216 protein-coding genes, 3 tRNA genes, 1 other RNA gene and 3 pseudogenes (2 of these 223 cut by a window edge) are annotated in these 223578 nt (G+C 69.0%); 123 read left to right on the top strand and 100 right to left on the bottom strand.

Going from position 1 to position 223578, the window contains the following annotated elements:
- On the top strand, positions 1-287 hold the 3' portion of the coding sequence (locus IPJ61_RS16335) for a Gfo/Idh/MocA family protein (RefSeq protein WP_297109999.1). It extends 760 nt beyond the left edge of the window; 287 of the gene's 1047 nt are visible here — the last part of the coding sequence; its start codon lies off the left edge, out of view; its stop codon occupies positions 285-287.
- Between the two features lies 1 nt (position 288).
- On the opposite strand, the gene IPJ61_RS16330 is transcribed toward IPJ61_RS16335, so the two are convergent.
- The 8 genes from IPJ61_RS16330 to ffs form a co-directional block, all read right to left on the bottom strand.
- Positions 289-1101 carry an ABC transporter permease gene (locus IPJ61_RS16330; RefSeq protein WP_297109996.1) on the bottom strand — a complete coding sequence of 271 codons (813 nt, stop codon included), beginning with the start codon at positions 1099-1101 and terminating at the stop codon, positions 289-291.
- Entirely contained in the window at positions 1098-1925 is an 828-nt protein-coding gene (locus IPJ61_RS16325; RefSeq protein WP_297109991.1) for an ABC transporter permease, read from the bottom strand. The genes IPJ61_RS16330 and IPJ61_RS16325 overlap by 4 nt, the downstream gene beginning before the upstream one ends.
- Positions 1922-2848: an ABC transporter ATP-binding protein gene (locus IPJ61_RS16320; RefSeq protein ID WP_297109990.1), complete on the bottom strand. Its 927-nt coding sequence runs from the start codon at positions 2846-2848 to the stop codon at positions 1922-1924. Before IPJ61_RS16320 ends, IPJ61_RS16325 begins: the two co-directional genes overlap by 4 nt.
- A gap of 22 nt (positions 2849-2870) precedes the next feature.
- On the bottom strand, positions 2871-3284 hold the full coding sequence (locus IPJ61_RS16315) for a VOC family protein (RefSeq protein ID WP_297109987.1): 414 nt from the start codon (positions 3282-3284) through the stop codon (positions 2871-2873).
- Between the two features lie 113 nt (positions 3285-3397).
- Positions 3398-4006, bottom strand: coding sequence for a recombination mediator RecR (gene recR / locus IPJ61_RS16310; protein ID WP_297109985.1), 609 nt, complete (start codon positions 4004-4006; stop codon positions 3398-3400).
- Between the two features lie 8 nt (positions 4007-4014).
- Positions 4015-4329, bottom strand: coding sequence for a YbaB/EbfC family nucleoid-associated protein (locus tag IPJ61_RS16305; protein ID WP_297109982.1), 315 nt, complete (start codon positions 4327-4329; stop codon positions 4015-4017).
- A gap of 68 nt (positions 4330-4397) precedes the next feature.
- On the bottom strand, positions 4398-6518 hold the full coding sequence (locus IPJ61_RS16300; protein WP_297110980.1) for a DNA polymerase III subunit gamma and tau: 2121 nt from the start codon (positions 6516-6518) through the stop codon (positions 4398-4400).
- A 123-nt stretch (positions 6519-6641) separates the two neighbouring features.
- An RNA gene (gene ffs, locus IPJ61_RS16295) (signal recognition particle sRNA small type) lies at positions 6642-6738 on the bottom strand.
- Between the two features lie 51 nt (positions 6739-6789).
- Between ffs and IPJ61_RS16290 the strand changes: the two genes are divergently transcribed.
- The gene (locus IPJ61_RS16290) at positions 6790-7764 is read left to right on the top strand and encodes an asparaginase (RefSeq protein ID WP_297109979.1); all 975 of its coding nucleotides are present in this window, start codon (positions 6790-6792) and stop codon (positions 7762-7764) included.
- 66 nt (positions 7765-7830) lie between these two features.
- Positions 7831-7918, top strand: a tRNA-Ser gene (locus IPJ61_RS16285).
- 65 nt (positions 7919-7983) lie between these two features.
- On the opposite strand, the gene IPJ61_RS16280 is transcribed toward IPJ61_RS16285, so the two are convergent.
- The 5 genes from IPJ61_RS16280 to IPJ61_RS16260 are packed head-to-tail and all read right to left on the bottom strand — an operon-like array spanning position 7984 to position 10167.
- The gene (locus IPJ61_RS16280) at positions 7984-8292 is read right to left on the bottom strand and encodes a type II toxin-antitoxin system PemK/MazF family toxin (protein WP_297109976.1); all 309 of its coding nucleotides are present in this window, start codon (positions 8290-8292) and stop codon (positions 7984-7986) included.
- 2 nt (positions 8293-8294) lie between these two features.
- Positions 8295-8528 carry a ribbon-helix-helix domain-containing protein gene (locus IPJ61_RS16275; protein WP_297109973.1) on the bottom strand — a complete coding sequence of 78 codons (234 nt, stop codon included), beginning with the start codon at positions 8526-8528 and terminating at the stop codon, positions 8295-8297.
- Between the two features lie 51 nt (positions 8529-8579).
- Positions 8580-8948: a VanZ family protein gene (locus IPJ61_RS16270; RefSeq protein WP_297109970.1), complete on the bottom strand. Its 369-nt coding sequence runs from the start codon at positions 8946-8948 to the stop codon at positions 8580-8582.
- Positions 8948-9829 (bottom strand): HAAS signaling domain-containing protein, encoded by an 882-nt coding sequence (locus IPJ61_RS16265; RefSeq protein WP_297109967.1) that lies wholly within the window; start codon positions 9827-9829, stop codon positions 8948-8950. Before IPJ61_RS16265 ends, IPJ61_RS16270 begins: the two co-directional genes overlap by 1 nt.
- Positions 9826-10167, bottom strand: coding sequence for a PadR family transcriptional regulator (locus tag IPJ61_RS16260; protein ID WP_297109964.1), 342 nt, complete (start codon positions 10165-10167; stop codon positions 9826-9828). Before IPJ61_RS16260 ends, IPJ61_RS16265 begins: the two co-directional genes overlap by 4 nt.
- Positions 10168-10452: 285 nt before the next feature.
- On the opposite strand from IPJ61_RS16260, the gene IPJ61_RS16255 reads away from it, so the two are divergent.
- The 4 genes from IPJ61_RS16255 (at position 10453) to IPJ61_RS16240 (ending at position 13551) form a co-directional block, all read left to right on the top strand.
- Positions 10453-11349, top strand: coding sequence for an endonuclease domain-containing protein (locus tag IPJ61_RS16255; RefSeq protein ID WP_297109961.1), 897 nt, complete (start codon positions 10453-10455; stop codon positions 11347-11349).
- Between the two features lie 87 nt (positions 11350-11436).
- On the top strand, positions 11437-12036 hold the full coding sequence (locus tag IPJ61_RS16250) for an HAD family hydrolase (RefSeq protein ID WP_297109958.1): 600 nt from the start codon (positions 11437-11439) through the stop codon (positions 12034-12036).
- A gap of 43 nt (positions 12037-12079) precedes the next feature.
- On the top strand, positions 12080-12910 hold the full coding sequence (locus tag IPJ61_RS16245) for a siderophore-interacting protein (RefSeq protein ID WP_297109955.1): 831 nt from the start codon (positions 12080-12082) through the stop codon (positions 12908-12910).
- A 32-nt stretch (positions 12911-12942) separates the two neighbouring features.
- Positions 12943-13551 carry a 2'-5' RNA ligase family protein gene (locus IPJ61_RS16240; protein ID WP_297109952.1) on the top strand — a complete coding sequence of 203 codons (609 nt, stop codon included), beginning with the start codon at positions 12943-12945 and terminating at the stop codon, positions 13549-13551.
- A 1-nt stretch (position 13552) separates the two neighbouring features.
- Here the strand turns inward: IPJ61_RS16240 and IPJ61_RS16235 are convergent, their stop codons facing one another.
- On the bottom strand, positions 13553-14314 hold the full coding sequence (locus tag IPJ61_RS16235) for an adenosylcobinamide-GDP ribazoletransferase (protein ID WP_297109949.1): 762 nt from the start codon (positions 14312-14314) through the stop codon (positions 13553-13555).
- Positions 14311-14940, bottom strand: a complete 630-nt coding sequence (gene cobU, locus IPJ61_RS16230) for a bifunctional adenosylcobinamide kinase/adenosylcobinamide-phosphate guanylyltransferase (protein WP_297109946.1) — start codon at positions 14938-14940, stop codon at positions 14311-14313. Before cobU ends, IPJ61_RS16235 begins: the two co-directional genes overlap by 4 nt.
- A gap of 144 nt (positions 14941-15084) precedes the next feature.
- Here cobU and IPJ61_RS16225 point away from each other — a divergent pair, with 144 nt between their 5' ends.
- From IPJ61_RS16225 to IPJ61_RS16170, 12 genes are all read left to right on the top strand, one after another.
- A complete protein-coding gene (locus IPJ61_RS16225) occupies positions 15085-16077 on the top strand; it encodes a class I SAM-dependent methyltransferase (protein ID WP_297109942.1) in 993 nt (330 codons plus the stop codon).
- An 87-nt stretch (positions 16078-16164) separates the two neighbouring features.
- A complete protein-coding gene (locus IPJ61_RS16220; protein ID WP_297109939.1) occupies positions 16165-17478 on the top strand; it encodes a S1C family serine protease in 1314 nt (437 codons plus the stop codon).
- A 97-nt stretch (positions 17479-17575) separates the two neighbouring features.
- Positions 17576-18433, top strand: a complete 858-nt coding sequence (gene serB / locus IPJ61_RS16215; protein ID WP_297109936.1) for a phosphoserine phosphatase SerB — start codon at positions 17576-17578, stop codon at positions 18431-18433.
- 121 nt (positions 18434-18554) lie between these two features.
- A complete protein-coding gene (locus tag IPJ61_RS16210) occupies positions 18555-20069 on the top strand; it encodes an acetyl-CoA hydrolase/transferase family protein (protein ID WP_297109933.1) in 1515 nt (504 codons plus the stop codon).
- A 92-nt stretch (positions 20070-20161) separates the two neighbouring features.
- Positions 20162-20755: a MarC family protein gene (locus IPJ61_RS16205; protein ID WP_297109931.1), complete on the top strand. Its 594-nt coding sequence runs from the start codon at positions 20162-20164 to the stop codon at positions 20753-20755.
- Between the two features lie 280 nt (positions 20756-21035).
- Positions 21036-22355, top strand: coding sequence for an ABC transporter substrate-binding protein (locus tag IPJ61_RS16200; RefSeq protein ID WP_297109928.1), 1320 nt, complete (start codon positions 21036-21038; stop codon positions 22353-22355).
- Positions 22356-22423: 68 nt separating this feature from the next.
- The gene (locus IPJ61_RS16195) at positions 22424-23401 is read left to right on the top strand and encodes a carbohydrate ABC transporter permease (RefSeq protein ID WP_297109925.1); all 978 of its coding nucleotides are present in this window, start codon (positions 22424-22426) and stop codon (positions 23399-23401) included.
- Entirely contained in the window at positions 23398-24315 is a 918-nt protein-coding gene (locus IPJ61_RS16190) for a carbohydrate ABC transporter permease (protein ID WP_297109922.1), read from the top strand. Before IPJ61_RS16195 ends, IPJ61_RS16190 begins: the two co-directional genes overlap by 4 nt.
- Positions 24312-25709, top strand: coding sequence for a GH1 family beta-glucosidase (locus tag IPJ61_RS16185; protein ID WP_297109919.1), 1398 nt, complete (start codon positions 24312-24314; stop codon positions 25707-25709). The genes IPJ61_RS16190 and IPJ61_RS16185 overlap by 4 nt, the downstream gene beginning before the upstream one ends.
- Before the next feature lie 14 nt (positions 25710-25723).
- Complete coding sequence (locus IPJ61_RS16180; protein WP_297109916.1) at positions 25724-26731, top strand: LacI family DNA-binding transcriptional regulator; 1008 nt, start codon at positions 25724-25726, stop codon at positions 26729-26731.
- Positions 26732-26852: 121 nt separating this feature from the next.
- Entirely contained in the window at positions 26853-29687 is a 2835-nt protein-coding gene (locus IPJ61_RS16175) for a DUF2804 family protein (RefSeq protein ID WP_297109913.1), read from the top strand.
- A 46-nt stretch (positions 29688-29733) separates the two neighbouring features.
- Entirely contained in the window at positions 29734-30513 is a 780-nt protein-coding gene (locus IPJ61_RS16170) for a carbon-nitrogen hydrolase family protein (protein WP_297109910.1), read from the top strand.
- Positions 30514-30639: 126 nt separating this feature from the next.
- Here IPJ61_RS16170 and IPJ61_RS16165 read toward each other — a convergent pair whose 3' ends face one another.
- A complete protein-coding gene (locus IPJ61_RS16165) occupies positions 30640-31797 on the bottom strand; it encodes a pyridoxal phosphate-dependent aminotransferase (protein ID WP_297109907.1) in 1158 nt (385 codons plus the stop codon).
- A 33-nt stretch (positions 31798-31830) separates the two neighbouring features.
- Between IPJ61_RS16165 and IPJ61_RS16160 the strand changes: the two genes are divergently transcribed.
- On the top strand, positions 31831-33465 hold the full coding sequence (locus IPJ61_RS16160; RefSeq protein ID WP_297109904.1) for a class I SAM-dependent methyltransferase: 1635 nt from the start codon (positions 31831-31833) through the stop codon (positions 33463-33465).
- A 231-nt stretch (positions 33466-33696) separates the two neighbouring features.
- A complete protein-coding gene (locus tag IPJ61_RS16155; RefSeq protein ID WP_297109901.1) occupies positions 33697-34065 on the top strand; it encodes a GIY-YIG nuclease family protein in 369 nt (122 codons plus the stop codon).
- Positions 34066-34076: 11 nt separating this feature from the next.
- Here IPJ61_RS16155 and IPJ61_RS16150 read toward each other — a convergent pair whose 3' ends face one another.
- The 5 genes from IPJ61_RS16150 to IPJ61_RS16130 form a co-directional block, all read right to left on the bottom strand.
- Complete coding sequence (locus IPJ61_RS16150; protein WP_297109898.1) at positions 34077-35042, bottom strand: intradiol ring-cleavage dioxygenase; 966 nt, start codon at positions 35040-35042, stop codon at positions 34077-34079.
- Positions 35043-35136: 94 nt separating this feature from the next.
- Positions 35137-35397, bottom strand: a complete 261-nt coding sequence (locus IPJ61_RS16145) for a type II toxin-antitoxin system antitoxin (protein WP_297109895.1) — start codon at positions 35395-35397, stop codon at positions 35137-35139.
- A complete protein-coding gene (locus tag IPJ61_RS16140; protein ID WP_297109892.1) occupies positions 35397-36368 on the bottom strand; it encodes an SPFH domain-containing protein in 972 nt (323 codons plus the stop codon). The genes IPJ61_RS16145 and IPJ61_RS16140 overlap by 1 nt, the downstream gene beginning before the upstream one ends.
- A gap of 31 nt (positions 36369-36399) precedes the next feature.
- Positions 36400-36654, bottom strand: a complete 255-nt coding sequence (locus tag IPJ61_RS16135; RefSeq protein ID WP_297109889.1) for a helix-turn-helix domain-containing protein — start codon at positions 36652-36654, stop codon at positions 36400-36402.
- 1 nt (position 36655) lies between these two features.
- Positions 36656-37264, bottom strand: coding sequence for a DUF2975 domain-containing protein (locus IPJ61_RS16130; RefSeq protein ID WP_297109886.1), 609 nt, complete (start codon positions 37262-37264; stop codon positions 36656-36658).
- 114 nt (positions 37265-37378) lie between these two features.
- Here IPJ61_RS16130 and IPJ61_RS16125 point away from each other — a divergent pair, with 114 nt between their 5' ends.
- The 9 genes from IPJ61_RS16125 (at position 37379) to IPJ61_RS16085 (ending at position 45015) form a co-directional block, all read left to right on the top strand.
- The gene (locus tag IPJ61_RS16125) at positions 37379-38548 is read left to right on the top strand and encodes a M20 metallopeptidase family protein (RefSeq protein WP_297109883.1); all 1170 of its coding nucleotides are present in this window, start codon (positions 37379-37381) and stop codon (positions 38546-38548) included.
- A 77-nt stretch (positions 38549-38625) separates the two neighbouring features.
- Positions 38626-39603, top strand: a complete 978-nt coding sequence (locus IPJ61_RS16120; protein WP_297109880.1) for an ATP-dependent DNA ligase — start codon at positions 38626-38628, stop codon at positions 39601-39603.
- A 62-nt stretch (positions 39604-39665) separates the two neighbouring features.
- Positions 39666-40202: a DinB family protein gene (locus IPJ61_RS16115; protein ID WP_297109877.1), complete on the top strand. Its 537-nt coding sequence runs from the start codon at positions 39666-39668 to the stop codon at positions 40200-40202.
- Positions 40203-40259: 57 nt separating this feature from the next.
- Positions 40260-40835 carry a hypothetical protein gene (locus IPJ61_RS16110; protein WP_297109874.1) on the top strand — a complete coding sequence of 192 codons (576 nt, stop codon included), beginning with the start codon at positions 40260-40262 and terminating at the stop codon, positions 40833-40835.
- An 18-nt stretch (positions 40836-40853) separates the two neighbouring features.
- Positions 40854-41534, top strand: a complete 681-nt coding sequence (locus IPJ61_RS16105; RefSeq protein ID WP_297109871.1) for a type II toxin-antitoxin system PemK/MazF family toxin — start codon at positions 40854-40856, stop codon at positions 41532-41534.
- An 89-nt stretch (positions 41535-41623) separates the two neighbouring features.
- Complete coding sequence (locus IPJ61_RS16100; protein ID WP_297109868.1) at positions 41624-42634, top strand: methionine ABC transporter ATP-binding protein; 1011 nt, start codon at positions 41624-41626, stop codon at positions 42632-42634.
- Positions 42631-43320, top strand: a complete 690-nt coding sequence (locus tag IPJ61_RS16095; protein WP_297109866.1) for a methionine ABC transporter permease — start codon at positions 42631-42633, stop codon at positions 43318-43320. The genes IPJ61_RS16100 and IPJ61_RS16095 overlap by 4 nt, the downstream gene beginning before the upstream one ends.
- An 88-nt stretch (positions 43321-43408) precedes the next feature.
- The gene (locus IPJ61_RS16090) at positions 43409-44269 is read left to right on the top strand and encodes a MetQ/NlpA family ABC transporter substrate-binding protein (RefSeq protein WP_297109863.1); all 861 of its coding nucleotides are present in this window, start codon (positions 43409-43411) and stop codon (positions 44267-44269) included.
- Positions 44270-44358: 89 nt separating this feature from the next.
- A complete protein-coding gene (locus tag IPJ61_RS16085) occupies positions 44359-45015 on the top strand; it encodes an HAD family hydrolase (protein ID WP_297109860.1) in 657 nt (218 codons plus the stop codon).
- On the opposite strand, the gene IPJ61_RS16080 is transcribed toward IPJ61_RS16085, so the two are convergent.
- Positions 45012-46106, bottom strand: a complete 1095-nt coding sequence (locus tag IPJ61_RS16080; RefSeq protein WP_297109857.1) for a GNAT family N-acetyltransferase — start codon at positions 46104-46106, stop codon at positions 45012-45014. The genes IPJ61_RS16085 and IPJ61_RS16080 overlap by 4 nt on opposite strands.
- Positions 46107-46126: 20 nt before the next feature.
- Here IPJ61_RS16080 and IPJ61_RS16075 point away from each other — a divergent pair, with 20 nt between their 5' ends.
- The gene (locus tag IPJ61_RS16075; protein ID WP_297109854.1) at positions 46127-46993 is read left to right on the top strand and encodes an exodeoxyribonuclease III; all 867 of its coding nucleotides are present in this window, start codon (positions 46127-46129) and stop codon (positions 46991-46993) included.
- A gap of 24 nt (positions 46994-47017) precedes the next feature.
- On the opposite strand, the gene IPJ61_RS16070 is transcribed toward IPJ61_RS16075, so the two are convergent.
- The 3 genes and pseudogenes from IPJ61_RS16070 to IPJ61_RS16060 all read right to left on the bottom strand — a co-directional run bounded on the left by IPJ61_RS16070 (position 47018) and on the right by IPJ61_RS16060 (position 47937).
- A complete protein-coding gene (locus tag IPJ61_RS16070; RefSeq protein WP_297109851.1) occupies positions 47018-47380 on the bottom strand; it encodes a cytochrome b5 domain-containing protein in 363 nt (120 codons plus the stop codon).
- A gap of 53 nt (positions 47381-47433) precedes the next feature.
- A pseudogene (locus IPJ61_RS22310) lies at positions 47434-47808 on the bottom strand (DUF2231 domain-containing protein); the annotation flags it as partial.
- Positions 47809-47863: 55 nt separating this feature from the next.
- Positions 47864-47937 (bottom strand) — tRNA-Gly (locus tag IPJ61_RS16060).
- 59 nt (positions 47938-47996) lie between these two features.
- Between IPJ61_RS16060 and IPJ61_RS16055 the strand changes: the two genes are divergently transcribed.
- The 5 genes from IPJ61_RS16055 to ppgK all read left to right on the top strand — a co-directional run bounded on the left by IPJ61_RS16055 (position 47997) and on the right by ppgK (position 53437).
- Positions 47997-49949 carry an FAD-linked oxidase C-terminal domain-containing protein gene (locus IPJ61_RS16055; RefSeq protein ID WP_297109846.1) on the top strand — a complete coding sequence of 651 codons (1953 nt, stop codon included), beginning with the start codon at positions 47997-47999 and terminating at the stop codon, positions 49947-49949.
- A 62-nt stretch (positions 49950-50011) separates the two neighbouring features.
- Positions 50012-50659 (top strand): DUF1707 SHOCT-like domain-containing protein, encoded by a 648-nt coding sequence (locus tag IPJ61_RS16050; RefSeq protein WP_297109843.1) that lies wholly within the window; start codon positions 50012-50014, stop codon positions 50657-50659.
- Entirely contained in the window at positions 50656-51171 is a 516-nt protein-coding gene (locus IPJ61_RS16045) for a PH domain-containing protein (protein WP_297109840.1), read from the top strand. Before IPJ61_RS16050 ends, IPJ61_RS16045 begins: the two co-directional genes overlap by 4 nt.
- Positions 51171-52607, top strand: coding sequence for a PH domain-containing protein (locus IPJ61_RS16040; protein WP_297109837.1), 1437 nt, complete (start codon positions 51171-51173; stop codon positions 52605-52607). Before IPJ61_RS16045 ends, IPJ61_RS16040 begins: the two co-directional genes overlap by 1 nt.
- A 53-nt stretch (positions 52608-52660) precedes the next feature.
- Entirely contained in the window at positions 52661-53437 is a 777-nt protein-coding gene (gene ppgK, locus IPJ61_RS16035; protein WP_297109834.1) for a polyphosphate--glucose phosphotransferase, read from the top strand.
- A gap of 5 nt (positions 53438-53442) precedes the next feature.
- Here ppgK and argS read toward each other — a convergent pair whose 3' ends face one another.
- From argS to IPJ61_RS22305, 4 genes and pseudogenes are all read right to left on the bottom strand, one after another.
- A complete protein-coding gene (gene argS, locus IPJ61_RS16030) occupies positions 53443-55077 on the bottom strand; it encodes an arginine--tRNA ligase (protein WP_297109832.1) in 1635 nt (544 codons plus the stop codon).
- 42 nt (positions 55078-55119) lie between these two features.
- A complete protein-coding gene (locus tag IPJ61_RS16025; protein WP_297109829.1) occupies positions 55120-56709 on the bottom strand; it encodes a xylulokinase in 1590 nt (529 codons plus the stop codon).
- 135 nt (positions 56710-56844) lie between these two features.
- Entirely contained in the window at positions 56845-58137 is a 1293-nt protein-coding gene (locus tag IPJ61_RS16020) for an amylo-alpha-1,6-glucosidase (RefSeq protein ID WP_297109826.1), read from the bottom strand.
- A 91-nt stretch (positions 58138-58228) separates the two neighbouring features.
- Positions 58229-58750 (bottom strand): annotated as a pseudogene (locus IPJ61_RS22305) (glycogen debranching N-terminal domain-containing protein); the annotation flags it as partial.
- A 123-nt stretch (positions 58751-58873) separates the two neighbouring features.
- Between IPJ61_RS22305 and IPJ61_RS16010 the strand changes: the two are divergent.
- The 11 genes from IPJ61_RS16010 (at position 58874) to IPJ61_RS15960 (ending at position 68983) form a co-directional block, all read left to right on the top strand.
- Entirely contained in the window at positions 58874-59251 is a 378-nt protein-coding gene (locus IPJ61_RS16010) for a LacI family DNA-binding transcriptional regulator (RefSeq protein ID WP_297109820.1), read from the top strand.
- Positions 59161-59889 carry a substrate-binding domain-containing protein gene (locus tag IPJ61_RS16005; protein ID WP_297109817.1) on the top strand — a complete coding sequence of 243 codons (729 nt, stop codon included), beginning with the start codon at positions 59161-59163 and terminating at the stop codon, positions 59887-59889. Before IPJ61_RS16010 ends, IPJ61_RS16005 begins: the two co-directional genes overlap by 91 nt.
- Before the next feature lie 22 nt (positions 59890-59911).
- A complete protein-coding gene (locus tag IPJ61_RS16000) occupies positions 59912-60037 on the top strand; it encodes a hypothetical protein (RefSeq protein WP_297109813.1) in 126 nt (41 codons plus the stop codon).
- Positions 60010-61143 (top strand): sugar ABC transporter substrate-binding protein, encoded by a 1134-nt coding sequence (locus tag IPJ61_RS15995; protein ID WP_366505864.1) that lies wholly within the window; start codon positions 60010-60012, stop codon positions 61141-61143. The genes IPJ61_RS16000 and IPJ61_RS15995 overlap by 28 nt, the downstream gene beginning before the upstream one ends.
- A gap of 5 nt (positions 61144-61148) precedes the next feature.
- Positions 61149-62243 (top strand): carbohydrate ABC transporter permease, encoded by a 1095-nt coding sequence (locus IPJ61_RS15990; RefSeq protein WP_297109810.1) that lies wholly within the window; start codon positions 61149-61151, stop codon positions 62241-62243.
- On the top strand, positions 62240-63073 hold the full coding sequence (locus IPJ61_RS15985; RefSeq protein ID WP_297109806.1) for a carbohydrate ABC transporter permease: 834 nt from the start codon (positions 62240-62242) through the stop codon (positions 63071-63073). The genes IPJ61_RS15990 and IPJ61_RS15985 overlap by 4 nt, the downstream gene beginning before the upstream one ends.
- A gap of 286 nt (positions 63074-63359) precedes the next feature.
- The gene (locus IPJ61_RS15980; protein WP_297109804.1) at positions 63360-64649 is read left to right on the top strand and encodes an extracellular solute-binding protein; all 1290 of its coding nucleotides are present in this window, start codon (positions 63360-63362) and stop codon (positions 64647-64649) included.
- Positions 64650-64740: 91 nt separating this feature from the next.
- Positions 64741-65622: a carbohydrate ABC transporter permease gene (locus tag IPJ61_RS15975; RefSeq protein WP_297109801.1), complete on the top strand. Its 882-nt coding sequence runs from the start codon at positions 64741-64743 to the stop codon at positions 65620-65622.
- Positions 65619-66485 carry a carbohydrate ABC transporter permease gene (locus tag IPJ61_RS15970; protein ID WP_297109798.1) on the top strand — a complete coding sequence of 289 codons (867 nt, stop codon included), beginning with the start codon at positions 65619-65621 and terminating at the stop codon, positions 66483-66485. Before IPJ61_RS15975 ends, IPJ61_RS15970 begins: the two co-directional genes overlap by 4 nt.
- A 2-nt stretch (positions 66486-66487) precedes the next feature.
- On the top strand, positions 66488-67312 hold the full coding sequence (locus tag IPJ61_RS15965) for an IclR family transcriptional regulator (protein ID WP_297109795.1): 825 nt from the start codon (positions 66488-66490) through the stop codon (positions 67310-67312).
- 3 nt (positions 67313-67315) lie between these two features.
- On the top strand, positions 67316-68983 hold the full coding sequence (locus IPJ61_RS15960; protein ID WP_297109792.1) for a beta-N-acetylhexosaminidase: 1668 nt from the start codon (positions 67316-67318) through the stop codon (positions 68981-68983).
- 62 nt (positions 68984-69045) lie between these two features.
- Here IPJ61_RS15960 and IPJ61_RS15955 read toward each other — a convergent pair whose 3' ends face one another.
- The 3 genes from IPJ61_RS15955 to IPJ61_RS15945 are packed head-to-tail and all read right to left on the bottom strand — an operon-like array spanning position 69046 to position 72540.
- Entirely contained in the window at positions 69046-69708 is a 663-nt protein-coding gene (locus IPJ61_RS15955) for a SanA/YdcF family protein (RefSeq protein WP_297109789.1), read from the bottom strand.
- A gap of 14 nt (positions 69709-69722) precedes the next feature.
- A complete protein-coding gene (gene pgi / locus IPJ61_RS15950) occupies positions 69723-71396 on the bottom strand; it encodes a glucose-6-phosphate isomerase (protein ID WP_297109786.1) in 1674 nt (557 codons plus the stop codon).
- Positions 71397-71412: 16 nt separating this feature from the next.
- The gene (locus tag IPJ61_RS15945) at positions 71413-72540 is read right to left on the bottom strand and encodes an SH3 domain-containing protein (protein WP_297109782.1); all 1128 of its coding nucleotides are present in this window, start codon (positions 72538-72540) and stop codon (positions 71413-71415) included.
- 119 nt (positions 72541-72659) lie between these two features.
- Between IPJ61_RS15945 and IPJ61_RS15940 the strand changes: the two genes are divergently transcribed.
- The gene (locus IPJ61_RS15940; RefSeq protein ID WP_297109778.1) at positions 72660-73685 is read left to right on the top strand and encodes a hypothetical protein; all 1026 of its coding nucleotides are present in this window, start codon (positions 72660-72662) and stop codon (positions 73683-73685) included.
- Between the two features lie 11 nt (positions 73686-73696).
- Here the strand turns inward: IPJ61_RS15940 and IPJ61_RS15935 are convergent, their stop codons facing one another.
- From IPJ61_RS15935 to IPJ61_RS15925, 3 genes are all read right to left on the bottom strand, one after another.
- Positions 73697-74302: a beta/alpha barrel domain-containing protein gene (locus IPJ61_RS15935; protein ID WP_297109775.1), complete on the bottom strand. Its 606-nt coding sequence runs from the start codon at positions 74300-74302 to the stop codon at positions 73697-73699.
- A 40-nt stretch (positions 74303-74342) separates the two neighbouring features.
- Entirely contained in the window at positions 74343-75431 is a 1089-nt protein-coding gene (locus IPJ61_RS15930; RefSeq protein ID WP_297109773.1) for a Gfo/Idh/MocA family protein, read from the bottom strand.
- Positions 75432-75520: 89 nt separating this feature from the next.
- A tRNA-Leu gene (locus IPJ61_RS15925) sits at positions 75521-75603 on the bottom strand.
- Positions 75604-75699: 96 nt separating this feature from the next.
- Here IPJ61_RS15925 and IPJ61_RS15920 point away from each other — a divergent pair.
- The 7 genes and pseudogenes from IPJ61_RS15920 (at position 75700) to IPJ61_RS15890 (ending at position 84450) form a co-directional block, all read left to right on the top strand.
- Complete coding sequence (locus tag IPJ61_RS15920) at positions 75700-77601, top strand: glycosyltransferase (RefSeq protein ID WP_297109770.1); 1902 nt, start codon at positions 75700-75702, stop codon at positions 77599-77601.
- Positions 77602-77632: 31 nt separating this feature from the next.
- Entirely contained in the window at positions 77633-78223 is a 591-nt protein-coding gene (locus IPJ61_RS15915) for a histidine phosphatase family protein (RefSeq protein ID WP_297109768.1), read from the top strand.
- A gap of 131 nt (positions 78224-78354) precedes the next feature.
- Positions 78355-78777 (top strand): hypothetical protein, encoded by a 423-nt coding sequence (locus IPJ61_RS15910; protein WP_297109765.1) that lies wholly within the window; start codon positions 78355-78357, stop codon positions 78775-78777.
- A 1-nt stretch (position 78778) separates the two neighbouring features.
- Complete coding sequence (folP, locus tag IPJ61_RS15905) at positions 78779-79669, top strand: dihydropteroate synthase (RefSeq protein ID WP_297109762.1); 891 nt, start codon at positions 78779-78781, stop codon at positions 79667-79669.
- A gap of 203 nt (positions 79670-79872) precedes the next feature.
- On the top strand, positions 79873-81741 hold the full coding sequence (gene mutA, locus IPJ61_RS15900) for a methylmalonyl-CoA mutase small subunit (protein WP_297109759.1): 1869 nt from the start codon (positions 79873-79875) through the stop codon (positions 81739-81741).
- Between the two features lie 2 nt (positions 81742-81743).
- Positions 81744-83923: pseudogene (gene scpA, locus IPJ61_RS15895) on the top strand (methylmalonyl-CoA mutase).
- A gap of 122 nt (positions 83924-84045) precedes the next feature.
- On the top strand, positions 84046-84450 hold the full coding sequence (locus tag IPJ61_RS15890; RefSeq protein WP_297109756.1) for a helix-turn-helix domain-containing protein: 405 nt from the start codon (positions 84046-84048) through the stop codon (positions 84448-84450).
- Between the two features lie 316 nt (positions 84451-84766).
- Here the strand turns inward: IPJ61_RS15890 and IPJ61_RS15885 are convergent, their stop codons facing one another.
- Positions 84767-85453, bottom strand: coding sequence for a polysaccharide deacetylase family protein (locus tag IPJ61_RS15885; protein ID WP_297109753.1), 687 nt, complete (start codon positions 85451-85453; stop codon positions 84767-84769).
- Positions 85454-85545: 92 nt separating this feature from the next.
- On the opposite strand from IPJ61_RS15885, the gene meaB reads away from it, so the two are divergent.
- Both meaB and IPJ61_RS15875 read left to right on the top strand, forming a co-directional pair.
- Positions 85546-86565 carry a methylmalonyl Co-A mutase-associated GTPase MeaB gene (gene meaB / locus IPJ61_RS15880; protein ID WP_297109750.1) on the top strand — a complete coding sequence of 340 codons (1020 nt, stop codon included), beginning with the start codon at positions 85546-85548 and terminating at the stop codon, positions 86563-86565.
- Between the two features lie 8 nt (positions 86566-86573).
- A complete protein-coding gene (locus tag IPJ61_RS15875; RefSeq protein ID WP_297109746.1) occupies positions 86574-87932 on the top strand; it encodes a PqqD family peptide modification chaperone in 1359 nt (452 codons plus the stop codon).
- An 81-nt stretch (positions 87933-88013) separates the two neighbouring features.
- Here IPJ61_RS15875 and IPJ61_RS15870 read toward each other — a convergent pair whose 3' ends face one another.
- Together IPJ61_RS15870 and IPJ61_RS15865 are read right to left on the bottom strand one after the other, a co-directional pair.
- Positions 88014-89522: a tyrosine-protein kinase domain-containing protein gene (locus IPJ61_RS15870; protein WP_297109743.1), complete on the bottom strand. Its 1509-nt coding sequence runs from the start codon at positions 89520-89522 to the stop codon at positions 88014-88016.
- Between the two features lie 282 nt (positions 89523-89804).
- Complete coding sequence (locus tag IPJ61_RS15865) at positions 89805-90272, bottom strand: hypothetical protein (RefSeq protein WP_297109739.1); 468 nt, start codon at positions 90270-90272, stop codon at positions 89805-89807.
- 250 nt (positions 90273-90522) lie between these two features.
- Here IPJ61_RS15865 and IPJ61_RS15860 point away from each other — a divergent pair, with 250 nt between their 5' ends.
- The 3 genes from IPJ61_RS15860 to IPJ61_RS15850 are packed head-to-tail and all read left to right on the top strand — an operon-like array spanning position 90523 to position 93232.
- Positions 90523-91647, top strand: coding sequence for an acyltransferase family protein (locus IPJ61_RS15860; RefSeq protein WP_297109736.1), 1125 nt, complete (start codon positions 90523-90525; stop codon positions 91645-91647).
- 25 nt (positions 91648-91672) lie between these two features.
- On the top strand, positions 91673-92272 hold the full coding sequence (locus IPJ61_RS15855) for an arsenate reductase/protein-tyrosine-phosphatase family protein (RefSeq protein ID WP_297109734.1): 600 nt from the start codon (positions 91673-91675) through the stop codon (positions 92270-92272).
- Positions 92273-92284: 12 nt separating this feature from the next.
- Positions 92285-93232 carry a nucleotidyltransferase family protein gene (locus tag IPJ61_RS15850; RefSeq protein ID WP_297109731.1) on the top strand — a complete coding sequence of 316 codons (948 nt, stop codon included), beginning with the start codon at positions 92285-92287 and terminating at the stop codon, positions 93230-93232.
- Between the two features lie 5 nt (positions 93233-93237).
- Here the strand turns inward: IPJ61_RS15850 and IPJ61_RS15845 are convergent, their stop codons facing one another.
- The 4 genes from IPJ61_RS15845 to IPJ61_RS15830 are packed head-to-tail and all read right to left on the bottom strand — an operon-like array spanning position 93238 to position 97874.
- Positions 93238-94494 carry a nucleotide sugar dehydrogenase gene (locus IPJ61_RS15845; protein WP_297109728.1) on the bottom strand — a complete coding sequence of 419 codons (1257 nt, stop codon included), beginning with the start codon at positions 94492-94494 and terminating at the stop codon, positions 93238-93240.
- Between the two features lie 47 nt (positions 94495-94541).
- On the bottom strand, positions 94542-95600 hold the full coding sequence (locus tag IPJ61_RS15840; RefSeq protein WP_297109725.1) for a glycosyltransferase: 1059 nt from the start codon (positions 95598-95600) through the stop codon (positions 94542-94544).
- Positions 95601-95640: 40 nt separating this feature from the next.
- Positions 95641-96552 (bottom strand): glycosyltransferase family 2 protein, encoded by a 912-nt coding sequence (locus IPJ61_RS15835; protein WP_297109722.1) that lies wholly within the window; start codon positions 96550-96552, stop codon positions 95641-95643.
- Positions 96549-97874 (bottom strand): O-antigen ligase family protein, encoded by a 1326-nt coding sequence (locus tag IPJ61_RS15830; RefSeq protein WP_297109719.1) that lies wholly within the window; start codon positions 97872-97874, stop codon positions 96549-96551. The genes IPJ61_RS15835 and IPJ61_RS15830 overlap by 4 nt, the downstream gene beginning before the upstream one ends.
- A 348-nt stretch (positions 97875-98222) precedes the next feature.
- Here IPJ61_RS15830 and IPJ61_RS15825 point away from each other — a divergent pair, with 348 nt between their 5' ends.
- Positions 98223-99155 (top strand): nitroreductase family protein, encoded by a 933-nt coding sequence (locus tag IPJ61_RS15825; RefSeq protein ID WP_297109716.1) that lies wholly within the window; start codon positions 98223-98225, stop codon positions 99153-99155.
- Positions 99156-99159: 4 nt separating this feature from the next.
- Here IPJ61_RS15825 and IPJ61_RS15820 read toward each other — a convergent pair whose 3' ends face one another.
- From IPJ61_RS15820 to IPJ61_RS15810, 3 genes are all read right to left on the bottom strand, one after another.
- Positions 99160-100611: a lipopolysaccharide biosynthesis protein gene (locus IPJ61_RS15820; RefSeq protein ID WP_297109713.1), complete on the bottom strand. Its 1452-nt coding sequence runs from the start codon at positions 100609-100611 to the stop codon at positions 99160-99162.
- A gap of 22 nt (positions 100612-100633) precedes the next feature.
- Positions 100634-101761, bottom strand: coding sequence for a polysaccharide pyruvyl transferase family protein (locus IPJ61_RS15815; RefSeq protein WP_297109710.1), 1128 nt, complete (start codon positions 101759-101761; stop codon positions 100634-100636).
- 71 nt (positions 101762-101832) lie between these two features.
- The gene (locus IPJ61_RS15810; protein WP_297109707.1) at positions 101833-102966 is read right to left on the bottom strand and encodes a glycosyltransferase family 2 protein; all 1134 of its coding nucleotides are present in this window, start codon (positions 102964-102966) and stop codon (positions 101833-101835) included.
- A 738-nt stretch (positions 102967-103704) separates the two neighbouring features.
- On the opposite strand from IPJ61_RS15810, the gene IPJ61_RS15805 reads away from it, so the two are divergent.
- Positions 103705-105252, top strand: a complete 1548-nt coding sequence (locus tag IPJ61_RS15805) for a sugar transferase (RefSeq protein ID WP_297109703.1) — start codon at positions 103705-103707, stop codon at positions 105250-105252.
- Between the two features lie 21 nt (positions 105253-105273).
- Positions 105274-105813, top strand: a complete 540-nt coding sequence (locus IPJ61_RS15800; RefSeq protein ID WP_297109700.1) for a VanZ family protein — start codon at positions 105274-105276, stop codon at positions 105811-105813.
- On the opposite strand, the gene lepB is transcribed toward IPJ61_RS15800, so the two are convergent.
- Entirely contained in the window at positions 105696-106352 is a 657-nt protein-coding gene (lepB, locus tag IPJ61_RS15795; RefSeq protein ID WP_297109698.1) for a signal peptidase I, read from the bottom strand. The genes IPJ61_RS15800 and lepB overlap by 118 nt on opposite strands.
- Before the next feature lie 91 nt (positions 106353-106443).
- Between lepB and IPJ61_RS15790 the strand changes: the two genes are divergently transcribed.
- The 7 genes from IPJ61_RS15790 (at position 106444) to IPJ61_RS15760 (ending at position 114501) form a co-directional block, all read left to right on the top strand.
- Complete coding sequence (locus IPJ61_RS15790) at positions 106444-107148, top strand: FhaA domain-containing protein (RefSeq protein ID WP_297109695.1); 705 nt, start codon at positions 106444-106446, stop codon at positions 107146-107148.
- A 3-nt stretch (positions 107149-107151) separates the two neighbouring features.
- On the top strand, positions 107152-107619 hold the full coding sequence (locus IPJ61_RS15785) for an FHA domain-containing protein FhaB/FipA (RefSeq protein ID WP_297109692.1): 468 nt from the start codon (positions 107152-107154) through the stop codon (positions 107617-107619).
- Positions 107620-107622: 3 nt separating this feature from the next.
- Positions 107623-109035, top strand: coding sequence for a PP2C family protein-serine/threonine phosphatase (locus IPJ61_RS15780; protein WP_297109689.1), 1413 nt, complete (start codon positions 107623-107625; stop codon positions 109033-109035).
- The gene (locus IPJ61_RS15775) at positions 109035-110420 is read left to right on the top strand and encodes an FtsW/RodA/SpoVE family cell cycle protein (RefSeq protein ID WP_297109686.1); all 1386 of its coding nucleotides are present in this window, start codon (positions 109035-109037) and stop codon (positions 110418-110420) included. The genes IPJ61_RS15780 and IPJ61_RS15775 overlap by 1 nt, the downstream gene beginning before the upstream one ends.
- Positions 110417-111844 (top strand): peptidoglycan D,D-transpeptidase FtsI family protein, encoded by a 1428-nt coding sequence (locus tag IPJ61_RS15770; RefSeq protein WP_297109683.1) that lies wholly within the window; start codon positions 110417-110419, stop codon positions 111842-111844. Before IPJ61_RS15775 ends, IPJ61_RS15770 begins: the two co-directional genes overlap by 4 nt.
- Before the next feature lie 64 nt (positions 111845-111908).
- Positions 111909-113786 (top strand): Stk1 family PASTA domain-containing Ser/Thr kinase, encoded by a 1878-nt coding sequence (pknB, locus tag IPJ61_RS15765; protein WP_297109680.1) that lies wholly within the window; start codon positions 111909-111911, stop codon positions 113784-113786.
- Between the two features lie 67 nt (positions 113787-113853).
- Positions 113854-114501 carry an aminodeoxychorismate/anthranilate synthase component II gene (locus tag IPJ61_RS15760; protein WP_297109677.1) on the top strand — a complete coding sequence of 216 codons (648 nt, stop codon included), beginning with the start codon at positions 113854-113856 and terminating at the stop codon, positions 114499-114501.
- 42 nt (positions 114502-114543) lie between these two features.
- On the opposite strand, the gene IPJ61_RS15755 is transcribed toward IPJ61_RS15760, so the two are convergent.
- From IPJ61_RS15755 to IPJ61_RS15730, 6 genes are all read right to left on the bottom strand, one after another.
- Positions 114544-115416 (bottom strand): GDSL-type esterase/lipase family protein, encoded by an 873-nt coding sequence (locus tag IPJ61_RS15755; protein WP_297109674.1) that lies wholly within the window; start codon positions 115414-115416, stop codon positions 114544-114546.
- Positions 115413-116252 carry a carbohydrate ABC transporter permease gene (locus IPJ61_RS15750; RefSeq protein ID WP_297109671.1) on the bottom strand — a complete coding sequence of 280 codons (840 nt, stop codon included), beginning with the start codon at positions 116250-116252 and terminating at the stop codon, positions 115413-115415. Before IPJ61_RS15750 ends, IPJ61_RS15755 begins: the two co-directional genes overlap by 4 nt.
- Complete coding sequence (locus IPJ61_RS15745) at positions 116252-117112, bottom strand: carbohydrate ABC transporter permease (RefSeq protein ID WP_297109668.1); 861 nt, start codon at positions 117110-117112, stop codon at positions 116252-116254. Before IPJ61_RS15745 ends, IPJ61_RS15750 begins: the two co-directional genes overlap by 1 nt.
- Complete coding sequence (locus tag IPJ61_RS15740) at positions 117109-118479, bottom strand: ABC transporter substrate-binding protein (RefSeq protein WP_297109664.1); 1371 nt, start codon at positions 118477-118479, stop codon at positions 117109-117111. The genes IPJ61_RS15745 and IPJ61_RS15740 overlap by 4 nt, the downstream gene beginning before the upstream one ends.
- 151 nt (positions 118480-118630) lie before the next feature.
- A complete protein-coding gene (locus IPJ61_RS15735) occupies positions 118631-119653 on the bottom strand; it encodes a LacI family DNA-binding transcriptional regulator (protein WP_297109661.1) in 1023 nt (340 codons plus the stop codon).
- Between the two features lie 79 nt (positions 119654-119732).
- On the bottom strand, positions 119733-120512 hold the full coding sequence (locus tag IPJ61_RS15730; RefSeq protein WP_297110973.1) for a DUF881 domain-containing protein: 780 nt from the start codon (positions 120510-120512) through the stop codon (positions 119733-119735).
- Between the two features lie 87 nt (positions 120513-120599).
- Here IPJ61_RS15730 and IPJ61_RS15725 point away from each other — a divergent pair, with 87 nt between their 5' ends.
- Both IPJ61_RS15725 and IPJ61_RS15720 read left to right on the top strand, forming a co-directional pair.
- Positions 120600-120884 (top strand): cell division protein CrgA, encoded by a 285-nt coding sequence (locus IPJ61_RS15725; protein ID WP_297109659.1) that lies wholly within the window; start codon positions 120600-120602, stop codon positions 120882-120884.
- Entirely contained in the window at positions 120881-121534 is a 654-nt protein-coding gene (locus IPJ61_RS15720) for an HAD family hydrolase (protein ID WP_297109656.1), read from the top strand. The genes IPJ61_RS15725 and IPJ61_RS15720 overlap by 4 nt, the downstream gene beginning before the upstream one ends.
- A gap of 28 nt (positions 121535-121562) precedes the next feature.
- On the opposite strand, the gene rpsN is transcribed toward IPJ61_RS15720, so the two are convergent.
- Positions 121563-121865, bottom strand: coding sequence for a 30S ribosomal protein S14 (gene rpsN, locus IPJ61_RS15715; RefSeq protein ID WP_297109654.1), 303 nt, complete (start codon positions 121863-121865; stop codon positions 121563-121565).
- The gene (rpmB, locus tag IPJ61_RS15710) at positions 121865-122101 is read right to left on the bottom strand and encodes a 50S ribosomal protein L28 (protein ID WP_297109651.1); all 237 of its coding nucleotides are present in this window, start codon (positions 122099-122101) and stop codon (positions 121865-121867) included. The genes rpsN and rpmB overlap by 1 nt, the downstream gene beginning before the upstream one ends.
- Before the next feature lie 55 nt (positions 122102-122156).
- On the opposite strand from rpmB, the gene IPJ61_RS15705 reads away from it, so the two are divergent.
- From IPJ61_RS15705 to lysS, 7 genes are all read left to right on the top strand, one after another.
- The gene (locus tag IPJ61_RS15705) at positions 122157-122411 is read left to right on the top strand and encodes a type B 50S ribosomal protein L31 (RefSeq protein ID WP_297109649.1); all 255 of its coding nucleotides are present in this window, start codon (positions 122157-122159) and stop codon (positions 122409-122411) included.
- Positions 122408-122530, top strand: coding sequence for a type B 50S ribosomal protein L36 (gene ykgO / locus IPJ61_RS15700; RefSeq protein WP_297109646.1), 123 nt, complete (start codon positions 122408-122410; stop codon positions 122528-122530). Before IPJ61_RS15705 ends, ykgO begins: the two co-directional genes overlap by 4 nt.
- On the top strand, positions 122527-123636 hold the full coding sequence (locus IPJ61_RS15695; protein ID WP_297109644.1) for a CobW family GTP-binding protein: 1110 nt from the start codon (positions 122527-122529) through the stop codon (positions 123634-123636). The genes ykgO and IPJ61_RS15695 overlap by 4 nt, the downstream gene beginning before the upstream one ends.
- Position 123637: 1 nt before the next feature.
- On the top strand, positions 123638-123805 hold the full coding sequence (gene rpmF / locus IPJ61_RS15690; RefSeq protein ID WP_297109642.1) for a 50S ribosomal protein L32: 168 nt from the start codon (positions 123638-123640) through the stop codon (positions 123803-123805).
- Entirely contained in the window at positions 123771-124112 is a 342-nt protein-coding gene (locus IPJ61_RS15685) for an HU family DNA-binding protein (protein ID WP_297109640.1), read from the top strand. Before rpmF ends, IPJ61_RS15685 begins: the two co-directional genes overlap by 35 nt.
- 230 nt (positions 124113-124342) lie before the next feature.
- Entirely contained in the window at positions 124343-125107 is a 765-nt protein-coding gene (locus IPJ61_RS15680; RefSeq protein WP_297109637.1) for a hypothetical protein, read from the top strand.
- Between the two features lie 170 nt (positions 125108-125277).
- Entirely contained in the window at positions 125278-126792 is a 1515-nt protein-coding gene (gene lysS / locus IPJ61_RS15675) for a lysine--tRNA ligase (RefSeq protein ID WP_297109634.1), read from the top strand.
- On the opposite strand, the gene IPJ61_RS15670 is transcribed toward lysS, so the two are convergent.
- Positions 126765-127661, bottom strand: coding sequence for a DMT family transporter (locus IPJ61_RS15670; protein WP_297109632.1), 897 nt, complete (start codon positions 127659-127661; stop codon positions 126765-126767). The genes lysS and IPJ61_RS15670 overlap by 28 nt on opposite strands.
- Before the next feature lie 18 nt (positions 127662-127679).
- Between IPJ61_RS15670 and IPJ61_RS15665 the strand changes: the two genes are divergently transcribed.
- The 4 genes from IPJ61_RS15665 to IPJ61_RS15650 are packed head-to-tail and all read left to right on the top strand — an operon-like array spanning position 127680 to position 132902.
- Positions 127680-128552: a DUF4031 domain-containing protein gene (locus IPJ61_RS15665; protein ID WP_297109629.1), complete on the top strand. Its 873-nt coding sequence runs from the start codon at positions 127680-127682 to the stop codon at positions 128550-128552.
- Positions 128553-128584: 32 nt separating this feature from the next.
- Entirely contained in the window at positions 128585-129172 is a 588-nt protein-coding gene (locus IPJ61_RS15660; RefSeq protein WP_297109626.1) for a TetR/AcrR family transcriptional regulator, read from the top strand.
- Entirely contained in the window at positions 129169-130914 is a 1746-nt protein-coding gene (locus IPJ61_RS15655) for an ABC transporter ATP-binding protein (RefSeq protein WP_297109623.1), read from the top strand. Before IPJ61_RS15660 ends, IPJ61_RS15655 begins: the two co-directional genes overlap by 4 nt.
- A complete protein-coding gene (locus IPJ61_RS15650; RefSeq protein ID WP_297109619.1) occupies positions 130911-132902 on the top strand; it encodes an ABC transporter ATP-binding protein in 1992 nt (663 codons plus the stop codon). Before IPJ61_RS15655 ends, IPJ61_RS15650 begins: the two co-directional genes overlap by 4 nt.
- A gap of 33 nt (positions 132903-132935) precedes the next feature.
- Here the strand turns inward: IPJ61_RS15650 and IPJ61_RS15645 are convergent, their stop codons facing one another.
- Genes IPJ61_RS15645 through IPJ61_RS15635 form a run of 3 tightly spaced genes read right to left on the bottom strand, consistent with a single transcriptional unit; the run spans position 132936 to position 135098 of the window.
- Positions 132936-133499 (bottom strand): peptide-methionine (S)-S-oxide reductase, encoded by a 564-nt coding sequence (locus tag IPJ61_RS15645; RefSeq protein WP_297109617.1) that lies wholly within the window; start codon positions 133497-133499, stop codon positions 132936-132938.
- Positions 133486-134319: an SDR family oxidoreductase gene (locus tag IPJ61_RS15640; protein ID WP_297109614.1), complete on the bottom strand. Its 834-nt coding sequence runs from the start codon at positions 134317-134319 to the stop codon at positions 133486-133488. Before IPJ61_RS15640 ends, IPJ61_RS15645 begins: the two co-directional genes overlap by 14 nt.
- Complete coding sequence (locus tag IPJ61_RS15635; RefSeq protein WP_297109611.1) at positions 134316-135098, bottom strand: enoyl-CoA hydratase/isomerase family protein; 783 nt, start codon at positions 135096-135098, stop codon at positions 134316-134318. Before IPJ61_RS15635 ends, IPJ61_RS15640 begins: the two co-directional genes overlap by 4 nt.
- A gap of 79 nt (positions 135099-135177) precedes the next feature.
- Here IPJ61_RS15635 and IPJ61_RS15630 point away from each other — a divergent pair, with 79 nt between their 5' ends.
- Positions 135178-136257: a PPK2 family polyphosphate kinase gene (locus IPJ61_RS15630; protein ID WP_297109608.1), complete on the top strand. Its 1080-nt coding sequence runs from the start codon at positions 135178-135180 to the stop codon at positions 136255-136257.
- Here IPJ61_RS15630 and IPJ61_RS15625 read toward each other — a convergent pair.
- Entirely contained in the window at positions 136237-136590 is a 354-nt protein-coding gene (locus IPJ61_RS15625; protein WP_297109606.1) for a BlaI/MecI/CopY family transcriptional regulator, read from the bottom strand. The genes IPJ61_RS15630 and IPJ61_RS15625 overlap by 21 nt on opposite strands.
- Positions 136591-136669: 79 nt before the next feature.
- On the opposite strand from IPJ61_RS15625, the gene IPJ61_RS15620 reads away from it, so the two are divergent.
- The 4 genes from IPJ61_RS15620 (at position 136670) to cydC (ending at position 142594) form a co-directional block, all read left to right on the top strand.
- Positions 136670-138154 (top strand): cytochrome ubiquinol oxidase subunit I, encoded by a 1485-nt coding sequence (locus tag IPJ61_RS15620; RefSeq protein ID WP_297109603.1) that lies wholly within the window; start codon positions 136670-136672, stop codon positions 138152-138154.
- Positions 138155-138164: 10 nt separating this feature from the next.
- A complete protein-coding gene (cydB, locus tag IPJ61_RS15615) occupies positions 138165-139241 on the top strand; it encodes a cytochrome d ubiquinol oxidase subunit II (RefSeq protein WP_297109599.1) in 1077 nt (358 codons plus the stop codon).
- Between the two features lie 108 nt (positions 139242-139349).
- Positions 139350-141029: a thiol reductant ABC exporter subunit CydD gene (gene cydD, locus IPJ61_RS15610; protein WP_297109596.1), complete on the top strand. Its 1680-nt coding sequence runs from the start codon at positions 139350-139352 to the stop codon at positions 141027-141029.
- Complete coding sequence (gene cydC, locus IPJ61_RS15605; RefSeq protein WP_297109593.1) at positions 141026-142594, top strand: thiol reductant ABC exporter subunit CydC; 1569 nt, start codon at positions 141026-141028, stop codon at positions 142592-142594. Before cydD ends, cydC begins: the two co-directional genes overlap by 4 nt.
- Before the next feature lie 109 nt (positions 142595-142703).
- Here the strand turns inward: cydC and IPJ61_RS15600 are convergent, their stop codons facing one another.
- The 8 genes from IPJ61_RS15600 to IPJ61_RS15565 form a co-directional block, all read right to left on the bottom strand.
- A complete protein-coding gene (locus IPJ61_RS15600) occupies positions 142704-144032 on the bottom strand; it encodes a sn-glycerol-1-phosphate dehydrogenase (RefSeq protein WP_297109590.1) in 1329 nt (442 codons plus the stop codon).
- Positions 144025-144384 carry a PTS glucitol/sorbitol transporter subunit IIA gene (locus IPJ61_RS15595; RefSeq protein ID WP_297109587.1) on the bottom strand — a complete coding sequence of 120 codons (360 nt, stop codon included), beginning with the start codon at positions 144382-144384 and terminating at the stop codon, positions 144025-144027. Before IPJ61_RS15595 ends, IPJ61_RS15600 begins: the two co-directional genes overlap by 8 nt.
- A gap of 226 nt (positions 144385-144610) precedes the next feature.
- Positions 144611-145654 (bottom strand): PTS glucitol/sorbitol transporter subunit IIB, encoded by a 1044-nt coding sequence (gene srlE, locus IPJ61_RS15590; RefSeq protein WP_297109584.1) that lies wholly within the window; start codon positions 145652-145654, stop codon positions 144611-144613.
- Complete coding sequence (gene srlA / locus IPJ61_RS15585; RefSeq protein ID WP_297109581.1) at positions 145647-146198, bottom strand: PTS glucitol/sorbitol transporter subunit IIC; 552 nt, start codon at positions 146196-146198, stop codon at positions 145647-145649. Before srlA ends, srlE begins: the two co-directional genes overlap by 8 nt.
- Positions 146199-146231: 33 nt before the next feature.
- Complete coding sequence (locus IPJ61_RS15580; RefSeq protein WP_297109578.1) at positions 146232-146816, bottom strand: transcriptional regulator GutM; 585 nt, start codon at positions 146814-146816, stop codon at positions 146232-146234.
- Positions 146816-147112, bottom strand: coding sequence for a hypothetical protein (locus IPJ61_RS15575; protein ID WP_366505763.1), 297 nt, complete (start codon positions 147110-147112; stop codon positions 146816-146818). Before IPJ61_RS15575 ends, IPJ61_RS15580 begins: the two co-directional genes overlap by 1 nt.
- A 63-nt stretch (positions 147113-147175) precedes the next feature.
- On the bottom strand, positions 147176-148705 hold the full coding sequence (locus IPJ61_RS15570) for a BglG family transcription antiterminator (RefSeq protein WP_297109575.1): 1530 nt from the start codon (positions 148703-148705) through the stop codon (positions 147176-147178).
- Positions 148706-148741: 36 nt separating this feature from the next.
- Positions 148742-149812 (bottom strand): NAD(P)H-dependent glycerol-3-phosphate dehydrogenase, encoded by a 1071-nt coding sequence (locus tag IPJ61_RS15565; protein ID WP_297109571.1) that lies wholly within the window; start codon positions 149810-149812, stop codon positions 148742-148744.
- A gap of 192 nt (positions 149813-150004) precedes the next feature.
- On the opposite strand from IPJ61_RS15565, the gene IPJ61_RS15560 reads away from it, so the two are divergent.
- Together IPJ61_RS15560 and IPJ61_RS15555 are read left to right on the top strand one after the other, a co-directional pair.
- Positions 150005-150817, top strand: a complete 813-nt coding sequence (locus tag IPJ61_RS15560) for an HAD-IIA family hydrolase (protein WP_297109568.1) — start codon at positions 150005-150007, stop codon at positions 150815-150817.
- A 120-nt stretch (positions 150818-150937) separates the two neighbouring features.
- The gene (locus IPJ61_RS15555) at positions 150938-152392 is read left to right on the top strand and encodes an NAD-dependent succinate-semialdehyde dehydrogenase (RefSeq protein ID WP_297109564.1); all 1455 of its coding nucleotides are present in this window, start codon (positions 150938-150940) and stop codon (positions 152390-152392) included.
- Between the two features lie 51 nt (positions 152393-152443).
- On the opposite strand, the gene ptsP is transcribed toward IPJ61_RS15555, so the two are convergent.
- Positions 152444-154111, bottom strand: coding sequence for a phosphoenolpyruvate--protein phosphotransferase (ptsP, locus tag IPJ61_RS15550; RefSeq protein WP_297109561.1), 1668 nt, complete (start codon positions 154109-154111; stop codon positions 152444-152446).
- Complete coding sequence (locus IPJ61_RS15545; protein WP_297109558.1) at positions 154108-154383, bottom strand: HPr family phosphocarrier protein; 276 nt, start codon at positions 154381-154383, stop codon at positions 154108-154110. The genes ptsP and IPJ61_RS15545 overlap by 4 nt, the downstream gene beginning before the upstream one ends.
- A gap of 245 nt (positions 154384-154628) precedes the next feature.
- Here IPJ61_RS15545 and IPJ61_RS15540 point away from each other — a divergent pair, with 245 nt between their 5' ends.
- From IPJ61_RS15540 to IPJ61_RS15510, 7 genes are all read left to right on the top strand, one after another.
- Entirely contained in the window at positions 154629-154901 is a 273-nt protein-coding gene (locus IPJ61_RS15540; protein WP_297109555.1) for a CsbD family protein, read from the top strand.
- 42 nt (positions 154902-154943) lie between these two features.
- On the top strand, positions 154944-155204 hold the full coding sequence (locus IPJ61_RS15535) for a GlsB/YeaQ/YmgE family stress response membrane protein (RefSeq protein ID WP_297109551.1): 261 nt from the start codon (positions 154944-154946) through the stop codon (positions 155202-155204).
- A gap of 17 nt (positions 155205-155221) precedes the next feature.
- Entirely contained in the window at positions 155222-155749 is a 528-nt protein-coding gene (locus IPJ61_RS15530) for a MarR family winged helix-turn-helix transcriptional regulator (protein WP_297109548.1), read from the top strand.
- 268 nt (positions 155750-156017) lie between these two features.
- A complete protein-coding gene (gene sqr / locus IPJ61_RS15525; protein WP_297109545.1) occupies positions 156018-157325 on the top strand; it encodes a type III sulfide quinone reductase, selenoprotein subtype in 1308 nt (435 codons plus the stop codon).
- A gap of 10 nt (positions 157326-157335) precedes the next feature.
- On the top strand, positions 157336-157653 hold the full coding sequence (locus IPJ61_RS15520) for a TusE/DsrC/DsvC family sulfur relay protein (protein WP_297109543.1): 318 nt from the start codon (positions 157336-157338) through the stop codon (positions 157651-157653).
- Between the two features lie 12 nt (positions 157654-157665).
- Positions 157666-158268, top strand: coding sequence for a DsrE/DsrF/DrsH-like family protein (locus IPJ61_RS15515; protein WP_297109541.1), 603 nt, complete (start codon positions 157666-157668; stop codon positions 158266-158268).
- Positions 158269-158368: 100 nt separating this feature from the next.
- Positions 158369-159640, top strand: a complete 1272-nt coding sequence (locus IPJ61_RS15510; RefSeq protein ID WP_297109538.1) for a glycosyltransferase — start codon at positions 158369-158371, stop codon at positions 159638-159640.
- Positions 159641-159684: 44 nt separating this feature from the next.
- Here IPJ61_RS15510 and fumC read toward each other — a convergent pair whose 3' ends face one another.
- From fumC to IPJ61_RS15490, 4 genes are all read right to left on the bottom strand, one after another.
- A complete protein-coding gene (gene fumC / locus IPJ61_RS15505) occupies positions 159685-161076 on the bottom strand; it encodes a class II fumarate hydratase (protein ID WP_297109536.1) in 1392 nt (463 codons plus the stop codon).
- Positions 161077-161343: 267 nt separating this feature from the next.
- On the bottom strand, positions 161344-162489 hold the full coding sequence (locus IPJ61_RS15500; RefSeq protein ID WP_297109533.1) for a septal ring lytic transglycosylase RlpA family protein: 1146 nt from the start codon (positions 162487-162489) through the stop codon (positions 161344-161346).
- Positions 162490-162618: 129 nt separating this feature from the next.
- Positions 162619-162825, bottom strand: a complete 207-nt coding sequence (locus IPJ61_RS15495) for a heavy-metal-associated domain-containing protein (RefSeq protein WP_297109530.1) — start codon at positions 162823-162825, stop codon at positions 162619-162621.
- Between the two features lie 13 nt (positions 162826-162838).
- On the bottom strand, positions 162839-163150 hold the full coding sequence (locus IPJ61_RS15490) for a metal-sensitive transcriptional regulator (RefSeq protein WP_297109527.1): 312 nt from the start codon (positions 163148-163150) through the stop codon (positions 162839-162841).
- 286 nt (positions 163151-163436) lie between these two features.
- On the opposite strand from IPJ61_RS15490, the gene dnaB reads away from it, so the two are divergent.
- Complete coding sequence (dnaB, locus tag IPJ61_RS15485) at positions 163437-164795, top strand: replicative DNA helicase (RefSeq protein ID WP_297109523.1); 1359 nt, start codon at positions 163437-163439, stop codon at positions 164793-164795.
- Between the two features lie 157 nt (positions 164796-164952).
- Positions 164953-165474, top strand: coding sequence for a DUF6553 family protein (locus IPJ61_RS15480; protein WP_297109520.1), 522 nt, complete (start codon positions 164953-164955; stop codon positions 165472-165474).
- A gap of 32 nt (positions 165475-165506) precedes the next feature.
- Here the strand turns inward: IPJ61_RS15480 and IPJ61_RS15475 are convergent, their stop codons facing one another.
- A complete protein-coding gene (locus IPJ61_RS15475; RefSeq protein WP_297109516.1) occupies positions 165507-166724 on the bottom strand; it encodes an L-lactate MFS transporter in 1218 nt (405 codons plus the stop codon).
- A gap of 62 nt (positions 166725-166786) precedes the next feature.
- Here IPJ61_RS15475 and IPJ61_RS15470 point away from each other — a divergent pair, with 62 nt between their 5' ends.
- From IPJ61_RS15470 to ald, 3 genes are all read left to right on the top strand, one after another.
- Complete coding sequence (locus tag IPJ61_RS15470; protein ID WP_297109513.1) at positions 166787-167767, top strand: ADP-ribosylglycohydrolase family protein; 981 nt, start codon at positions 166787-166789, stop codon at positions 167765-167767.
- 78 nt (positions 167768-167845) lie between these two features.
- Positions 167846-168754, top strand: coding sequence for a PfkB family carbohydrate kinase (locus IPJ61_RS15465; protein WP_297109510.1), 909 nt, complete (start codon positions 167846-167848; stop codon positions 168752-168754).
- Positions 168755-168862: 108 nt separating this feature from the next.
- The gene (gene ald, locus IPJ61_RS15460) at positions 168863-169981 is read left to right on the top strand and encodes an alanine dehydrogenase (RefSeq protein ID WP_297109507.1); all 1119 of its coding nucleotides are present in this window, start codon (positions 168863-168865) and stop codon (positions 169979-169981) included.
- On the opposite strand, the gene IPJ61_RS15455 is transcribed toward ald, so the two are convergent.
- The 3 genes from IPJ61_RS15455 to IPJ61_RS15445 are packed head-to-tail and all read right to left on the bottom strand — an operon-like array spanning position 169978 to position 175259.
- Positions 169978-170595, bottom strand: coding sequence for a DUF1345 domain-containing protein (locus IPJ61_RS15455; protein WP_297109504.1), 618 nt, complete (start codon positions 170593-170595; stop codon positions 169978-169980). The two genes, ald and IPJ61_RS15455, sit on opposite strands and share 4 nt — an antisense overlap.
- 5 nt (positions 170596-170600) lie before the next feature.
- Complete coding sequence (locus IPJ61_RS15450) at positions 170601-172685, bottom strand: NAD(+) synthase (protein WP_297109501.1); 2085 nt, start codon at positions 172683-172685, stop codon at positions 170601-170603.
- Between the two features lie 33 nt (positions 172686-172718).
- Positions 172719-175259, bottom strand: coding sequence for a potassium channel family protein (locus IPJ61_RS15445; RefSeq protein WP_297109498.1), 2541 nt, complete (start codon positions 175257-175259; stop codon positions 172719-172721).
- A gap of 133 nt (positions 175260-175392) precedes the next feature.
- Here IPJ61_RS15445 and IPJ61_RS15440 point away from each other — a divergent pair, with 133 nt between their 5' ends.
- A complete protein-coding gene (locus IPJ61_RS15440) occupies positions 175393-178788 on the top strand; it encodes a hypothetical protein (RefSeq protein WP_297109496.1) in 3396 nt (1131 codons plus the stop codon).
- A gap of 3 nt (positions 178789-178791) precedes the next feature.
- Here the strand turns inward: IPJ61_RS15440 and IPJ61_RS15435 are convergent, their stop codons facing one another.
- Together IPJ61_RS15435 and IPJ61_RS15430 are read right to left on the bottom strand one after the other, a co-directional pair.
- A complete protein-coding gene (locus IPJ61_RS15435; RefSeq protein ID WP_297109493.1) occupies positions 178792-179739 on the bottom strand; it encodes a diacylglycerol/lipid kinase family protein in 948 nt (315 codons plus the stop codon).
- Positions 179740-179742: 3 nt separating this feature from the next.
- The gene (locus tag IPJ61_RS15430) at positions 179743-182082 is read right to left on the bottom strand and encodes an alpha-amylase family glycosyl hydrolase (RefSeq protein WP_297109490.1); all 2340 of its coding nucleotides are present in this window, start codon (positions 182080-182082) and stop codon (positions 179743-179745) included.
- A 128-nt stretch (positions 182083-182210) separates the two neighbouring features.
- Here IPJ61_RS15430 and IPJ61_RS15425 point away from each other — a divergent pair, with 128 nt between their 5' ends.
- Positions 182211-183668 (top strand): purine-cytosine permease family protein, encoded by a 1458-nt coding sequence (locus IPJ61_RS15425; protein ID WP_297109488.1) that lies wholly within the window; start codon positions 182211-182213, stop codon positions 183666-183668.
- 135 nt (positions 183669-183803) lie between these two features.
- On the opposite strand, the gene mshB is transcribed toward IPJ61_RS15425, so the two are convergent.
- The 3 genes from mshB to IPJ61_RS15410 all read right to left on the bottom strand — a co-directional run bounded on the left by mshB (position 183804) and on the right by IPJ61_RS15410 (position 186686).
- Positions 183804-184691 carry an N-acetyl-1-D-myo-inositol-2-amino-2-deoxy-alpha-D-glucopyranoside deacetylase gene (gene mshB, locus IPJ61_RS15420; protein ID WP_297109485.1) on the bottom strand — a complete coding sequence of 296 codons (888 nt, stop codon included), beginning with the start codon at positions 184689-184691 and terminating at the stop codon, positions 183804-183806.
- Between the two features lie 138 nt (positions 184692-184829).
- Positions 184830-185432 carry a CE1759 family FMN reductase gene (locus IPJ61_RS15415; RefSeq protein ID WP_297109482.1) on the bottom strand — a complete coding sequence of 201 codons (603 nt, stop codon included), beginning with the start codon at positions 185430-185432 and terminating at the stop codon, positions 184830-184832.
- 105 nt (positions 185433-185537) lie between these two features.
- Positions 185538-186686, bottom strand: coding sequence for an LLM class flavin-dependent oxidoreductase (locus tag IPJ61_RS15410; protein ID WP_297110969.1), 1149 nt, complete (start codon positions 186684-186686; stop codon positions 185538-185540).
- A gap of 466 nt (positions 186687-187152) precedes the next feature.
- Between IPJ61_RS15410 and IPJ61_RS15405 the strand changes: the two genes are divergently transcribed.
- Both IPJ61_RS15405 and IPJ61_RS15400 read left to right on the top strand, forming a co-directional pair.
- Entirely contained in the window at positions 187153-187584 is a 432-nt protein-coding gene (locus IPJ61_RS15405; protein WP_297109479.1) for a MarR family winged helix-turn-helix transcriptional regulator, read from the top strand.
- Positions 187577-188854 carry an MFS transporter gene (locus tag IPJ61_RS15400; RefSeq protein WP_297109476.1) on the top strand — a complete coding sequence of 426 codons (1278 nt, stop codon included), beginning with the start codon at positions 187577-187579 and terminating at the stop codon, positions 188852-188854. Before IPJ61_RS15405 ends, IPJ61_RS15400 begins: the two co-directional genes overlap by 8 nt.
- Here IPJ61_RS15400 and IPJ61_RS15395 read toward each other — a convergent pair.
- The 10 genes from IPJ61_RS15395 to IPJ61_RS15350 form a co-directional block, all read right to left on the bottom strand.
- Positions 188823-188999 (bottom strand): hypothetical protein, encoded by a 177-nt coding sequence (locus IPJ61_RS15395; RefSeq protein WP_297109473.1) that lies wholly within the window; start codon positions 188997-188999, stop codon positions 188823-188825. The two genes, IPJ61_RS15400 and IPJ61_RS15395, sit on opposite strands and share 32 nt — an antisense overlap.
- Positions 189000-189010: 11 nt before the next feature.
- Positions 189011-189856 carry an alpha/beta hydrolase gene (locus tag IPJ61_RS15390; protein WP_297109472.1) on the bottom strand — a complete coding sequence of 282 codons (846 nt, stop codon included), beginning with the start codon at positions 189854-189856 and terminating at the stop codon, positions 189011-189013.
- A gap of 88 nt (positions 189857-189944) precedes the next feature.
- On the bottom strand, positions 189945-190391 hold the full coding sequence (gene rplI / locus IPJ61_RS15385) for a 50S ribosomal protein L9 (RefSeq protein ID WP_297109469.1): 447 nt from the start codon (positions 190389-190391) through the stop codon (positions 189945-189947).
- A 17-nt stretch (positions 190392-190408) separates the two neighbouring features.
- On the bottom strand, positions 190409-190648 hold the full coding sequence (gene rpsR, locus IPJ61_RS15380) for a 30S ribosomal protein S18 (protein ID WP_077349061.1): 240 nt from the start codon (positions 190646-190648) through the stop codon (positions 190409-190411).
- Between the two features lie 108 nt (positions 190649-190756).
- Positions 190757-191287 carry a single-stranded DNA-binding protein gene (locus IPJ61_RS15375; protein ID WP_297109465.1) on the bottom strand — a complete coding sequence of 177 codons (531 nt, stop codon included), beginning with the start codon at positions 191285-191287 and terminating at the stop codon, positions 190757-190759.
- A 100-nt stretch (positions 191288-191387) separates the two neighbouring features.
- Positions 191388-191681 carry a 30S ribosomal protein S6 gene (gene rpsF / locus IPJ61_RS15370; RefSeq protein WP_297109462.1) on the bottom strand — a complete coding sequence of 98 codons (294 nt, stop codon included), beginning with the start codon at positions 191679-191681 and terminating at the stop codon, positions 191388-191390.
- Positions 191682-191805: 124 nt separating this feature from the next.
- Positions 191806-192663: an SGNH/GDSL hydrolase family protein gene (locus tag IPJ61_RS15365; protein ID WP_297109459.1), complete on the bottom strand. Its 858-nt coding sequence runs from the start codon at positions 192661-192663 to the stop codon at positions 191806-191808.
- Positions 192660-193040 carry a rhodanese-like domain-containing protein gene (locus IPJ61_RS15360; protein WP_297109456.1) on the bottom strand — a complete coding sequence of 127 codons (381 nt, stop codon included), beginning with the start codon at positions 193038-193040 and terminating at the stop codon, positions 192660-192662. The genes IPJ61_RS15365 and IPJ61_RS15360 overlap by 4 nt, the downstream gene beginning before the upstream one ends.
- Before the next feature lie 41 nt (positions 193041-193081).
- On the bottom strand, positions 193082-193408 hold the full coding sequence (locus tag IPJ61_RS15355) for a hypothetical protein (RefSeq protein ID WP_297109453.1): 327 nt from the start codon (positions 193406-193408) through the stop codon (positions 193082-193084).
- A 39-nt stretch (positions 193409-193447) separates the two neighbouring features.
- On the bottom strand, positions 193448-195268 hold the full coding sequence (locus tag IPJ61_RS15350; protein ID WP_297109451.1) for an AMP-dependent synthetase/ligase: 1821 nt from the start codon (positions 195266-195268) through the stop codon (positions 193448-193450).
- A 313-nt stretch (positions 195269-195581) separates the two neighbouring features.
- On the opposite strand from IPJ61_RS15350, the gene IPJ61_RS15345 reads away from it, so the two are divergent.
- Positions 195582-197198: an ABC-F family ATP-binding cassette domain-containing protein gene (locus IPJ61_RS15345; protein WP_297109448.1), complete on the top strand. Its 1617-nt coding sequence runs from the start codon at positions 195582-195584 to the stop codon at positions 197196-197198.
- 37 nt (positions 197199-197235) lie between these two features.
- On the opposite strand, the gene udp is transcribed toward IPJ61_RS15345, so the two are convergent.
- Positions 197236-198012: a uridine phosphorylase gene (gene udp / locus IPJ61_RS15340; RefSeq protein WP_297109445.1), complete on the bottom strand. Its 777-nt coding sequence runs from the start codon at positions 198010-198012 to the stop codon at positions 197236-197238.
- A 140-nt stretch (positions 198013-198152) separates the two neighbouring features.
- Between udp and IPJ61_RS15335 the strand changes: the two genes are divergently transcribed.
- Entirely contained in the window at positions 198153-198770 is a 618-nt protein-coding gene (locus IPJ61_RS15335) for a DUF2087 domain-containing protein (protein WP_297109440.1), read from the top strand.
- A gap of 1 nt (position 198771) precedes the next feature.
- Here the strand turns inward: IPJ61_RS15335 and IPJ61_RS15330 are convergent, their stop codons facing one another.
- Positions 198772-199608: an aldo/keto reductase gene (locus tag IPJ61_RS15330; protein ID WP_297109435.1), complete on the bottom strand. Its 837-nt coding sequence runs from the start codon at positions 199606-199608 to the stop codon at positions 198772-198774.
- A 446-nt stretch (positions 199609-200054) separates the two neighbouring features.
- Between IPJ61_RS15330 and IPJ61_RS15325 the strand changes: the two genes are divergently transcribed.
- The 9 genes from IPJ61_RS15325 to IPJ61_RS15285 all read left to right on the top strand — a co-directional run bounded on the left by IPJ61_RS15325 (position 200055) and on the right by IPJ61_RS15285 (position 209329).
- The gene (locus IPJ61_RS15325; protein WP_297109433.1) at positions 200055-200855 is read left to right on the top strand and encodes a deoxyribonuclease IV; all 801 of its coding nucleotides are present in this window, start codon (positions 200055-200057) and stop codon (positions 200853-200855) included.
- 111 nt (positions 200856-200966) lie between these two features.
- Positions 200967-203870 carry a Na+/H+ antiporter subunit A gene (locus tag IPJ61_RS15320; protein WP_297109430.1) on the top strand — a complete coding sequence of 968 codons (2904 nt, stop codon included), beginning with the start codon at positions 200967-200969 and terminating at the stop codon, positions 203868-203870.
- Positions 203867-204292 carry a Na(+)/H(+) antiporter subunit C gene (locus IPJ61_RS15315; protein WP_297109427.1) on the top strand — a complete coding sequence of 142 codons (426 nt, stop codon included), beginning with the start codon at positions 203867-203869 and terminating at the stop codon, positions 204290-204292. Before IPJ61_RS15320 ends, IPJ61_RS15315 begins: the two co-directional genes overlap by 4 nt.
- A complete protein-coding gene (locus tag IPJ61_RS15310) occupies positions 204289-205824 on the top strand; it encodes a Na+/H+ antiporter subunit D (protein WP_297109424.1) in 1536 nt (511 codons plus the stop codon). Before IPJ61_RS15315 ends, IPJ61_RS15310 begins: the two co-directional genes overlap by 4 nt.
- On the top strand, positions 205821-206426 hold the full coding sequence (locus tag IPJ61_RS15305) for a Na+/H+ antiporter subunit E (protein WP_366505749.1): 606 nt from the start codon (positions 205821-205823) through the stop codon (positions 206424-206426). The genes IPJ61_RS15310 and IPJ61_RS15305 overlap by 4 nt, the downstream gene beginning before the upstream one ends.
- Positions 206423-206740, top strand: a complete 318-nt coding sequence (locus IPJ61_RS15300) for a monovalent cation/H+ antiporter complex subunit F (RefSeq protein WP_297109418.1) — start codon at positions 206423-206425, stop codon at positions 206738-206740. The genes IPJ61_RS15305 and IPJ61_RS15300 overlap by 4 nt, the downstream gene beginning before the upstream one ends.
- Positions 206737-207102, top strand: coding sequence for a monovalent cation/H(+) antiporter subunit G (gene mnhG / locus IPJ61_RS15295; protein ID WP_297109415.1), 366 nt, complete (start codon positions 206737-206739; stop codon positions 207100-207102). The genes IPJ61_RS15300 and mnhG overlap by 4 nt, the downstream gene beginning before the upstream one ends.
- Before the next feature lie 410 nt (positions 207103-207512).
- Complete coding sequence (locus tag IPJ61_RS15290) at positions 207513-208295, top strand: ThuA domain-containing protein (RefSeq protein ID WP_297109412.1); 783 nt, start codon at positions 207513-207515, stop codon at positions 208293-208295.
- Positions 208292-209329 (top strand): Gfo/Idh/MocA family protein, encoded by a 1038-nt coding sequence (locus IPJ61_RS15285; RefSeq protein ID WP_297109409.1) that lies wholly within the window; start codon positions 208292-208294, stop codon positions 209327-209329. The genes IPJ61_RS15290 and IPJ61_RS15285 overlap by 4 nt, the downstream gene beginning before the upstream one ends.
- A 76-nt stretch (positions 209330-209405) precedes the next feature.
- Here the strand turns inward: IPJ61_RS15285 and IPJ61_RS15280 are convergent, their stop codons facing one another.
- From IPJ61_RS15280 to IPJ61_RS15265, 4 genes are all read right to left on the bottom strand, one after another.
- A complete protein-coding gene (locus IPJ61_RS15280) occupies positions 209406-210473 on the bottom strand; it encodes an LLM class flavin-dependent oxidoreductase (RefSeq protein WP_297109405.1) in 1068 nt (355 codons plus the stop codon).
- 156 nt (positions 210474-210629) lie between these two features.
- Positions 210630-211568, bottom strand: a complete 939-nt coding sequence (locus IPJ61_RS15275; RefSeq protein ID WP_297109402.1) for a hypothetical protein — start codon at positions 211566-211568, stop codon at positions 210630-210632.
- The gene (locus IPJ61_RS15270; RefSeq protein ID WP_297109399.1) at positions 211565-212335 is read right to left on the bottom strand and encodes a glycoside hydrolase family 3 N-terminal domain-containing protein; all 771 of its coding nucleotides are present in this window, start codon (positions 212333-212335) and stop codon (positions 211565-211567) included. Before IPJ61_RS15270 ends, IPJ61_RS15275 begins: the two co-directional genes overlap by 4 nt.
- 121 nt (positions 212336-212456) lie before the next feature.
- The gene (locus IPJ61_RS15265) at positions 212457-214337 is read right to left on the bottom strand and encodes a vWA domain-containing protein (protein WP_297109397.1); all 1881 of its coding nucleotides are present in this window, start codon (positions 214335-214337) and stop codon (positions 212457-212459) included.
- A gap of 139 nt (positions 214338-214476) precedes the next feature.
- Here IPJ61_RS15265 and pta point away from each other — a divergent pair, with 139 nt between their 5' ends.
- The 6 genes from pta to IPJ61_RS15235 all read left to right on the top strand — a co-directional run bounded on the left by pta (position 214477) and on the right by IPJ61_RS15235 (position 222717).
- On the top strand, positions 214477-216534 hold the full coding sequence (gene pta, locus IPJ61_RS15260; protein ID WP_297109394.1) for a phosphate acetyltransferase: 2058 nt from the start codon (positions 214477-214479) through the stop codon (positions 216532-216534).
- Between the two features lie 20 nt (positions 216535-216554).
- Complete coding sequence (locus IPJ61_RS15255; protein ID WP_297109390.1) at positions 216555-217742, top strand: acetate/propionate family kinase; 1188 nt, start codon at positions 216555-216557, stop codon at positions 217740-217742.
- 127 nt (positions 217743-217869) lie between these two features.
- On the top strand, positions 217870-218646 hold the full coding sequence (locus IPJ61_RS15250; RefSeq protein WP_297109387.1) for an SDR family NAD(P)-dependent oxidoreductase: 777 nt from the start codon (positions 217870-217872) through the stop codon (positions 218644-218646).
- A 1-nt stretch (position 218647) separates the two neighbouring features.
- Positions 218648-219442, top strand: coding sequence for a lysophospholipid acyltransferase family protein (locus tag IPJ61_RS15245; RefSeq protein ID WP_297109384.1), 795 nt, complete (start codon positions 218648-218650; stop codon positions 219440-219442).
- The gene (locus IPJ61_RS15240) at positions 219439-221145 is read left to right on the top strand and encodes an FAD-binding oxidoreductase (protein ID WP_297109381.1); all 1707 of its coding nucleotides are present in this window, start codon (positions 219439-219441) and stop codon (positions 221143-221145) included. The genes IPJ61_RS15245 and IPJ61_RS15240 overlap by 4 nt, the downstream gene beginning before the upstream one ends.
- A gap of 135 nt (positions 221146-221280) precedes the next feature.
- On the top strand, positions 221281-222717 hold the full coding sequence (locus tag IPJ61_RS15235; RefSeq protein WP_297109378.1) for an ATP-binding protein: 1437 nt from the start codon (positions 221281-221283) through the stop codon (positions 222715-222717).
- Between the two features lie 88 nt (positions 222718-222805).
- On the opposite strand, the gene IPJ61_RS15230 is transcribed toward IPJ61_RS15235, so the two are convergent.
- Both IPJ61_RS15230 and IPJ61_RS15225 read right to left on the bottom strand, forming a co-directional pair.
- Positions 222806-222949 (bottom strand): hypothetical protein, encoded by a 144-nt coding sequence (locus tag IPJ61_RS15230; RefSeq protein ID WP_297109375.1) that lies wholly within the window; start codon positions 222947-222949, stop codon positions 222806-222808.
- A 422-nt stretch (positions 222950-223371) separates the two neighbouring features.
- Positions 223372-223578: the end of a class I SAM-dependent methyltransferase gene (locus tag IPJ61_RS15225; RefSeq protein WP_297109372.1), read on the bottom strand. The gene runs 336 nt beyond the window's last position; only the last 207 of its 543 coding nucleotides appear in the window; the start codon falls outside the window, past its right edge; the stop codon is at positions 223372-223374.

The raw sequence follows: 223578 nt of genomic DNA, 5'->3' as shown, positions 1-223578 counted from the left end.
TGGGACTGATCTCCGGAGGCCTGGCCCGGATCGAGCTCCCCGGCGCCTTCTACGGCCCGCAACGCGTGCGGTTCATCACCCGCGACGGCCAGGTCGGCGAGTCCGACGAGCCGGAGATCCGGGACCATCTCGGGCTTTGCTACGAGGCCGCGCACCTCGCGACCATGGTCGTCGAAGGCAAGCCGGAGTCGGACCTCCTGCCGTGGGCCGACACGCTCGCGGTCATGGAGACGATGGACGAGCTGCGGCGCCAGGTCGGCGTCGTGCTGCCGGGCGAAGTGCTCTGAGCTACGTGAGGAACAGCGCCCTCAGCCGCAGGGTCGCCGCCGTCACGCCGACGACGATCATCACGCCGAAGTAGGAGAGGTGCCCCCAGATCGTCGGCTGGATCAGGCCGGTTGTGAGCTGCCGGACCATGTCGACGGCGTGCCACAGCGGAAAGATCTTGATGACGGTCTGCACGGCCTCGGGGTAGACGTCGATCGGGAAGAAGGTCGCCGAGAGCAGAAACATCGGCAGCATCACGAAATAGACGAGGTCGAGGTGCTGGAACGACTTCATGAAGCTCGTCACGGCCAGGCCGATGGCGGCAAAGCCGAACGCGACGATGAGCGCGGCCGGGATCGCCAGCAGCGCCGTCCAGGCGAGATTCAGGCCCAGCAGCGTCGTGACCAGCATGAAACCGCTCGCGTACAGCAGGCCGCGGAAGAGCGCGAGCAGGATCTCGCCGAGGGCGACGTCGAGCGGGCCGAGCGACGTCGCCAACATCTGGTCGTACAGCTTGCCGTACCGCATCTTGAAGAAGACGTTCATCGTCGAGTCGTACAACGCGCCGTTCATCGCGGAGACCGCCATGAGCGCCGGCGCGATGTAGGCGGCGTACGGGACCGCGACGCCGTAGAACTCGACGGTGCCGATCAGCGCCCCTAGCCCGAGACCCATCGATAGCAGGTAGAACACGGGTTCGAAGAACCCGGTGAGCACGATCAGGTAGTTGTTGCGGGCGATCACGCGCAGACCGCGCGCGAACACCGCGCGCGTGTTGCCGCCATACAGCGACTTCAACGGGCGCAGCCTCGGGGCGCTGGCTGGCGCGCTCACTCGTCCAACCTCCACCGGAAATGCCGCACCGCGAAGATGCCGCCGACGACGGCCAGCGCGACGAGGAACGCGAGATGCACGACGACAAGCGTCTCCTGGCCGTAGAGGATCCACCGACCCAGCTCGGTTGCGTGCCACAGCGGCGAGACCCAGCCGATCGGCTGCAGATAGCCGGGCAACGTGTCGAGAGGGAAGTAGGTGCCCGAGAACAGCGTCAACGGGACCACGACGAAGCGCTCCACGAACGACATCTGCCCGCGGTCGTCCTTCTGCGTGGCGACCCACGCCTGGACCGCGAACCCGAAGGACACCGACATCAGCATCCCGAGAGGCACCATCGTCAACAGCCGCAGCGGCGTTCCGATCCCGAAGAACGCCAATGCCACCAGGTAGAAGCCATAGAGAGGCAGCACGCGGGCCAGCACGGCGACCTGCGAGCCGATCGCCATCTGCGCGGGACTGATCGGCGTGAGCCGCATCGCCGTGTACATGTTCGACCATCGGAAGCCGCCGAACGTGCCGTAGGTGTTCTCCTGCCCAGACACCTGCATCGCCATCGCGAGAACGAGGGCAGGCGCGATGAAGGTGAGGTAAGGGACGCCCTCGATGCCCGCGCCCTGGTCGACGAGGACACCCAGCCCGGCGCCGAGACCCGCGAGGTACACCACTGGCGATCCGATGCCCGTGATCAGCATCGTTCGCAGGTAGAAGCGCATGCGCAGGAGATGATGCTCGACGACGGCCCACCAGCCCCAGGCGCGCGTGCGCTCCGGGTCGGCGGCGACGCCCGCGTCGAGAACCCGGATGGTCACATCGGCGCTCACTCGATCAAGCTCCGTCCGGTTAGCCGAAGGAACACGTCCTCCAGCGACGCACGCCGCACCAGTGACGTGACCGGCTCCAGGCCACGCTCAGCAACGGCCTGCAAGGCATGCTCGCCGTTGTCCGCGTAGACGAGGACACGGTCGGCGAGCGCCTCGCGCCGCTCGCCCACGCCGTCGAGGAGTTCGGCGGCGGCCTCGTTCCTGCCGGAGCCGAAGCGCACCTCCACCACCTCGCGTGTGGCGTAGGCCCTGATCAACGACGCGGGACTGCCCTCGGCGACGATCCGCCCCTTGTCGATCACCACCAGCCGGTCGCACAGTTGCTCGGCCTCGTCCATGAAGTGCGTGGTGACCACCAGCGTCGTGCCCTCCTCCTTCAACCGGAACAGCCGGTCCCACAGGATGTGACGGGCCTGTGGGTCGAGGCCCGTCGTCGGCTCGTCGAGGAGCATGATCTTCGGGTTGTTGATCAACCCGCGGGCGATGGTCAGCCGACGCTTCATGCCGCCCGACAGCTCGCTGACGCGGGCAAGCCGCTTCTCCTTGAGCTGCGCGAAGTCCAGCAGCTGCTCCGCGCGCTCGTTGACGTAGCGGCGGGGCAGGCCGAAGTAGCGCCCGTAGACGTAGAGGTTGTCGACGACGCGGAGTTCCTCATCGAGGAGGTCACCCTGCGGGACGATCCCGAGCTGCGCCCGGATCTCCGGCCCGTGCCCGTTCGTGTCGAGGCCGAGCACGTTGAGCTCGCCGCCGGTGCGCGTCGAGGTGGCCGCGATCATCCGCATGGTCGTCGACTTCCCGGCCCCGTTAGGGCCGAGGAAGCCGAAAGACTCGCCAGGCGCGATCTCGAAGTCGATCCCGTCGACGGCGACGACCTCGCCGAAGCGTTTGGTCAGGCCGCGAGCGGTGATCACGGAGTCAGTCACTCGGCAACCTTAGTGTCCGCTGTCACGCTGCGGGATCGCCCTGGCGGTTGACGTGCCAGACGACGCCGAACTTGTCGCGGAGCTGGCCGTAGTCGTCGCCCCACATCTGGCGCTCGAACGGGACGGTGATCGTCCCTCCGTCCGCAAGCGCCGCAAACAGGCGCGGCAAAGCATCGTCGTTGCCCATGAGTGACAGTGCGACGGTGTCGCCGGGCGTGTGCCCCATCTCCACGAGCGTGTCGGCCCCGAAGATCTCGATGCCGCCGTCGGTGACGAGGCCCGCGTGCATGATGCGGTCTGAGCCGGGGAAATCGCCCGCTCCGGCCTCTGCGAACGTCGTCATGGTCAGCTCGCCGCCGAGGATGGACTGGTAGAACTCCATCGCCTGACGGGTGGTGCCGTCGAGCGCGAGGTAGGGGCTCAGCTGATAGGACATGGGTGGTTTCCCTTCGTCGTCGGACCCGGTTGGGCCTCGATTTCCGACAATAGGACGGCCCACCGACAAAAACGAGGGCCCGCGTTTGTCGGGCCACCCGAACGGGATCCCGGTCAGGAAGTGGGCTCGAACATGACGCGGCGGCCCTCGAAGGCGCGGCCGAGTGTGACCTGGTCGGCGTACTCGAGGTCGCCGCCCACCGGCAGGCCGCTGGCGGGGCGGGTCACGCGGACGCCGAAGTCGCGCAACATGCGGCTGAGGTACGCCGCTGTCGCCTCGCCCTGCGTGTCGGGGTCGGTAGCCAGGATGACCTCCTGGACCTCGCCGTCGGCAAGGCGCTGGAACAGCTCGCGGGTGTGCAGGTCCGAGGGACCGCGCCCATCGATGGGCGAGATCGACCCGCCGAGCACGTGGTAGAGGCCCCGGAACTCATTGGTGCGCTCAATGGCGACGACGTCCTTCGACTCCTCGACGACGCACAGCTGGCTGCGGTCGCGGCGCGGGTCGCGGCAGATGCGGCAACGCTCCTCCTGGGAAACGTTGAAGCACACCTCGCACACGCGAGAGGACTCCTTCACCCGGCGCAGCGTGTCCGCGAGCGCGAACACGTCCTCCTCCGGGGCGTCGAGCAGGAAGAACGCGATCCGCGAGGCGCCGCGCGGCCCGATCCCGGGCAGCCGGCTCAGCTCGTCGATCAGGTCCTGGATAGGCCCTTCGTACACGGAAGTGATCAGCCCCCGATGCCGGGGATCTGCGGGATCTCCGGCATCGCTGCGGCCATGGCGGCGTCGGCCTGGGCACGCGCCGCGCGGGAGGCGGCGACGATCAGCGCGGCGAGCGTCTCAGTGTCCCCCGGATCGCACGCCTCGGGCTTGATGACGACGTCAGTGAGTTCGCCCTTGCCGTTCAGCGTGATGGAGACCAGGTCGCCGCCAGCCTGCGCCGTGAAGCTCTGCTGCGCGAGGTCCGCCTGCGCGCGCTCCAGGTCCTCCTGCATCTGCTGCGCCTGCTGCATCAGGGCACCGAAGTCAAAGTCGCCAAACATCAGTTGCTACTCCTCGAGTGTTTTGGTGTCGCACGGTAGCGCCGCGGGACACGGGGCAAGCATAGGCGTCACTCCGCGTCGCGGACGGCGATGACCTCCGCGCCGAAGGTGGAACTCAGGAGCTCTTCCGCGTTGTGGACGGCGTCCAGGACCTCATCCTCAGCGGAGACCTCCTCCGACGGCGCAGGCGGCGGGACGGCCGGGACGGGTGCGGGCTCGGGTTCGGGTGCCCGAACCGGGGCGCCCGACGGACGCTGGGCCGGCGCGACGACCGCGGGAGCATCGCCCGATGCGACGATGGCATTGATCCGCACCTCCACGCCGATCACCTCGACGAGCGCCTCCACCAGCACCTCGGCGCTACCGCCGCTGCCGAAGTTCTCCCGAGGCCCCGGACCGGAGAACCCAAGAGTCAGGACCCCGTCTGCCAGGTCGATGACCTGCGCGTGCTGGGACAGCAGCATGTGGGTGAACCGCCGTCGGCGCTTGGCCTCGTCGAGGACGTTCGGCCAGACGCGCCGGAGCTCTGCGGCGGTCAGCTGGACAGTGCCGGCTGCCGCCGGCTTCGGCTCGGGCCGCGGTGCAGAAGCGACGGGTGCGGAGCCTCCGCTGGGTGGGGCCCCTGCCGGGCGCTGCTGCGGCGCGCGCTGAGCGGGAGCCTGCTGCACAGGTCCCTGCTGTGCGGGGGCCTGCTGGGCGGGACTCTGCGGGGAGGGCGACGGCGCGGGCCGCTGCGCCGCGGGCTGTTCGGGCGTCGGCTCCGGCGCGGCCGGGCGTTGCCGCGAGGGCTCGGGAGAGACGGATGACACAGGAGCCGAGCGGGTGACCGGGGCGTCGGCGTCCGTCCAGTCCGCGACGAGCGAGGTCTCCCCCGCCCCGATCATCCCGACCCTGCGCTCCAAACGATCCATCCGCGCGTGCAGGCCCCGCTCGTCGAGGTCCGCGCCGGGCAGCAGCACGCGCGCGCACATCAGCTCGAGGTGCAACCTGGGGGCGGTGGTGCCGCGCATCTCGGTCAACCCGACGGCGATCACCTCCGCGGCGCGTGTCAACTCACCCGCGCCGAGGCCCGCGACCTGCGTCTGGAGCCGCTGCGCCTGATCGGCCGCGACATCGAGGATGCCGTTGGTCGCAGCCTCGGGCACGGCGGCGAGAATGATCAGGTCGCGGAGGCGGCGCAGCAGATCCTCCGCGAACCGGCGCGGATCCTGGCCGACCTCGATCACTTTGTCGACCGTGCGGAACACCCCCGCGGCGTCGCCTGCGGCGAACGCGTCGACGATCTCGTCGAGAAGCGCGTCGGGCGTGTAGCCGAGCAGCGCCGCCGCCTGGCCGTAGCTCACGCCGTCGTCCCCGGCCCCGCCGAGGAGCTGGTCGAGAACTGAAAGCGAGTCGCGAACCGAGCCGCCGCCCGCGCGGACCACAAGCGGGATGGCGGCGTGGTCGATGGCGACGCCCTCGGTGTGGCAGATGTCGGTGAGGTAGTCGCCGAGCACCTTCGGCGGCACGAGCCGGAACGGGTAGTGGTGTGTGCGGGAGCGGATGGTCCCGATGACCTTCTCCGGCTCGGTCGTCGCGAAGATGAACTTGGTGTGCGGCGGCGGCTCCTCGACGAGCTTCAGCAGCGCATTGAAGCCCTGCGTCGTCACCATATGGGCCTCGTCGATGATGTAGATCTTGTAGCGGCTAGCGACGGGCGCGAAGTAGGCGCGCTCGCGCAGGTCTCGCGCGTCGTCGACGCCGCCGTGCGATGCCGCGTCGATCTCGATGACGTCGATGGAGCCGGGGCCGCCGCGCGCGAGGTCGACGCAGGACTGGCACTGTCCGCACGGGGTCGCGGTCGGCCCCTGCTCGCAGTTGAGGCAGCGGGCGAGGATGCGTGCAGAGGTGGTCTTGCCGCAGCCGCGCGGGCCGGAGAACAGGTAGGCGTGGTTGACGCGGTTGTTGGTCAGCGCGCGCTGGAGGGGGACGGTGACGTGCTCCTGGCCGATGACGTCACCGAACGTGTCGGGACGGTAGCGGCGGTACAGCGCGAGCGGCGCCGCGGGCGCCTCGACCCGAGCGGGCCTGCTCGACGGGGCGGGAGGGGCGGGAACGGCCGCGGGCTCGGGCTCTTCCTCGCCGATCAGCGAGGGGCCGTCCTGCACGGGAGCGGGCTCGGGCTCATCGAACAGGCCGGGGCCGTCCATCGGCTCGAAGCCGGGAAGGCTCGCCGACCCGTACCCCTCGTCGATGGGGGCGTACTCGTCCTGGTCGTAGTCCTCGTCCACGCGACCACCCTATTCCAGTCCACCGACAGTTCGGGAGCAAAGAAAAAGGGCCCCCCGCGCACCCGATAGAGCTCACTTACCCTTGCTGCCTTCCGACCCTGGGGGAGTTGGGCGAGATACCGCCGCGCGAGGAACCGTCGCCAACTCTACCGCATCGCCGACGGCGGCCGCGCAGCGCTACCCTCGCCCCATGGTTGCGAGCAGTGATCCGGTCCTGGCCGAGGTGTGGCGCGGCGACTACCTGGAGGCGCTGCACCACGGCGGCCTCGCCGTCGTCGGACCCGACGGCGCCCTGCGGCTGGCGCTCGGCGACGCCGGCTCCCCTTTCCTCGCGCGCTCAGCCGTCAAGCCGATCCAGTCCGTCGCCATGCTGCGAGCCGGCCTCGACGTCGACGGCGCTCTCCTCGCCCTGACCGGTGCGTCGCACTCTGGCGAGGGAATCCATGTCGACGGCGTCCGCGTGCTCCTCGACGGCGCTGGCCTCGGGCCGGACGCGCTACAGACACCTCCGGCGCTGCCTGGCGACGAGGACGCGTTGCTCGCCTGGGTCGGCGACGGTCGCGGCCGCGACCGAATCGTCCACAACTGCTCCGGCAAGCATGCGGGAATGCTGCGCACGTGCGCCCGAGCCGGCTGGGACGTCGCCTCCTACCGCGACCCCGCCCACCCCCTCCAGGCCGCCATCGTCGAGGCCCTCGCCGAGTTCACGGGCACCGAGATCGGCCAGTCGGTCGTCGACGGCTGCGGCGCCCCAGCCTTCCCGACGACGCTCGCTGGCCTCGCGCGGGCGTTCGGTCGCCTCGCGGGCGGCTCCGACCCGAACGCGCGCCGCGTCGCCGACGCGTTTCGCACGCACCCCGAGTACGCGTCCGGCACCAAGCGCTACGAGACGGTGCTCCACCGTGAGGTTCCCGGGATCGTCGTGAAGGGCGGCGCGGAAGGCACGCTTGCGGCGGGCCTCGCCGACGGCACCGGGATCGTCGTGAAGGTGTCCGACGGCGATGCCCGCGCGACGGTCCCCGCGCTCGTCGCGACGCTCGAAGCCCTGGGCCTCGGAACGCCGCGCCTCGCCGCGTTCCAGCCGCACGCCGTGCTCGGCCACGGCGCCGTCGTCGGCAGGGTCTCGCCGAGCGCCACCCTGCGCGCCGCCCTCGCCTCCCTTTGAGCTCTGTCCACCGGCAGTCCCCGTCGCGAGTTGAGGGGCCGTTCCCGCTCAGGTAAGGTACCCGGCGGAGGATTCGCCTAGAGGCCTATGGCGCTCGCTTGGAAAGCGGGTTGGGTTCACGCCCTCACGAGTTCGAATCTCGTATCCTCCGCCACCCGAAGCCCGCTCCGTCAAGGGCGGGCCTTTCACATCTCTACGGCCCGCGCAGACCAGCCGCAGTCAGTTCGGACTGTCGAGGTCCAGCGCAGCCTGGATCGCCGCGGTGAGTTCGGCCTCCTGGCGGTCGTGCAGGAAGCCCAACTGGCGGCCGAGCCGATCAGCCGGGATCGTCTGGATGTTGTCGCAGCTGACGACGCACGCGTGATCCAATCCGTTCGACGGTCCGACCGGCACCTCTGTCGAGAGGCCCCGCACCGTGCTTGTTATGGGCGCCACCGTCACGTTCGCCAAGAAGGGGCGTACCGCCTCGCGGGTGAGGACAAGGACGGGGCGGGTCTTGTCCAGCCGGGCCGCATGGATCGGGCGCATGCTCAGTCCAGAGGAATGGCGGTGGAGGCCGCGAATTCGGCCAACCCAGCCAGATCGTCGGCCCCGCTCGATGCCGCCAGGATGTCGGCATCGCGCTCCGCAACTCGACGCCGCTGCTCCCGTTCCAGCGCACGCGTCACGATCGCCGCGCGGCCGGTCCCGCGGCCGTCCTTCACCTCTTCGTCCAAGAACCGGACCAAGTCATCCGGCAACCGCACCGCAATCTGAATGCTCATACCGACACGGTACCAGATCGGGATTCAGCGGCAGAGCCCGTGGAGACACCGTCAGGTCTCTTCGGGAGACCCAGAGGAACGACTACGGACAAGTCCCGCGACGACCAGACCGAGGACGATCCCTAGGAAGTCCGCCACCAGGTCGAGCGGGTCGCCGCTGCGGGCGGGGACGAACCGCCACTGGATCACCTCGCTGATCGGCGCGTGCAGGACGAGCAGCACCACAGGCCACCACGCGCGGACGGTCATCCGCGCCAAGAAGGCCGGAACCGCGAACAGCAGCACGTGGACCACCTTGTCGGTGCCTTCAGGAAAGAAGCCAGGCCCCGGGTCTCGGCTGCCCGGGGCGTATAGCGCTCCGAGGTAAACCACGAGCACCGGGACCCACACCCACCAGGGCAGCCGTTCGAGCCGCCGCACTACGCTCTCCTACGCATCGGCTGGCCTCGCGTCCACATCTCGAGGCCGACGGCGACAAGGAGGGCGAGGACACCCACCACGAGGAAGGGAACCGGGTCGTACTGGTCCGAGCAGCTAAAGCTGCTGCCGCCGTCGGAGGTGCCACTTCCACTGCTCGGGCAGGTGAACGGTCCCACACGGTTGTTCCAGGCGATCCAACCCGCAACCACCCCGACGCCGACCAGGAGCCCCGCGAGCGCGCGGCGGGGGTCGAAGCCCGACGGCGGAACGACGCACGCGCATACCAAGGCGACAAGGGGAAGGACGAAGAACGGCCCGACGGTGAACCCCGTAAGCACCGCGATCCCGGCCAACAACAGGGTGCAGACCACCGTCACGGTCTGGCGCGCCTTGCCGCGGACGAAGAACGGGATCAGAGTCAGGGCGATCGGCATCGCGCCGAGGACGAGCGCGAACAGCAACCCGTTCACCTCCGCGATCGTGGCGTGCGTCATCGTCTCGACGACGTTGCCGTCGGAGTCCGTCGATGTCGACGTCCCCTCGTAGGCGGGCAGGAAGAGGACGACCCACAGCACCCGGAGGGCGAGCACGGCGGCGACGAGCTGCACCCAGCGCTTGCCATCGAAGAACCGCGACGACACGGCCGGCTGCTCGCCTGGCAGCGGCGGGAACTCGCCGGCTGCGGCCTCGGCCACCGACTCCGGCGAACCAAGGCGCGCGACGATCTCCTCGGGGGTCGCGCCGCGGCTCTCCAGATCGGCGACGTGCTCGCGCAGGCCCGCGAGGATGTCCTCGCGCTGCGCACGTGGCAGATGTCGGAGGCGCCAGCCGACCTCAGCCAGGTAGCGGTCCAGAAGCGAACCGTGGGACGTGTCGGTCATGGCGTCGTCTCCTCCACGATCTGGTTGACGGTGGCACTCAAGGGGGCCCAGACGTGACGGAACTCGGCCAGGTAGCGGCGCCCGTCGTCGGTGAGGCTGTAGTAGCGGCGCGGCCGGCCGTTGTCGCCCTGGCTCCAGTCGGCGGTGACGAAGCCGGCGTCGCGCAGCCGCGTCAGCAAGGGGTAGAGGCTGCCGTCGCTGGCGATCAGCCCGGCCCCGTGCAGGGACTGCGCCAGCTCGAACCCATAGCGCGGCTGCCCGACGAGCAGCCCGAGCACACAGAACTCGAGCACTCCCTTGCGGAGGTTCGTCGCGATCCGCACCGCCTCGCTTTCCATGCATCACACGATACCTTGCAATACAAGATTATGGAACCGAGGCACCGCGACGGAGGCGCCCGAGACGTGAATACCCGGACGAGCGAACGGATCTGTCACTACTTGGCCGTCTTGGGAGAGGCCTCTCCCAAAGACACGACTTATTGGCGGATTCGTTCGCCTTCCCGAGTAGACCGCCCCGCGCAACGCAGCAGTCCTTCACAGAGTGTTGTCCGAACCGGCCGAAGTGTTGTCCGAGCGCCCCGATCCCGTCCTCAAAGCGGACTCGCAATCTTCGATGCACTCATGAGAGCCGAAGCAGAGATGTCCCGGAACAACGGCGTCATTCGCATTGCCGATGACCCACGCTTGGTGAGCACCTGGACGCGGCACGTCCGCGCTGGACGCGCCGTCCGCCCACTTCCAGGGGTGGTGATGGACGCAGGCCTGACTTCTGACCCCATCGCTTGGGTACGTGCCGTGCACGCGTGGGATCCGAACGCAACCATCGCGGGGCGTGCCGCGGCCCACCTGACCTTCGCACCCGACCTGGCGGTGACGGAGATCGAGGTCTATCGCGCCGGACTGCAGTCAGACCGCGGACCACTCCGGTTCCGGCGCCATCTGCTCAACCCAGAACTCACCACTTGGGTGGGGTCGCTACGGGTGGCCACGCCGGAGGCGAGCGCGCTGACAGCCGCGCTGGCAGGGGACTATGACCCTGCGACGATCGCGCTTCGCAAGTCAATGGTCAGCGTTGCCTCGTTGAGCGACGCCGCACGACTACTAGCCACGCGCCCCGCCCATCGTCTGAGGACTGTGCTTCGCGACGTGAGCAACAACCCTTGGTCCGTCGCCGAGGTGCGGGCCCATCGGCTGCTGCGCCGCGCCGGCATCGGCGGCTGGATCGGCAACTACCCCATCGCCGTCGACGGGCAGGTGCTGACGGTGGACATTGCGATACCCGAGGCGAGAGTCGCGATCGAGGTCAACAGTTTCGAGTTCCACAGCCAGCGTGCTGCCATGGAGCGAGACGCCTTCCGCTCCAACGCGCTGCTGAGCATCGGTTGGCGGCCGTACGTGCTGACCCCGCGCCAGATCGCCGAGCGCCCCGACGAGACGATCAATTGGTTGCGCAGCGTTGCCGGTCGACGGGCACTGCGGAGTAGGGCTACTCAGCCACCCGCACCAATCCGGCAATAAAGCGGCCTCCCGGGAGGGTTCCCTCCCGAAAGACCCAGTTAGCGTCGAATTCGTTCGGGTCGCCGAGTAGCCCGGCAGAATGAGCCGATGAACACCGTGATCTTCGACATCGGGCAGGTCATCATCAACTGGCACCCGCAGCGCGCGTTCGCGCGGGCGATGCCGGAGGACGAGGTCGAGGCGTTCATGGAGCGGATCGGGTTCGCGGAGTGGAACCACGCCAACGACGCACTGCAATCCGCCGCCGAGGCCACCGAGGAGCTCGCCGCCGCGCTCCCCGACGACGCAGCCGGCATCCGCGCCTATGTCGAGCACTTCGACACCACCATCACCGAGCTCGTACCCGGCACCGTCGAGATCATCGACGACCTCCAGACCGCCGGCGTCAAGCTCGGCGCGCTCACGAACTGGGCCGCCGACACGTTCCAGGTGGCGCTCGAGATGCACGATGTCCTCGGCCGGTTTTCAGAGATCGTCGTCTCCGGGCGCGAGGGCATCACAAAGCCGACCCCCGAGATCTTCCTCCTCGCCTGCGCACGCATGGGAGTGACCCCAGCGGAGGCCGTCTTCATCGACGACTCCCCTACCAACGTCGCCGGGGCCGAGGCCGTCGGCATGACGGGGATCCTGTTCCGCTCCGCCGAGCAGCTACGCGCCGAACTCGGAGCACTCGGCTTGCTTCAATAGGCTAGGTTTGGGTTGCCTAATTTCCTTCGAAAGGGGCCCTTCCATGGCCGACAAGCGACGAACCGTCCGCCGCGGGACCGTCACCGCGACCGAGCGCCTTTCCCCCGACATGGTGAGGATCACGCTGTCCTGCCCCGAGCTCGTCGGGGCCGAGCTCCCGCACACCGACCACTACGTCAAGCTCCTCTTCCCACCCAAGGACGCCGACTACACCTGGCCGTTCGACCCTGAGGAGATCCGCGCGAACTCGCCCCACCAGGCGCCGGTCACGCGGACCTACTCGCTTCGCCGCAACGACCCCGTGACCGGCACGCTCGAACTCGACTTCGTCCTCCACGGCGACGAGGGCCTCGCCGGGCCTTGGGCTGCGAAGGCCCAGCCCGGTGACGAGATCGGGTTCTTCGGCCCCGGCGGCGCCTGGCACCCCATCCAGGACTACACCCACTTCGTGCTCGCCGGCGACGAAGCCGCAGCGCCCGCGATCGCCGCAGCCCTCGACGCGCTCCCCGACGGCGCGACTGCGCAGGCACTGATCGAGGTCGCGACCCTCGACGCCACCTTCGACGTCCCCACCGGCCCCGGCATCGACGTCGTATGGGTTCCCCGCGACGGCGCCCCCTACGGCCTTCGCGTGAGTGAGGCGGTGCGCGCGGCGGAGGTTCCGGAGGGCAAGGTCGGCTGGTTCGTCCACGGCGTCGCCGAGATGGTCAAGGACATCCGCCGGTACCTGTTCGTCGAGCGACGCGTGAATCGCGCGGACGTCTCGATCTCCGGTTACTGGCGCACGGGCATGACGGAGGACGGCTGGCAGTCGAGCAAGCACGACTTCGTCGCCCAGATGGACGCCGAGGAGTCGGCCGCGGTCGAGCAGTGACCCGATAGGCCACTAGGAGGAGGGCAGCCATCGTGGCCGCGGTCACCACTCCGATCGAGGATCGGGACTTCGCCGAGTGGCACGGCGGGTGTCGGCACGCGCTGGTCTGGGTGATCGATGTCGACGTCCCCGCGGTCCGAGAAGCGGTTGCCGAGGCTCGGGCGCGCCTCGGCGGGCTGCTCTACCCGCGCTACGACCGGCGGCCGCACGTGACGGTCGCGTTCTGTGGGCTCGCTCCCGAGCACGGCGCCACTCCCGCGGATCTCCTCTACGGCGACGACGAGCGGGCCGCCGATCTGCGCCGCCTCGACGCCCTGGGCCCCTCACCTTTCACGTTGCGGATCGACGGCTGGGACACGTTCACGACATCGCCGCACCTCTCCGTCGTCGGAATCGACTACCTGCTCCCCCTGCACGAGGCCCTTACCGCGTACCGTCCCAGCGGCGCCGACATCTTCGTGCCACACGTGACCGTCGGGCTGTACGGCGCCGAGGTCGCGCTGAAGGAGGTCGAGGCCCGCATGGCCGGGTGGTCGGCGCCGCCCATCGACGTCGACGTGACGGAACTGGTCCTCGCCAGGTACAACACCGCGGACATCCTCGGCCCGCTCACCGAGGTCAGCCGGTTCCGGCTGGCCTGACTCAGACCAGGACGAGCCAGCTCGCGGCAACGATCGAGCCGACGAGGACCGCACACTGGGTCACCTCGATGAGCGAGCCGAACGTGTCGCCGGTCCATCCGCCGAACTGACGGACCAGCCGCGAGCCCCAGACGAAGGCAGCGAAGGCGCCGGCCGCGAGGCCGACGGCAAGCGTGACGACGCCCCACAACCCGGCGACCCACCAGGCCATCGCGAGCACGACCGCCGCCAACAACGCGCAGTTGACCGCGGCCTCCCAACCCCGCGTGACTCCCGCGAACAACGCGCCGAACCCTCCGGGGCGCGCCGTGCCGGGACGGACACTGGCCACCTGCACCGCTGCACGACCGGCAGCAAGGGCCCCGGCCAGCGCGGGAATGACGAGCGCGCCCGCGAAGCTGACAAGGGCAGCGAGGTCGATCAGGAGCACGAGGACGAGGACGATCACGCCCATCGGGCCGATGTCGGAGCGCTTCATGATCACCAGCGCCTCGTCGGCTGGCTTTCGCGAGCCGAGGCCGTCGGCGGTGTCCGCCAGGCCGTCGAGGTGCAGCCCTCCCGTCGCGCCCGTGATGATCGCCAAGGCCAACGCAGGACCGACCAGACCACCGATCGTCTGCGCGAACACGCCTGCGATCACCCCGAGCAGCAGGCCGACCCACGGGAGGGCGCGCATGGCCCGGGCCGCCATCGTTCGATCAACGTCGAATGACGGCACCTTGAAGACGGTGAACAACCCGACGGCGGCGTGCAGCGACCTCACCTCAACCGCCTCGCGACACCCGCGGTGCAGAACCACACCTCGTCCACCGCGGCGGCGACACGGGTGTTCAGCCGACCCAGCTCGTCCCGGTACAACCGCCCCGACGCCGTGGCGGGCACGACGCCCTGGCCGACCTCGTTGCTGACAAGGATCACATCGCGCGGGGTGATCGACAGCGCCCCGACAAGGGAGGAAACGCGCTCCTCCACAACATCGCGCCATCCTTCGGCGTCGTCCCACGCCCCGGACTCGAACAGCACCCGGTCCAGCCAGACCGCCAGGCAGTCGACCAGCACGGGGGCCTCGTCTGCGGCGCCGAGCACCTCGGGCAGCTCGACCGTCTCCGTCGTGCGCCAACTGGCCGGCCGCCGGGCGCGATGCAAAGCCACGCGCTCGACCCACTCGGCGTCGTCCGGGTCGACGATCGACGTCGCGACGTACTCGACGTCCTCGCACCCGGCGAGCTGCTGCTCGGCCCACGTCGACTTCCCCGACCGCGCGCCGCCGAGCACCAGCGCGGTACCCGGCCCGTGCACGAGCGGCCGCACGGAAGCACGCTCCGCGATCCGGTCAAGCAGGGCGAGCGCGTCGCCGTCGCCGTCGTCGATGGTCACGGAGAACTCCACGGCCCCAACCTAGCGGCCTGTCGCATCTACAGGTGCGGATAGGACGCGGCGTCAGGCCGCGCCCCGCCTGCAATTGGCAGGGAACACCCCTGCACGCCGAGGCTCGGCCGCTCGACGTCCGACGGTTCCCATAGGATCGGACCCATGCGCGACGCAGTAGACGACCTGATCTGGGACGAGGCCCCGAGGGAGGCGAAGGCTGTGGCCGTGCTCGATGCGCCGGCGCTCGTCGGCGATGCCCTCACCCTCACCGACGACGTGCGCGTCTTCTGCGACGACTGGCGCGACGCCGCCCTCGTGGATCCTGCGCTGCTTGTCGAGCACCCGAACGACCTCGCCGACGTCGACCTCGCGCTCGCCCGCCTCCCGAAGTCGCTGGCTGCGCTGGACGAGCAGGCGGCGGTGGTGCAGGGCGCGCAGGACGTCACTTTCGTCGGCGGCGCGAAGATCAAGCACCTGAACCACACGATGAACCAGGTGCTGAACAAGCACTTCGCGGCTGTGTCTGCATCGCTGGGACGCGCGAAGGCGCGCGTGCTGCGCGCCTGGGGGCCCGAGGGTCTGGAGACCGACTGGCCGAAGGTCCGCATGCACGACGACTTCGGCTTCGCCGTCGCGGCGCACGGCACCACGTTCGGCGGTACAAAGATCGACCCGGGCAGCCGCCTGTTGATGATGGCGCTCGCCGGCGGCGGCCGCATGCCTGGGCTCGAGGCCGACGAGGTGCTCGACTTCGGCTGCGGCAACGGCACCCTCTCCATGCGCCTTGCCACGCACGGGATGCGGGTGTCGGCGCGCGACGTCAGCTGGTCGGCCGTCGCAGGAACCGCCGTCGCCGCGGAGGTCAACGGGCTTGAGGTCGACGCCACCTGGGGGGACGGCCTCGCGGGCTACGACGACGCCTCCTTCGACGCGATCGTCACCAACCCGCCCTTCCATCAGGGCGTGGCGAAGGACACCTCCGACACCCTCGCCATGTTCGACGACGCCGCCCGCGTCCTCCGCCCGGGTGGCCAGCTCTGGTGCGTGTTCAACTCGCACCTGCCCTACCGCAAGGAACTGAACGTTCGGCTAGGCCGCACACAGGTCGCCGCCCAGGATCCCCACTACACCGTCACGGTCACGACCGCCCGCTGATCGACTCGTAGGGCACCGAAAGCCGGCTCACAGGAACCACACAGGAATCGGCGATTCCATGGGAACATACCTAACGAGGAGACCCTGATGAGCACCGATAACAACCCGCATCCGTGGAGCCGCGAGGGCTGGAACCACGCGGACACGCCGCCCGACGAGCCGACGGTCCCCCTCCAGCCTGCCGCCTCTCAGCCGCCGGCCCAGCCGACCGGCGCCTACGCCCCGCCGTCGGGAGCGCCGTCGAGCGCCCCCTACCCGCCGCCGAGCCCATTCGGCGCCCCCACGACGACGACAACCCCACCTCGGACCAAGGGTCGCTCCCGCCTCGCCGGCGCGCTGGCCGTCGCGGTCCTGGCCGCGGGCGTCGGAGGCGGAGCCGGGTTCGCCGCGTCCCAACTCGCGACCGGCGGCACGCCCGCGATCACCAGCGGCAACGCGACCCAGGTCGTCCAGGCCGACCCGAGCAACCCGAACTGGACCGCTGTGGCGGCCGCGGCGTCGAAGGCCGTCGTGGCCATCGACGTCGTCGGACAGAGCGGCGCCTCGCAGGGATCCGGCGTGGTGATCGACACCGCAGGGCACATCGTGACCAACAACCACGTGGTCTCGGGCAGCGGCAACGCGCAGCTGACCGTCCTGCTGGGCAACGTGTCCTACACCGCGACGGTGGTCGGCACCGACCCGTCGACAGACCTCGCCGTGATCAAGCTGACCAACCCGCCGTCGGACCTCGCCACGATGAACTTCGGCGACGCGAAGGCGCTGAAGGTCGGCGACCCGGTCATGGCCATCGGCAACCCTCTGGGCCTCGCCGACACCGTGACGACCGGCATCGTCTCCGCGCTCAACCGCCCGGTGACGACGCAGGCCGTCACCGGCGGCAGGAACATGTCGCAGGGCTCCGACGTCGTCGTGACGGCCGCCATCCAGACCAACGCGGCCATCAACCCCGGCAACTCGGGCGGCGCGCTGGTCAACACTGCCGGTGAACTCGTCGGCATCACGAGCTCGATCGCGTCCCTCTCCTCCGGCGAAGGACAGGCGGGCAACATCGGCATCGGCTTCGCGATCGGCGTCGACCAGGTGCAGTACGTGGCCGAGCAGCTGATCGCCAACGGTGTGGCGCAGCACCCGCAGTTGGGCGTGACGGCCCGCGACGTCGGCCAGACCGGCCAGCAGGGTGCGGTCGTGGCGTCGGTCGTCGCCGACACCGGTGCCGCGCGCGCCGGGCTCCGCGAGGGCGACCTCATCACCGCCGTCGATGGGCAGCCCGTGACATCCACCGAGTCGTTGGTGGCACTGGTGCGCGCCGGGCGCGTTGGTCAGGCCATGGAGCTGACGCTGGTCCGCGACGGCGCCGAGCAGAAGGTCACGGTGACGCCCACGGCCGCCGCCCGCTGACCACCCACCCTGAACGGTCACCCCCTGGCAGGCGTGTGGAACCAGTCCTCACCACGGTGATCGGCATACAGGAGCAATCACCACTACCCTGGCCGGCATGCAGATCCGCGTGACCCTCGTCAGCCCCGGCCTCATCGCCGACTCGCTCGTCGCTCTCCTCCCGAGCGGGCCGACGACCCGGGACGAGACCCCGTATGGGACGCGGGTCAGCGTACTGACCAGCCACGACGACCCGGCCCTCCTGCGCGACGCGCTGCGCGCGGTGGCCGGGCCGGTCGCTGTCGGCGTGGTCGCCGGTCCCCTGGCGACCACGCCTGCGCGGTTGCTGATGATGGACGTCGACTCCACCCTCACCACCACCGAGGCCGTCGACCTCCTGGCCGCGCACGCCGGGGTCGGCGACGTTGTCGCCGAGATCACGGAGCGTGCGATGCGCGGCGAACTCGACTTCGAGGCCTCGCTGCGCGAGCGGGTTGCCACGCTGCGCGGCCTGCCGGTGTCGGTGCTCGACGAGGTCGGCCCCGCCATGACCCTCTCCCCCGGCGCCCGCGAGCTCATCGCCGCCGCCCGCTCCGCAGGGGCGAAGGTCGGCGTCACCAGCGGCGGGTTCACCCAACTCGTCGGGCCGCTCGCCGACGACCTCGGTCTCGACTTCTTCAACGCCAACGAGCTCGAAACCGAGATCATCGACGGCACCGAGCGCCTGACCGGAAACGTGATCGGCACCGTCGTCGACCGCGATCAGAAGGCCCGCGACCTCCTGCGCTTCGCTGACGCCGCCGATGTCGACCCCGCCCTCACCGTCGCGGTGGGCGACGGCGCCAACGACCTCTCCCTGTTCGCCGCCGCCGGCCTTTCGGTCGCGTACTGCGCGAAGCCTGTCACCGCCGCAGCCGCGGATGTCGCCGTCGGCTTCCCCCGGCTCGACGCCGTCGCCGCCTTCGCGGGGTTCTAGAAGCCCGGTTCCCGGGCCACCACTACCATCCCTCGCCTCCGACGGATTGCCGGGGCGGTGCATTTCGCACACCACACAGCCGGTAGGGTGAGCGCAGCACCGTGATCTTCAAGGAGGACAGATGTCAGGTCGCATTCGCAACGAGGCGTTGCGAGGGAAAGTCATGTCGGCTCATGACGCAGCCAGCATCGTCGAGAACGGATGGAACATCGGTTTCTCCGGCTTCACCGGGTCGGGTTACCCGAAGGAGTTCCCGGAGGCGCTGGCCGCCATCATCGACGCCCACCACAACAAGGGTGAGGAGTTCCGGGTCGGTGTCTGGACCGGTGCCTCCACCGCCCCGGAGCTCGACGGCGCACTCGCCCGCACCGGCGGCGTCGCGTACCGCATGCCCTATCAGTCCGACCCCGAGATGCGCACGGCCATCAACCAGGGCCGCTCGTTCTACCAGGACATCCATCTCTCGCACGTCGGCCCGCAGGTCTCCCAGGGCTTCCTGGGCAAGCTGGACGTCGCCGTCATCGAGGTGACCGCGGTCACAGAAGAGGGCTGGCTGATCCCGTCGTCGTCGGTGGGCATGAACCGCACCTACCTTGAGCACGCCGACAAGATCATCCTCGAGGTGAACGAGTGGCAGTCCGAGGGGCTGTTCGGCATGCACGACATCTACGCGCCGATCGGCGCGCTGCCGCCGAACCGGATCCCGCTGCCGATCCAGACTCCAGGGGACCGCATCGGCGAGCCCTACTTCAAGATCGACACCGACAAGATCGTCGCGATCATCGAGACCGACAGCCCCGACCGGAACACCCCGTTCAAGCTGCTCGACGACGACTCTCGCGCCATCGCGAACAACCTGCTCGACTTCCTCGGCAACGAGGTGAAGCAGGGTCGCCTGCCCAAGAACCTGCTGCCGATGCAGTCCGGCGTGGGCAACATCGCCAACGCGGTGCTCCAGGGCCTCCTCGACGGCCCGTTCGAGCAACTCACCTCCTACACCGAGGTGATCCAGGACGGCATGGTGGATCTGCTGGACTCGGGCAAGCTCACCGTCGCATCGGCCACCGCCTTCTCGCTGTCCCCGAAGGCCGCCGAGAAGATGAACGACAACGCGGCCCACTACGCCAAGAAGATCATCCTGCGCCCGCAGGACGTCTCGAACCACCCCGAGGCCATCCGCCGTATGGGCGTCATCGCGTGCAACGGCATGATCGAGGCCGACATCTACGGCAACGTGAACTCCACGCACGTGATGGGCTCGCGGATGCAGAACGGCATCGGCGGCTCGGGCGACTTCACCCGCAACGGCTGGATCTCCTCGTTCGTGACCCCGTCGACGGCGAAGGGCGGAGCGATCTCCTGCATCGTCCCGATGGTCAACCATGTCGACCACACCGAGCACGACGTTCAGGTGATCATCACGGAGCAGGGGCTCGCGGACCTGCGCGGCCTTGCCCCGCGCCAGCGCGCCAAGGCGATCATCGACAATTGCGCGCACCCGGACTACAAGGAACCGCTGCGCGAGTACGTCAAGCTGGCGGAGAAGAAGGCCAACGGCCTCCACACGCCGCACGACCTGGCTACCGCGCTCGGATGGCACGTCCGCTTCCTTGAGACGGGCACCATGGAGCAGTGATCGCTTCCTGACGACGGGGGGCCGGGGTTCTTCCCGGCCCCCCGTTTTCATTCCCTCCGTAAGCCAGATAGGTTGCGTCGGAAGGAGCCCCCATGGAAGTAATGATCTCTGCCGCGTTCACGTTCATCCTCGTGATGGACCCGCTCGGCAACGTGCCGCTGTTCCTGGCATCGCTGCGAAACACCGCGCCGGAGCGACGCCAGTGGGTGATCCTGCGCGAGTGCCTGATCGCGCTCGTCGTGATGGTCACGTTCCTGTTCGCGGGTCGTGGGCTGTTGAACCTGCTGCACGTCGACGATGCGGCGCTCAAGGCGGCCGGCGGCGTCATCCTTCTCCTGATCTCCATCCGGATGGTGTTCCCCACGCCGGAGCGGAATCTCTCCGAGCCCGTCACGCACGACGAACCATTCATCGTTCCGCTCGCCGTGCCTTACATGGCGGGGCCGTCGCTTCTCGCGGTCATCGTCGTGTTCGTGTCACAGAGTCCCGACAAGCTGCCGTGGTACCTGGGCGGGCTTGTCGCGTCGTGGGCGATCAGCACGGTGGTGTTGTACTTCGCGGGCTTCCTGCAGCGCGTCGTCGGCACCCGGGCGCTCGTCGCCGTCGAGCGCCTGATGGGCATGATCCTGGTCCTGCTCGCGGTACAGATGATGTTCGAGGGCACCAGGGACTTCTTCGCGGCCTGACCCCGTCGCCGCTGTATACAAATCTGCGTATACGCGCCGAGCTGTGCGTATGGCACAGCTGATGCAACCTACGCAGATTTGTGTCCGCGGCGGGGCGGGAAACCATTCGTTATCAAACCGATATCCCCAAACCCTTGACGATGAGAGCGCTCTCACGGTGTAATGGGAGCGCTCTCATGATCTACCCGACATGAGAATCGACAGAGCGCAGGAGCGCGCTGCGCAGTGCTTTCCCGGCTGTTCAGCGGGCATCCAACACCCCACGACGAAGGAGTCTCAGATGCGCAGCAACAACCTCATGCGGATGACGGCAGCCGCAGGCGTAGCGGCACTCGCCCTCTCCGCCTGTTCCCCATCCGCTCCGCCGACCACGGCGCCAACCGGCGGCGCTACCACGGGCGGCACCGGCGGCGGGGAGATCACCCTCACCGTCGCCACGTTCAACGAGTTCGGCTACAACGACCTGCTCGCGGAGTACGAGTCGCAGAACCCCGGCATCAAGGTCGTCGAGAAGAAGGCCGCCACATCCGACGAGGCGCGCGAGAACTTCATGACGAAGCTCGCCGCAGGCTCCGGCCTCTCCGACATCGAGGGCGTCGAGGTCGACTGGCTTCCCGAGATCATGCAGAGCGCGGACCTGCTCGCCGACCTCACTGACCCGGCTCTCGACGGCCGCTGGCTCGACTGGAAGGTCGCGCAGGCCACCACGGCAGACGGCAAGCTCGTAGGCTACGGCACCGACATCGGCCCCGAGGGAGTGTGCTACCGCTCCGACCTGTTCAAGGCGGCAGGACTGCCGACCGACCGCGACGAGGTCGCCAAGATGCTCGGCTCGAGCTGGGAAGACTACTTCGCCGCAGGCAAGCAGTTCGTCGCGAAGTCCGACGCCGCCTGGTACGACTCGGCGGACGCCATCTTCCAAGGCATGGTGAACCAGCAGGAGAATCCGTTCTCCTCGACCAAGCCCGAGGAGACACTGATCCCGCTCGGCGAGAACACCGCCATCAAGGCGATCTACGACCAGCTCCTCGCCGCCTCCGTCGACGACGGCCTCTCCGCCCACCTGCAGCAGTGGACCCCAGACTGGCAGAACGCCTTCCAGAACAAGAACGGCGGCTTCGCCACCATGCTCTGCCCGGGCTGGATGCTCGGCGTGATCGAGGGCAACGCGGCAGGCATGGAGGGCTGGGACATCGCGAACCAGTTCCCCGGCGGCGGCGGCAACTGGGGCGGCTCGTTCCTGACCGTCCCCGCCCAGGGCAAGAACATCGACGAGGCCAAGAAACTGGCGGCCTGGCTGACCGCCCCTGAGCAGCAGATCAAGGCCTTCAAGCTGAAGGGCACGTTCCCGAGCCAGATCGAGGCGCTCTCCAGCGACGACCTCCTGTCCGTGACCAACCCGTTCTTCAACGACGCCCCCACCGGTCAGATCCTCGCCGATCGCGCCAACGCCGTGACCGTCGTCCCGTTCAAGGGCCCGAACTACTTCGCGTATCGGGCCGCCGTCTCCAACGCCATCAACCGCGTCGACGTCGACAAGACCCACAACGCGGCTGACTCCTGGGCAACCGCCGCTTCCGACATCGCCGCCCTCGGCTGACCGCCCTCCCGCCCCGGCTCACATGAATATGGGCCGGGGCGGGCCCGCACCCGAGAGGAGCACGCATAGTGTCCGTCGCCTCGAAACCGTCGCGGCTCTCCGGCAGCGCATTCTGGAGCCGGCTCGACGTCAAGTCCGCCCCTTACCTATACATCGCCCCGTTCTTCCTTCTTTTCGCCCTGGTCGGCATGTTCCCACTGCTCTACACCGCGTTCGTTTCCGTGCACCAATGGGGGCTCATCACCGGCAACAAGGGGTTCGTGGGCCTCAAGAACTACACAGACGTCCTGAATCAGCCGCGCTTCTGGCAAGGCATGGGCAACACATTCAGCATCTTTCTGCTGTCGTCGGTGCCTCAGCTCATCATTGCCGTGTTCGTCGCCGCGGTGCTCGACGCGAATCTGCGCGCCAAGACCTTCTGGCGCATGGGCGTCCTCGTTCCTTACGTAGTGGCACCGGTCGCCGTCGGCCTCATCTTCAACTCGCTGTTCGCCGACCAGTCCGGCTTCGTGAACGCCGTCCTCACCTCGACGGGACTCCCCGCCGTCGGCTGGCACGCGGAGCCGCTCGCCGCGCATGTCGCGATCGCCACCATGGTGAACTTCCGCTGGACCGGCTACAACACGCTGATCGTCCTCGCTGCCATGCAGGCCATCCCGCGCGACATCATCGAGGCGGCCGTCGTCGACGGCGCCTCCCGCGTCCGCACGTTCTTCTCCGTCACCGTCCCGATGCTGCGGCCCACCCTGATCTTCGTGATCATCACCTCGACGATCGGCGGCCTCCAGATCTTCGACGAGCCGCGCATGTTCGACCAGATCGGCCTCGGCGGCAACAACCGCCAGTGGATGACGATCACGATGTTCATGTACGAGGTCGGCTGGGGAAGCCAGCGCAACTTCGGTAGGGCCGCGGCCGTCGCCTGGATCCTTTTCCTGGTCATCGTCGCGTTCGCCCTGATCAACTTCTGGCTGACCAGCAGGATCGCGGGCTCCGGCGCCGCGCCTGCAGCTCCGCGCCGCCGCACGAAGGGAGGGTCGCGATGAGCGCCCCGGACATGTCGATCGGCATGATCGAACAGGTGGCGGGCAAGAGCGCCGCTCGCGCCGCCCGCAGGAAGCGGGGCATGGACGGAGGCGTGCGGAGGCCCGGCTGGGTGACGTACGCGCTGCTGACCCTGATCGTGCTGATCTCCGCCTTCCCGCTCTACTACGCCTTCCTGCTGTCGTCGAGCACGTCGGCCTCCATAGCGCAGAACCCCATCCCCTCACTGATTCCCGAGCGGCACTTCATCGAGAACATCACGCGTGTGCTGACCGCCGACATCAACTTCTGGCGGGCGGTGCTGAACTCGGTCATCGTGGCCGTGGTGACCTCGATCTCCGTCGTGTTCTTCTCGACGCTCGCGGGCTACTCGTTCGCCAAGCTCCGCTTCCCCGGCCGCAACGGGTTGCTGGCCTTCGTCATCGGCACGATGGCCGTCCCAACGCAGCTGGGCATCATCCCGCTGTTCATCGTGATGGTGAAGCTCGGCTGGGTAGGCAACCTGGCCGCGGTCATCGTGCCCGCGATGGTCACAGCCTTCGGCGTCTTCTGGATGACCCAGTACCTCGCCGAGGCGCTACCCTACGAGCTCATCGAAGCCGCCCGCGTGGACGGCTGCTCGATGATCGGCACGTTCTGGAACGTGGCGCTGCCCGCCGCCCGCCCTGCGGCCGCGATGCTCGCACTGTTCACGTTCGTGGCATCCTGGACCAACTTCTTCTGGCCCTTCGTCGTGCTGGGATCCACCAACCCGACACTCCCCGTCGCCCTGCAGCTGCTGCAGGCCACCTATTTCAAGGACATGTCTCTGATCATGGCTGGTGTCGTACTCGCAACCATTCCCCTCCTCGCGCTGTTCGCGCTCGCCGGCCGCCACCTGGTCTCCGGCATCATGGCCGGGGCAGTGAAGGGATGACCGCGTTGCAGTTCCCGGACGGCTTCCGGTGGGGGACCGCCACGTCGTCGTTCCAGATCGAGGGGGCCACCGACCTCGATGGCCGCCAGCCCTCCATCTGGGACGTCTTCTGCGAAGTACCGGGCGCCATCGAGGGCGGCGACGACGGTCGGGTCGCCGTCGATCACTACCACCGCTACCGCGAGGACGTGAGCCTCATCGCGGACCTCGGGCTCGACACCTACCGGTTCAGCGTCGCCTGGCCCAGGGTGATGGACGGCGACCGGGTCAATGAGAAGGGCATGGACTTCTACTCCCGCCTCGTCGACGCCCTCCTCGCAAAGGACATCACGCCCTGGCTGACGCTGTATCACTGGGACCTGCCCGCCTCTCTTCCCGGCGGTTGGACCAACCGCGACACCGCGCACCGCTTCGTCGACTACGCCCTCGCGATGCACGAGCGGCTCGGCGACCGAGTCAACACCTGGACGACGCTCAACGAGCCCTGGTGCTCGTCGTTCCTCAGCTACGCCGGCGGAGCGCACGCGCCGGGATACACCGACCCGCGCGCGGCCGTCCGGGCGGGCCATCACCTGCTGCTCGCCCACGGACTGGCAACGACGGCGCTGCGCGAGGTCGCCCGCCCGGGAACCGAGCTCGGCATCACGCTGAACTTCACACCCGTCGCGCCGGCCACCGACGACCCCACCGACGTCGATGTCGCCCGCCGGGTGGACGGCACGGCCAACCGGTTCTTCGTACACCCGATCTTCACCGGCGCCTATCCGGCCGACGTACAAGCGGACCTCGCCGCGCTCTGGGACGACGACCTCGTTGCCGACGGCGACCTGGCGGCCATTTCGGCCCCCATCGACGTGCTCGGCGTGAACTACTACACAACGGGAGTCGTCCGGGCAGCCAGTCTCGACGACACCATCGGGCCGGACCTGGTCCGCGGGCGTCGGCTTGGCACCCCGCACGTCGCGGCTCCGGATGCGGTGGCCGTGTCGCGCGGGCTCCCGCTGACCGACATGGGTTGGGAGGTCGAGGCCGACGGCCTCTGTCGCCTTCTGCTCTGGCTGCACCAGGACTACACGGGCCCCGCCGGCGTCCCGCTGGTGATCACCGAGAACGGAGCCGCCTACGACGATGCCGTCTCCCCCGAAGGGACCATAGACGACCAGGAGAGGATCGGCTACGTGCGCGATCACCTCGCGGCGGTGCACGCGGCGATCGCCCAGGGGGCGGACGTCCGCGGCTACCTGCTCTGGTCGCTGCTCGACAACTTCGAATGGGCTTTCGGATACGGCAAACGGTTCGGCATCGTCGCTGTCGACGAGGCGCTGAACCGGACTCCGAAGGCCAGCGCTGCATGGTTCGGCGGTGTCGCCCGGACCGGCGTCGTCGAGGTCTAGCGATGGAGCAACCCATGCGTGAGGCGGGCGGGGCACCGCCGACCCTCGAAGACGTGGCGCGCGCGGCCGGCGTGTCCCGCGCCACGGTCTCGCGCGTGGTCAACGGCGGCACCCTCGTCTCCTCCGACACCGTCCGGGTGGTCAGCGAGGCGATCGACGCGCTCGGCTACAAGCCGAACCGCGCAGCCCGCGCGCTGGTCACCAACAAGGCCCAAGCCGTTGCGGTTGTCGTCACCGAGACCGACGATCGCGTGTTCTCGGACCCGTTCTTTCCGCAGTCCTACCACGGGGCGCTGCACGCGTTCAGGGGCATGGAGGTTCAAGTCCTCCTCGCCATGGCGCAGCCCGGCGAGAGCCCGGGGCAGATGACGCGGTATCTGCACAGCGGGCACATCGACGGCGCCATCGTCGTGTCCCATCACGGTCCCGAACTGGCGAAACGCCTGGTGTCGTCGCGGCAGCCGGTGGTCTTCGTCGGCGATCCCGAGGTCCCCGGCCTTCCGTACGTCGACCTCGACCAGCACGCCGCCTCCGTCGCCGCTACGCGGCACCTGATCGGGCGTGGCGCGCAGCGGATCGCCACCATCACCGGCCCGCAGGACATGCGCGCCGGCGTGCAACGCTTAGCGGGCTTCGTCGCCGCCATGACCGAGGCCGGGCTGCCACCCGCCGCGGTGGCGCACGGCGACTTCACGGTCCGCGGCGGCGAGGACGCCGCGCGCGAGCTGCTCGTATCCGCCCCCGATGTCGATGCCGTTTTCGTCGCGTCCGACCTCATGGCCCTCGGCGCCGTCCGCACGCTCCAGGCAGCGGGTCGGCGGGTCCCCGACGACGTGGCTGTCGTGGGGTTCGACGATTCCAGCGCGGCACTGCAGTCGTCGCCGCAGCTGACAACGATGACGAACCCCGCAAGCGAACTCACGCGTCTCGCCGCCGAGATGCTGAAGCAGCTACTCGACGGCGCTCCCTCCCCCGAACCCGTGATCCTTTGCAGCCGCCTCGTGGTCCGCGACTCTGCGTAGCCTGGAGTTTTGGCGCACAACCGGGCTTCCCGCGCCCTATCGGGCACCAGGAGGTCGGTTGTGCGTCATTTCTCCACGCCGTCCCGGTAGCGTGGTGAAGGCGCCTACCCGAGGAGAGACCATGACCCTCGACACCCCATGGACCGCGGCCGTCGACCGCGCGCTCCCCCTGCCCGAACACCCGCGCCCGCAACTGGTGCGGCCCGGCTGGACCATCCTGAACGGCCCGTGGCGCTACGCCGTCACGCCGTTCACCGAGGACGACCCGACGGCGGTCCCCCACCCCGGCGACGCGCCGAGGCGGTGGCACGGCGAGATCGTCGTGCCCTTCTCCCCCGAGGTCCCACTGTCGGGAGTCGGCCACCACCTACAGCGCAACGAGGTCCTCTGGTACCAGCGCACGTTCGCCGCCGCCCCCGCCGACGGTCGACGCGTGCTGCTGCACTTCGGCGCCGTCGACCAGTCGTGTCGGGTCGCCGTCGATGGCGTGGAGGTCGGCGGGCACACCGGTGGGTACCTGCCGTTCACGCTCGACATCACCGACGCGCTCGCCGCCGGCACAGAGCACACCCTGACCGTCGCCGTGCGCGACGTCACCGACTCGTCGTGGCTCTCACGCGGCAAGCAGCGCACCCAGCGCGGCGGGATCTGGTACACCCCGCAGTCCGGCATCTGGCAGACGGTGTGGCTGGAGGAGGTGCCGACGGTCGCCATCGACCGGCTGGTGCTGACCCCGCACCTCGCCAGCGGCGAGGTCGAGGTGCTCGTCCTGAGCCACCGCGCGGCGCCCGGACAGACGGCCACCGTCAGGATCGACGGCGTCACCCCCGTACAGGTGCGGGTCGGTGCCCCGTCGCGGATCAGCCTGCCCGCGCCCGTCCGGGCCTGGAGTCCCGACGACCCGTTCCTGTATGACGTCGAGGTCACGTTGGGCGATGACCAAGTGACGAGCTATGTCGGCATGCGCTCGTTCGGCGTAGGCACAGGCCCCGACGGTCGCCCTCACCTGCTGCTGAACGGCGAGCCTCATCTCCCCGTCGGTCTCCTCGACCAGGGCTACTGGCCCGACGGCGGCTATACCGCGCCCACCGACGAGGCGCTCGCGTACGACATCGAGCTGGCCAAGTCCCTGGGCTTCGACCTGCTGCGCAAGCACATCAAGGTCGAGCCGCTGCGGTGGTATCACCACTGCGACCGCCTGGGGATGCTCGTGTGGCAGGACCACGTCAGCGGCGGCGCACAGTACAAGGACGCCGTCGTCGCCGCTCCGGCCATCGCCTCGCCGCGGGTCAACGACCGTCGCTATCGCTGGTTCGGCCGCGGCGACGCCGAGGGTCGCGAGTCGAGCCGCGCCGAGCTTCGCGCGATGATCGAGCACCTGCGCAGCGTGCCCAGCGTGTCGCTGTGGGTGCCGTTCAATGAGGCCTGGGGCCAGTTCGACGCCGCGGCGATCGCGAAGGAGGTCCGCGCGTGGGACCCGACCCGCAGGATCGACCACGCCTCCGGCTGGCACGACCAGGGCGAGGGCGACCTGGAGTCGCGGCATATCTACTTCCAACGGATCAAGGGCTCGTCGTGGCGCCACGACGGGCGCGTCGCGGCGCTGACCGAGTACGGCGGCTACGGCCTCACCGTCCCTGGTCACCTGTGGGCAAAGGACACGTTCGGTTACCGGCAGTTCGACGACGCCGAGGCGTTGGGCGAGGCCTTCGAAAAGCTCGCCGACGAGCAGGTAGCGCCAGCGATCCGCGACGGGTTGTCGGCCCTGGTGTACACGCAACTGAGCGACGTAGAGGACGAGGTGAACGGCCTTGTCACCTACGACCGGCAGGTCGTGAAGCTGCCCGTGGAGCGGGTAAGGGCGACGAACGATCGGCTGCGGGCCGCGTTCTGGGAGCGCACCCGGGTTGTCGAGCGGGAGCTGACCTCGCCGGTATCGCTGACCGGGCCTGACGGCAGGTTCAACCCCGCGGCTCACGGCTGGGCCCGCGACGCCGTCGTCGACTCTTCCGCCATCGACGGCGGCAGGGCCTGGGGCCGCAACAAGCGCTGGGAGTACTGGAACGTCATCACACCCACGCACATCCTCGCCCTCACTGTCTCCGCCCTCGACTTCGCGAGCGTCAACGAGATCTGGATCCACGAGCGCACCACCGGCCGGAGCCTCGGCCATACGGGGATCGGTGCGGGCAGCCGCGGCGTCCGGTTGCCCGCGAACCTTGAGGGAGGGCGGGCGTTGCGGGTCGCAGGCTGGCCCGGGTCGCGCCCGTCGGACGGGGTGGCCACTGCCCGGGTCAACGGCCTGCGGATCACCGTCGAAGAGGTCCACGGCGGCACGCGGCTGCGTGCGGACCTGCCCGGGGCGGGGTTCGATGTCGTCGCGCTGCGCCCACCTGGCCACGAACGCCTCGCCGTCGTCGTGCCCTGGAGTGCCACCCGGTTCCAGTACACGGTCAAGGATGTGGCGCGTCCTGCCGTGGGGACGGTCACGGTCGACGGCGTGACGCACAACGTGCCCGAGGGTGAGTCGTGGGCGGTGCTCGACCACGGAAGGGGACGGTGGCCGCACGACGCCGCCTGGAACTGGGGCGCGGGCTCGGGTCGGCTCGCCGACGGACGCGTGTTCGGCCTGCAGGTCGGAGCACAGTGGACCGACGGCACGGGCTCTACCGAGAACGCGGTGTTAGTAGATGAGCGTCTCATCAAGATCAGCGCTCCGGTCACGTGGACCTACGACCTCGTGGACTGGCGGCGTCCTTGGCGCGTCGTCGGTGGCGGCTTGGACGCCACCCTCGTCCCGTTCCACAACAAGCAGTCGTCGACCAACTTCGGCGTGCTGGCCTCCCGGACATCCCAGGTGTTCGGGCACTGGGTCGGCACGTTCGACACCGGCGCCGAGGTCGTGGCGTTCGACGGCATCGTCGGCTTCGGCGAGGACGTCCGCAACCGCTGGTAGTGGAAAAATGCTTGATAACAACGCCAAAAAGCGCCAGAGTTCCGCCATGCGCATCGCACTTGCCCAAGTGACATCCACGACGGATCCTGCCAAGAACCTCGAGCTGATCCGCGACAACGCCCGTCGCGCGGCCGGCGGCGGCGCCGTCGTCGTCGTCTTCCCCGAGGCGACGATGTGCTCTTTCGCGCGGCCCTCGCACCAGGTCGCCGAACCGCTCGACGGGCCGTGGGCGACGACGGTGCGGGAGATCGCCGCCGAACTGGGCATCAGCATCGCCGTCGGCATGTTCACCACGTCCCCAGACGGGCGGGTGCACAACACGGTCTTTGTCACGGGGCACACCGAGGGGCGCTACGACAAGATTCACCTGTTCGACGCGCTGGGGCACACCGAGTCGAAGAACATCGCACCCGGCCGGGAGCCCGTCATCGTGCGCGCGGGGCGCTTTGGCGTCGGCCTCACGGTCTGTTACGACATCCGCTTCCCCGGCCTGTACACCGCATTGGCGAGGTCGGGCGCGCACGCGATCCTCGTCGCCGCTTCCTGGGCTCCGGGGCCGCAGAAGGTTCACCAGTGGCGCTCCGCAGCTATCGCCCGGGCGATGGACGCGACGTGCTTCGTCATCGCGATCGACCAGGCCGCCGTCGGCGATGTCGAGGAACTCGGGCCTCCCACCGGCGTCGGCCACTCGATGGTCGTCGACCCGGCGGGCAACGTGCTCGTCGAACTCGGCGAGGCCCCCGAGTTGGCATTCGTCGACTTCGACCCCGACGATGTCGACCGCGTCCGCGAGCAGCTCCCCGTCCTGCGCAACGCCCGCTACTGACGCCTACGCGACAGAATGCAGCTCGAACCGAAGACCGAGCGCCGTTGTCACCTTCACGATCGTCGACCAGGGGGTTGCCGTCTGCATATGGGACGCTATCCATGCCGGCCGACATTTCTGGGCGAGCTACCGCCCAGTGAGGCGGCGGACGCCTTCATCGAGGACGGCGTCGGTCTTGCAGAACGCGAACCGCACGATGGTGCGCCAGTCGGCGGGGTGGTCGGTGAACACCGGGACGGGGATCCCGGCGACGCCGCGAGCTGCCGGCAGCTCGCGGCAGAAGGCGAGCGCGTCGTCGGCGCCGAGGCTGGCGACGTCCGCGCAGACGAAGTAGGTGGCCTCCGAGGCAAACGGGGACAGCCCCGCGGCCTCAAGGGCCGACGACAGGCGATCGCGCTTGGCCCTCAGTGAGTTGCGCAGGTTCTCGACCCAGGCCTGCTCGTGGCGCAGCGCGTGCGCGACGGCGGGCTGGAACGGCGCGCCGCCGACGTAGGTCAGGAACTGCTTGGCGGCGAGCACACCGTCGAGCAGGGGCTTCGGCGCCAAGGCCCAGCCGATCTTCCATCCCGTCACGTTGAACGTCTTCGCCGCGCTGGAGACCGTGACGGTGCGCTCGCGCATGCCCGGCAACGACGCCAACGGCATGTGCGGGGCGTCGAACGTGAGCCGCTCGTAGACTTCGTCGGAGAGGACGAGGAGGTCGTGCTCGACGGCGATCTCGGCGACGGCGCGCAACTCGGCATCGGTCAGGATCGTGCCCGTCGGATTGTGCGGCGAGTTGACGACGATCATCGCGGTCTTCGGACCGACGGCGGCCCGGAGCGCGTCGACGTCGAGGACGAACCGTCGGCCGTCGCGCACAAGGGGCACGGCGACCCGCGAGGCCCCCGCAAGCGCGACCGCGGCGGCGTAGGAGTCGTAGTACGGCTCGATCAGCACGACCTCGCGGCCGGGCTCGACCAGCCCGAGGAGGGCAGCGGCGATGGCCTCGGTGGCACCGACGGTGACCAGCACCTCGGACGACGGGTCGAGCGACTGGCCGCAGCGCGCCGCCCTTTCCTCGGCGATGGCCGCGCGGAGGTCCAAGATCCCGCGCCCCGGCGGGTACTGGTTGGTGCCCGCGGCGATCTGCTCCCGCGCGATCTCCAGCATCCGCGGCGGCCCGTCCCAGTCTGGGAATCCCTGGCCGAGGTTCACGGCGCCGTGTCGCGCGGCCAGCTCCGTCATCTCCGCGAAGATCGTGCCGCCGAACTCACGCAGCCGCGTCACAGGCCCAAAATCCATGCGCGCAGTGTACGAAGAACTACCCTTTCTTCAATGCGCTACATCCTTTTCCCGGGCAGGCATCACCTCGTCACGCGGTTCCAGGCCGCGCACCTGCGAGCGCTCATCGATGCCCATCCCGGCGCCGAGGTGGTGTGGGCCATCACCAGTGCCGACCATGGTGGGACGCAGCGCAACCCGATTCCGGGTTCCCGACGCCTCGGCCTCGTCGAGGCAGTCGCGGCCGCCGACCGCCTGCCTTCGCTGACTTTCCTCATCGCCAACCGACGGCCGAAGCCGGACTTCGCGCATTACGTCGTCGAGGAGATCCGCACCCAGACCGGCGGTCGGGTCACGATGACTCAAGACAACACCGTCGTGGCATGCTCGACGCCCGCGGTGATCGCCGACTACGAGCGGCTCGGCTTCCCCATCGACCCCGTGGAACTCGGCACCGACGAGGCCCGCCCCTGGGATGTCGTCGAGGCCGTCATCGCGTCGGGCCCCTCCTGGGCCGACGACGAGTGGGTCACCACCCACCTCCACCCGGAGGCGCGGGCGCACTACCTCCGCTACGGCCTGGCGGACGCCGTGCAGCAGATCTACGCCGACCCGCTCGTCGACACCGACGACGGCGACATCACCGCCACGAGGGATTACGCCACCTACCGCGCCGCCTTCGAGGACAACGCGTGGCGCAAGGTGAGCGAGTTCGCCGACGCCGTCCGCCCGGGTCGCATCCTCGATGTCGGCTGCGCGACCGGCCAGACCATCAAGCTTCTGAGCGAGCGCCCGCAGCTATTCGAGTCGGACTTCTACGGCGTCGAGGTCGCGCGCCCTCTGTACGAGATCTGCCAGCAGCGCAAGACCAACGGTGAGTTCGGCGACGCCAACGTCTTCTTCCACCAGCGCAACATCATGTTGACGAGGCTGTTCGAGCCGAACTCGCTGGACACCGTCATCACCATGGCGCTGACGCACGAGATAGAGTCCTACCTCGGCCGCGACGCGCTGCTCGAGTTCTGCGCCCGCGTCCACGACATGCTCCGCCCCGGCGGCGTGTGGATCAACTACGACGTTGTCGGCCCCGACGGCCGCGACGAGCCCGTCCTCGCGCGCTTCACCACGTCCGACGGCGCGGCCACGGGAGAGCTGCGGGACCTGTCGTCCCGCGCCCGGTTCGATCGCTTCGCCCAGGACTTCCGCCGCGACGAGGGCGACGGCATCTCGTTCGCGCCGGTCCTTGAGCCAGGCGCGTCGACGACCTCGACCGCGTCGCGCACGCTCCTTGAGCCAGGCGCATCGACGAAGTCGACCGCGCCTGCGTCGCGCCGTGCTGAGCCGACGCGCGAGCGAAGCCGCCGTCGTGTCGACGTAATAGGCGACGAGCTGATCCGGCTCACCCGCGGCGACCTGTACGAGTTCCTCGCGAAGAAGGACTACGTCGACTCCTGGCACTCCGAGGCGCACGAGAGGTTCTGCTTCTTCACCCCCGACGAGTGGGTCGCCCTGCTGGAAGACAGCGGCTTCGTCGCGACGAACAAGACCCGCCCCATCCGCAACCCGTGGCTGATCGACAACCGCTTCTCCCCCGCCGCCCGGGTCTTCACGGAGTCGGGGGACGGTCTCGTGGAGGACCCCTGGTCGTGGACGAACGTCCTCCTCGTCGCCGAGAAGCCCCTGGACTGACGGCTCACTGGGGCCGGGTCCCCCCGGACCGTCAGCCAGGTCAATTCCGTTCAGGTGCCCCGCGATCCGGGGTTCCTCAGGTTGGATCCGTCAGCATTCTGACATCCGTAACCTGGCTAACCCTGGCCGGCTCGGATCGCTGACGGATCCAACCTCGTTGGCTAGCCACGGTCCGGGAATAACGGGAACACGAACTCGGCGAAGTTGCTCACCCACCACGAGCTGACAGAGATGGTTGACAGCCACTGCTACGCCGACTGGCGCACCGCGTTGAGCCAGGTACAAGGGATCTACCTGATCACGGACACATCCAGCGGGAGGCATGATGTCGGGAAGGCCGACGGCACCGAGCGGATCCTCGGACGCTGGCGCTCCTACGCGAGGGACGGTCACGGCGGAAACGTCGGCCTTAGGGAGTTGAGTCTCGCGCGCGAACGTCTAGCCGCGGCCCAGAGCACGCCGATCAGCCGAGCCCGACACTTCGCCTACAGCATTCTGCGCGTGTTCGGCCCCAGCACGTCACCGTCGGAAGTCGACGAGGCGGAGTCGCACTTCAAGCGGGCGTTGATGACACGCGAGTTCGGCTTGAATAGGAACTAATCCATGCGGCGTCACGGCCGGCCGCCGCGGGAGGGGACCGAGCCGCCTGTGGGAGCCGTCGTCGTGTCCACTCGGACGGTGAGTGCGGCGGTGTAGCCCGACGTCGCGTCGCCGGTCGCCGTCGCCATCTGGAGCGCGGCGCTGTCCTCGCCGAAGACGTTGTCCGTAGCCAGCGTGACCTGGGAGAGGTTCCGCGTGGAACCGGAGTATGCGGAGTCTTCGTAGACGACGTTCAGCATGTCCTCCGGGAAGGCGAGCTGCGACGTCGAGATCGCGTTGTTCGCATCGGCGATCGACGCCTCGTCGGGATAGACCTCGAAGTGGATGTGCGGCCAACGCCCGGAGTAGCAGCCGGGGACGATCGACGTGAAGGTCACCTTCCCGTCCGCGCCGGCCACCTGGACGCCGCGGAGCCAGGTCTGGTCGCGCACCCCGTCGGAGTACATCGAGTAGCGACCCAGCGCATCGCAATGCCAGGCGTAGACGGCGACGCCCGCGAAGGGCGCGTCGCCGTTGGCCATGTCGGTGATCGCGAGGGTGAAGCTGAGCGGGATGCCGTCGACGGCGTCGCCGCCGCCGATGCTGGTGCGCAGATCCTGCCGGACGATGCCCGACTGCTCCAACACGTCGACAACTTGGCCGTCGACCTCGTTCGACCCGTCGCCCGGGTACGGTCCGGCCGTCTCGTCCGGGATCTCCCCCGCGGGAAGCGCGCCCGAGGAGCTGGCGCCGGTCCCGGTGCTCGTCGCGGTGGTTGCGGCGCTGGTGGCGCCCGAGGTCGCACCCCCGTCGGCGCACGCCGCGAGCGTCAGCGCACCTACCCCCAAGCCCAGGCCGAGCAGTCCCCTTCGGTTGAAGATGGTGCGGATATCGAAGCCGGCACCCTGGTCGACGACCTCGTCGTCGGGCCGCACGAGCAGCCGCCCCTCGTACGCGGGGCCTTCAGGAGTGAGGTCGGGCTCGGGAAAGCTGGTCATGATCGGTTCCTCTCGGGTTCGGTGACACCAGCGTCGAAGACGACCCCGGCAGGAGCTTGTGGACCTCCTGTGCGATCCCTGTGAGAGACGCGGCTCAAGGGGCCGTGGGCGGGCGGCCGGGGCCGCGGAGGGGTCTCGCCTTGACGTCACGGCCCGACTTCTTCAGCGCGTCGCGCAGCAGCATCTCGATGTGTGCGTTCACGCTGCGCAGATCGTCGGCCGCCCACTTGGCGAGTGCCTCGTGGACGGCTGGGTCGAGCCGCAACAACAGCGACTTGCGGGAGGGCCTCTCCACCCTCCCGCTCGACGGCGCCTCGGCAGGCTCGCCCCCGGGCACCTTCGCGTCGTCGTTCATCAGCCGTAGAGCGTGCCCGTGTTGATGACAGGAGTGGAACGAGAGTCGGAGCAGAGAACCACGAGGAGGTTGGACACCATCGCGGCCTTGCGCTCGTCGTCGAGGGAGACGATCTCGTCGCGCTCCAGGCGCTCCAACGCCTGCTCTACCATGCCGACGGCGCCCTCGACGATCTTGCTGCGGGCCGAAAGCACGGCGGACGCCTGCTGGCGCTGCAACATCGCCTGCGCGATCTCAGGCGCGTAGGCCAGCGACGAGATCCTCGTCTCGACGACCTCGAGGCCTGCGATCGCGATCCGCGCCGCGACCTCTTCTGCCAGCTCGCGCGACACTAGATCGGTGGAGCCGCGGAGGCTCTCCTCACCGGGGTCGGCGAAGTCGTACGGGTGCGAGGTGGCGACGTGCCGCAGCGCCGACTCCGCCTGCACCGTCACGAAGTTCTCATAGTGCTCGACGGCGAACACGGACTTGGCCGTGTCGGCCACCTGCCACACCACGATGGCGGCGATGTTGATGGGGTTGCCGTCGGCATCGTTGACCTTGAGCTCGTTGGTCTCAAAGTTGCGGACCTTGACCGAGACCTTCTTCTTGGTGGTCAAAGGGATGGTCAGCAGGAGGCCCTGCTTGCGGATGGTGCCGACGTACTTGCCGAAGAACTGCAGCACCTTGGTGTCGCCGGGCGCGACCACGGTCAGAGACGAGAAGACGAACATGCCCAGGACGAACGAGAGGATCGAAGCGAAGACGAGAAGGCCGTTGACCTCACCGCCGCTCTCGTCGGCGATCGCCGTCGTCACGATCCCCCACACGGCCAACGCGAGCAGCGCCAAGCCCAGCAGCAGCGCCAGCGCGCCGGACATCGTCCACGCGGTGCGCTCCTCGACGATGACGCGCGTGCCGTCGTGCCCCACGGGCCTGCCCGCGACGGCGCCGCCCACCGATGCCTCGTCCACGTTCGGGATATCGTTCATGATCACTCCTTAATTGGATATCAATGTGATATCAGATTAGCACGTCGTCCCCGACCTGACCAGCCACCGGCTCAAGGGTGAACAGGTCCCCGGGCGTGCACCCCAGGACGTCGCACAGCGCGGTCAGCGTGCCGAACCGGATGGCCTTCGCCCGCTGGTTCTTCAGGATGGACAGGTTGGCCAGCGTGACGCCGACCGCCTCGGAGAGCGCGGTCAGCGTCATCCCGCGGCGCTCCAGCAGCTCATCCAGCCGACAGACGATGCGATGCGGCTCCTCGACGGGCATCTCAGACCACGCCTTCGAGCTCGTCCTCGAGCACCACGCCCCGCGCGAACACCTCGGCGACCATCGCGAACAGCATCGCGGCACCGACGGCGACGAGCCCGCCGGACCCCATGGTCGACACGAACAGCGTCGTCTCCTCCCCAGGGATCAGTTGGCGACTGAGCGCGGCGTCCACGATCCCCGAGGCCAGCCAGTGTGCGAGCGACCCCAGGAAGACGGTAAGCGCGATCCCACGCAGGCAGTGCACGGTGTCGCGAGTGAACGGCGCACCCGCCGCAGCGGCCGCGACCACGCGCCACAGGAACAGCAGCGCCACCCAGAGCGCGACGACGACAACCAGCGGCGGAACGAGCGAGAGCACCCAAGTGCCGATCGAGGCTCCCACGGCCTCCACGGAAACGACCCCCCAGGGGGTGACGCTGACGCCGTCGGCAACAGAGATGGGGGCGAGGGCCCCTGCGGGCAGGTAGACCCGGAGTGGGTTGCCCGCCGCCAGGTCGTAGACGGGAAGCCCGAGGAGCACGGCGGGTGCGCAGATGGCCAACAGGATCATCAGCACCTTCGTCGCGCGGTAGTCGGACCGGTCGAACGTGAGCAGCTTGGCGTTCATGAGTTCCTCCTTTGAAGCTGTATATCGAGAAACGATAACATCGATAAACGATAAGGGCAAGGCTCGGTTGGATCCTCACCGAAGCGGTCGGCCCTGATGCGGTAGACAAGTGCCATGACCTTCGACCTCGTCACGCTGCGCCGCGAACTCCACCAGATCCCGGAGGTGGGACTGCACCTCCCCGAGACCCAGGCCGCCGTGCTCCGCGCGCTGGACGGCCTTCCGCTGGAGATCACGCTCGGAGCTTCGGTGACGAGCGTCGTCGGCGTGCTGCGCGGCGGTCGGCAGACCGAGGGCAAGCGCCCCGTCGTGCTGCTCCGCGCCGACATGGACGCCCTCCCTGTGGAGGAGCTCACCGGGCTCGACTTCGCGGCCACCAACGGCAACATGCACGCCTGCGGGCACGACCTGCACATGTCGATGTTGATCGGCGCCGCGCGCGAGCTGTGCGCGCGCCGGGACGACCTGGCGGGCGACGTCGTGTTCATGTTCCAGCCCGGCGAGGAGGGCGTCGACGGCTGCCGGTACATGCTCGACGAGGGGCTGCTCGACGTCGCGGGCTCGCGGCCCGACTGGGTGTACGCCATCCATGTCTGGTCCGCACTCGACCCCTGCGGCACGTTCTCCACCAAGCCGGGAACGGTCATGGCCAGTTCCGACGTGGCGAAGGTCCGCGTCGTCGGGCGCGGCGGCCACGGCTCGACGCCGCAGCGCGCGGCCGACCCCGTTCCCGCGCTGGCCGAGATCACGACGGCGCTGCAGACCATGGTGACGAGGCGCTTCGACGTCCAGGACCCGGTGGTGGTCACGGTCGGCCTGCTGCAGGCCGGCACCATCGCGAACGTCATCCCCGAGGACGGTCGCCTCGAGGCGACCCTGCGCGCGTTCTCCCACGAGGCCCGCGACCGGCTGATCGCGACCATCCCGCAGGTGGTCGATGGCATCGCTAGGGCCCACGGCGTCACCGGAGAGTTCAGTCTGCTCGAGCAGTACCCCGTGACGATCAATGACGACGCCGAGGCCGACGTCGTCGCCGAGACCGTTGCCGATCTGTTCGGCGCGGAGAGGCACGCGAGGTGGGAGCACCCGCTGGCCGGCGCCGAGGACTTCTCCCGCCTGTTGGAGCAGGCTCCAGGGTGCTTCATCGGCCTTTCGGCCTGCCCGCCCGAGTTGGACCCCGCCACGGCCCCTTTCAACCATTCGGCCTACGCGAGGTTCGACGACCGAGTCGTCCCGGACGGCGCCCGTCTGCTCGCCGAACTGGCCGCGCGGAAGCTGGCCTGACTACGCCACACCACCGGTTCTGAGGGGTTTTCCTGACTCGGCACTCACAGGCCACGCCGACCGGGCAGAATTTGCCCATGCGCCCCATGCTCGCGGTCCCGACGCCGACCCCGGGAATCCCGCCATCCGGACCTGAGTGGATCCACGAGATCAAGTGGGACGGAGTGCGCGCGCTCGCCGAGACCCGCGGTGGGCGGCTCCACCTCTTCAACCGCACCGGCGGTGACATCACACTGGCCTACCCGGAGGTCGTCGAGGGCGCCGTCGGTCTCCCCGACGGGCTGGTCCTCGACGGCGAACTGATCGCCATCGATCCCGATCTCGGCGTCCCCCAACTCCACGCCGTCGTCCCGCGCGTCCACGTCCGCGACCACGCGGAGGCACTGCAGTTGGCGGGCGAGCGCCCGGCGACATTCGTCGTCTTCGACATCCTGCGGGTCGACGGCCAGGACATCACCCGCCTTGCCCACAACGAGCGCCGCGCCCTCCTCGAGCAGCTCGACCTCGACCGACCCTGCTGGCACCTCTCCGAGACCTTCGACGACGCGGACACGGTCGTCGAGCTGACCCGCGAGCAGGGCCTTGAGGGGGTGATGAGCAAGCGTCGGTCGTCGCCGTACCTCGCCGGGAGCCGCAGCTCCGACTGGATCAAGACCCCGCACCGGGACGAGCTGGTGGCCGTGATCGGCGGTTGGATCCCCGAGGCGGGCGACGAGCGGCGGCTCGGCGCACTGTGGATCGGCCACGCGGCCGACGAGGCGACCTTCGACACCGATCCTGTCCTCTACCCCCTCGGCCGGGTGGGCTCCGGGCTCAGCCAGCGGGACCGCGACGCGCTGCTCGTCGTCCTCCACGGGACCGTCCGGGACACCCCTCCCTTCGATCCCGTGCCACAAGGCCCCGACGCCCGCCGCTCGCACTGGGTCGAGCCGCTGCTCTGCGTCCATGTCCGCTACCTGAACATCTCGGCGGGCGGCTTGCTCCGGCAGCCGGTCATGCGCCGGCTCCGCCCCGACGTCGACCCCGTCGCCGCCGCGACCGCAGAACTCAGGTAACCGCTCGCCAAGCCGGCCGCGAGGCGCTGCGAGGGTCCTGTGGTCAGGTCTAGCCTGTGAGAATGAGCCAACCTGTCACGCCGCCACCCGACACCGTCGACTGGGCCGAGGTCCTCTCCAGACCGTGCGCCGAGTGCGGGTTCGTCGCGTCTGCCCTTGTCAGGGAACGGTTTTCCACCCTCATCGAGGAGAGGGCCGGCGGCGTGGCCGCACGCCTCGCCCGGCCGGGCGCCTCCGAGCGACCCGAACCCACGACCTGGTCGCCCGTCGAGTACGCGCGTCACCTCGCCGACGTATGTGACGTCATGACCTCCCGTCTGGGAGCGATCATCGCGGCCGACGGCGCGGGCGCCACCTTTGCGGTCTGGGATGGCGACGAGGCGGCGCTTGCGGCCGAGTACTGGCTGACCGTGCCCGACGACGCCGCCGTTCTCCTTCGGCAGCGCGCCGCCGAGGCCGCGGCGGCCTGGGCCGCCCTTGCCCAGGATCAGTGGGCTTGGGAGGGCCGGCGCGGCGATGGCTTCGTGTTCTCCGCCGAGTCGCTGGGCGCCTACCTGATTCACGAACTGGTCCATCACGGCGCGGATGTCGGCGCGTAGCGGCACTGCCGCCCATCGGGGCCGGACCTGGATGGGGCGTTGTCGTAGGCTGGGCGCGTGACCGAGCCGAACGAGATCGCGACGCTGCCGCCGCTGGAGGAGCTCCAGCCCGGCGTGACGCGGAGCCTCCGCACGGGTGAGCCGCGCCGGCCCGTCATCCTCGGGGTGGCCGCTGTCGTGCTGTATCTCGCCGCCGCCGGGGTCGCCGTCGCCTACGGGATCCACTGGTGGCAGGCCGCGCATCCTGAGACCTATCCGACGTCCGCCCGGCTGATCGCCTGGGTCGACCCGGACCCAGGCAAGTGGCTCTCTCTCACGCTCGAGGGCGTGCTCGCTGCGGCCGCGGTGATCGCCGCGGGAGCCCCCGCGGGAGCCGGCTTCCAGGCGTGGAACGGTTGGCGCTGGGGTCGCTGGGCCGCGCCGGTCGCCGCCGCCCTCACCGGAGGCTTCGCTGCCCTCGCCAGCGACTGGGGCTTCATCGCCGTCGGCCTCGCGATCGTCGGCTCCGCTCTTCTGTGGCTGCCGCCGGTGACGCGGTATCTCGCCGACTGGGACCGGGTCCGCGCCGAGCGCCCCATCCCCTATCGGCGCCCGGAGTCGATCTTCTACGGCCGCCTCCCTCGCTTCCGCTAGTCGCTACACTCCCGACCCATGGCCAACTCCAACGGGTTCCTCGACGGCGTGCTGACCGTGCTGCGCGAGGTCGCGGAGCGCGCCCTCGACCGCGCCACGCGGCAGCAGCGGCGCTCGACCCGCAAGAGTGCCCCGAAGCGTGAGTCGGCGCCCAAGCCGAAGGCACGCACCAAGGCGAGCCCGCAGCCGAGGACGACGGCCAAGCCCAAGCCTCCCGCTTCCGCGCGAACGGCCGCCACACCCAAGACCTCCTCGGCCAATCGGCCCCAGCCGTCGACACAGACCGGTCGTCCCCTGCTGTATCCCGGCGACTACACGCAGCGCCCGACGATCGTCTATCAACCGCGCCACGACGCCGAGGCCGACCCGGGCGAGATCGTCTGGACCTGGGTGCCGTACGAGGAGGATCACGCGGAGGGAAAGGATCGCCCGGTGCTGTTGATCGGGCGCGACGGCCCGTGGCTGCTGGGGCTCCAGGTCACTTCGCAGGACCACGACCGCGACGCCGCGCAGGAGGCGCGCGCCGGCCGCTACTGGCTGGACATCGGCGCGGGGGCCTGGGACCCGCAGCGCCGTCCCAGCGAGGTGCGCGTGAACCGCATCGTGCGGATAGATCCCGGGGGCGTGCGCCGCATCGGCGCGGTTCTCGACGAGCGCGTCTTCGCCGCGGTCGCCACTGAGGTCCGGCGCCACTATTGAGGTTCCGCCGCTGGTGAACGCCCCTCTCCGTGATTCGGGGATTGTCCGCGCGCCCTGATTGAATGAACTACGCAAGTTCAAGGAGCCGCATGATCACCGTGACGGACCTCTCAAAGGTCTACTTCCAGGGTAAGCGCGAGGTGCGCGCACTCGACCGCGTGTCGTTGACCGTTCCCGAGGGCTCCATCCACGGCATCATCGGGCACTCGGGCGCGGGCAAGTCGACGCTCGTGCGCTGCCTCACTCTCCTCGACCGCCCGACGTCGGGGACCGTCGAGATCAACGGGGTCGACCTCACCGCCGCCCGCTCCGACGCCCTGCGCACGGCGCGCCGTCGCATCGGGCTCGTGTTCCAGCAGGCGAACCTCTTCGACTCGCGGACCATCGCCGACAACGTCGCCTACCCGCTTGAGCTCATCGGCGTCGACAAGAGGAAGCGCCGCGAGAAGGTCGAGGAACTCCTCGGCCTCGTCGGTCTGGCCGACGCGGGCGAGGCCCACCCCGCTCAGTTGTCGGGCGGCATGCGGCAGCGCGTCGGCATCGCGCGGGCGCTGGCCACCGACCCCGACGTCCTCCTCTTCGACGAGCCCACCTCCGCGCTCGACCCGAAGACCACCGACGAGATCCTCGACCTCATCGTGAAGCTCCGTGCTCACGCCAAGCTCGCGGTGCTCGTCATCACGCACGAGATGCACGTCGTCAAGCGCATCTGTGATTCCGTCTCGCTGCTCGACGGCGGCCGGATCCTCGAGTCCGGGCCGCTGACCGACGTCGTGCGCCAGCTCGACGGTCGGCTCAGCCAGGCGCTCCTCGGGATCCCGCCGCACGCATCGGTCGGCCACTTCCCGGGCACGCTGGTCGACGTCCTCTCCTCGGGAGACAAGGCCGCGACGCCGGTCGTCGCTCACACCTCCGCTATCGTCGGGGCCGAACTGAACATCCTGGCTGGCTCCGTCGAGCACCTGGCCGGGACGACGTTCTCCCACCTGCGCATCGCGGTGCCGCCCGAGGCGGACCCGCAGGCCGTCATCGACGCGTTGCGCGCCCAGGGCGCCGACGCGCGACTCACCCGCCCCGAGGAACTGGAGGCCCGGCGATGATTCTGCTCGACGCCCTCAGCGACTTCCTCAACAACCCCGCCATCGCGAAGGCGACCCTGCCCGCGCTGTGGGAGACCATCATCATGGTGGGTCTCTCCGGAATCTTCACGATCGTGCTCGGCCTGCCGCTCGGCGTGGTGCTGTTCGTCACCAAGCCTGGCGGCATGGCGGAGCATCGCGCGCTGAACGTCGTGCTGTCGAGCATCGTGGTCAACATCACGCGCTCGTTCCCGTACGCCATCCTCATGATCTCGCTGATGCCCTTGGCGAAGCTCCTCGTCGGAACGGCCATCGGCCCGATCGCGGCGTCGATCTCGCTGACGATCGGCGCGGTCCCGTTCTTCGCCCGCCTTGTCGAGACAGCCCTGCGCGACGTCCCCTCGGGCAAGCTGGACGCCGCGCACGCCATGGGTTCGACGCGCATGCAGTCGATCCGCAAGGTGCTCGTCCCCGAGGCCATGCCCACGCTGGTCGACGGCGTCACCACCACGCTCGTCACGCTCGTCGGGTACTCGACGATGGCGGGCCTCATCGGCGGCGGCGGCCTGGGCCGACTCGCCTACAACTACGGCTACCAGCGCTTCCAACCCGACGTGATGATCTTCCTCGTGGTGCTCATCATCCTCATCGTGCAGATCATCCAGTTCGTCGGCGAGCGCATCAGCAAGGCCGTCGACCACCGCTGATCCACCCCTCAGTTCCCCGGTCCGAATCCCTCGGCCGGCCCATAATCGGTCAACTTGTTGTTGGCCCCGAGCACAAGGAGAAATCCGGATGCGAAAGATTATCCCCATCATCGCCGCCTCGTTGGCTGCCGCCTTCGCCCTCACCGCTTGCGGTGGTTCCGCCGAGCCCCTCCCGGCGTCGAGCACCAGCAAGACCGCAGCCAACCCGACCGAGACCTCGACGGAGGTGACCACCGTCAAGGTCGGCGCCAGCCCGGTCCCGCACGCCCAGATCCTGGAGTTCATCCAGCAGAACCTCGCGGCAGACGCCGGCATCACCATCGAGGTGACAGAGTTCACCGACTACGTTCTGCCGAACGAGGCCCTCGCCGGCGGCGACATCGACGCCAACTACTTCCAGCACCTCCCCTACCTCGAGGAGGAGATCGCAACGAAGGGCTACGAGTTCGAGCACGGTGCGGGCGTCCACATCGAGCCGCTCTCCCTGTTCTCGTCCAAGCACGCCTCCGCGGCGGAGGTCCCCGATGGCGGTGTGATCGCCATCACCAACGACGTGTCCAATCAGAACCGCGGCCTGAAACTGCTGGAGAGCGCCGGCCTGCTGACCGGCGTCGCGGCGGACTCGACGGTGCTCACCCTGACCGCCGAGCAGAACCCGAAGGGTCTGACCTTCGAGGAGAACCAGCCCGAGGTGATCGTGCAGCTGGTCGACGACCCGAAGGTCGACGCCGCCGTGGTGAACTCGAACTTCATCCTGTCCGCAGGCCTGAACACCAACGACGCCATCGCGCGCGAGACGGTCGAGGGCAACCCCTACGCCAACATCCTCGTGTGGCGGAAGGACAACACCAACGCGGCTGTGGCCAAGCTCGAGGAGCTGCTGCACTCCCCGGAGGTCGCCGAGTTCATCAAGACGACGTGGCCCTCGGGCGACGTCATCCCCGGCTGATCTACCCACGCGAAGGGCCGTCCCGCTCCGCGGGGCGGCCCTTCGCGTTGCCGACCTACCAGGACACCTGACCCGGATAGAGTGGGGCCATGAAGCCCGCAGTCGTCTTCGACCTCGACGGGACGCTCGCCGACACCGTCCCCGTCATCGCCCACCACATCGCCGAGACCATCACGAGCTTCGGCACGTTGGTGCGGCCCGAGGACGTGGTGCCCTATATCGGGCGGCCGTTGGAGGTCGCACTGGCCGGGTTGACGGAGCTCCCCGAGGACGACCCCCGCATCGAGGAGATCATCACGGCCTACCGCATCCGCTGGCGCAGCGCCGTCGATCTCCACGGCGAGACGCTGCTGCTCCCTGGCGCGCGGGCCTTGCTGCGGCGCCTGCGCGAGGCGGGCCTCGCCGTCGGGGTGGTCACCGCGAAGACACACGCGATCGCCGACCATCTCTTGGTCTCCATGGGAATCCGCGATCTGGTCGACGTGCTCGTCGGCACCGACGAGGTGCCGCGCGGCAAGCCTGCACCCGACTCGGCGCTGCTCGCGTTGGACCTCCTGGGCGTGACTGCCGCCGACACCTGGTACGTCGGCGACGCGCTGTCCGACGTCGCCATGGCCCTCGCGGCGGGCATGCGCCCTCTCGGGGTCACCACCGGCGCATGCTCCGAGGAGCAGCTGCGAGAGGCAGGCGCCGAACTCGTCGTCTCGTCGCCTGAGCAGGTCGCCGCGATCATCCTCGGAGCTTAGGCCACTAGCCTGCGCTGGAAGGCGCCCTCCACGAGGTAAGGGCGGAAACCGAGCGCCTCGTTGACGTCGAGCATGTAGCGGTTCTCCTCCGCGTTCCAGGTCAAGATCGCCTCGGCGTCCGGGGAGGCCTCGCGCACCTGGATCAGGTTCGCGGCCTTGACTAGCATCCCGAGGCGGCGGCCGCGGTGCTCGGGCAGCACGATCGTGTCGCCCTGACCCACGAGCCCCTCGGGGTTCGAACGGTCGCGGGTCAACTCGCTCAGGGCGACGACCGCACCCGTCGGCCGGTGACGCGCGGCCGTGCGCCAGATCCGCACCGTGGGGAGGTACCTTTCCTCCTCCTCTCGCACGCGCGCGGCATCCCAGTTCGCCTCGGCGACCACGAGACCGCCGGTCGGAGGATCGGTCAGCATGCGCCTCTTCAGCGCGGCGATCCCGTCCAGTAGGTCGTCGGGAGCGGCATCTTCCCAGACGAGGAGCTCGTACTCGTCGCCGGCACGGGCTCGCGCCTCCGCGAGCGCGTCGCGCGGGTCGACGAGCGGCGCGGCGAAGTCGTAGCGGCTCACCCGCTCGACCTGCTCGAGCACGAACCCGTACGCCTGGGCCATCCGCACCCCGGGATGCTCTGCCGGCACCCCACCCACTCCCGTCTCCGGGGCCAACTGCTCGCCGGTCGGCAGCGGCGTCTCCAGCCAGGCGTTGAGCCGCGCAAGTCCCGCGTCACAGACCGCCGTCTCCAGGCGCGCAGCAAGCCGACGCCCGACCCCGGCCCCGCGGGCCTCAGGCGCGACATAGACGATGACGCTGCCCGCCTCGGGGTCGTCGCGGACGTTGATCCGCAACGTCGCGTAGCCGAGGGCCGCGGCGTCGCTGTAAGCGAGGAAGCGCTCCACCCGGATGTCGTTCTCGGCGGCCCGGGACTGCGCAAGGTTGGTCTCCGCAGACACGTCCCACCCGGGGCCTCCGAGCAGCTCGTGGTTCCACCGGGTGAGCAGCTCCTGGTATGCCTGCCAGTGCGGGTCGCCGTGGTGGTCGGGGAGCGGGAGTTCGTGGATGTGAAGCATGAGCTTGTCCTGAAGGTTCGTCGTCACCCGAACGCTACTGTGGCGTCATGAGGATCGCCACGTGGAACGTGAACTCGGTCAAGCAGCGGGTTCCCCGGTTGCTGCCCTGGCTTGAGCAGCGGCGCCCGGATGTGGTGTGTCTGCAGGAGACCAAGCTCACGACGGAGGCGTTCGACACGCTCCTCGCGGCACCGCTGGCCGACCTCGGGTACGAGGCCGTTAGCCACGGCCAGGGGCAGTGGAACGGTGTCGCGCTGCTGTCCCGCGTGGGCCTCGACGATGTCGAACGCGGCTTTCCCGGCCAGCCCGACTACGACGGCCGCGCGGAGGCGCGAGCCATCAGTGCGACCTGCGCCGGCGTCCGCGTGCACAGCCTGTACGTGCCGAACGGCCGCGAGCCGGGCAGCGAGCATTACGCCTACAAGCTGGCATGGTTGACCGCTCTCCGCGACGCCGTCGCCGCAGGTCCTGCCGACGTCGCCCTGTGCGGCGACATCAACATCGCCCCTGCGGACGCCGACGTCTTCGACCCGGCCGCGTATGTCGGCCACACGCACGTCACCGAGCCGGAGCGGGCCGCGGTGGCCGCGTTCATCGATGCAGGGCTGAGCGACGTCGTCCGCGACCGTTGGCCGGACAAGCGGGTGTTCTCCTACTGGGACTACCGGGCCGGCATGTTCCACCAGGACCTCGGCATGCGGATCGACCTGATCCTGGCTTCGGCACCCGTGGCGGCGCGGGTGCAGGCGGCCTGGGTGGACCGCGCGGCGCGCAAGGGCGCCGGCCCTTCGGACCATGCCCCGGTGATCGTCGACCTCGACCTCGCGCCCGACGGCGACATCGGCCCCGTCGTGCCGCCGCCGTCGGCTCCTCGGCGCGGGGCGCGCGGCGTCAAGCTCCCGCAGTCGCGGTAGCGCCTTCCAGCACGTGCGAGGCCCTCACTCGGCCAGCGGCCCGAGGAGGAAGGAAGCGAGTTCACTCGCCGGCCGCGCCTGGCCGGCGTGCTGCGCGGTGAACGCGGCGGTGGCGTCGGTGCCACACAGGGGCAGGATGCGATGGGAGCCGCCCGGGTGCTGGCCGATCCATTCGGTGAGGTCGTAGACATTCCCGTCGATCGCCGCCCAGCAGGACGCCTCGGTGTTGTGCGCCGCGACGTCGTCCATGGTGTACCCGGTCGCTCCGCGGGGGTCGACTCCGTCGGCGCGGCCTGGGAACCGGTCGGTTCCGGGGTGTCCGACGGCGCGGGCGTCGCCGGGTCGGTGGCCGGTGCCGCGGTTGGCGTGGCTCCGACTCCGCCCCACACGGCGGTGGCTCCGGAATGCCCGGTCAGGACCGTGAGGCCGAGGACAACGACGGCGACCGCCGCGGAGATCCATCCCATCGTCGACTGAGCGGTTGTCGCCTGATCCGCAGGCACTTTGCGCACCCGCAACAGCCACGGGCCGACGACGACCACGAGGGCGATCGAGCTGACGACCAGCGCGGTGCCCAACGCCTGATGGGTCGCGGGCAGCCCGACTCGGGCGGCGAGCGCGTTGCCGGACAGCATCGCCCCGACGGCGCCGAGAGCGGCGACGACGGCGAACACGAGGACCAGGCCGGCGTACCGGGGCCGCCACGCCGGCCGCGCGGCGAGCGCGATGACGCCCAGGGCCACGAGCGGCAGCAGCACGACCGGGAGGTGTACGAGCAACGGATGGACCGGCAGGCCGAGGAGCTCATCAAACATGGAGGGAGACTACGGACGAACCCTGTGCGTTGGCTGTGAGTTCTACTGAGGCAGTTGGAGCGGGCGACGGGAATCGAACCCGCGTATCGAGCTTGGGAAGCTAGCGCTCTGCCATTGAGCTACGCCCGCGTGCCGACAAGGTTAGCAGCTTCCCAGGGCGGGGCGCATTCGCTGGGTATGGTGGACGCGTGGACAGCGTGGGGGCCCCAGTTGAGCGTGACACGCGCGCCATCACGCGGCTCGCGATGGCGCACGACGCCTCCCACTTCCTCCTCACCCCGGCCGAGGTGGCCCGACCCGTCGACGTAGAGGAGGTCGCGGCGCTGATCGTCGATGCCGCCAGCCGACGGCGCCCGCTCACCTTCCGCGCGGGCGGCACGAGCCTGACCGGGCAGGCGGTCACCGACGGAACGCTGGTCGACGTCGGCGGCGGCTTCGATGACATCGAGATCCTCGACGACGGACTCCGCATCCGCGCGGGTTCCGGCGCCACCCTCGCCGCCGTCAACGCCGCCCTGGCACCCCACGGCCGACGGCTCGGACCCGACCCGTCGAGCGCCGTCGCCTGCACGATCGGCGGAATCATCGCCAACAACTCCGCAGGAATCCTCAGCGGCATCGCCCAGAGCAGCTACCACACCGTCGAGTCCATGGTGTTCGTGCTGCCCAGCGGACGCATCATCGACACCGCCGACCCCACCGCCGACATGACGCTCCGCCTCGAAGAGACCGAACTCGTCGGCGGGCTGCACATGCTGCGGAAGCGCCTGCGCACCAACCCGGACTCGATCCGCGACATCAACCGGCTGTTCGGCATGAAGAACACCATGGGCTACGGCATCAACGCGCTCCTGGAGTACCACCGCCCCGTCGACATCATCCGGCACCTCCTTGTCGGCAGTGAGGGCACGCTGGCGTTCATCGCGGAAGCCACGTTCCGCACCGTGCCCGTCCCCGACCGCGTCGCCGCGGCGCTCGTCCTCTTCCCCGACCCCCAAGCCGCTGCCACCGCGTCGGCCACCCTCCTCGACCTCACTCCGGAGGCGCTGGAACTGATGGACGTTGCCTGTCTGCGCGTCCTCCAGCATGACCCGTCCGCGCCCGCATTCCTCCGCAACGCCACCCTGACGACGGAGGCGGCGCTGCTGATCGAACTGCATGACATCGGCCCGGCGACGTTGTCGCAGCGCATCACCGTGACGAAGGACCGCCTCGCGAAGCTCACAACGGTCGCGACCACCGGGTTCCTCACCGAGCCGCAGCAGTTGAGCACCCTCGTCGCGCTGCGCCGCGGCCTGTACGCGCGGGTCGCGGGCGGGCGCCCTTCGGGCGTGACGACGCTCATGGAAGACATCTGCGTGCCGCTCGACAGCTTCTCCGCCACGCTCGCCGACCTCGACAAGCTGTTCGACAAGCACGGCTACGGCATCCCGAACGTCCCGCTCTTCGGGCATGCGAAGGACGGCAACATCCACTTCCTGCTCAGCGAGGACTTCAGCCAGACCGTTGGCCTGCTGCGCTACCGCAAGTTCACCCGTGACCTCGTCCGCACCGTCCTACGGCGCGGCGGCGTGCTCAAGGCCGAGCACGGCACCGGGCGAGCGATGGCGCCGTTCGTCCATGCCCAGTACGGGGACGAGCTGCACGAGGTAATGCTCGCCATCAAGCATCTCCTCGACCCCGTCGGCGTGCTCAACCCCGGCGTCCTCATCTCCGACGACCCTGGCGAGCACCTGCGCAACCTCAAGCTGATGCCGCAGATCAGGCCGGAGCTCAACGGCTGCATCGAGTGCGGCTACTGCGAGACCCGCACCCACCGCGTCGCGCTCACGCCCCGGCAGCAGATCGTGCTGCAGCGCGAACTCGTCGCCCGTCGCGACGACGAGGCCCTCGTCGCCGCCGTCGCCGCCGACTACGAGGCCTATCCCGTCGAGCGGCCGTCCGTCGACGGCCATGGCGCGGACTGCCCGCTGGGCATCGACACCGACGACGTCGACCTCCTCCCGCGCGCCGACAGGCCGGGGAGGCTCCTGCGCAGGAAGGGCACCCGGGCGGCAGCGATCGCGCTCGCGGGGGCCGCGGTCGCCGCGGTGGGATCGGCGGTGCGACGCCTCCGTCGGCGCGGTCAGGGCTCCCCCTGAACCGCCCCGGAAAGGGCTCTCGGGCCGATGCGCCGCGCCGCCCCCGGACCTAGACTCGGCCTATGGCTTCCGAATCGACCCGACTTGAGGCGCTTCGCTGCGCCGATCACGACCGCGAACTCGTCGCCCAGGTGTTGAACAACGCCTACACGGAGGGTCGGATCACCTTCGAGGAGCACGCCGACCGGATCGCGAAGGCCTACGATGCCCGCACCTTCGGCGACCTGAATGTCCTGACCACCGACCTGGTGCCCCGCACCCGCCCCGCAGCGTCTGGCCCCGCGCCCCTCATCGCTCCCGCTGTCGCCACCGTTCCCGGCTACCTACCCGCGGTCTCGGACTTCACGGGCGGCAACGCGTTCATGTCGAGCTTCAAGCCGGGAGCTGTGGGCATCATAGCGCCGGAGGTCACACTCAACGCGTGGCTGGGCGATGTGAGGATCGACCTCGTCGGCGCGACGTTCGCGTCCCGCGTTACCACCGTCAACGTCGGCGGTCTGATGTGCGAGCTCCGCATCCGCGTACCTGAGGGGGTCGACGTGAACCTCTCCGGCGTCAACGCCATCATGAGCGACGCAAAGGTCGACGGGCTGCGCCCGCGCCCGGACGGCATGGTGCTCAACCTGCAGGGCACCGTCGTGATGGGCGACGTCAAGGTGCTGGGCCCAGGTGTCGCGAACCAACGAAAGTATGAGAAGTTTGTGAGGTGACCGACACCGCTGGCCCCACCCCCCTCGACGATCTGTTCGCGCCGCCCGGGGTGGCGTGGCGGCGGCTGCACCCCAACTATCTGCGGATGAAGCTCTGGCTCATCCCCATCACCTGGACCATCCTTTTCGGCATCGGCGTCGCCGCCCTGTACCTCTTCGGTCCCTCGTGGTCGCCGTGGCTGCTGGCCGCGGTCGCCGTCCCCTGGATCGTGTGGCGCATGGTTCGCGCGCCGCGCGTGTTCCGACGGTGGGGATACGCCGAGCGCGACGAGGACGTCTACCTCACCAGCGGCCTGTGGCGGCGCCACCTGCAGTGCGTCCCCTACGGCCGGATGCAGCTGGTCGAGGTGCATTCCGGGCCCATCGATCGCCGGTTCGGGCTGGCCTCGGTCGAGATGGTGACATCCTCGACCAGCGGCACGATCACCATTCCCGGCCTCGCCGCCGACGACGCCGCCGCCCTTCGGGACCGCCTGATCAGCCGCGGCGAGCAGCAGCAGGCGGGGATCTAGTGGAGGCGAAAGTCGTCGAGCGCCCGAGCCCGCTGACAGGTCTCGCGCGCGCCGCGATCTCGCTCGGCGCCGGCGCCTTCCTCGTGATCCGCGAGATGACGGAGAGCGGCGGGCTCGACGGGTTGAGTGGCAGCACGCTGTGGATCGGGCTCGGCCTGCTCGCCGTCGCGACGATCGCCGGCATCAGCGGCCTGCTGACCTGGCGCACCACCACGTTCATCGCCGACGACGACGAGTTCCGCATCGAGCGGCGCCTCATCTCCCAGACGTCGACGAGGATCGACTACACGAAGGTGCAGTCCGTCGACCTCACCCAGCCACTCGCCGCGCGGATCCTCGGCCTGGCGAAGGTCCACATCGACGTCGGCGGCGCGGGCGGCCAGGACCTCGTCTATCTCTCGCTCGCGCGAGCCGAGGCACTCCGCGCGCACCTGATCGCCAAGGCGCGGAGCCACCGGGCGACGGCCGCGCCGTCGGCCCCGGAGGGGGCGGCGGGAGCGCTTCCCGAGGGCGACCTCCCTGAGAGCATCCTTTCCGAGGGCGAGGTTCGGGACGCCGCGGCCCCGGGCGGTGAGCCCCTCTCCACGTCCCCGCCCGCCGGCCTCGATGGAGGCGGGATCTCGCAGGCGCCGGAGGAGCTCGTCGTCGCGATCCCGCCGCGGAACCTCCTCCTCGGCACGTTCTTCTCCACCGCGACCCTGTGGGCGCTGGCAGGCGCGGGCATCGTGCTCGCCATCTCGTTCCTCACCCACACCACCTTCACGAAGTGGGCCGCGATCATCGGCATCGTCGGCTGGGCCTGGCGACAGACCGGCGGAAACTGGGGCTTCCGCATGACACGGCAGGACGGCGCCCTCCGCGTACGTCGCGGCGCGCTGAGCACCAAGTCGCAGAGCCTGCGCCCCAGCCGGATCCAGGCCATCGCCATCCGGCAGGACATCCTGCATCGCGTCACCGGCCTGTACCAGATGAGCGTCACGGTGCTCGGCTACGGCAACCCCATCGAGGACGAGGACCATGCCACCAACGCGGTTCTCCTCCCCTACGGCACCTGGGAAGACGTCCTGCGGGTCCTGGACGCGATCTGGCCGGAGGTCGACCTGTCGCAGATCACGCCGCACCCACAACCTGAGCGCGCGCGCTGGCTCACCCCGCTCACGTTCGACACCCACACCTGGGGCATCGGCGAGCACGTGATCGTCGCGCAGCACGGTCTGCTCACCCAGACCCGCTCGATCGTCCCGCACCGCCGGATGCAGTCGGCGAGCATCAGCCAGGGCCCACTGCAGCGTCGGTTGGGCCTTGCCAGCATCGAGATCCACACCACCACCGGCCCGGTGAACCTCGAGATCTACCACCTGGATGCCGCGATCGCCAGGCAGGTACTGGAGGATCAGGTCTCGCTGGCTCGCGCGGCTCGCGCCGTCGCTCCCTGATTTCCGGGGTTCCGCGCAGCGCAGGGAACCCGTGGCCGCTAGGCTTCGCTTTCATGAGCATTCTTCTCGGCATCGACGTTGGTGGCTCGGGCGTCAAGGGCGCGCCCGTTGACCTGGAGGCGGGCGAGTTCGCCAAGCCGCGGCTTCGCATCCCGACGCCCGCGGAGTCGACCCCCAGCAACGTCGCTGACGTCATCGCGGAGATCATTGCGGAGTTCGCCGACGACATCGGCGACACCCCCGTCGGCCTGACCATCCCTGCCCCCGTTGTGCACGGCCGGGTCCCGTTCATCGCGAACCTGCACCAGGACTGGGCCGGCTTGCAGGCCGACGAGTTCTTCTCTGACCGCCTCGGCCGCGAGATCACGCTGGTCAACGACGCCGATGCCGCGGGCCTCGCCGAGGTGCATTTCGGCGCCGCGCAGGGCCACCCGGGCCTTGTCGTGCTCACCACGCTCGGCACCGGCATCGGTTCCGCGATCATCTACCGCGGCGTCCTCCTGCCCAACTCCGAACTCGGGCATCTGGAGATCGACGGCTACGACGCCGAGAAGCGCGCCGCGTCGTCCGCAAAGGACCGGGAGGCCCTGACCTACGAGAAGTGGGCGACGAAGCGGCTGCAGCGCTACTACAGCCATGTCGAGATGCTGCTGTCACCTGACCTGTTCGTCGTCGGCGGCGGCGTGTCGAAGGACTGGGACAAGTTCGGTCCCCTGCTGGAGCTGAACACCGAGATCATCCCGGCGAAGCTCCGCAACAAGGCGGGCATCATCGGCGCCGCGCTTGCCGCGAAGGACTTGGCCGAGCACCCCGACCCGCTGCACAAATAGCGGCGTTACATCCGGTCGGGGGCGTCGATCCCGAGCAGGTCGAGGCCCTTGGCCAGGACGCGCTTCGTCGCGGCACAGAGCGCGAGCCGGGAGGCGCGGACATCGCCCTCCGACTTCAGCACCGGGCACGCCTCGTAGAACGACGCAAGCGTGCCCGCCAGCTCGTACAGGTACCCGCACAGCTTGTGCGGCGTGAGCTGCGCCGCAACCTCGTCGACGACGTCGCCGAAGCCGCTCAACTGCAGCGCGAGCTGCTGCTCGACCGGTTCCTCCAGCACGGTGACGGCGCCGTAGCCGAGACCCTGCTCCTCCGCGTTGCGGAGGATCCGTGACGCGCGGGCGTGCGCGTACTGCAGGTAGGGGCCGGTGTCGCCGGTGGTCTTGACCATCCGCTCGGCGTTGAAGACGTAGTCCTTCTGCAGGCCGCTGCTCAGGTCCGAGTACTTGATGGCCGCGAGCGCGATGTTCGGCGCCGCCTCCTCCTCGGCCGCGTCGAGCAGCGACTCCAGCGTGGCCGCCGAGCCGTCGCGCGTCTTGAACGGCTTGCCGTCGTTGCCGAGGACCATGCCGTAGCCGACGTGCTGGGCCACGACGTCGTCGGGCAGGAAGCCCGCCTTCCGGGCAGCGGCGAAGATCTCCGCGAAGTGGCCGGCCTGGCGGGCGTCGGTGACGTAGATGATGCGGTCGGCGTGCAGCACGCCCACTCGGCGGCGGATCGCGGCCAGGTCGGTCGTCGCGTAGCCGTAGCCGCCGTCCGACTTGCGCACGATCAGCGGCGCGTCGAAGCCGTCGACGAACACGCACAGCGCGCCCTGGTCCTCCACGGCCACACCGGAGGCCTCCAACTCCTCCACCAGCACGGGGAGGTCGTCGTTGTACGTCGACTCGCCCGCGAGGTCGTCGTCGGTCAGCAGCACGCCGAGCCGCCGGTAGGCCTCGTTGAACGCCGGCTTGGAGATGTCGACGAGCTGGCGCCAGATGGTCAGCGACTGCTCGTCGCCGCCTTGGAACAGCGCAACCCGGGCGCGCGCACGGGCGGCGAACTCCTCGTCGGCGCGGAACCTGGTCGACGCCCGCTTGTAGAGCGCGTCGGCCTCCGGCAGCGTCAGCGTCCCGGCGTCGAGGCCCTCGTCGAGCACCTCCTCGACCAGCATGCCGAACTGGGTGCCCCAGTCGCCGATGTGGTTCTGCGGGATGACCGTGTGGCCGATCGCAGTGAGGACGCGGTTGAAGCAGTCGCCGATGATCGTGGTGCGCAGGTGCCCGACGTGCATCTGCTTCGCCACGTTCGGCGCCGAGTAGTCGATGACGACGCGCTGCGGGAACGCGACGATGTTGATGCCGCCGTCGGGGTCTTCGAGCAGCGCGGTCGCCGCCGCGGCGAGAACGTCGGTGCGCATGCGGAAGTTGATGAACCCGGGCCCCGCGATCTCGAGCGGCTCGCACAGGTCGTCGAGGTCCAGCTGGGCGACGATGTCCGCGGCCACCTCGCGCGGCGGCCGTCCCTGCTGCTTCGCCAGGCGCAGCGCGACATTCGACTGGAAGTGCCCGAACTGCGGCTTGGTGGCCGGGCGCATCTCCGGGTCGACGTCGGTGAGCGCGCGCAACCGGGCATCGAGAAGGGCGGGGAGTGACTGCATGCGCGCCATTCTGGCACTCCCGGGAGTCGCCCCCCAAGCCGGCTAGAGCGCGTCCACCGCCGCGCGCTCAATGGCAAGGCCGGCACGGTAGCGCGTCATGAAGCGATCGAAGCCTTCGACGTCGGTCTGCGCGGGCTCGAGGGTCACGACATCGGCGTCGGCGAAGACCGCACCGGCGAGCCACTCGGCGAGCGATCCCTCACCGATGCGGAGGTACTGCGCGAGCAGCGCCATGCCCCAGGCGCCGCCCTCGCCCGCGAGGTCGCCGACGGAGACCGGGGTGTTCATGGCGGCCGCGAGGAAGCCCTGCGCGACGCCCTTCGTCTTGAAAAGGCCGCCGTGGGCGAACATCGAGTCAAGCTGCACGCCCTCATCCTTCAGCAGGACGTCCATGCCGACGCGGAGCGCGCCGAGCGACGCAAAGAGGTGCGTGCGCGTGAAGTTGGCCAGCGTGAACCGGCTCTCGGGCGTGCGCACGAACAGCGGGCGCCCGGCCTCCATGCCGACGACGTGCTCGCCGGCCAGGTAGTTGTAGGCGAGCATGCCGCCGCCGTCGGCGTCGCCGTCGAGGGCCGACCGATAGAGGGTCTCGAACAGCGTGTTGGTGTCGACCGCCGCGCCGAGCGCCGCGGCGACCTCGCCGAACAACGAAACCCAGGCGCTGAGGTCGACGGTGCCGTTGTTGCAGTGCGCCATGGCGACGAGGTCGCCGGCGGGCGTGGTGACGAGGTCGATCTCCTCGTGCAGCCTGCGCAACGGGCCCTCGAGGACGACCATCGCGAAGATCGACGTGCCAGCGGACACGTTGGCGGTGCGGCGGGCGACGGAGTTCGTCGCCACCATGCCGGTGCCGGCGTCGCCCTCCGGAGGCGCCATGGGAATGCCCGTCTGGAGGCGGCCGGTGGGGTCGAGCAGCGCCGCGCCCTCCGCGGTCAGCGCACCCGCCTGCTGGCCCGCGGGCAGCACCGTGGGGAGCAGTGCGCCGAGATGCCACGGGTAGCCGCGATCGGCAACAAGCTCGTCGAACTGCGCGAGCATGCGCTCGTCGAAGCTGCCGGTCGCGACGTCGATCGGGAACATGCCGCTGGCGTCGCCGACACCCAGCACGCGCTCGCCGGAAAGCCGCCAGTGGACGTACCCGGCCAGCGTGGTGAGGAACGCGATGTCGGCCACGTGTGGCTCGTCGGCGAGGACGGCCTGGTAGAGGTGCGCGACGCTCCACCGTTGAGGGATGTTGTGCTGGAAAAGCGGCGTGAGGACGGCCGACGCCTCGGCGGTAAGCGTGTTCTGCCAGGTGCGGAACGGCACAAGGAGGGCACCGTCGGCCCCGAAGGCGAGGTAGCCGTGCATCATCGCGGAGAAGCCCAGCGCGCCGACGCGTTCCAGGACGACACCGGTGGCCGACTCGACGTTCGCGGCGAGTTCCGCGTACGCCGCGCGCAGGCCCGTCCAGACGGCGTCGAGGTCGTAGGTCCAGACGCCGCTCTCCAGTTTCGAGGCCCACTCGTAACCGCCGGTGGCGATGGGCTGCTGATCGGGCCCGATCAGCACCGCTTTGATGCGTGTCGAGCCGAACTCGATGCCCAACGACGTGTCCGCGTTCTGAACCGCCTCGCGCGCTGCCTGATCCACGATGACCTCCACAGTCCGACCCGCGCGGTCGCGCGGCGTTCACGGGAGAAGCCTACCGGAATGAGAACGGTCACATACATGCGGCCCGACGATCCGGCGTCGGCGGGCTACTGGTCTGTCGCACCTAGGTGCCGATCAGGACGCGGCGTCAGGCGGGATGAGCGACAAGGCGGAGGAGGGAGCCATAGCAGGACACGAGAAGGTCAGCGCGCGGTGCACCGGGACGACGGCGGCGGCCGCCCATCCCTGGGGCCGACACGAGGACGGATAGCTGATCGGGCGGTTGCTCTCGTCCGTGCCGAACCCGCCGAACAGCTCGGGCGCACGCGACTCGAACGCGTCCGCCGCGCGCACCAGCTGGCGGGCCAGCTCCTGCGCCGGCGCCGTGAGCCCCGCGCGAAGCATCCCCTCGATCGCGACGGCGGTGTCGTGCACCCAGACGCTTCCGCAGTGGTAGGACAGCGGCCAGTACGCCGCCTCGTCGGAGGCCATGGTGCGCAGCCCGAAGCCGGACGCGAAGCGCGGCTCGAGCAGCAGTTCGGCGAGCGCGGACTCCTCGTCGGCACTCAGCAGCGTCGTTCCGATGAGCTGGCCGATGTTGGAGGTCTTGGAGTCAACGGGGACGCCTGCGCCGTCGAGCGCGACCGCGGGGAACCGGTCGCCGTCGCGCTCCACCCAGAACGCCGCGCGGAAACGGACCCGCATGGCCTCGGCCCACTCGCGCCAGGGGGCGCCGTCGCCGTCGAACGCGTCGAGCAGCGCCGCGGCCGACTCTGCAGCGAGGCAAGCCTGGGCCTGAACCTCCGCCAAGGCGATGGGGGCCGCGGCGATCGCACCGTCGCGGAAGCGGATGGAGTCGCCGGAATCCTTCCAACCCTGGTTCGCGAGGCCGTGCCCGGTGGTGTCGATGTACTTGAGGAAGCCCGAGTCGTCGGGGCAGCTGTCGTCGCGCAGCCAGCCCAGCGCGGCATGCAGCGCGGGAAGGAGCGCGCGGACCTCATCGTCGGGGAGCCCGGCGCACCAGGCGTCGTGCAGCAGGATGATCCAAAGCCCGGTCGCATCGATGGTGCCGTAGTACACCGGCGGCAGCGCTAGCCCCTCCCCCGGGAGCGTGAAAGCACCCGCCCGCACCTCGTGCAGGATCTTGCCGGGCTGCTCGGCGGTTGCGTCGTCGGTCTTCGTGCCCTGCCGCGCGGCCAGCGTGCGCAGCGTGGCTGCGGCGAGGCTCGTCGAGACGGGAAGCAGGAACCGCGCGGCGATGAGCGAGTCGCGGCCGAAGAGGGTCAGGAACCAGGGCGCACCAGCCGCGACGAACGGGCCGTCGCCGGCGTCGAGGAGGAGGGCGCGGCAGTCGGCGAGCGCCTGGGCAGCCCAGCGGTCGAGGGCGGCGTCGCCGCTGGGCGCGACCCTCTGCGCGTCCGGGACCACGGCGTCCCCTGCGCGACATGGACACCCTCTCCGCCGTTCCCTTCGCGGGTAGTTCGATGACCGTCGAAACGGTGGCGAGGCTTCCCGTGAGCGAGAGCTCGGCCCCGCGCGCGGACAGTCGGACCTCGCGGACGCCGTCGCTGGCTCGGACCTCGCCGTCAGTCATGGTCACGTCGACGACGACCGGCCGGCGACGCCCCTCCTTGATGGCCTGCATCTCCGCGAACTCGATGCAGAAGGCGAGTTCGAGGGGAACGTGCACGACCTCGGTCAGCCCGTTGACCACGCGCAGCCGTTCCCCTACGAGGCCGGGCTCGACCGTACGCCGCCACTCCACGAGCACCCGCGGGTCGGCGGTGTGATCGTCGACGCTGCGGGCGAGGCCACGCACGATGAGCCGGCCCGGCTCGGTCGCCACCCCGGCCACCTCGATCGGCAGGCCGTCGACACGCAGCTCCGCGGACCGGATGAGGCGCCAGTCGGCGTGGTAGAGCCCGTGGATGGGGCGCGACCAGTAGTCGCCGCTCCGTCCTGACCAGACTTGCGTGGGCGCGACGAGGACGACGGTCTCGTCGTTGAGGAAGGGCTGCTGGCCTTCGCCGGTAACGCTCATGCCACCTCAGTTTCGCGATCAGGGGTTCACATTGGGGTGGCTTTACGCTAGCGTGTTTCTTAGATCGATCCAAGAGCCAGTGGAGGCCAAAGTTAGATCGATCTAAGGACTCAGGAGGTATCGGTGGCCGTCACCCTCGCCCACGTCGCCGCGCTCGCCGGAGTTTCGCCCCAAACGGTGAGCAACTCCATCAGCAACCCCGACATCGTCAAGGACACGACCCTCACCCGCGTCCGGGCGGCCATCGACGAGCTGGGCTACACCCACAACGTCCGGGCCCGGATGCTGCGGCAGCAGCGCACCGGCAACATCGGGTTGCGAATGCGCCCCACGAGCGACAACGTCGCGGGCGTCCTCATCGACCGTCTGCTGCACGAGCTCAGCGCGCGGCAGCTGCCTATGACAAGCACGTGCTGCTCCTCCCCGCCGAGACCGACGACGAGGAGGTCCGCACCATCGAGCGTCTCACCGCCCAGAGCCTCGTCGACGAGTTCGTGCTGACCGACACGCACCAGAACGACGACCGCATCGAGGCGCTCTCCTCTCAGGGCCTCCGCTTCGTCGCCTTCGGCCGACCCTGGGGCAGCGAGGAGACCGCCCCCCACTCCTGGGTCGACGTCGACGGTCGCCGCGGCACCGCCGAGGCGACCCTCGAGCTGATCGAACGCGGCTTCCGCCGCATCGGGTTCTTCGGCTGGCCCGAGGGCTCGGCCACCGGTGATGACCGCCGCGGCGGATGGGCCGACGTCGTCCGCACCGAGCTCGGCTACTCCGACGACGACATCGCCGCCCTCAACGCCGTCTCCGAGGACCACATCTCGCTCGCCATCGACACCGCCCCCACGCTGCTCGCCGCCGGGGCCGACGCCGTGGTCTGCGCCTCGGACTCCCTCGCCGTCGGCATGGTGGCAGCGGTCCGCACCAGCGGGCTCAGCGTCCCCATCGTCGGCTTCGACAACACGCCGCTCGCCGCGAGCTTCGGCTTCAGCAGCGTCGACCAGGACCTCGCACGTGTCGCGAAACGGATCCTGGCCGCGCTCGACAACCCGGGCGAGACCCGCCGGGGTCTCATCCCACCCCGCCTGATCGTCAGGCACGACCCGCGTTGGGGCTTCCCCATCGCACCCCACAGGGCATAGCCCCGCAATGAAAGGACGCATCATGAAATCCACGAAGACGCTTGCCGCGGCTGCCCTGGCCGGCGCCGTCGCGCTCGGCCTCGCCGCCTGCGGGCGGCCGCCCCCGCCCCGGCCTCCGGGCTGCGGCCCGGGTCGCTCACCATCCTGATCGGGTCGTCAGGCGACGCCGAGACCACCGCCGTCCAGGCCGCCGCCGACGCCTGGGCCGCGACGGCGAACGCCACCGTCAAGGTGATCCCGGCCTCGGATCTGAACCAAGAGCTCGCGCAGGGCTTCGCGGGCGACGCGGCGCCCGACCTGTTCTACATGAGCTGGGACCAGTTCCAGACCTACGCCAGCGACGGCTACCTGGAGCCCTACGCGCAGAACCTGCCCAACGCGGGCGACTTCTACCAGTCGCTCAAGGACACCTTCACCTTCGACGGCGAGTTCATCTGCGCACCGAAGGACTTCTCCACGCTGGGCCTCGTCATCAACACCGACCTCTGGGCGGCCGCCGGCCTGACCGACGCCGACCTGCCGAAGACCTGGGACGACCTGCATGCCGTCGCCAAGAAGCTCTCCGTCGACGGCGCAGCCGGCCTCGCGATGGGCGCCGAGTACGCCCGAGTCGGCGTGTTCATGGCCCAGGCGGGCGGCGGGCTCATGAAGGACGGAACGGTCACCGCGAACTCGCCCGAGAACATCGCGGCGCTCGACTTCGTGAAGTCGATGCTGGACGACGGCTCGCTGAAGTGGCCCGCCGACCTCGGTGCAGGCTGGGGTGGCGAGGCGTTCGGCAACGCCAAGGCCGCCATGGTGATCGAAGGCCCGTGGATCGCGGGCGCGCTCAAGAACGACTTCCCTGATGTCAAGTACCAGGTCATCGAGCTGCCCGCCGGACCTGGCGGCAAGGGCACCTTCACGTTCTCCAACTGCTGGGGCATCGCCGAGGGCCAGAAGACGGCCGCCACGGCCCAGAAGCTCGTCGAGTTCCTCACCTCCGACGAGCAGCAGCTGAAGTTCTCCGACGCGTTCGGCGTCATCCCGTCGACGACGGGCGCAGCCGCCACCTACGCGGAGAAGTTCCCGGAGAACCAGGCGTTCGTGGCCGGCGCCGACTACGCCACCACCCCCGTCGCATTCAAGGGCGCCTCCGACGTCGTCGGCGAGCTCAACAACGCCATCACCACGCTGGCCTCCGCGGACTCGAAGGCCGTGCTCGACAAAGTCCAGACCCAGCTCGAGGCCGCGCTCAAGTCGGCCCAAGGCTAGGGAAAGTGACCGGAACCCAGGTGGCTCCCGCGGCACGCCGCGGCCGCGGGAGCCTCACCCGGAGAGAGGGTGCGGCGGGCTGGCTGTTCGTGGCGCCGGCCATCGTGATCATCGGGGTCTTCCTGATCGCGCCGATCCTGTTGGCGCTCTGGGTGTCGTTCACGAACTGGAACGGCCGGTTCTCCCCCATCAACAACCCTCGGGTCGACTTCATCGGCCTCGACAACTACGCGAAGATCATCACCGAAGACGGGCTGACCCGTGAGCTGTTCGGCCGCTCGATCCGCAACAACGTCTACTACGTGGTCTTCGTCGTGCCGCTGCAGACCGCGCTGGCGCTGTTCCTCGCCATCCAGGTGAATCGACGGCTGCTGCGCGCGAAGGGCTTCTTCCGGACGGCGTTCTACTTCCCCTCGGTGACATCGTCGATCGCGATCACGGGCGTTTTCCTCTTCCTCTTCCAGGCCAGCGGCGCGGTCAACGCGGTCCTCAAGTGGTTCTCCATCAACGGCCCGAACTGGTTCGCCGACCCCTCAGGCGTCCTGCACAAGGTGTACGGGTTCTTCGGGGTGAAGGCCGCCCCGTCGGGCTGGGATCAGGCGGGTTTCCTCGGTGTCACGCCATGGGACTGGGTGGGCGGCCCTTCGGTGGCGCAGACAGTGCTCATCGCGATGGCGGTGTTCACGACGTCGGGCACGTTCATGCTGCTGTTCCTCGCGGGTCTGCAGAGCATCGGCGGCGAGGTAGGCGAGGCGGCCGTGATGGACGGCGCCACTCCGGGGCAGACGTTCTGGCACGTCACGCTGCCGATGCTGCGTCCGACGCTGTTCACCGTCCTGACGCTCGGGCTTATCGGCACCTGGCAGGTGTTCGACCAGGTGTACCTGACGCGCGGCACGCCCGCGGCGCCGACGCTGACCAGCCCGGCGTTCCTGGCGTACGACCAGGCCTTCAGCAGCAACCGGCCGGGGATCGCCGCGGCGATCGCGTTCGTGCTTTTCTTGATCATCATCGTCATGACGATGATCCAGCGGCTCGCGCTGGCCGACCGTGACCCGTCCGGTTTCGGACGCTCGAAGCGAACGGGGGCCAAGCGATGAAGCAGCGGTTGACCGCCGGCCTGATCGCCGGTTACGCGGTGCTGATCGCGCTCGCGGCGATGTACCTCTACCCCTTCCTGATCGCGGTGATGGGGTCCTTCAAGACGGACGCGGAGGCCACGAACAACCCGCTCGCGCTCATCCCTTCGCCGTTCACCGTCGCCGCGTACGAGCGGCTGTTCTTCGGCACCGACCTGCCCCGCTGGGCGATGAACTCTGTGGTGATCGCCGTCATCGTCACGGTGTCGCGGGTGTTCTTCAACTCGCTCGCCGGGTATGCGCTGTCGCGGCTTCCTTTCCGCGGCAGGTCGGTGGTGTTCAGCGTCTTCATCGCGGTGCTCGCCGTGCCTTCGGTGGTGCTGATGGTGCCGCGCTTCCTTGTCATCAAGGAGCTGGGCATGTTCGACACGTACTTCGGCATGATCCTGCCGCTGCTCGTCGACGCGGCAGGCATCTTCATCATGAAACAGTTCTTCGACTCGATCCCCGCCTCCATCGAGGAGGCAGCGCGGATCGACGGCGCGGGCGTGTTCCGGCGGTTCTGGTCCGTGACGCTGCCAATGGCCACGCCCGCGCTGATAACTCTCACGATCCTGTCTTTCCAGGGTTCGTGGAACGAGTTCGCGCACTTCATCATCTCGCGCCAGAGCCCAGAGCTGCACACGCTCACGACGGGCGTCGGCGCTCTGGTGTCCGGCCAGCTCGGCTCGGGCAATCAGTTCCCGCTGAAGCTCGCCGCCGCGGTCTTGATGACGATCCCCGTCGCGATCCTGTTCTTCATCTTCCAGCGCAGGATCATGTCGACGACCGAGGGCGCAGAGAAGGGGTAAGACGAGCCCCGTCGCACGCCTGGGGGGGTACGAGCGCACGGGGCCCGGGAGGCCGGGAACTCCGACGGGGTTCCCGGCCTTTCCGTGTGCCCATCCACGGACCGACCAGACGTGTGCATTGCACTCATTGAGGCATCATCATCGTCACGTTGCGATAGCTTTCGGAACCTTCTTGTGCATCGCACCAATCGGTCCCTCCCTCGGAGCCTTCTGGCGCCGTCGACGCCTACGGTCATCGCACCGCGTGACGTAGGCGTCACACGGCGGCACACCCAGGAGGGACAGAATGAGGAAAATCGCCCTGATCGCGGCGTCGATCGCGCTAGCCGCGACTGCGGCCTGCACACCCCCGCAGGCGAGCGGACCGGCCAACACCGCGGACGAGGAGACCGGAACGCTCCGCGTCTGGCTCTTCTCCGAGGTCAACCAGGCTCCCAAGGAGAAGATCGTCGGTGAGGCGGTCAGCCAGTTCGAGGCCTCCCACAGCGGTGTCAAGGTGGACGTGCAGTACATCCCGGTCGACACCCGGTCCGAGCGGTTCCGCGCGGCCTTCAACGACCCGTCGTCGGCACCCGACGTCGCGGAGTTCGGCAACACCGACCTCGCCGGCTATGTCGACGCCGGGGGCCTCGCCGACCTGACGTCGCTCATCTCGGGCTGGGACGAAGGCAAGGACCTGGATCCCGCCGCGCTCGAGACCACCAAGATCGACGGCGTCAGCTACGCCGTGCCGTGGTACGTCGGCGTCCGGGCTCTCTTCTACCGCACCGACGTCTTCGAGGAGCTCGGCCTGAAGGCGCCAACGACGCTGGCCGAGATCGAGCAGTCGGCGCTGGCCATCCGCGCGGCAGACAAGGAGATGGTCGGCATCTCCACCGGCGGCGCCGCGCAGTTCGCCTACATGCCCTACCTCTGGGCTCACGGCGGCGAGCTCGCCGTGCAGAGCGACGGCGCGTGGAAGTCCGGGCTCGACTCCGCCGAGTCCAAGGCCGGGCTCGCCGCGTACACGCGCCTGATCTCCGACGACATCTGCCCTCCTGCGACCTGCGCGGAGTGGGGCGGCAACGCCTCCGTCGCCCAGTTCGTCGCCGGTGGCGCCGGCATGACGATCGGCGGCAACTTCAACGTGGCGGCCGTCGACGAGTCCGAGATCGGCGACTCCTACGCGATCATCCCCCTGCCCGGGGTCGAGGCCGGCACCATCGCCCCCGCGTTCGCCGGGGGCAATCATCTCGGCGTCTTCAAGTCCAGCCAGCGCGCAACGCTCGCCGGCGACTTCGTGAAGCTGCTCGCGGGCAAGGAATACCAGGCCAAGATGTTCGATGCGATGGGCAACCTGCCCACGTTCGTGGACGTGCAGTCCACTGTCGCCTCGTCCAACCCGGAGATGGCACCGTTCATCGAGACGATCGCCGCCGGCACCAAGTTCGTGCCGGTCACGGCGGCCTGGAACACCATCGACGCGCAGGGCGTGATCCCTGGCCTGATCCAGAGCGTCGTCACCGGGGCGGCCGACGTCGAGGCCTCCTCCGCGCAGGCAGCCGCCACCATGAACGACGTGTTCGCGGGGCAGTGACGTGACGACCCCATCGGCACAGGGGGTGGGCGGGGTCCTCTCGCCCACTCCCCGGGCAGGGCGGCCACGGAGCCGCCGCTCCGGGTCCCCGATGGAGCCATGGCTCTATCTGGTTCCGGCCATCGCGGTGCTTGGCGCCCTGCTCGTCTACCCGCTGTATCAGCTGGTCGTCATCTCCCTCTACGACTACCGGCAGGCGCAGGTCTCGGGCAACGCGCCGCTGAACTTCATCGGCCTCGGCAACTATGCCAAGCTGCTCGGCGACCCGAAGTTCTGGCAGGTGCTGCAGAACACCGTCGGCTTCGCGGCCGTCCTGGTCGTCGTCACGATCCTGGTGGGCGGCGGTCTGGCGGTACTCGCCACCCGGCTGAGGCCCTGGGTGCGCAACGTCCTCTTCTTTGCGTCGCTGGGAGCCTGGGCGACACCGGCCATGACCGGCTCCGCGGTGTGGATGTTCCTTTTCGACCCCACCCTCGGCCTTGTCAACAAGCTGCTGGTCGGGCTCGGGTTCGAGCAGTTCTTCGGCCACTCCTGGACCTACGACAAGTTCTCGGCCTTCGCTCTCGTCGGCGCCGAGGTGGCCTGGTGTTCCTTCCCGTTCGTCATGGTGACGCTGTACGCGGGAATCATCGGCGTTCCGACCGAGGTGATCGAGGCGGCCCGTCTCGACGGCGCCAGCACCTGGCAGCTGGTCTGGCAGGTCATCGTTCCCCTGCTCCGGCCGATGATCATCGTCGTGACCATCCAGTCGATCATCTGGGACTTCAAGCTCTTCACCCAGATCTACGTGATGACGAACGGGGGCGGCATCAACGGCCAGAACCTCGTGTTGAACGTGTACTCCTACCAGCAGGCCTTCGCGTCCTCGCTGTACGGGCAGGGCGCCGCAATCGGCGTCGTGATGACCCTGCTCCTCTTGCTGATCACCATGGTCTACCTCCGGGTGCAACGACGGTCTGGAGACTTCATATGAGCACCGCCACCTCGCGCCGACGTCTCCGCCCCGGCTCCCTGCTGACCAACGGGATCGGCATCGCCGCCGCCCTCGCCATCGCCTTCCCGCTCTACTGGATGGTGCTTTCCGCGCTGCGGCCCACCATCGAACTCAACGCGGGCGACGCGACGCCGTGGACGGCACGGCCGTCGTTCGACTCCTTCGTTCGGGTGCTGTCGGTCAACAACTTCTGGCAATACTTCCTGAACTCGGTCATCGTCGCGGTGGTCTCGGTGTTCGGCGCGATCCTCCTGGCCTTCTTCGCGTCCGTCGCCCTCACCCGGTATCAGTTCGCGTGGCGGACGAAGCTGCTGATCATGCTGCTCGTGGCGCAGATGGTGCCGATCGAGGCCCTCACCATCCCGATGTTCTTCATGTTCCGCGGCTTCGGCGAGGTGATCCCCGCCATCGGGCTCAACCATCTCGGCTCGTTGATGGTTGTCCACATCGGGTTCTCGATTCCGTTTGCGGTCTGGATGCTGCGGGGCTTCGTCGCCGCGGTTCCCGTCGAGTTGGAGGAGGCGGCAAAGCTCGACGGCGCCAGCGGCTTCCGCTTCACCTGGTCGATCCTCTTCCCGCTGGTCGCGCCGGGTCTCGTCGCGGTGAGTGTCTTCTCGTTCATCTCGACCTGGAACGACTTCCTCTTCGCGAAGACGTTCATCATCTCCGCGCAGGAGAACCAGACCCTCCCCCTTGCGATCCTGAACTTCTTCAAGCCGGATCAGAACGACTGGGGCGCCATCATGGCAGGGTCTGTCATCATGACCATCCCGGTCTTGGTGTTCTTCGTCGCCGTCCAGCGGCACCTGGTCTCTGGGTTGGCGGGCGCGGTGAAGGGGTAGCCATGACCATGGATGGAGTCGCCGTCGGCGAGGGGCGCAACAGCTCCGCGACGCTGAGAAGGGGAGTCCGGCTGCTGGAGGCGGTGGCCGCCTCGGCCGGCGCAGGCAAGGGAGTCACGGCCACGGAGCTGTCGAAACAGATCTCCGTCCATGTCTCCACGGTGCTCCGGCTCGCGGCGCCATTGATCGAGGCGGAGTTGTTGCGACGCGACGAGCATGGCTGCTTCCACCTGGGCAAGGCGACCCTGCGGCTGGCCAACTCTTACCTGGCGGACATCGACCTGCGCAGCATCGCCGCGGGCGTGTTGGCCGGGTGGAGCTGGCCCGTCCGCGGCGCCACCGCCTCGATCGGCCTGCGGGACGGCACGAACCTCAAGATGCTGGTCCTTGTCCGGGAGCCGGGCAAGGCGCACGTCGAGGTGATCGCCTCCGACGAGAGCCGCCCGCTCTACTGCACCGCCGCGGGCAAGGCGATCCTTTCGGCGGGCGATCCCGCCTGGATCGACCACGTGATCAAGACCGGCCTGGCCGCCGTCACCTCCCGCACGATCACCGACCCCACCGAGCTCCGCAGCGAACTGACGAGGAGCCGCGTGCGGGGTTACTCCATCGAGTATCGCGAGTTCGCTCCCGCGCTCCGGGCGGTCGGCGCACCCGTGTTCGGCGCCTCGGGCCGCGTGCTCGGCGCGATCCAGGTCTCCACCCGCGCGGAGACCCTCACCTCTCACCTCCTTCGACCAACCGCGCAGTCCGCCATCGACGCGGCCCGCGAGATCTCCGCGGCGATGGGCGACATCGCGCCCCGCCGCCCCCATAGAAAGGCCTGACCCGTGTCTTCCCTCCCGTCCTTCGACCTGGTTCCCGCGCCGACAACGGTCCTGCCGGGCGAGCGGTCCTTCATCCTGCCCGACCCGATCGCCATCGACATCGACGGGCGACTGGCCGGCGCGTGGCCGCTGGCCGTCGACATCCTGTCGAGCCGTCTCGGGCTGGTCCCCGGTAGGGCGGTCGACGGCGCCGACCTCACCATCGGCCGCGATCCCGAGCTACCGGCCGACGCCTACCGCCTTCGGGTCTCCCCCTCCCCTTGGCGTTCTCCGGCCGAGGGGGCCGGGCAGGTGGAGATCTCGGCATCGAACGTGGTGGGCGCGGTGAACGCGCTGCGCACGCTGCAACAGCTGATCGGAACGCCGGCCTTCAGGAACGCGCCGCTCGGCGCTCCGGTGACGGTTCCCGAGGTCACTGTCGAGGACGCGCCCCGGTTCGGGCACCGGGGCGTGCTGCTCGACGTCGCGCGCAACTTCCTGCCGAAGGATCAGGTGATGCGGTTCATCGACGTCGCCTCGATGCACAAGCTCAACGTCCTGCAGCTGCACCTGACCGACGATCAGGGGTGGAGGATGGAGGTGCGCGCCTATCCGCGCCTGACCGAGGTCGGGTCGTGGCGCACGGAGTCGCAGGTGGGCTCGTCGCGGTCCACCCTGTACGACGGGCAGCCGCACGGCGGGTTCTACACGCAGGACGACCTCCGTGAGATCGTCGCCTTCGCGCGCACGCGGGGCGTCACGATCGTGCCGGAGATCGACGTCCCCGGACACTCCCAGGCGGCGATGGCCGCATACCGGGAGTTGTCGGCCGCCAACCTCGACCTCCCGGTCTGGACCCGCTGGGGGCTGAATCAGAACGCGCTGGACACCTCCGAGTACGTGCTGGACTTCTACAAGACCGTGCTGGACGAGCTGATGGAGATCTTCGACTCCCCGGTCATCTGCCTCGGCGGCGACGAGGTCGACACCGAGCAGTGGGCCAAGAACGACCGGATCGTGCGCCAAGCGGAGGAGCTGGGGCTTGACGGCGTCGACGAACTGCTCCCCTGGTTCTCCGCGGTGCTGGCCGATCACCTGCGCGTCAACGGGCGGCGGGCCAGCGTCTGGGACGAGGTGGGTGGGGCGCGCGTACCGCGCGACATCATCGTCAACTCCTGGCGAGGCTACCGCGGCGGGCTCGACGCCATGCGCGACGGTCACGACATCGTCGCGTGCCCCGAGCATCAGGTGTTCCTGGATCACCGGGCCGCGCCCGGGCCCGACGAGCCAACGCCCGTCGGGACGGTGCACACCGTCGAGGACGTCTACCAGTTCGAGCCCGTCACCGACGAGACCGCGGAGGCGGCTGCCGAGCCCGGCGCGGGCAGGGTGCTCGGCGCGCAGGCCCAGGTGTGGCGCGAGCAGCTCGCCGATCCCCGGCATACCGACTACGCCACGTACCCGCGCCTCTGCGCCTTCGCCGAGGTCGTCTGGACGGCAAGGGAGGATCGCGACTGGAACGACTTCCGCGCTCGTCTCGACACGCACCTGACCCGGTTGGACGCCGTCGGGGTCGAGTATCGGCCGCTCGACGGCCCCAAGCCGTGGCACCGGCGCCCGCGCATTCCCGGCTATCCGCAGCGGTTCGACGAGTTGGGCAACCTGGTCCCCGCTCCTGATGGGGAGCGCTAGAAGCCAGCCTGACCTCCTGCTCTTTCGCGGCCGAAAGAGGTGGCCACGGCGGTTCGAAGCGGCTATGCGTCCAAAGCGGCGAGGAGGGCGGGGTCGAATGGGTCCGATTGAGGCTTTCGGGACGTGGCGACGTCCCACTCCATCTTGAGGTTGGCCGCCCATTCGCGACCCTTGCCCTTCGCCCAGACCGCGGGGTAGCGGGACCGCATCGACTCGTCGGGCACCCCGACGGCGTCGACGCCGACCTGACGGCAGATCGCGATGGCCCTGGCCAGGTGGTAGTCCTGGGTGACGATCGTCAGCTCGTCGACGCCGAAGACGTCGCGGGCGCGAACGCAGGAGTCGTAGGTGTCGAAGCCCGCCTCGTCCTCGAAGATGCGCTCCGGCGGGACTCCGCGGTCCTCGAGGTATCGGCGCATCATCGTCGTCTCGTGGTTGGACCTCGCGAGGTCGTCTCCGCTGACCAGAAGGACGCTCACCTTGCCCCGTTCGAAGAGGTCGGCGGCGACGTCAAGCCGCGCGGCGAGGAAGGCCGACGGTCGGTCGGCGTGCGTGCGCGCCCCGAGCACCAGCCCGACGCCGCGCTCGGGAACGTCGTCGGGCGCGTACACCCTCCCGGCAGCCAGCGAGGCCACCCGCGCCGCGGATACCCCGACGGCAATCAGCCCGACGAGGACCCCGACGCCCGCGGCGACGAGCACGGTCATCCAGGTCGGTCTGCGCATGACCGCCATGGGACTCAGTCGCGGTGGGCCAGGTACCAGCTCACGAGCGACTTGGTCGATCCGTCCTGGCGGTCGAGGGCCTCGGCGTCACCGAAGACCGCAGGCGCGATCTCCATAGCGAGCTTCTTGCCCAGCTCGACACCCCACTGGTCGAACGAGTCGATGCCCCAGACGATGCCCTGAACGAACGTGATGTGTTCGTACAGCGCGATCAGCTGGCCGACGACCGACGGCGTCAGCGCAGGCGCCATGATCGACGTCGTCGGCTTGTTCCCCGCGAAGACGCGCGCCGGGACGATGGCCTCCGGCGTTCCCTCGGCACGCACCTCGTCGGCGGTCTTGCCGAACGCCAGCGCGGCGGTCTGCGCGAAGAAGTTCGCGAGGAAGAGGCCGTGGACGTCCGCGTCGCCGTCCTTTGTCGGGTGCGCGGGGTTGGCGACCGCGATGAAGTCGGCGGGGATGAGCCGCGTGCCCTGGTGGATCAGCTGGTAGAACGCGTGCTGGCCGTTGGTGCCGGGCTCGCCCCAGAAGATCTCGCCGGTGTCGCTCGTGACCGGCGTGCCGTCCCAGCGTACGGACTTGCCGTTGGACTCCATGGTCAGCTGCTGCAGGTAGGCAGCGAAGCGATGCAGGTACTGCGCGTAGGGCAGGACGGCGTGACTGTGGGCGCCGAAGAAGTTGACGTACCAGACGTTGAGCAGACCCATCAGCAGCGGGACGTTGCGTTCCGGTGCCTCGTTCAGGAAGTGCTGATCGACGGCGTGGAAGCCTGCGAGGAAGTCGTGGAAGCCGTCCGGTCCGATGGCGATGACGACAGGGAGCCCGACGGCGGAGTCGACGGAGTAGCGCCCACCGACCCAGTTCCAGAAACCGAAAGCGTTGACCGGGTCGATGCCGAACTCGGCGACCTTGTCCAGCGCCGTCGACACCGCGACGAAGTGCTTGGCGATCGCGCCGCGGCGGGCCTCGTCGGTGTCGTCGATGACGTCGCCGTCGATCAGCGTGCTCAGGAACCAGTCGCGCGCCATGCGGGCGTTGGTCAGAGTCTCGAGCGTGGTGAACGTCTTGGAGGCGACGATGAACAGCGTGGTCTCGGGGTCGAGGTCGGCGACCTTCTCCGCGCAGTCGGCCGGGTCGATGTTGGAGACGAAGCGGCAGGTCAGCCCCTCCTGCACGTACGGGACCAGCGCCTCGTAGACCATGACCGGTCCGAGGTCCGAGCCGCCGATGCCGATGTTGACCACCGTCTCGATGCGCTTGCCGGTGACGCCGACCCACTCGCCCGAGCGGACCTTCTCGGCGAAGGCGTACATCTTGTCGAGCACCTCGTGCACGTCGGCGACGACGTCCTGGCCGTCGACGACGAGCTCGGCGTCGCGGGGCAGGCGCAGCGCGGTGTGCAGCACGGCGCGGTCCTCGGTCACGTTGATGTGCTCGCCGCCGAACATCGCGGTCCGGCGTCCCGGCAGGTCCACCTGGTCGGCGAGCCGCAGCAGCGCGGCGACGATGTCCTCGGTGATGAGGTTCTTGGAGAGGTCGACGCGGAGGTCTGCAAGGTCGAAGGTGAACTCCTCGGCGCGGCGCGGGTCGGCGGCGAACCAGGCCCGGAGATCGGGCGCGAGGGCGTCCTTGAGCGTGTGCAGGTCGGCCCAGGCAGCGGTGGTGGTGGCATCAACCGGTGTAGTCATGGCCACAGCCTAATTACTACCGGACGCTCAGGTGCACATGGTCGTAATGATTGGCGGTCGCGCCGCCGCGGTCCGACATCGAGCGCCAGCCGTCACCGGACCGCTGTGTCGTCCAGATCTTCTGCTCATAGATGACCTCGACCACGCCGAGCGAGCCGGCGTTCGCGCGCGCCCACCGGGCTATCTCCCAGCCGGCCTCGCCCGAGATCATGATGTCGATCGCGCGTCCAGAGCCGTGGTATCCGCTGTCGCCTGGGCGGTAGCCGCCGTAACTCCGCACGGCCGGGAACTTCGCGCACACCGCGCGCAGCACCGCCGCGGTGCGGGAGGTGAGGTTCTTCTCCAAGCCGCCCGCCTTGGGGCAGGTGGCCGACGAGAAGCCGGAGTCCTTCGAGCCCTTGCGGGACGCGCGGTCCGTGCGCCGTTCGGGCTTCGGCTTCGTGTCGGTCAGGAAGCTCGCCTTGACCCATCCGGCGCGATCGTTCCAGACCACCTGACGCCAGCCATCGATGACGCGCTCGGTGATGACGACGGTCTCGCCCTGGCCGACAGTGGTGCGCACGTCGTGCTGCGGCCCAGGACCGCGGCGCACGTTGACGGCACTCTTGGCGTACAGCTTGCCGTCGGTCTCGCCCAGCTTCGCATAGCCGGCGAGCGCCGCCTTCCTCTTCTCATCCTTCGCCTTCGCCCTTGCGGCGCGGGCCTCGTCCCGTGAGGCCTTCGAGACCTTCCCTTGCTTCGGCTCGGCCTTCTTCGCCGACGGCGTCGCCGAGGCCGTGGGCTCCGGCGCCGCCGGGAGCGTGGGTGTCGACGGCTGCGGCTCTACGGGAGTCGCGGCGGCCAGCGGCGGCTGCGTCTGTGTCTCCGACCGCGAGGGCCTGAGCAGCCGCTCGGGGGTGAACGTGGTGACCGGGATGACGACGACGTCGGGATCGGCCCGTTCGACGCTCCCCTTGCCCAACGGGAGCAGCGCGCCGCCGACGATGAGCCCGACGACGGTAAGGGCGGCCAGCGGTGCCAACACCAGTCGGACGGCGCGGGGACGGGCCGCCTGTGGGTCGCCTCTGCGGGGGCTCGTGTGCGTGGGCAGCTCGACGACGGCGTCCTCTTCCACCTCGGCTGCGCGTCGGGCTGAGACCACCACGACCCCTTTCCTGAGAAATTCTCATCTCAGCTTAAGCCTCGGGTTCGACGTTCTCAAGCCTCGGGCACGAACGCGTCCGTTACTGTTCGCTTCGGAAGCAGCGAGGATCGGGAGGGCTCATGGAGGTGACTACGGCACGAACCGCGTTCGCGGCTGTCCTCGGCGCGTTGTTTTTCCTCATCGGCCCCCTCACTGCGCGGGCTGCGGGATCAGACCTGGACGCCACATTCTCCCGCGACAACGGAAAGGTCACGGCGCGCGGCCAGCTGTCCAGTGACGGCGCCCCGCTCCCCGGCGAGCCGCTGCTCCTCTTCCTCGACGGCGACGAGGTCGCCAGCGGGAACACGGGCAACGGCGGCACCTACGCCCTCAGCCTCCGTATCCCGGATCAGCTAGACCCTGGAACGCATCGCGTCGAGCTGCACTTCGCCGGCAACGAAACCGCTGAACCCGCCCGCGCCGACTACCAGTTCGAGGTCGAGGCCGAGCCCGAGCCCGAGCGACAACCGCGCGTGCTGCGGCTCCGCGCCGAGGCCCCCAAGGCGGCGACCAATGGCGAGGTCATCACCCTTGCCGGCTCCCTGCGCACCGAGGACGGCAAGGCGGTGGCGCGCGCCGGGATCGCCCTCTACGACGACGGCGGCGAGGCGGAGGAGTCGTACACGCTCACCAACAGCAACGGCCACTTCGAGACGTTCTACGCGATCCCCGAGGCCCAGCCCGACGGCGCGTTGATCCTCAGGCTCGCGTTCCGCGGCACCGACGCCCTCGCGGCCGCTTCGACGAACGTGAGGATCGAGATCGAGTTCACCGACGTGGCGCCGGAACCGACCGATCCCGCCGAGGAGGTCTCCCCGTCCCCCAGTCCCGAGTCCGAGGAGCCTTCACCGTCGGCGCCGGCACCCAGCCCATCGCCGTCGGCTGCTCCTATCGAAGCACCCGGCGCGAACGACGGCTCGCTCGGGTGGTACCTGCTGGCGTTGGGCGCGGTCGGCACGCTGGTCGTCGGCGCGGCGGCCGCGGTCATCGTCCGCGCTCGGATCCGGGAGCGGCCCGTCATCGACGACGATTCCGCGGGGCTCGGCGTGTTCGATGACGAGCCGGAGGCTCAGATCGGCCGCCACGGACTACCGCCCGAGGACTGACCGCACAGGCCTCACTTCTTGTTGACCGCCACGAACGATGCGCAGCGGTCGCGGAGTTGCCCGAGCGACCCGCCCGAGTATGCGTCCCCGAGCAGCGTCGCCTCGACGCCCACCGCCTGGGCACCCGCCTTCAACCATTCGCCCGCCGCGTACGCCCCGATGCCGCCGAGCGCGATGACCCGGTCGATGAGGCCCAGCTCCGCCAGCCGTGAGGCCATGGAGTGCCCCGTGACGTCCGCGGGGTAGAGCAGGGCCCGGCCGTCGGGCAGCGCGAGCGCCGCGCGGACCTCTGTGGGGGTCATGGCGGAGCCGTGGCACGGGAGGCCCACCTCCTTGGCGGCGACGGCGACCTCCGCGGAGGCGACATCGGCGAGCACGAACCGGGCACCCCGTTGCGCGGCGAGCCGCGCGCCGTCGGCGTCGGCCACCCGCGTGGCACCGAAGACGGCCCGCGCCCCGAAGATGAGGATCAGGTCAGGGAAGGCCTCGCAGGACACGGGCAGCGCGAAGCCGGTAAGGCCTTGCTGGATCAGCACCTCGACGACGCCGACGTGGTCGTCGAGCGGGGCATCGGGAAGGCTCACGAAGACGCCGGAGGGACACAACTGATCGGACACGGTTGGCATGATACCGATGCTCCGGGCAGGCTGCCGAGGCTCAGCCGACGGCGCCCTCCCACTGCCAGCGCGCGTCGCGGGTGTCCACCGTCGTTCCGGTCTCGGCCGCCTCCTCGATGGCGAGTCCGAGCGCGGCGTCGTGCATGGCCTCTCGCAAGGGATAGGGCGCGGGCGCCCGGCCGGCCGCCCACTCCCCGGTGGCGGCCATGAGCGCCGCCATGGCGATCTCCTCGTCCATCAGGCGGTGTCCGAGGAACGGGTTCTCGAACAGGAACTCGCCATCCAGGTGGATGCCCTCGGTCTCGAAGCCGTCGAGGTTGAGGTCATGGCCCAAGTGCGAGCGCACCAGCGGTGACGTGACGATCCGCCGCGGGCCGGTCATCCGGAGTACGGAGTCGTTCTCGATCTCACCCCGCGTGCCGCGGATGAGGATGCGCCGGTGCCGGAGGCGGTTGTGCCACTGGTTGTCGGTGAAGTCGTAGACGCCGAGCCGGTCGCCGAAGTCCAGCGTGGCGATCGTGGTCGCAGCCGGGTGCGGCTGCTGGTCGTCGGTCCAGCCCGCCCGGCTCAAGGGGTCGACGAGAGGCGCCTCATGACGCGTGGCGCGGACGACCGCGGGCTCCTCGCCGAGGCCCAGCAGACCCCTGATGAGGGAGACCGCGTGATAGCCGTGCGTGGAGGACACGTGCACGGAGGTCGGCTCGCCGATCACCCCGCGTCGAACGGCCGCCAGGCGCGCCGCGTGGCCGGGCATGAGCAGGTACTGCTCGGCGACCTGCACCTGTTCCGGCGCGTCGAGGCGGGCCCACATGCGTCGCATCCCGTCCATCGTCGGCGCCGGCGGCGTCTCGGCGAGGACCTTCGCGCCCGCGGCTACGACCTCCGCCGTGACGTCGGCGTTGCTCTCGGCAGACACCGACACGACGACGAAGTCGGGCGCGGCCCCTCGCACCAGCTCCGCGGGCGTCGCATAGGCGGGGGCGCCGTAGGCCGCGGTCAGCCGCTCGCGCGCCTCGGGACGGCGCACGCTCACGCCGACGAGGTCGAAGGTCTCCTTCAGGGTTGAGGCCAGCCGCAGGAAGAACTGCGCCCGCCATCCCCCGCCGACCACGCCGATGCGGTGCACCATCCTCTGCCTCCATTGCCGCGCTCAGGACCGGATAAACGACGAAACCCCAGCTGTCCCGGTTCTCGTCCGTTTCAGCTGGGGTCAAACTGTGCGCGCGAGAGGAGTTGAACCTCCACGCCCTTGCGGGCACTGGCACCTGAAGCCAGCGCGTCTGCCATTCCGCCACGCGCGCAGTGGGCCTCGCGGCCCGAGTAGGAACACTAGCATCGAGTTCAGCGGTGAGCCAAAAGCCCTCAGGGACCCCATCGTTCGGATGTAGCGTCATGCCATGCGCGTGGCCTTCATCTGTCTTCATACCTCCCCCGGCGAACGGGCGGGCACCGCCGACGCCGGCGGCATGAACGTTCTCATCCGGGCGCTGGGACGGGCGCTGCGCGCGAAGGGAGTCGACGTCGAGTTCTTCACGCGGCGCTCCTCCCCCTCCCTTCCTGACTCCGAGGTGCTCGACGACGGGACACTCATCCACTACGTCTCGGCGGGACCGGCGACGCCGCTGCCGAAGGGCGAGATCGACCAGCACATCGACGAGTTCCGCGCCGGCCTCGGCTCGCTGGACGGGTTCGACGTCGTTCATTCGCACCACTGGATGTCGGGAGTGGCCGCGCTGCCCCTTGCCCGCGCCGCGGGCATCCCGCACCTCATGACCTTCCACTCCGTCGCCGCACATCCGAACTCGTCGCTGCGCGACGGCGAGCCGCCCGAGTCACCGGCGCGGCTCGCGGGTGAGATCACCTGCGCCACCGAGTCCGACCTCGTCATCACGGTGTCGCGGCACGAGGCCGCCGTGGTGATCGGCCGGTGCCAGGCCGATCCCGAGCGAGTCCTCGTCGTACGCCCCGGGGTCGACATCGAGCTGTTCCGCCCCGCAGCTCCGGGCGAGGCCTGGGCACCCGACGGTGTCCGCCCCGGCTACGTTCTCTTCGCCGCACGCCTCCAACCGCTGAAGGCGCCGGATCTGGCGATCGCCGCCGTCGCCGGGCTACCGGAGGGCGGGCGGCCGGACCTCGTGCTCGTGGGTCAGGCACCTGCCGATCTCGCCGGCTACGAGGCCGACCTCCACAGCCTCGCGGCATCGAAGGGGACGCGGGTAGCCTTCCTCCCCGGCCAGGACCGCGAAGGCCTTGCGCGGCTGCTGCGACACGCGAGTGTCGTGCTCGTGCCTTCTTACTCGGAGACCTTCGGCCTAATCGCGTTGGAGGCTTCCGCGTCGGGAGTCCCGGTGCTGGCCGCAGCCGCTGGTGGCCTGACGGAAGCGATCTGCAACACGCACACCGGCCTGCTCGTGCCCACACACGAGCCGAGCGACTGGTCCGAGGCGCTGGGATCGCTGCTGGGCGATCCCGGGCGCCGCGCGGAGATGGGCGTGACGGGCCGACGGCGCGCGGAGGAGATGACCTGGGCGCGAGCGGCGGAGCAGACGCTCGCCGCGTACCGGAAGGCGGTCGCGGCGGGGAGGGTCATCGCCGTCCTGCACGCGCATCCCGACGACGAGACGCTGGCCTCCGGCGCGCTGATCGCCCATTGGACCGATGAGGGCATCGAGGTCACGGTGTTGACGGCGACGCGCGGCGAGATGGGCGGTGTGGTGCCCGGCCCACTATCCGCGCTGGAGGGCACTCCCGAGCTGGAGATCCGCCGCGAGGCGGAGTTGGCGGGTGCGCTGGCCGAACTCGGCGTCCGCCGCCATGCCTACTTGGGCGCCGCGCCCGCCCGCGCGGGCGGAGAGCCGCGACGATACCGAGACTCGGGCATGGCGTGGGTGACCCCCACGGTCGCCGGTCCTGCCGAGGACTCCGCACCGGATGCGTTCTGCAAGGCCGACGTCGCGGAGGCCGTCGCGGACACCGTCGCGTTCCTACGCGCGACGGGTGCCTCGTTGGTGGTGAGCTACGACGACGACGGCGGGTACGGACATCCCGACCATGTACGGATGCACGAGGTCGCGAAGGCCGCGGCTGAAGAACTCGGGCTGCCGTTCGCGGCGCTCACCGCCCATCGGGAGCTGGCCACGCGTTGGTACGACTTGGAGGATTCCCTTCCTCGGGTCGCCGCCGCCTTGCGCCACCACCGCACGCAGCTCACGGTCCACGATGACGGCGCCACCATCACCCACTCCGGCGGCCAGACCGAGCCGATCCTCACCTCCACCGGCCTGATCACCGCTGGTTGAGCCGACCCGGGCGGGCGATAGGGTGGCCGACATGCGTCTCCTGCTCATCCGTCACGGCCAGACTCAGTCCAACGTCAATCTGGAGTTGGACACCGCCTTTCCCGGCGCGCCGCTGAACGAGAAGGGGTTGGCGCAGGCGGAGGCGCTCGTCGAGGCCCTGGCCGACGAGCGGATCGACGCGCTGTACTGCTCGACGTTGACGCGCGCGCAGCAGACCGCGGCGCCGTTGGCGGCCGCCCGCGGGGTGGAGGCGGTGATCGTCGACGGCATCCAGGAGATCGCCGCGGGTGTCGAGGAGATGAGCACCAACTGGCGGCCGTACGTCGAGATGCTGCATTCCTGGTCGCCGACGAACCTCGATGTCGGCCTGGAGGGCGGGGAGACCGCGCGCGAGTTCGTCACACGGTTCACGAACGCCGTCGCGGCGATCGAGCAGGCGGGAGACGAGCACGTCGCGCTGGTCAGTCACGGCGCCGCGCTGCGCGTGTGGGCCCTCACGCAGGACCCGTCGATCGGCCTCGGTCTCGCGCCGCACCTGGATAACACGCAGTGGATCGTGCTGAACGGCTCGATGTCTGCGGGCTGGAAGATCGAGCGCTGGGGCGACACCTTTCTCACCTGACACCCCCACGGGTTGAGCCGCCAACCCCTGCACGGAGTCGCAGCGGATCTCGCTCAAGCAGCCCCTCGACCCGGTGGGCCGTGCCGGTTTTCCAGAAACGCCGCGTTGACCCGGTCATACACTTGAGTCCCATGGGCAAGGTTGGCGTATTCATCAAGACGGCGAGCGGGATCCTCGCGACGTCGTTGGCGCTGTTGACGGCGATGCGGGAGAACCCGCAGATCGCCGAGGGCATCGATTCGGCCATCGAAAAGCTCAAGAAGGCGACCAACTCGCAGAACCCGAAGCTGCGGTTCGACGCGAAGCTCGCGGCCATCGATGCCGCGGCTGACGCCGTCGAGCAGACGTTCCCCGGCTCGGCCGAGCCTGCCGGGTGGCGGCGGCAGGCCCAGGCATTGCGCATGCGCGGCGAGCTGGCCTGGCACTCCAACACCGGCGGGCACCGGCGCAAGGCGATGAAGGCGCTCAACGCAGAGACCGCGGAGGTCCTCGCCGGCGTCAACGCCCGCTTGATCGATCTCCAAGGCGTCGGCTCCCCCGAGCTAGATGCCTAACGTGGCCCCTACCCCGTTGATCCTGCGCGGGCAGCGGTTCGACGCCTCCCGACCCGCAGTGATGGGGATCGTCAACCGCACGCCGGACTCGTTCTACGCGCCCGCGCGACATGCCGACGGCGACGCCGCCGTGGTGCGCGCGGTGCAGATGGTCGCCGAGGGCGTCGGCATCGTCGACGTCGGGGGCGTGCGCGCGGGGCAGGAGGGCGACTGGGTCGGCACGGCAGAGGAGATCGACCGCGTTCGTCCCGTCCTGGTCGCGCTGCGCGAGCGGCTGCCGAACCTGATCCTCTCCCTCGACACCTGGCGGGCGGAAGTGGCCGACGCGTGCGCGGGTCTCGTCGACCTCGTCAACGACACCTGGCAGGGCGCCGACCCCGCGCTCCTCGGCGTCGCCGCAGCGACCGGCGCGGGATACGTCGTATCGCACACCGGCGGGCTGCCGCCGCGCACGGACCCCGTCGATGTCGACTACGGGCCGGACGACGCCGTGGTCGAGGACGTGCTCCGGGTCCTCCGCGACGGCGCCGCGCGCGCAGAGGCCGCCGGCCTGCCTCGCGAGCGCATCCTGGTCGACCCGACGCTGGACTTCGGCAAGACGACCCTCGATTCGCTGGCGCTCGTGCGGCACACGGCCCGCGTCGTCGAGCTCGGCTATCCGGTGCTGCAGGCGATCAGCCGCAAGGACTTCATTGGCGAGACGCTCGACCTCCCCATCGACGAGCGCCTGGAGGGCACGCTCGCGGCCACGGCGATCGCGGCCTGGCAGGGAGCGACGGTGTTCCGCGCCCACGACGTGCGCGCGACCCGGCGCGTCCTCGACATGGTGGCAAGCATCCGCGGCGATCGTCCGCCGTCGCTCTCCCTCCGCGGTCGGCGTCGGGCTGGCTGATCGGCCGCGCGTTCATTGGTTTCGACACGGTCCCGGCGCTTCGCGCGAGGGAACCGGCTTAACCAGCGGTGGGCGACTCTTCCGGTTCCGGAAAACAATACGCCCGAGGGTGTCGTCGGCTATTCCGCCCCCCAGGTCCGCGGCGGACACCCCTCGACTACTGTTTGTCGCAGGGTTGAAAGCCCGAAGAAAGACGGAGACCGATGAGCGATCAATCTACGAGTGCGGCCGACATCAGCCTGGCCGCGGACTTCGAGACTCCCTCCCAGGCGGACTGGGAGAGGGAGGTCTTGAAGGTCCTCAACCGCAGGCGCCCCGAAGGCAAGGAACTGGGCATCGAGCAGGCGTACAAGCGCCTGACGAGCACCACTGTCGATGGGCTGAGCATCAAGCCCCTGTACACCCGCGAGGACGGCCCGGAGGAGCTCGGCTACCCCGGCGTCGCCCCCTTCACCCGCGGCACGACCCTGCGCGACGGCGAGATGGACGCCTGGCACGTTGCGCAGCTGCACGAGACCCCCGACGCGGCGGAGACGGCGCGCAACATCCTGGCCGATTTGGAGCGGGGCTGCACCGCGGTCTACCTGCGGATCGACCCCGACGCTGTGGCAGTCGGCGACTTCAGGAAGGTGCTGGACGGCGTCATGTTCGACCTCGCGCCCGTGCTCCTGACCAGCCGCACGCAGCAACTCGACGCCGCCAAGGCGCTAGCGGCTATCTTCGAGACCTCGCACCACTCGGACCTCATCGGCGGCAACCTCGGCGTCGATCCCATCGGTGCCGCGGCCCTCGCGGGCACCGCCCCCGACCTCTCGGTCCTCGCCGAGGCCGTCGAGCTCGCAAGGCCGTACCCGAACGTCACCCCGATCGTCGTCGACGCCACGGTGTACAACAACGCGGGCGCCGGCGACGTCCACGAGCTCGCGTACGCGATCGCCGTCGGCGTCGAGTACGTGCGGGCGCTGATCGACGCGGGGCTCACCCCCGACGACGCGTTCGGCCAGATCCTGTTCCGCGTCAGCGCGGGCACCGACCAGTTCCTCACCATCTCCCGGCTGCGCGCGCTGCGCGAGCTGTGGTCGCGCGTCGGCGAGGTCCTGGGCGTCACCGAGGCCAAGCGCGGCGCCGTCCAGCACGCCGTCACCTCCGAGCGGCAGCTCTCGCGCGACGACACCTACGTCAACATGCTGCGCGGCACCATCTCCTGCTTCGCCGCCGCCGTCGGCGGCGCGGAGATCCAGACGGTGCTGCCGTTCGACACCGTGATCGGGCTGCCCGACGAGCTCGCCCGCCGCATCGCGCGCAACACGCAGATCGCGCTGGCCGAGGAGTCCAACATCGGCCGCGTCAACGACCCCGCCGGTGGCGCCTGGTTCGTCGAGTCGATGACCCAGCAGCTGGGCGCGAAGGCGTGGGAGGTCTTCCAGGGCCTCGACGCCGAGGGCTTCGTCGCTGCTCTGGCCGACGGCACCGTCGCGGCGCAGCTCGACGAAGTCAACGCCGCCCGCGCGAAGGGTCTCGCCACGCGCAAGATCCCGCTGACAGGCGTGTCGATGTTCCCGAACTACACCGAGACGCTGCCCACGCGCCAGGCCCGGCCCGAGGCCCCGGCCTACGGCGGCCTGACGCTGCGGCGCGACTCTCAGGTCTTCGAGGACCTCCGCGACCGTTCCGACGCGGCGCGCGCCGCCGGCAACGGCCCGAAGGTGCTGCTCGCCTGCCTGGGCGCCCGCCGCGACTTCGGCGGCCGCGAGGGCTTCACGTCGAACCTGTACCACGTGGGCGGGATCGAGACCATCAACGCCGAGGGCACGACGCCCGAGGACTTCGCGCGCCGGCTCACCGAGGCGGGCGCGAAGGTCGCGGTGCTGTGCTCGAGCGCGAAGGTGTACGCCGACCAGGGCATCGCCGTCGCCGAGGCGCTGCGCGCCGCCGGGGCCGAGCAGGTGCTCGTCGCCGGCCAGATCGCGGAGCTGGGCGAGGGCGGCGAGGCCGCCGTCGACGGCAACGTGTTCGACGGAATGAACGTGGTCGACCTCCTGACCACCACGCTGGAGAAGTTGGGAGCCTGACCATGACCATCCCCCGTTTCACGGACGTGCCGCTGGGCGCGAGCATCCCGGCCGACGCCGCCGAGCAGTTCGACGCGCTGAACGCCGCCGTCGGGCATTCCGCCGGGTGGCAGACGCCGGAGCACATCCTCGTCCCGACGCTGTTCACGGACAAGGACCTCGCGGGCCTCGACTTCCTGAACACCCGCCCGGGCATCCCGCCGTTCCTGCGCGGCCCGTACTCGACGATGTACGTCAACCAGCCGTGGACCGTCCGCCAGTACGCGGGCTTCTCCACCGCCGAGGAGTCCAACGCGTTCTACCGCCGCAACCTGGCCGCCGGCCAGAAGGGCCTGTCGATCGCGTTCGACCTCGCGACCCACCGCGGCTACGACTCGGATCACCCGCGCGTGACCGGCGACGTCGGCATGGCGGGCGTGGCCGTCGACTCGATCCTCGACATGCGCCAGCTGTTCGACGGCATCCCGCTCGACCAGATGTCGGTGTCGATGACGATGAACGGCGCGGTGCTCCCGGTGCTCGCGCTCTACGTCGTCGCCGCGGAGGAGCAGGGCGTCAAGCCCGAGCAGCTCGCCGGGACCATTCAGAACGACATTCTGAAGGAGTTCATGGTCCGCAACACCTACATCTACCCGCCGCAGCCGTCGATGAAGATCATCGCCGACATCTTCGCCTTCACCTCGGCGAACATGCCCCGGTTCAACTCGATCTCCATCTCCGGCTACCACATGCAGGAGGCGGGCGCGACGGCCGACATCGAGATGGCCTACACCCTGGCCGACGGCGTGGAGTACATCCGCGCGGGCGAGTCGGTGGGCCTGAACGTCGACCAGTTCGCCCCGCGCCTGTCGTTCTTCTGGGCGATCGGCATGAACTTCTACATGGAGGTCGCGAAGATGCGGGCCGCACGCCTGCTCTGGGCGCGCCTCGTGCGGGAGTTCGGGCCGAAGAACCCGAAGTCGATGAGCCTGCGCACGCACTCGCAGACCTCCGGCTGGTCGCTGACCGCGCAGGACGTCTACAACAACGTGGTGCGCACCTGCATCGAGGCCATGGGAGCGACGCAGGGTCACACCCAGTCGCTGCACACCAACGCGCTCGACGAGGCCATCGCGCTGCCGACGGACTTCTCGGCCCGCATCGCCCGCAACACCCAGCTGTTCCTGCAGCAGGAGTCGGGCACGACCCGCACCGTCGATCCCTGGGCGGGATCGGCCTACGTGGAGTCGCTGACCAAGAAGCTCGCCGACAAGGCCTGGAGCCTGATCCAGGAGGTCGAGCAGGCCGGCGGCATGGCGAAGGCCATCGAGGCGGGCATCCCGAAGATGCGCATCGAGGAGGCCTCGGCCCGCACGCAGGCCCGCATCGACTCCGGCCGCCAGCCGGTGCTCGGCGTCAACAAGTACCAGCTGGACAACGAGGATCCCCTCGAGGTGCTGAAGGTCGACAACAAGGCGGTGCGCGAGGCACAGATCGCGAAGCTCGAGCGCCTGCGCGCCGAGCGCGACGAGGCCGACACCCAGGAGAAGCTGGAGCGCCTCACCTGGGCCGCGGCGAATCCGGATGCGACCGATCCGGACCGCAACCTGCTGAAGCTGGCCATCGACGCGGCGCGCGCCAAGGCGTCGGGCGGAGAGATCTCCGACGCGCTGGAGAAGGTCTACGGGCGCTACACCGCGCAGATCCGTACCATCTCTGGTGTGTACAACCAAGAGGCAGGCTCGAACGAGTCGATCAAGACCGCCGCCGGCTCGTCGAGGAGTTCGAGGCCCGCGAGGGTCGTCGTCCCCGCATCCTGATCGCCAAGATGGGCCAGGACGGCCACGACCGCGGCCAGAAGGTCATCGCGACGGCGTTCGCCGACCTCGGCATGGACGTCGACGTAGGCCCCCTGTTCCAGACCCCCGAGGAGGCCGCGCGCCAGGCCGTCGAGTCCGACGTGCACGTCGTGGGCGCCTCCTCCCTCGCGGCCGGCCACCTCACCCTGGTGCCCGAGCTGCGCAAGGAGCTGGACAAGCTGGGTCGCCAGGACATGATGATCGTCGTCGGCGGCGTCATCCCGGCGCAGGATTTCGACGAGCTCCGTGCCAACGGGGCCGACGCCATCTACCCGCCCGGCACGATCATCCCGGAGTCCGCCGTCGACCTGCTGGAGAAGCTGCTCGCCCAGCTCGACGACTGACCACCCCGGATCGCTAAGAGGGAGGTTTGGTACCAAGCTTGGTACCAAACCTCCCTCTTAACGTTGGGGCGGGAGGCGCACCATCTCTGTGCGTTTTGGGCGTTTTCTACTACAATGGCTCCATGCACGGAGCAATCGCACACCACCAAGCGGAGCGCCTGCGTGACCAGCTCATCGAACTGGCCGGCATGCACGACGCGGGCAAGACCTCGCCCGCATTCAGAGCCTTCTTCCGCGTGGTGGACGTTCTCGAGTCGAGCCCGGATGCGGTCATCCTTCCCGCAGATGAGTTGTTGAGCACGCAGGAGGTCGCGGAACTGCTGGGAGTCAGCCGCATGACGGTCGTTCGACTCGTTGAGAAGGGTGAGCTGGTCGCTGAAGGCGGGGGAACTCATCGGCGCATCGCCGCCTCCGAGCTGGCGCGTTACCGCACGGCAACCGCGGCAAGACGGCGCTCCGCGCTCGAGGCTCTTGCGCGTGACATCGGCGTCGACACCCCGCCCGATCAGATCGTGCGCACGAGGTGAGCCCGCCCGCGCTGGTGCTCGACGCCTGCGCCCTCATACCCATTCGGCTGGCCACAACTCTGCTGTGGCTCGCCGAAGCACGGCTCTTTCAGCGATCGAGCAGATGAACTGCGATCCGAAGGACCGCCATGTGCTCGCAGCCGCGGTCCATGCGGGCGCCGTCGGGATTCTCACCTTCAACGTGAGGGACTTTCCTCGACAGGCCGTCGAACCCCATGGCATCGAAGCGGCCCACCGTTCCCCGGTTCTCGGCTCTAGGGATCGCTACGACAACGCCCGACCCATAGGCTGTCGTTTGCGCACGACGGTCACACGATCAGCACTTGATCTTCGACGGCTTCGCCTTCACCGTGCCGGTGTTCTTGCACAGCTTGACGCCCTTCTTGCTCAAGCCGCTCTTGATCTTCTTCACCGTCGACTTGTTGAAGCCGTTCCACTGCATGTGCATCAGGACCGTGTCGCCCTTGCGGGCGTTGTTCACGACGTAGCTGACCAGCTGCGAGCTGCTCTTGCCGCGCCAGTCGTTGGTGTCGACCGTCCAGGTCCAGATCTTCATGCCCACCGCGGCATAGGCCCTCTTGGTCGTCGCGTTGTAGGCGCCGTACGGCGGGCGGCCGTAGGTGGTGACGACGCCCGGCTTGCCGAGCTCCCTCTTGACGCCCGCGTAGCTGAGCGTGCGCAGGTCCGGGTGCGTGATCGAGTGGTTGAACACGTAGTGGCCCATCTTGCGGGCGTACTTCGCGTCGAACTTCCCGGCCTTGATGCAGTTGCCCGTCGGGAACAGCGCGACCCGGACGCCCATGTCGCTGAACGCCTTGACGGTCTTCTTGAACGACGACAGCGACTTCGGGCAGTCGTCGAACGTCAGGATCACCTTGTTCGACGTGTTCGGCCCGCGGCTGATCGAGTAGCCGGCGGCCTGCGCGGGCGCCGTCGCGACCCCGGAGGCGACGACCAGGCTGAACGCGAAGAGAAAGACGGCGGCGAAGCGTGGCACGCGCATGAAAAGACCCCTCCCAGTGGTGTTACAGGAAACCTACCCGCGGACGGACCCGGCGGCCAGGGGGCACGCCCCCGAACGATAGGGTGAGACGCATGCGTAGGTTGAGCGTGCCGGAACTGGTTGACGGGATCGAGGCGGGCAACCGCGGATACATCGCGCGGGCCATCACCCTGGTGGAGTCGACGAAGCCCGCCCATCGCGAGCAGGCCCACGAGCTGCTGCAGCTCCTCGCACCGCGCACCGGCAACGCGTTCCGCGTCGGCATCTCCGGCGTCCCCGGGGCGGGCAAGTCGACGTTCATCAACGCCATGGGGCAGAAGCTGATCGAGGAGCGCGGGCACCGGGTCGCCGTCCTCGCCGTCGACCCCAGTTCGTCGCGCACCGGCGGCTCCATCCTCGGCGACCGCACCCGCATGGGCGAGCTGGCCACGAGCGATCAGGCGTTCATCCGCCCCTCCCCCTCCGCGGGGCACCTGGGCGGCGTCGCCCGCGCCACGCGCGAGTCGATGCTGGTGCTCGAGGCCGCCGGATTCGATGTCGTGCTGGTCGAGACGGTCGGCGTCGGACAGTCGGAGGTCGCCGTCCACGGCATGACGGACACGTTCCTCATGCTTCAGGTGGCCCGCACCGGCGATCAGCTGCAGGGCATCAAGCGCGGCATCCTCGAGCTGGCCGACGTCATCGGCATCACGAAGGCCGACGGCGACAACCTCCAGGCCGCCCGGGTCGCGGCCCGCGAGCTGGCCATCGCGATGAAGCTCATCACCTCCGACAACAGCAAGCGCCGCGCCCCCGTCCTCACCTGCTCCAGCTACACCGGCGAGGGCCTCGACGAGGTCTGGGACGCCGTCACGAAGCACCGGGCGGACCTCGAGGCGACGGGAACCCTCTCCGAGCGGCGGAGGAACCAGCAACGCGACTGGCTGTGGAACCTGGTCCGCGACGAGCTGATGGAGACGCTGCGCACCGCGCCCCAGCTGCGGGAGACGGTCAGGGCGGTGGAGGCCCGGCTGGCCGACGAGTCGCTGAGCGCGATGGAGGGGTCGGAGACGATCCTGCGCGCGTTCGCCGACGCCACCCCCACCTTCCACTGGGCGAAGCCCGCGAACTAGGAGCGAGCATGTCAGACCTCCCCCTCATCAACGCCCTGGGGTGCGCCGTCGGAATCGACGACGCCGACCTGCCCGCCGAGCACGGCGCGGAGATCAGGCGCGCGTGGACCGGGGCGGCCTCCCAGCTGGGCGATCCCCTCCCGGTCGCGCATCTCACGGTCACGCCGGCGAGGGGGCCGGTGGCGGAGAGCCTCTCCTCGCTGTCGCAGTCGGTGACCCTGGCGGCGATCGAGGCGCGCCGCGGGCAACTGTGGATGATGCATGCCGCCGGCGTCGCCGACGAGGAGGGCCGGGTGATCGCGCTGATCGGGCCGTCCGGGCAGGGCAAGACGACCGCGGCCCGCACCCTCGCCACCGCCTACGGCTATGTCTCCGACGAGACGGTCGGCATCGAGGCGGACGGAACCGTCGTGCCGTACCGGAAGCCGCTGTCGGTGATCGTGGACTCGAAGTGGGTGAAGAAGCAGTGCCCGCCCGAGGAGCTGGGCCTCCTTCCCCTTCCCGGGGCTCGCCTGCGGCTGGCCGCCATCGTGCTGCTGGATCGTCGCCCGGACGGGCCCGACGCCGCCGTCGTCGAGGACTGCGACCTCGGGGACGCCCTCCCGGAGCTCGTGGCCCAGACCAGTTATCTCGGGGACATGCCCGCGCCGCTTCGGACCATCGCCGCTCACGCGGTGGCCGTGGGCGGCGTGCGGAGGGTCGTCTACCGCGAGGCGCGTACCCTCGCGGCGGCGCTCGAGCCGCTGTTCCGGGATGCGCTGCCGGTGCAGATCGCCGCGCCGACGACGTCGGCCGCTCGCGTCGCCGACGCGCCCGGGACGTACCGGGGAGCGCACCTGGACGCCGTCCCGCTGAACGACCCTGACCGCATCGCGCTCCTCCAGCCCGAGTTGGACGGCGGCTCCACCTTCCGCCTCGTCTCCGGGATCGGCCCGGCGCTGTGGCGCACCGCCTCCGGCGCCTCTCTCGACGAACAGACGGCCGCCGCGGCCGAGGCCTACGGGGTTCCGGAGGGCGTCGATGTCCGGGCTGCCGTCGCGTCTGCCGTCGACGCCCTCGTCGAGCAGCGGGTACTGGTCACCGAACCGACCTGGAGGATCCGCGACGACGTCGCGGTGACCGGCGAGGGGAGCCGCTTCGTCGCACTCTCCCTGGCCGACCTGCAGCATCCCACCCCCTTCGCGATGGAGAGCTCGGCGGCCACGATCTGGGATGTGCTGTTCGTCTCGCGAGGCCTCACCGCCACCCACCTCGTCGAGGCCGTGGCCAGGAGGGTGGGCGTCGACGCGGACGTGGTGGACACCGACGTGCGGGCCTTCCTCGAATCGCTGGAGGCGAGGGCCCTCGCCGAGCGCGTCGCCCCCTGACCGCGTCGGCCCTGAACGACCGCTCCTCAGGCCGTGGGGATCGCCCGGCACACCCGGGAGGGGGACTCCCCTAGATGCGGGTCAGGACACGTCGGGCGTGTGCGCCCGCTGCGCCTGGGTCGACGCGGCGGGCGTCGAGGCGGCCGGCGTCGGCAGAGGCTGCTCGTCGGGAAGGACGGGCTCCTCGCCGGAGGAACGGTAGTAGTCGCCGGTGTACTGGTAGCCGTAGTAGGCCGACCCCGCGCCCTTGCGAGGCACCCGGTTGAGGACCACGCCGAGCGCGCGTCCTCCGGCACGATCCAGGTTGCTCTGCGCCTTCTGCAGCGCGTCGATGGTGGTCTTGCCGACGGTGGTCACCAGGATCGCGCCGTCCGTGTTGTGGCTCAGCACCGCGGCGTCCGTCACGGGGATGAGCGGCGGGGCGTCGATGATGACGTAGGCGAGGCGGGCGAGGTCCTCCACCAGGTCGTGCATGCGCTTGGACCCGAGCAGCTCGCTGGGGTTCGGCGGGAGCTTTCCCGCGGCGACGACGACGAGGTTCCGGTGCGGTCCGACGAGCTGGGTGACATCCTTGATGGCCGCGCGCCCCGCGAGCACGTCGGTGAGCCCGACCTCGCCCGGCAGGCCGAACACCTTCGCCACCATGGGGCGACGCAGGTCGCCGTCGATCAGCACGACACGCTGGCCGCTGGCCGAGAGCGTGATGGCCAGGTTCGCGGCCGTGGTCGACTTGCCCTCGCCGGGCAGGGCGCTGGTCACCACGAAGGCCCGCGGCGGGTTGTCCACGTCCAGGTACTGGATGTTGGTGCGCAGCTCGCGCATGGCCTCGGACACCACGTGAAGGTCGGCGCCCTTCTTGCCCGAGGATCGGCCTGTTCCGCTGAAGGGGATCAGCCGCTGCTCCGGAGAAAAGCTCTTCTCGTCCGGAATGGTGCCGATGACGGTGAGGCCCGTCTCGCTCTCCACGGCCTCAGGAGACCGGACCCTGCGGTCCAGGGTGTAGCGCAGGAACGCATAGGCGGCACCCAGGGCAAGACCGATGATCGCACCGATGGCCAGAGCGAGCCGGGTGTTCGGCGACGTGGGAGATAAGGGCAACCGCGCCGAGTCAGCGGCGTCGAGGCGCATCTGCGGGTCTCCACCGTCGGCGGGCGTCTCGATTCGCTTGATCTCGACCTGCATCCCGCGCACCCACGCAGCTGCGAGATCTCGGGCGCTCTCCGGGGTAGGTCCGGTCGCCTTGACCTGGATGACGACGGTATCGACAGGGTTGGTCACGGTCACCCGCCGCACGAGAGCTTCAGGGGAGTCCTTGAGTTCGAGCTCGGCGATGGCGTGTTCGGCCACCGAGCGCCAGCTACCTAGCTCCACGTATGACTTCACCCGCGAGAGGGCGAAACTGTTACCCACCATGCCGGAGGTGCGGTCTTGAGAGTCCGTGGCCGCCACGACGATACCGTTGGCGTCAGCCGTGTAGACACGCGGCTGAACGAGCGCCCACGCCAGCGCAACGCCAACACTCAGCGCAACGATGGCAACAATCCCGAGCCAATGGGCGCGCCCAATGCGCAGGTAATCGCGTAGTTCCATCTTTCCCCCTTTTCGGAGCAGATTGCCCTCGTTGGTATCAGCACGGCCAATTGCCAGAAGCTACCGCGCAGAGCGCGCAAGAGCGGGCACCTTGCCCGACACACGCCCTAGCGCAGCAACTTGAGGCGGGCCTGAAGCCTGTCGGGTCCGCCACCATGAAGTCTCACCTCGCGCGCAATGAGGGGGCAGGATCAAGAGATCCTGCCCCCTCATTCGCAACATGGAAAGTCGCCGTGCATCAGCAGGTGAAGCTATCCGTCACGAGACGAAGCTACGTTCAGACTAGGCGGGGCCCATGCGACCCGTCGCGGACTCACCCGCACCGGCGGGACCGTTGCTCGTCACCGTGTAGGTACCCGGCGTAGCAGAGCGGAACAGGATAACGACACTCGTCGCTCCGCTATTGGGAGTGATGATCCCACCGGAGATGGTGCCGCCCGTGATCGAGGCGATAACAATGTCATCCCAGGGGAACGTCGAAGCGACGGTGAAGGTCTGGCCGTCCGGGAAGAACCCGTCCAGTCCATTCGCGTCCAGACCAGTAAGCGTGATCCGCGCGGCATTCGCGAGGTTCGCCTGGCTGCCAGCGCCGACGAACACGCCGACCGCTTCCTCCGGCTCCACCACGCTCGCGGCGGCCATCGGAACGGCGGCTGCGACAGCAACGACCGGTGCGGCCCAGGCGGCACCCTTCATGACAGTACGACGGCTGGTGCCCTGCGGCTCCAGGTTCTCCTGAATCTCATCCATAACGGATATCCTTCCCAATTCGAATCTACGTTGGCGCGTCTCGCGACCCAGCTCGAGCCTGCCACCAGGGGGTAACATGATGGCGTTCAGTTGGAACCCTAGCAGCACGAACGCCCCGCAACAAAGTTGGGGGTCGATGCGCGGGCTCCGCGTGAGACGAGGCCCTCATGGTCGCGCGCGTCCGTAGGCTTTGCCGCCAGCCACCGGCGCGCGAACGCGGCGGACAGGAACCGCGACCAAGGGACGCACCATGACCTCCTCAGTCACCCGCGACGAGTCCCCGGTGGCGTCGCGCTACCTGGCCGTCGACGCCGCGCGCGGGTTCGCGGTGACGGCGATGATCATCGCTCACACCGCTCCCTTCCTCCGGCCCGCGCCCCGGGTGGTCGGACTGGTGGAGTCGCTGCTCAACGATGTCGCGGCGCCCCTCTTCGCCGTCGTCATCGGCGTGACGGTGGCGGTCACCGCAGCGCCGCCGGGCGCCGCAACAGCACGACAGCGCCGGTATCGGGTTCAGACGGCGATCCGAGCCGGCGCCCTCATCGCGATCGGGCTCCTTCTCGATCTCCGGTTCTCGGGCGTCGCCGTCGTGCTCCCGCACCTCGGCGTGACGATGCTCGCCATGTTGCCGTTCCTCTTCATGCGAACGCGGCCGCTCCTCGCCTGGGGAACAGCCTTCCTTGTGGTGGGACCCGCCGTGGTGACATGGTGCCGGATCTACGGCGTCCCAATGCTCAGCCCCAACTCCCCGCTGGCCGTTCGAGCGATGTTGGACTGGATCGTTCTCGGCCGCAGCTATCAGGCGTTGACGCTCCTGCCGCTGGCGCTCATCGGCATCGTCATCGGACGCACCATCCTGCGTCAACGCGGCGCGATGACCATCCTCCTCGCCGTGTCTGTAGCCGGCTTCCTCGCGGTGCAACTGTGGATAGCCCTGGATCTTCCAGGTCACTCCCTCCGTGGCGGATACGTCGAGGCGTGGCGAGAGGCGCCGCTTGCACTCGGGGCGCTGGCGGCCATCGTACTATTGACCGACCTCGCCCCGGACCGCGTCCTACGTATGACGGTCCCGCCCGCGAGAGCCGTTGCGGCGATGGGAACCATGTCCCTGAGCGTCTACGTGCTGCATGTCGTCATCCTCATGGGCCTCTATTCGGTACAGCCGACTGCGGCCGAAAGCGTTGCATTCTGGCGAGTGCAACCCCGCGGGTGGCTCGCTCAGGTAGGCCTCGTCCTCGTGTGCTGGATCTTCGCCGCGGCCTGGTGGCGCTGGATCGGCACGGGACCGGTGGAGCGCATCCTCGGCGTCGTGAGCGGCAGGCATCGACCGGCCACGCTGCTGCACCGGCGGCCACGCGTCCCCTCTTCCCGGTAGCATCTGGTCGACGATCGGAGGAAGCATGTTCGAGATCCTCACAGTGTGTACGGGCAACATCTGCCGGTCCCCGCTGGCCGAGTTGCTCCTGACGCAGCAACTGGCAGGCCTCCCCGGGCGGGTCCACAGCGCGGGGACCTACGACCTCGGCGCACGCCAGATGACCACCGATGCGCAGCGCTTGGCCACCCGCGAGGGGGTGTCCCCTGACGCCGCCGTCGCACACCGGTCGCGTGCACTGACCGAGGGCCTCCTGCGCAGCCCCGACCTGATTCTCGTGATGGCCCGGGATCATCGGCGTCAAGTGCTGGAGATGGCTCCGGTACGCATGCGATCGACGTTCACGATCCGCGAGTTCGCCCGCCTCGCGGCCGAGGCCACCGATGCCGAGCTCGCCACAGCCGCAGCCGAAGCCGGAAATGATCCATCAGATCGCCTCCGCGCCGCCTGCGATGTCGTCGCCTCGTATCGAGGCATGGCGCCCGCACCCGGCCACGCCGAAGACGATGACGTCATCGATCCGTACCGGCGCTCCTGGGACACCTACGAGTTGACCGCCTCCCACCTCCTCCCCGCCATTCGCCAGGTCTCGCGAGTGCTTCATCTGGCGACGGCCTATACCTGACCCAGGTACCTCATGTGTGAGAGTATCAACCGCATGGTCAGGCAATCCGTGCGGCTCAGCACCAGCGAAGGCGTCGACCTTGCAAACGCTTGGGTAGCCAGGCTTGCCCACTCAGTCGGCGCCCGCGCTTTGCTAATTAAGGGCGCAGCACTTCATCGACTCCAGCTCAGGCAGCCACGAGCATCCTCTGATGTTGACATTCTCGTGCTACCGGGGGACTTCGCGAAGGTGTGTCAAGCCCTCATCGGAGCCGGATGGCAAGAACGACGAGTCTCGTTTCTTCTGAAAGCGGCTCCGAACCACTCGCGCAGCTTCATCCATGCCGACTGGCCCTGCGATATCGACGTGCACTCCCACTATCCGGGGTTCCTCGCCGATCCAAACACCGTGTTCGACACGCTCTGGGCGCGAGCCAAAATCGAACGTTTCGCTGCCCAAGACTGTCTACGCCCTGACCGTCCGAGCAGCGCGCTGATCCTCGCTCTCCATTCGTTGCGCAGCACCGAGGACTCCGCCCGGCACAGACAAGAACTGAGCGAGCTCTATGAGGCGCCGTTTACGCCAGCAGAGCACGCTGCAATCGGGATGCTGGCGGCCCTCACGGCGAGCGCAGAGCCTTTGGATGCGGTTCTCACTACCCTCGGCGTCGACGCCCTTCCCCCAAGCGTCCCCGCTGGCCGTCCGATACGGGAAGCATGGCGCATCCAGGTCGGCCTGGACGGCAGCACTATGGGCACCTATCGGTGGGTGCAGGCGCTGCGGACTGCCCCGCTCGCTCAGAAGCCAACCGTGTTGTGGCGCGCTATATGGCCTACTGACGAGGACCTACTCCTCATCCGTCCGGGACTCCCCCTGAACCCGAGGGCGCGCAACGCCGCGCGCCGCCAACGCCTGCTCAAGGGCATCGCGGCGCTGCCCCGGGTCGTCCAGGCGGCCTGGAAGAGCCGCCGCCAGCGCTAGCCCCGCTAGAGGCGAACCGCGTTCCGAGTGACGCCGCGGGTGTCGAGCAGGTCGCCCGCCGCGCGCTCGATCTCCTCGAGGTCGTAGGCCCGGTGGGCCTGGAGCAGGACCACGAGATGCGCGTTCTCGAGGGCCTCCCCGAGATCCTCGACCCTGTCGAGCTCGCGGGTGCCCAGCCGCCACTTCTCCACGTAGGGGTCGTGGAAGGACACGTTGCAGCCCTTCGCCAGCAGCAGCTCGGCCAGCGGCACCGCGGGCGACTCGCGCTGGTCCGCGATGTCCGGCTTGTACGTCACCCCGAGCAGCAGCACCGACGAGCCCTTGGCCGAGCGCTCCTGCTCGTTCAGCTGGTCGACGATGCGGGACACGACGTAGGCGGGCATCGAGTTGTTGACCTCCTGCGCGAGCTCGACGAACCGGAACGGGTACCCGAGCTCCTTCCTGACCTCGTAGGAGAGGTAGTTCGGATCGATCGGGATGCAGTGCCCTCCCACGCCGGGCCCCGGCGTGAACGACATGAAGCCGAAGGGCTTCGTCGCCGCGCCCCGGATGACCTCCCAGATGTCGATGCCGAGCTCGTGACAGAACTTGGCCATCTCGTTGACCAGGGCGATGTTGACGTGGCGGAACGTGTTCTCCAGGAGCTTCGCCGTCTCCGCCTCCCGCGCCCCCTTGAGGGGGACGACGATATCGACGAACGAGCGGTAGAACGTCTCCGCCGCCGCGGTCGACTCCGCGTCGATGCCACCCACCAGCTTCGGGGTGTTCTTGATGCCGAAGTCCAGCCGGCCCGGGTCCACCCGCTCCGGGCTGAACGCCAGCAGGAAGCCCTCGCCCATGCGCAGTCCCGACTCCTCCTCGAGGATCGGGCCGCACACCTCCTCGGTCGTTCCCGGGTAGGTGGTGGACTCGAGGATCACCAGGGTGCCCGGCTTCAGGCCGCCGCCGATCACGCGCGCGGACTGCTCGACCGCCGTGAGGTCCGGGGCGCCGGCATCGGCCAGCGGCGTCGGAACGCAGATGACGACGACCGACGACTCGGCGACACAGGCGGGGTCGGTCGTCGCGCGGTACCCGCGAGCCAGCATCTCGCCGACCTCGGCGTCGCTCACGTCGTCGACGTGCGAGCGTCCGCTGTTGAGCGCCTCGACCTTCTCGGGCGACACCTCGAAGCCCCACACCGTCCATCCGGCCTCCGCGGCGGCCTGCGCCAGCGGCAGGCCTACGTAGCCTTGTCCGATCACGGTCAGGATCTTGTTCATATGCGTATATCTCTTTCGCTTAGCTGGGCATTCCGGGAAGGGGGCATCTACATCCGCCCCACGTCGTCGAGCAGCGCGGACCATCTGTCGATGACCTCGCGGCGCCTGCTCTCCTGCTCTTCGGGCGTGATCGGCGCGGGCCGCTCCAGCGCTTGGGCTCGCCGCACCGCCTCCGCGAGCGCCCCGGGATCGGGCGCGCTGAGGACGCCGGGAACCTGAGCGGGGACGACCTCCTGCATGACGCTGTCGTCGATCGCCACGACAGGACACCCCACCTGCGCCGCCTCGTGGAGGACGAGCCCGAAGGTCTCCCCGATCGACGTGTGCAGCATCACCGCGCTCGAGGCGACGAGGGGCGACGGGTCGGCCACGTACCCGTGGAACACCACCCGGTCGGCGACACCCAGCTCCCGGGCGAGTCCTTCCAGGGACTCGCGGAGCGGGCCGTCGCCGACGACGTCGAGGGTGTAGTCCCCGCCCAACTCGGCGAGCGTGCGCAGCGCCAGCGCGTGATTCTTGATCGGCTTGAGCGACCCGACCGTGACCAGCGCGTTCGGCCTGACCTCGACGTCCGCGACGAGTCCCACCGGCCGAACGATGTTCGGGATGACGGACATCTCGACGTCGAAGCCGGCGCCCTTCAGGTCACTCGCCAGCCGATCGCTCACGGCGACGACGCACGCGCCGCGCGGATACAGCAGGCGAGCCAGCCGACGCAGGCGGCGGGTCGAGCCGAAGGAGTGCTCCCACACGACCGCACGCGACGAGTGCCGACGGCCGAGCGCGAGCAGCGCCGGTATCGCCGCCCACGCGCCGCAGAGGACGATCGGCTGATCGGGCAGCGTGCGGGCCAGCCTGAGGATCCTCGGAATCATGGCCACCCGTCGCCATTTCACCACCGACGACCCCAGCGACCGATAGGCGATACCCGACTCCGCGGGAAAGGGCGAGGGGTTGCCGTCGGCGACGCAGATCACGGTCACCTTCCGAGACTCCGCCAGGGCTTGGGCCACCTCCATGACGGCGAGTTCCAGACCGAAGGTCGGCTGCAGCGCCGACGCGATGAGAATCACGCCGCCACCGCTTTCGTTCGTCTCGCTACCCACGACGCCTCGCCTCCGTTCGTCTCGCACGACCACTTCCCGCTCACCGCGACAGCAGCTTGTTGATCAACGACCGGGGCACGACGCCGCTCGCTCCCAGGGCCAGCGCCTGCACCGACGGGAACCGTCCGTTCGCCAGGAGGGCTCGGAGCGTTCGGGCCACGCCTCGGGCCGAGCGGGCCTGACACGCATAACGCAGCGGTTGGCCCGCGATGAAGTCGGCGAGCACCCGCGGCGGCCATACCCCGGCGCGGGTCATGCCCCACGCGAGGGAGGACTCCCAGTCCGGGCTCGAGGAGATGGAGCCGTCGGAACCGGTCCAGATCACCGACGACGCGTCCGCGATCTGCAGGATGCGGGCGCCGCCCTCGCGCTCGAGGCGATCCACCCAGTCCCAGTCCTGGTGCCGCCTGAGCGTCTCGTTCCAGACGACGCGGCGCGCGACCTCGCTCCGCACCACCAGGGTCGGCGTGCAGATCACCGCGCGCCCGACCTTCGGGCTGCGCCGCACGAAGAGATACTCCACGACGCTCTGGTCGGCCTTCTTCACCTCGGACGGGACGGGGGAGCTGGTCCCGTCGGTGCCGGCATTCCGGTAGACGATCTGTGTGCCGACGACGGCCACCTCGGCGTCCCCGAACATCGGGATCTGGGCCGACAGCTTCCCCGGCAACCACTCGTCGTCGTCATCGAGGAACGCGACGAGTTCCTGCCGGGCCGCCGCGATGCCGAGATTGCGGGCCGCTCCCGCGCGCCTCCCGCCGCCGGTGTAGAGGACCTGGTCGGCCCCCTTCACGAGTTCGTCGTCCAGCGAGCCGGGAGGCAGGTCGCCGACCACGATCAGCTCGACGGGCCCCGGATAGTCCTGGGCCTCGATCGACGCGATGGCTCTGGCCAGTTCCGGGCGCCCGACGGTGGGGATGACGACCGAGACACCCAGGTGTTCGGCGGTCACCGCGTGGCCCCCCGCCGCGAGTTCGGGCGGGCAGCCCGGTCAGCGACCGGCCGCTCCACCGGCCCATGCTCCTGCCGCAGTTGGGGATCCGCGATCACGAGGGCGAGCGGGACCCAGAACAGCGCGTCGATCGCGACGGGGTTCCAGGCCACCTCGAGCAGGCCGATCGTGAGGAAGGCAGCCCCCAAGGCGAGGCCGGAGCGCATCCGGCCGTCGGTGACCATCGCCGAGATCATCGCCTGCCTCACGAAGAGCGCCAGGAGCACCAGGGCGACGATTCCGCCGGAGAACAGGAGGAAGACGTAGAGGCTGTGCTGGCCGAGGTGCGACGGCACGAGCCCGGCCCGCTGGAAGATCGCCCACGAGTCGACACCCAGACCGGTGATCTCGTTGCCGCGGAGGACGATGAGGGCCCTCTCCCAGACATGGCCCCGGCCGCTGAAGTCCCCGGGTTCGCTCGTGAACGCCAGATAGACCGCGACCAGGATGAACCCGACGGGCAGAACGGTCAGGAATGCCCGCGCGCCCGCCCCTCCCGTACGGTCGGGGTCGCTCCGCACGGCTCTCCGGCCGAGCCAGGAGAGGAACAGGATGGCGGCCGCGGCGAGGAGGGCGTTCTGCGCGGTGCGGGACTCGGTCGCGAGCAGCCACAGCACCGAGAGCGGGAGGAGGTAGATGGTGCGCTTGAACCCGAAGCAGACGAGGTGCAGCACCGTCACGAGCGCGATCTGCATCCCCATGAGGTTCTCGGAGGCGTAGGGACCGACGAGCATGCCGTCGAACACGCCGCATTTCGTCTCGTCGCACGCGCGCCACGGATTCGACAGGAAGGGAATCAGCAGGCCGGGAACCGCCGCCGCGAAGGTGACCATCACCGCGAGCATGCGCCTGTCCATCGGCGAGCGCGACCGGGCGGCGAGCAGAGCGAGCCAGACCACGCCCGGCGCCAGCCGGATCAGCAACGCGCCCTCCGAGAGGTTTGCGGCGTTGTGCGCGATGTTCACGCTGGCCAACCAGGCCCAGAGCAGCAGGACGTACACGACGGAGGATCCTGAGATGGCGTGGGCCGGCGCCGGCTCCTTGCTGAACAGCGGGGCGAGAAAGGCCACGATCGCGAAGAGGGTATAGACCAGTTTGACGCCCGTGATGTCGGCCACGGGGGTCATGCTCCCGACGAATCCTCCGACGCAGAACACGAGCAGACCGAGTGCCGTCCACCCCGTCGGGCCTTCACGGAGGTACCGCACGATGCGCGGCAACTGTCGAAGAATGACGAGAAGAGAAAGCCCGAAAATGGCATACTCGATGATTGTCTGTGCCATGAGCGTTCTATACCTCGGGGGGACTGGTAATCGAAACAGGCTCACCAAGAGGTGCACCGATGTACTGCACCGCTCCCGCGGCCAGTACAGGGCGTCACGCTACGCAACTCCCGGACCGAGGTCAAGTCTCCGATGAGGCTCGGATGGAGGCCCGTGTCACGGGCGATCGAGACCCGTTCGAGGCGCGCCAGGAGGGCTTGGCGATGTCGCCGGATGGCCGACAGAGGCTATTGTTCCGGTGGGGGGTACCAGGGCAGAAGGCAGCGGGTCGCGAGCGCCAAGCGCCGCGGAAGATCATCGGAGGACACAGTGGGACTTGGAAAACTCGCGGATAGGATCACCAGCGCCATGCCGGCACCAATCAGCCGGGTATCACAGCGCATCCTCTCGGGCATCAAAGTCCGTCGCGAATTCTCTATCGACTGCCACGACTACCTGAGCACATCGGGCCATATGCCCGACGACGAACTCCCCACGACGCAGCGGGAGAGAGACATAACCATCGCCTACCACCAGGTGGAGAAGGGACTCAGCCTCCCGGAGCCGAAGCGGCCCTTCGGCCAGAGCGCGCGCGATCAGATGACGTCGCTCTCGCAGCACCCTCACTACCTTCAGGTCAGCGAAGTCGCCCGCGAGGCGACCAGTGAGGCGCTCGAGGCGCTCGACCTGTGGGCCAACGATGAGCATATTTCTCCCGCCGCGACTCCGGCCGGTGTCGCCCCCATGGCGCGGCCCGAGCTAGACGACTTCTTTGCGTCCAGACGCAGTTGTCGGAACTACGACATGTCCCGCCCGGTCTCGGAGGAGGCGTTGATGGCGGCGGTAAGCGCCGCCCAGCAGGCGCCGTCGGTCTGCAATCGCCAGGCGGGCCGCGTCCGAATCCTCACGGAGCCTGCACATATCAAGGCCGCATTGCGCCTTCAGAACGGGAACCGCGGCTTCACGGACGGGGTGCCGACCTTGGCCATCGTCACCGTGGATCGGCGCTATTTCCGCGGTCCCGGCGAACGCAACCAGCGGTGGATCGACGGCGCGCTATTCGCGATGACGCTGGTCTGGGCGCTGCATGCACAGGGGCTCGCCACCTGCATGCTCAACTGGTCGATGGGTGCCACCGCCACGAGGGCATTGCGGGAATGCATGGGATTCGGCGACGAGCTGGACGTCATCTGCATGGTCGCGATCGGTCATCCCGCAGCCGGATTCCACGTTGCCCGTTCTCGGCGCCGCCCTCAAGCGGACGTGCTGACCTGGAACGAGGGACACCCCTCGGCCAACTAGCAGGTCACTTCACGAAATCGCGGGTGACGGCGAACATCCGCGCCAGGTCGCGGCGTCCGGCCGGGAGCGCGCCGACGAGCACGATGAAGATCGCCACGACGGAGACGCCCGCGAGCGCTACCGCGGACCAGGATGGTGTCTGCAACCGCTCGCCGAAGACAAGCGCGGCCGCGGCGTAGCTGATCGCCGCGGTGGCGAGGATGCGGGCCCCGTTTCCGAGGAACTTCGGCCACTCGTAGCCCGCCGTACGCGCGAGCCAGATCACATTGGTCGGCCAGGCGAAAGCCAGGCCGACCAGATAGCCGCGGGCGAGCCCTTCGATGCCCCAGTTCGACCCGATGAGCACCGCGAGAACCGTGATCGGCTTTGTGAGGAGGTTGTAGTTGAGAAGCTGCCTCGAGAGCCCTTCCGTGAGGAATCCCCAGTAGCTGATGAACGACAGCGAGTGCAGGCATTCCGCCGCCGCCAGGATCTGGATGATCGGCACGGCCGGCCCCCACTGGTCTCCCAGCAGGAGGGGAACCAAGGACGGGGCGGTGAGGGCGAGGAGCACCATCGCCATGCATACCGGGATCGCCACCAGGGCCTGCATCTTGACCAGCAGGTCCGCGGGGCGTTTACCGCTCTTGCGCGCCTCGTTGAGCATCGGGATCGCGACCTGCGTCAGCGGCGCGAGGAACCCCCCGATCATCGTGACGGTCAGCTGGAATCCGCGGTTGTAATGGCCGAGCCGCACCGAGCCGAATCGCACGCCGGCGACGAGGCTGTCCACATTGCTCGCGGCCCAGGTAAGCACGTGGGCCGCTCCCAGATGCGCCCCGGATCTGACCAGGTCACCGGTTCCCTGGCCTCGCCTCGGGCGCCACGGCACCCACCGGGCGGCGCCGATCTGCACGAGCAGGAGGACGAGCGCGCCGCCGACCGCCTGCAGCACGAGCGCCCAGTATCCCCACCCGAGGAGGGCGGCGACGACGGCGAGCGCCAAGCCGACCGTTGGCGCCAGGAAGTTGCTCAGCGCCAGCGCGGAGAACTTGAGTTGGCGGGCGAGCTGCACCTGGATCTGAGCCTGCGCGCCGCCGAGGAACAGCGTCACCGCCATCGCGGGCACGATGTATTCCAGCCGCGGTTCGCTGTACAGGCGCACGATCAACGGCGTGGCCGCCACGAGGAGAAGACCGGTTGCCGAGCCGAGCGCCCAGGACAGCCAGAAGAGGTTGGAGGCCTGCTGCTGGCTTAGTTCCTTGGCCTGAAGGGCGGAGCTGGAAAGCCCGAAGTCTCGGACGAGTTCGGCCAGTGTCATGAAGGCCATGACCATCGCGAGGAGCCCGAAATCACCGGGGCTCAGGAGACGCGAAAGGACGACCACGCCCACGAGCTGAACCAGCATGCGTCCGCCCTGCGCGAGCAGCGTGATGCCGCCGCCCCGCGCGCCCTTGTGACGCAGTGATTCCGTCACTGTCGACTCCCTCCCGCCCGGCTCAGAGGCTGAGGGAATGGCGCAGAAATCCGAGGCCCGCCGCGCGAGCGGCGTCCAGCCGCTGCTCGGTCGTCGCCCGGTCCACCCGGCCGCCGAAGTCACCGGCTATCGCGGCCACCTCCGCCGCGTCGGTGGCGATGGCGCCGCGGGTGGCGAGCAGGTCGGCCAAGCTGTGGAACCGGTCGACGCCGCGGCTCTGGTTGGGGATCCCCGCGTGCGGGGTGTTCAGCACCCCGGCGAAGAGCATGCCGTGGAACGAGTCGGTGACCATGAGTTGAGCGTTCGCGATCAGGTTGAGCCACTCGGCGGGAGAGGGACGCGTCCCCGCGCCTCCCTTGCCGTCGGCGTTGCCGATCTCCAGCACCTCTGCCCCCATCTCATCCGCGACGCCCTGGATCACCCTCGAGAACTCCGGGCTCCGGTCGAGCACATAGGCGAGGACGTACTGTCCGGCCGGCGTGCCCCGGAAGGCGCCGGTGCGCCGGATCAGTTGCTCGTAGCGTTCGGGTGCGAGGAGGAGCGTCGGATCCGGCATCGTGTCGGCGTCGAGCCCCAGATGCTCCCTGATCCACCGCGTTCCCGACTCCTCGCGACAGCTCAGCCCGTCGAACCGGCCCATGAGTTCCGACGCCGTCGTCACCATCTGGGGCGACCACGCATTGGCCTCCGTCGATCCGAACGACGCCGCGTAGGCCACCTTGCGCCTCCCGTCGCCCTCCGGGAGGAAATCGAGCAGGTAGGACGGAACATCTCCGTAGGCCGAGCGCCACACCTGGTCGCTGCCGACGACGAAGGCGTCGAACTCCTTGAGCACCCGGGCCCGCGGCCTTCTCGTGTACGGGGGGAAGAGGCTCGTCGTCGCCACCTCTTCGTGCACGAAACCGCGGACGCGCGCGTCGCCCCGCCACCGGGCGTCCCCGGGCAGGATGTTCAGGCCGCTCGGAAGGAGATTGCGCACCGGGCGCGCCACCGCTCGCGCGGTGTACGGCACGAGCCTCGCCGGCCTGTCCGATCGGTCCGTGAACGGGTCCGCGCCCAGGTCCTTGAGCGCCTGCTGCAAGGCCCAGGCCTGCAGGATGCCGCCGTAGTTGCCGCGCCGCAGCGGGAGGGTTCTGATGAGGATCTTCATATGTCAGAGAGCTCCATGGGAAAAGGGGAATAGCGGGACATGTGGGACGGCACCTTCTTCTCCGGGGCTCATCACGGCATCCCGCGCGACCCGCGCAGCAACCTGCCGCCGACAACCGTGCGAAAGGCCCTGATGTAGCCCTGCTCGGGCGCACACACGCCCAACAGGTTCCCGGGCAGCAGACCCTGGATGATCCGGGCCCACTTGGACCTGATGTTCAGCATGCCGAGGAGGCCGTCGTGGTCCTCGTCTCGCACGTACTTGACGAATCTGCTCTCCCAGAGCGGAAGGGAAAGGGACGCGGCGGGGTAGAAGTCCTCGATCATGCGCAACACGACACTGATCTGCGCCAGTTCACCGCGTCCCAGTCTCTTCTCGCGCGCAAACCCGAGCGAAAGGCCCATCAGTTCAAAGCGGATCAGTTTCTTCGCCAGAGCGCCGCGAGACTTCGCATCGAGCGCGTACGGCCAATCCTGCTCGAGGAGGTTACGGACCGGATAGAGCGTCGTGCTGAGGGGATATCTCGCAGAGGTGAGCCGATCGTCGGCGTCCGCCTTCAATTGATATCCCGCGCGGAACCGCGAGCAGACGACGCTGCGAGCGGCGTTCCAGAGGTACAGCCCGATCACCAGGTCCTCTCCGATCGGGACCTGGGAATCAAACCGCGGCGAGGCCGGAGGGCGCAGGAGTTGCCTGCGAACCAGGACCCCCTGCGGGGCTGTCCGATCGTTGAGAAGGTCGCGATGCGGGCGCAGCCCCGTACGCCGTCCGACGCGCGGACACGGCGTGGAGAAGAACCGCGCCTGCTCGGAATGGACCTGGCCGACGAGGAGATCCGGATGCCCATGGGCACCGGCCTCGTCCGCCCAGAGCCGCAGCGCGTCCGCGTCGAACAGGTCGTCGGAGTCCAGGAAGGCGATGTAGGAGGCCCGAGAAACGGAGATGCCGTGATTCCGCGGGCCAGCAGGAGAGCGAATGGAGTCGCGGAACTCGTGGAACTCCAGGTCCGCGGAGGGTGTCAGCCCGGATGCTTCAATGATCTCCTCGCGTGAGAGATTGTGGCAGATCACCAGCGCCTTCACACCCGGGAGGCCCCCCGACAACACGCTGTCCACAGCCCTGCGCAGCGGGCGTGAAACGGAATGCACCGGGATGATCACGTCGATGTCGACCATCGGCGGGTTCGCAGGCGGTCGCCTCGTCATAGCTTCCTCTCGTACCGTGACGATCCAGAAGTCCCGTCGCTCCATCCCCGAGCCCAAGATACAGGACGGAGGTCCAGACCGACACGCGATCGAGATGCCTACCGCTCCCAACCATCCAGATGGCTGATCCTGGAGCAGCGCGCGCCCGACCGCACGTCGGGAAGCGCAAGACAGCATCCCAGCTACCGCGGCGGACTCTCCATCGGACATGTCTCGGCAGCGCGCTTATGCGTTCAGGCTCAGCGCGATCACCCGAAGTCACGCCCCCTCCACTACGGCTGCGCCCCCGACCTCGGCCGCAAGCCCGAGGCACTTCGTGGATGGCGTTGTGAGATCTCCGACACCGCCTCACCTGTTCCTACGGCCATCGTCACCAAAGTCAGTAACCGTCTGTCCTTGGCTCGACAGCTCCAGTCCGGCCTGGCGGCACTCGCACGGAACACGATCGAGGTGCGCGGCCTTGATCGGGTAGGCCCACAGTTGGCGATCTCGCGAACACGCACGCTCGCCAATCACGCGGTTCCTGACAGGATGGAAACGACCTGATGCTGCGCCGCGGGCTCTGAGTTTCGGATACGCGGATCGCCCACTAGTATCTGGGAGCACTCTCTTCTGGTCGCGAACGAGCCAAAAGTGCAGGCCGCGACGGGTGGCGAGTTCAGATGTGGGGGAAAGCGGACGGTAGCGTCCGCACGACGCCTTCGGCTCACGAGCATCGAAGGAGGAGGATCGGTAACCGTGCATCAGGACCCCCCACGGATGTTCTCACCCGCGGATGACGCTTCAAGGAAACAGGGGCCGCCTGCTTCACCAAACCAATCCTCGCCACACGACCGCGTCCAGCGCTGGCAGCGAATCTATGCGAGGCGAGTACTGGTCGCGGATCTCCTCGTCATCCTCGCCTCGGTAGCCACCGCGCAGCTTGTTCGCTTCCGGCTGCTCGGCGAGCAGGAGACGGTGCTCGTCAACGGCCGATGGCCCGAAGACGTGACCGTCAGCTACACCGTGCTCTCGGTGGTCCTGACCATCATCTGGATGATCACGCTCCAAGTGCTGGAGACCCGCGACCACCGGATCATCGGGGCGGGGTTCACCGAGTACAAGCGGATCCTGGACTCCACCGTGGGAACCTTCGGCGTGTTCGCGATGCTCGCCCTGATGTTCAAGGTCTCGACGGCTCGCGGCTACCTCTTCATCGCCTTCCCCCTAGGCCTACTCCTGCTGCTGGCATCCCGGCTTCTCTGGCGGAGGTGGCTGAACAGTCGCCGCCGCAGTGGTCGTTTCCAGTACCGCGCCGTCATCGTGGGCGACCTTGAGAAGGGCCTGCACGTCGCGCGGGAGATCGCACGCGAGCCGAACGCGGGGTACCGCATCGTCGGGGCGGTGGCGGAACGGCTGAACGGCGACGACGGCGAGGTTCTCGGCGCGGTTCACCAGAGCCCGAACTTCTCGACCGAGACCATCCTCGCCGTCCTCGACGAGCTGGGAGCGGACACGCTCGTCCTCACCAGCTCCGACACCCTCAAGCCGGGCAAGATGCGCAGGCTCAGCTGGGCGCTGGAGGAGCGCGAGGTGGAGCTCGTGGTCGCCCCCGCCCTCACCGACATCGCGGGCCCCCGCATCCACACCCGGCCGGTGGCCGGGCTGCCCTTGATCCACATCGAGTTTCCCGAGTTCACCGGCCGCAGATACTGGGCGAAGCGGGCGTTCGACGTCATCGGCTCGGGGCTCCTCATCCTGCTGCTCTCCCCCGTGCTCATCGCGGTGGCTCTGGCCGTCAAGCTCACGAGCAGGGGTCCCCTGTTCTTCGCGCACACCCGCATCGGGCAGCACGGCGAACCCTTCAAGATGTACAAGTTCCGCTCGATGGTCCCCGACGCCGACGCCCAGCTCGCTGAGCTGCTCGCCGAGCAGGGCACGTCCGACCAGCCCCTGTTCAAGGTGCAGAACGATCCCCGCATCACCCCCGTCGGCAGGTTCATCCGCAGGTACTCGCTCGACGAACTCCCTCAGCTCTTCAACGCCTTCCTCGGCAGCATGAGCCTCGTCGGTCCCCGCCCGCAGGTCGAGGCCGAGGTCGCGTTGTACGACAACGCCGCTTACCGCCGCCTCCTCGTGAAGCCGGGCCTCACCGGCCTGTGGCAGGTCAGCGGGCGGTCGAACCTGTCCTGGGAGGACGCGCTCCGGCTCGACCTCTACTACGTCGAGAACTGGTCGCTCACAGGCGACATCATCATCCTGGGCCGCACCTTCAAGGCGGTGCTGTCACCTGACGGCGCGGTTTGAAGGACGAGGCACGCTGGAACCATGAGCGCACGCCGACGGATCCTCCAGCGAGTGTTCCTCCTCTACCTCGCCGCGATGCTCGCCGTCGTCCTCCTGCCCATCGGCGGCCTGATCGACACCATCGTCAACGCGATCCACGCGGTGGGCCAGGGGCTGGGCGTGCCGGACGTGCTCACGCCGAGGCGGTGGGAGTTCCTGCTCAACGTCGTCCTCTTCGCCATCCCGACGGCGCTGGCCGTGCTGCTGTGGCCCCGGGTGGAGCGCTGGGTCTGGCTCGCCGTCGCCCTCGGCGGCTCGGTGCTCGTCGAACTCGTGCAATACCTCGCCCTGCCGCGGGTCGCGGACGCACGCGACGTCATCGGTAACGTCTCCGGCGCCATCGTCGGGCTCGCGGCCGTGACGATCCTCAGCCAGCCGGGGAGAGTCCCTGGGGCGCTACTCCTTCAGGACACCCCGATCACGGGGCCGACCAGCCCGTCCGCCGTCGCGAACCTCGCGCAATCCGACGCGGCGTCCTCACGCCGGCATTTCGACACTGAGTCCGACGAGTCGCCGCGGTGATCGCCCAGCATCAGGAACCGATCGTCGGGCACCGTGATCGGCGCGAAACAGCGCCGCGAACGCGGCTCCGTGGTGCAGTCCTCGACGCCTGCCACGAAGGGAACGTCGTCGTAGATGTACGGCTCGGTCAGGGGCTCGTCGTTCACGGTCAGCCTGCCCTCGAGGTCGCAACACGACACCTTGTCCCCGGGGACGCCGATGACCCGCTTGACCAGCGCGTGGTCCAACCCAGGGCCGTACCCCAGCACGCCGGCGGCCCACCTGAGCGCGCTCTTCGGGCCGTCCACCGTCGGCATCGGCGCGCCGAGCCACTGCTCGCTCGCGTTGAACACCCACACGTCGCCCCGTTCCGGGGTGCCCGCGGTGCGGTTGACGAGGATCATCTGGCCGACGCTCAGCGTCTGCTCCATGGAGCCCGACGGAACCCGGTACACCTTGACCACGAAGCCCTGGACCACCGCCACCAACAGGATCGCGATCAGGAAATGGGACCACACCGGCAGCCCTCGACGGTGCGCCTTCCGCTGCTTGTCAGCCATGGCCGAATCATACGAGCCTTAAGGGAACGCTCAGGTCCACCGGGTAGAGTGATGCTTCGCCCAGACTGTCCACCGAGCCGAGAGAGGGTGTATGGGAGTCTTCAACAAGGCGGAGAAGCGCATCGAATCCGCCGTCGAGAAGGTCTTCGCGCGCGCGTTCAAGGGCTACGTGCACCCGGTCGAGATCGTCGCGGGCATCCAGCGCGAGCTGGACGCCGAGGCCAAGCTGCTCAGCCGTGAGAAGCGCCTCGTGCCCAACGTGTTCACGATCGGCCTCGCCCAGCTCGACTACGACCGGCTCGCGCCCTACTCCAAGACGCTGAACTCCGAGATCCTGCCCAGCATCCGCGACCACGCCGCGGACCGCTCCTACGTGTTCAACGGGCCCATCTCCATCGACTACGTGCTCGACACCTCGCTTCCCACCGGCCAGTTCACCGTCGCCAGCGAGGCCGTCGCGGCCGATGCCACGGGCGCGGCGCAGCAACAGGCCCGCGCCGGGCGCATGGTGCTCGAGGTGAGCGGCATGCGCCACCCCCTCGTCGCCCCCGGCCTGTTGATCGGCCGCGGCTCCGAGGCCGACCTCCGCCTCAGCGACCCCGGCATCTCCCGCAGGCACGCCATGATCACCGTCTCGGGCGACCCGGATCACCCCGTCATCAGCATCGAGGACCTGGGATCCACCAACGGCATCCTGGTCAACGGCCAGCGCGTCACGAAGTCGCGGATCGGCGAGGGCACCCGGATCGAGATCGGCCACACCAGGATGCTGGTGCACACCCCGTCGGAGTCGTAGCCCGTGTCCGACCTGATCGTCGCCGCGATCAAGATCGTCTTCCTGATCCTGCTGTGGCTGTTCATCCTCTTCGTTGCGAACGTCGTCCGCACCGACATGTTCGGGCGCCGCGTGCCGACGTCCTCGCTGACCGCCATCCCGGCGGACCGCGGGCGTAAGCGCGGCAAGAAACAGGCCAACCTGCCCACCCGGTTCGCCATCACGGCGGGCCCGCAGCAGGGCGTCTCCGTCCCCGTCGAGCCGACGATCAACCTGGGCCGCGCCGCCGACTCGACGCTCCTCCTCGACGACGACTACGCCTCCGCCCGGCACGCGCAACTGGTGCAGGTCGATCCGTCGACCTGGATGCTCAGCGACCTGCAGTCCACCAACGGCACCTACGTCAACGGCAAACAGGTGGTCGAACCCACGAAGGTCACGGTCGGCGATGTCGTGCGGATCGGCAAGACGCTGATGCGGCTGGAGATCTAGGCAATGCTCAGCCTGCGCGTGCACGCGCACTCCGAGGTGGGCCGGGTCCGGAAGAACAACCAGGATTCCGGGTACGCCTCGCCCACGCTGCTGCTGGTGGCCGACGGCATGGGGGGTGCAGCCGCGGGCGACCTCGCCTCCGCCGTCGCCGCCACCGAGGCCGCGAAAGCAGACACCCGCGCCGTCGACGGCGAGGAGATGCTGAGCCGTGCGGCAAGCATCTTGACCCGCACCAACGCCCGCCTTTCCGACCTCATCGACGACGACCCCGAGCTCGACGGCATGGGCACCACTTTCTGCGGGGCGTTCTTCAACGGCGAGCAGTTCGGCCTCTGCCACATCGGCGACTCCCGCGGCTACCTGCTCCGCGGCGACGAGCTGACGCAGCTCACGCACGACCACTCCTGGGTCCAGTCCCTCATCGACGAGGGCAAACTCACCCCGGCGCAGGCCGCCGTGCACCCTCACCGCTCCCTCATCCTCAAGGTCCTGAACGGCCGCATGGAGTTCGAGCCGGACCTCGAGCTCCTCGACGCCCGCATCGGCGACCGCATCATGTTCTGCTCCGACGGCCTCAGCGGCATGGTCGACGACATCGCCATCCGCGTGCTGCTCGGCCACGACGACCTCGCGACCGGCCTCGAGGCCCTCGCCCAGGCGGCGAACGCCGCCGGCGGGCACGACAACATCACGATCGTCGCGGCCGAGGTCGTCGCCCACGACGAGGACCTCGACGCCCGTGCACCGCTGCTGGTGGGCTCGGTCACTGAGGTGACCGTCCCACAGGTCGCCGGGTTCGGCGGTCTCCTCCCCCACTCCACCTATCCGACGCCGCCCGCGCAGGACGCCGGGCACGACGCCGACGAGGTCGCCCGCTACGCGCCGCACGAATCGCACCGACGCTGGCCGGGCGCTCTGGTGATCCTGCTCGCCGTCGCGCTGACCCTCGGCCTCGGCACGTGGGGGCTCGTGACCTACGCGCGCAACAGCTACTTCGTCGCCGCGGCCGACGGCTATGTCGCGGTCTACAACGGCCTCCCCGGCTCCGTGATGGGGTTCACGCTGAGTTCGCTGATCGAACGCACCGACATCCCGGTCGCCGACCTGCCGCGGTTCTATCAGCGCGGCGTCGAGGGCGCCATCAGCGTCTCCGGCAGGGACGCCGCCACCGTCACCACCAGCGAGCTGCGCGCCATGGCCGAGCGCTGCGTCCAGGTCCGCAAGGACCGGCAGGATGCCGCGGAGAACCCGCGCCCTGACCCGGCCTTCACCGGCCCCGGACTACCGGTGGCGCCGGGCGCGACGCTGTCCACATCCGCGTTCCCGGCGGCGACCCGCACACCCGTCCCGCTCCTCACCGCCGCTCCCGGCACGTCGGCGCCGTCGGCTCCTGAAGACGACATGGAGGCCTGCTGATGTCGGAACGGGTGCAGCCGGCGGTCTCCGATGAGGTGATCGTCTACCGGAAGCGGCGGGGCGTCGAGCTCGCGCTGCTGCTCATGGCGCAGACCTTCGGGTTCGCGGGCTGGGTGATCACGGAACTCAACCTGTACGGCGAGCTGCCGTCGACTCTCCTCCCCGTCGCGGCGGTCTGGTACGGCATGGGGCTCGCGGCCCACGCGGTCGTCCGCTGGCGCATCCCGTACGCCGACCCCATCATCCTTCCGACGGTGTTCCTCCTGAACGGCCTCGGGCTGGCGATGATCTACCGGATCGATCAGATCCCCGAACCGCCTCGGACCGACTCGGCGACGCAGCTGCTGTGGACGGCGCTGGGCCTCGTGCTGTTCGCGGGCGTCCTCATCGCCCTGCGCGACCACCGTCGCCTCCAGCGCTACCCCTACCTGCTGTTCATCTCCGGCCTCGTGTTGCTGCTGCTGCCTCTGGTTCCGGGAATCGGACACAAGTCGGGCGGCGCACAGATCTGGATCCGCGTCGCGGGGTTCTCGTTCCAGCCCGCGGAGGTGGCCAAGATCATCCTTGCCATCGCGTTCGCCGCTTACTTCTACGAGAAGCGTGAGGTGCTGGCGCTCGCCGGGCGCTCGTTCCTCGGGCTCCAGCTCCCCCGCGCCCGCGACCTCGGCCCCATCCTCGTCATGTGGCTCGCCAGCCTCGGCGTCATGGTGTTTCAGAACGACCTGGGCACCTCGCTGCTGTTCTTCGGGCTTTTCACGGTCATGATCTACGTCGCGACGGAGCGGCCCGCTTGGCCCATCCTGGCCGGCATCCTGTTCATCGGCGCCGGACTCGCCGCCTATGAGTTCACCAACCACGTGCCGCGGCGCGTGAATGCCTGGCTCGACCCCTTCAGCGACTACGACGCCAATCTTCAGATCATCTCCGCCCAGTTCGGCTTCGCCTGGGGCGGGCTGTTCGGCCGCGGGTGGGGCCTCGGCCGCCCGGGCCTGACACCGCTGGCGAAGTCCGACATGATCGCCGCCGCGCTCGGCGAGGAGATCGGCATCCTCGGCCTGATGGCCATTATCATGCTGTACGCGCTGCTCGTCGCGCGCGGCTGCAAGGCGGCCCTGACATCGCCCGACGGCTTCGGCAAGCTGCTCGCCGTCGGCCTCAGCTTCGTGTTCGCGCTGCAGGTGTTCGCCATCATCGGCGGCGTCTCGCGGCTGCTGCCGCTGACCGGCCTCACCACCCCGTTCATGAGTCAGGGCGGCTCCAGCCTGATCGCGAACTGGATCATCGTCGGCATCCTGATGGTGATCTCGCACCGCGCGCGCATCCCCCAGGCCGCGACGGCGACCCCGCGCGAGGCGCTCGACGAGACGACGGTGATCTCGCGATGAACGGCCCCATCCGCAAAGTCAGCGTGTTCATCGCCATCCTCATGGCGGCGCTGCTTGCCAACATGACTGTGATCTCCGTGGTGCGATCCGACTCGCTGAACGCCGACGGCCGTAACCGCCGCGTCCGCGACGCCGAGTTCTCGCAGAACCGCGGGGCCATCCTGGTGGGCACCGATCCGATCGCCGAGTCCGAGCCCCGCTCCGGCCGGTTCCCGTACGTGCGCACCTACCCCGCGGGCGAGACCTGGAGTTCCGTGACGGGCTGGTTCTCCTACGACTACGCGCGCTCCGGGCTCGAGCAGAGCTACAACGCGGAGCTGTCCGGGGCATCGACGGAGCAGTCGTTCGAGCGGATCCTCGACCTGCTCGCCGGCCGTCGCACGCAGGGCGCCAACATCTCGACGACGCTGAACCCCGCCGCGCAGCGCGCCGCCGTCCAGGCGCTGGGCGACAAGCGCGGCGCGGCCATCGCGATGGACTACTCCACCGGGGCGATCCTCGCGCTGGTATCGACCCCCACATACGACCCGAACCGGTTGTCGACGGTGGATCTCGCCGCCCAGCGCGAGGCCTGGGACGAGCTCCTCAACGCGAAGGACGAGCCCCTGAAGAACCGCGGCACGCGCGAGGTCTACCCGCCCGGGTCGACGTTTAAGCTGATCACCGCCGCCGCGGCGCTCGAGGACGGCATGGTGCCGGACTCCATGGTCGACTCACCCAACTCGCTCCCGCTGCCGAACTCCAGCCACTCGATGGGCAACTCCACCAACTGCGGCGGCACGCAGGTGACGCTGCAGCAGGCGCTCATGACGTCGTGCAACACCGCCTTCGGCAACCTGGGGCTCGACCTCGGCGGCGCAAAGCTCCGCGCCATGGCTGAGGCGTTCGGGTTCAACCAGGAACAGACCATCGACATCGCCGCGGCCACGTCACGGTTCCCCACGGAGCTGGACGAGTCGCAGGCCGCGCTCAGCGCCATCGGCCAGTTCGACGTCGCCGCCTCCCCGCTGCAGATGCTGCAGGTCGCCGCGGCCATCGCCAACGACGGCGCGATGATGCGGCCTTACATCGTGAGCGCGGTCACCAACCGCGACCTCACAGTCCTCAGCTCCACCACACCGCAGAAGCTCGGGCAGCCCATCTCGCGGTCGACGGCCAAGCTGCTGCAGCAGATGATGGTCGCCGTCGTCGAGGGAGGGACCGGACGCCCCGCGCAGACCTACGGCGCCGTCGTCGGCGGCAAGACCGGCACCGCGCAGACCGCGCCCGACCGGCCGCCGTACGCGTGGTTCGTCGGCTACGCGGAGGACCCGAAGGTGGCGATCGTCGCGTTCGTGGAGGATGCCGACATCGACCGCGACGACATCTCCGGCGGCAGGCTCGCCGCCCCCATCTTCAAGGCCGTCTTGGAGGCTTTGCGATGACGTTCTTAGATTTCACTCATGATCATGGTCCAAAATGGTCCCTGTACGACCGAAAGGATGCGCGATGACGGAGCGAGGAGCGCTGCTCGGCGGCCGCTATCAGCTGGACCAGGTCATCGGCCGGGGCGGCATGGCCGAGGTCTGGCGTGCGCGTGACCTGAGGCTGGAACGCGATGTCGCCGTCAAGCGGCTGCGCATCGACCTGGCCAGCGACCCGACGTTCCAGGCACGATTCCGGCGCGAGGCCCAGTCGGCGGCGGGCCTGAATCACCCGAACATCGTCGCCGTGTACGACACCGGCGAGGAGAAGGACGGCGCGTCCGACGTCTCGGTTCCCTACATCGTGATGGAGCTGGTCGAGGGCGTGACGCTGCGCGAGGTGCTGCGCGACGGCCGCAAGATCGTCCCCGAACGCGCCCTGGAGTTCACCGCCGGCGTGCTCGACGCGCTGGCCTACGCGCACCGTGCCGGCATCGTGCACCGCGACATCAAGCCCGCCAACGTGATGCTCACGCCGGGCGGCACCGTCAAGGTGATGGACTTCGGCATCGCCCGCGCCGTCGCCGACACGTCCGCGACGATGACGCAGACCGCAGCCGTGATCGGCACCGCGCAGTACCTGTCACCGGAGCAGGCGCGCGGTGAGAAGGTCGACAACCGCTCCGACATCTACTCCGTCGGCTGTCTGCTCTACGAACTGCTGACGTCCCAGCCGCTGTTCAAGGGCGACTCGCCGGTGTCGGTGGCCTACCAGCACGTGCGCGAGGCGCCGGTTCCTCCGTCGCAGATCGACGACGAGATCACGCCCGCCATGGACGCGGTGGTGCTGAAGTCGTTGGCGAAGGATCCCCGCGACCGGTACCAGGACGCGAGCGAGTTCCGTGACGACATCTTCCGCACGCTGAACCATCAGCCAGTGATGGCCGCGATGCCGGTGGAGGCGCCCACGCAGGTGATCCCCAACGACCCGATGACGACGACCGCCCGCCGCGGCGTGATTCCCGCCGCGGCGCCGACGTCTGCCCCCTCGCCGGTGGCCGTCACGGAGGTCGGCACCGAGCTGGCCGAGGAGGACAGGAAGAGCAGGAAGGGCATCATCGTGCTGTCGATCGCGGCCGTGCTGGTCCTCGCCGCGATGGTCTATGGCATCTACACGATCATGAACCCGAGCACCCCGGAGCCTGGGCCCTCGACGTCGTCGGGGCCGACGGTGAAGATGGTCTTGGTTCCGAACCTGACCGGCGACAACCTCCAGCAGGCCCTGGCCCAGTTCGACGACATCGATCTCGTCCCCGATCCCCAGGAGAAGGAAGGCCCCATCGAGACGAAGGGTCAGGTCATCGACCAGAATCCGAAGGCGCGCGACGAGGTGCCCGCAGGCTCCAAGGTCACCTTCTGGATCAACTCCGGACCGAACGAGTTGACGGTCCCCTCCGGCATCCTCGACGCGCCCGTCAAGGAGGCGAAGGCCATCCTGAAGGAGAACGGCTTCGACAACGTCAGCACCACCGACGCACGGCCTCACGTTCCCGGCGATTCGGGAACCGAGCCCAACAACGTGCCTGCCGGTCAGGTGCTGAGCTCCAGCCATCAACCCGGTGAAACGGTCTCCCCCGACACGAGGATCACGCTGACGGTGGCGACCGGGAAGTCGGTCGTGCCGCGCTTCACGGGCATGACCGAGGCCGAGGCTGCCGCCGAGGCCACGAGGGCAGGCTTCGGGATGCCCACGTTCGAAGAGGAGGAGACCACCGCGCAGGCGCCCGGAATCATATTCGGTCAGGATCCGACGAGGAACGCCGTCGCGGACCGCAGCGACAAGATCACCCTGAAGGTCGCGAAGGCGGTGACCCCGACGGACCCGCCGGAGGACAACGGCGATGGCGGGAACGACGGTGGCGACAACGGAGACGGCGGCAATGGCGATGGCGAGAACCCGTGACCCGCACCCCGTTCCTTGAGCAGGGCCCCCGCGCGAAGCGCCGGGCCCGTGTCGAAAGGTCCCGCGCATGACCGCGAAGGTCCTCGTCATCGACAACTACGACTCGTTCGTCTACAACATCGTCTCGTACCTGGCGCAGATCGGGGCTGAGGTCGAGGTGTGGCGCAACGACGACGCGCGCTTCGCGGACGCGGGCTGGCACGAGCCGTTCGACGGCGTGCTGCTGTCCCCCGGGCCGGGCACACCTGAGGAGGCCGGCGTGTGCGTCGACGTCGTGAAGGATCTCGGCGGGGTGAAGCCGATCTTCGGCGTGTGCCTGGGCCTGCAGGCGATGGCCGTCGCGTACGGCGGCGTCGTCGACCGCGCCCCTGAGCTGCTGCACGGCAAGACGTCGCCCGTGTTCCACGAGGGCGACGGCGTGTTCGCGGGGCTGCCGTCGCCGGTGACGACGACGCGCTACCACTCGCTGGCGATCGTCGAGGACACGGTTCCCGACGTGCTCGAGGTGACGGCCCGCACGGACACGGGAGTGATCATGGCGGTGCGGCACCGCGAGTTCGCCGTCGAGGCGGTGCAGTTTCACCCGGAGTCGGTCCTCACCGAGGGCGGCTACCAGATGCTCGCGAACTGGCTCGCGGTCTGCGGCGACGTCGAGGCCCCCGCCCGCGCCGTCGGGCTCTCCCCTCTCACCTCGGTATCGCTCGCCCAGAGCTGACGTCGGCGCGTCCCGCAGGCACGCGCCGACGCAAGGGTCCCGCTAGCGCCACGCGTCGGACAGCGCGGCGACCACCCGATGCAACAACCACACCTGACCCGCCAGCGTTGGGTGCAACCCGTCGGCCAGCAGGAACTCCTCGCTCGGAAGCCGCACGGCCGACGCATGGAGGTTGGTCGCTTCGGGATCGACCTCGAGGACCAGTTCGGAGACGGCCTCGATGTCCGACGGCAGCCAACTGGCCCCGTGCCGGTTCACGACGCTGCCGCGCTCGTCGCCCGCCAGCGGGGTGAACACCACCCTACGGGCACCCAGGTGGCCGCACATTGCGCGCAAGCCTCTCAGGCCCCGGCGCGTGTCATCAGGCGAGCACATCGGCACGGCGAGACCGAACCCGTGCCGCCTCGCGTCGTTGGCGCCGATGAGCTGGATCACCACCGCGGGCCGGTGCGCGGCCGCGAGGTGGAACCGGGAGAGGGCGTCGAGGGTCGTGTCACCGCCCCGCGCCGTGCTGCGAAGCACGAGCTCCGGACGGAGGGACGTGAGCAGGCCGCCCAGCAGTTCCGCCCAACCCAGCCGATCTGCCGACATCGAGTCGCCGACCACGGCGATGGATCCACCGGGGTCTGGGACACGCGCGATGGCGGCGGTCAGCGCCGAGTCTCCCAGGAGCGCGTCGACGACGGCGGCGCGAATGTCGTCGATCCGCCGGAGAAGACGCATCCCCTCCTCACGGGTCAGCCCGAGGTGCTCCGCGGACACTGTGCCGTCGGCGTCGTCGTCGATGTCGAAGACCCGTTGAGGGCGCACGTAGCGCAGTTCGTACAGGCCGGGATGCGCCTCCTCCTCGGGCGCGAGCACGGCCCGCGCCCGCGCTCGTGACATGTCGAAGAGGGCGTGGTCGTTGCTCGTCATTTCGCGATTCCTTGCAGCAGGGCCTTGGTGAAGTGCTTCTGCAGGAATACGAACAGGATCGTGGTCGGCGCCATGATCAGCAGCGTCACGGCGCAGACAAGGACGACGTTGGTCGTCTTCTCGCCCTGGAAGGCTCCGAGCGCTCCCGCGAGCGTGCGCTTCAAAGGGTCGTTGATGAGGACGATCGCCAGCATGAACTGGTTGGTGGTCCATAGTGACAGCAGCATCGTGAGCGACACCCAGGCGGGCATCGCCAGCGGAATCTGGATGTGCCGGAAGGCGCCGAGGGCCGACGCCCCGTCGATCTGCGCCGCCTCGGTGACCTCGGCCGGCACGTTGACGAAGTGGCTGCGCATCCAGAACACCGCGAACGGCATGTGCAGACCGATGAGAGGAAGGATCAGGCTCAGCTGGGTGTTCAGCAGCCCGAGTCCCTGCATCATGTAGTACAGCGGCGTGAGGATGGCCTCGAAGGGAAGGGTCAGCCCGAAGACGAAGAGGGCCAGCAGGAAAGCCCCGCCGGGGAGCCGCAGCTGCGCCAAGGCGTAGCCCGCCATCGTCGACAACACCACGGTGAGCGGGACGACGCCCAGCACGATGATCGCCGTCGACCCCAGCAGCGTCAGGAAGCTGGTTTGCTCCCAGGCGTCCGCGAAGTTGAACCAGGTGGGTGTGGAGGGGATGCTCAAGCCCGACGGGGTCGTGCCCTGCGGCTGCAGCGCCGTCGTCAACAGGCTGATTAGCGGGATCGCGGTCACCAGCATCATCACCAACAGGAGGGCGAGGTTGGCGCCCCGCGCGCCGGTTCGCGGAGGCATCGCACGAAGCACGGCCATTACGCCTCCCTCCTGAGCCTCTGCAGGGGCACGACGATCGCCACGACGAGGACGACGAGCACGACGGCGAGCGCCGACGCGACGCCGACCTGCTGCGCCGTGAAGGTGAGCCGGTAGATCATCAAGCCGGGAACCATCGTCGAGTAGCCCGGGCCGCCCAGCGTCGCGACGTAGATGATGTCGAAGCTGGCAAGGGCGGCGATGACGAGGACGGTGAGCGCCACGACGATCTCCTGGCGGAGGCCAGGGACCGTGATGGCGAGGAACTCGCGGACCCGGCCCGCGCCGTCGAGCCTCGCCGCCTCGTAGAGCGACGGGTCAATCTTCCCGATTCCCGCGCTGAACAAGACAGTGCACAGGCCGAAGGACACCCAGGTGCCGATCAGCCCGATGGCGGGCAGCGCCGTCGAGAAGTCACCGAGCCAGGCGCGGGCGATGCCGCCGAGGCCGACGGCGCGGAGCAGCTGGTTCACCACGCCGTCGGTCGAGTACATCCACGACCACGCGATCGCGGCGCCGGCCAGCGGGATGATCTGCGGAAGGAACAGCACCGTCCTGGCGACGGCGTTGCCGAACCGTCCCCGGACCTCGCGGAGGACCGCGGCCGCCATGAGGCCGATGACGATGGGAATGATCGCGAAGAACAGGATCAGGATGAACGCGTTGACGATCGATCCGTACAGCTCACTGTTGCCGAAGACCCTTGCGTAGTTGTCGAGGCCTGCCCAGGTAGCGACGCCGATCCCGTCCCAGTCGTAGAACGAGTACTGAACGGTCTGCGCGACCGGGAAAAGCACGAACGTCCCGTAGAAGGCCAGCGCGGGCAGGACCCACAACCAGCCGGCCAGCTTCCGGGTCATCGTCCCAGCTGCTTGTCGTAGTCGCTCTGGAGACGGGCCACGAAGTCGGAGGGGGTGACGCTGCCGGTGACGAGGAGCTGGAACTGCGGGATGATCGTGTCGGTGTAGATCGACGCCGTCGCGTTCCCGATGTAGGGCGTGATCCCGTTGTCCCTATTCAGCAGCTGGAAGGCCGAAAGCGTGTCCGCGATGGCCGGGCCGACCTCGAGCTCGGGCAGGGCCGCATCCGCGGGCCCGCCGGGCACCTGGCCGGTCGTCGACACCATGATCGCGCGTCCCTCGTCGCTGAAGGCGAAGTCGAGGAACGCTGCAGCTGCATCCTTCTGATCGGACTGGGCAGGGATGACGTAGTTGACCGGATCCGACATGGAGGCGAACTTCCCGTGGTCCGCGGTGGGCGGCAGCAGGAAGAAGCCGGCATTGTCGCCCATCGCCTCGTCGATCGCAGCGGCGTCCCAGTTGCCGTCGTACGAGAAGACGGCCTTGCCCGCGGTGAACCTGGCGAGCGCGTCCGTGTTGTTCAGCGCCACGACATCGTCGGGCAGGTATCCGGCATCGGCCCAGGAGACGAGCGTCTCGGCCGCGGCGAGCGCCTCGGACGTGTCGATCGAGGCGCCCGGGACGTTGAAGACCCAGTCGTCCAGCGTCGGCTTGGCCCCCTTGGCGAGCATGAGCGCCTGGAACGGCCAGAAGAGCGCGCCGTCCTGTCCCGACGACATCAGCGCCGTGTGCTCGGTCTGCCCTGCCTTCGCGAGCAGGTCCTCGAACTCCTCCAGGGTCGTCGGCGGCTGCTCCATGCCGATCCCCGCCGCCAGTTCCTTGTTGTAGTAGACGCCCGTGAGCGAGAAGCTGATGCCCATTCCGTACAGGCCGCCCTCGCCCCGCTGAAGGCCGTCGTCGCTGACCCGCCACTGGTTCAGCTGGCTGGAGGGGAACTCGTCCCATCCGTAGAGGCTCGCGTAGTCGTCGAGCTGGGTGAGCTGGCCGTTCTTGACCGTGTTGCCCAGCGTAGGGAAGCGAATCAGGTCCGGGGTGTCGGGGGTGGAGATGATCCGCGGGCCGTTCTGCTGGAGGACGGTGAACTGCTCGGACTTGACCTCCACTGTCACATTCGGGTGGTGCGCGCGGAACGCATCGGCGAGCTGGTTGATCGACGCCTTGTCCGTCTCCGACGTCGTCGTCATCACCGTGAGGGTGATCGGCTCGGTGCCGAGGTCGCGGCTCACCGCCGCGGTCTCGGTCCTCGTGGGCTGCGGCTTGGCGCCGGGGGCGCACCCGGCGCTGAGGAGGAGCGTTCCCGCGAGAAGGGCGACGCCGAGGCTCGCTCCGATCGGCCTCCGGCGGCCGGCTGTGGTGTGGGTGGGCATATACGGCCCCTTTCTGTCGGGCTTCATCGGCCGAGCGTCCGACCTTCGGATGCTCATTCGTATGAGCATTGCGCGAACCACTGCAAATACGAATTAGCAGTATGATGCATGCCTCCGATCCGAGTGTCAACACCTGGAGGACGACGCGAGGCTATCCGCGGGGCCTGGCGAGCGAGTCCCGGCGCACGAGGCGGCCACGGATCTTGACCTGGGGATCGACCTTCTTCCCCGCTGCGAGCGCGAACATCTGCTCGACCCCCCGACGACCGAGGTCGAGGAATGGCAGTTCAACCGTCGTCAGCGCGGGATGGAGCACCTCCGCGAGGTACTCCTGATTGTCGTACCCCACCACCGATATGTCCTCCGGACAGCGCAGCGAGAGCTCGCTCAGCGCCAGCATCACGCCGAGCGCCACCCGGTCGCTCGCGCACAGGACCGCCGTCGGGAGCTCCCCTCGCGCGATCTCGATCATCCGCTCATAGCCGGAATCGGTGTCGTATCCGCCGTAGCTGATCCCCATGGTCACGCCGGCCGCGCGCGCCGCCTGCGCCATGCCACGGATCCTCTCGGCGGTCGCCCAGCGGTCAGGCTCCCCCGCCAGATACAGCACGTTCGTGTGACCGGCATCGAGGACGGCGCGCATGGCGAGCCCCCCGCCGAACTCCTCGTCGGGGATCACGCTCGGGGTTCCCGCCTCGTCGAAGCAGTTGACGAGAACCGTCGGGGTGGGAGCGCTGACCGGAAGCTCCACCAGACCGGTGGACTGTGCGGAGAAGAGCAGGCCGTCGACCCTCCGATCGAGCAGCGCGTTCACCGCCGCCGCCTGGACGTTGTCGTCGTCGCCGGTGTCGGCGAGCAGGACCAGCACGTCACGCTGCCACGCAGCCTCCTGGGCTCCGACGATGATCCGCCCACCGAAGGGCGTCGACGCGATCCGGTCGGTCAGCATGCCGATCGTCAGCGTCTGCCCGGTCTTCAGCGCCCTGGCCGTCAGGTCCGTGCGGAACCCCAGTTCCTCCACCGCCTCCAGCACCCGCTTGCGGGTCGCCTCACCGATCCGCGCGCCCGGACGGTCGTTGACGACGAAGGACACCGTGCTCTGCGAAACGCCGGCCAGGGCCGCCACATCGTTCATCGTGGGCGGCTTGTGTCCGCCGCGCCTCACCCGTGCCATGCCGCCATGCTAAGAGGTCCCGGAGACACGTGCCACCTGCTCAGGAAGTACTGATCAATGGGGTACTTCGCTAGCGAGGCTAGGGGGCAGGAACCGGGGCGGCGTAGCGGAGGCCGACCGAGCCGGCGAAGGCCGGGGCCTCGATGGCCGCGATCCGGTCGACGGCGTAGCCCAGGCCGTAGACGTCGACGTACTGCTTGTAGATCCGCACCGACGGCGAGTCGTTGAGGGCCGCGAGGAGCGCGTCGGCGTCGCCGATGGCCTCGATGACATACGGCGGCGCGTACGGCACGCCGTGGAGGACGACGGTGTTGCCGACGCACTTGATCCCTGTCGTGGCGATCACGCGCTGTCCTTGAATGGTCATGGCCTCCGCGCCGCCGGCCCACAGCGCGTTGACCACCGACTGGATGTCCTGCTGATGGACGACCAGCAGGTCGTCGGAGACACCGGCCGGCTTCACATCGGCCGGGGCGTCGGTGAGCGTGACGCGCAGGCCGGGGCCGATGAGGCCGGTCAGCCCCGCGGCCTCCTCCGCGACGGCGAGGCGCTCCGCCAGCTGTCCGCCGCCCGGCTGCCGCGCGGCGAGGGCGCCCACCTCGTCGGTCAGGGCGGCGACGTCGCGGCGCAGTACCTCGTTGCGCGAGGCCTGGGTGGCGACGAGGTCGCGCATGTCGGCGGTGCGGTCACTGCGCAGGTCAGTTCCGCGCGCCGCGATCCCCGCGACCGTCATCATCAACCCCGCGAGCACGCATACCAGGACGGTCGCGAAGCGCCCGGGCAACGTCCGCGGTCGTTCCTGGTTGTGACCGACCCTTTCCCGGACGCGCGCCGCCCGCAGTCGGACCCAGTCGCGCATACTCACGCTCCCAGCCTATTCTCAAGTGGGCAAACCTCCCACGCTCAACTACGCTGACCAGGTAGCAATCGTTCGAGGAGGACGCACGTGCCCGAGTCCAAGGTTCGCAAGCAGGCGGCGGACAAGAAGAAGGCCAAGGACAAGGCCGAGCTGTCCGACGGCCGCGAGAAGACCGCGCGCCTCGCTCCCGGGACCCGAAACTGGGTGCCCGCGGTGTTCATCCCCGTCGGGTTGCTCGGCGTGCTGTGGATGGTCGTCTGGCAGTTGGCCGGGCAGCAGATCGGCTTCATGCGGGCCATGGGCGACTGGAACGTCCTCGTCGGGCTGGTGCTCATCGTCGCCAGCTTCTCGCTGATGACCCTGTGGAAGTGACCGCCGCGAAGCTGCTGGGGACGTTCGATGCCGTCCTCTTCGACTTCGACGGCACGCTCGGCGAGTCGAACGACGCCGTGTTGCGCGCCTACGCGCGATGGGCCGAGGAATACGGGGTCGAGGTCGGCTACGCGCGGGAGTACATCGGCCGGCCCTCGGCCACTGCCGCGCACGCGCTCCTCGCGCCGGAGATCGCCGTCGAGGCCGGGCTGCGCCTCGATGAGCTCGAGTCGTCGGACATCGACGGTGTCGTGGCCCTCCCCGGTGCGGGCGAGGCCCTGGGCGCGATCGGCGACGACCGCCACGCCATCGTCACCAGCTGCACGACCCGGCTGTTGACCGCACGCCTCGCCGCCACGGGCCTGCCCTTCCCTCAGGTCATCGTCACCTGCGACGACGTGCGCGATGGCAAGCCAGCCCCCGACTCCTACCTGCTGGCAGCGGAACGCCTGGGCGTCGACCCCGCGCGCTGCCTCGTCGTCGAGGACGCGCCTGCCGGGATCGCCGCCGGCCGCGCCGCGGGCTGCGCCGTCCTTGGCATCCTTACCCAACTCCCCGCGGACGTCCTCGGCGCCGACTGGCATGCCCAGACGCTCGCCGAGGTCTCCTTCATTGAGACCCCCGACGGCGTCACCGTCACCCTGCGCTGACCGATCGGAGCCGTCTTCAGCGGTTGGGTCACCAGGACGACTTGGTGATCCCCGGGAGATAGCCGTCGTGTGCGAGCCCGCGGAACCGGACGCGGGAGACGCCCGCCTTGCGCAGATAGCCGCGGGGGCGGCCGTCGATCGAGTCCCGGTTGCGGAGCCGGACGGGGCTGGCGTCGCGCGGCAGCTTCTGCAACTGCTTATGTGTCTCCTTTCGCTCCTCGAGCGTGGGCGCGGTTCGGGCGCGCTCCTTCAGCTCGGCACGCTTGGCCGCGTATCGGGCGACGGTGCGCTCGCGGCGCTTGTTGGCCGCGATCTTCGCGGTGCTCGCCATCAGAGCACGACCCCCTGCGCCAGCAACTCCCGGACCACCGCGTCGATGCCGCGCTGGTCGATGGTGCGAATGCCTCTCGGGCTGACTGTCAGCGTGACGCGGCGTCCGAGCGACGGCACCCAGTAGTGCTTGCGCTGGACATTGACGTTCCACCGACGCCGCGTCCTGCGGTGCGAGTGGGACACGTTGTTCCCGAAGCCCGGCTGGGCCCCGGTGATTTGGCAGGTGCGTGACACACGCCCTCCTATGTTTATAATGAGAACCGTTATCATCGACCAGTAGCAGGTGTTCATGCAGGACAACATTCATCCCCCCTACCAGCAGGTGATCTTCCGCGACCGCTCAGCAGGGCTGGTCTTCAGAACGGGGTCCACGCTGACGTCGTCGGAGACCATCGAGTTCGAGGGCGAGACCTACCCCGTCATCGACGTGCAGATCTCCAGCGCGAGTCACCCGTTCTGGAGCGGGACGTCGCGCGTGATCGACACCGAGGGCCGGGTCGAGCGGTTCAACAGGAGATACCCAAAGGAAAGGACCACCCCATGAAGGTGCGCAACTCGTTGCGGGCGCTGAAGAAGGTCCCCGGTGCGCAGATCGTGCGACGCCGCGGCCGCGTCTTCGTGATCAACAAGAAGAACCCCCGGATGAAGGCGAGGCAGGGGTGAAGCGGATCCGTGCGCCGAAGGGCGGCGCGCCCGTCGTGCTGGTGGCAGGCGTGTCCGCGACACCGATGGTGTCGGCGGCGATCGCCCTGCAGTGGGACCTCCCGTCCGTCGTCGCCGTTCAGCATTCGATCGACCCCGCACGCGAAATGCTTGTCCGCACCGTCTCCGACATCACCGGCCTGATCGAGCGGGTGGAGATCGACGTGGAGCATGCGTGCACCAGCTGCGCGATCCGCGAGGACATCGTGCCGACGCTCGAGCGACTCGCCGCCAGCGGAAAGTGGGAGGCCATCGTCGCGCAGCTGCCGGTCACGGCGGAGCCGATGCAGGTGTGCCGGGTCGTCGAGGGCATGCCGGGGGTGGCGCCGCACGTGCGGATCGCCGGGGTCATCGTCGCGCTGGACGCGGCGACGTTGGTCGACGACCTCGTGGGCGACGATCTCGTCGCCGAGCGGGACCTGCCGGTACGGGAGGACGATCCACGCGGGGTCGCCGAGACGACATCGTCCTTCGTGGAGTACGCCGACGTCGTCGCCCTCTTCGGCGATGCCGACAAGCGTGGCCTCTCCCTCGTGAAAGCCCTTGCCAGGCCCGGTTCCCTCATCTCGGAGGGGACGACCGGGATCGACCCCGTCGCGCTGCTCCGCGGCATCCACAACCATCCCGAGGCGGAGGACTGGGTCTCCCCGGTGTGCCTGACGCCCGTGGTCGAGCCCGGGGCGTCGGACGTCTGGACGCTCGACTTCCGCTCCGACCGCCCCTTCCATCCGGGGCGGTTGCGGGAGCGGGTCGAGGTGCTCGGCAGCGGGCATCGGAGAACTCGTGGCTGTTTCTGGCTGCCGACGCGCCCCACGCAGGTGTGCCAGTGGGAAGGCGCCGGCGGCATGCTGAGCATCGGCACCTTCGACGACTGGTACGACATGCGTCCGCACACGCGGATCGTGGTCATCGGCACGGACGAGGGCCGCGACGACCTGGAGGCCGCGTTGCGGTCGTGCCTCCTCACCGACGAAGAGATCGCGAAGCACGGCCTGCGCTGGCACGTGCCCGGCGACGGCCTCGAGCCGTGGCTGGGCCCGGTCGACGGCGTGTCTGAGGTGGCGTGACATGGCGGTTCCGAAGCGCAAGATGTCGCGCAGCAACACCAGGAGCCGCCGCGCTCAGTGGAAGGCGGAGCCGATCGACCTCGTGCCGATTCGCATCGACGGCCGCGAGCACCGCGTCCCTCGCCGACTCGTCCGTGCCTATCAGCGCGGTCTCATTCAACCCGACTGACCGTCTACAGATAAGGAAAAAAGAGAACATGAACATCGCAGAGCTGAGCAAGGCGGTCGCCGGCCGTACCGGCCTGGACGCGACGGACGCACGCGTCGTGTTGAGCGTGGCGCTCGAGGAGATCATCGACCAGATCGCGGCGGGTAAGAGCGTCGCGTTGCAGGGCTTCGGCGCGTTCGAGCCCCGGACCCGCGCACCCCGCGCTGGCCGCAACCCGCGCACGGGCGAAGCGTTCCAGATCCCCGAGATCCGCGTGCCCGGCTTCCGCGCCTTCGGCCCGTTCAAGGAGCGCGTCCGGGCCGACTGACTCTCATGGGCGAGGGTGCTCGACCACATATCTGCGTGGGCTCGCTCAGCCGTGCGATACGTACAGCGCGTGCAGCCCACGCAGGCTTATGTTCGGCAAGGGCTCGCGCCGCGTTCGCTCGCCGACTCCGGGACGGACTTATCCACAGATTGCGGACGCGACGGAAAACGCGCCCCTGTTTTTGACATCACGGAGGTATGGAGACAGGTGTTCGTTCATATTCCCAACTCATGCAGGGGGCCACTCGACGCGAGTTGACCACAGCCCTCGACAACGGTGAGGTCAAGAGAATCGTCAGGGGCTGGTATGCGTTCCGGCACGCGGATCAGCGCGTGGTGACAGGGATCCGGGCGGGTGGCCGTGTCGGCTGCCTCACCGGCTGCCGCCTACACCAGCTGTGGACCCCCAAGCACGACGTCACGCATGTCGTGTTCGGCCGCGGAAGCGAGCTGACGCCAGTGCCTGGCACTGTGCTGCACGCCGACGAGGGACCACAACCCAGCTCGGCGGTGTGGCCGCTCCTCGACTGTCTCAGGCACGTGGCGCACCGCCACGGGATGGAGGACGCGCTCATCGTCGCCGAATCGGCGCTGCACAACGGGCTGGTCAGCCCCGACGAGCTCCGTGGGCTCTCCTTACCCGGCCGCTCATCCAGGTTTCTTCGCTACCTCAACAGGGCCGAGTCCGGCAGCGAGACGCGAGTGCGCCTCTTTCTGGAACAACACGGCGTGAGGCTTCTCCCGCAGGTTGAGATTCCCGGTGTGGGCCGTGTCGACCTACTTGTTGGCGACAACCTGATCATCGAGTGCGACAGCGAGGCCCACCACGGATCGGACCGGGACTACCGGGAGGATCGCCGCCGCGATCTGGCCGCGCGCGACCTCGGCTTCGACACGATCCGCCTTAGCTACGCACAGATCTGGTATCAGTGGGAGTCGACGAAACGGAGCCTGCTGCGGCAGATTCGACTCCGTCGACACATCTCCCGAACATAAATCTGCGTGGGCTGCCTCAGCTGTGCCATACGTACGCCTCGTGCAGCCCACGCAGATTTGTGTCCGCACACCGAGGAACAGCCGCGTCCGAGCCACCCGCTTCGGCAGAAGCGTGGAGGGGCGCAGTTGGCAGGGTCGGAGACAGCAGGGCACCCGGTAGGATGCGGCGCGTGACTGACGCCTCTCCCCTCCTGCCCAGCGACTCCGAGCAAACCGCCGTCCGCAAGGAGAAGCGTGCGCGCCTGCTCGACTCCGGGATCGAGGCATACCCGGCAGACCTCGTCCGCACCCACACGCTCGCCGACGTCCGCGCCAACGACGCGTGGTCGACGATGGAGGCCGGCCAGGAGACCGACGACGTCGTCGCCGTCGGCGGGCGCGTCGTGTTCATCCGCAACACGGGCAAGCTCGCGTTCGCCACGCTGCAGGATGGCTTCACACCTGACGTCAACGGCGAGCGCCTGCAGGTCATGCTGTCGCTGGCCGAGGTCGGCGAGGAGGCGCTCGCGGCGTGGAAGGCTGACGTCGACCTCGGCGACTACGTCTGGGTCACCGGCCGCGTCATCGTGTCGAAGCGCGGCGAGCTTTCCATCATGGCCTCCGAGTGGCGCATGGCCGCGAAGGCACTGCGCCCGCTGCCCGTGCTGCACAAGGACCTGTCGGAGGAGGCGCGCGTGCGCCGACGGTACGTGGACCTGATCGTCCGCGACGAGGCCCGCGAGATGGTCCGCAAGCGCTCCGCCATCACCCGCGCCGTCCGCGAGACGCTATACGGGCAGGGCTATCTCGAAGTCGAGACGCCGATCCTGCAGCTGGTCCACGGCGGCGCTGCCGCGCGCCCGTTCCGCACGCACATCAACGCGTTCGACATCGACATGACGCTGCGCATCGCGCTGGAGCTCCACCTGAAGCGCACGATGGTCGGTGGCGCAGACCGCGTGTTCGAGATGGGCCGGGTGTTCCGTAATGAGGGCATCGACTCGACGCACTCCGCCGAGTTCACGATGCTTGAGGCGTACCAGTCGTGGGGCGACCAGGCGAGCATCGCGCGGCTGATCCAGGACATCGTCGTTGCCGCCGCCGACGCCGTCGGCTCCCGCACCATCGAGACGCCGAAGGGCACCATCGAGCTCGACGGTGAATGGGCCTGGCTTCCCGTGTTCCCGGCGTTGTCGGAGAAGGTGGGCGAGACGGTTACCGTCGACACCCCGGTCGAGGACCTGCGGCGGATCGCCGAGGCGCACGAGGTCGAGTTCGATCCCAAGTGGGACGCGGGCAAGCTGGTCATGGAGCTGTTCGGCGACCTTGTCGAGCCCGGCCTGGTCCAGCCGACCTTCGTCTACGACTACCCTTCCATCGCGCAACCGCTTGCCCGCCCGCACCGGTCGGACGTCGGCAAGGTCGAAGCGTGGGACCTGATCATCGGCGGCGTCGAGCGCGGCACCGGGTTCACCGAGCTCGTCGACCCGGTCGTCCAGCGCGACGTGCTCGTCGCGCAGTCGCTGAAGGCGGCGGCAGGCGACGCCGAGGCCATGCAGTTCGACGCGGACTTCATCGAGGCCCTCGAGTACGGAGTTCCGCCGATGGGCGGCCTGGGCCTCGGCATCGACCGCCTGATCATGCTGCTGACCGGCGTCGGCATCCGCGAGACCATCCTCTACCCCCTGCTGCGCCCCCAAGCCTGATCTGGTTCCGGGGTTCCGGCGCGGATGCCGAGGAAGGTGGCGCCGAGGATCATCCCTCCGCCGAGCAGGAGGCGCCAGGTCAGGGACTCGCCGCCGAAAGCGATGGCGAACGCGGACGCGAACACCGGCTCGAAGGCCATCAGCAGCACGATCCTTGTCGGGTCGAGGTGGCGCTGCGCCCACGTCTGCAGCGCCATCGTGACGATGCCCGCGACGATCGCCGTGTACAGCACCGCACCCCAGACTCCCCCGTCCGTGGGCAGTTCGACGCCGTCGGGCACCCCGAACGCCGCGCACGTGACGGCGACGCCGATCAACTGCACCGTCGCCAAGGCGGCCGCATCCATGGACGTCGCGTGCCGGTCCAGCACGACGACGTGGACCGCGTACAGGGCGGCGCCGAGCAGCGTCAGCCACTCCCCCATCCCCAGCAGTGGCACCCCTGCGCCGAAACCGGCGAGGCTCAGCACGCCCAAGCCGACGGTGGCTAGCGCGATCGCCGCCCACGTTCCCGCCTGCACGCGCGCCCGGAACGCCACCCACATCACGATCGGCGTCAGCACCACATAGGTGCCGGTGATGAAGCCGGAAACCGACGCCGCCGTCGTCTGCAATCCCACGGTCTGCGCGATCTGCGCGAGGCCGTAAATCACGCCGATCCCCAACCCGACGGCCCACTGCCGCCCGGTCAGCCTGCGCAGCTTCCCGAGGAACAGCAGCGTGGGGATCGCCGCGCCGATGGCGAACCGCACGACGAGGAAGTCGACCGGATCGATGCGCCCCACCGCGTCCTTGATGACGAAGAACGTCGAGCCCCAGATCGCGGTCACGGCGAGGATCGCCGCGGTTGCCAAGGTGGAGGGGCGCACGCGACTACCTTAGAGGTCGTGGCGATTCTGATCGACGAGCCCCGCTGGCCCGCACACGGCACGGTCTTCGGGCACCTCGTCTCCGACTTCTCGCTCGACGAGCTGCACGACTTCGCGGCCCGCTCCGGGCTGCCCTCGCGCGCGTTCGATCACGACCACTACGACATCCCCATCTCCCGCTACGACGACCTCGTCGCCGCGGGCGCCCTCGCCGTCGGCGAGCGAGAACTGGTCCGGCGGCTCGCGGCGTCGGGCCTGCGGGTGCGGCGCCGGGACAAGTCGCCGACCCGCGCCGAGGCGCGCCCCGCGGCGCTCGCGGATTGGGACAGATACGGCCTCCCCGCCGAGATCCGGGACGACCTGCTCGCACGCTGGGCCGAGCCGCACCGGGTCTATCACGACGTCCGCCACCTCGTCGCGTGCCTCTCGGCGCTCGACGCCCTTGGCGCGAACGGCGCGTCCGTGCGTCTCGCGGCGTGGTTCCACGACGCGGTCTACGACGGCGTCCCCGGGCAGGACGAAGAGGCGTCGGCGCAGCTGGCGGAGGACACGCTGTACGGGGTGCTCCCGGGCCGGGATGTCAGAGAGGTTGCACGGTTGGTCCGCATGACCGCCGAGCACCGCCCCGCCGACGACACTGCCGCGCTCCTCTCCGACGCCGACCTCTCCGTGCTCGGCCAGATCCCCGGCCGCTACCACGTCTACGCCCGCGACGTCCGCCTCGACTACGCGCACCTCGACGACGACACCTGGCGGCGGGGCCGCCTCGCCGTCGTCGAGTCGCTGCTGTCGACAGACCCGCTCTTCCACACCGCAGCCGGGCGACGACTGTGGGGTGCGAACGCCCGCGCCAACCTCACCGCGGAGAAAGATCGCCTCTCCGGCATTTGATGAGTGAGTGTTCACTCACTAGACTCCTCGGAGTGACACGAGCAGCACCCATGGCCCGCGAGGATCGCCGGGCCGCGATCATCGAGGCGACGCTTCCCCTCATCCATGAGGTGGGAACCGGCGTCACCACACGGCAGGTCGCCGAGGCCGCCGGCGTCGCCGAGGGCACCATCTTCCGCGTCTTCGACAGCCTTCAAGAGCTGATCGACGCCACGATCATGGAGGCGTTCTCCGAGCGGCGACTGCGCGACACCCTCGACCACACCAACCTCGGCGACACCGTCGCCTCCAAGACCGCCGCGGCGATCGACCTGATCGTCCACCGCATCACGACGACCCGCTCGCTGCTCATGGCGGCGCACGGCGCGCCCCCGGGGCCGCACAAGCCCAGCTCTTGCCTGCGTGACGAGTTGCAGGCCCGGCGCCAGGAGATGGACGCCTGGGTCGCCGAGATCCTCGCCCCCCACGCCGACGACCTGGCCATCCCCGTCGCCGACTTCGTCACCTACATCGGCATCCTCGCCACCGGCAACGCGCTCCGCTTCGGCGGGCCGCGGGCCGACGCCTCCGACCTCGCCTCCTTCGCCCTCAGCGGGGTGCTCCGAAAGGAACTTCCTTGATATCTCGACTAGGGCGGCTCATCAACCGCTATGTCCGCCCCTACTGGGGGCTGCTCGCCATCGTCGTGGTGCTCCAGACGGTCGCGACCATCATGTCGCTCTACCTGCCGACGCTGAACGCCCGCATCATCGACGAGGGCGTCGTCACCGGCGACGTCGACTTCATCTGGGGCACCGGCGGCGTCATGCTGCTGCTGTCGCTCGTCCAGGGCGCCGCGCAGATCGGCGCGGTCTGGGCAGGCGCCAACCTCGCCATGCAGTTCGGCCGCGACGTCCGCGGCGCGATCTTCGAGCGCACGCTCGCCTTCTCCGCCCGCGAGATGAACCACTTCGGCGCCCCCAGCCTCATCACCCGCTCCACGAACGACGTGCAGCAGGTCCAGATGCTCGTGCTGATGACCTGCGTGATGCTGGTCGGCGCGCCCATCACGATGATCGGCGGCGTCGTCATGGCGCTGCGCGAGGATGCGGGGTTGTCCTGGATCATCCTCGCGGCCGTCGTTCTGCTGGGCGCGGGCATCGTCGTCCTGATCACGAAGATGGGGCCTCTGTTCGAGGTCATGCAGAAGCGAATCGATACCCTGAACCGGGTGCTGCGCGAGCAGATCACCGGCATCCGCGTCGTCCGCGCGTTCGTCCGCGAGCCGCACGAGGCCGCGCGCTTCGAGCGCGCCAACTCCGAACTCGTCGACACCACGACGACGGTGGGTCGCCTGATGGCGTTCCTGTTCCCGTTCGTCGGATTCGTGATGAACATCTCGACGGTGGGCGTCATGTGGTTCGGCGCGCAGCGGATCGAGTCCGGCGACATCCAGATCGGCCAGCTGACCGCGTTCATCTCCTACCTCATGCAGATCCTCATCTCCGTGATGATGACGACGATGCTGCTGGTGATGGCGCCGCGCGCGGCCGTCTGCGCCGACCGCATCATGGAGGTCCTCGACACCGACTCCACCGTCGCTCCCCCCGTCTCCCCGACACCGGCCCCGGCCGCCGCGGGGGACGTCTCGTTCGACCACGTGACCTTCGAGTATCCCGGCGCCGAGTCGCCGGTCCTGAAGGACGTCACGTTCGAGCTGCGGCCCGGCACGACGACGGCGATCATCGGCTCGACCGGCTCCGGCAAGTCGACCCTGATCAACCTCATCCCGCGCCTGTTCGACGCCACGGGCGGCGCCGTGCGCGTCGACGGCGTTGACGTGCGCGAGATGGACCCCGACGCGTTGTGGGCGCGGATCGGCCTCGTGCCGCAGAAGCCCTACCTGTTCACGGGCACCGTCGCGTCGAACCTGCGCTACGGCAAGCCCGACGCCACCGACGACGAGCTCTGGCATGCGCTTGAGGTAGCGCAGGCCGCCGACTTCGTGCGCGAGCTCGACGACCAGCTCGAGGCGCACATCGCCCAGGGCGGCACCAACGTGTCCGGCGGCCAGCGGCAGCGTCTCGCCATCGCGCGGGCGCTGGTGAAGCGGCCGAGCGTCTACGTGTTCGACGACTCGTTCTCGGCCCTCGACGTCACGACCGACGCGCGGCTGCGCGCCGCGCTCGCCCCCGAGACGGTACAGGCGGCGGTGCTGGTCGTCGCCCAGCGCGTCTCCACCATCACAGGAGCCGACGAGATCCTCGTCCTCGAGGACGGCCAGATCGTCGACCGCGGCACGCACGACGAGCTGCTGGCGTCCAGCGAGACGTACCAGGAGATCGTCGAGTCCCAGCTGAGCGTCGAGGAGGCGGCAGCATGAGCGAGAACACACAGACAGAGAAGAAGGCCAACGAGCGGCCGAAGTTCGGGCCTGGGTCGCGCCGCGGCCCGGGTGGCGGCGGCCCGGGAGGCCCTGGCGGGCACATGGGAACCGGAGAGAAGGCGGTGAACTTCCTGCCGTCGGTCAAGCGGTTGATGGGCAACCTGCGCCCGGTGCGCGCGCTGGTGATCATCGCCGTCGTCGTCGGCACGCTGTCGGTGGCGCTGGCCGTCGTCGGCCCGAAGGTGCTGGGCCGCGCGACCGACCTGATGCTGAGCGGCATCATCGGCAAGATGCTGCCTTCGGGCATCACCAAGGAACAGGCCATCGATCAGGCCATCGCCGCCGGGCACACCGACATGGCCGACATGCTCCGCAACCTCGACTTCATCCCCGGCCAGGGAATCGACTTCGGCGGGATCGGCACGGTGCTGCTGATCGTGCTGGGGCTGTACGTGGTGAGCTTCGTGTTCTCCTACGCGCAGGGCTGGATCCTCAACGACGCCGTGCAGCGCACGATCTTCACGATGCGCCAGGAGGTGTCGACGAAGCTCGACCGGCTGCCTTTGTCGTACTTCGACAAGCAGGCGCGCGGCGAGGTGTTGAGCCGCGTCACCAACGACATCGACAACGTGTCGCAGACGCTGCAGCAGACCCTCTCGCAGCTGCTGAACTCCCTGCTGATGGTGATCGGCGTGCTGGTCATGATGTTCTACATCTCGCCGACGTTGGCACTCGTCGCGTTGCTTTCGGTGCCCGTGGCGGGCGTCGTGACCACCGTCATCGGCAAGCGCTCGCAGAAGCTGTTCGCGCAGAACTGGAAGTCGACGGGCGAGCTGAACGCGCACATCGAGGAGGCCTTCACGGGTCACTCGCTTGTGAAGGTCTTCGGCCGTCAGCGCGAGGTCGAGGCGGTGTTCCGCGACCGGAACCAGGAGCTGTACAAGGCCGGCTTCGGCGCGCAGTTCATCTCCGGCATCATCATGCCGGTCATGTTCCTGGTCGGAAACCTGAACTATGTCGTCATCGCCGTGATCGGCGGCCTGCGTGTGGCGTCGGGCACCATGAACATCGGCGACGTGCAGGCGTTCATCCAGTACTCGCGCCAGTTCACGCAGCCGCTGACGCAGGTGGCGTCGATGGCGAACCTGCTGCAGTCGGGCGTCGCTTCGGCTGAGCGCGTGTTCGAGCTGCTGGACGCCGACGAGATGACGCCCGAGCCGTCGGGCCACCTCGCCGCGGAGCTGGCGGGGAAGGTCGAGTTCCGCGATGTCGAGTTCTCCTACTCCCCCGACAAGCCGCTGATCGGCGACCTGAGCCTTGTCGCCGAGCCGGGCCAGACCGTCGCGATCGTCGGCCCGACGGGTGCGGGAAAGACGACGCTGGTGAACCTGATCATGCGGTTCTACGACCTGAACGGCGGCAAGATCACGATCGACGGCGTGGACATCGCCTCCGTGCCGCGCGACAAGGTGCGCTCGGAGATCGGCATGGTGCTGCAGGACACGTGGCTGTTCGGCGGCACGATCCGCGACAACATCGCGTACGGCCGCCCCGGTGCCTCCGAGGCGGACATCCTCGAGGCCGCGCGCGCGACCTTCGTCGACCGCTTCGTGCACTCGCTGCCGGACGGCTACGACACGGTGATCGACGAGGAGGGCTCGAACGTCTCGGCGGGCGAGAAGCAGCTGATCACGATCGCGCGCGCCTTCCTCGCCGATCCGAGCCTGCTGATCCTCGACGAGGCCACCAGCTCCGTCGACACGCGCACGGAGCTTCTGGTGCAGCACGCGATGTCGGCGCTGCGCAGCGGCAGGACGTCGTTCGTGATCGCCCACCGGTTGTCGACGATCCGCGACGCGGACCTGATCCTCGTGATGGAGCACGGCGACATCGTCGAACAGGGCACGCACGCGGAACTCCTGGAGGCCAAGGGCGCGTACTACCGGCTGTATCAGTCGCAGTTCGCCGCGGCGATCGAGGACTGATGCGTCCGGGTTGAGCCACCGCCTGGTGGTGGCTCAACCCGCGGTAGTCCTGTACTTCGTCAGCAGGTCGGCGGGGATGTGGCAGTAGTCGTCCGGGCAGCGGTCCAGCCGGTCCTGGTGTTCGTCGGCACTCTTCAGGTAGCTCACAAGGGGGAGCACCTCGACGACGACGCGGTCCGCGTCCGCCCGCGCGGCGATGAACGCCCGTGCCTGTTCCAGGTGGGCCGGGTCCTCCGAGTACACGCCGGTGCGGTACTTCTCGCCGACGTCGTCGCGCTGCCGGTTCACGCTGTACGGGTCGATGATCTCGAACAGGTACGCCACCAGCTCGGGGACGGTCACGACGGCCGGGTCGAACCGGGTCCTCACGCACTCGGCGTACCCGTCGTACTCCCCGTTGAGGGAGCGACTCGCGCCATTGGCCCTTCCCGCCTCGGTGAACACCACCCCGGGCAGCGTCTTGATGAATGCCTGCACGCCCCACAGGCACCCGCCCGCGAGATAGAGCTCTTCGTCACCGTTCCTTGAGCCGGGCGCGTCGACGGAGTCGACCGCGACCGTGGCCCGGCTCAAGGAGCGGTAGTCAGACGAAGACATCGGGGAACAGCGCGTCGTCAGGGGTGCCGGGGACGGCGGCGTAGCGGGACAGGTCGGTGATGCCGGCGTCGGCCAGGACGTCCTCGACCAGCAGCGAACGGCCCGTCAGCTCCCTCGCCGGCGTAGTCAGCACCAGGTAGGCGGCGTCGGCGTAGATCTCCGGAGTGCGGCTGGCGGCCATCAGGCGGTCGCCGCCGAGCAGGTTCTGCACCGCGGCGGTGGCGATCGTCGTGCGAGGCCACAGCGTGTTCGCGGCGATGCCGTCGGCGCGGAACTCCTCGGCGAAACCCAGCGTGGCAAGGGTCATCGCGTACTTAGAGAGCATGTAGCCGACGTGCGCGCCCAACCAGCGCGGCTCGAGGTTCAGCGGCGGCGACAGCGTCAGCACGTGCGGGTTCGGGCTCTTCAGCAGGGGCGGCAGGGCGGCGCGCGTCAGCATGAACGTGCCGCGGGCATTGACGTCGGCCATGAGGTCGTAGCGCTTGGGCGCGAGGTCGAGTGTGCGCGACAGGTCGATCGCGCTGGCGTTGTTGACCACGACGTCGATGCCGCCGAAGGCGTCGACGGCGGCCGACACCGCGCGCTGGATATCGGCGTCGTCCCGCACGTCCCCGACGACGGCGACGGCCTGGCCTCCCGCCGCGCGGATCTCATCGGCGGCGGTATGGACGGTACCCGGAAGCCTCGCATGTGGCTGGTCGGTCTTGGCGAGCAGGACGACGTTGGCCCCGTCGGCCGCGGCGCGTAGTGCAATCGCCAACCCGATCCCCCTGCTGCCCCCCGAGATGAGAAGGGTCGCACCGTTCAGCGGTCCGCTCATCTCGCGCCTCCGGAGGAGCGCGCGGCGAACGCCTGGATGCGGGCGCGGGCGTCGGGGGTGTCGACGGCGGCGCCGATCGTGCGCGCCTCCTCGTCGAGCTGCTGCGCGATGGTGCGCGCGGGACGGGATCTGACAAGGCGTTTCGCCTCGCCGAACGCGTGGCTGGCACCGTCGGCCCACCCTCTCGCCACCTCCTCCGCCCGGCGGACGACGCCCTCCCGGCCACCCTCGACGACCTCGGCGACGAGGCCCCACTCAAGGGCCTGGCGCGCGGCGAGCATGGTGTCGGTGAGCAGCAGCTGCAGGGCGCGGCGCTCCCCCACGGCGCGGGGCAGCAGCGCGGTGACGGCAAGGTCGGGCGTCAGGCCGACGTTGGCATAGCGGCTCCCCAGCCGCGAGTCCGAACCGACGACGGCGTAGTCCGCGGCCAGCAACAAGCCGAGACCTCCGCCTGCCGTGGTGCCGTGCGCGGCGGCGACCACCGGGATGCTCGACTCCAGCAGCGCAAGCAGGCCGCGGTTGATGGTGCGCGCGAGCCGCTCGACCTCCGACCCGGACCGCACCGAGGTCGCCATCGCGACGACGTCCCCGCCCGCGCAGAAGGCCGCGCCCGCGCCGTCGATCAGAATGGCCTTGACTCCCGCGCGCCCGGTCGCGCTGCGTGCGGCGTCGGCGAACGCGTCGGCCATCCCGGCATCGAACGCGTTCAACCTCTGCGGTCGGTTCAGCGTGAGGCGTGCAAGGCCGTCGTCGAAGGAGATCAGGATGGGCTCGGTCACGGCGCCTCCTTGCTCGTCGTTCGCTCCACCCTATTCGCTCTCGCACTACACTTCCGGCAACCCGACGAGAGGACCGACGATGGCCAAGCTGTGGGAAACCGATCCGCGTGACGTCCTGCGCGTCACCCCAGACTTCGACCTCGCCGCCTTCGACCGGGCAGGCGCGCCCGGGTTCGACGGCGACAAGATAGCGGCCGACAAGCTGATGGCCGCGCGAGGCGACCTCCTCGCCGAACTCCAGGAACGGCTGTACGCCAACGGGCGCTCCGGCGGAACCGAGCGCGTGCTCGTCGTCGTCCAGGGCCTCGACACCGCTGGCAAGGGCGGGATCGCACGGCACGTGATGGGCATGGTCGACCCGCAGGGCGTGGCGCTGCGCAGCTTCGGCGTCCCCACCGAGGAGGAGCGCGCGCACCACTACCTGTGGCGCATCGAGCGCGCACTGCCTGCCCCAGGCAAGATCGGGCTGTTCGATCGTTCGCACTACGAGGACGTGCTCGTGGTGCGCGTCGACAACCTGGTCGAGCCCGATGTGTGGGGGGCCCGCTACGAGGAGATCAACGCGTGGGAGAAGGCGCTCGTAGACGACGGCGTGCGCATCCTGAAGTTCGCGATGATGGTCTCACACGAAGAGCAGGGGATGCGCCTGATGGAGCGCCTCGACCGCCCGGACAAACGGTGGAAGTACTCGCCCGGAGATCTGAAGACACGCGCGAAGTGGGACGCCTACCAGGAGGCCTACGCCGACGTCTTCCGCCTCACCTCAACGGAGCACGCGCCCTGGTACGTGCTGCCCGCAGACCGCAAGTGGTACCCGCGCCTGGCCGTGACCGAGATCCTGACCCGGACGCTCGTCGACATGGACCTCCGCTGGCCGCTGCCGGACTTCGACCCCGCGGAGCAGCGCGCGGCGTTGGCCTCGACGATGTCGCGCGAGGCGCTGGAGCGGTCACTCGCGGAGACCAAGAGCACCGTCGCCGAGGCGCTCGCCGACAACGTCGAGGTGAAGGAGGAGGTCGCCGCGCTGCTGACCTCCCACGCGGACGCTGACGGCAAGTTGCGCGCGAAGGTGGAGGTGAAGCAGCGCAAGGCCGAGTGGGAGGCCGACCTCGCCGCCACGCTCGCGCAGAAACGGGAGCTACTGAACCCCGCTGGTTGAGACGGCGGCGCGCTCGTGCGGGGACAGCGTCGCCGCGAGGCGGGCCAGCGCGTCGAGGCGGACGCCGTCGGGAACGCGCGAGAGCAGGTCGACGACCTCCGCCGCCAGCACCTCTGCCTGGGTGTTGTGCGCGCGGTACTGCCAGGCGCGGTTGACCAGTTCGCGGTCGACCAAGCCCTTCTTCGCCAGCCGATCCAGCACCGTCATCACGGTGGTGTAGGCCAGTTCGCGCTCGGTAGAAAGGGCGGCGTGCACGTCGGCGACGCTGCGGGGCTCGTCAGAGACCCACAGCAGCTCCATGACGCGCTGCTCAAGCTCTCCCCGGGACGGCATGGCCCCAAGCATAGGGGGATTTCGGACCCGCTTTGCGACAGGTTGTCGTTTTACGACGCAGGGTAGTACGTTCAGGCCTATGGACCCTGTACTCCTGGCGCGGTGGCAGTTCGGGATCACCACCGTCTACCACTACCTTTTCGTCCCCATCACCATCGGCATGTCGATGCTGGTGGCGATCCTCCAGACCTTCTGGGTGCGGACCGGCAAAGAGGCCTACCTGCGCCTGACCAAGTTCTTCGGCAAGCTCTTCCTCATCAACTTCGCGCTGGGCGTCGTCACCGGCATCGTGCAGGAGTTCCAGTTCGGCATGAACTGGTCCGAATACTCCCGCTTCGTCGGCGACGTCTTCGGCGCCCCGCTCGCACTCGAGGCGCTGCTCGCGTTCTTCCTCGAGTCCACGTTCATCGGGCTCTGGATCTTCGGCTGGGACAAGCTGCCGAAGAAGCTCCACCTGATGACCATCTACCTGGCGGCGATCGGCACCATGCTGTCGGCGATCTTCATCCTCGCCGCGAACTCGTGGATGCAGAACCCGGTCGGCACCGTCGTCAACAACGGCCGCGCCGAACTCGACGGCGTCGGCGGCTTCCTCGAGGTGCTCACCAACCCGATCCTGCTCGTCACCTTCCCGCACGTGATCTCCGCGGCCTACATGGTCGCGGGCGGACTGGTCGCGGGTGTCGCGGGCTGGCACCTCGCGAAGCTCAACCGCGATGGTGAGACCAAGCCCGGCGACGCCGCCGCCTACCGTTTCGCCGCGCGCTTCGGCGCATGGGTCCTGCTGGGCGCTTCGCTCGTCGCCATCGTCAGCGGCGACCTGCAGGCAAAGGCCATGACGCAGGTGCAGCCCATGAAGATGGCCGCAGCGGAGGCTCTGTTCGACACGACGAAGAACGCCTCGTTCTCCGTCGTCACCATCGGAAACCTCGACGGCACGAAGGCCGTCTGGGAGATCCGCATCCCCGGCCTTTTGTCGTTCATGTCTGGCGAGGAGGAGGTGCAGGGCATCAACGACCTGCGCGGGCAGTTCCACGAGAGCGGCTTCCTGCAGAACGACGGCACACAGCACACGCTCCAGGAACAGCGTGCCGCGCACATCGCCGAGGCGTACCCGAACCTGGACCCCATGCCGAACATCCCGGTGTCCTACTGGTCGTTCCGCCTCATGATCGGGCTGGGCATGATCGGCACGGCTCTCGCTGTGCTCACGCTGTGGATGCTGCGCAAGGATCGGCTGCCGAGGGCCGGCTTCGTGTGGACGGCCATGATGTGGGCGATGCCGCTCGGTCCGCTGTTCGCAAACTCGTTCGGCTGGATCTTCACCGAGATGGGCCGCCAGCCCTGGCTGGTCGCCGGCGTGATGCCGACGGCGTCGGGCGTCTCGACGAGCGTGCCCGCGTCGTCGGTGCTGATCTCGATGATCACCTACACGCTGATCTACGGTGGTCTCGCGGTGATCGAGGTATGGCTGTTCCTCATGTACGCGAAGAAGGGCCTGCCCGACGTCGTGCCACCCGAGGTGCAGACCGATCCCGACGCCCCCATGACCTTCGCCTACTGAGGACCGGATCATGATTCATCTTCTTGAGACCACGGCGTCGGTCCCGACGCTGGCCACCGTCTGGTTCCTGCTCGCCACCGTGCTGTGGTTGGGCTACTTCTTCCTCGAAGGCTTCGACTACGGCGTCGCCATGCTCATCCCGGTCCTCGGCAAGAACGAGAAGAACAAGCGCGTCATCGTCAACACCATCGGCCCCGTCTGGGACGGCAACGAGGTGTGGCTGCTGACCGCGGGCGGCGCGATGTTCGCTGCGTTCCCTGGCTGGTACGCGTCGCTGTTCTCGGGCCTATACCTGCCCCTGCTGCTGGTGCTCGTCGGCCTGATCCTGCGCGGCGTCGCTTTCGAGTACCGCTCCAAGCACCCCGACACGCGCTACCGCAACATGCTCGACTGGTTCGCCACCGTCGGCTCGTTCATCCCCTCGCTGGTTTTCGGCGTCGGCTTCGCGAACTTCATCATCGGGCTTGCCAACGACGGGTTGCACTTCACCGGCTCGTTCTGGAGCCTCTTCGGCCCGTTCGCGCTGCTCGGCGGCGTGATGCTCGTCGTGCTGTTCCTGGTGCACGGGGCGGCGTTCATCGCGCTGAAGACGAAGGGCCACATCCACGACCGGGCGGAGGCGTTCGGCGCGAAGTTCGGCTGGGCGGCGACGGTCCTCGTCGCTCTGTTCGTGATCTGCCAGAACGTGTTCTGGCCTGCGAACTCGGAGTTCGGCGACTTCACCGTGTTCGCGTGGGCTGCGGGCATCGTCTCGATCCTGGCGATCGGGCTCGCCACTGTGATGATCGGCAAGGGCCGCGACGGCTGGGGCTTCGTCCTCACGGGCCTCTCGGTCGTGACGCTGTTCGTCGGTGTCTTCTTGCGGATGTACGGCAACCTCGGCTTCGCGCAGGACACCTCGGTGCCTGTGACCGAACGCCTGAACATCATCACCGCAGCGTCGTCCGAGACGACGCTGACGATCATGACGATCGCCGCCGTGATCTTCGTTCCGATCGTCCTCGCCTACCAGGCCTGGTCCTACTGGGTGTTCCACAAGCGCATCTCGACGAAGAACATCCCCGACGACGTCGAGCCCGCCGCCTGAGCGCCGCCCTCACACACAAGTCTCGCTCTACGGGGAGCCCGCCCCTATATGGGCTTGGCTCCCCGTAGAGCGAGATTTGTGTACGGGAAGTAGTGGAAGACTGAGGCGATGGCCGGACCGATTCACCCGCGACTGCTGCGGCGGGCGCGCGCGACGCGTGTGTTCCTCGCCGCCAGTGTGGCCGTCGGTTTGGGGACCGCCGGGCTGCTGATCGCGCAGGCGCGGCTGCTGGCCGACTGGATCACACAAGCGTTCGCCGAGCGCGCGCTCCCCGCGGGGTGGCCGACGGCGTTGGCGCTGATCCTCGCGGTCTTCGCGGGGCGCGGGATCCTCTCGTGGGCGAGTTCGGTGCTCGCGCACCGCAGCGCGGCGGAGGTGAAGTCGGAGCTGCGCCGCGACGTCCTCCGCTCCCGGCTCGCCACGCCTGTCGGGGGCGCGTCGTCGGCGACGCTGGTCCGCGTCGTCACCACCGGCCTCGACGCGCTCGACGGCTACTTCTCGAAGTACCTGCCGCAGCTCGGGCTAGCGATGACCGTTCCGTTCCTCGCCGGGGGCGCGATCCTGCTCGCCGACTGGCAGTCGGCCCTGATCATCGCGTTCACCCTGCCGCTGATCCCCGTGTTCATGGCGCTGATCGGATGGACGACCCAGAAGGCGACGGCGCACAGCTTCGCCGTCGCGGACCGGCTGGCGAACCACTTCGCGGACCTCATCGCCGGCCTGCCCACCTTGCAGGCGTTCGCGCGGGCGCGGGCGCAACGCAAGGGCGTCGAAGTCGGCGAAGAGCAACACCGCGAGGCGACGATGCGCACGCTCTGGGTGAGCTTCCTCTCGTCGTTCGCGCTGGAACTCCTCGCGACGCTGTCCGTCGCGGTGGTCGCCGTCACCGTCGGCTTCCGCCTGGTCTATGGCCACGTCGACTTCCCCACGGCACTTCTCGTGCTGATCCTCGCCCCGGAGGCGTTCCTGCCCGTCCGCCAGGTCGGCGTGCATTTCCACGACTCGGCCGACGGCGTCGCCGCCGCCGACGCCGCCTTCGAGATCATCGACGCCGCGGACGACCGCTGGCTGAGCCGACGCGTGAGCGCGAGCGAACCGTCGTGTCGAAACCAATGGGCTGGCACCCGAGTCACGGACTCACACCCAGAGGACGGGCACCCTCTGCTAACACTCGATGACGTGTCCTTCACCTATCCCGGCGCGGACACCCCCGCCGTCGAGGGGTTCAGCCTCGCCGTCGCCCCCGGCGAGGTGGTCGCGTTGAGCGGCACATCCGGCGGTGGGAAGTCGACGACGCTCGCCCTCGCAATGGGGCTCCTTCGCCCCGGCGACGGTCGGGTGGTCGTCGACGGTGTGGACCTCGCCGAACTGGACCCGGCCGCATGGAGGGCTCGCGTCGCGTGGGTCGCGCAGGAGCCAGGCCTGGTCAACGGCACGGTCGGCGACAACGTCGCGCTGGGAGGGATGAGCGGGGTCGCGGAAGCGCTGCTCGACGCGGGGGCGGATTTCGGGGCCGACAAGCCTGTCGGCGACGACGGCGAGGGGCTGTCCGCGGGCGAGCGGCGACGCGTCGCCCTGGCACGGGCGCTGGTGCGGATCCGGGCCGGCGGCGCGCGGCTGCTTGTCCTCGACGAGCCGACGGCGGGGCTCGACGCCGCGACGGAGGCCCGCGTCATCGACGCCGTGCGCGCCACCGGTGCGGGCGCGCTGATCGTCTCCCACCGCCCCGCGGTCCTCGCCGCCGCGGACCGCGTCGTCACCCTGACCCCGGCGGGGGTCCGCGCATGAGGCGACTGCTGACGGATCTGCTCCGCGAGGTACCGAAGGGGCGGAAGCTGCTCGTCATGGGCGTGCTGCTGGCAGCGCTCGCTTCGGCGTCGTCGGTGGCGCTGATGGGCGTCTCCGCGTGGCTGATCTCGTTCGCGGCGCTCGCTCCTCCGGTGCTGTTCCTGCAACCCGCGGCTGTCGGGGTGCGCGCGTTCGGCATCTCCCGCGGCGTGTTCCGGTATCTGGAACGCATCGTCGGTCACGACCTCGCGTTGCGCATGCAGGCCGCGCTCCGCGTCCGCGTCTACGACAAGCTCGCCGCGACCACGCTCATCGGCCGACGCCGCGGCGACCTCCTGACGCGCGTCGTCGCCGACGTCACCGCCATCCAGGACCTCGTCGTGCGCGTCGTCGTCCCGCTCGCGTCCGCCGCGGTCGTGGTCACCGCGACGACGATCGCGCTGGCCGTCCTCGACGTCCCGAGCGCGCTCGTGCTCCTCGGCACCGCGCTGCTGGCCGGCGTCGCGCTGCCGTGGTGGACGCAGCGCCTCAGTCTCACCGCAGACAAGGCCTCCGTGCCGACGCGCGGCCGCCTCGCCGACGGCGTGCGTGAGCTCGCGCGCACCGGCACCGACCTCGTCGCATATGGCGCAGAGGACGCCGCGCTCGCCCGCCTCCTCGCCATCGACGAGGAGCTCCGGGCGCAGGAATCCCGCGCCGCGTGGCTGCGCGGCATGGCGACCGCCGGCCAGGTTGCCGCCGCGGGCATCGCGGTGGCCGCTGCGCTGTTGTTCGGCACAACGGCCGTCGCCGCGGGCACGCTCGACCCGCGCTTCCTCGCGGTCCTCGCCCTCACTCCCCTCGCGATGCACGAGGTCCTCGCCACGTTCGCCCAGGCCGCCCAGACGCTCACCCGCGCCCGGACAGCGCTCGGCAGGATCACGGAGATCCTCGACGCAGCGCCCGTAGGCACCGGCGACGTGACCGTCGGCGACGGCGCGCCCGGGCTGAGCCTCGACGACGTGAGCGTCGGCTGGCCCGACGGGCCGATCGTCCAGGCCGGGGTTGAGCTGTCGGTCGCGCCGGGCGAGCGCGTGGCGCTCATCGGGCCTTCGGGAGTCGGGAAGACGACGATCGCCGCGACGGCGATGGGGCTCATCCCGCCGCTCGCCGGGACCGTGCGACGGGGCGGGCGCGTCGGGTACCTCGCCCAGGACGCGCACATCTTCGCGACGACGGTGGCGGAGAACGTGCGCATCGGCAACCGCGACGCCACGGCCGCGGACATCGAGGACGCGCTCGCCCGGGCGGGGCTGCCGATCGATCCGGAGCGCCGCATCGGCGAGGCGGGTTCGACGCTGTCCGGCGGCGAGCGCCGTCGACTCGCCCTCGCGCGACTCCTCGTCGGCGAGCGCGACCTGATCATCCTCGACGAGCCCACCGAGCATCTCGACCGCGAAACCGCCGACGCCCTCATGGCCGACGTCTGGCGCGCTTTCGCCGACGCCCCCGTGCTCGTGATCACGCACGACGCCGACGTCATCGCCGACTGCAACCGCGTCCACGAGCTGACCGCCGCCGATTGACCGTCGCGTAAAGCGCCCCATCGACGGAGTCTGCACAGGAGTCGCCAGCAACTCGGCCCAACTGGCATGAAGCTGCCAGTTGGGCCGAGTTGTTGGTGACTCCTTGCGGTCAGGTCCAGATGCGGTCGAAGACCTCGGTGACCAGCTCATCGAAGATGCCGAGCTCCCACGCGACGTCGAGCGCCGTGTACCGCGCGCGGTAGTACATCGCTCGAGGGAAGGTGGCGCGGACATCGTCGAAGGTGAGGCTGATGTCCTCCGGGCGCGAAGGCGCGCCGGCGCGGCGGAGCATGTCCGTCAGCTCTGCGGTGGTCGTGAGCTGGGTGCGCAAGCGGACGGTGACGTCGGCCCAGTCGTCGATCAGCGGCCTCAGGCGCTGCACCAGCTCGTCCCCCGCGAGGTACTTCGACCGGGTCTCACGCACCGCGTGGTCCGAGAGGGCGCCGTCGAAGCGGGTTCGGATGTCGGCCTCGATCTCGCCCCACGGCTGCCTGGCCGCCGCGACGGCATCCAGGTCGATCGCGGTCAGGTCGCGCTCCAGCAGCGCCTCGTAGAACGCGCACATCGCGAGCGAACCCATAGCCACCTTGAAGCCGTGGCTGAGCGGCGGGTCCCAGTCGGCGCCGAGGTGCGCCAGCTCCCAAAGGTGGCTGAAGTAGTGCTCGGCGCCCGACGCGGGGCGCGTCCCGCCGAAGGCCTGCATCGCGAGGCCCGAGAGGCACAAGCCTTCGACCAGGCCGTCGAACGCGTCGGGGTTGCCGGCGGCAAGCTCGTCCGGGCGCGACAGCGCCGCGCCGACGCCTGACTGCACCATGTCCCACACCGCGGGATCGATGGGCTCGACCCCGGTGACGTCGGCGAGGATCCAGTCGGCGCCGCCGGGGATCTTGGCCGCAAGGTCGCCGTAACCGGACGCGGTCATCCAGGACGGCGCAGCCGCCACGATGTCCAGGTCCATGATGACGACGGCGGGCGCCTTGCAGTTCTTCGTGACCTTGACGCCGTCGGCGCTCATCGGGGCGCCAGCGCCGGTGTAGCCGTCCATCGACGCGGCGGTGCCGACGGCGACGTAGTCACGGCCGCTCTCGAACGCCGCCAGCTTCACCAGGTCATTGATGGTGCCGGATCCGAGCGCGATCGGCAGGGCATCGCCCAACGCCTCCTTGATGGTGACGCAGTTGTCGTAGGAGGCGTAGAGGACGGGGCGGCCAGGGAAGATCAACGGGTCGACGACGGCAGCGCCGGCCTCGACCAGCACCTCCGTCAGCCGTTCCCCGGCCAGTGCCCAGGTGTTCTCGTCGGCGACAACGAGGTACGGCCCCGTGCCGAGGTTGGCGACGATGCGCCGCCCGGCTTCGGCGAGGGCCCCGCGCGCCACGGCCGCGTCGACCGTGTCCGTGGCGCGCGACAGTGCCTCGCGGAGGATGGCACTAGTCACCGAACACCACCGCCGCACCAGCAGCAAGCGCCGGCACCTCGTCGACTCCTCCGACGTGGACGGCGCCGGGCATCCGGGGTTCGGAGGCGCCGTCGAAGACGAGCGTCACGTGGCCGAGGTTGACGAGGTTGGTCTGCGCGACGGCGCCGAGGGCGGTGATGGTCCACCGCTGGTCTCCGATGCGGAGGCCCTGGCCGACGGCGAGGTCGCCGTCGAGCTCAGCCTTCTCGATGATGAAGCAGAACGGCCGCAGCGCCTCCGGCGCGTCGCCGGCGAACGTGATCGCGGTCTGCTCGGCGAGGAAAGCCTCGGCGTCCGAGCCGACCTCAACGACCTTGGTGGTGTAACCCATGTGCGTGCTCCTTAAGTGTTTCTGTTGAGGCTACTTCGTGGAGCACTATCCCGGAGTCACGACGGCCGACGTTGGCAAAGGCCCCGTAGGCCCGATCGCAGCCGATATGTCCGGGATAGTGCTCGCTTTCCGGGCGACTCAGGGAAGCCCTGATCAATGCTTCCTCCGCGAGGACGTGCTGGGCGGGATGCCCCGCAGCTCGCAGGAATGATTGATCAGTGGTTCCTTAGGCGCCCGAGTACAGGCCGATGCTCGCGAGCCAGGCGATGGCCACGCGGGGCACACCGTTCAGGAAGCGCGAGTAGAGGACGGCGGGGACGCCGACCTCGACGGTCTCCGGCAGCGCCTCGCCGAGGCCCATGCCGACGGGGATGAAGTCACACGCGTTCTGCGTGTTGATGGCGAACAGCGCCGGCAGCGATAGCTGCGGCGGGATGTTGCCCTTTCCGATCTCCACACCGATCAGGGTGCCGATGATCTGCCCGATGACGGCCCCTGGGCCGAGCAGCGGGGAGAGGAACGGCAGCGAGCAGATGAAGCCGAGCAGCATCAGGCCCCACCCGTTGCCGGCCAGCGGCACCAGCGTGTTGGCGATGAGCTTGCCCAGGCCCGACGCCTGGATGACGCCGATCAGCATGGACACGAAGGCCATGAAGGGGATGATCGTGGTGATCATCATCTGCACGCCGTTGCGGCCCGCCTGGAAGAAGGTCGAGACGACCTTGCCCGCGCCGAGGCCGATCTTCTCGAGAAGGCTCTTGTCCTTCTTCTGCGCCATCTGCTCGGTGAGCTTCATCGGGCGCCCGTCCTCGCGCCGCGGGACGTCCTTCACGGGAGCGGCCCCAGCGCCGGCAGCGGCGGCCGCGGCGGGAGCAGCGGCACCGACGAGTTCGGCGTCGGCAGGCTTGACCTGGTCGACACCGACGGCGGACACGTAGATGCCCTCGTGGATGTACTGCGCCAGCGGGCCGGTCTTGCCGGTGGAGATGACGTTGATCGTCGGGATGTTCTTCTTCGGGTACAGGCCGCAGCGGAGCGACCCGCCGCAGTCGATGACCACGCAGAAGTGCTCCTCGTCGGGCACGGAGGTGTTGAACCCGTTGACGGGGATGGCCCCGGTGAGCTCCGCGATCTTGTCGACGACGTCGGGCTTCTGCCCGCCGCCGACGATGTAGACGATCTTGTTGCGGGTGTCGTCGGGTGTGATGGTCAGCGGGCCGCCGTAGCCGCCCGGGCCCTTCGAGACCGTGATGGAACCGTACTCAGACATTGGCGTGAACCTCCCTCTTCAGCGTGATGCCCTGCTGCTTCTCGACGAACGCGGTCGTGAAGTCGGTCACCCAGCCGCCGAGGAAGTTCAGGACGGCGCCCACGAGCAGATACCGGATCGCCAGCTCCGCCTGGTTGAGGCCGAGCGCCATGATGCCCGACGCGATGCCCATCCAGGTGAACAGCTCTCCCGGGTTGATGTGCGGGAAGATGCCGAGGCTGGTGTGGCAGAACTGCGCGGTGCTCGCGTAGTAGCCCGGCTTGTAGCGCTCGGGCAGGAAGCGGCCCATGGTGAACGCCATCGGGTTGCAGAGCAGGAACGACGCGACAAACGGCAGGACCAGGTATCGGCTGACCACGTTCTTGCCCGCGCCCTGCGCCAGCTTGTTGATCTTGTCCTCACCGACAAGCGCGATCACCGAGTTCATCGCTACGAGCAGCACGAGCACGACAGGAACGATGCCCGTCATCATGCTGATGAAGACTTCACCGCCCGCTTGGAACAGCCCTACGAACCATTCAGCGGCTGCGACTAACCATTGCATTTCTCACTCCTTTCAGGAATGCAGGAGCCGGCGCTATGCCGACCCTTCCGTCCGCAGGCCCTCCTTCGGGCCGCGGTCATCCGCGGACCGCGTGGTCCGGGAAACCTTGATGCGCGCCTTCTCCGGCGCCTTCGGAATCAGGGCGCCGGCCGGTGCCGGCTTCGCCTTCTTCCTCTCCTTCACGAACTTGGGCGTCGGCAGCCTCCGCAGCACGCGGGTGAGGGCCGACGGCGGCTCGGGCGGCTGACCGCCCGCGGTGACGATGCGGAGGTTCTCCCGCGCGTTCTCCACCGCCCGCAGCGCAGGCCCGCCGTAGCGCTTGGCGAGCTGGGGGTCGATCTCGTGGAGGTCCTGGCCGTCGTACAGGTCGAAGCGCGCGAACCGGGCGGCGACCGTGACGCCCTGGAGCTTGTGCCCCTCGAGGATCACGCCGTCGTCGTCGATCGCGAAAAGCACGATCGCGCCCTGCACGAGTCCGCCTTTGAACCGGCCCATGGCGACGCGCCCCTTGCGGCGCAACTCGACGAACAGCTTCCCGAAAGCCTGTGACTGTTTGAAGGAGAAGAAGGACTGGAGTACCCAGGCCACTCCCAGCGACACGATCACGATCCAGAACATCAGCGTTCCCTCTCCGTCAGGGGGTTTCGTTCGAGGAAGTAGTAGAACTGCTCGTAGCTGGTGAGCTGCGAGATGGGGTCGAGGAGGTCGCGGCGCGATCCCAGGCGCAGGACCTCGTCGTAGACCTGGACGAGGATCTCCTCGCTGCGGTCCGCGTCCGACGGCACGCCGAGCAGCACGATCAGCCGCACGCCGTCGTCGGTGGCCTCTCGCGGGACGACGCCGATGGCGAGCATCACGGAGGTCTGGGTGCGCAGCGACGCGTGCGGGAAAGCGACCCACGGGTCGAGACGCATCTCCGCGGTGGCCTCGCGCTCGCGGATGCGCGCACCGAAGCCGGCCTCGACGTGCCCGCGGGCCTAGAGGTGGCCGGTCATGAAGTCAAGGGCCTCGTGATAGTCCGTGTCTGCCGGGAGGGCGAAGAAATGCGCCTCGTCGAGCGCGCCGGCCAGTACCGAGGCGCCGCGGCCGGGCGCGCCGCGGAGCGGGATCTGCAGCTGCATCCGCTCCAGCTGGCGCTCCATGGCCCGGCGGTCGAGGACGCGGGTCACGCGCAGGACAGGCACGTTCGACTCGACATGGTCGTCGCCGGTCACGACGACGAGGTCGGTCTCGGCGAGTCCCTCCCGCGTCGCCTCGGCGGGCGAGATCATCCGGAACTCGGTCGACGACGGCAGCAGCTTCGCGAGCTGTAGCCGCACCAGTTCCGCGCGCACCGCGCCAGCACCCGCGACGACGGCGACGCGCGGCGGCCGCACCCCGCGACGCTCCCCCGCCTCGAGGAAGACCTGGAAGTAGGCGGCGAGGAACCCGAGTTCTGCCTCGTCGACGGGCAGCCCGATCCGCTCCTCGAGGACGACCTTCGCCACCGTCGCCATCTGATACGCGACCGGATACTCGTCGCGGATGTCGGCGACGCCCGAGTCATCGACCCAGATCCGGTAGCGCATGCGGTTGATCAGGTAGGCGAGGTGACGGGCGAACTCGCTCTGGAGGTCGCTGCCGCCCAGGTCGATGGCCATCTCGGTACGGACCGCCGACAGCATGCCCTCGACGAGCTCCTCGACGTCGTCGGCCTCGGCGAGCCCGCCCTGGTCGCCACTGGCGCGCGTCCCGAGCCCCGCAACCGGCAGGGTCAGGAAGATCCGCTCGTCCTCCCGCAGCTCGACGCCGAACTCGTCGGTGAGCCGGTCGGCGAGGCGCGATGCCCGCGCGTACGCCGGCGTCGCGGCGAGGCCGCGATACTTCTCCGGCAGGAACTTCGCGGGATACCCTGCGCCGGCACGGTCGACGGCGACGGTCGCCCACCGCGCCCACTCCCGCACCCGGTCGCGGACGAGCCCCTCGTCGAACTCGCTGGCCAGCGCCGTCACCCTTGCCAGCCGCTCGTCCTGCGGGTAGGCGGCGGCGAAGTGGCGACGCAGCACGTGCAGGCGCTGCTGGAGTTCGGGGCCGCGCAGCACGAGTCCGACGTTCGGCCGCCCCTCGATGGCAAGCTCGGCCTCTGCGACCAGCGCCCGCGCGCGCTCGAGATCGGCGACGACGGTGGTACGGCTGACCGACATGGCCGCGCCCAACTCTTCGATCCGCACCGGGGCCAGCGCCCGGAACAGCCGGGCGACGATGTAGGAGGCACGGGTGGCTGGGTCGTTGAAGCTGGCGCTCTCCACGGCGGCGCGGGCCTCGCGGTAGCGGGCGGGGTCGGCGATCAGCAGGCGGTACCTGCCGTCGTCGAGCCCGATGGACGCGGACGCGCCCACCAGCTCCTGCAGGGTATTGATCTCGGCCGCCACGGTTCGGCGCGTCACCCCGAGTGCCTCGGCCAGCTCGTCGACAGGGACGTAGCGGGCGTCCTCCAACATGGCGAGGATGCGAGCGGCTCTGCTCACGGGGATGTCACCTCCTCAGGTGTCTCGCGGGTGTGGTTACCGGCCGGAGCCGTTGGCTCCGAAGAACGACGTCCACGGGACATTGACGGGTCGGTCGAGGCCGACGACCTCGTACAGGTGGCGCAGCAGCGGGAACGTGTCGGCTGCCACGAGGCCGCGCTCGGTGAGCCGAGCGATCGCCGCGCCGATCACACCGATGGCGGCGGCTCCCTCGAGCGTCACTCCGGGCATCTGTGCCCGGGCCTCGCTGAAGGTCAGGCCGGCACCGACGAGGCGCCCGCACTTCACATTCCTGCCGCCCATCGATGTGACGAAGCAGTCGCCGATGCCGGGGAGGCCGAGCGGCGTCGTCGGATCTCCACCGAGGAGGCCCATGAACTCGACCATCTCGATCGACGCCTGCCCGAAGATGGCGGCGCCGTAGTTGAAGTTCACGTAGCGGTCGCCCGCGGCCTCGCCCATGGCATCGAGCACACCGGACATGAAGCCTGCACCGAACGCGTAGCAGTTCTTGGTGGCTGCGCACACCTCGACTCCGACGAGGTCGGTGTTGGTCCACACGTGGTAGAAGTCGGTGGCGAAGAGGTCCCGCCACATCGACAGCGTCTCGGGATCCTCCCCCGTGAAGACGACGGAGGTGTGGCGGCGCACAGCCACCTCGCCCGCGATGGATGGGCCTGCGATGGCGGAGAAGGTCAGCTGGTCGCGCAGTGCCTCTGGGATCTCGCTGGCCAGCACCCTCGGCAGGATGGTGAGGGTGCCGTCGTCGTCGGCCTCCATTCCCTTGGCGAGCGCGATGACGTGCATGCCGGGCCGCAGCAGCTCGGCGAGCCGGGCGCCGGCCCAGCGGACACCGAACGAGTTCACGCCGCTCATCACGAGATCGACGCCGTCGAAAGCCTCAGCCGCTTCCTCCAGCTGGTAAGCGGTGGTGCCCTCCGGCAGCGCCAACCCGAGGTTCGGGTGTATGCCGGTGGCCTGGATCGAGGCGATGATGTCGCGATCCAGATGGGTGCCGACCAGCCGCATCTGGTGACCGTTGTCGGCCAGTGGGGTGGCGAGTGAGCTGGCCATGATGCCCGCTCCGAGAACTGCGATGACTGCCACGTGCCTGCCTTCCATGATGCGCGCCGGGATGGGGGGACCGGCACCGCCTGCTGTGCGCGAGTCGCGTAGCCCTGACGTTATCTGTTCGAGACCGGACGCACGGGACAAATTGAGCCGGGGTTCTGCACGCGCCTGGATCTCATCTGACCTAATCAGGTCGCGAGCGCCGAGCCGGGATGGAAGGGTAGGACCATGCGAAAAGCCCCAACCGACTGGTACGACGCGTACATCTTCGATCTCGACGGCACCATCTATCTGGGTGAGGAACTGCTCCCCGGCGCGAAGCGGCTGATCGAGGGCCTCCGAGCCGCGGGCAAGGTGGTGAAGTTCCTCTCGAACAACCCCACGAAGGACCCCCACATGTACCAGGAGAAGCTGGAGCGTCTGGGGCTGCCGACGTCGCTCGACGACATCGCCAACACCGTCGTAACGACGACGCGCTGGCTGACCGACCACCATCCGGACGCACGGCTGTTCGTGATCGGCGAGGAGCCGCTGCAGCGCGCCCTCCTCGACGCGGGCTTCACCCTGACCGACGACCCGGAGCAGATCGACATCGTGATCTCCTCCTATGACCGCGGGTTCGACTACCGCAAGCTGCAGATCGCGTTCGACGCCATCTGGTTCCACAAGCGCGCGTTCCTGATCGAGACCAACCCGGACCGGTTCTGTCCCTTCCCGGGCGGCCGCGGCGAGCCCGACTGCGCGGCCGTCACCGCCGCCATCGAGGCATGCACGAACACGAAATGCCGAGTCAGCCTCGGCAAGCCGTCGCCGGTGATGGTTGAGGCCGCGCTGGGCGGCACCGGGATCGAGCTGTCGCGGTGCGTGATGGTCGGCGACCGTCTGATGACCGACATCAAGATGGCCGTCGACGCGGGGATGTCGTCCGCGCTGGTTCTGACCGGCGAGTCGACGGTGGACGACGTCCTGGCATTGCCGGAGTCAGAGCGCCCGACCTACATCATCGATCGCATCGACGAGCTCCTGCCCATCGTTCCTTGAGCCACGGCGGTGCGCGGTCGCCGCATCGTGCAACGGAAAACGCCACCGAGATGCTCCGCGGAGGCCCGAAATCCGCATAACCTCGATGTGACAGCACTTATCCGTCGGAGAGGCACGCGCATGAGCATCGACATCGAGGGCATCCTGGCCCGGGTCCCGAAGGGGCAGTTCATCGCGGGGCGGTTCGTCGACACCGGCGCGACGCTGCCTGTGCACGACCCGGCGACGGGCGAGGTGCTGACGGAGGTGTCCGACGGCTCCGAGGAGCACGCGCGGGCGGCGATGGACGCGGCGTGCGCCGCCGCGCCGTCGTGGGCCGCGACCGAACCACGGCAGCGGGCCGAGATCCTCCGCCGCGCGTTCGAGCTGATCATCGGTCGGAGGGACGACTTCGCGACGCTGATGACGCTCGAGATGGGCAAGCCGCTGGCCGAGGCCTACGGAGAGGTCGCCTATGGCGCGGAGTTCCTCCGCTGGTTCTCCGAGGAGGCGTGCCGGGTCGAGGGGCGCTGGTCGCTCGCACCAGCGGGCGGCAGCCGACTGCTGACGATGAAGCAGCCTGTGGGTCCCGTCTACGCGATCACACCCTGGAACTTCCCGCTGGCGATGGGCACGCGCAAGATCGGCCCAGCGCTGGCCGCCGGCTGCACCGTCATCATCAAGCCGGCGGCGCAGACCCCGCTGACGATGCTGTATCTGATGCAGGCGTTCGCCGAGGCGGGCGTTCCCGACGGGGTGGTCAACTGCATCGTCACCAGCCGTTCCGCCGCGGTGTCCGAGCCGATTCTCACCGACCCGCGGCTGCGGAAGCTCACCTTCACGGGATCGACCCGCGTCGGTCAGGCGCTGCTGGCCAAGGCCGCCGACCCGGTGTTGCGGACGTCGATGGAGTTGGGCGGCAACGCGCCGTTCTTGGTGCTCGCCGACGCCGATGCCGACGCCGCGGTGGCGGGCGCGATGCCGGCCAAGTTCCGCAACAACGGCGAGGCCTGCACCGCCGCCAACCGGATCTACGTGCACCGCGACGTCGTCGAGGAGTTCCGGACGAAACTCGTGGCCGCCGTCGAAGGCCTCGTCGTCGGGCCGGGCATCGAGGAGGGCACGACGCTCGGGCCGCTCGTCGACGAGCCGTCGCTGGCGAAGGTCGAGGAGCTGGTGGCTGACGCCGTCGCGAAGGGCGCGAGGGTGCTGACCGGCGGCACGCGGCTCGACCGGCCCGGCTACTTCTACGCGCCCACGGTCCTCACCGACGTCCCCCACGACGCCCGCCTGCTCCGCGAGGAGATCTTCGGCCCGGTTGCGCCGATCGTCGTCGTCGACTCCGACGACGACGCCATCGAACTGGCCAACGACACGGAGTTCGGCCTGATGGCCTACGTCTACTCGCGCGACGTCGGCCGCGCGCTGAAGGCCGTCGAGCGGCTCGAGAGCGGCATGGTGGGCCTGAACACCGGGATCGTGTCCAACCCCGCCGCGCCTTTTGGCGGCGTCAAGCAGTCGGGCCTCGGCCGCGAGGGCTCCCACGAGGGCCTCGACGAGTACCTGGAGATCAAGTACGTCGGCATGGCGCTGTAGCCGGACACAAGGAGGGCACCCCGGCCGGGGTGCCTCTCTTGTCTTCGTTGCTCAGGCTGCGCCGAGGATCTCCGCGACCTCTGGGTCGACGAGTTCCATGACGGCCGCCTTCGCGTCCTCCGGCGAGACCGCGTCGAGGACGGCGGCGAGCATCGCCTTGCATGTGGCGAGGTCGTGCTTGGCCAACGCGGCCTTCACGACGCCGACCTTGCCCGTGGCCATCGAAAGCGACGTGATGCCCGCACCGGCGGCGACGAGAGCGAGCAACGGATCGCCGCCAACCTCGCCGCAGATGCCCACGGGCTTGCCGTCGGCACCCTCCACCGTCGCCACGATCAACTCCCACAGCGCCGGCTGCCACCCGGTGAGCAGGCCGGCGAGGCGGCCGTTCATCCGGTCGGCAGCGAACGTGTACTGCGACAGGTCGTTCGTGCCGATCGACGCGAAGTCACACTCCGCCATCACGTGCTTCGACCGCAGCGCCGCCGCCGGCACCTCGACCATCGTGCCAGCCGTCGGCAGACCCGCGGCGCGGCACTTCGCGGTGAACCACTTCGCCTCCGCGGCCGTTGCCACCATCGGCGCCATCACCCACGCCTGCGCGCCCGTGGCCGCCGCCGCGTTCGCGATGGCCGTCAGCTGGGCGTCGAGCAGGTCCTCACGGACGCGCTGCAGGCGAAGCCCGCGTACGCCGAGGGCCGGGTTCTCCTCCTCGCCGAGGTCGGCGAAGGCAAGCGGTTTGTCGGCACCGGCGTCGAGCGTGCGGACGACGACCTTGCGGCCGCCGAACGCCTCGAACACCTTCGTGTAGGTCTCCGTCTGCTCTTCCACCGACGGCGCGTCGGCACGATCCAGGAACAGGAACTCGGACCGGAAGAGGCCCGAGCCCTCGACGTCGACCTTCGCGGCGCGCAGGGCGTCGTCGACGGTGCCGATGTTGGCCAGGATCTGGACCCGGTGGCCGTCCTTCGTGGCGCCGGGGCCGCTGGCAAGCTCCTGTAGCGCGAGCCGACGACGATTTCGCTCGTCGAGCTTCGCCGCGGTCTCCTCGTCGGGGTTGACGACGACCTCCCCGCTGGCGCCGTCGAGGCCCACCGTCTCCGGCGCGGCCTCGATGATGCCCACGGCCTGCACCACAGCGGGGATGCCCAGCTGCGCGGCGAGGATCGCGGTGTGCGACGTCACGCCGCCCGCCTCGGTGACGATGCCGACGACGAGCGCCGGGTCGAGCGTCGCAGTATCGGCGGGCGCGAGGTCGTGCGCGACGATCACGCGCGGTTCGGTCATCTCCGGCACGCCGGGAGGCGCGACGCCCAGCAGGACGGCCGCCGCACGCTGGAAGATGTCGCGGAGATCGTCCTGGCGCTCGGCCATATAGCCGCCAAGGCTTGCCAGCAGCTCGCAGTACTGCTCGATCGCGAAGTACAGCGCATCGACGGGGCCCTCGCCCTCGGCGATGCGCGCGGTCGCGGTGGAAAGCAGGCTGGGGTCGCGGGCCAGCATCGCGGTGGCCTCGAGGACCGGCTTCGCCTTCTCGGTGGCCTTGGCAGCGCGAACCTCCATGTCGGCGGCGACGGCACCGAGCGCGGCCGTGACGGCCTCGGTCGCTGCGGCCGGATCGTCGGTGCGCTCCCCCGGAGGGGTGATCTTCACCGTCGAGACGATGACGGCGCGGCCGTGAGCGGAGCCGGGGCTTACCCCGATGCCGGAGATGCTCATGCGGAAGGAGCGTCGTGGTCGATCTCGAGGAAGGCGACCAGCGCATCCAGCGCCGCGTCCGCACCCTCGGCGTCGGAGCGCAGGGTGACGACGTCGCCGAACTTGGCACCGAGCGTCATGACGGCGAGCATGCTGCGCGCGTCGACGGCGGGCTTCTCGCCCACCTGGATGGTCACGGGGATGCCGTGCTTCGTGGCCTCAGCGACAAACAGGCTCGCGGGGCGGGCGTGCAGGCCGACTCGGGAAGCGATGGTGGCGGTTCGGGTGGACATCGTCGTAACTCCTCATCCGGAAAACAGTTGGTTCACAACATACAGTTCGCCCGCGCTGTGGCAGTGCCGGGTTCGCGAATCTATAACCGTTGTGTGCGCACTTGCGCTTCGACGGCCGACGTGTGCGCGCGCCCGCGCCGCGCCATCGCCTTGCACCTCCCCGCTTCATCGTATAGTGTGTATCTTACGCACTGAATTACTTAATAGTTAAGGAATTTGGTTCCATCGGACGAAAGGTGAAGACGATGGGTATCGGAGACAAGCTGAGCGCCGGGCTGGACAAGCTCAAGGGCAAGGCTGAAGAGGCCGTCGGCAAGGCGACCGGTGACGACAAGCTCGTCGCGGAGGGTCGCGCCGACCAGGTCAAGGGCGCGGCGAAGCGCGCGGCCGAAGAGGTCAAGGACACCGCCAAGGACACGGGCGACCGACTGAAGGACGCCGCCCACGACGTCGGCGAGCAGGTCAAGGACGCCGGCGAGCGGGCTCGCGACGCCATCGACGATGCACGCGACCGCTGACCTGCTCCACACAACATCTCTCCCTGAAAAGAGGAACTGATCATGGGATTTCTCGGATTTCTGCTCCTGGGCCTGATCGCGGGCGCCATCGCGAAGGCGATCCTCCCGGGTGAGCAGGGTGGCGGCTGGCTCGCCACGATGATCCTGGGCGTCGTCGGCGCGCTCGTCGGCGGGTGGCTCGGCAGCGTCTTCTTCAACGCCCCTCTGGAGGAGTTCTTCTCGCTTCAGACCTGGCTGCTCGCTATTCTCGGCTCGATCGTCGTGCTTCTCATCTACGGTGTGATCGTCGGTCGCAAGTCCTGATTCACTAGCGAGGTGCCGTGCCCAAGACGATCGTCCTCCGCGAGGAGGAGCATCTGTACTCCGCCCCGCCTGAGAGCGAGGCGGGGCGGGCATTGAGCGTGGCGCTGCTTCGGCTGCGCCGCGCGCAGCACGTCCAGGAGGTCCGCGACCTCCGCGCCTCGGGCCTCTCCCCCCTCGATCTACGGGCGCTGCGCTACCTGGTCCAGGCCAGCCGCGACGCGCGCAACCTGAGTCCCAAGGACCTGATCTTCATGCTCGGCACCAGCAGCGCCAACGTGACGAACATCGTCGACCGCCTAGCAAGCAAGGGCTACGTCGAGCGGATCAGCCACCCCACCGATCGCCGGGCGCACCATCTGCGCCCCACAGAGGCTGCGGTCAGCCACGTCGACGCCGCCCTCGGCGACCACCATGCGACGCTGGTCGCCGAGATCAACAAGATCGACGACGCCGACGCCGCGGTCGCCGCGCTGGTCCTCGTCCAGATCTCCGACGCTCTCGAAGCCCTCGCCGATCAGTCGGCGACCGGATCGAGCGTCGGATAGCCGAGCAGCTCTGCGACAGCCGCATCGTCGCGTCGTGAATCACCACGGTCGCGCCCAGGCCGGTGTGCGGAAGCGAGGCGAGATGTCGGGCTCCTCATTGACGCCGTCGAACCAGGCCGCTGCGGTCGGGGAACGGCCGAGCAGAATGCGAACGGCCCGCGCGCTATGTCGTTTATCTAGATTCTGACGCGAGGCAAGACGTCGGAGCAACAGTGACCTATACCCCCGCAGGTATATAGTGGATCCACCTCCCAAGGAAGGGCGGACCATGACAGCGTTGTTGATACTTGGTGCCGGGACGGCCGGCACGACGCTCGCGAACCTGCTGGCGAAACGTCCCGAGTTGGATGGCGCTGAGATCACCGTCGTCGACCGCTCGGATCGGCACGATTACCAGCCCGGCTACCTCTTCGTGCCCTTCGGCATGATGCCCGCGGGACGCGTCTCCAAGGACCGGCGGCGCTACCTCCCCAAGCGCGTGAACTTCGTCCAGGATGACGTCGCCACCATCGACCGCACGAATCACCTTGTCAGAACGGCATCCGGGCGCGAGCTGGCCTGGGACCAGCTGATCGTCACCACGGGCACCACCCCGCGGCCCGACGTCATCCCTGGCATGGCCGACGGCGCGCTCTGGCGCCGCCGCGTGTTCGACTTCTACACCCTCGACGGCGCGAAGGCGCTGCGCCCGGCGCTGGCCGCCATGAAGCGGGGTCGGCTGGTGGTCCATATCTCCGAGATGCCGATCAAGTGCCCCGTCGCCCCCATCGAGTTCGCGCTGCTCGCCCAGGACTACCTCAGGCGTCGCGGGCTCCACCCCTCGGTGGACGTCGTGCTCGTCACCCCTCTCGACGGCGCCTTCACCCGACCCGTCGCTTCGCGACGGCTCGGCCGACTGCTTGGCGAGCGCGGTATCGAGCTGGTCACCGACTTCCAGATAGAGCACATCGACAACGACGCCGCCGAACTGGTGAGCTACGACGGCCGCCGCGCCCCCTTCGACTTATGCGTCACCATCCCCCCGAACCGCGGAGCGGACTACCTCGCCGAGTCCGGGCTCGCCGATGAGCTGGGCTTCGTCCGCGTCGATAAGCACACGCTGCAGAGCACGGACGACCCAGACGTCTGGGCCGCGGGCGACGCCACCAACGTGCCCACGTCGAAGGCCGGTTCCGTCGCCCACTTCATGACGGACGCTCTGGTGCCGAACATCGTCGCGCACCTTGAGGGGCGTCCGCTGCCCGAGCGATTCGACGGGCATGCCAACTGCTTCATCGAGTCCGGACGCGGCCAGGCCATGCTGCTGGACTTCAACTACGACGTCGAGCCGCTGCCCGGCCGGTTCCCCATCTACCGCGTGCCCGCGCTGCGGCTGCTCGGCGCCTCGCGGGCGAACCACCTGGCGAAGCTCGGGTTTGAGGCCGTCTACTGGGAGATGCTGATCCGCGGGCGGCCGCTGCCGTTCGCCCCGCACCTCTCCATGGAGGGCAAGGAAGTGCCCGACGGCGTCGAGCTGCCCGACGGCTACGCACCGGCCCGCCGTCGTCGCCTCATCCCCCGCCGCACCCCGTCCTGAAGGAGGACCGATGCCCACCAACACCTTCCTCGGCCGGCCGGTCGAGGTCGACGACGAGGGATTCCTCCGCGTCGCCGCCCAATGGGACGACGAGCTGGCCGCGCTGCTCGCCCGCATCGCCGGCGTCGAGGAGCTGACCGACGAGCACTGGCGGGTGATCCGCTTCGCCCGCGCGGACTTCGACACGACCGGTGAGGCCCCGACGCTGCGCCGGATGCAGAAGGCGGGCGGGTTCCAGATCAAGCGGCTCTTCGAGCTGTTCCCGGGCAAGCCCGCGAAGAAGATCGCCTACATCGCGGGGCGGCCGAAGCCGCGCGCGTGCGTCTGAGAAGGAGTGGACATGCCCATCGATGCCGACGGCAACCTGATCCCCGACTTCGGCGACGCCCGAACCACAACCCTTGCCGTCGACGGGCGACCCGCGTCATCGGCCGCTGCCGGCCCGCGCAAGATGGTGTTCATCTGCTCCAAGGGCAACCTGGACATGGCCTACCCGGCTCTCATCATGGGCAACGCTGCGCTCGGCGAGGGTATCGAGGTGGAGTACTTCTTCACTTTCTGGGGCCTCGATATCGTCGACCTGCGCACCATGGACTCGCTCAAGTTCTCGTTCGGCGGGAACACAGCAATGCACATGCCACAACTGGAGCGGCTGAAGGGCGGCCTGGGCGCGGTGTCCATCCCGCAGGGCCTCGCTGCACTGCCCGGCGTGACGACGGCGTCGACCGCGATGATGAAGAAGATGATGGCCGGCATGGACATCCCGAGCGTCCCGGAGATGATCGACCACGTCGTGGCGATGGGCGCGAAGCTCTGGGCGTGCCAACTGAGCGTCGACATGATGCAGCTCAAGAAGGCGAACCTCCACCCCGGCGTGCTCGCCGTGATTTCCGCCGCAGACTTCATCGAGAAGTCGGAGGGCGCCCAGATCGTGTTCATCTAGGAGGATCTCCTGGAGCGTGACCGTAGGCCGGATCTGCAACGCTCAAGCGCGCTGTGCGGAGATCCCGACCCATCGCCACGGTTCCGGTTAGAGTGACGGGGTGACTCAACCCGCCGGCGCCGCGCGCTCTCTCCGCGTTGCCGAGTTCACCGACAACTACGGGCCGGGCAGCAACGGGCTGATGTTCGCCGTCCAGCACCTAGAGGGCAACCTGCTCGACGCGGGACACGAGGTCATCGTCGTCGCACCGCACGCCAAGGGGCCGAACCCCCACCACGGGCGGCCCGGGCGCACCGAGATCCGGCTGCCGTCCGTGCGCGTGCCCAAGATGCCGACCCGGGTGGCGAACGGCAGACACTTCGAGCGCACCATCGATGAGCTCGCTCGTCTCTCGCCGGACCTCCTGCACGTGCACGGCCTCGGCACCGTCGGCGCGCTCGGCTGGCTCGCGGCCCGGCGACTCGGCATCCCCATGCTCGTCACCTGGCACACCGACTATGACGCCTATGCCGACCATTACGCGCCGGTGCTCCCGTTGCTGACCGGAGTGGTGCGCGCGCTCCCGTTGGTGACCCGCGGCGAACTCGTCGACTCCAACGACCTCCGCAACGCCGAGGTCCGCTACGAGGACCGCGGCCGCTCGACGGCGCTGCTGCTCGGTGTCGCGCAGAAGATGCTGGAGGCCGCGGTGCTGACGACGACGCCGTCGCCGAAGACGGCCGCGCGTTGCCGCGAGATCGCGCCGAACATCCCCATCCGCGTGGTTCCCAACGGCGTCGACCCGCTGCCGCCCGGCCCGCCGCCGATCCCACACCCCGCCGGCCCGATGGTGCTGTATGCGGGCAGGATCGCGCCGGAGAAGGGCATCCCACTGCTGGCCGAGGCGTTCGCGCTGGTCCACGCGCAGCTGCCGGAGTCGCGGCTGTGCATCGTCGGCGACTGGCAGCGCTACACCCACATCAAGAAGGTCCTCGCGGAGGGTCGCGACGCCGGACGCATCATCCTGCCGGGCGAACAGAAGCGCGAAGCGCTGGGCGCGTACTACGGCATGGCCGACGTGTTCGCGTTCCCCAGCCAGACCGACACGCAGGCCCTCGTCCTCCACGAGGCCGCGTTGGCGGGGCTACCCATCGTCTCCGTCGACCATGAGCTGAACCTCGTGATCGACCCGGGCGTCAACGGCGAGTTCACCCGCCCGACGGCGGCCTCCCTCGCCGCGGGCCTCCTCCGCGTCATCGATCGCCTCCAGAACCGCGACTGGCGCACCGCCGCCGCGCACCGCTCCGTGGAGCTCGCCAGCCAGTGGAGCATCGCGTCCCAGGCCCAGACGATGCTCGACATCTACCAGGAACTCGCCGCTCCTCGGGCTTAGCCTCGATCCACCGATCTGCGCCTACTGCGCGGCTCCAGCAGGCGTCAGGCAGACGGATGCGTCATGTCGACCGGGATCACCCAGCGGTCGAAATCCTCGCCCGCGACGCCGTTGGCGACGGCGGACTCGCGTAGCGAGGTGCCCTGCTTGTGCGCCTGCTTGGCGATCTTGGCCGCGAGGTCGTAGCCGATGTGGCGGTTGAGTGCCGTCACCAGCATCAGGTTCGACGCCAGGTTCGCCGCGATCCGCTCCAGGTTCGGCTCGATGCCGACGGCGCAGTGCGCGCTGAACGAGCGGGAGCCGTCGGCGAGCAGGCGAATGGACTCGAGCACGGCGTGCGCCATGACGGGCTTGAAGACGTTCAGCTGGAAGTTGCCCTGGCTACCGGCGAAGCCGACCGTGGCGTCGTTGCCGAACACCCGCGCCGCCACCATGGTGAGCGCCTCGGACTGGGTCGGGTTGACCTTGCCCGGCATGATCGAGCTGCCCGGCTCGTTCTCCGGGATCACCAGCTCGCCGATGCCGTTGCGCGGGCCGCTGGCGTACCAGCGCACATCGTTGGCGATCTTCATCAGCGCGCCGGCGAGCACGCGCAGCTCGCCGCTGACCTCGACCAGGGAGTCGTGGGCGCTGAGCGACGCGAACAGGTTCGGCGCCTGCGCGAACTCGAGCCCCGTCTCCTCGGAGATCTTCCTGGCGGTCGTGCGGCCGAAATCGGGGTGCGCGTTCAGACCTGTCCCAACGGCGGTGCCGCCGATGGCCAGCTCGCGGGCACGCGCATCGGCCGCGCGGACGCCGTCGAGGGCGAAGTCGATCTGGGCGACCCAGCCGCCGATGACCTGGCCGAGGCGCACCGGGGTCGCGTCTTGGAGGTGCGTGCGGCCGACCATCACGACGTCGTCGTGCTCCGCGGCCTTGGCGGCAAGGACGTCGCGCAGTTCGGCGACGGCGGGGTAAAGCCCCGCGAGTTCGCTCACCACGGCGATGTGCATGGCGGTTGGGAAGGTGTCGTTGGAGGACTGACCGCGGTTGACGTCGTCGTTGGGGTGCACGGGCGTCTTCGAGCCGCGCACTCCCCCGGCCAGCTCGATGGCGCGGTTGGAAATGACCTCGTTGGCGTTCATGTTCGACTGCGTGCCGGAGCCGGTCTGGAAGACGACCAACGGGAAGTGGTCGTCGAGCGCGCCGGCGATGACGTCGTCGGCCGCCTGGGCGATCAGCTCCGCGCGGTCGGCGGGCAGCTGACCCAGCTCGGCGTTGGCAAGAGCCGCGGCCTTCTTCAGCACCCCGAGGGCGCGGATCATCGGACGACCCCAGACGAACGAGTCGCGGCCGATGTCGAAGTTGTGGAGGCTGCGTTCGGTCTGAGCGCCCCAGTAGCGGTCGTCAGCGACCTGCACGTCTCCCATGGAGTCGGTTTCGATGCGGTATCCCATGCCCCGTAAGGCTACTTGCCCCACCCTGCCCGGAACGGCGGTGCCACGGATTGGGGCCGCGTACTTCCCCTGAACGCAAAGATCCCGGCCCGTTGCAATTGGGGGGCGACAACGGACCGGGGCCTTCTGCGAGGCACTTTCGTGCCCGCAACTGGATACTAACGTACCCTGCGCCGCGTCACAAGCCGGGGTGCACAAACGCCACCAGAACCCCTTGTCCTGGTGGCGTTTGCGTGAAACGGGTGGGGGACCCGTGGGGGGAAAGGACTACGAGACGACCTGGTACTTGACCGTGATGACGCCCGCGGAGGTGCCGCCGATGGCCTGCATCGCGGCCCGGGAGAGGTCGAGGCAGCGCCCGGCGATGTAGGGGCCTCGGTCGTTGATCCGGACGACGACGGTCTTGCCGTTGCTCGGGTTGGTGACCTTGACCTTGGTGCCGAACTTGAAGGTCTTGTGGGCAGCGGTCATCGCGTTGGGGTTGAACCGCTCGCCGGTGGCCGTCATCTGGCCCTGCCAGTAGTAGGAGGCCTTGCAGCTCGAGCCGCTCGCCGGAGACAGGTTCGGGTTGGCCTTCGGCTTCACGACCTTCGTGCCGACCTTGATCACCTCGGTGACCGGCTTCTTCGTGACCTCGGTGCCGACGAGCTTCGACGAGTGCAGCTTGCCGTCGCGGTAGACCTCCTTGTAGGTCTCGACGGCCTTGCCGTTGACGCCCTTCGTGTCCACCTTCGTGGCACCCTTGGTCATCGACTTCGTGTTCACGCGGCGGTACTCGTGCTTGACGGTGGTCTTCTCTGTGCGCTTCTTGACCGTGACCTCGACGTACTTCACCTTCATGCCGTCCTCGAGCGCGGTGTCGAGCGCGGGCTTGACGATGTCGTCGTCGTCAGCGGTGATGCCCTGGTCGGCCAGGAGGTCGCCCACGGTGCCGGCGACGCGCACGTCGGCGTCGTCGCCCGCCTTGACGAGCGTGACGTCCTTGGCGGTGGTGAGCACCAGGTCGAGGCCCTCGCGGGCGATGCCCGAGGATCGGGTGGCCGAGAGCTTGGCGTCGGCCTCGTCGATCTGCAGCTGCTGCAACGCCTCGCCGACGGTGCGGGCCGTGGTCCACACGGTTCGGGACTCGCCGTCGACGGTGAGGTCGAGGGGGCGGCCGTAGGAGACGGAGATGGCCAGTCCGTCGGTGACGCGGGTGTCGGCTGCGGGCAGCACCACGTCGTGATCGCCGAGCTCGATGCCCTGAAGGTCGAGCACCTCGCCGACCGTGCGCTCGCGCACGGAGATCGACTCCGTGGCGCCGTCGACGGTCAGTTCGACGTCGTTCTTCTGCAATGCAGTGGCGAGAGCGACCGAGCCGACGAGGATGAGCGCGGTGCCACCGGCGACGGCGGGGATCAAGACCTTTGCCATTGTTCTCCAAGCGAAGAGGGAACCCGAAGTTCATCGAGCTCCCTCAGCGTAAAACGTTTCCTGAGAAAATCCAAAACGTTTCTTAGGATTCGTTTGGGAAGTGGCGGTAGCCCTGGCTCCCGGCCCGAGTCAGGCCTCGACGACGATGTAGTCGCCGGCCTCGCGGACGGCCTCGACGATGGCGTCGAACGGGATGCGCTCCCCGGACTCGACGACCATGCTGCCGTCGAGCTGCACGGCGACGTTGGTTACGCCCGCGACCTCGGAGACCTCCTCCGTGACGTGCGCGACGCAGTTGCCGCAGGTCATGCCACTGACGGTGTAGTTGCTGATCATGATTCGCTTCCTTTCATTTGACCAGGCGCTTGATGGCCTGGAGCGCTTCTGCGAGTTTCTCGTCGGCCTCAGACCCGCCCGAGCGGGCGGCATCGGCGACACAGTGGGACAGGTGGTCGCCCAGCAGCCCGAGCGAGACCGCCTTCAGCGCGCTCGTGACGGCCGCGACCTGAGTGAGAACATCGATGCAGTACTGGTCGTCGTCGACCATGCGTGCGATCCCCCGCACCTGCCCCTCGATCAGCTTCAGGCGACGCAGGTACGCGGCCTTCTCCGGGCTGTATCCCCGGTGCGGATGCACGTCCGCGTCGTGCCCTTCTCCCATCGCAACCTCCTTCGCGCCACTATACCCCCAGGGGGTAAAGAGTCGACACTCGACCCCACCGACACGTAGCACCCAGCCAAATATAACGATTTGATAACGGCGATCTGTCGACACATCACAGGCTCCTCCACATCCCCGTCGGCGCGTCGTCGGCCTTGTCCACCGCCGTCCACACGCTGTCCCCAGGGTTACCCACAGGGTTGGATAAGTGGCCGCGACCGTCCCCGAAAAACTGTCCGAGGGCTGCCCTACCCTAAGACGATCGAGCGCGAAGGAGGTCCCCGCCATGACCCAGGCACCGGTCTACGACGACCGCGATTTGGACCGTACCCCGCCGCAGGACCTGAACGCCGAGCAGAGCGTGCTAGGCGCCATGATGATGTCGAAGGACGCCATCTCCGACGTCGTCGAGGTGCTCCGCGGGGTCGACTTCTACCGGCCCAACCACGAGTCGATCTTCGACGCCATCCTCAACCTCTACGGTCGCGGTGAGCCCGCGGATCCCATCACCGTCGCCGGAGAGCTCGGAAAGTCGGGTCAGCTCGCGAAGGTCGGCGGGGCCATTTACCTGCACGACCTGTTGGCGTCGGTCTCCATCGCCGCGAACGCGCCCTACTACGCCGACATCGTCCGCGACAAGGCCGTCCTCCGTCGGCTCGTCAACGCCTCCATCCGCATCGCGCAGCTCGGCTACCAGGGCCAGGGCGAGGTCGACAAGATCGTCGACGAGGCGCAGCAGACGCTCTTCGAGGTCACGGAGAAGAAGGCCTCGGAGGACTACAAGTCGCTGCGGGAGCTGATCGAGCCGACGTTCGACGAGATCGAGGCCATCCAGTCGTCGGGCGACGCCCTCTCCGGCGTCCCCACCGGCTTCACGGAGCTGGACCGGCTCACCAACGGCCTGCACGCCGGCCAGATGATCATCGTCGCGGCGCGGCCCGGCGTCGGGAAGTCGACGTTCGCGCTCGACGTCTGCCGCTCGGCGGCCATCCACCACAACCTCACCGCGGCGTTCTTCTCGCTCGAGATGAGCCGCACCGAGATCGTGATGAAGATCCTTTCCGCGGAGGCGTCGGTTCCGCTGGGCCGCATCCGCGGTGGCGGCTCGAAGATGGACGAGACGGACTGGCAGCGCATCACCGACAAGTCGGTGCTGCTCCAGGAGAAGAGCCTCTTCATCGACGACTCCCCCAACCTGACCATGATGGAGATCCGCGCCAAGGCCCGGCGGCTCAAGCAGCGCCACGACCTGCAGCTGCTCTGCATCGACTACATCCAGCTGATGAGCTCCGGCAAGAAGGTGGAGTCGCGCCAGCTCGAGGTCTCGGAGTTCTCCCGCCAGATCAAGCTGCTGGCAAAGGAGCTCGAGATCCCGGTGATCGCGCTCTCGCAGCTCTCTCGTAACACCGAGCAGCGCAAGGACGGCATCCCGCAGCTGTCGGATCTCCGCGAGTCCGGCTCGCTGGAGCAGGACGCCGACATGGTGATCATGCTGCACCGTCCGGAGATGTACACGCAGAACCCCACCGACGAGGAGCGCGGGCTCGCCGCCTTCCACATCCCGAAGCACCGCAACGGCGAGACGGGCAAGATCGACGCGCTGTTCCAGGGCCACTACAGCCGGTTCACGAACGCTCCTGTCTAGTGCCCCGCGTCGGAAGTTCGCCGAACAAAGCTTCCTCCGGCGAGGACCTGCCGGGCGAGCCGGTCAGTGGCGGCGGAGCAGCGGATGCCGTGCACCACGCGGCCGACGACGAACACCGCTGCCACGACGCTCAGGGCGGGACTGCTAGGTTCTGCGCATGGCCGACGACGCATCCTCACCGCTCGCCCGTGCTCGCTACCTGCCCAATGGCGGCGATCGGTTCCTCGGGTTCTGGCTCGGGCTCGCCGTTGAGTCCCGCGCGGCGGGAAGCCGCACGGGCGACCGCACCGCGCGGCGCGCGATTGACGCGTTCCTGAACGGCAACGCGGGTGTCATCGACGAGGTCGGCGAGGAGGAGTTCTTCGAGGCCCTCCGCGACGCCGCCGAGCGCTACTGGGCCACGTGCATCGACGACTCCAGCTACGGCACCTCGCTGTTCGGGCTGAGGCGGCTCCCGAAGGAGGAGATCGCCGGGAAGATGGCGAACGATGCTGCCGCAGTGCTGACGGTGGTCGTCGGCGCACGGTCGACCGCGAGGGGCGCGGGCCGCCTGCCTGCGACGCTGATCGCGGGCTACCTCGGCGCCGTCCCGCAGGGCCAGCCGGCGCTCCAGTCGGCGTTACAGAGGCGCCCGGCAACACTCGCCGAGGTCGGTCACCTGCTGGACCCCTTCGCCTGAACCCCGACCCCCTGCAGACATACAGATGAGCATCAGCGGGTCGGGGCGGTGGCTGTCAGGCCGATCCGGCGGCAGGTCAACGGCAGCGCGACGCCGACGACGGCGAGGGCGCCCAGTACGCTGAACGCCAAGCGGTAGTTGCCCGCGTCGCCCACCAGCGCCGAAGCCAGCAGCGGGCCGACGACGCCTGACGCCGACCACCCGATCAACATCAGACCGTAGATCGCGCCTGCGTGGCGCATGCCGAACGCCGCACCGGCCGCTGACGGCAGGGCACCGAACGCGCCGCCGTAGCAGAGGTACACCACTGCGGCGAGCGCGAGGAACCACGCCCCGGAGGTGTGCGGCAGGAACAGCAGCGCTGCGCCTTCGAGCGCGAGGATCACCATCAGCACCGGCAGCTGCCCGAGGCGCTGCGCCACCGCCGCCCACACGATCCGCCCGCCGCCGTTGCACAGCGCGAGCAGACCCACCGCGGTGGCCGCGCCCGCGGCGTCGAGGCCCGCTACGTCGACCGCTGCGGCCGCCATCATGGAGATCAGCGCGATCCCCGCGGCCACCGCGACGGCCAGCGTCCCCGCGAGGAGGTACCACTGCGGAGTGCGGAGGGCCTGCGCGACCGTGAGGCCGGACGGCTCCGACGCGCCGGCCGAACCGTCGGACCCACTGGTCTCGCGCTCCATCGGTGGCGACGACAGCAGCGCGGCGCCGAGCAGGCCGAACACGAGGTAACCGGCGCCGAGGGGAAGGAACGCTGCCGTCGGCTCGGTCGGCGTGCGCGCCATGAGCCACTGCGCCATCGGCGACGTCACTGTCGCGCCGAAACCGAACCCGCCGACCGCAAGCCCCGTCACGATGGCCCGGTGCCGCGGGAACCACCTCTGCAGCAACGCGATGGGCACGATGTAGGCCATGCCGAGGCCGAAGCCGCCGACGACGCCGTACCCGAGGACCAACAGCCACAGGTCCGACGCCTCGCGGGCGAACGACGCCAGCATCACGCCCACGCCGTAGACGGCGCAGCCGATCAGCGCGACCATCCGCGGGCTGCTCCTGTCCTGCAGCCGACCGCCGACCGATGCCCCGACGAAGATGAGTCCGATGGCGAGCTCGAACGGCACCGTCGCCTCGACGTGCCCCAGCCCCATCGCGTCGGGCGACTGCAGTGCGCGCCCGAACAAGCTCCACGCGTAGACCCCGCCGATCACGAGCTGAACAAGGACACCGCCGACAAGGGCCAACCATCGCACGGGGTCCAAGTCTGCCGGAGGGCACATGGGCGCAGACACGAGGGGTCGGGTAGGTTGGCGCCATGTTGGGACGAGCTGTTGGGGCCCTGATCGGACTGGCGTTGGGCGATGCCCTGGGGATGCCGACGCAGATGCTCGACCGGGCCCGGGTGACGGAGCTATACGGGGTCCTCGACCGGTTCCATCCCGGGCCTGCGGAGAACCCCATCAGCCCCGGGCAGCTGGCGGGCACCGTCACCGACGACACGGAACAGGCCGTCATCCTCGGCCGACTGCTGCTCGAAGGCGGCGGCACCGTCGATCCGCACGCGTTCGCCGCGGCGCTAGCCCGGTGGCACGCCGACATGGAGGCGCGCGGCTCGCTGGACCTGCTGGGGCCGTCCACCCTCCGCGCGATCCGGGCCTTTCAGGGCGGTGTGCCCGTTGCGGAGACCGGCCGATGGGGCGACACGAACGGGGCCGCGATGCGCGTCGCGCCCCTCGGCATCGTGTACCGCCCGCTGCCGCTGCAGGACTTCGTCGCGCACATCGCGGAGGCTAACGCGCTGACACACAACACACGGATCGCCAACGCGGGCGCCGCCGCCGTCGGGGCCGCCGTCTCCGCAGGGATCGACGGCGCGGCCATCGAGGACGCGCTCGAGGTGGCCGTCGAGGCCGCCGACCTCGGCGCCGGCCATGGCCATTACACGCCGGGCGCCTCGGTTGCGCATCGGATCCGGTGGGCACTCTCGCTCGCTTCGGGGCCGGATCCGCTGGGCGCGATCCACGCGCTCGTCGGCACCTCGGTCGCCACGCAGGAGGCTGTGCCCGCTGCGCTGGCGGTCGTCGCCGTCTACGCCCACGATCCCTGGGGCGGTGTCTGCGCCGCGGCTTCGCTGGGCGGCGACTCCGACACCGTCGCCGCGATGGCCGGCGCCATCCTCGGCGCGGTGCACGGCGTCGATGCCTTTCCGCCCGACACCATCGCTGAGCTGGAGACCGCCAACGCGCACCTGAGCCTCCGCGCCCTTGCCCTCGACTTGATGGGGATTCGACGGTGAGTGCCAGTTCATTGGTTTCGCCGCGGACCCCGCGCTTCGCGCGGGGATCCGGCTCAACCAGCGGTCCGGCGGTACGCCATGACTAGGCTCGTCGTGATCGGGAGCGTGATCGCCGACCAGCTGATGACCGTGCCCCGGCTCCCTGCGCGGGGCGGCGACGTGCTCGCCGGGCCGGTCGCGACGCAGGCCGGAGGCGCGTTCAACATCGCGGCCGCGGCGGTGCGTCTCGGCCTGCCGACGGCGCTCTGTGGCCGGATCGGCACGGGGCCGCTCGGCGACCTCCTGATCCGTGCCCTCGGCGACCTCGGCGTCGACGCCCTCCTCCCGCGTGGCCCGTCCGGCGACTCCGGCACTTGCATCGGCCTCGTGGAGCCCGACGGGGAGCGCACGTTCGTCACCAGCCCTGGCGTCGAGCAGCAGATCACCGACGAGGACCTCGCCTCCATCGACTGGCGGCCCGACGACGCCGTGTATCTCAGCGGCTACGACCTCGTCTACCCGACGACCGGCCCGGCGGCCGCTCGCTGGCTTGCCCGGTTCCGGCCGCGCACGCTGCTGGTCGACCCCGGCCCGCTCATCGCCGAGATCCCGTCGGATGTCCTCGACGCCGCGCTGGCCGCGACCACCGTCCTCAGCCTGAACGAGCGCGAGCTCGGCCTCCTGGGCGAGGAGCCCGGCGGGACGCTGACGACGCTCTGGCCACGCCTGGCCGACGGCGCGGTGGTCGTCGCGCGCGTCGGGGCCGACGGCGCGTGGCTGCATCGCCGCGACGCGGATCCGGAGCTGATCGGCTCGATCCCTGTCGACGTCGTCGACACCACCGGCGCGGGCGACGCCCATGCCGGCGCGCTGCTCGCGGGCCTCGCCGAAGGCCTCACCCTTCCCGCGGCCATCCGACGCGCCAACGCAGCGGCGGCCCTCGCCGTCACCCGTCTGGGGTCGGCGACAGGCCCCACCCGCGAGGAGTTGGCGGCCGCTCTGCCGTGAAAGTGCGGCCAGATGGGGCAAACCCGCCATCGGCGCGCCGAAAGCCCTATCTGGGTGTACTTTTCCGGCGCGCAGTCAGATGAGACAAAACAGGCGTAACTTGGCCACATGCTCATTGGTGTCCCCCGCGAGGTCAAGAACAGCGAGTTCCGCGTGGCGCTCACGCCTGTGGGCGCGCACGAGCTGGTCGCCCGCGGGCACCGGGTGGCGGTGGAAACCGGCGCCGGAGTCGGGTCCGCCATCGCGGACGACGACTACCGCGCCGTCGGTGCCGTGATCGTCGAGGATCCAGACCTGTTGTGGGCGGACGCCGACCTCGTGCTCAAGGTCAAGGAGCCGCTCCCGGAGGAGTACCACCGGCTGCGGCCCGGGCTGACCCTCTTCACCTACCTGCATCTCGCCGCCAACGAGCGGCTGACCGACGCGCTGCTGGCCTCCGGCGTGACGGCGGTCGCGTACGAGACGGTGCAACTGCCGTCGGGGATGCTGCCGCTGCTGTACCCGATGAGCGAGGTGGCGGGCTGCCTGGCCCCGCAGCTCGGAGCGCAGGCGCTGCTGAAGAACAACGGCGGGCGCGGCGTGCTGATGGGTGGCATCGCGGGCGTCGCCAACGCGAAGGTGGTCGTGCTCGGCGCCGGCACCGCGGGGCAGAACGCGACCCACATCGCGGTCGGCATGGGCGCCGACGTCACGCTGCTCGACACGAACTTCGACAAGCTCCGTGACTGCCTCCGGATCTGGGACAACCGCGTGCATCAGCTGGCTTCGTCGGAGCTTGTCATCCGGCAGGCGTTGCGCGACGCGGACCTGGTCATCGGCACCGTGCTCGCCCCGGGTGCCCGGGCGCCGAAGCTGGTGACCGACGACATGGTCGCGACCATGAAGCCCGGGTCGGTGCTCGTCGACGTGTCGATCGACCAGGGCGGCTGCTTCGAGCCGAGCCGTCCGACGACGCACGCCGACCCCACTTTCCCGGTGCACGGATCCACGTTCTACTGCGTCGCCAACATCCCCGGCGCCGTGCCTGTGACGTCGACCTGGGCGCTCACCAACGCCACACTCCCCTATGTCCGTGCGCTCGCGGACCACGGCTGGCAAGGGGCGATGCGCGCCGACGCCGCCGTCGCCCGCGGCTTGTCTGCGCATGCCGGCCTGTTGACGTCAGAGCCGGTCGCCGCCGCGTTCGGACGAGAGTGGACCCCGGTCGAGGCCGCGATCGAGGCTTAGGCGGCCAGGCCTGACACCAGGTTGATCGTGCAGGCCAGCACGACCGCGCCCAGGAAGTAGGACAGCAGCGTGTGCCACAGCACCACCTTGCGCAGCTGCCTGGTCTTCAGGTTGGTATCGGAGATCTGGTAGGTCATCCCCAGGCAGAACGATAGATAGGCGAAGTCGGTGTAGGTGGGCTGCTCGTCGCCGAAGTCGATGGGCGGCGCGGGCGCGGAGAAGTACAGATCGGCGTACCGAACGCCGTAGACGGTGTGGATGAGCACCCAGGAGGCGACGACGCCGGCGACGCCCAGCGTGGCCGCGGCGATCCCGCTGCCCTTCGCCGCAACCAGCACCAGCGCGACGCCACCGACGCTGCCGATCGCGGCCACGACGAGCAAGGCGTCCATGAGGCCCCGCCCGGGGTCTTCCTCCTGGGCGTGCGCCCGCGTCTGGTCGACGTCGAGTCCCCACACCCGACCCCACGTCCAAAGGCCGTAGACCAGCGCACCGACCGACCATCCGAGCAGCGCCCCGGCGCCCGGCCCGAGCGGCCCACCCAGGAGTCCCGCGACGATTCCCAGGATGAGGGATACGGCGAGCCGGACGTACCGGTGCGCGGTGCGGCCCATGCCGATCACACGCTCTCGGGTACGTTGCGCTCAAGCTCCGCGAGCCAGGCCGCAGCCGAGGCGTCGGACGGCATCCGCCAGTCGCCGCGGGGGGACAACGAGCCGCCCGCAAGTACCTTCGGTCCGTTCGGGATGGCGGTGCGCTTGAACTGGTTCGCGAAGAACCTGCGGAGGAAAACCCCTAGCCAGTGCTTGATGGTGGCGAGATCGTAGGCGGTACGGTCGGCGTCGGGGTAACCCGCGGGCCACTCGCCGGCGTCGATGTCGCGCCAGGCGCACCAGGCGAGGAATGCGATCTTGCTCGGCCGGTATCCACGCCGGAGCACGCCGAACAGCGTGAAGTCGTGCAGGGCGTAGGGGCCGATGGAGTCCTGCGTGGACTGCGGCTTGGCGCCGTCAGGTACCGGGATCAGCTCGGGCGAGATCTCCGTGTTCAGGATGGACAGCAGCGTCTCGTTGACGCCGTCCTCCGGGAACTGATCGGTGTTGATCGCCCAGCGGATGAGGTGCTGCATCAGCGTCTTCGGCACGCCGGCGTTGACGCCGTAGTGGCTCATCTGGTCGCCGACGCCGTAGGTGCACCAGCCGAGGGCGAGCTCGGACAGATCGCCGGTGCCGAGCACGATGCCCCCGCGCTGGTTCGCGACGCGGAACAGGAAGTCGGTGCGGAGGCCGGCCTGGACGTTCTCGTAGGTGACGTCGTAGACAGGCTCGCCGTCGCCGGCCGGGTGCCCGAGCGCCTTCAGCAGCGACTCGGCCATGGGCCGGATGTCAACGGTCTCGAAAGTCACTCCCAGGGCCTCGGCCAGCAGCGTCGCGTTGTTCTTCGTGTGCGACGACGTCGCGAACCCCGGCAGGGTGAACGCCAGGATGTGGGTGCGGGGCAGGCCGAGCCGGTCGCACGCCTTGGCGGCGACGATCAGCGCGTGGGTCGAGTCGAGGCCGCCCGAGACGCCGATGACGATCTTCGGCGCGCGCTCCGGGATCCCTCCCCCGATGGCGAGCATGCGCCGCTCCAGGCCGGAGACCTGGATGTTGTAGGCCTCGTAGCAGTCCTGGTTGAGCCGGGCGGGGTCGTCGGGCACGAACGGGAACCGGTCCAGGGGCCGACGCAGCCCAAGGTCGCCGGTCGGGGGCTTGAGCCCGAAGCGAACCCACGTGAACGCGCCAGGGGCGGCTTCCTCGGCGCGCGCATTGTCTCCAATCGTTCCCTGGCGACGGCGCTCCTGCGCGAGGCGGTCGAGATCGACGTCGACCACCAGGCGCGTTGCTCCCTGCGGGAACCGCTCGGACGCGCCGAGCAACTCGCCGGCCTCGTAGGCGATGGCTTGACCGTCCCACGACAGATCGGTCGATGACTCACCGAAGCTCGCGGCGGCGTAGATGTAGGCGACGTTGCAGCGGGCGCTGAGCGAACGCACCATCAGCTCGCGGTCCTCGGCACGCCCCACGGTGATCGGCGACGCGCTGAGGTTGAGCACCAGATTCGCCCCGGCGAGGGCCGCCCTCGTCGAGGGCGGGATCGGCACCCACATGTCCTCGCAGATCTCGACGAAGAACCGCAAGTTGGCGACGTCCTGTGCGTCGAAGATCAGGTCCGTACCGAAGGGGACATCGCCATCCTCGTCGGTACCGGGCCAGTGCGGCCGCTCCAGCTGCCCGGTGATGCCGTTCCCGGCGGCGAAGTGCCGCTTCTCGTAGAACTCGCGGTAGTTCGGCAGGTAGGACTTCGGCACGACGCCGAGCACCTTCCCGCGGTGGATCACGACGGCGCAGTTGAACAGCGCGGACGGGGTCGCCAGCGGCGCCCCGACGACCACGACGGGCCGCAACTTCTTCGTCGCCTTCGTGAGCCGGACGATCGCCTCATCTACGGCGTCGAGCAGCACGTCCTGGAGCAAGAGGTCGTCGAGCGAGTACCCGCTGAGACTCAGCTCGGGGAACAGCGCGATGGCGGCGCCGTCGTCGTGGCACAGCCGGACCTGCTCCACGATGCGGTCGACGTTCGTGGCCGGGTCGCCCAGCGCGACGGGGAACGTGCAGGCCGCGACGCGCGCGAACCCGTGGCTGTACAGCGACGTGAACTCCATGCGCCCAAGTCTCGCATGCCCTCTGCTGCGGCTTCAGGACCGAGGAGCGACTCCTACCGGCTGGTACAGCGTCGCGAAACCGTCGGCGGGAACGGGCCACGTGACGCCGACATCGTCGGTGATGACCCAGTCTCCGGGCTCGGCAGTGGAAGGTCCCTCGGTTGTGGGGATCACCTCGCGCGTCCGCACCTGTCGCGCGTGGACGGTGCTGACGCGCTCGTAGCGGTCACCCTCCAGGTGCAGGTAGGTCCGAGCGAACGCCTCGGGCGTGACAGAGCGACCCTCGCGGTCCGTGTCGTCGTCGGCCTGGACCCACCAGTCTCCTGCCTCGCCGCGGAGTTCGTCGCCGCGTGCGGTGGCCCACGATCGCGGCGCGGTGAGCCGCATGGCGCGGACCCGGCCGACCCGCCGGAACCTCCCCTGCGGCGGCCCCAGCTCGGGAGCGGGCGGCAGGTCCGGATCCGCATCGCCCGTGACCATGACGAGGCCCGCCTCCTCCAGCAGTAGCGGGATCCGGCGCACCACCTGGCGGTCGTACTCCCGCACCTCGTCGGGCAGCACATCCCAGGGGATGTTCCAGTTGTGCGAGTGCCGGCCGTTGCGAATGTGGAAGTGCGCCCAGCGACGATGCTCCTCGTAGGCAAGGAGCTCGATGTCGTCCGCCGTGAACGCGTAGGCGCGCCCGTCCGCGTCGGACGTCCGGGTGAGCCGCACTCCCAGCAGCGCGAGCTTCACCGGAATGTCCAAGACCTGGGCCACGTTCGAGCTCTGCACCAGCTCGGGGAGCCGGCGCCAGGCCATGTCCGCGTACGCCGATCCAGTCGCGTTCCTGGTACGGTCCGCCAACTCCCGGTATCCCGCATGGGTCAGCTGCGCCAGCTCGCGCAGCCTCGTCAGAGAGATGGGGTCGACGGTCCGCCGCTCCCTGACAAGGGCTCGGCCCGCACGATTGAGCAGCGCGGGCAGCCGGCCGGCGAGCTCGAGGAGCCGGGTGCGGCGCTCCCAGGGCGTCACGTCTCCCGGGCTGCGCGGGACCCGGGCATCGAGCGCCCGCGCCACGTCGGACAGCTCCGTCGGGGTGAGCACGGTGACCCGGGTCGACGGGAGCGGTGCCGACACCACGTCGAACCCGGCCCTCTCGACCACCGCCCTGATCTCGCCCGACACCGCCTCGACGCCCCTGCGCACGTCGTCGCTCTGCTCCGCGAGGACGGCCGCCTGGTCCGGCTCGCGCGAGATGTGTCCGAACAGGCTCGGCACGTCGTCGGGCCACCGCCCGAGTTCGGCCACCAGCTCCTCGGCGAGGTCGGTGGCGAGGGTCCGATTCAGCTGGCTCGGGGTGCGCAGCAGCTCCTCCTGGGGATGGCAGATGACGCCCGGCGCACGCAGATGCCTGGCGAGGCCGTCGTTCTGGGGAACGGCGACGACGATGACCCGGTCGCCCAGGGCTCGCCGGATCGCGTTGGCGACGGTGAGGGTGACCGTGTCGTCGTCGTAGGCGACGAACACCGAGGCCGGGCCGGTCTGGTAGTCGGCCCGCTTGCTGTAGGCGAGCCAGGTCACCTCCCACTCGCTCAACACGTCATCGACCAGCTGGGGCGCGAGATGCGTCCCCGACGGAAGCGGGTGCCAGCGGAGCGTTCCCATGCCTTGCGGCCCGTCGGGCGCCGCTGTCGGCGCCGTCCCCGAGACGGTCAGCCCCCGCTCCACGAGGAAGGCGCGTTCCTCGTCAGGGCCGCCGCAGTGCACGGTGATGGACTCGCCGGGCTGCTGCCACCCCTCGAAGATGCGCGCGACCAACTCCGCGGCCAGCCGGCCATTGCCCAGCACGAGCGGGGAGCGAGACACGCGCCCCTCCTCGAAGGGCGGGCAGGCCCGCAGAACCGACCGCGCGACCTGCTCGGAGCGACAGATCACGTGATCGTTGGCAGAGTGCCTCCAGTCGACGGCCACGTCCCGGGAGTCGACCACCGTGATGACGGTCGGGTTCTGGCCCAGTGCCCGGTTGAGCTCCCGGACCCGGCCCGTGAGCGAGGACGCCGCCTGGTCATCGGGCGCCGTAACGACGACGGCCCAGCATCCGTCGACGATCCTCCGCAGCTGGGCCTCGCCGGCCGCGGTCACCCACCGCACGCGGGCGGCCCGCAGTTCAGCCTGGTCCTCGGCTGTTGTATCCCCCACGACGACCACGGGGTGGTCCTCGCGGTAACGGATCGCGAGTTCCGCGGCTTCCGCACCGCCGCCGAGCAGGATGACGTGGCCGGTGCTTCGCTTCGCGCGCCACATCGCCCACTGTCCGGAGAGTGCGCGCAGGACGATGGCCACGATGCCGCTGGCGGTCGCCAAGGGGGCCGCGAACCGCGCGACCGCGAGCAGCCCGTTGATCTCGCCGACGGCCTCGCCGTCGATCACGAACAGCCCCATCGTGCGGTAGAGCGCATCCCAGAAACCGAGGCCGTGCCGCAGCCACCCGGCCAGCCCGAGCCCGGCGGCGACCAGGAAGAGGGCGACAGTGAACGCCGCCCAGGCATGTCTGCGGAGCCGTCGTCGCATCTGACCAAGGAACTGCTTCATCGGGGTCCTCCCTGCCGGTCGAGCCCATTGTGTCGGGTAAAAGGCCTAGCCGTCGACCACGAAGACGTCGACATCGGCCGTCGCACCGGCAATACTGGGGGCCAACACGACCACGACGACGCGGGGGCCGCCAGTGAGTTCCGAGCAGTTTCAGGCATTCATCTCCTACGCGCGGTCGACGTCCACGCCGTTGGCGACCGCGCTGCAGTCGGCGGTGGAGCGCTTCGCGAAGCCCTGGTACCGGCTGCGGGCCACTCGGATCTTCCGCGACGACACGAGCATGTCGGCCAACACCGCACTGTGGTCGACGATCGAGACCGGGCTGCGGCAGTCGCAGTGGCTCGTCCTGCTCACCAGCCCCGAGGCCGCCGTATCCGAGTACGTCACAGATGAGTTGCGATGGTGGCTCGAGCACAAGTCCGCGGACACGATCCTGCTCGTCCAGGGCTCCGGCGACCTCTGGTGGGACCGGGCCGCGAACAGGTTCGACGCCGAACGCTCACCCGGCCTGCCCGCCGTGCTGGTCGACGCCTACCGGGAGGAGCCGCGCTGGATCGACCTGCGCTGGTTCGGTGAGGAAGGCAGCCTCGGCACGGCCGACCCGCGGTTCGAGGAGCGCGTCGCCGACATCGCCGCCACCGTGCGGGGAGAGGACCGCGACAGCCTCGTCGGGGAGAACGTGCGCCAGCACAAGCGCGCGCGGCGGCTCGCCCGCGGCGCGATCGTCGCGCTGACCGTGCTGCTGGTCGCCGCCCTCGTCGCCGGCGTCGTCGCCGTCATTCAGGCGACGGAGGCGGCCCGGCAACGCGACCGCGCCGAGGAGGAGGCGCGGATCGCCACCGCCCGTCAGCTCGCGGCGACGGCGCAGTCGCTCGTGCACACCGACATCGTGAAGGCGCGGCTGCTGGCCGACCAGGCGTTCCGGATGGAGGACGACGCGCTGACCCGCGCGGCGCTCCTCCAGTCGATCACCTCGAACCCGTACCTGCTCGATGCCGTCGAGTTCGAGGGCAGCGCGACGGCGCTCGCCGGATCCGCGGACGGAAAACACGTCGTCGTCGGAACCTCCGCGGGCGCGGTGCTCCGATGGGACCGCGCCACGGATACGGTGACGACGCTCCGCGAGGAGGGCGGCGTCGTCACCGGAATCGCCCTGAGCGCCGACGGGCGGACGGTCGCCGCTTCCTTCGGCGAGGACCCCTGGCGGACGACCCAGTCCGTCGCCGTCTGGCGCGACGGTGCGACGGCGGAGGTACCGGCTGAGGCGACGGGCCCGGTGGCCGTCTCGCCGTCGGGCGAGGCCGTGATCTACTCGCTGCAGGCCGTCTCCTCGGAGGGCGCGCGGTCACTCGGTCAGCTGGGTGTCCTGCGCGACGTCGGCGGCGCGGCCCGAGCGGAGGGCCTCGGCACGATCGATCAGTACGTGCGCGGACTGACGTTCGCCGACGACGAGCGCCTCGTCGTCCTCGCCGGCGCCGAGGACCTCCTCACGGCGCAGCATCGCGCACTCGGCGACTTCGCGCTGATCTCCCAGGCCGACGGCGGATGGATCCCGCTGCGGTACCAGGTCGAGTCCCTCTCGGCCTCGGGCAGCGCCGTCGCCGTGCCGATGCAGGGCGGAGACGTCGCGGTCTACTCCACGCTCAACCCCGACATGACCCAGGCGGCCCGCCGCGGCGCCGCGCCCGACATCATCGCCACCGCATCGGCCGTCTCCTCGACGGGCGCCCGTGTCGCCGTCGCCGGATCCGGGGCGATCTACGTCTCGACGCCCGCTCCTGCCGACGCCGAGAAGCCGGACTTCCTCACCCTCACCGGCAGCACGATCGTGACCCAGCTCCAGTTCCTGGAGAGCGGCCAGCTCGTGTCGGCGGGCGGGGGTCGCGTGCTCCTGTGGGACCTCGACCGGCACCCGCTGTTGTCGCGCATGGAGGCGACGACGTCGTCGCTCTCCAACGCCAGCGGCGCGCCGAAGGTGCACGTCAACCGGTCGGGGACGCAGGCGATCGTGACCGCGGATGAGCTCACGGAAGCGGTCTGGCACGTCCTCGGGATCGGGTTGCCGCAGCGCGTGCCCGGGCTCTTCCTCGACTGGCACGACGACGGCTCCGCGTTCTTCGTCGACCCGGCGGGCGACGTCGTCCTCTTCTCTCCTGACGGGAGCGAGCTTGCCCGGCACAGCCTGGGCGAGGCGGGCGCCGCGGTGCTGCAGGGCGACGCGCAGCTGCGCTCCGGCGAAGTGACCGGCCGGTATCTGGCCTCTGACGACGCTCTTCTCGTCGGGACGAAGACCGGGCTCGTACGGCTCGATCGCGCCTCGGGCACCGCCACGCGCTCCGATGTGCCTGCGTCGTCGCTGTCGGCCAGCGGCGCCTATGCGGTGGGCAACGACACCTTCAACGGGAAGCCGCTTGTGGTGTCGTCGGTCGCGGACGCACGGACGGTCGCCGAGCTGCGGGTTCCGTTGGACACGACCTCGCGCTACCAGGGCGAGCTGCTTGTGGCGCGCGAGGGATCTGTCACGACGGTGCGCACCGCCGACGGCGCCGACGTCGTCGCCACGCTAGCCGACAACCCTGCCGCGCCGCTGGTCATCGACCAGGACACCGACCTCGTCGCGTCGTTCCTGTCGATCGGACGGATGCAGCTCAGCAGCCTCAGCTCGGGCATCGTCCTCGGCGAGCTCCCGCTGGACCTCTACCGCACCACCCCTCGGCTGGGCTACGGGTTCTCCGGCGACGGCGAACGGCTGGTCATCAGCTACGAGAACTTCTCCTCCAGCCGCGGCGGCGGTCTCGCAGTGCTGGATCTCAGCCCGGCACGCTGGACCGAGGTCGTGTGCACCACAGTCGGCCGGTCCCTGACCGCGGACGAGTGGGAGCAGACGACAGGGCGTGCGATCCCCGCCGACCTGAGCTGCGGCGGAACGGGAACCCTACCCCCCGCATCCGGATCCACTCCCCCGGCGCCGCCGAACACCGACGACGCCACTCCCCTGGAGGCCCCGGGCTCAACCGACCCGACGACGGAGCCCACCACAGACGAGCCCACGACGTCGGCCCCCGCGGCGGGCGGGCTCCCGGCGAGCTGCACCGCCCTGTTCGACGCACCGGCGTTCGACACGATGGGAACGCGCGGATACGAGCTCTTCCAGGGGCCGGGACCGTTGGGCGCTCCGATCGCGGTGCTTGCCACCGACGTGCGCGTCGCCGCGCTGCTCGCGCCGCTGGAAAGGATCGACTGCGCCTGGGGACGGTTCGAGGGCTCACCGGAGGGACTGAAGACGACCGTTGCCCTCCTGCCCGACGACCTGCTCGCAGAGGCTCAGTCGGTGATCGAGGACAGCGGCGTGCCGTGCGAGGATGTGGACGGCCGGATCCGGTGCGAGTCGATCGAGGCCAGCGAGGAGTACCTGCTGGCGCGCCACCACGTGCTGAGCGACGGCCTGTGGATCGCGAACATGGTCTTCAACGACGGTGACACCGGCCATCCCGACAAGGTCGCCGACGCAGTGCTGGCCGGCCGGTGACGCTCACCCAGCTTCTGGCACTCGGACAAGGAGGGCGCCTGGGTCGAGGCGGAAGCTGACCGCATCGACGGAGCCGACCGGGTCGCCGTCGAGCTGCATCACTTCGGGACGCTTCAGCGCCACGTCCATCGAGCGGCCCTGCAGGTACGCGTACACGGGGTCGTCGTAGCGCGGCGAACGGCGCAGCAGCCGACGGCGGATGGTGTTCGACACGAACACCCGCCAGCCGACGAGCAGCCAACCGAGCGGGCCCGCAGGCTTGGCCAGCACCACGTCGAACAGCCCGTCGTCGACGGCAGCGTCGGGCATCAGGTACACGTTGTAGCCGATCGATCCGCAGTTGCCGACCACCATCATGTGCGCCCGCGACCGGCGCTCCCGACCGCCGTCGAGCCGGTAGGTGAGGCTCATCCTGCGGTTCTTGCTCACCTCGACGGCGCCGGTCTTCACATAGGCGAGGAACCCGACGCGCTTCTTCAGCCCCTCGTCGGTGTTCGACATGATCTGCGCGTCGAGGCCCATGCCCGCCATGACCAGGAACGTGTGCTCGACGACATCGCCATCGGGACGCAGCCAGCGCGCAAGGCCGACGTCGATCGGATGCGACCTGCCCGTCACAGCGACGTCGACGGCCGCGGCCAGGTTGTCCAGAGGGAGCTCGAGGTTGCGGGCGAGCAGATTCGCGGTGCCCTGCGGGAGGATCGCCAGCGGCACGTGGGTGCGGCGCAGCCCCTCCGCGACCGCGCGCACCGTGCCATCTCCGCCGACGGCGAGCACGACGTTCGCGCCGCGCCGCACCGCCTCCCGCGCCTGGCCGACGCCCGGGTCGTCGATGGTGGTCTCGATCCAGATCGTCTCGCCCCAGCCGGCGTTCGCGGTCGCGGGGTCGATGACGGCCGCCAGCTCACTCTGGGTCAGCTTGGTCGGGTTGTAGACGACGGCAGCGGGCACGGCTCAGTCCTCCTCTACCAACTCGCGCGACTGATGCCACACTACGACCGTCCACGGCGGGACGACGACGCTGCCCGCGACGACCTTCCCCTCTCCCTCCGGCCAGTGGTTGCATGCGGGCTCGGCCCAGGTACCGGTATCGATCAGGCGCCGCCACACCCAGCCTGACGGAGCCTCCGGTACGAAGAACTCGACGACGAAGTCGGCCATGTTCACCATCACGAAGAAGTCGTCGCCTGGCGAGTTGATGTGGACCGCGACACCGCGGTGCCCCTCCCCCAGCTCGCCGCCCGCCGAGGCGTGAAACAGGTAGGAGACGTCCTCGTTGTCGGGGATCAGATCGCCGTAGTGACTCTGCTGGAGCGCGGGATGGCGGCGCCGCAGGTTGGCGACGAAGGCCGCGAAACGGAACTGTCCGTTGACGTGCTCGTCGGTGTCGTAGGTGCCGAGGTTGTTGTTGTACTCGGCGGGCACGCCCGCCTCGACGGGAACCGCCTGCGGGGCGTTCGTGGCGACGGCGGAGTAGTTGTTGCGCATCGCGACCGAGTCCAAGGCCCAGGGGTTGTTGTTGCCGTTCTGCGTGCGGCCGAGCTCGTCGCCCGCAACCACCATCGGCACGCCGCGCGAGAAGAAGAGGATCGTCCACAGGTTCCTCAGCCGCTGCCTGCGGAGCGCCTGGGAGCCGCCGGAGTCCCAGGACAGGTTGTCGTCGGTGCCGCCGTCAGACGGCCCGAATGGGAACGGCTGGTTGTTGACCTTCGTCTGGTAGCTGACGAGGTCCGCCATCGTGAAGCCATCGTGCGCGTCGACGAAGTTGATGGTCTTCTGCGCCCCACCCGAGGAGTGGAAGTGGTGGTAGTCGCCGTTGACCATGTCGACGAAGGCGAACGTGTTGCCGTCGCCCTTTGTGAACCGGCGTACGGCGTCGCGGTAGCGGCCGTTCCACTCGCCCCAGCCGCGGGGGAAGTTGCCGACCTCGTAGCCCCACAGGTCCCAGGCCTCGGCGATGACCTCGACGTGCGTGGCCTCGGCGAAGGCGGCGATGTCGACGAGCAGCGGATGGTCTCCGAAGAAGCGCTTCTGCCTGTCCCAGTCGTCGGCGTGCGCGGCGGCGGGCATGCGGCCGAGCACCGTCGCGAGATCGAAGCGAAACCCGTCTACGAACATGTCGTCCGCCCAGTAGGCGAGCGAGTCGAGCACCAGCTGGCGCGCGACCGGGGAGGAGTAGTTCAGCTGGTTACCGGTACCGGTGGCGCCGTCGACAAGGAGCTTCGCCTCGGTCATCTGGTAGTAGTCGGCGGTCGCGAAGCCGCCCAGCGAGACGAAGCCGGTGGTGGCGACGTCGCCGTTCCAGTTCCCGCCCTCCGCGGAGTGGTTGTAGACGACGTCGAGGTACACCTCGAGGCCCTCCTCGTGGAAGGCAGAGACCATCTCCTTGAACTCGCGCGTGGGACCGCCCCAACTCTTGTCGTGGGCGTAGCGACGGTTGGGAGCGAAGAACGCCAGCGTCATGTACCCCCACGCGTTGGTCTTCGCGACGTCGCGGCTTGCCTCGGAGGCGTTGGTCTCGTGGATCGGCAGCAACTCGACAGTGGTGAACCCGAGCGCCCGTAGGTACGGCGCCATGAGCCCCGCGCCCTTATAGGTGCCCAGGTACTCCGCGGGGATGTCGCCGACCGCGCCGAACTCGGGCTCGCGCAGCAGCAGCTCGCTCAGCCGGGCCGCCGAAGGATGCCCCGTCAGCTGCTCCACCGACGCCTCGTAGATGCTGGAGCGCTCCGGCGGCACGTGCGGCTTGGGGGCAACGGACGTGTAGTCGGCGATGACGACGCCCTTCGGCACCCACGGCCCGGTGTCGATGAGGCGGCGGGGCACGCCGTCGATCAGGTCGCCGCCGGTGCCGAACACGCCGTCGTCGACGCCGAACGGCTCGAGCTTGTCCGTGTAGACGTTGTGGGTGACCTCGCGGGCGTACGGGTCGAAGAGCGCCTTGTTGGGATTGAACCGGTTGCCTGACTCGTCGAGGTCGGCGACGTAGCCGAGGTCGGAGCCTGGCGCCCAGCCATCGACCCACTCCCAGTTCGGCCCCCACACGCGGTAGGCGTAAAGCGCGTTCAGTTGCAACCCCTGCAGGTTGCCGCGCCACGCGCCGTCGTCTCCCTTGGCGAGCAAGAAGGTGTGCGAGGCGTCGACGCCGAGGGCCTCGGGGTAGATCTCGAGCTGCACGCGCGTCGCCGCCGGGGCGTGTACCGCGAAGGTGATGCCCTCCGCGGAGGGGTGCGCGCCGAGCGGCCAGTCGGCTCCGGCCCAGGCTGCCTCGTCGAGGGCAATCACGCTGCTCATGCAGCGGATTGTGTCACGCCACGGAACCAGAAGTGTCCCGCTTGCGGACACTGCCGCGCGGGTCGCGCCGGTTCGCCCGCTGCGATGGCAGGATCGCCTTGTCACATCGGCGACACCGGGAGGTAGACGTGACCACGGAGAACACCGTCAGCTCGACCCTGATCGAGCACGCGGGAATTGAGATCATCCCCGAGTCGGAGCGTCACGCGAAGCCGCGTGACCTGTTCTGGCCATGGTTCGCGGCCAACGTTTCGGTCTTCGGCATGAGCTACGGCGCCTGGATCCTCGGCTTCGGCATCTCGTTTTGGCAGGCGGCGCTGGTCTCGGTGATCGGCATCGTCGTGTCGTTCTTCCTCTGCGGCGTGATCGCCATCGCGGGCAAGCGCGGCTCGGCGCCCACCATGGTGCTGTCGCGGGCCGCGTTCGGCGTCAACGGGCAGAAGGTGCCGGGCATCGTCAGCTGGCTCACCTCGATCGGCTGGGAGACATACCTTGCTATCCTCGCCGTGCTAGCCACGTCCAGCATCATCACCCGGTTGGGTGGCGACGGTGGGACCGCGGTAAAGCTGGGGGCGACGGTGGTCGTCGCAGCGCTGATCGTCGGCGCCTCCGTGCTGGGCTACCACACCATCATGAAGCTGCAGTCGCTGCTGACCTGGCTGACGGGCTTCATCACCATCCTCTACGTCGTGCTGACGTTCCCGCACATCGACTGGGCCGCCGTCGGCTCCATCCCGAACGGTGGAACCGGGCAGGTCATCGGTGCGCTGGTGATGGTGATGACCGGCTTCGGCCTCGGCTGGATCAACATCGCCGCCGACTGGACCCGCTACCAGAAGCGCACAGCCTCCGACGGGTCCATCATCTTCTGGAACACGTTCGGTGCCTCCGTCGCGCCCATCCCGCTGGTGATCGTCGGCCTCCTGCTTGCAGGGTCGGACCCTGCCCTCAGCGAGGCCATCAACGCCGACCCGCTCGGCGCGCTCGCGTCGATCCTGCCCGTCTGGGTGCTCGTCCCGTTCCTGCTGACGGCGGTCCTCGCGCTGGTCTCGGGCGCGGTGCTGGGCATCTACTCGTCGGGCCTGACGCTGATCAGCTTGGGCATAAAGATCCCCCGCCCCGCGGCGGCGGGCCTCGACGGCGCGATCCTGACCCTTGGCACCATCTACGTCGTGTTCTTCGCCGCCAACTTCGTGGAGCCGTTCCAGAGCTTCCTGATCACGCTCGGCGTCCCGCTGGCGTCGTGGGCCGGCATCCTGATCGCGGACATCCTGCGCCGCCGCACCGACTACGACGAGAAGGCCCTCTTCGACCCGAACGGCCGCTACGGCGCCTGGGACTGGACGTCGATCGGCACGATGGCCGTGGCGTCGGTGATCGGCTGGGGCTTCGTCGTGAACGCGTTCGCTGAGTCCGCGACCTGGAACAACTGGCAGGGCTACCTGCTGTTCCTGATCGGCGGCAAGGAAGGCGACTGGGCCTACGCGAACCTCGGCGTCTTCTTCGCCCTCGTGCTGTCGTTCCTCGTCACCTACTTCGCCCGCGCCGCGAAGATCCGCGCCCAGGAGTCCCGGCACGCCGGGTGATCCCTGCCGAGCCCGTCACCAGCACTCACCATCCCGGCTGCTGCGCCTGACCTTCGTGCACAAACCTGCGTGGGCTGCTTCAGCTGTACCTATTGCACAGCTGAAGCAGCCCACGCAGACTGATGTCTGGCAGCGTTAGTCGAGGCCGGCGAACAGGTCCGTGGCGATCTCGCCCTCTGGGAACGGCTCGCCGGTCGCGAGGAGGTACGCCTCTCCCGAACCGGGGAGTTCCTGGACGATCGCGTAGAACTGCCAGAACGGGTTCTCGGGGTCGACCTGGCTGCGGTGCGAGCCGAGCGCGCGTCGACAGATCTCCAGCCACGGGCCGCACTCGACGACGGCGACGATCTGGCTCGGAGCCGGCCCGAAGTCCTCTTCCGAGCGCTCCTCCTCGGGCCAGAGTTCGAGCCCGCGCTCCTTGGCGATGCCGTACGCCTCGACCCAGCGTTCCGTGTTGTGAGTGTTCCACAGCACGCGCTGCACCTGCCAGGGCACGCCGAGGTCTGGCCTGTGCGACGCCGCCGCGGCCAGCACCGTCGCGTACATGGCGACGCGATGTGCCTGGACGTGGTCGGGGTGGCCGTAGTTGCCGAACGGGTCGTAGGTGACAAGCACCTGCGGCCGGCGCGAGCGGATCACCTCGACGAGGTGGTTGGCGGCCTCGAGCAGGTCCGCGCGCCAGAAGGCGTTGTCCGGCATGTCGTCGGGCGCGATGACCTTGCCCTGCTCGTCCCTCGCCATGCCGGAGTCGTGGTAGCGTCCGGCGCCGCCGAGGTAGATGTGGTCGGTGACGCCGACCTCGGCCAGCGCGACCGCGATCTCGCCCTGGCGATGTCCACCCAACTCGCCGGCCGTGAAGTGGGCCCACTCGGGGACGAGGATCTCGCCCAGCTCGCCGAGCGTGCACGTCACGAGCGTCACTTGGGCTCCCTCCGCGACGTAACGAGCCATGGTCGCGGCAGACTGGCTGGACTCGTCGTCGGGGTGGGCATGGACAAGCAGAAGGCGGCGGTCAGGGATCACGGCGTTCAGCATAGATCCCCCGTCAACTGCCGGGTTGGGGATGACTTTGAGCATGATCCGCAATTCAATGATCGAATCACGTCATCGTCTCCAGACAACGCGGCGGTGGCACGCATGAGCAGCGGATCACGCTCACGTTCACCGGGCACCTAGAAGCGTTGCGAAGTCGACGAAGTCACCCTCGGTCTCGCGGCGCGGGGTCGTGACGAGGACGGCGGCGAGCTCGTCGGCGGCGGCCTTGACCCTGCGGTCGAGGCCGGCGGCACCGGGGCCGCCGAAGTCCGCCGTCGCCGCGAACACCGCGGTGCGCACCGGGACCGCGCCCAGGTAGCTGAGCAGCGGGCGCATCGCGAACTCGAGCATCAGCGAGTGCCGCTCCGTGCCGCCGGTCGCCGCCATAAGCACCGGCTTCCCCTTGACGGTTTCCGGCTCCAGGATGTCGAAGAAGCTCTTCACCAGGCCGCTGATCGACGCGGAGAACGTGGGGCTGACGACCACGAGCGCATCCGCGGCGGCGACATCGTCGAGGACGCGGGCCAACTCGCCGGTCGGGAACCCGGTAAGCATGGCGTCGACGATCGGGTGCGCCAGCTCGCGCAGCTCGACGAAACGGGCGTCCAGCTCCTCCCCCTCAAGGGCGAGCGCCTCGCGCAGCCGGGCGAGGATGTCGTCGCCAAGGACGCGGGTGGAGGACGGCGACCCGAGGCCGCCGGAGATCACGACGATGCGCAGCATGTTCATGTCTTTCAGGAGTGTCGTTGTGTGCGTGGGATACGAAGTTGGTCAGGTCTATTGGTTTCGATGGCCTCGGCGCTTCGCGCGCGGTGCCGGCTGAATCAGCGCCAACTAGAGGCGGTTGTCGTCCTCGGCGCGGGTACCGGTCCAGCGATCGACGGAGGGTTCCGACGGTGACGCGGCTGCCGGGGTGTCGGCGGGGAGGCGGTTCGCGTGGGTCGGGGCGTCGGGCACGCCCGGGGCGCGCAGGGCGGCGAACTCCGTGCGCAGCACGGGCACGACCTGCTCGCCCAGCAGGTCGAGCTGCTCGAGCACGGTCTTCAGCGGGAGGCCCGCGTGGTCCATCAGGAACAGCTGGCGCTGGTAGTCGCCGGCGTAGTCGCGGAAGCCGAGCACGCGCTCGATCACCTGCTCGGGCGTGCCGACGGTGAGCGGGGTCTCACGCGTGAACTCCTCCAGCGAGGGGCCGCCGCCGTAGACGGGGGCCTTGTCGAAGTAGGGACGGAACTCGCGCACGGCGTCCTGCGAGTTCTTCCGCATGAACACCTGTCCGCCGAGTCCGACGATGGCGTCCTCGGGGCGGCCGTGGCCGTAGTGCGCGAAGCGGCGGCGGTAGAGCTCGACCATCCGCTTCGTGTGGGTCGCCGGCCAGAAGATGTTGTTGTGGAAGAAGCCGTCGCCGTAGTAAGCGGCCTGCTCGGCGATCTCGGGCGAGCGGATCGAGCCGTGCCACACGAAGGGCGGCACGCCGTCGAGCGGGCGCGGCGTCGCGGTGAAGCCGTGCAGCGGCGTGCGGTGCTGGCCCTGCCAGTTGACGACGTCGTTTCGCCAGAGCTCGTGCAGCAGCGCGTAGTTCTCGACGGCGAGCGCGATGCCGTCGCGGATGTCCTTGCCGAACCACGGGTAGACGGGGCCGGTGTTGCCGCGCCCGAGCGTGAGGTCCATGCGGCCATCGACGAGGTGCTGCAGCATGGCGTAGTCCTCGGCGATCCGCACGGGGTCCGTGGTGGTGATCAGCGTCGTCGCGGTCGACAGGATGATGCGTTCGGTCTGCGCGCCGATGTAGGCGAGCGTCGTCGTCGGCGAGGACGCGACGAACGGCGGGTTGTGGTGCTGCCCGACCGCGACGACGTCGAGCCCCACCTCCTCCGCCTTCTTGGCGATGGCGACCGTCGCCTTGATCCGCTCGTGCTCGGTCGGCGTGCGACCGTTGGTCGGATCGGTGGTGATGTCACCGACGGTGAAGATGCCGAACTGCATCATGCTGCCTCCTAGTACTGACACCATCATACAACATCGTTGATGGTTCAACTATTTCACCTTCACTCCACCCCTTCTTTCACCCCTCCCCGACCCACCCCACAACGCCAGCCTTGCGTCGTGACGCCTGCCTTCCGCCGCGACGCCTGCCTTTCACCGCAACGCCAGCGCTCCGCCGATGCCGCCAGCGTTGAGCCACAACACCAGCCTTCTCGGGCCTTCCAACGCAGGCGCCACGACTTGGCACAGGCTTCCTCGCCAGAAGGCTGGCATCGCGGCACACAAGGCAGGCGTCACGACGCAGGACTGGCGTTAGACGGTGGAGCACAGGCGTCGCGATACACAAGACAGGCTTCTTCATCTGAAGGCAGGCCTTGAGGTGTGCAAGGCAGGCGCCGAGGGCAATGGGCGTGAAACCATTACCCAAAGTAATGAGCTATGCTAAGCATCTGGAGATGATGCAACAGTGACCAACCCCGAAGAGGAGCGCTTCGCGCTCGCCAACGACCTCCGCCTCGCGTGCCAGCGCATCGCGCGCCGCGTGCGGTTCGAATCCACAAGCAAGGTGGCGCCGCACCAGTTCTCGGTGCTCGCGCACCTGCACCACGGCGGGCCGCAGACCCCCGGGCAGCTGGCGGCGCTCGACCGCGTCAGCGCGCCGTCGATGACCCGCACGGTCAACTGCCTGGAGACCGACGGCCTCGTGGCGCGCGTGCCACACCCCGACGACGGACGCCAGGTCCTCGTCGAACTCACCGCCGCCGGGCTAGCGATCATCACGCACACGATCGCCAGCCGCGACACCTGGATGGCCACGCACCTGGAAGACCTCGACACCGACCAACTCGCGCTGCTCAGGAAGGCCGCCGACCTCCTGCTGGAGGTGTCGAATGGCTAGCCCCACACGGTCGCGCACGTTCGCGTCGTTAGCCGTCGCGAACTACCGACTGTTCTTCGTCGGCGCGCTCGTCAGCAATCTCGGCACCTGGATCCAGCGCATCGGCCAGGACTGGCTGGTCCTGACCGAGCTGACCGACGGCTCGAGCACCGCCCTCGGCATCGTCACCGCGCTGCAGTTCCTCGCCGTCCCCTTCCTCGCGCCGTACGCGGGCGCCGTCGTCGACCGCTTCCCGAAGCGCATCGTGCTGCTGATCACGCAGTTCGCGCTCGGCCTCACGTCGCTGGCGCTGTGGGCGCTCATCGCGACGGGCACCGTCGCGCTCTGGCACGTCTACCTCATCGCGTTCCTCACCGGCGTCATCAGCGCGTTCGACAACCCCGCCCGCCAGGCGTTCGTCTCCGAGATCGTGCCGCGCGAGCTGCTACCCAACGCCGTCGGGCTGAACTCGACGTCGTTCAACGGCGCCCGGCTGATCGGGCCGGGGGTCGCGGGACTGCTGGTTGCCGGGGTCGGCGTCGGCCCCACGCAGCTGATCAACGCGGTCAGCTTCGCCGCGATGATCGCGGCCATCCTCGCAATGAACACCGCGCAGCTGACACCCGCACCGCGGACAGCTTCCGCGGGGGCGGCCGTCGACGGGCTGCGGTACCTGAGCCGTCGGCCCGACCTGGTCGTGCTCCTGGTGATCGTCTTCATGCTCGGCACATTCGGGATGAACTTCCAGATCTACAACGCCACCATGGCCACCGAGGTTTTCGGCAAGGGCGCGCAGGAGTTCGGGCTGCTCGGCACCATCATGGCCGTCGGCACGCTCGCCGGCGCCCTCATGGCCGCGCGTCGCACCAAGCCGACGCTGCGCACCATCCTCCTCGCCCTCACCGGGTTTGCGGTCAGCACGCTGGCACTCACGTTCGCGCCGAACTATGTCGTCTACGCCCTCCTGCTCATCCCTTCGGGATTCTTCGCACTCACCGTGATGACGACGGCGAACGCCGCGGTCCAGCTGGGCAGCGCGCCCGAGTACCGCGGCCGCGTGATGTCGATCTACGTCGCCATCTTCCTCGGCGGCACTCCCCTCGGCGCGCCCGCCATCGGTTGGCTCGGCGAGGTCGCGGGTCCGCGGGCGTCGGTGCTTATCGCGTCCGTCGCGACGGCCCTCACCGCGCTCGGCGTGCTCGCCTACTTCCGCTGGCACGACGGCCTGCGCATCCACCTCGAACGCGCACCGTTGCGGATCAGGACGACGAGCACGGCTCGGGCGGCGTAGGCGGCTCGGTCCGCTCGTTGAGTTCGATCCAGGAGGAGTCGCAGCCGGGGCAGCGGTAGACCGGGGCGCCCTCGACGCGCTCGTCGGTCTCGATGGTTCCGCAGGCGTCCTGGCAGGGCCAGGAGGTGAGGAAACGCGCGGCCATCAGGATTCCCCCTACCGGCCCCAGGTCTCCCGGAGCCAGGCCGCGGAGCGCGGAAGCCACGCCTGGGCCTCCTCCGGCAGGTCCGAGCGGTCGGCGTTCGCGACCGGCGTCACGGTCGACAGCCCGTGCACGCCATGGGGGTACTCGTGGTGCTCCACCGGAACGCCCTGCGCCTCCAGCGCCGCCGCGAACCGCGCGGACTGGGCCGGCGGCACCATCTCATCCTCGGCGGTGATCCAGACGAAGCTCGGCGGACAGTCGGGCGACACGTCGTCGTACAGGTCCATGTGGGTGAGTGGCAGCTCGGGCAAGTCGTCGAGGGAAGGGCAGGCCCCCAGCAGAGCGTAGGCCGCAACCAACGCGTCCGGGCGCGATGAGTGCTCCATCAACCCCTCGTTTGCCTGGACCCCGAGGAACCTGAGGCCGGCATACTCCGAGCGCTCCGCTGCGATGAGCGCCTCGTCCTGCCAGTGCGTTGCCAGCTGCGCCGCGACGTGCCCGCCAGCCGAGAATCCGAGGATGGCAACCCGCCCTTGGTCAACCCCCAACTCGTCGGCATGAGCCCGGACCCAGCGCACGGCGCGCGCCGCATCGATGGCCGGGTTAAGGCCGCGGGCATGCTTGCGGATCGAGTAACGCAGGATGAACGCGTTGAACCCGTAGGCGAGATACGCGGCGGCGACAGGGTCTGCCTCGCGCTGCGAGAGCATCTGGTATCCGCCGCCGGGACAGATCACGATCGCCGGACGCGGATGCTCAAGCGGGGTCGGCTGCTCGTCGGGCGACGGCAGGTCGAAGCAGACGGCCTCGAGCGTGACATCGCGGCTGGGGTTCATGGTCACCGTGAAGCTGCGCATGGGCTCATCTTAGGCATCCCATATCCACGACTTCGGCGAAACCAAGAGGCCCCGGCGATTCGCCGGGGCCTCTTGACAAGGACTTGCCTTACTTGGCGACGACCTCGAACGGGACGTGCGCGGTGACGGCGTTGTGCAGCTTGATGGCAGCGACGTGGCCACCGAGCGACTTCACCGGCTTCGCGAACGACACCGCGCGCTTGTCGACGGTGGGACCGCCGGCCTTCTTCACGGCGACGGCGACGGCGTTCGGGGTGACCGAGCCGAACAGGTGGCCCTGCTCCGAGGCGGCGGCCGCGACCGTGATGGTCAGGCCCTCCAGCTGGGTGCGGATCTCCTGCGCGTGCTCGACGCCGCGCACCTCGCGGGCGTCGCGCGAACGCTTGATGCCGTCGATCTGCTTCTCGGCGCCACGCGTCCAGCGGATCGCCTTGCCCTGGGGCACGAGGTAGTTGCGGCCGTAGCCGTCCTTGACCTCGACGACGTCGCCGGCGATGCCGAGCTTGTCAACGGTGCTGGTCAGGATGAGCTTCATGTGTTCTTCCCTTCCGATCAGCGAGCGGTCGACGCGTACGGCAGCAGGGCAACCTCACGCGCGTTCTTCACGGCGAGGGCGACCTTGCGCTGGTCCTGGACCGAGAGGCCAGTGACGCGGCGGGCGCGGATCTTGCCACGCTCAGAGATGAACTTCTTGAGCGTGTTGATGTCCTTGTAGTCGATGTTGGCGACGCGAGTCGTCTTCACCGGCATGATCTTCTTCTTGTTCACAGACTTGCGCTGTGGACCGGCCATTGTGGTGCTCTCCTTGGTTGAGTGGGGCCTTGCCAGGCCCGCGAAAGCCCGTCTTGCGACGGAATGTGCCAGCTAGTCCCGAAACCCGGGACTAGATAAGCGGGTGGATCAGAACGGAGGCTCTTCCGGCTGGGAAGCCTGGGACCACGGGTCGTTGCCGCCGCGGTTGCCACCGGCGTTGCCGGAGCTGCCCCAGGGGTCTCCGCCGGAGCCCTGCTGCTGCGGGGCGCCTCCGCCCTGATTGCCCTGCCAGTTGCCGCCACCGCCGCCGCCACCCGTGGTGCGGGTGACCTTGGCCGTCGCGTAACGCAGGGCCGGACCGACCTCGTCGACATCAACCTCGAACACGGTGCGCTTCTCGCCCTCGCGGGTCTCGTAGCTGCGTGCCTTGAGGCGCCCCGAGACGATGACGCGGGTCCCCTTGGAGAGGGACTCGGCCACGTTCTCGGCGTACTGGCGCCACACCGAGCAGTTGATGAACATGGAGTCGCCGTCACGCCACTCGTTCGTCTGACGATCGAACGTGCGCGGAGTCGACGCGACCGTGAAGTTCGCGACAGCCGCCCCGTTGGGCGTGAAGCGGAGCTCCGGGTCTGACGTGAGGTTGCCGATAAGCGTGATAGGGGTCTCGCCTGCCATGTTCTTGCCTTCCGATGGTTCGGACTTGGTACTCAGTCTGCTTGCTCTACATAGTTGTCGGTGAGACCGACAATTTCTCACGAGCGAGCAAATCTGTGGATTACTTCTTGCCGTCCAGGCGCAGCACCTTGGTGCGAACGATCTTCTCGTCGATGGTCATCAGACGATCCAGCTCGGCCACGACCGGGTGCTCAGCGGTCAGCTGCACGACGGCGTAGCTGGCCTCGGACTTCTTGTTGATGTCGTATGCCAGGCGACGACGGCCCCAGAAGTCGACGTTGTCGACCGTGCCGCCACCCTTGGTGATGACCTCAAGGTGCTTCTCGACCAGAGCGGGTACCTGGCGCTCATCGACGTCGGAATCGACGAGAACCATCATCTCGTACTTACGCATGCTTCAGCCCCACCTCCTTCGGACTAACGGCCGCGGGTCGTTCCCGCGGCAGGAGGGCATGGTCGCCCTGCAGGGCGACCGACGGCCCAGCCTACCCACGCGCCACCGCTCGCGGAAATCGGGCTCAGTCGAGGTGCTCCTGCGCCCAGGTGTGCGCGCGCAGCTCCGCGAGTTTTCCGCTGGCCTCGATCCGCTCCCAGAACAGGTCCGCCCACGCCAGGTGCCCCCGGTCGTTGGGATGGAACCAGTCCGCGGCGGTCTTCGAGTAGTACCGCAGCCGGCCCTCCTGCCGCATCGAGTCGTAGATCGGCACCAGATGGTGACCGTGCCGCTCGATCAACTCGACGGCGCGGCGCGCCATCGCCTTCGACCTCTGCTCCAGCCCGGGAATGATGAACCACGGCACGTCGCCGACGAAGCTCCCCGCCGGCAGCCCGTCCAGGATCTCGTCGAAGCTCCGGGCGAACGACTCGACCGTGTTGTCGACGGCGAACACCACGTCGTTGCCGCCGATGTCCAGCGTGACGATGTCCGGCTCGAGCCCCAGCTCGGCGAGGGCGGGCAACTGCGAGGCGACGACGTCGCCCGAGACTGCGCCGGAGACCGACAGGTTCGTGATCGCCACCTGCCTGCCGGTCGCCTCCGCGATCCTGCGCCCGAGCAGCGCCACGTAGCTGGCGCCGACGTGCGACGCCCCGACGCCCTGCGCCGCGGAGTCGCCCAGCGCGACGTAGTGCACAACACCGCCGGCGTGACCTCCATGGGACGCGTCGTCGGGATGGTGGGTCCGGGGCGCGGCGCCCGCGCCGTCGATCCTCGGCTCGGCCCAGTGCTCACGGAAGGCGTTGACGTCGCGGGTGATCTGACGCTGGCCACGCACGTACCTGACGCCCATGACGCCGAGCGCTCCGGCCACGGCTCCGGCGGCGAGCCCGCCCCAGAACACCGCAGCCTCGCTGCCGCGCCGGCCGTCGCCGCTCATCGCCGGCGCCGATACGGGCCAGGGAGGACGGGATTGCCGTCCTTCGCCCAGGCGCGCAATCCACCCCCGAGCGACTCGGCGAGCAGACCCTGCTCGCGCAGCTGCCGCGCGACGATGCCCGAGCGCAGGCCGTTGTCGCACATGACGACGATCGCGGCGTCGTGGTCGGCCAGGGGATCGTCGCCGTAGATGGCGTCGATCGGGTTGTCGGCGAGCTGCTTCGGGTCGACGGGCCGCGCGCCCGGCGCGTGCCCGGCCTCGTACTCGATGGGCGTGCGCACGTCGATGAGCACCGCCCCCTTGCTGAGCGCGAGCAGCGTCTCGTCCACGCTCAGCCCACCCGAGGAGCCTTTGCCTAGGAAGTCAAGCAGTCCCATGTGCCAATGTTCCCGCGTCACGCGTCGTCAGCCAAGCCGGTTCACAGAATGCCCCAGACGAACAGGCCGACGAAGCCGACCACAAGGTTCGCCGTGACGCCGAGAAGCACATAGCCAGCCCAGCGCCGTCGGGCCCAGTAGACCGTCAGCGCCGCGAGGGTGAGGACGAGGATCGGCACGACCACCGCTATCACGGACCACACGGGCGACGGTGCGGTCGGCTGGAAGTCGATGCCCGAGGGGTCGTGGTGCGGGACCAGCAACCACAAGACGGCCGCCAGTACCCCGGGCAGGGCGACCGCGAGGGAGACGAGCCCCATCACGACGGCGCCCGGCCACGTCGTCCAGAATCTCCGCTGCGCGTTCACGGACCCAGCGTAGATCGCAGATGTGTGTACGCCTCAGGCTCAGCGGCGCTTCTCGTAGCGGGCGTACATCTCGTCGACGAGGGCCTTGAAGCGTGCCTCGACCTCGCGACGACGGACCTTTAGAGTCGGCGTGAGGAGGCCGTTGTCCATGGTGAACTCCTCGTTCAACACCTTGGTGTCCTTCGGCTGGTCCTGGCTGGGGAGCCGCTTCGTGATCTCAGCGACGCGGCGCTTCAGCTCGTCGAGCAGTTCGTTGGAGGCCAGCCAGTCCTGCAGCTCACCGGGCCAATGCGCCGCGGCGGCGAGGGCCTCGACATGCGGCAGCGACGGCTTGACGAGCAGCGTCACGTAGGGGCGGTTGTCGCCGAGGAGCACGGCGTGCTCGAACAGCGGGTCCGCGAGGATCAGGCCCTCGATGGGCTGCGGGGCGACGTTCTTGCCGCCGAGCGTGACGATGATGTCCTTCAGCCGATCAGTGATGGTGAGGAAGCCGTCGGTGTCGACGTAGCCGACGTCACCGGTGTGCAGCCAGCCGTCCTCGTCGATCACGTCGGCGGTGGCCTCGGGTTGGCGCCAGTAGCCGACCATCACGTTCGGTCCGCGGTAGAGGATCTCGCCGAGCTCGCCGATGCGCAGCTCCCCGCCCGGCAGGACCTTGCCCGCCGTGGCCTCCTTGAAGTCGTCGGGGGCGTTGAACGAGATCAGCGGCGAGGCCTCGGTGAGGCCGTATCCCTGCTGGATCGGCAGGCCGACGGACGCGAAGAACTCCTCGATCTCGGCGCGCAGCGGGGCGCCGCCGCAGGCCAGCACCGACTTCGGACCGCCCATCGCGTCGCGCACCGCCTTGAGCACGAGCTTGTCCGCGACCTTCAGCTTCGCCAGCACCGCCGCGCTCGGCTGCCTGCCCGCGCGATAGGCGTACTGGGCGTGCCTGCCGACCTTCAGCGCCCACGCGAAGATGCGGCGCTTCACCGGCGACGACGCGGCCTTCGCGTGCGCGGTCGTGTACACCGTCTCGTACAGCTTGGGGACGCTCACCATCATCGTCGGCTGCGCGAGGATCATCTGCTCGGCGACCGTGCGGGCGTTCTCGACGTAGGTGTTCATGCAGCCGTGCGTCAGCACCACCATCGTCCAGGCGCGCTCGAGCGCGTGCGACAAGGGCAGGAAGCTCAGCGAGTGGTCGTCGGGCGTGATGTCGAAGAACTGGTCGAGCGCGTCCGACTGGGCCGCCAGCGCCTTGTGCTGGATCATGACGCCCTTGGGGTCGCCCGTCGTGCCGGAGGTGTAGATGAGGGAGACGAGGTCGTCGCCGGTGGCCGTCTCGTAGCGGTCCTCGACGGCGTCCGTAGGCTCGGCGAGGAAGTCCTCGTAGCGTTCGAGGCGCTCCGGCATGTCGTCCCAGGGTGTGACGACGACGATGCGCGCGAGCGCCGGCAGGTCCTCGGCGGCCTCCAGCACGCGTTCCGCCTCGCTCTTGCCGCCGACGAACATCACGCTGAGGCCGGAGTCGCGGCCGATGAAGGCGATCTGCTCGGGCGTCGACGTCGCGTACAACGGCACAGGGACGGCGCGGACGGCGCCCGCGCCGAAGTCGATCTCCGACCACTCCGGCCTGTTGCCGAGGAAGATCCCGACGCGGTCGCCGGGCGCGACGCCGGCGTCGATCAGTCCTTGCGCGACGCGGTCCACTCGCTCGCCGAACCGGGCGTAGGTCTGGGTGGCCCAGTCGTCGCCGACCCGGATCCGCGTCGCGATGCGGTCGGGGTGGCGCGCGATCGCGGCCCGGAGCCGCGCGACGACGTGGTCGGTCCCAGGCCCGCTCGGGACCCCGCGACGAGCGGTTAGGTTTTCTGACATCGGCGGCCCTTCGTTGAGGTCTGCCTGGTGCTGCGAGCGTACTCGCCCACCGGCGTGGCCTCCTCCCGAACACAAATCTCTCTATGCGGCGGGCCAGACCTATACGGGGCGGCGGCCTCGCCGCATAGAGAGATTTGTGTTCGGCATGCATGGTCACGTCGAGGTGGTCGAGCGAGGAGGGGTATGGTGATGGCACCCCTATGAAGGAGTCCGAGTGACTGATTGAGTCCTGCACGCCCGGTGCGCTGGATGGATCTCCGCGCCCCCGTTGGCGTGCGTCGACCGCATCCCAGCGACCCCTCAGGACTCACTCATGGCTCACTCTGCCGTCGTCGTCGACGGCCTCACCTATCACCTCGCTGATGGCAGCGTCGTCCTCGACGGCGTGTCCGCCACGTTCCCCGTCGGTCTGACCGGACTGATCGGTCCCAACGGCTCAGGCAAGTCGACGCTGCTCAACCTCATCGCGGGGCGTCTCGCGCCGACGGCGGGGACGATCCGCGTCGATGGCAGCGTCCTACTCGTACCGCAACGACTGACGACGGCGGGCTCGGTCGCCGAACTGCTCGGCGTCTCCGGCGTGCTCGCGGCGCTGCGCGCGATCGAGGCGGGCTCCGTCGATCCCGCCGACTTCGACGCCGTCGGCGACCGGTGGGACGTCGAGGCGCGCGCCGTCGCCGAGTTGGCCGCGTTGGGTCTGCCCGCGGAGCCGGAATTCCTGGCTCGGCCGGCGTCGACCTTGTCCGGCGGCGAGGCCACGCGGGTCGCTCTGGCCGGGGCGCGGTTGGCGAGGCCCGATGTCACGCTCCTCGACGAGCCGACCAACAACCTCGACACCCGGACACGGCGGTGGCTGTACGACGCGCTGGAGGCCTGGACGGGGGCGGTGATCGTCGTCAGCCACGATCGCGATCTGCTGGAACGCGTCGATGCCCTCGTCGACCTCGACAGGCGCGGCGCGGTGAGCTTCGGCAGCGGGTTCGCCGCGTACGCCGCGCACAAGGAGCAGCGCCAGGCGACGGCGGAGCGGCAACTCCGCGACGCCGAGGCCCACCTGGAAAGGGCCAAGCGCCACGCCCAGGCCGAGCTGCAGCGCGAGGCCCAGCGCAACCGCTCGGCCCGCAAGGAACGTGCCGCGGGCAACGTCTCGAAGGGCGCGGCGGACTTCTTCCAGAACCGTGCGGAGAAGGGCTCCGGCTCGAAGGCGGTCGCTCATCAGAAGGCTGTGCAGGAGGCGGCCGACGCCCGCGCCCTCGCCGACGACGCGGCCCGCACCGACGACACCATCCGCCTGGCGCTGCCAGAAACGACCGTCCCGAGGGGCAAGGACGTGCTGCGGCTCCGCGTCGGCGAGGCCGTGCTGTCTGTCGTCGGCCCGGAGCGCATCCGCCTCACCGGCGACAACGGCGCAGGCAAGTCGACTCTCCTCTCCTTCGCCCTTACGTCGGCTGAGCCGGGCATCCCATTCCTTCGCGATGTCTCAGTCGAACTCGCGCCCACTGTCCCGACGGGGTTGCTTGCCCAGAACCTCGACGGTCTCGACCAGTTCCCGACGGCGCTGGGTGCCGTCCGCGACGCGGCCCCGGGGCGCACCCCGCACGAGGCGCGGGCATTGCTGGCGCGGTTCCTGATTCGCGGCGATCGCGCGGACCAGGCGCCGTCGACGATGTCGGGTGGCGAACGGTTCCGCGTCGCCTTGGCGCGGACGCTATTCGCCGACCCCGCGCCGCAGCTCCTGGTCCTGGACGAGCCGACGAACAACATCGACCTGGCCTCCGCCGAGCAGCTGGTTGCGGCCCTGGACGACTACCGCGGCGCGCTGCTGATCGTCACCCACGACGAGCACTTGGCCCGCGACCTCCGCGTCGAGCGCGTGTGGGTAGCGACGAAACCGTGCGGAGTCCTCAAGGTCGACGACCGGCCCGGCTGATCGTGACAATCGAAAGCCGGACCCCATCACAGCCAGGTCAGCGAGCGGCGAGGTCGGCGGCGATCACCTGCCGCATGCCTTCGATAGCAACCGGGATCAGGTTTTCGACCTTCGAGGCGTCCCTTTCCGCGTCGGTCATCGGCGCGAAGTCGTGGTGGCCCATGACCATCATGACGCCGCCGGTGCGGACGCGGCGCGTGGCGCCGACGAGGAACAGCGTCGCGCACTCCATCTCGGAGACGAGGCAGCCGCCCTTGACCCAGGCGTCCCAGCGCTCTCGGAGGCGCGGGCCGACGGGCATCGAGTCGGGCGAGTGCTGGCCGTAGAAGGAGTCCTTCGACTGTGAGACCCCGACGTGGTAGCGCCGGTTCATCGCCTCCGAGGCGGCGACGAGGCCGTTGACGAGGTCGAGGCTCGCGACGGCAGGGAACTCCATGGGGAGGTAATGCAGGCCTGTTCCCTCGTCGCGGATGGCCGCGTTGATGACGGCGATGTCGCCGGGCTGGGTCTCGGGCTGCATCGCGCCCGAGGTGCCGACCCGCATGAACGTGTCGGCGCCGACGTGGATCAACTCCTCGACCGCGATCGCCGTCGACGGTCCTCCCATGCCCGTCGACGTCACGGCCACGGGCGCGCCGTCGAGCTCGCCCGCCCAGGTGGTGTGTTCGCGGTGCGACGCCACGAAGCGCGGGTTGTCGAAGTGCTGGGCGATGGTTTCGCACCGTCCGGGATCGCCGGGCAGGAACACGTATCTGCCGATGTCTCCCTCGGAGAGGTGGATGTGGTACTCGTAGCCGTCCGAGTAGGTGGCCATGGCGACTCCTTCGTAGCTGGTTCCCACCTTCACAGTACCGCCGCGGTGCGCGACTCGTGTCCCGATTCCCCACCGGAGAAGGAGTTGCCAAAGCTTCGACGATCATCTAAATTAGATGTATATCTAAGACTGGAGGGGACATGGCCGACCTCGAGGAACGCGTCACGCTGCTGAAGACCATCGCCGACGCCACCCGCCTGCGCATCCTCGGCCTTCTCGCCGAGAGGCCGCGCACGGGCACGGAGCTGGCCACGGAGCTGGAACTCAGCGCACCCACCATCAGTCATCACCTCCACCGGCTCCGCGACGTCGGCATCGTGCGCGCGCAGGCCGACGCGCAACGCCGCATCTGGTCGATCAACCACGAACTGCTCGACGACGTGAACCGCACCGAGCCCGCGCCAGACCTCGCCGACCCCGATCAGGCGCGGGTCCTCCGCAACTTCTTCGACGGCGAGCGCCTGCGCTCGATCCCGGCGAAGCGCAAGGCGCGCGTCGCGGTGCTGCTGGAGCTGCTGCGGCGCTTCGAGCCCGGGCGTCGCTACGCCGAGCGCGAGGTCAACGACCTCCTGCGGCGTGCCCACCCCGACGTCGCGCTTCTGCGGCGCGAGCTCGTCGACTACCGGTATCTGCGCCGCGCACGCAACGTGTATTGGGTCAACGAGGAACCGCCCACCCGCGACGCGAACGAGGCCCAGGAGGTCCCACCCGGGGAGGGCGACTGGCTCGCCGCCCTGATCCGAGGATCGGTCGCCTGACCTACATCTCCTCGTGGGCACGGGGATCAGCGCCGAACAGCCGTCCGTCCGCGCGGCCGAGCGCGGTGATCGCCTCGACCTCCGCGTCGCTCAGTTCCACAGTGACGGCCGCGAGGTTCGCGCCCTGATGGTCCGGCGAGGAAGCCTTGGGGATCGCCACCGAGCCCCGCGCGACGTGCCAGGCCAGCACGGCCTGCGCGCGCGAAACGCCATGGGCCTCGGCCACCTCACCGACCGCGGGCTCGGAGAGCACGTCGCCGCCCCGACCGAGCGGGCTCCATGCCTCGGTGACGATTCCTCGCTCGAGGTTGTACGCGAGCGCCTCGACCTGGGGGAAGTAGGGATGCAGCTCGATCTGGTTGACGACGGGGTGAACTCCGGTGGCCGCCTCGATCCGCTCGAGGTGCTCGGGCAGGAAGTTCGACACGCCGATCTCGCGCACCACGCCGCGCTCACGCAGCTCGACGAGGGCCGCCCAGGCCTCGACGTAGCGGTCGGCGGCAGGATTCGGCCAGTGGATCAGGACGAGGTCGATGACGTCGAGCCCGAGCCGCCTCCTGCTCTCCTCCACCGAGACGAGCGCCCTCTCGCGCTCGTGGTGCCTGCCCGCGAGCTTCGTCGTGACGATCAACTCGTCGCGGTCGACGTCGGACGCGACGACGCCGTACCCGACAGCGCCCTCGTTCTCGTAGTTGAAGGCGGTGTCGACGAGCCGGTAGCCGAGTTCGACGGCGGTGCGCACCGACTGCGCGCCCGCGTCGCCGCGGAGGTTGTACGTGCCGAACCCCTGCGGCGGGAGCGCGAACCCGTTATGGGCGACGAACGGCGAATGCGACATGAGGACTCCTTGTACGGCGGCGCCTCCACGCTACCGCGGATGCGGAGGCAGGCCCCTGTGTGCTTCAGACTCGCCCCCCCCCCCCCCCCCCCCCCCTCTTCGCCCGGGCGGGGGGGGCGGGGGGGCGGCGCCCCCCCCCCCCGCCCGGGCCCCCCGGCCCCCCCCGGGGCCGGGCCCCCCCCCCCCCCCCCCCCCCCCCCCGGGGGGGGGCGCGGCCCCCTCGGCCCCCCCCCCCCCCCCCCCCCCCCCCCCCCCCCCCCCCCCCCCCCCGCCCGCCCGGGCGCCCCCCCCGGCGCGGACGTCGGCTGCTGGGGGCGACCCCCGCCGTGCCATGTCCCGGTCCTCCGCGGTGCGGCGCCAGCGCCGCACCTGGCGATCTGGTGGATCCTGCCGCGCCGCGCTCCCCACCCGCCCGCCCCGTCAGTGGTCGCGGTTAGGGTGAACCCATGACGATCCGACTGGGCTCCCACGTTGACTCCATCGACCCGCTCGCCGACGCCGCGGCGCTCGGTGCCGAGGTGGTGCAGATCTTCCTCGGCGACCCGCAGAGCTGGAAGGCACCCGGTTGCCTCGTGCCAGGCGGCGCGCCCGCCCTGAAGGCGGCGGCTGAGTCGGCTGGCGTCGGGATCGTCGTCCACTCCCCCTATGCGTTGAACGTCGCGTCGACGAACAACCGCATCCGGATCCCGTCGCGCAAGCTGCTGCAGCAATCGGTGACGGAGGCGGCTGCGGCCGGCGCACTCGGCGTCGTCGTGCACGGCGGCCACGTCACCGCCAAGGAGGACCCCGCCGTCGGGTATGCGAACTGGCGCAAGTGCATCGACGGCCTGGACCTGCCCATCCCGATCTTCATCGAGAACACCGCAGGAGGGAACTCCGCGATGACGCGGCACCTGGAGTCGATCGACCGGTTGTGGGACGCGTTGTCGGGCTCGCCGAACATCGACCAGGTGGGCTTCTGCCTCGACACCTGCCATGCGCACGCCAGCGGCCTGGGCCTAGACGGCGCCGTCGAGAAGATCATGGCGATCACCGGCCGCGTCGACGTGGTCCACTGCAACGACTCTCGCGACCCGCAGGACAGCGGGGCGGACCGCCACGCCAACCTGGGCGAGGGTTTCGCGGACCCAGAGGCCCTCGTCGCGCTGGTGAAGGCGGCCGACACCCGGACGATCCTCGAGACCCCGGGCGGCGTCCCCGAGCACGAGCGCGACCTGACTTGGCTCCGGGAGCGCCTCGCGGCCTAGCCGGGTGCTCGGCACGCGCCAGAATCCTTCACGCCAGAGTAACGACAAGGCCTTGTCCGGGCCGATACACTGACCCCGCCACCAAGACCCCTACCCCGAAGGGACCCTGGCGTGCTTTATGCCTTGATCGCCGTCCACGCGGTACTTGGCGCGCTCACCCCGCTCCTGGTCCGCGGCCTCCGCGACAGGGTGTTCTACGTCCTCATGCTCGGTCCGTTGGCTGCGGCGATCTGGCTCACCGCGCAGGCGCCGCTGATCTTCGCGGGCGGCGCCTACGAGTTCACGGCGCGGTGGATCCCCAGCCTCGACGTCGACCTGACGCTGCGCATGGGGCTCGTCCAATGGGTGCTCGCCATGATCGTCACCTGGGTCGGGACGCTCGTGCTGCTGTACAGCCGGTGGTACTTCCAAGGTATGACGGTGGGACGCTCCGCCGCGATCCTCACCGCGTTCGCCGGCGCGATGCTCGGGCTCGTCACCGCGGACAACCTCGTCGTGCTTTTCGTGTTCTGGGAGCTGACGACCGTCTTCTCCTACCTGCTGATCGGCCACGACCCGCGCCGTCGCGCCAACCGCGGCGCGGCGCAGACCGCGCTGATCGTGACGACCTCGGGAGGCCTCGCGATGCTGGTGGGCATCGTCGCCGTGTGGCAGGCCTCCGGCACGCTGTCGTTGGAGCAGATCGCGGCCAATCCGCCGGTCGGCGTGCTTGCGACGGCGGGCGCCCTGCTGATGCTCGTGGGCGCGCTGACGAAGTCGGCGCTGGTTCCGTTCCACTTCTGGCTGCCGGGTGCGATGGCCGCGCCCACCCCCATCTCGGCCTACCTGCACGCGGCCGCCATGGTGAAGGCCGGCGTCTACCTCGTCGCGGTGCTTGCGCCCTCGTTCGCCTCGGTGCCCTTCTGGCGGCCGACGATCATGATCCTGGGCACCGCCACCCTCATCGTCGGCGGCTGGCGCGCGCTGCGCCAGACCGACCTCAAGCTGCTGCTGGCCTACGGCACCGTCTCCCAGCTGGGCTTCATGGTGCTGCTGCTCGGCATCGGCACGCAGGCCGCGGCCCTTGCCGGCATCGGAACGGTGGTCGCGCACGCGCTGTTCAAGTCGGCGCTGTTCATGATCGTCGGCGTGATCGACCACTCCGCCGGCACCCGCGACCTGCGTGAGCTCAACGGCGTCGGCTACCGCGTGCCGTGGCTCGCGGTGCTCGGCGGGTTCGCCGCGCTCTCCATGGCGGGCATGTTCCCGCTCGTCGGCTTCCTCACCAAGGAGGCGGCGTTCGAGGCGGTCGAGTACCTGGTCAAGGGCGACCTTCCCGACGTCGCCCCCCTCCCCGCCGCCGCGCTCGCGGTCGCGCTGGTCTTCGGCGCCGCGCTGACCGTCGCGTACACGCTGCGCTGGTGGTGGGGCGCGTTCGCCCCGAAGGACGGCGCCCCCGCGCTGACGTGGCACCGGCCGTCCCGCGGGATGACCGTCGTGCCCATGATCCTCGGCGCCGCCAGCCTCGTCCTCGGCTTCCTCGGGCCCCAGCTCACCGCGATCCTCCAGCCGTACGCGACGAGCGTGGCCGCGGGACATCAGGGGCATGGGTTCGCGCTGTGGCACGGCCTCACCGTCCCGCTGGGCATGTCGGTGCTCGCCCTTCTCGCCGGCACCACGATGTTCGTCTTCCGCCGCAGGATCGCCGCCGTGCAGGCAACGTTCCCGCACTCGATGTCGGCAGAGGACATCTACCACCGGTCGATGCTGCAGATCGACAGGATCGCGGTCGAGGTCACGGCCCGCACGCAGCGGGGTTCGCTGTCGATCTACCTCGGGACGATCCTCGTGACCCTCGTCACGCTCTCCACCTACGCGATGATGCGCATCCGGGTGTGGCCCGCCTACCGGCTCGTCGACGTGTGGCCACAGCTGCTGATCGCCGCGGTGATCGTCTCCGCCGCGTTCCTTGCGGCGACGTCGCGCGGCCGCATCCGCGCGGTGCTGCTCGTCGGCTTCACCGGGTACGGGCTCGCGCTGCTGTTCGCGATCGGCGGCGCCCCGGACCTCGCGCTCACCCAGGTGCTGGTCGAGACGGTGACGCTGGTCATCTTCGTGCTGGCGGTGCGCAAGCTGCCGCGCTACTTCACCAACCGCCCGCTGAGCTCGACCCGCTGGTGGCGCGTGCTCGTGGCCGTGGCGACGGGGACGGCTGTGACGCTGATCGCGCTGGTCGCGGCCGGTTCCCGCGTCGCCGACCCGATCTCCGACGCCTGGTACGAGGCCGCCTACGAGTTCGGCTACGGCAAGAACATCGTCAACGTCGCGCTGGTCGATACCCGCGCCTGGGACACGTTCGGCGAGATCTCCGTGCTTGTCATCGCGGCCACCGGTATCGCGTCGCTGATCTTCCTCCGTTCCCGCGTGGTGCGGGTCACGTCCACTGAGACCGCCTTCGCCAGCCGCACCGATGAGCCGCAGGCCGACACCGCGCCCGGCGTCTGGCTGCGCGCCGGCCAGACCCTCTCGCCGATGGTCCGCTCGGTGGTGTTCGAGGTCGTCACGCGCGTGCTGTTCGGGCCCATGATCATCGTGTCGGTCTATCTGCTGTTCGCCGGCCACAACTCCCCGGGCGGCGGCTTCGCGGGCGGCCTCGTCGCCGGCATGGCGCTGTTCATCCGCTACCTCGCCGCGGGCCGCTACGAGCTCGACGAGGCGGCCCCGTTCGATGCCGGCCGGCTGCTCGGCGGCGGCCTGCTGCTCGCCCTCGCCGCGGCCATCACGCCCCTGTTCTTCGGCGGCACCATCCTGCAGAGCTACGAGACGCACCTCCATATCCCCCTCCTCGGAGACCTCCACCTGGTCAGCTCGACGGTGTTCGACGTCGGCGTGTACCTGGTGGTCGTCGGCATGCTGCTCGACGTCGCCCGCAGCCTCGGCTCGGGTATCGACCAGCACGCCAGCGAGGAGACCGCCCCAATGCCGATCCCCGACTCCACCAAGGCCATCCCCGGCCAGCTAGGAGGAGCGTTGTGAGCGCCAACCTCGTCCTCGCCATCACCGCCGGCGTCCTCGTCGCCTCGGGCGTCTACCTGCTGCTCGAGCGCTCGCTGACCCGCATCCTGCTCGGCGTGCTGCTGACGAGCAACGGCGTCAACATGCTGTTCCTCGTCGCGGCCGGCAAGCCGGGGTCTCCGCCGATCATCGGGCTCTCCGACGGCGACGTCTCCGACCCGCTCCCCCAGGCCATGGTCCTGACCGCGATCGTCATCACGATGGCCGTCGCCGGGTTCGTCCTCACCCTCGCCTACCGCAGCTTCCAGCTACACGGGCACGACGAGGTTGCCGACGACGTCGAGGACGCCCGCATCCGCGAGCTCGCCGAGGCAGACGTCGCCTCCGAGTCCTACGAGGACACCACGTTCACCGAGGGCGGAGAAGACGCGGCAAGCGAATGACGAACCTCATACCTGCCCCCGTGCTGCTCGCCATCTTCGGCGCGGCGGTCGCGCTCGCGCTGCCCCGCCGTCCCGGGCTGCAGCGCCTCGTGTCGGTCATCAGCATGACCGGAATCGTCGCGGTCGCCGCGACGTTCATCTGGTACACCCACACCCACGGCGCTCTTGCGTTGTGGGTGGCGGGGTGGCCGGCGCCGCTCGGCATCGCGCTCGTCGTGGACCGCCTGAGCGCACTGATGCTGATGGTGGCGTCCGTCGTCGCGCTCTGCGTCTTGGTATTCGCGACGGGTCAGGACCAGGACGAAGTGCGGCGCGAGACTCCGGTCTCCATCTTCCACCCCACGTTCCTGCTGCTGATGGCGGGCGTGTCGAACGCGTTCCTCGCGGGCGACCTTTTCAACCTTTTCGTCGGCTTCGAGATCCTGCTGTTCGCCTCCTACGTGCTCCTGACACTGGGTGGCACCGCGGACCGCGTCCGCGCAGGCACCACGTATGTGATCGTGTCGCTGCTCAGTTCTTCGCTGTTCCTGATCTCGCTGTCGGCGGTGTACGCGGCGACCGGAACGGTGAACCTGGCGCAACTCTCGCTGCGGCTCCGCGACCTCACCGAGCCCGTGCAGCTGCTGCTCGAGGTACTGCTGATCGTCACGTTCGCCATCAAGGCAGCGGTGTTCCCGCTGTCGGGCTGGCTCCCGGACTCCTATCCGACGGCTCCCGCGCCGGTCACCGCGGTGTTCGCGGGCCTGCTCACGAAGGTCGGCGTCTACGCCATCATCCGCACGGAGACGCTGCTCTTCCCCCGCGACTCGCTCTCGAACGTGCTGCTGTGGGCGTCGCTGCTGACGATGCTGATCGGCATCCTCGGCGCGATCGCGCAGGTGGAGATCAAGCGAATGCTCTCGTTCACCCTGATCAGCCACATCGGCTACATGATCTTCGGCATCGCGCTCAACACGACGGCGGGGCTGGCGGCGACGATCTTCTACACGGCGCACCACATCACCATCCAGGCGACGCTTTTCCTGGTCACGGGCCTGATCGAGCGGCGTGGCGGGACGTCGTCGCTCGACGGACTCGGGGGCCTGCTGAAGGTGTCGCCGGTGCTCGCGCTGCTGTTCTTCATCCCGGCCATGAACCTGGCGGGCATTCCTCCGCTGTCGGGTTTCATCGGGAAGCTCGGCCTGCTGGAGGCGGGTGTCGGCGTGGGAACGCCGCTTGCGTGGCTGGTTGTGACGGGCGGCGTCGTGACGAGCCTCCTGACGTTGATGGCGATGGCGAAGGTGTGGAACCGCGCATTCTGGGGCGTCACCCCCGCGGAGGCCAAGCGCGAGGAGTACCCGGCCGAGGAGTGGGACGACGTCGACCACCGCCCCATGCCGCCGCTGCAGGTGGGCGCCACCGTCGGGCTGATCGTGTTCGGCCTGGCGCTGACCGTGTTCGCCGGGCCGCTGTACGAGTACACGACGGCGGCCGCCGAGGCGCTGCGTGACGGCTCGCTCGTGCGGGTCGTGCTGCCGGAGGGGATCCGATGATGGTCGTTCCGCGTACAAAGAATGAGGCCCGCGAGCGCCTCCACAGCCGCCCCCTCTCGGTCCTGCTCATGGTGCTTGTGTGGTGTGCACTGTGGGGCAGCGTGCAGCCGATGACCATCGTCGGTGGCGCGGTGATCGGGTTCGTGATCACGCTGGTGTTCCCGCTGCCGCCGATGCACTGGGAGGGCCGGTTCCGCCCCATCGGGCTGCTCGTGATGATCGCGCACCTGCTCTACGACCTGATTCGCTCGTCGTGGCGGATGCTGCAGCTGGCGTTCGAGAGGAAGGTCAACCTGAACGCGGGCATCGTCCGGGTTGACCTCGCCTCGGACTCTGACCTTTACGAGGTGGTCGTCGCCGAGTTGATCTCGCTGGTGCCGGGCACCGTCGTCGTCGAGGTCGTGCGGCATCCGCGGCGCCTGTACCTGCACGCGCTCGACCTCACTGGCCCGGACCCCATCGCAGGGGTGCAGCAGATGGTCCACGACGTCGAGACCCGGGTGCTGAACGCGTTCGGCTCGAAGGAGGAGATCGCCGCGTTCCGGGCGGCGCTCGACACGAAACGGGACGAGGAACTCGAGTTGGAGGTGGAGGAGTCATGACGCTGGCAACCGAGATCGTCCTGAGCCTCGCGGCGGTCGTGCTGCTGGTCTCCGCGATCGTCGCCGTCAACCGCGTCGCCGTGGGGCCGTCGCAGCTGGACCGCTCCGTCGCCGCCGACCTGATCGTCGCCGTCGTCGTCGCGGCCCTCGGGCTATGGACCGTGTGGACGGATCAGCCCACCGAGTTGCTCGTGCTCGTCCTGCTCTCGCTGCTCGGTTTCACCAGCGCCGTGTCGGTCGCGCGCATGGTGAGCGACAGGATGGCGATGAGGAAGCGCTTCAGCGCCAAGCACAAGGAGAGGGGTTCTCGATGATCACCGAGGTCCTTGACCTGGTCTGCGCCCTGCTGATCCTGCTGGGCGCGTTGCTGTGCTTCGGCGCCGCCGTCGCGCTCGTGCGGTTCCCCGACGTGCTGGGCAAGATGCACGCCATCACCAAGCCGCAGGTGCTGGGCCTGATCTGCGTCTCGCTCGGGATCGCCGTCAGCCTGCGCAGCTGGTGGGCGACCGGCCTGTGCCTCCTGATCATCACGCTGCAGCTGATGACCGCCCCCGTCTCCGCGAACCTGGTCGCCCGCAGCGCGAGCCGCAGCGGCCTCGTCGAGGAGAAGGAGCTCCTGGTCAATCACCTGGCCGAGGACCTGCACGAGGCCGGCTACAGCCGCCCTGGCGAGTAGTGCAGCTGCGTTCGGTAGATCTGGCCCCGCGCCAGCATCAGTGTGGCGGCCAGCGTCAGCATGCTGACTCTTGCCGCCACGTTGACTGAGTGGGCGCCGTGGATCGAACGGATCCCGCCACGTTGATGCTGTGGGGTATCGGCTAGCCACGTCCGATCGTCGTCACCACCCGCCGCCAAAAGATTACGTGGCCATCCGCGTAGGGGTGATCGACCGGTCCAGAGCCTACTTGACCAGCTTCCTCACGTGATCCGGGGCCGCCTGGCAGAACGCGCTCGCGCACACGATCAGCACGTTGCACCAGCCGCCGATGGCTCAACGCTCGACAGTCGCTCAGCAGGCGACAACACTGGTCTCCGACACAACGAACCGGTTCTCTACGTCGCGAGGCCGGATCAGGAAGGATCCCCGTGGCCATCACGACCGAAACACCGCTCCGCGTGCTCGTCTGGGGCGAGAACCGCCACGAGCAACTCGAACCGGAGGTCGCCGAGCGGTACCCGAACGGCATGCACAACACGATCCGGGAGGGCATCGAGGAGCACCTCGGCGCACGCGCCGTCGTCACCACCGCGACGTTCGACGACCCGGAGCACGGGCTCACCGAGGAAGTCCTCGCGGCCACGGACGTCCTGGTCTGGTGGGGGCACATCGTCCACCAAGAAGTCGACGACGCGGTCGTCGACCGGGTGCACCGCCACGTCCTCGAGGGGATGGGCCTTGTCGTCCTCCACTCCGGGCACTGGTCCAAGATCTTCCAGAAGCTGATGGGCACAACCTGCACGCTGCGGTGGCGCGCCAAGCACGACCGCGAGATCGTCTGGACCGTCGACCCCACCCACCCCATCGCGCAGGGCATCCCGCATCCGTTCATCATTCCCGAGCAGGAGATGTACGGCGAGTTCTTCGACGTGCCTGCCCCCGACGAGCTGATCTTCCTCTCCAGCTTCAGCGGCGGCGAGGTGTTCCGCAGCGGCATGACCTACCGTCGCGGGTTCGGAAAGATCTTCTACTTCTCGCCCGGCGACCAGGACTACCCGGTCTACCATCACCCCGAGGTCCGCAAGGTCATCTCCAACGGCGTCGAATGGGCCCACACCCTGCGGCCGCGCCGCGAGGCCCCGGTGCTGCTGCGCTACGAGACCGAGGACTTCTGGAACGGCCAGGGCTACCAGGGAGCACTCGAGCGATGAGCGCGTTCACGACGGTCGCCGACCCGACCGCCCCGTTGCGCGTTGTTCTCGTCGGAGCAGGCCTCATGGGACGGGCATGGATGCGCACGATCGACGAGTCTCCCGACGCGGAGCTCGTCGGCGTCGTCGACCTGGACGAGGCATTCGCGACGTCGTCGCTCGCCGCGGTCGGCTTCACCGGCATCCCCGTCGGCACGTCCCTCGCCGAGTTGGCCGAGCGCACCTCCGCCGACGCCGTGGTCAACGTCACCAGCCCGGCCGCCCACCTGCCCGTGAGCCTCGAGGCGCTCCGGGCCGGGCTCCCCGTGCTGTGCGAGAAGCCGGTCGCGGAGTCCGTCGCGCAGGCGTCCCTCATGGCGGCCGCCGCGGCCGAGGCCGGGCGGCTTCTCATGGTCGGCCAGAACCGGCGCTTCAGGACCGGGATCCGCGAACTCCGCGCCCACGTCGCCCACCTCGGCGAGGTCGGCTCCATCGTCGTCGAGTTCTTCAAGGAGGCGCACTTCCCGGGCTTTAGGGAGGAGATGGACCACGTCCTGCTCCTCGACATGGCCATCCATCACTTCGACGCCGCCCGGTTCGTGCTCGACAGCGACCCCGTCGCCGTGTACTGCCGGGAGACAAATCCGGGGTGGAGCTGGTTCGCGGACGGGGCCAACGCGACGGCCGTCTTCGAGTTCGAGGGCGGCACCACATTCACGTACTCCGGGAGCTGGTGCTCACCCGGGCAGGAGACGTCGTGGAACGCACACTGGCGTGTCAACGGCGAGCGCGGCGTCGCGATCTGGGACGGGGAGGGCTCCCCGGAGGTCGACTACTCCGGGGAGGAGGAGCCGACCGGGCTCGAGGAAAGGCCCGAGGACCTCGCGGGGGTCCTGGCCGAGTTCATCGCGTCGCTCCGCACCGGGGAGACGCCGGCGACAGAGGTGCACGCGAACATCCCGAGCCTCGCGATGGTCGAGGCGGCGATCCTCTCAGCGGAGACCGGGTCCCGCGTCCTCATCGCCGACGTGCTCGGCCGTCTCTCGCCGACGTAAGACGGTCGGGGTTATCTCGGTTACGTCCGTCACTATGCTGACGTTTCAGCCGAGATAACGCCTCGACTCGACGGCATCACAGCAGCGCGTCCGCCAGGAGCTCGAAGGCACGCAGGCGCGCGGGCCAGCCGTCGGCCGGGTCGTCGGGGCGGGCGCCGCAGACGGGGTGGACCATGATCTCGTCGACGTCGAACTCCGCCGCGGTGTCGCGCAGTTGCGCGGCGACCTGGTCCTTGTCGCCGACGGCCCAGGAGGAGACGGCCTCGGCCATCACCTGGCGCAGCTCGGCGGTCAGGACTGCCTTCACGTCGTTGCCGACCAGGCGTTGCCGCGCCATCCCGCGGCCGGAGAGGAAGCTGCCCATCGCGTGGATGTACGGCTCGACGAGGTCCCACGCCTCGTCCGCGGTGTCGGCGACGGCGACGTTCATCGACAGAAATGTGCGCGGGGCGGTGCCGCGCGGGCCTGGCTGGAAGTCGCCTCGGTAGAGGTCGAGGGCACGCTGCGTGCCGCGGCCCGAGAAGTGGTGCGCGAACACGTAGGGCAGCCCCATGGCCGCGGCCAGCTGCGCGGAGTAGTCGCTGGACCCGAGCAGCCAGACCTGCGGCGGATGCAGCAGCTCCGGGGTGGCCCGGAGGTGGTAAGGGTCACGACCGCGCAGCGGGATCTCCGCACCACCGGGCGCGAGCAGTGCGAGGATGTCGGCGATGTTGCGCGGAAACTCGTGCACCGGATCCGTGGGGCGGCCGTCCGCCGATACCCAGTGCCCGCCGTCGAGATGCCCGCGGATCGCGGCGGAGGTGACCGGGTCGGTACCCGGCGCGCGGCCGATGCCGAGGTCGATCCGGTCCCCGTAGACCGCGCTGAGCAGCGCGAACTGCTCGGCGACCGCCAACGGCGCGTGGTTCGGCAGCATGACGCCGCCCGACCCCAGCCGGATCCGAGTCGTCGACTCGCCGAGATACATCAGTTCGACGGCGGGCGTCGTCGATACGACGGCCTCCGCGTTGTGGTGCTCGGCCACCCAGTACCGGGTGAACCCGAGCCGGTCCGCGGCGTGCACGAGCTCCCGGCTCGCGCGCAGCGACTCCCCCACCGTCTGCCCCACGCGAAGATCGATCAGGTCAAGCACGGACAACTTCATGCCATCGACCCTAGCCCGCGGCCGAAACGGAAATGTCAGCCCGCTTTTTACGCCACCTTCAGGCGACCGCCGTCCCGCGCAGTGGAGCGATCCGCGCACGCTCCGCCTCGCTCATCGGTTCAAGCTGGACCTTGTGAGCCTGCCGGGCAGCCCGTACTACGGCAGGGTCACGGTCTTCTGCACGGGCTTCGACCGCAGCGCCTCGCCGCCCCAATAGCTTTCGCTCTTGAACTCCAGACACACGCTCTGGCCCTTGACAAAGCCGTAGTAGGAGTAGAGACGAAGGACCTCTTGGAGGCTGCCGTCGCCGTACGCCTGTGTCTGGTAGTCCTCGCCGCAGAGTCCGACCTGCACGTAAGCGGCGCTGCCGTTGATCGCGGTGGCGCGCACCTTCGCCTGAATACCCCAGTCGCTCACTCCGTCGTATCCCAGATCCTTGACAGCGAGATCCGTGATATCCGGGGCGCTCAGGGTCGGCGCCGCGGGCAGCTTCACGGTGACCTTGACCGTCTCGGACTTCAGCTTCGCATTTCCCCAGTAGCCCGCATTCCAGAACTCCAGGCACACCGATTGCCCTGGAGCGAATCCGTCGTAGCTGAACAGCCAGGCTACGTCCTTCACCCCTCCGGACCCGGTCACCCAAGCGAGTTCGTCCTTCTTTCCACAGACCCTAACCGTCACGTCGCCCGCGGCGCCGTCAAGAGCGGACGCCCGGACCTTGGCCCGCAAGACCCACGCCCGATCCCACTCGCTGCTGGCATCCTTGATCGTCACATCGGTGACCTCTGGCACCTTCAAGGTCGGCAAATTTAGGTCCGCCGTAACCGTCGCCTTCAACTTCACGTTCACGTAGCCGTCCTTGTTCACGGAATACACCGCGAAACAGTACTTCCCGGGCTTCAGGTACTCATCCGTGAACTTGGCCTTGTTGCTCTTCAAGACGTGCCAGTTTTGGGATCCGTTGTTGAGCGGGGGCTTGCTCGGACAAGTCCCCCCTCGCTTCCCCTGGACGACCCTATACTCAGTGGCCTTGGACGCCTTCTTCCAGGCGAGGCTTATCGTTCCCTGCTTGACCGACGCCTTGAGCGTCTTCACCTTGCCCGGCGCCGTGTTCTTGACACAGAACGGGCTCTTACGCAGCTTGTACTTCCCGCCGTAGAGACGCTGGGCGCCCTTGAGATCATCCTTCTCCTGCAGTCGGCGTCGTCGTAGTCGCGCCCGCCGCGAGCCGCCCCGTAGCCGGCGAAGTGCTTGGGGCCGGAGAGGACGCTCTCCGGGCCGAGGTCGCCCTGGAAGCCCCGCACCTGCGCGGCACCCATGGCGGCGGCCAGCACCGGATCCTCGCCTGCGCCCTCGACGATGCGACCCCAGCGGGGATCGCGCGCGATGTCGATCATGGGCGCGAACGCCCAATGGATGCCGACGGCGCGGGCCTCCCGCGCCGCGACCGCCTGGCCCGCCGCGGCCGACTCCGGGTCCCAGGAGGCCGCCGTCGCGATCGGCGCCGGGAAGATCGTGCGGAGGCCGTGGATGACGTAGAAGCCGAAGATCAGCGGTACACCCAGCCTTGTGTCCTCGACCGCGCGCCGCTGCAGGGCGTTGGCCAGCACCGGGTCCCGGACGAACAGCACGGAGCCGACGGTGCCGGCATTCACGCGCCCTGACACCACGCGGCTCGACTCCGCGAAGGCCTGCTGCCCAGTCGGCAGCGCGGAGATGTCGAGGTCGTCGGATACCTCCTGGCCCGCGAAGAAGAACAACTGGGTTAGCTGACCTGCCTTCTCCTCGGGCGTCATGCGGCCGAGCAGGTCCTCGACACGGTCGGCGATGGGAAGGCTGGGGTCTCGGTACAGATCGGTCATGCCAACATCCTTCCAGGTGTTCCTGGACCCGCGTGGGCGAGCCGACCAACTCGTCGAGTGGTCTGTCACGTCGAAGGGTGCGGATCAGGACGGGGCGTCGAGCGGCATGAGCGAGGGGCGACTAGCGTCGGCGGCGGTGGGCCCACACGGCCGCCGCGATACCTCCGACGGCGAGCACCACGCCTCCGCCCAGCGCCCAGAACACGACGGCGGGGACACCGCCGCCGCTGACGTCCCCGACCGGGGAGGCTTCGCCTTTCGCAGGCGTGGCGCCCTGCGACGGGCTGGGGGTCGGGTCCGCGTTCGGCGTCGGCTTCACGGCGGACAGATCGTAGACCGGGCCCTCCTCGACGTCGCCGGGCGTGTCCACGGTGAAAGTGAAGGGGTACTGGAACGGGGCGTCGTCGTCGGGGTCGTTGGGGCCGAGGACGAAGTAGTAGAACCCGTCGAGACCATACTTCTCGGAGCCGTACCGCACCGGCTCCGTGCTGCCCGCGGCGAAGGACCCGGCGCTGCCGTCCCGGTGGCCGGTGTCCATCGTGTAGGCGCTGAGCTCGGCGAGGTCCGTGCGGACGGGGTCGTACCAGTTGCCGCGGATGTAGGTCCATTCCTTCGAGGTGGTGTTGTCGCGGTCGGCCAGATCGAGACGGTAGGAGAGGTGCTGGCCCCACGTCACCGGCACCTTGTAGAAGCGGAACTCGCCGGACACGACGGCGCTCTCGTAGGTCGTGCCAGGCACCAGCTCGACCGCCCGGTTGAAGGAGAGGCCACCTTCGATCGGGACCGTGGTCGACGAGTGGAGCGGTGCCTTCGCCGGCTTGCCGATCTCCGGCGCGGGAAGGCCCGTGGCGTCGGCCGGCGGCTCGAGGCGCAATAGGATCTCCGCCGTGGCGGGGGTGCGCTGGAACCGGCCCCCGAACCGGTGGATCCACAGGTGCGTCGGCGCCTCCGGGCACGTCGCGCTGTTCGCGACGGCGGTCGCCGGCGCGCCGATTGCCATGGTGGTGTTCATGTGCGCGTATCCGGTCGGTCCACATCGGCGGCCCTGCTCGTCGGAGAACGCGATGTGGACGTTCAGCGCGGCGCCACCATCCTCCTTGGTGCCGGGCGGCATCAGCATCGTGACGGCCGCGTGCGCCGTCCATCTCTCGGGGATCTCGACCGCGTAGTACTTCTCCGTGCCCTTCCCGATGTTGCCCTTGCCGCCCGTGGCGAACGTGTCGACGTACTGGCCGGGCTCGAGCAGCGGGGTCTCGACGACGACCGAGGGCGTGCCGGCCACCGGCGTCCCCTCGGCCTCGTAGGGCGCGATCGCGTGCTCCACCTGGGCCCGCAGCGACGTGGTCAGCGCGTCGGCGGAGTCCGCGTCGGAGTAGGTGCCGCCAGTGGCATCGGCGATGCAGGTGAGGTCCGCGCGCGCGGCGGGGCCGACTTTGAAGCCGACCGTGTGCACCGTGAGGTCGACGCCCTGCTTCGCGAGGTCCTCGGCCACCTCGCATGGCGGCGGAGGCGCACAGGTGTCCTGCCCGTCGCTGACCAGCACGATGGAGCGAGGTCCCTCGCTCGGCAGCTCGTCTGCCGCGTGCCGCAGCGCCGCGCCGATCGGGGTGTAGCCGGAGGCGGCGATCCCGTCGACGGTGCCGAGGAACGCGCGGTCATCGATCGGTCCTACGGGGACGAGGGTCTTCACGTCGGTGCAGCCCGCCACCTTCTCGGCCTTGCCGCTGCCCGTGCCGGTGCCGTAGACGACGAGCCCCACCTCCGCGCTGTCGGGCAGGTTGTCCACAAGGGAGCGGATGGCGCGCTTGGCCGCGTCGATCCGCGGACCGGGAGCATCGTCGTCGCGCATGGAGCCGGAGGCGTCGAGGATGATAACGGTCGGCACGGTCGACGGCGGCGCACTTGGTTCCGCGGAGGCGACGGCCGACGCGCCTGCGACGAACAGCATCGCCACGACGACCGATGCGGTGAGTCGCGCGGGAGGCATGTGCTGTTGTGACATCTGGTCTCTCCTCGGAGCAAAGGGGGACAGCTATTTACGGATGCAAACTAAGACGGGGTGTTCGCATATGCAAACATGCGGGGCGTGGGCCGTTCGGGACGGGCCGAGCGCTCGACCGAATCACGGTACAGTGACCCCCGTGACAAAGAGTGTTTACATTGCCTCGTCGGAGCGGCAAGTCGGTAAGTCTTCGATCGCCCTCGGTGTTGTCGACCTGTTCGCCCGCCAGGTCCGCTCCGTCGGCGTGTTCCGGCCGCTCGTGCAGTCGGTCGAGTCCGACGCCGTGACGGACGCCCTGCTGTCCCACAAGGGCGTCTCGCAGTCCTTCGCGTCCGCCGTCGGCGTGTCCTACACCGACTGGGCCGACGATCCCGCGCGCGCCCTCGACACCATCGTCGCCAAGTACAGCGCCCTCGTGGAGACCCGCGACGCCGTGGTCGTCCTCGGCTCCGACTACGAGGACGTGGACTCCTCGACCGAGCTGGCGCGCAACGCGAGCATCGCCTCCAACCTGAACGCGCCGCTGATCTTCGCGTGCCGCGCCGACGGCCGCACCGTCGACCAGGTGCGCCGCCTTGCGGAGGCCGCCATCGACACGCTCGAGGCGAACCACAACTCGGTCATCGGCATCGTCGCCACACACGCAGAGCCCGGCGACCGTGATGAGATCGCCGTCGCGCTCAAGACGGTGCGCGACGCCGTCGTGTCTGTGTGGCCGGACAACGCCATCCTGAACGCGCCGTCGGTCGGCACGCAGTTCGAGGCCGCGGGGGCGGTCCAGTGGCTGGGCCAGCCGGAGTTCCTCGAGCACGAGTCCCTCGCGACCATCGTCGCGGGCATGACCTTGCCGAACCTGCTCACGCGCCTGAAGCGTGAGGCCACTGTCGTCATGCCCGCTGACCGCCTCGACCTCCTCCCCGGCCTCGTCATGGCGCACGCGTCGCCCGAGTACGGCCCCTTGGCGGCGCTATTGCTGACCGGCGGCTTCGACATCCCGGAGTCGGTCTCGAAGCTGTTCGCCGAGTCCGTCATCGACCTACCGATCGCCATCACAAAGGCCGACACGTACCCGACGGCGGTCGCTCTCCAGGACGTGCGCGGCACGTCGACGGGATCGAAGCGCAAGATCGAGGTCTCGCGGGCGATGTTCTCCGAGTACGTCGACGAGCAGTCCCTGCTGGCCGCGATCGACCTTCCGCGTACCGAGATCCGCACGCCGACCATGTTCGAGTACCAGATCCAGCAGCAGGCCCGCTCTAACCGACAGCGGATCGTGCTTCCGGAGTCCACCGACGACCGCGTGCTCGAGGCGGCCGCCGCCGTGCTGCAGCGTTCCTTCGCCGACGTCATCCTGCTGGGCGACGCCGTGCGGATCAGTGCCCGCGCCACCGAGCTGGGCCTGAACCTCAGCGCCGCGAAGGTCGTAAACCCGGAGGACCCGAAGCTGCTCACCCAGTTCTCCGAGGAGTACGCCCGGCTGCGCGCTCACAAGGGCGTCACCATCGAGCAGGCCCGCGAGAAGCTGAAGGACCTCTCCTACTTCGGCACCATGATGGTCCACCTCGACCTCGCCGACGGCATGGTCTCCGGCGCCATCAACACCACCGCCAACACCATTCGCCCCTCCCTCGAGTTCATCAAGACCAAGCCGGGCGTCAAGGTGGTCTCCGGCTCGTTCCTGATGTGCATGAGCAACCGCGTCCTGGTCTATGCCGACTGCGCGGTCAACCCGGACCCGACGGCAGACCAGCTCGCCGACATCGCGATCAGCTCCGCGCGCACCGCCGAGTCGTTCGGGATCGAGCCGCGCGTCGCGATGCTGTCGTACTCGACGGGGACCTCGGGATTCGGTGCCGACGTCGACAAGGTCCGCGAGGCGACCGAGCTTGTCCGCGAGCGCGAGCCGGACCTCAAGGTGGAAGGCCCCATCCAGTTCGACGCCGCGGTCGACGAGGTCGTCGCGCGCCAGAAGATGCCGGGCTCTGAGGTCGCGGGCCGCGCGACGGTATTCATCTTCCCGGACCTCAACACGGGCAACAACACCTACAAGGCGGTCCAGCGCACCTCCGGCGCCGTCGCCATCGGCCCGATGCTGCAGGGCCTGCGCAAGCCGGTCAACGACCTGTCGCGCGGCGCGCTGGTCGATGACATCATCTCCACCGTCACCATCACCGCCATCCAGGCACAGGCCAACTGAGCTTCGCGGAAGGAAGCACCATGTCCCAGCCGATCCTCCTGCTCAACTGCGGGTCGTCGTCGATCAAGTACCAGCTCCTCGACCTCTCGGAGGCAGGTCCGCGCGCCGTGGGCATCGTGCAGCGGATCGGGCAGGGCATGTCTACGATCGACCATGAGGTCGGCGACCTGGAGTTCCGCGACGAGCGGCCGTTCGCGGACCACACCGAGGCCGTCGCCGCTGTCGTGAAGATGTTCGCGGATCACGGCCCCAGCCTCGACGACGTCGTCGCCGTCGGCCACCGCGTGGTGCACGGCGGCTCGACCTTCGTGGAGTCGGTGCTGATCAACGACGACGTGGTCGCGAAGCTCGTGGAGCTTTCCGGCCTCGCGCCGCTGCACAACCCGCCCGCGACCGCCGGCATCCGCGCCGCCGAGGCGGTGCTGCCGAACGTCCCGCACGTCGCCATCTTCGACACCGCGTTCTTCGCGACCCTGCCCGCGGAGGCCTACACCTACGCCATCGACACCGAGGTCACCGAGAAGTACGGCATCCGCAAGTACGGCTTCCACGGCACGTCGCACCGCTATGTGTCCCGCAAGGCGGCCGAGTTCCTCGGCCGCCCGATCGAGGACCTCAAGCTGATCGTCTGCCACCTCGGTAACGGTGCCTCCATCTCCGCGGTGGACGGCGGCGTCGCGGTCGAGACGTCGATGGGCCTCACCCCGCTGCAGGGCCTCGTCATGGGCACGCGTTCCGGCGACGTCGACCCCGGCCTGCACACGTTCCTCGTCCGCGAGGGTGGCTGGGACATCAGCGACGTCGACGCGATGCTGAACAAGCGCTCCGGCATGCTGGGCCTCTGCGGCTACACCGACATGCGCGACGTCGAGGCGCAGGCGGAGGCCGGCGACGAGCGGACGCAGCTCGCGCTCGACATCTACGTTCACCGCCTCGTCAGCTACATCGGCTCGTACTACGCGATCCTCGGCGGCCTCGACGCCATCGTCTTCACCGCTGGGGTCGGCGAGAACGCCTCGCACGTCCGCCGTCCGGTGCTCCAGCGCCTACGCCACCTGGGGATCGACATCGACGACGACGCGAACGCCGTCCGCTCGAAGGAGCCCCGCGCCATCTCGACGCCGGACTCCGCGGTCGCCGCGCTGGTCGTCCCGACGAATGAGGAGCTGGCGATGGCACAGGAGATCCTCGCCCTCATCTCGGCCTGACCTTCCCATCGCAGTTTGTCGCAACCCCACAACGGGCACCATGTCCCGTTGTGGGGTTCGCTTTTGGCCGACGGCACGCCCTGACACCGTCAGCGGACTGGCCTAAAGGTGGCGTACCTTATACGGCATGGCTTCAGCTTTGATCACGGGCGGCACGTCCGGCATCGGTCACGCGTTCGCGGTCGAGTTCGCCAGCCGCGGCACGGACCTGATTCTCGTCGCTCGGGATGCTGAACGCCTGGAGCGCATCGCGGCAGAGCTGCGGGAGACGCACGGCGTCGAGGTCGAGACCATCTCCGCGGATCTTTCGGTCCGCGACGACGTCATGCGCGTCGCCGACCGCATCGAGGATTCGGCCCGGCCCATCGACTGGCTGATCAACAACGCGGGCTTCGGCCTCCACTCCACGGTCCTCGACCGCAGCGAGATCGACATCCAGGCCAAGGCGTTCGACGTCATGTGTCTCGCGGTCCTGATCCTCGGTGGCGCGGCGGGACGAGCGATGAGGGCGCAGGGCAGCGGCAGGATCGTCAACGTGGCGTCGACGTCGGCGGCGATCTACACGGGGAACTACTCAGCGGTCAAGGCGTGGGCGCGGACATATTCGACGGCGCTGCAGCTCGAACTGCGCGGCAGCGGCGTCACCGTTACGGGCCTGCTGCCGGGCTGGGTGCGCACCGAGTTCCACGACCGGGCGGGCATCAACGCGAGCAAGCTGCCAGGCTTCGTTTGGATCGACGCCGACAAGCTCGTCCGCGCCTGCATCGCCGACGCCGAGAAGGGCAAGATCGAGTCCATCCCGGACGTGAAGTGGAAGATCGCTATGTTCATCGGCGACCACGGCCCGCGTGGGCTGGCCCGCCTCGTTTCCCGCAAGCTCACCGCGTCGCGGAAGAAGCACTGAGTTGGCCGACGAGTCGAACACCCGCTACACGTCGAAGCTCCAAGCGACGACGCGGCAGACCGCACAGCTCCTCCTTCTGAAGCCGGCGCTGCAACGCCTGCTCAAGATCCACGTGCATGGCCTCGCGAACCTCGACGGCCTGGAGGGCGCCTTCGCGGTGTTCTCGAATCACTCGTCGCACCTCGACGCGCCGCTCATCCTGTGCTCGCTCCCTGGCCGCCTCTCCAAGTACGTGGCCACCGGCGCGGCCGGCGACCACTTCTACAACAACTGGCTTCAGGCCAGCGCGATGAACCTCTTCATGAACGCGTTCGCGATCGACCGCGGCAAAGGCGGCAAGGGCAAGCGCGGCATGGCTTCGCGGCTCCTCGACGACGGCGTGCCGATCCTCATCTTCCCCGAGGGCACTCGGTCCCGGCACGGGGCGATGGGTCCGTTCAACCCCGGCGTCGCGTCCATGTGCATCTCCCGCGGCGTGCCCGCGCTGCCCATCGGCATCGTCGGAGCGTACGAGGCGTGGCCGTCGAAGCAGAAGCATCTGCCGAAGGGCCGGCCCGAGGTGCACGTGGTGTTCGGGCGCCCGATGACGCCGTACCCGGGCGAGATCGCGCACGAGTTCAACGAGCGGATGCGCCGCCAGGTGCTGCAGCTCCACGACACGACGGCGCGGGCCTACGGCAAGAAGACGTTGGCCGAGTACGAACGAACCGATGCCCTTGAGCGGGCGAAGAAGACCGAGATTGCCGCCCTGGTTGAAGATGCCAAGGAGCAGGCAGACAAGCAGGAGGACCGATGATCGAGGGCGTCAAGCAACAGAAGTGGTGGGGATGGGGCGAAGAGGGCCACGCCTACCGCTACGAGGACAAGCCCAAGTTCGCGCCGTTCGTGCAGCGGCTGGTCGGCGTCGACATCACCAAGCCGGTGCAGTCCGTGCCGCCGTTCTCCTCGCTGCAGATCCCGCCGTCGCAGCTGAGCGACGAACTGCACACGCAGCTGGATGAGATCCTCGGCGCCAAGTATGTGCAGACCGACGACGAGACGCGCGTGGTGCACGCCTTCGGCAAGGGCGTCCGCGACCTGGTGCGCGTCCGCCGCGGCGACCTCGGCCGCCTGCCGGACGTCGTCCTCTACCCCGGCACGCAGGGCGAGGTCGAGCGCGTCGTGGACGTCGTCCTGGCCGCCGACGCCGTGCTCATTCCGTTCGGCGGCGGCTCGAACATCGTCGCCGCCCTCGAAGCGGAGCCCGGCGAGATCCGACAGGTGATCTCGATGAACATGGGCCGCCTGAACAAGGTGCTGGAGATCGACGAGCAGTCCGGTCTCGCGCACATCCAGGCCGGCGTGTTCGGCCCGGACATGGAGGACCAGCTGCAGGCTCGCGGCTGGACCATGGGCCACCACCCGGACTCGTTCGTGTGGTCGACGCTGGGTGGCTGGATCGCCACCCGCTCTTCGGGCATGCAGTCCGACAAGTACGGCGACATCGCCGACATCTGCCGCGGCCTCACCATGGTCATGCCCGGCCAGGTACTGGAGTTGCGGCCGCTGCCGTCGACCTCGTCCGGTCCTTCGGTGCGGGAGATGGTTCTGGGGTCCGAGGGTCGGCTGGGCGTGATCACGTCCGCGTGGGTGAATGTGCACCGCCTGCCGGAGGTGCGCGAGCTCCAGGCGTACTTCTTCGAGAACTACGAGGCGGGCCTGAAGGCGTGTGAGCAGATCGTCGCCTCCGACGCCGCGGTGATGATGGCGCGCGTATCCGACGCCGTCGAAACGCAGTACATCATGGCCAACGGCAAGAAGTCGGGCCGTATCGGGTCGCTGGCGAGCAAGGCCATCCAGAAGCTGATGGAGCAGAAGAAGTGGGATCTGGAGCAGATCGCCATGAGCTTCATCGGCTTCGAGGGCAGCGCCAACCACGTGCGCTACGAGAAGGGGCTCGTCGGCAAAATCGTCCGGGCCAACGGCGGCATCTCGGTCGGCAAGGGCCCGGGCACGTTGTACGACCAGAAGAAGTACGACACCCCCTACCTGCGCGACTTCATGCTCGACCGCGGCCTCGTCGCGGACGTGTCCGAGACGACGACGCCGTGGAAGTACGCCGCGGAGATCCACAGCAAGACCGTGGCAGCCTTCCACAAGAAGCTCGACGAGCTGGGCGTGCGCGGCGTCGTCTTCTGCCACCTGAGCCACTCGTACCACTCGGGTGCGTGCCAGTACTTCACGTTCGCGATCGCCGACGACTCCGAGCACAACCTGGACACCTACGACGCGGCCAAGCGCGTGATCCAGCAGTCGTTCATGGACAACCACGGGACGGTCTCACACCACCACGGCGTCGGCGAGGAGCACAGCCCCTGGCTGGACCAGGACATCTCCCCTGCGGGCGTGTTTATCCAAAAGAAGCTGTTCGAGGGCGTCGACCCGGGCAACAACCTGAACCCCGGCAAGATCATCCACGACGGCGCCCCCGGCATCTCGTCGAACTCCTCCGACGCCTGACCTCCTCAGGAATACCCTCACAAAGAAAGAGCGGACTCTCTGAGGGTTACCAGGTGGCGGCGCTTCACATCTACTTCACACACAGCTTAACACCTGTTATGTTATGTGTGAAACAGATGTGAAGCTGGGAGCGACATGGACGAGGACGAACTGACGCGGCTCGTTGACGAGCTGCGCGTCATCGGGACGGATGGGCAGCGGGTTGAAGTCAAGTCCGGCATCGGCAAGGCGATCCTGCCCACCCTCTCGTCCTTCTCGAACACCGCCGGCGGGCTCATCGTAGTTGGCCTCGCCGAGACCTCCGGGTTTGCCCCCGTGCCGGGATTCAACGCCGACGCTGCACGTGACGAGTTCCTGTCGCGCTGCCAGCAGCTGATCCCGGCAGTGCGACCGGAGGTGTCTCTCGTCCCGTTCGAGGGTGCCGTTGTCCTCGTCGCTCGGATTCCCGAGTTGCTCCCCCGCGACAAGCCGTGCTTCATCGAGACGCAGGGCCGCTACCGCGGAAGCTATCTCCGAATGGGCGACGGCGACCAAGCGTTGGAGATGTATGAGGTCGACCGACTGATCGAGGAACACTCCCAGCCCGTGTGGGACGAGGAGCCCGTCGGGCAGGCGGGTCTCGACGACCTTGATGCAGCTGCCCTCGGCACGTTCCTCGCGGTGCAGCGGCAGCGCTATCCGCGAACGTTCAACCAAGGAGACTCGCGAGCGCTGGAGCGTCTACGCGTGACCATCGACGACTCGCCGACCCTGGCCGCGGTACTCGCACTCGGTGAATACCCGCAGGAGTTCTTCCCGCGTCTGACGGTGACCTTCGCCCACTTCCCGGGAACGGGCCGCGGAGATGTGGCGGAGGGGTTGCGACTGCTCCACTCACAGACGCTGGCCGGCGCCATCCCCGATCTGATCGAAGAGTCGATCGGGCTGGTGGCGCGCAACATGAACACGGGCGCGCTCATCGACGGCCCGTTCCGCCACGACCTGCCCGACTACCCGCTTCCCGCGGTCCGCGAGGCGGTGGTGAATGCGCTGATGCACAGGGACTATTCCCCCCTGGCTCGCGGGACCCAGGTACAGGTCAACATGTTCGTCGACCGCTTGGAGATCACGAGCCCCGGCGGGCTCTACGGCACGGTGACCACACGCTCCCTCCACGGGCACACTGGCCTCAGCTCCAGCCGAAACCAGCGCCTGGCAACGCTCCTCGAGACGGTGCGGCTTCCGGGCGGCGGAATGGTTGCCGAGAACCGCGGAACGGGATTCGCGGTCATCCACGACGCGCTGAACAAGGCGATGATGCCACCTGTCGAGATCCGAAACGAGCTGTCCAGTTTCACCGTCGTGTTCCGGCGGCATCGCGTCTCCGCGACCGAGAACCGCGGCACAGCGCGAGAACAGATCAACAGTCTGCTCTCCGAACGCGAGTCCGCGAGCACCTCCGAACTCATGAAGGTGACGGGACTGAGCCGCTCTGCCGTCCTGAACGCCGTCAACGCCCTCATTACGGACGGCGAGGTCGAGCCCATGGAACCAGGGCGCAGCCCACGCCAACGGTACCGTCGCATGAGATAACCTCACACTTACTTCACACTTGTTTTGCTATGTGTGAAGTCAAGTGTGAAGCTGGGTCGCCCGCGCGGGTCGGACCGCCTCAAGCGTCTCAGGCCCAGGCCGCGAGCAGGTCGTCGGCCGTCCAGACCTGAGCTAGCCGCTCGTCGTCCGCGCCCGCCGGGCAGACTCCGACGAGCGGAGTGCCGACGCCGACGCCCGGGGCCTTGACGGTGTCCGCGGCGAGCGCCGACACCTCCCTGGTCGTGATGGGGCGCGCTCTCTCGCCACTTGAGCGTTCCGACGAAGGCGACGTCGTTGGCCGGCCGCGCATCCGCCGCCACGAGGTCGATCTCCGGGGTGTTGTTCCGTGGCCACCGGCCACCGATCTGTCGCGCCGCCGGCCAGCGTTCGTCTGGCACGACCATCACAAAGAACAGTAGACTTTTGATGGTTAGAAGCCCTCCGTCCTACCTAATGCTCGGTCAGGACGAACGTGAGGTCGGTGTCCGCGTCGGCAGCGGGGCGGCCGTCGTCGTCCAGGACCTCAAGGACCCGCAAGCCTGCGCGCTCGGAGAGCGAGGCGAAGCCCTCACGGGTGTGCCAATGCAGCTCCCAGACGCGGTCGAGGGTCTCGGTGGCGCCGTCGCGGGTGCGGGCGTAGCGCAGCAGCGTGCGCTACGTGCGGGCCGCCTCGTCGCGGTCCTGCGAGAGGAAGGAGACGCTGATCCGATCGCCACGCTCATCAACGGCCTCTCGCGTCATGCCGACCTCGTCCGGGGCCAGCGGCTCGGGAACGAACAGCGGGATCCACGCAACCCCGCCGGGCGCGAGGTGCTCCGCGATGCGGCTCAGCGCCCGCAGGACGGTCGCGTCGTCGGTGAG

Source organism: Tessaracoccus sp. (assembly GCF_016714275.1).
Taxonomy (GTDB): Bacteria; Actinomycetota; Actinomycetes; order Propionibacteriales; family Propionibacteriaceae; genus Arachnia.
Note: the sequence above shows the minus strand (reverse complement) of the source record. Positions and strands in the feature narration are given on the sequence as shown.

What these genes read in the sequence shown, in the direction of transcription:
- pknB (WP_297109680.1), top strand. Translation starts at nt 111,909, where the DNA reads ATGACGGAGCGAGGAGCGCTGCTCGGCGGCCGCTATCAGCTGGACCAG.
- IPJ61_RS16185 (WP_297109919.1), top strand. Translation starts at nt 24,312, where the DNA reads ATGACCGCGTTGCAGTTCCCGGACGGCTTCCGGTGGGGGACCGCCACG.
- mnhG (WP_297109415.1), top strand. Translation starts at nt 206,737, where the DNA reads ATGATCACCGAGGTCCTTGACCTGGTCTGCGCCCTGCTGATCCTGCTG.
- IPJ61_RS16265 (WP_297109967.1), bottom strand. Translation starts at nt 9,829, where the DNA reads ATGACCGACACGTCCCACGGTTCGCTTCTGGACCGCTACCTGGCTGAG.
- cydC (WP_297109593.1), top strand. Translation starts at nt 141,026, where the DNA reads ATGAGGCGACTGCTGACGGATCTGCTCCGCGAGGTACCGAAGGGGCGG.
- IPJ61_RS15855 (WP_297109734.1), top strand. Translation starts at nt 91,673, where the DNA reads ATGTTCGAGATCCTCACAGTGTGTACGGGCAACATCTGCCGGTCCCCG.
- IPJ61_RS15350 (WP_297109451.1), bottom strand. Translation starts at nt 195,268, where the DNA reads ATGTCAGAAAACCTAACCGCTCGTCGCGGGGTCCCGAGCGGGCCTGGG.
- IPJ61_RS16105 (WP_297109871.1), top strand. Translation starts at nt 40,854, where the DNA reads ATGGCCAACTCCAACGGGTTCCTCGACGGCGTGCTGACCGTGCTGCGC.
- IPJ61_RS16275 (WP_297109973.1), bottom strand. Translation starts at nt 8,528, where the DNA reads ATGAGCATTCAGATTGCGGTGCGGTTGCCGGATGACTTGGTCCGGTTC.
- IPJ61_RS15330 (WP_297109435.1), bottom strand. Translation starts at nt 199,608, where the DNA reads ATGTCGCATTCGCCGTTCGTCGCCCATAACGGGTTCGCGCTCCCGCCG.
- cydD (WP_297109596.1), top strand. Translation starts at nt 139,350, where the DNA reads ATGGCCGGACCGATTCACCCGCGACTGCTGCGGCGGGCGCGCGCGACG.
- IPJ61_RS15360 (WP_297109456.1), bottom strand. Translation starts at nt 193,040, where the DNA reads ATGGGACTGCTTGACTTCCTAGGCAAAGGCTCCTCGGGTGGGCTGAGC.
- IPJ61_RS15250 (WP_297109387.1), top strand. Translation starts at nt 217,870, where the DNA reads ATGGCTTCAGCTTTGATCACGGGCGGCACGTCCGGCATCGGTCACGCG.
- IPJ61_RS16140 (WP_297109892.1), bottom strand. Translation starts at nt 36,368, where the DNA reads ATGAACGATATCCCGAACGTGGACGAGGCATCGGTGGGCGGCGCCGTC.
- IPJ61_RS15800 (WP_297109700.1), top strand. Translation starts at nt 105,274, where the DNA reads ATGAGCGCACGCCGACGGATCCTCCAGCGAGTGTTCCTCCTCTACCTC.
- ptsP (WP_297109561.1), bottom strand. Translation starts at nt 154,111, where the DNA reads ATGAGCATCTCCGGCATCGGGGTAAGCCCCGGCTCCGCTCACGGCCGC.
- IPJ61_RS16165 (WP_297109907.1), bottom strand. Translation starts at nt 31,797, where the DNA reads ATGGATTTTGGGCCTGTGACGCGGCTGCGTGAGTTCGGCGGCACGATC.
- IPJ61_RS15300 (WP_297109418.1), top strand. Translation starts at nt 206,423, where the DNA reads ATGACGCTGGCAACCGAGATCGTCCTGAGCCTCGCGGCGGTCGTGCTG.
- IPJ61_RS15735 (WP_297109661.1), bottom strand. Translation starts at nt 119,653, where the DNA reads ATGGCACGGGTGAGGCGCGGCGGACACAAGCCGCCCACGATGAACGAT.
- cydB (WP_297109599.1), top strand. Translation starts at nt 138,165, where the DNA reads ATGATTCATCTTCTTGAGACCACGGCGTCGGTCCCGACGCTGGCCACC.
- IPJ61_RS15470 (WP_297109513.1), top strand. Translation starts at nt 166,787, where the DNA reads ATGTTGGGACGAGCTGTTGGGGCCCTGATCGGACTGGCGTTGGGCGAT.
- argS (WP_297109832.1), bottom strand. Translation starts at nt 55,077, where the DNA reads ATGCAGTCACTCCCCGCCCTTCTCGATGCCCGGTTGCGCGCGCTCACC.
- IPJ61_RS16130 (WP_297109886.1), bottom strand. Translation starts at nt 37,264, where the DNA reads ATGAACGCCAAGCTGCTCACGTTCGACCGGTCCGACTACCGCGCGACG.
- IPJ61_RS15325 (WP_297109433.1), top strand. Translation starts at nt 200,055, where the DNA reads ATGACGATCCGACTGGGCTCCCACGTTGACTCCATCGACCCGCTCGCC.
- IPJ61_RS15770 (WP_297109683.1), top strand. Translation starts at nt 110,417, where the DNA reads ATGAACGGCCCCATCCGCAAAGTCAGCGTGTTCATCGCCATCCTCATG.
- IPJ61_RS16120 (WP_297109880.1), top strand. Translation starts at nt 38,626, where the DNA reads ATGCGCCCCATGCTCGCGGTCCCGACGCCGACCCCGGGAATCCCGCCA.
- IPJ61_RS16050 (WP_297109843.1), top strand. Translation starts at nt 50,012, where the DNA reads ATGGCTTCCGAATCGACCCGACTTGAGGCGCTTCGCTGCGCCGATCAC.
- IPJ61_RS15455 (WP_297109504.1), bottom strand. Translation starts at nt 170,595, where the DNA reads ATGGGCCGCACCGCGCACCGGTACGTCCGGCTCGCCGTATCCCTCATC.
- fumC (WP_297109536.1), bottom strand. Translation starts at nt 161,076, where the DNA reads ATGGGATACCGCATCGAAACCGACTCCATGGGAGACGTGCAGGTCGCT.
- IPJ61_RS16170 (WP_297109910.1), top strand. Translation starts at nt 29,734, where the DNA reads ATGCGCATCGCACTTGCCCAAGTGACATCCACGACGGATCCTGCCAAG.
- IPJ61_RS15790 (WP_297109695.1), top strand. Translation starts at nt 106,444, where the DNA reads ATGGGAGTCTTCAACAAGGCGGAGAAGCGCATCGAATCCGCCGTCGAG.
- IPJ61_RS15465 (WP_297109510.1), top strand. Translation starts at nt 167,846, where the DNA reads ATGACTAGGCTCGTCGTGATCGGGAGCGTGATCGCCGACCAGCTGATG.
- dnaB (WP_297109523.1), top strand. Translation starts at nt 163,437, where the DNA reads ATGACCCAGGCACCGGTCTACGACGACCGCGATTTGGACCGTACCCCG.
- IPJ61_RS15650 (WP_297109619.1), top strand. Translation starts at nt 130,911, where the DNA reads ATGAGCGAGAACACACAGACAGAGAAGAAGGCCAACGAGCGGCCGAAG.
- IPJ61_RS16210 (WP_297109933.1), top strand. Translation starts at nt 18,555, where the DNA reads ATGTCAGGTCGCATTCGCAACGAGGCGTTGCGAGGGAAAGTCATGTCG.
- IPJ61_RS15930 (WP_297109773.1), bottom strand. Translation starts at nt 75,431, where the DNA reads ATGGTGCACCGCATCGGCGTGGTCGGCGGGGGATGGCGGGCGCAGTTC.
- IPJ61_RS16145 (WP_297109895.1), bottom strand. Translation starts at nt 35,397, where the DNA reads ATGAACGACGACGCGAAGGTGCCCGGGGGCGAGCCTGCCGAGGCGCCG.
- IPJ61_RS15515 (WP_297109541.1), top strand. Translation starts at nt 157,666, where the DNA reads ATGCCCATCGATGCCGACGGCAACCTGATCCCCGACTTCGGCGACGCC.
- IPJ61_RS15480 (WP_297109520.1), top strand. Translation starts at nt 164,953, where the DNA reads ATGGCCGACGACGCATCCTCACCGCTCGCCCGTGCTCGCTACCTGCCC.
- IPJ61_RS15540 (WP_297109555.1), top strand. Translation starts at nt 154,629, where the DNA reads ATGGGTATCGGAGACAAGCTGAGCGCCGGGCTGGACAAGCTCAAGGGC.
- IPJ61_RS15595 (WP_297109587.1), bottom strand. Translation starts at nt 144,384, where the DNA reads ATGGGTTACACCACCAAGGTCGTTGAGGTCGGCTCGGACGCCGAGGCT.
- IPJ61_RS15970 (WP_297109798.1), top strand. Translation starts at nt 65,619, where the DNA reads ATGAGCACCGCCACCTCGCGCCGACGTCTCCGCCCCGGCTCCCTGCTG.
- IPJ61_RS15555 (WP_297109564.1), top strand. Translation starts at nt 150,938, where the DNA reads ATGAGCATCGACATCGAGGGCATCCTGGCCCGGGTCCCGAAGGGGCAG.
- IPJ61_RS15850 (WP_297109731.1), top strand. Translation starts at nt 92,285, where the DNA reads ATGTGTGAGAGTATCAACCGCATGGTCAGGCAATCCGTGCGGCTCAGC.
- rpsN (WP_297109654.1), bottom strand. Translation starts at nt 121,865, where the DNA reads ATGGCGAGCACCGCGAAGATCGCGGCCAACAAGCGCCGCGAGCGCACC.
- IPJ61_RS16305 (WP_297109982.1), bottom strand. Translation starts at nt 4,329, where the DNA reads ATGTTTGGCGACTTTGACTTCGGTGCCCTGATGCAGCAGGCGCAGCAG.
- IPJ61_RS15345 (WP_297109448.1), top strand. Translation starts at nt 195,582, where the DNA reads ATGGCTCACTCTGCCGTCGTCGTCGACGGCCTCACCTATCACCTCGCT.
- pgi (WP_297109786.1), bottom strand. Translation starts at nt 71,396, where the DNA reads ATGACTACACCGGTTGATGCCACCACCACCGCTGCCTGGGCCGACCTG.
- IPJ61_RS16000 (WP_297109813.1), top strand. Translation starts at nt 59,912, where the DNA reads ATGAAATCCACGAAGACGCTTGCCGCGGCTGCCCTGGCCGGCGCCGTC.
- IPJ61_RS15890 (WP_297109756.1), top strand. Translation starts at nt 84,046, where the DNA reads ATGCACGGAGCAATCGCACACCACCAAGCGGAGCGCCTGCGTGACCAG.
- ald (WP_297109507.1), top strand. Translation starts at nt 168,863, where the DNA reads ATGCTCATTGGTGTCCCCCGCGAGGTCAAGAACAGCGAGTTCCGCGTG.
- IPJ61_RS16090 (WP_297109863.1), top strand. Translation starts at nt 43,409, where the DNA reads ATGCGAAAGATTATCCCCATCATCGCCGCCTCGTTGGCTGCCGCCTTC.
- IPJ61_RS15395 (WP_297109473.1), bottom strand. Translation starts at nt 188,999, where the DNA reads ATGGCCGCGCGTTTCCTCACCTCCTGGCCCTGCCAGGACGCCTGCGGA.
- IPJ61_RS15740 (WP_297109664.1), bottom strand. Translation starts at nt 118,479, where the DNA reads ATGCCCACCCACACCACAGCCGGCCGCCGGAGGCCGATCGGAGCGAGC.
- sqr (WP_297109545.1), top strand. Translation starts at nt 156,018, where the DNA reads ATGACAGCGTTGTTGATACTTGGTGCCGGGACGGCCGGCACGACGCTC.
- IPJ61_RS15390 (WP_297109472.1), bottom strand. Translation starts at nt 189,856, where the DNA reads ATGCGCAGCTTCACGGTGACCATGAACCCCAGCCGCGATGTCACGCTC.
- IPJ61_RS15680 (WP_297109637.1), top strand. Translation starts at nt 124,343, where the DNA reads ATGCAGGGGGCCACTCGACGCGAGTTGACCACAGCCCTCGACAACGGT.
- IPJ61_RS15575 (WP_366505763.1), bottom strand. Translation starts at nt 147,112, where the DNA reads ATGCGTCTCGACCCGTGGGTCGCTTTCCCGCACGCGTCGCTGCGCACC.
- IPJ61_RS15630 (WP_297109608.1), top strand. Translation starts at nt 135,178, where the DNA reads ATGGCCAAGCTGTGGGAAACCGATCCGCGTGACGTCCTGCGCGTCACC.
- IPJ61_RS16180 (WP_297109916.1), top strand. Translation starts at nt 25,724, where the DNA reads ATGCGTGAGGCGGGCGGGGCACCGCCGACCCTCGAAGACGTGGCGCGC.
- IPJ61_RS15400 (WP_297109476.1), top strand. Translation starts at nt 187,577, where the DNA reads ATGGCTAGCCCCACACGGTCGCGCACGTTCGCGTCGTTAGCCGTCGCG.
- IPJ61_RS15965 (WP_297109795.1), top strand. Translation starts at nt 66,488, where the DNA reads ATGACCATGGATGGAGTCGCCGTCGGCGAGGGGCGCAACAGCTCCGCG.
- srlE (WP_297109584.1), bottom strand. Translation starts at nt 145,654, where the DNA reads ATGTCTGAGTACGGTTCCATCACGGTCTCGAAGGGCCCGGGCGGCTAC.
- IPJ61_RS15560 (WP_297109568.1), top strand. Translation starts at nt 150,005, where the DNA reads ATGCGAAAAGCCCCAACCGACTGGTACGACGCGTACATCTTCGATCTC.
- IPJ61_RS15375 (WP_297109465.1), bottom strand. Translation starts at nt 191,287, where the DNA reads ATGGCAGGCGAGACCCCTATCACGCTTATCGGCAACCTCACGTCAGAC.
- IPJ61_RS15775 (WP_297109686.1), top strand. Translation starts at nt 109,035, where the DNA reads ATGTCGGAACGGGTGCAGCCGGCGGTCTCCGATGAGGTGATCGTCTAC.
- IPJ61_RS15305 (WP_366505749.1), top strand. Translation starts at nt 205,821, where the DNA reads ATGATGGTCGTTCCGCGTACAAAGAATGAGGCCCGCGAGCGCCTCCAC.
- IPJ61_RS15645 (WP_297109617.1), bottom strand. Translation starts at nt 133,499, where the DNA reads ATGTCTTCGTCTGACTACCGCTCCTTGAGCCGGGCCACGGTCGCGGTC.
- IPJ61_RS15980 (WP_297109804.1), top strand. Translation starts at nt 63,360, where the DNA reads ATGAGGAAAATCGCCCTGATCGCGGCGTCGATCGCGCTAGCCGCGACT.
- IPJ61_RS15910 (WP_297109765.1), top strand. Translation starts at nt 78,355, where the DNA reads ATGGGCAAGGTTGGCGTATTCATCAAGACGGCGAGCGGGATCCTCGCG.
- IPJ61_RS15920 (WP_297109770.1), top strand. Translation starts at nt 75,700, where the DNA reads ATGCGCGTGGCCTTCATCTGTCTTCATACCTCCCCCGGCGAACGGGCG.
- IPJ61_RS15265 (WP_297109397.1), bottom strand. Translation starts at nt 214,337, where the DNA reads ATGTCACAACAGCACATGCCTCCCGCGCGACTCACCGCATCGGTCGTC.
- lepB (WP_297109698.1), bottom strand. Translation starts at nt 106,352, where the DNA reads ATGGCTGACAAGCAGCGGAAGGCGCACCGTCGAGGGCTGCCGGTGTGG.
- IPJ61_RS15580 (WP_297109578.1), bottom strand. Translation starts at nt 146,816, where the DNA reads ATGTTCTGGATCGTGATCGTGTCGCTGGGAGTGGCCTGGGTACTCCAG.
- IPJ61_RS15235 (WP_297109378.1), top strand. Translation starts at nt 221,281, where the DNA reads ATGGACGAGGACGAACTGACGCGGCTCGTTGACGAGCTGCGCGTCATC.
- IPJ61_RS15955 (WP_297109789.1), bottom strand. Translation starts at nt 69,708, where the DNA reads ATGCGCAGACCGACCTGGATGACCGTGCTCGTCGCCGCGGGCGTCGGG.
- IPJ61_RS15270 (WP_297109399.1), bottom strand. Translation starts at nt 212,335, where the DNA reads ATGACCGATCTGTACCGAGACCCCAGCCTTCCCATCGCCGACCGTGTC.
- rplI (WP_297109469.1), bottom strand. Translation starts at nt 190,391, where the DNA reads ATGAAGCTCATCCTGACCAGCACCGTTGACAAGCTCGGCATCGCCGGC.
- IPJ61_RS15545 (WP_297109558.1), bottom strand. Translation starts at nt 154,383, where the DNA reads ATGTCCACCCGAACCGCCACCATCGCTTCCCGAGTCGGCCTGCACGCC.
- IPJ61_RS15625 (WP_297109606.1), bottom strand. Translation starts at nt 136,590, where the DNA reads ATGCCGTCCCGGGGAGAGCTTGAGCAGCGCGTCATGGAGCTGCTGTGG.
- IPJ61_RS15520 (WP_297109543.1), top strand. Translation starts at nt 157,336, where the DNA reads ATGCCCACCAACACCTTCCTCGGCCGGCCGGTCGAGGTCGACGACGAG.
- IPJ61_RS16075 (WP_297109854.1), top strand. Translation starts at nt 46,127, where the DNA reads ATGAGGATCGCCACGTGGAACGTGAACTCGGTCAAGCAGCGGGTTCCC.
- IPJ61_RS15415 (WP_297109482.1), bottom strand. Translation starts at nt 185,432, where the DNA reads ATGAACATGCTGCGCATCGTCGTGATCTCCGGCGGCCTCGGGTCGCCG.
- rpmF (WP_297109642.1), top strand. Translation starts at nt 123,638, where the DNA reads ATGGCGGTTCCGAAGCGCAAGATGTCGCGCAGCAACACCAGGAGCCGC.
- IPJ61_RS15830 (WP_297109719.1), bottom strand. Translation starts at nt 97,874, where the DNA reads ATGGCACAGACAATCATCGAGTATGCCATTTTCGGGCTTTCTCTTCTC.
- meaB (WP_297109750.1), top strand. Translation starts at nt 85,546, where the DNA reads ATGCGTAGGTTGAGCGTGCCGGAACTGGTTGACGGGATCGAGGCGGGC.
- IPJ61_RS15445 (WP_297109498.1), bottom strand. Translation starts at nt 175,259, where the DNA reads ATGAAGCAGTTCCTTGGTCAGATGCGACGACGGCTCCGCAGACATGCC.
- IPJ61_RS16290 (WP_297109979.1), top strand. Translation starts at nt 6,790, where the DNA reads ATGGTTGCGAGCAGTGATCCGGTCCTGGCCGAGGTGTGGCGCGGCGAC.
- IPJ61_RS15815 (WP_297109710.1), bottom strand. Translation starts at nt 101,761, where the DNA reads ATGAAGATCCTCATCAGAACCCTCCCGCTGCGGCGCGGCAACTACGGC.
- IPJ61_RS16200 (WP_297109928.1), top strand. Translation starts at nt 21,036, where the DNA reads ATGCGCAGCAACAACCTCATGCGGATGACGGCAGCCGCAGGCGTAGCG.
- IPJ61_RS16250 (WP_297109958.1), top strand. Translation starts at nt 11,437, where the DNA reads ATGAACACCGTGATCTTCGACATCGGGCAGGTCATCATCAACTGGCAC.
- IPJ61_RS15865 (WP_297109739.1), bottom strand. Translation starts at nt 90,272, where the DNA reads ATGGATGAGATTCAGGAGAACCTGGAGCCGCAGGGCACCAGCCGTCGT.
- ykgO (WP_297109646.1), top strand. Translation starts at nt 122,408, where the DNA reads ATGAAGGTGCGCAACTCGTTGCGGGCGCTGAAGAAGGTCCCCGGTGCG.
- ppgK (WP_297109834.1), top strand. Translation starts at nt 52,661, where the DNA reads ATGAGCATTCTTCTCGGCATCGACGTTGGTGGCTCGGGCGTCAAGGGC.
- IPJ61_RS16255 (WP_297109961.1), top strand. Translation starts at nt 10,453, where the DNA reads ATGAGAGCCGAAGCAGAGATGTCCCGGAACAACGGCGTCATTCGCATT.
- IPJ61_RS16155 (WP_297109901.1), top strand. Translation starts at nt 33,697, where the DNA reads ATGGTTGACAGCCACTGCTACGCCGACTGGCGCACCGCGTTGAGCCAG.
- IPJ61_RS15240 (WP_297109381.1), top strand. Translation starts at nt 219,439, where the DNA reads ATGATCGAGGGCGTCAAGCAACAGAAGTGGTGGGGATGGGGCGAAGAG.
- IPJ61_RS15285 (WP_297109409.1), top strand. Translation starts at nt 208,292, where the DNA reads ATGAGCGCGTTCACGACGGTCGCCGACCCGACCGCCCCGTTGCGCGTT.
- IPJ61_RS15410 (WP_297110969.1), bottom strand. Translation starts at nt 186,686, where the DNA reads ATGCAGTTCGGCATCTTCACCGTCGGTGACATCACCACCGATCCGACC.
- serB (WP_297109936.1), top strand. Translation starts at nt 17,576, where the DNA reads ATGCAGATCCGCGTGACCCTCGTCAGCCCCGGCCTCATCGCCGACTCG.
- IPJ61_RS16205 (WP_297109931.1), top strand. Translation starts at nt 20,162, where the DNA reads ATGGAAGTAATGATCTCTGCCGCGTTCACGTTCATCCTCGTGATGGAC.
- IPJ61_RS16190 (WP_297109922.1), top strand. Translation starts at nt 23,398, where the DNA reads ATGAGCGCCCCGGACATGTCGATCGGCATGATCGAACAGGTGGCGGGC.
- mutA (WP_297109759.1), top strand. Translation starts at nt 79,873, where the DNA reads ATGAGCGATCAATCTACGAGTGCGGCCGACATCAGCCTGGCCGCGGAC.
- IPJ61_RS15450 (WP_297109501.1), bottom strand. Translation starts at nt 172,685, where the DNA reads ATGGAGTTCACGTCGCTGTACAGCCACGGGTTCGCGCGCGTCGCGGCC.
- IPJ61_RS15430 (WP_297109490.1), bottom strand. Translation starts at nt 182,082, where the DNA reads ATGAGCAGCGTGATTGCCCTCGACGAGGCAGCCTGGGCCGGAGCCGAC.
- IPJ61_RS16260 (WP_297109964.1), bottom strand. Translation starts at nt 10,167, where the DNA reads ATGGAAAGCGAGGCGGTGCGGATCGCGACGAACCTCCGCAAGGGAGTG.
- IPJ61_RS15750 (WP_297109671.1), bottom strand. Translation starts at nt 116,252, where the DNA reads ATGGCCGTGCTTCGTGCGATGCCTCCGCGAACCGGCGCGCGGGGCGCC.
- IPJ61_RS16245 (WP_297109955.1), top strand. Translation starts at nt 12,080, where the DNA reads ATGGCCGACAAGCGACGAACCGTCCGCCGCGGGACCGTCACCGCGACC.
- IPJ61_RS15875 (WP_297109746.1), top strand. Translation starts at nt 86,574, where the DNA reads ATGTCAGACCTCCCCCTCATCAACGCCCTGGGGTGCGCCGTCGGAATC.
- IPJ61_RS15845 (WP_297109728.1), bottom strand. Translation starts at nt 94,494, where the DNA reads ATGAACAAGATCCTGACCGTGATCGGACAAGGCTACGTAGGCCTGCCG.
- IPJ61_RS15640 (WP_297109614.1), bottom strand. Translation starts at nt 134,319, where the DNA reads ATGAGCGGACCGCTGAACGGTGCGACCCTTCTCATCTCGGGGGGCAGC.
- IPJ61_RS15940 (WP_297109778.1), top strand. Translation starts at nt 72,660, where the DNA reads ATGGAGGTGACTACGGCACGAACCGCGTTCGCGGCTGTCCTCGGCGCG.
- IPJ61_RS16280 (WP_297109976.1), bottom strand. Translation starts at nt 8,292, where the DNA reads ATGCGCCCGATCCATGCGGCCCGGCTGGACAAGACCCGCCCCGTCCTT.
- IPJ61_RS16135 (WP_297109889.1), bottom strand. Translation starts at nt 36,654, where the DNA reads ATGCCCGTCGAGGAGCCGCATCGCATCGTCTGTCGGCTGGATGAGCTG.
- IPJ61_RS15860 (WP_297109736.1), top strand. Translation starts at nt 90,523, where the DNA reads ATGACCTCCTCAGTCACCCGCGACGAGTCCCCGGTGGCGTCGCGCTAC.
- IPJ61_RS16115 (WP_297109877.1), top strand. Translation starts at nt 39,666, where the DNA reads ATGAGCCAACCTGTCACGCCGCCACCCGACACCGTCGACTGGGCCGAG.
- IPJ61_RS16315 (WP_297109987.1), bottom strand. Translation starts at nt 3,284, where the DNA reads ATGTCCTATCAGCTGAGCCCCTACCTCGCGCTCGACGGCACCACCCGT.
- IPJ61_RS15535 (WP_297109551.1), top strand. Translation starts at nt 154,944, where the DNA reads ATGGGATTTCTCGGATTTCTGCTCCTGGGCCTGATCGCGGGCGCCATC.
- IPJ61_RS16225 (WP_297109942.1), top strand. Translation starts at nt 15,085, where the DNA reads ATGCGCGACGCAGTAGACGACCTGATCTGGGACGAGGCCCCGAGGGAG.
- IPJ61_RS15810 (WP_297109707.1), bottom strand. Translation starts at nt 102,966, where the DNA reads ATGACGAGGCGACCGCCTGCGAACCCGCCGATGGTCGACATCGACGTG.
- IPJ61_RS16085 (WP_297109860.1), top strand. Translation starts at nt 44,359, where the DNA reads ATGAAGCCCGCAGTCGTCTTCGACCTCGACGGGACGCTCGCCGACACC.
- IPJ61_RS16160 (WP_297109904.1), top strand. Translation starts at nt 31,831, where the DNA reads ATGCGCTACATCCTTTTCCCGGGCAGGCATCACCTCGTCACGCGGTTC.
- rpsR (WP_077349061.1), bottom strand. Translation starts at nt 190,648, where the DNA reads ATGGCCGGTCCACAGCGCAAGTCTGTGAACAAGAAGAAGATCATGCCG.
- IPJ61_RS16175 (WP_297109913.1), top strand. Translation starts at nt 26,853, where the DNA reads ATGACCCTCGACACCCCATGGACCGCGGCCGTCGACCGCGCGCTCCCC.
- IPJ61_RS15745 (WP_297109668.1), bottom strand. Translation starts at nt 117,112, where the DNA reads ATGACCCGGAAGCTGGCCGGCTGGTTGTGGGTCCTGCCCGCGCTGGCC.
- IPJ61_RS15490 (WP_297109527.1), bottom strand. Translation starts at nt 163,150, where the DNA reads ATGGGAGAAGGGCACGACGCGGACGTGCATCCGCACCGGGGATACAGC.
- IPJ61_RS15310 (WP_297109424.1), top strand. Translation starts at nt 204,289, where the DNA reads ATGACGAACCTCATACCTGCCCCCGTGCTGCTCGCCATCTTCGGCGCG.
- IPJ61_RS15280 (WP_297109405.1), bottom strand. Translation starts at nt 210,473, where the DNA reads ATGAAGTTGTCCGTGCTTGACCTGATCGATCTTCGCGTGGGGCAGACG.
- IPJ61_RS15825 (WP_297109716.1), top strand. Translation starts at nt 98,223, where the DNA reads ATGCCGGCACCAATCAGCCGGGTATCACAGCGCATCCTCTCGGGCATC.
- IPJ61_RS16100 (WP_297109868.1), top strand. Translation starts at nt 41,624, where the DNA reads ATGATCACCGTGACGGACCTCTCAAAGGTCTACTTCCAGGGTAAGCGC.
- IPJ61_RS15975 (WP_297109801.1), top strand. Translation starts at nt 64,741, where the DNA reads ATGGAGCCATGGCTCTATCTGGTTCCGGCCATCGCGGTGCTTGGCGCC.
- IPJ61_RS16300 (WP_297110980.1), bottom strand. Translation starts at nt 6,518, where the DNA reads ATGGACGGCCCCGGCCTGTTCGATGAGCCCGAGCCCGCTCCCGTGCAG.
- IPJ61_RS15255 (WP_297109390.1), top strand. Translation starts at nt 216,555, where the DNA reads ATGTCCCAGCCGATCCTCCTGCTCAACTGCGGGTCGTCGTCGATCAAG.
- IPJ61_RS15755 (WP_297109674.1), bottom strand. Translation starts at nt 115,416, where the DNA reads ATGACGAGCAACGACCACGCCCTCTTCGACATGTCACGAGCGCGGGCG.
- IPJ61_RS15885 (WP_297109753.1), bottom strand. Translation starts at nt 85,453, where the DNA reads ATGCGCGTGCCACGCTTCGCCGCCGTCTTTCTCTTCGCGTTCAGCCTG.
- IPJ61_RS16095 (WP_297109866.1), top strand. Translation starts at nt 42,631, where the DNA reads ATGATTCTGCTCGACGCCCTCAGCGACTTCCTCAACAACCCCGCCATC.
- IPJ61_RS15495 (WP_297109530.1), bottom strand. Translation starts at nt 162,825, where the DNA reads ATGATCAGCAACTACACCGTCAGTGGCATGACCTGCGGCAACTGCGTC.
- IPJ61_RS15500 (WP_297109533.1), bottom strand. Translation starts at nt 162,489, where the DNA reads ATGGCAAAGGTCTTGATCCCCGCCGTCGCCGGTGGCACCGCGCTCATC.
- IPJ61_RS15620 (WP_297109603.1), top strand. Translation starts at nt 136,670, where the DNA reads ATGGACCCTGTACTCCTGGCGCGGTGGCAGTTCGGGATCACCACCGTC.
- udp (WP_297109445.1), bottom strand. Translation starts at nt 198,012, where the DNA reads ATGGCCACCTACTCGGACGGCTACGAGTACCACATCCACCTCTCCGAG.
- IPJ61_RS15335 (WP_297109440.1), top strand. Translation starts at nt 198,153, where the DNA reads ATGGCCGACCTCGAGGAACGCGTCACGCTGCTGAAGACCATCGCCGAC.
- IPJ61_RS16125 (WP_297109883.1), top strand. Translation starts at nt 37,379, where the DNA reads ATGACCTTCGACCTCGTCACGCTGCGCCGCGAACTCCACCAGATCCCG.
- IPJ61_RS15870 (WP_297109743.1), bottom strand. Translation starts at nt 89,522, where the DNA reads ATGGAACTACGCGATTACCTGCGCATTGGGCGCGCCCATTGGCTCGGG.
- IPJ61_RS16220 (WP_297109939.1), top strand. Translation starts at nt 16,165, where the DNA reads ATGAGCACCGATAACAACCCGCATCCGTGGAGCCGCGAGGGCTGGAAC.
- IPJ61_RS15915 (WP_297109768.1), top strand. Translation starts at nt 77,633, where the DNA reads ATGCGTCTCCTGCTCATCCGTCACGGCCAGACTCAGTCCAACGTCAAT.
- IPJ61_RS15780 (WP_297109689.1), top strand. Translation starts at nt 107,623, where the DNA reads ATGCTCAGCCTGCGCGTGCACGCGCACTCCGAGGTGGGCCGGGTCCGG.
- IPJ61_RS15760 (WP_297109677.1), top strand. Translation starts at nt 113,854, where the DNA reads ATGACCGCGAAGGTCCTCGTCATCGACAACTACGACTCGTTCGTCTAC.
- IPJ61_RS15705 (WP_297109649.1), top strand. Translation starts at nt 122,157, where the DNA reads ATGCAGGACAACATTCATCCCCCCTACCAGCAGGTGATCTTCCGCGAC.
- IPJ61_RS15730 (WP_297110973.1), bottom strand. Translation starts at nt 120,512, where the DNA reads ATGCGCGACTGGGTCCGACTGCGGGCGGCGCGCGTCCGGGAAAGGGTC.
- IPJ61_RS15365 (WP_297109459.1), bottom strand. Translation starts at nt 192,663, where the DNA reads ATGAGCGGCGACGGCCGGCGCGGCAGCGAGGCTGCGGTGTTCTGGGGC.
- IPJ61_RS15985 (WP_297109806.1), top strand. Translation starts at nt 62,240, where the DNA reads ATGAAGCAGCGGTTGACCGCCGGCCTGATCGCCGGTTACGCGGTGCTG.
- IPJ61_RS16150 (WP_297109898.1), bottom strand. Translation starts at nt 35,042, where the DNA reads ATGACCAGCTTTCCCGAGCCCGACCTCACTCCTGAAGGCCCCGCGTAC.
- srlA (WP_297109581.1), bottom strand. Translation starts at nt 146,198, where the DNA reads ATGCAATGGTTAGTCGCAGCCGCTGAATGGTTCGTAGGGCTGTTCCAA.
- rpsF (WP_297109462.1), bottom strand. Translation starts at nt 191,681, where the DNA reads ATGCGTAAGTACGAGATGATGGTTCTCGTCGATTCCGACGTCGATGAG.